Below are 209,818 nucleotides of genomic sequence, written 5' to 3'. Positions count from 1 at the left end.
GAACAGTTGCGCGACGACCTCGGGGTCGATGGCGGTGCCTCCGCTGGCCACCCGGTGCAACGCGTCGAGGAACTGCTCGACGCGGCCGACCCTCTCCTTCAGCAGGTAGCCGAGCCGGTCGGCGCCGCCGATGAGCAGTTCGCCGGCGAACGCCTGCTCGACATAGGCCGACAAGACGAGTACGGCCAGGTCGGGGCGGCGGCGCCTGGCTAGGACCGCCGCTTTGATCCCCTCGTCGGTGTGGGTCGGCGGCATCCGGACGTCGACGATGGCCACGTCGGGCTTGTGGGTGTCGACGGCCGCCAGGAAGGCGTCCGGGCCGTCGGTGGTGGCCACCACGTCCAGCGACTCCGCGCGCAGCAGCAGCGCCATCCCTTCGCGCAGCAGCGGGTCGTCCTCGGCGATCACGATCCGCATGGCAATTCCACCTGGAGGGTCGTCGGCCCACCGCGCGGGCTGGTCATGGTGAGGCGTCCGTCGTGGGCCTCGACCCGGCTGCGAATGCCGGCGAGCCCGGAACCCTCGTGCTCGTCCGCGCCGCCGACGCCGTCGTCCTCGACCCGCAGGGACAGCCGGTCGCCTTGGCGGCGCACGGTCACGGCGGCGTGCCGGGCCCGGCTGTGCTTGGCGATGTTGGTGAGCGCCTCGGCCGTCACGAAGTAGGCGGTGGCCTCGACGGAGACGGCACAGCGGCCGGGAATGTCGACGTCCACCCGGCAGGGCACCCCGCAGTCGGCGGCGAGCCCGTCCAGTGCTCCGGCGAGTCCCCGGTCGGCCAGGACGGGCGGCAGGATGCCGCGCACGACCGTACGGAGTTCGGCGAGGGCCTGTTCGGCGGCGTCCTGGGCGCGTCCGAGGATCGCCTCGGCGGTGGCGGGGTCCCGGGCCAGCGCGCGGCGGGTCGCGCCGAGCAGCACGGTGACGCCGACGAGCCGGTTCTGGGCCCCGTCGTGCAGGGAGCGTTCGATGCGCCGCAGTTCCGTCGCATGCGCGTCCAGCGCCGCGGCGCGGGTGGCGGACAGTTGAGCGATCCGCAGCGACAGGTCGGTGTCGGCGGCGGGCGTCAGAAGACGACGGCCGGGCCAGGCCTGCAACCGGGCCAGGCCCGGCCCGAGGCCCACGAAGACGACAGCGAACGCCAGGCCCAGCAGGGAGACCGCCAAGGCGTCGGACTCCTCGCGCACGTTCCAGAACACCAGCGTCGGGGCGGCCTCGTCGGGGGGCAGCCACCGCCACCAGAGCGGGTAGGTGACGTCCTGCACGGCGTTGATCGGCAGTGTCGCACCGACCAGGCTGAGGAGCAGGCCGAACGTGCCGTGCACGAGCAGCCAGCGCAGCTCACGTCGAACGGTCCGATCCGCGATGGCGGCACGGACGCTCGCCGGCGCCGGTCCCGGAGTGATGATCTCCGGACCCCATCGGGACAGCCGCGCGCGCTCCCGCCCGGCGACCGCCCGCACGACGCGCGGGACGGTAGGCGCCAGGAGCAGGCCCACCCCCACGGCGCACGTGAGCCCGACGAGGAGGAGCCACACCAGAGCGGCCAGCGCCAGTATGGCGGTGCCGAGGCCGCCGACGATGTGTTCGAGCGCGTCGATGACGGCACGGGCGCGCGCCACCACATCGCCTCGCCCGGCCGCCCGTTGGGCAAAGGCCGATTCCGGTCGGGGAAGGGCCGATTCCGGCTTGTTCGCCGCCATTCGCACCTCCTGGAGCAAGGACCCTAGGACAGCGGTCGATCTCTGTCAGGCGGTCGGCGACGGAGTACAGCCTGCTGTACCAAAGACGACGCGCTGGCGGGATCGTCTACGGCCATCGCGATTCCTAGCGTGTTGCCTCGTCGATCAGACCGCTGATTGAGGAGTACGCACATGACGGATCCCTATGACATCTCTCCGGCGCAGCCGTCCGCGCCCTCGGCCGGGCAGCCCGCGAGTCCGCAGAGAGCGGTACCACGGCCGATGTTGTGGATGCTGCTGGTGATCAGTGTGGCCGGCAACGTGGTGACCTCGACGGCCGGTGTCAATCTGGCCATCAGCAGCGCGTTCGGGCTGGCCACCCTCGCCTTCGCCACCGCCCTGATCGTTCAGCATCGTCGGAGCCGGCGATGAGGAGGGCCTCCGCCGAGACCGGCCGTTCCCAGGCCGGCGGACCCGGCCCTGCGTGGGCCGCGGAACCCGGAGACCGGCGGGTGGTGCCGCCGCCACCCGCGGTGGTGCTGGAGCAGGTCACCAAGACCTATCCGGGCGGCGTCCGCGCGCTGGACGAGGTGTCGGTCACCGTTGAACGCGGCACGTTCCTGGCCGTGATGGGGCCGTCGGGGTCGGGCAAGAGCACGCTGATGCACTGCGCGGCCGGTCTGGACACTCCGACCAGCGGGGATGTGTTCATCGACGGCACGGTGACCGGCGGGTTGAACGAGACGCGCCGCGCCGAGATGCGCCGGGAGCGCGTCGGGTTCGTGTTCCAGTCCTACAACCTGGTGCCGTCGCTCAGCATCGCCGACAACATCACGCTGCCGCTGCGGCTGGCGGGCAAGGCGCCCGACCGGGACTGGCTGCGGGTGCTGGTCGAGCGGGTGGGGCTCGGTGGCCGGCTGAACCACCGTCCCGCCGAGTTGTCCGGGGGCCAGCAGCAACGGGCCGCGATCGCCCGGGCGCTGGTGGCCAAACCGGCCGTGGTGTTCGGTGACGAACCGACCGGCGCGCTCGATCTGCGCACCGCACGCGAGGTGCTCGACCTGCTCCGCGACCTGGTCGACGGCCTCGGCCAGACCGTGGTGATGGTCACCCACGACCCGGCCGCCGCCGCGCGGGCCGACCGGGCACTGGTCATGACCGACGGCCGGGTGCGCGCCACGCTGGACATGCCGACCGCCCCCGAGCTCGCCCAACTGGTCACCACGCTGGAAACGGAGTAGCCCGATGTTGTATCTGGCGTTGCGCATGGCGCGCCAACGGATCGCCGCCTTGCTGGCCATCGCGTGCGCCACCCTGGGCGGCGCGGCGTTCATCACCGGCATCGGCGTGCTGGGCGAGTCGGGATTCCGCTCGCACGCACCGGTGTCCCGGCTCGCTCAGGCGGACGTCGTCGTCTCCGCGCCCCAGACGTACCGGCCGAAGGGTGATCTGCCCATCGCCCTGCCCGAGCGCGCACGGCTGCCGGGCGAGCTGGTCGGCCGGCTCGCGCGGCTGCCGGGCGTCACGGCCGCGATCGGCGACGTCGGCTTCCCCGCCGCCGTTCTCGACCGGCGCGGCGCGGCGATCCCGGCCGGGGATCCGCGTACCGCCGGGCACGGCTGGTCCTCCCTCGGGCTGGTGGATCGCGCGCGCGTGACCGGAGCCGCGCCGGCCAGTCCGGGCGAGGTCGCCTTGGACGAACGGACCGCGGCCGCGGCCGGTGTGACGCCGGGTAGCCGGGTGCCGGTGATCGCTGCCGGTCGCCGGGCGACGTATCGCGTCTCGGCCGTGGTCGGGTCCTCCCAGCCAGGGGTCTACTTCGCCGAGCCCACGGCCGCGCGGCTGGCCGGCCAGGGCGGCGGCATGGGCCGCGTCGACCTCGTCGCTCTGCGCACCGTCCCTGGTTCCCGCGAGTCGGTCCTCGCGGCGGCCCGCGACCTGGCCCGCGAGCGAGGGCTGGTCGTGTCGACCGGAGCGGCGCGGGGCGACGTCGAGGCCCCCGGCGCGATGGCGGGGCGCAGCGTCCTGCCACTGCTGGCGAGTTCGCTCGCCGGGGTCACGCTGCTGGTCGTCGGGTTCATCGTGGCCGGCGCGCTGGCCGTCTCGATCGGAGCGCAGAGACAGGACCTGGCCCTCATGCGCGCCGTCGGCGCCACCCCCAAGCAGGTCCGCCGTCTCGCCGCCGCCCAGGCCGGTCTCGTCGCGACCGCCTCGCTGGTTCCCGGCGTTCCCCTGGGTTATCTGCTGGCCGAGCAGTTCCGGCAGTTGCTGGTGTCGGCCGGCATGCTGCCGTCCGCGCTGCCGCTGACCTTCAGCCCCCTCCCGGCGGTGGCGGCGGCGCTCCTGCTGATCGCCGTCGTGCAGGTCGCTGCCTGGTGCGCGGCGTTCCGCACCTCCCAGATGCCCGCCACCGAGGCGGTCGCCGAGTCGCGCAGCGAACCCCGCCATCCCTCCACGCGCCGGGCCTTCGCCGGGTTCCTGCTGATCGTCGCGGCCGCCGTCCTGTCCACGGGGCCGCTGCTGACCCGGTCGCAGGCCGGTGCCGCGGTGACGGCTCTTGCCGGCATCCTGGCGACCGTCGGCCTCGCTCTCGCAGGCCCGGTGCTGGTCAGCCGGATCGGCCAAGGGCTGGCCCGAAGGCTGCCCGCAGGTGTGTCGGCGCCTGCCTGGCTGGCCGTGGCCAACAGCCGCGGGTACGCCCTGCGCGTCGCCGCCGCCGTCACCACCCTCGCCATGGCCGTGGTGTTCACGCTGACCTACGGCCTGACCCAGACCACCGTGCTGAAGGCCACGTCCGCCGACGTCGACGCCGGTACGCGGGCACAGTTCACGATGACCGCGCCGGGCCTCGGCGGCCTGCCCGACGACCTGCCCGCCGCGGTACGGGCCATACCCGGGGTCCAGGCCGCGGCCCCGGTCACCACCACCACGGCCATCTGGTCGTACACGATGCTGGGCGATGTCGAAACCGACTCCCACCCCGCGCTGGTACTGACCCCGGCCGCCGCTTCCGTCCTCGACCTCGGCCTCCAGAACGGCAGCCTGGCGAGCCTGACCGGTCACACGATCGCCCTCGACGCCAACGCCGCCAGGTCACGGAAGGTCTCGATCGGCGACACCGTGAGCCTGATCCTCGGCGACGGCGCCCAGGTCAACGCCAAGGTCATCGCGACCTACTCGCGGGGGCTCGGCTTCGGCCCCGTGGCGCTCTCACGCGACCTCACCGCCGGACACACCACCACCGGGCTCGACCAGCGCATGATGATCCGCACCGACGGCACCGAAACGGCGCGCCGCGGCCTCGCCGCCCTCACCGCGACCCGTCCGGGCCTGGCCCTCGAAGCCGGGAACGCACCGGACACCGGTGACGGCATCCCGCCCGAGCTGTGGATCAATGTGGCGGTGCTCGCGGTACTGCTCGGCTACCTCCTCCTCGGCATCGCCAACAAGCTCATCGCGAGCACCGTCCAACGCCGCCACGAGATCGCCGCCCTCCAGCTGATCGGTGCCACACCACGCCAGATCCGCTCGATGATGCGGCGCGAGGCGACGCTGATCTGCGTCCTCGCGCTCGGCGCCGGCCTCCTGCTGTCGGCCGTCCCCCTCGCACTCCTGGCCGTCGCCTTCCTGGACCGGCCCTGGCCGGCCGGACCGATCTGGCTCGCACCCGCCGTCGCCGCCGTGGTGACCGGCATCGCCTACCTCACGATGGAGATCCCCACCCGCCGGGCCCTCCGCGTCCCACCCGCACAAGCCCTCACCCGCCCCTGACACCAGCGATCATGACTTCTCGGCTCCGCCGATCTGCGCCACCGCGGACCACCCACCGGGGGTACATGCGGCGGACCTGGTCAAGCTGCAAGGCCAAGCCGAGGTGGGTCTCCATGTGCGGAGGTCAAACACAGATCCAGCCAGCTCCGGCTCCGGACGGAGGCAATGCCCAGGTCGCATCCAGCGGCGGCGCGGCGAGTCGGTCACCGCGATCGCCCCGGCGGTGGCCGCTCGTCAGCGCCGACCCAAGACGGCCTGTTCTTCGCGCTCGATGATCTCCCACAGCGGCACGCCGTCGATGTTGCTGAGGATGACGCCGACCCAGCCGGTGTCCGGGTAGATGTTCCAGCTGGCGCCGACACCGGGGTTGCCACCGGCGCGCCCCCACAGCCACTGACCGTTGATGATCGAGACCGGCATGTGGTAGGCGCCGAACGACGCGTCGGCGGGAGCCACCCTGCCGTTCCGCAGGCCGCCCCCCTGGGGCGGAAGGGGGATCTTAGCCCCGGTGAACAGCTCGGCGTAGGGCCGGTCCAGCAGCGTGCCGTCACGCAGTGCGTTGGCGAACCGGACCAGATCCGGCGCGGTGGCGAAGCCTCCGTCCCCGGGGGCATCGATGAAGCTGCGGCCCGGGTTCACGCCCAGTACGAACGGGTCCGGGCTGCCCTTGTCCAGATTGCGGACGGCGTCCACCTGGCTGCCGTCGGCCAGCGTCATGTAGGGGTGCGCGATGTGCTCGTCGGTCAGCCACTGCGGCCTGGTGTAGAACGCCGTGCCAGTCATGCCGCAGCGCTTGAAGATATGTTCCTGGACGTAGTCCCAGTACGTCGTGCCGGTCACGGCCTCCACGATCTGCGCGGGGATGGCGACCTCGGCGCCAGCGTGGTCGGTGGGGGTGCCGGGCGCGGACACCAGCTTGGCCTGCCGGGCCCACTGCTCGTTGTACTCGCGTACCTCCTCCCGGCTCTGGAAGATGCGCTGCACGTCCACCTCCGGGTTGTTCAACCCGGAGGTACCCGACATCAGGTGGTGGATGGTCACCTTCTCGGCGATCTCCTTGGCGAAGCCCGTCAGATAGGTGCCCACCGTGTCCGACAGCTTCAGCTTGCCCCGCTGCGCCAGCTGCAAGATGGCCACCGCGCCGAACGGCTTGCCCGCCGAGCTGAGGGCGAACGCGACGCCCTCGTGGTTGCGGATCCCCTTCTCCTTGTCGGCCATGCCGTAGCTGCGGGACAGCACCGTCCGGCCCCGATGCGACAGCAGCACCACGCCGGAGAACTTGCCCTCGGCGGCCAGCTTCGCCACGTACCGGTCGTAGGCTCCGCCGGGCCGGGTGTCCGGCGGGATCCGATCCTCCCCGGCCGGCTCGGTCGGGGCCAGGGCGGCGTGGCCGGGCTGGGCGCCCACCAGCGGCGCGCCGGCCGCCACCACGCCGGCGGCCGCGAGCCCGCCCCATCCGAGCAGCCGCCGCCGGTCGACACCGCGTACGGAATCCGAGTGCATGATCACAGTCCATTCCTGATAGACAAACCGACCGTTGTGGGCCAACCGGCGACCGATCACCCACACATGTGGTCCGTGCCTTCACCCAAGACGGAGGACTGTTGCGGCGGCGTATGCGATTTTCGATACACCCGCGATACACCCCAATCCCCGGGCATCAAGGACCTGGCGCGAGCCGGCAGTCCGGCCGCCGCAGCAACTGCCTGCGCTGCTCGTCCAGCCGGTCGATGCTCGGCGCAGCACGGTCGGCAAGGCTCCGCAGTGACGTTGCTGGCCTTGGACTGCCTGCTGGCGTCCTGACCTGTGCTGGGCCTTGTTCTGCTGGTCATCGTGGTGTCGTGGGTGCCCATCATCCGTTTGTGGGCGGCGGGGGCGGAGTCGTCAATCAGAGGCTGCCGAGTGGCCAGTTGTCTACGGACCAGGCGGTACGTGGGAGCGCGCGAGCGCGGTGGCGGCGTAGTCGCCGTTAGGCGTCCGCGCGCTGTTCGGCGCGTTCGGCCTGGGCGGCGTGTAGATCAGCGGTAGTCCGCCGGTGGGGCCGCACATATGGCAACGGCCAGTGCCCGCTTACGACGCGACCAGCCGGTGACCGGCCGCGTGACCTGATCCGGCAACCGACGTGGCCCGCCAACCGACAGCGCGGCTCGGCACCTCACGTTCGGTGTCCAGATCGGTTGTGTGTCGTCGTCACCATCACCCCTCGGTGGTCCGTCACAGGTAAGGCGCCGTCTCAAGTCGGCCGCCGCGCGCCTCGTCGCGGGCGGGTCCGGGCGGTTCCTCGGCGAACGCGGCGCCGACGGAGCCGGGGAGCGGCGGTCTGCTGACCGGTGATCAGGCCTTCCATCCAGCCGTGCAGCTGGGCGTGGGCGATCCGCAGTTCGGCGATGGTCGGCGGGGCGGGCCCCAGGTTCATGCGCAGAACTCGCAGTTCGGAGTGCAGTTCGGCGCCGACCACCGCAGCCAGCTCGTCCAGTGCCCGTTGGTGCGCCAGCAGCAGCCGGACCCGGACGTCCTCGGGTTGCTGCGGCGGCAGTTCGCGCAGCTCGGCCAGCGCCGTGGCGACCAACGAACCGATCCGCGTCAGTTTGGCTGCCTGCCGTGTCGACCATTGGCCTGGCCACTGTGCCGGTCCATCGGCCGAGCCGGACCGGGAACGCTCATGCGCGGCCATGGCGACTCACCTCCTGCTCGATGTCCGGTCCAGAGAACGAGGACCGGCCGTCCCGGGGACATGCCACAGCAGTCGTAGCGGACGGGTGTCGACTTCGCCGTCGGGTTTGCCCGGCCCGCGTGCGCCAGCCGGGTCACCGTCACCACGCACCCGTCCCGGCACTCCGCCCGGGCCACCAGCGAGCTGGGCAAATGCGATCCGGGCGGCTTGCCCGGCACCGGTACCTGCGCCAAGGCAGGCAGCGGCCCAGCCGACGACCGCCGCGCAGGTCGCCGGACGTGCCGACTTTGGGGGCCGGCCCCCCGGTCAGTCACCTGCTGATCAGATCGCTGATCCGCCTGTATCAGCCGGTCCTTGAACATGACTGGTCACCTCCACTGGCATCACCCCCTTGCCAGATGGCGCGCCTGGCCGCAGGGCGGCAGCCCGCCGAGCGCGCCGACGCCTTCACCTGCCCTGATGCCGATCGTGGCGTTGCAGGTCGGCCAGCTGGCGGCGTACGTCGGCCATTTGCTGCTGCAGGTGCAGAACGCGGCGTACCGCCGAGAGCCCCAAACCCTCGTCGACCAGGCGTACCATCTGCCTGATCCGTTCGATCTCGCGACGTGAGTAGCGGCGCTGCCCACCGGCCGAACGCCGCGGACGCACGACGTGATGCTCGTCCAGCCGCCGCAGGAACGCCTGACGCAGGTTCAGCATGGACGCGACCTGCCCGATCGAATACAGCGGGGCGCGCTGGTCATCGATCGGCAGATCGCCCGGGCGCCCGGGCGGCGGTGTGGCCTCCGACGGTTCCGGATGGTCGTCGGCGCCGGGTGCGCGTCCAGCCAGCGGACTCGCCTGAGCCATGGGACATCACCTCCTCGACCTGAGTGGGGATCAGGCGGCCCGGGCTCGAACCCGGGCCGCCTGCCCTCATCACGCCAGGGTCACCTGGTGATCGCCTTGGCCTTCCCCTTGACGATCTCGATCTTGCGGGGCTTGGCCGGCTCCAGCACCGGGATCCGAACCGCCACCACGCCGTTGTCGTAGGCGGCCTCGATGTGCTCGGCGTCCAGGTGCTCGCTCAGGTACACCTGCCGGGTGAAGGTGCCCATCGGACGCTCGCGGACGAAGAGGCGCTCGTTCTCGCCGTAGGCCTCCTGGCGGCTGGCCGACACCGTCAGCACGCCCCGGTCGATGGTGACCTCGATGGAGTCGGGGTCGATGCCGGGAACGTCGAACCGCAGCAGCACGTCCTCGGCGCGGCGCACGCCGTCCATCGGCACCGCGGCGCCCCCGGCCAGGCCGGTGGCGGTGCGCAGCCGATCGAACTGCCGCTCGAACTCGTCGAACAGAGTGTCCAGGGAGGTCAGCATCGTCACCACCTCCAGTCGTCCTCATCTGGTCTGACCTTCCAATAACTACATCCCCGCCTACAGGAAACCTCAAACTCAACATGAAGGTTTTGGTCGGCGCATCACTCCGCCCGTTCCAGGCCCCGTGCGACCTCCCCCGTATGGCTGCGCGCTCATGATGCTGGCCACTGCGGCGACCGGTGCGGCGGCGAGGTCCACCTGCCACAGCGGCCGCCTTGTCCACGGGCGTCTGCATACGGAAGGGGCGGCTGAGCTGGTGGCCATGCGTCATTCCTCCTGGTGGCCGAGGCTCTTTGGAACGGCGGCCGTTCCTGGTAATCGACGGTGCTGGAGTTCCGACGCGTTCGTTCAGATCAAGACGGTCGCCAGTTCGGTCTTGGTGGTGACTTCGGTGACACGCGTGGTCTGGTGTCCGTCGATGAAGACGATCAGGGTGGGCAGCGCCATGATCTGGAAGCGGTGGGCCAGACCGGGGTTGTCGTCGAGGCGGACGGTGGCGACGCGCAGCCGTCCGGTGTGTTCGGCGGCGGTCTGTTCCAGTACGGGGACCAGGGCTTTGCAGGGTCCGCAGCCGTCGGCTCAGAAGCCGATCAGGAGCGGCTCGGCGATGCGGGTGTGTTCGGCGTCGAAGTCGGCTTCGGTCAACGCGATCAGTGGTGTGGGCGCGGTAATCACGGTGGGCTCTTCCTTGTCAGGGGCGGGTGGCGGTGCCGAGGATCTGCGGTGCCGTTGGGAAGGGCATGCCGGTGTCGGCGCTGGTGAGGGTGTCGAGGTGGTCGATGGTGAAGCCGGTCCGTTTGATGGCGGTGAGGGTGCCGCGGGAGCAGTGGCAGCCGCCGCCGAACCAGGGCCAGACGCGGGTGACGTCCAGGGTCTGCTGGATGCGGCGCCGTGCGGGTCGCGGGTGGTGGACGTGTTCGAAGAAGCGCAGCTGGCCGCCGGGTTTGAGGACCCGGGCGATCTCGGCGAGTGCGGCGTCCTGGTCGGGCACCGAGCACAGGACCAGGGAGGCGATGGCGGCGTCGCAGGAGGCGTCGTCGGCGGGTAGCCGGTCGGCCCAGCCGTCGACGATTTTGATGGGCACGGTGGCGTGGGCGGCGTTGGTGGCGGCGAGGGTGCGCAGGTGGGGTTCGGGTTCGACGGCGATGACCTGGGTGAGGGTGTCGGGGTAGTGCGGGAAGTTGAGGCCGTTGCCGGCGCCGATCTCGATGGCGCGTCCGGTCAGCCCGTCCAGCAGGGTGCGGCGGTGCGCGCCGACGCCGCGCTCCATCAGCAGGCTGGTGCGGGCGTAGAAGCGGGCGAACAGAGGGTGGCGGTGGCTCATGGGGTCCTCCCGGAGGCTCGGGCTACCCTTCTTTTCGGGAGGCTACAACATAGTGAAGTACCTACACAATGAATCTAGCTCTTCAACTGGAGTTGGGCCTGACAGCGCGTTGGAGCGGTTGTTCGAGCTGGCTGCGATGACGTCGGAGTTCATGGAGCGCGGGATGGCCGCGCGTGGGCTGACGCGGGCGCGGGCGTCGGTGTTGTGGGCGCTGCATCAGCGCGGTCCGATGACGCAGCGGGAGTTGGCCGATCTGATCGGCGTGACCCCGCGCAACATCACCGGGCTGCTGGACGCGCTGGAGACCGACGGGTTCGCCGAACGCGGCCGGCACCCGACCGATCGCCGCGCCACCCTGGTCGCGCTGACGGCCAAGGGCACCGAGACGATGACCGGCCTGTCGAGCGAGTACCAGGACGGCTACAACTGGCTGTTTGCGGGCGTATCGCAGGAGGACCTGGCGGCGTTCGTGTCGGTCGCGTGCTCGATCATGGACAAGATCCGGTCGATCGAGTGCTGATGCGGGAGAGCCGCTGGCGGGGGTCGCCGGGCAGGCTTGCTCGGGGCCACCGATGCACTCGGCGCAGAGCCTCGGCAGGACTTCAAGGTCGTCGGCCTGGGGCGGCCTCGCGGTGGCCGGTACGTCTGGTCCTTCGACCTGGCCGGCGTAGGTGGCAAGCACATGCTCGAACCCGCGTCCGGCTCAGGCGCCACGTTGATCTTTGTCACACGCTGATCGGTACCTCGTGGATCTCGTCCGGCTGGGCGCCCGCGTGTTCGTGGAAGCGCCTCACCGCGTCGGCGGACGGCGCCTCGGTCAGGCAGTAGACGATGCCCTCCCTCGGGTCCGCCCAGGCATGCTCGAAGTGGACTCCCAGTTCGCCCTCGAAGGGTGCGGCGGCTTGCTGCCCCTGCCGCAGCTGATCGGCGGTGACGCCCTGCATCCCGTGGTGAACGTCCATGAACCTCGACATGGTGTCCCCTCCCCCATGAGGTCGACTCCCGGTCAACGTACATCTCACCCGCCTCTCAAGTAGCCCATCAAAACGCCATAACATGGGCAAACACCCGCCGCGCTGCTGCGGGGGCCGTGTTCTGGGTACACCGGGATCAGGCCCTCTTCGTGGCGGTCCGGCCGATACTGGCCGACTTGCTCGGAACGGGTTTACCGTGAGAGTAGATGTGACTCGTCCTCCTGTACGGGAGGCTCCCCGCCGCGGGAGGCGAGCCAGGGACCAGGGAAGACACCCTCGTCTCAGGCACGGAAGGTGGTGTGCATCAATGACGCACCCAGCAGACATCGAGCGGCATCCCGACATCGCCGAGATGCGCACGCGGTACGAGATCGCCGCGGCGAGCCCGGTCGCCCAGCTCATGGACGGCCTGACCCTGCTCAGCGGGATCTACCTCGCGCTCTCGCCATGGATCGCGGGGTTCAGCGGACTGACCGGCATCACGGCCAACAACCTGGTCACCGGCCTGTGCGTGGCAGGGCTCGGCCTGGGCTTCAGCTTCGCCTTCGGCCGCACGTACGGCATCGCCTGGTGCGCCCCCGTCCTCGGTGTGTGGACGATCGTCGCGCCCTGGGTGATCAGCGGCGACATGTCCACCACACGGACGATCTGGAGCAATGTCGTCGTCGGCGCGCTGATCTGCGTTCTGGGGCTGGCGACCATGAGCCTGGCGGGCGCTCGTTCCGGCTGGCGCATGGGGCCGCGCACGAGGTCGCGGGCGGAATCCCCGAGGTAACCGCCCACGGGCACCGTCCCTCACCGTGGTGAGGGACAGTGCCCGCGCGGCGCAAAGGTGGCTGATCACGCTCGGTCAGAGGTCGTCCCACGAGTACGTCGGCTGGCCGTACTGGGTGGCGATGCCGTTCCAGAGGCCGACGAACGACTGCTTCGCGGTGGTGGCGGCGTCGTTGGCCTGGGTGATGGTGGAACTCTTGCCGGCACTCGTACAGACCGGGCGCTCAGCCCATCTCAGGTACTCGTTGTCGGCGTCGAGCGTGGCCTGGAGCATGGACACCAGCGCCTGCCTCAGCGACTCGCCATCGGGTATCGCGTCGGTCTGCACGTTCCGCGCCTGCCGGAGATGGGTCGTCCGTTCGTTGATGAGCTGCCGGAGCGGCTCGATGTCGGAGGTGACCGTCGAGCACGACCCCAGGGTGCCCGGCAGGTTGTCGCTCGAGGTACTGATCGACTGGAGCAGCGTTCCCATCGCGCTGACCTGCGTCGACGGATCCATGGTCGGGGAGCCGGTCGCCTCCGTCGGCGCGGGGGCGTACTCGCGTTGACGAGTGGGCCAGCGATCGAAGGTGACGAAGCCGCCACCGGCCAGCACGATGAGGACCGCGCCTGAGAGCGCAAGGCTCTTCCACCATTCGACGCCCGGGTCCCGCTGACGCTCGTGCCGGGGGATCTCCCATACGGTCCAGGACTGCGAGGGTTCGTCAGAGGGCAGGTCCTCCCCGCAGTGCGCGCAGGTCGGACGGGTCAGCAGGTTGAGGTTGTCGCAGTGGCGGCATTTCATGGCCGGTCACCGTTCGGCGATGTGTGGGAGTAGGAGCGGTGGTCGCGCCGTTTCCGTGCACGTTCGATCCAGTCCCGGCCATCGGCGGCGACCGCCTCCAGGATTCGGAGTGCGCCGGTGAACTCGGAGTTGTCGGGAACGTGGTTCTGGTCATCTTGCAGAATCCACTCGTCCAGGTTCTCCACCGTGATGGAGATCTCGTTCCCGCTGACGAGGGAGAGGCGGAACTCCTGGAAGAGGATGAACGTGGACGGGGCGTCGCGCCGGTTCTCGTCGCGGTCCGCACGGGGCAGGATGATCTCACGGTGGCCGTCGTCGAACCGCAGGCCGATCTCGGTGACGCGTGCCGCGGCGATCACGTCGTAACGAAACTCGGTGCGTTGCTGGTCCCGCGCGATCCCCGTCGGGAAGTCCAGGCGCACAGTGATCTGACGCACACCGTCCGAGGTCAGCAAGAAGATCCACACCTGGTAGGCGGAGAACCGCGGCGGGCCGTTGCTGAATCGGGCCCGCCGGGCGTTCGGTGCGGCCTCGGTCAGGATCGCGTGCGCAATGATGTCCCGGTTGCCGAGGCCGTGCTGGTTCATGGCCAGCCGCTTGAGATAGATCTTGTCGTAGTCGAGCCAGCGTGCCATGTCGGCGTCGCCGGGCCGGTCTGCGAGCAGCGCGCGCCGCCGTTCGTAGGCCTCCCTCTCCTTTCGGGTACGGGTCTCGGCTTCGGCCTTGTTCCTGCGGTAGGTGATCCGGCTCCACAGGAAGACGTCGGCCTGGCCGAGGGCGAGCAGCAGCACCCCGCCCAGGAACCAGAAGATCACCACCATCGTGATCTTCGACTCCAGCTCGAGTATCGCGGAGAACATGTAGAGCCAGGTGAGCACCACGATGGCCGCGCCGGGGACGAGGCCCAGCCACTTCGCGATGCGCCGGCTGTCCTTGAATTCGCCGGCTTTCCAACGGCGCGTGCTCTCCTTGGCGTGCCAGTCGATCAGCCAGTCGATCGCGCCGGGCTCGATCTCCGGTTTGCTGTAGAGATCGATGAACTCGTCGGCGAGTCTGGACTGGAACCGTCCCGTCGCGACGTTCCATCCGGACCGCTGCAGGGCGGCCTCGGGTGCGCGCCGGCTGAACAGGCGCCGGACGGAGGCGCGGATCTGCGATTCGAAATCCGGGTCCTTGGGGCCCGTATTCTGCGGCGAGAAGGCCGAATAGCGCTTGGGGAAGTACGACGGGACGGAAAAGGCGAGCAACCCGCCGCCCACGATGAACAGGGTGCCCGCAATCGCCGCCGCCTTGACGCTCAGCAGGGCGAGCAGGGCGTGGGACAGGATGATCGCCGCGGCGCCCAGCAGGGCGCCGCCCATCGCGGCCGTCTCCTCGAACAGCTCCAAGCCGGGCTCCCGCACCGGTATCGGCCGGGGCTCCGCCGGGTCGGGCTCGAAGAACTTCCACACCCGGTCCACCCGCCCGTCGCCCGTGCGGGTCTGCCGGACGACCTCGGCGAACCTCGAATCCAGGTGGTCCTGGATCGCGCCGGTCAGGATCAGGTCCAGGTGACGCCGGATCTCCTCGCGACGTTCCTGGGGAAGGCGGTCGAACTCGGCGAAGAAGGCGTCGAGCCTTTCCGGGTCGTCCCGGCCCGTCCGTTCCTGGAGTCGCAGACAGTCGACGAGTTCGAGGAGGACGTCGAACGCCTGGTGCCAGTCGTCGGCGGGGCCATTCGCGGCGAGCGTCCGGGCGCGCTCGATGTCGCCGAACTCGTCGTTGCCGAGGAGCTCGAAGGACCGGTCGCCCAGCACGGCGATGACCCAGTGGTAGGCGATCTCATTCGCGAGCGTGGACGGAGGGTTCGGGAAGCCGATCTGGAAAACCTCCCTGATCAGCTCTTCCGCACGCCTCGGCATGCCCCCGGCGAGGCAGTTCTTGGCGACCCAGAACTTCTTCTCCGGCGGGTCCTCGCTCTGGACCTCGTACCGCACGTCCCCGTAGACGATGCCCTGCACACCGATGGTCGCGTGGTCGCCGGCCTCATTGTGGACATCGAAAGAACGCTCACGCCGTTCTGCTTGGCTCACTGCTTCCCGCCGAAGTCGAATCTGGGATTGCCGTGGACAATGCCCTGGATACCGACCTGCGCGTTGCCGGTGGCATTGTTCACGACCTGAGGCCCTCCGCCGGGCTGCCCTTTTTCTGTGAGCCCAGGGACGAGTCCCATCAGCTTCTCCGCGAGAAGGTCGAGATCTCCTTCCAGGTTGCGGGAGCTCAGTCGCGCGTACTGGCAGTTGGCCAGCTCCGCCAGCGCGGGCGGGAGGTCCTTCTCGGTCAGGCGGTCGGCCGACCCGACCAGTACGGGGATCACGCGGACGCGGTGCGCGAAGGCCTCCACGATCTCGCGCCGTGTCCAGTAGTCCTCCCGGTCGATCTTCCGCTGCCCGTTCTCACTGATCGTCAGCCAGCGGGCGCCGATGACGGCGAGCAGGGCGTCGCTGGTACGGACGGCCTCCAGCAGCGCCTGCCGGAAATCGTCCCCATAGGGAATCGACTTGCTCGCGCGGAAGAACACCTCCGAGTCGAAACGATCCGACAGGTGCTTCTCCAGCATCGCGGCGACGTTCTCCTCATCGCCCGTCGAGTAATTGACGAAGACTTTGGTCATGGCCGCCTCTCGGCTTTCGGTTCAGACTTCCGGCGTGCTCAGGGACGCGGTGAGCGCGGGATACAGCTCGCGCACCGCCGGGTTGGTGTGCCAGCGCGCCAGCATGCGGGCGAGACGGCGCAGGTCGGTGGCGATCGTCGCCGAGCTGACGACCTCGGTGATGGGCAGTAGCTCGCCGGTCAGCGCGCAGGCATGCTCGATCTGGCCCGCCGCCGCATGGGCGAGTGCCCGGCGGGTTCCGAACCGGGCTCGGGAACGGAGGGCGCGCGGGCTGATCCGGGCCACCTCGGCGTCAAGGATCTCGCTCGCGTCCTTGGGCCGTCCCAACTCGTAGAGGCACCAGCCGGTGACCGTGGCGACGGGGTCGGGCAGGTTCACCGAACCGAGCGCCGGGCCATGGCCGGCCTCGGACGCGTCGTCGAGCAGATCACGGGCTCGCTCCAGGCTTTCCATGCAGGCCTTGTGATCGCCGGCAAGCGCGTGGCCCTGCGCCTCGCGCTGGGCGGCCAGGCCCAGGATCCGTCTCGGCGTCTCCGGGGAGACCTGCGCCTGCCGTGCCAGCCGGACGGTCTGCGTGGCGTCCTCTCGGTAGAGAGTGACCAACGCGCGCCGCACCAAGGCGTACGCGGCCAGGTCACGGTCGTTGCCTGCGGCGGCCATCTGCACGGCCTTCTCCGTCCACCACAGGGCGGCCTGGTCGTTGCCCGACTCCTGCGCCATCCATCCGGCGTACTCGGCGAACCGCGCGCCCAGCACCAAGAACTCGTCCCTCAGGCCTGCGGGCGCCCGCGAGGACAGCCCGCGCAGGACGTGGATCTGCGCGATCACCGGGGGCAGCACCGCGCCCGGGCTGGCGGTCTGGCCGAGGCTGCGGAACTGGTCGAACAGCCCACGGAACACCTCCAGCGCGGTCGGCTCCCTCGCGGTCGCCGAAAGGCCCTGAGCGCTCAGCCCGAAACCCAGCAGGGAGGAGGTGGTCATCGCCAGCGCCTCGCGCCGGTCAACGGGGTGGAACCAGCTTGTTCCGCTGTCCGAGAGATTCATCAGCCACACCTCATCGTCGTCCGAATGCGCTTCGGGCAATTGCGTTTCGGAAGACTGCACGGGCGCCAGCGAGAGGAGCGATCCCTTGGCACTGAGTGCCGCATCGCTCAACTGAGTGCCGCATCGCTCATCCGCGCTCATCCGCGCCAGTTCGGGAGATGGGGACTTGCTCCCATTCTCGATCTTGCTGAGGTGCCCTTTGCTGTAGTGCAACAGTTCACCTAGCTGCGCCAATGACAGCCCGGCCTCCATGCGCATTCGCCGAAGCTCCGCACCGAATGATGTCACCCGCTCGGTCACCCCTAACCCCGGTTTCCCGTTGCCACTGCCAGAGGCCTGGACACAACACCTACCTGCGAATAAGCGGGACGGCGCACGCTGGGTATCGACCGGACGGATCGCCCGCGCCACGGAAATCCCGAAAGGCGTTCGGGTTGACAGGAGGGCAGCAATGACCCGCCGAACAGCACACTCCAAACTCGATCAACGCGGCCTTCTCACACCGACCGGGATGCGCGCGACGATCCACTCCTGGGTGGCCTTGACCTGTGTGATCGAGCTGTACGCAGAGGGAATCCATCGGTTGGCACTCACGCTGCCGGTAGTGATCATTGCGCTCCTGGACGCGTGGCGTGAGTTCCGCGCCACTCCCCGCATGTCCGACAATAGCAACGCCTCGCTCAATCATGGCGAAAACCCGTCCGAGGGCGACCCACTAAAGGGGGTTTCCCGTTTCCTTATTTAGTGGAGACCGGGCAAACAGCCGGAATACCGGCACGGGGTCGGCCTGCGTCGTCAGGTGGGAGGCACTCTCCAAGGCCCACGCTAAAAGGCCCCTGACCAGCACAAATGCCGGTCAGGGGCTTTCTGAAGGTAGGCGGCCATTCCCCACCCTGCAGCAGGTGGCGACAGACAGCTACTTGCTGACAACAAACTCCTGTGGACAGGTCAGCCGGTCTCTGCGAGCAGGTGGACGACACCTGCCGGGTTCTTGATCCAGTGCGTTCTGAATTCGAGGTCCTTCAGCGGCTCGACCTCGTCGCAAGGGCGGATACCGGTGCCGGCGAGTGTGGCCGCCGCCGCGTCCAGATCATCGGTGTGGAGCTGCAGCCACACGTCCGGCTGGCTGTAGGTGTCGACGCAGTCGAGCCACAGCGTGTTGGGGCCGAACCGCACGGTGTGAGCCCTTGAGACGGTCGGGGCGTAGGAGACCTCCTCTTCCTTGACGTCGAAGCCCAGGGTGTCGCGGTAGAAGGCCACGGTGGCCTCGTACTGCGCCTTGGGGATCTTCATGGCGATGTTCAGGCCTGCGGTGAACTCTGGCTTGCTCATGTCTTCTCATTCCGTGTCGGCGTCCAGTGCACGTTCCAGGGCGGTCAGCCGGGTGTCCCACCTGTTCGCGAGGGCGGCCAGCCACACCTGCGCCGCCCGTATCGGAGCCGGCTCCAACCGGTAGGGAAGGCGGCGACCCTCCGGTTCGTCCGTGCTGACCAGGCCCGCCTCGGCGAGCTGGCCGAGGTGCTTGGCCACCGCCTGGCGGCTGATCGGCAACCGCCGTGCCAGCTCGGTGACGGTCGCGGGTCCGGCGCGGGCCAGCTCGTCCAGCAGCGCCCGCCGCGTCGGATCGGTGAGGGCCGCGAACACCGCGATGGCCTGCTGCTCTGAATCAGGCGACGGCATCGAGATACGCCGCCAGATCGCTGAGTTCTGCGTCCCACCCCTGGCTGTTGGCCTTGTGGGCGGACCGGGCAACGTCGTCGGCGGCTTGGGCGAACCCGCTCTCCACCAGACGCAGCCGGGTCCCCTCCGGAACGGGCTCAAGGGTGAACTCCACCAGCGTCTGGAGTGCGTCGTCCTTCGGCAGTCCCTCGATCCCCCACCTGAACGCGAAACGATGCGGCGGGTCGACGACCGTGATCGTGCCTACGGAGTCATCGTCGAGGTCGTCCCAGCGGAAGTACGCTCGCCCGCCAGGCCGTAGATCTATCTCCGCCACCGAGCCGAACCATCGCGAGAGTCCTTCGGCGGTGGTCAGCGCGGTCCACACCCGTTCGATGGGATGCCGCAGCACCCTCTCACGTTCGATCCTGTCCGCAACCACACCCACGCCCCTTTGCAACCTCTGAGTTGCCATCTAATGGCAACCTAACGGTTGCGATACTCCTCCCGCAAGTCCCCTCAGGGCATGTGACGTCTCCCCACGACAACCCGTCGTCGCCATGCACACCACGCCGGCCCCTCGCCACGCTCTTCCAGCCCGCGTGATCGCCTTGATGTTTTCCCACCGGAGCGGCCCCTGGGCGAGGCCCGGCCCGCAGTCACACCGCTCGCGCGGAGGTGCCGCAACCGGCGCCGACGTCGGCCGCATCCTGGCCGCCTACGGCGGAGTGTTCGTCGCCGGATCACTGGCCTGGGGCGTGATCGCCGACGGATTCCGGCCCGCCCTCGCGCCACCGCGTAGGTGACCGGGCCATTCCCGCCGTCGTGATTGGGTCATGCTTGTTGGGGGGTTGGGATTTTGATGATTTTGCTGGTCAGCCAGCGCAGCATCCAGTAGGTGAGCAGGGCCAGGCCCAGAAGAGGGAGGGTCAGGAGGATCAGCTGGAGGGTGCCTGCCAGCAGCTCCAGCGGGCCGGCGCCGGCTTGGGCGGACAGGGCCAGGTTTTGGGCGCGTTGCCAGTTGGCCAGGATCAGGTCGGGGACTTTGATCGCGATCAGGCCCAGTTGGAAGGCCAGGGCTGGGATGACGGTCAGCACCCACACTGTGACCACTATCTGCGGCCAGCGCTTCAGCGCGTTCAGCCGTTCTTCGGCGGGGCGGCGCAGGAGGGTGCGGCGCAGGATTGGACGCATGTACTTGAAAAGGTCGGGGATGCCGACCAGGTCAGAGATGATGTAGTAACCGTCGAACCGCAGGGTGGGCAGTAGTTGCTGGATGATTTCCAGGTTGACCGCCACGACGGCGACCAGCAGGGGGTCATAGCCGGTCAGTGCGTACAGGACTGCCAGGGCTATGAGGAAGATGCCGTTGAAGTAGACGCCGCCCAGGTCGGTACGGAGGCGGCCGCCGCGTCCTAGCCGGTAGGAGTCGGTGATGTCGGTGTAGAAGGCCGGCCAGACGACGTAGATGCCGCAACCCATCACGCCCGGGCGAACGCCGCTGTAGCGGCAGGCGCTGGCGTGGCCGATCTCGTGGAAGACGCACGAGAGCACGGTGAGGGCCAGGACGAACAGAATGCTTGTCGGCGTCCGAATCGCATTGTTCAGGGCCTCACCCATCGGCTGGGTGGCGACGAGCCAGACCTCGGCGGCCGCGACCATGGTGATTGACGGGAGCAGGACGGCGGGCTTGAACAACCAGGCGAAGAGGCCGCTCAGGAACCAGGTGGCGGTCGCGGGAAAGACGGCCGTCCGGAACCGCAGAGCGAGGAACGTATCGGCCTTGGCCAGGGATGGCGCGGTGCCGTTGCTGTAGGTCGTCACGCCCAGCGGGGCAAGCTTGCGATCAATGAGGAAGAGCACCTGCTCTGTTGAGATCCGGGCGTTCGCCTCTGCGGTCACGGCATCGGCGACCTCGGCCAGCGCGGCGTGGGGATCTGCTGCCAGGTGGCGGTGGTCGTGCAGGGCCTTGGCGACGGAGAACAACAGGGGCGGCAGCTGTACGAGCTGGCGATTGGGCAGGCGGACGAGCTGTGGCGGCTGGCGATATCCGGAGCCTTTGAACTCGCCTACCAGCTCGGCCCCTTCGGTCAGGGTGGGGAGGATGAGCGGCTCGGGATCGTTCACAGCTCTCCCTCAGAACGTCTGGACCACGGCCGGAACGCATGTCGTGGTGTCTCTGGCCTCTTGGGCCAGCAGACCGGTGCCCAGCAGGCCTGGGGTCCCGTAGTAGTGCGTCGTCTGGCAGGCGTAGAACACCTCGGCTCGTTCACCCCGCACAGGCGAGGGGATGATGACCGACATCAGCACCCTTGCGGGCAATACCTCGCCCGAAAGCGCCTCCAGCGTTTCGTCGTCCAGGTCTCGAAAAGCCATCTCGTTCCTCCGGCTCATGTAAACGGGGCGAAGGGCTGGCGTATATGCCAGCCCTTCTTTGTGCCGCTGCGAGCCTCGGCTCGCTGCTAGACGATCAGTGGCCCGAAGCGACGGCGCCCGGCATGCAGGTGAACGTCGCGGTTTGGGAGTTGGTGTTCAGGCCGACGAGCTGCAGGAGCCCACTGTGGGGCTGGGTGACATTGCTCTGGCAGGCGTTGGTGACCACGGTGGAGCCGGTCCCGCCGGCCGCACCGTGGTTGCCGGCGTTGTTGTTGTTGTAGGAGTCGCCGTCTGCCGCGAGGAACAGCGTGGACAGTACGGCGCGTTCCGGCAGGACCTCGCCTGCCAGCTGGTCGAGCTCTGCGTAGCTGAAGGACTTCATGATTCCCTTTCCCCATCGCCAAGCCCGGGCCCCCTACGGGTCACCCGACTCACTCCCGATCGGAGCAAGTGACTCTACGTATAGCAGCAACTACCAAGAGCAACAAGGGATGCGGTAAAGCCAGGCCCTTTGGCCCCAGGGCTCCCACCAGCCAGACCAGGTCCATGACCAGCGGCTATACGGTCAAGGTTTCTTGCTGGGTACAGTCGTGTCGCCGGACGTCAGCCGGCGGACGATCCGCCGTCGATCCGGATGTAGGTCACCTCGGGGCTCTCCCAGGGATGGCCTTCGATCAGGTGCGCTTCCAACTCCTCGTAGCGCGCCGCGGTGGTCCTGAGAACGAGATGCCACTCCTCGCTCTCCCCGAGATGGCCCTTGTGCCAGAACACCGAGACCGCAGGGCCGAGGACCTGACCCGACGCCGCCAGCTTCGCGCCGACCGCCGACCGCAGGAGGTCGATCGCGGCCTCGCGGCTGTGCAGCGTCGTGGACACCAGGAAATGATCACTCACCCCGGTAAGCGTAGATACTCCTGGATTGCCCGGAGTGACTTCGCGGAAGAGACCGGTCGGCCGGGACATGCACTGGAGGCGCGGAGGGATACCTTGGTCGCATGGCCGATCTAGAGATCGACGTTGTCGTCGTTGGTGCCGGTCCCGCTGGTGAGAACGTGGTCGACCGGGTGGTGCGCGCGGGGCTGACCTGCGCGGTGGTCGAGAAACACCTGGCCGGGGGCGAGTGCTCGTACTACGCGTGCATCCCGAGCAAGGCGCTGCTGAGGCCGATGGACCTGATCGGTGAGGTCTCGCGGGTCCCGGGGCTGGAGCTGGGCCCGGTGGACGCGTCCGCCGTGCTGGCCCGCCGGGACGAGGCGATCAGCAATCTGGACGACGGCGGACAGGTCGAATGGATCAACAAGCTGCCCGCGACGCTGCTGCGCGGGAACGGCCGTCTGACCGGCGAACGCGAAGTGACGGTGACCGGGGCCGACGGAACGGTCACGGTCGTACGCGCCCGGCACGCGGTGGTGTTGGCGACCGGCAGCGTGCCTGTCGTACCGCCGATCGAAGGGCTGGCCGAGGCCAAGCCGTGGTTCAGCCGGGACGCCACGACCGTGCGCAAGGTGCCGGGCCGCCTGGCGGTGCTGGGCGGCGGCGTGGTGGCCTGCGAGATGGCTCAGGCCTTGCACTCGCTCGGCGCGAACGAGACGACACTGATCGTCCGGGGCGGGCAGTTGCTGGGGCGTGTCGAGCCGTTCGCGGGAGAGCTGCTCGCCGAGGCGTTCAGCAAGAGCGGGATCAACGTGCGGCTCAACATCGAGGCTGAGCGCGTAGAGCGTGCTGCGGACGGCACGGTGACCGTTCACCTGTCGGACGGGTCGATCGTCGAGGCCGACGAGCTGCTGGTGGCCACCGGCCGCCGCCCCGCCACCAAGGACCTCGGGCTCGACGTGGTCGGCCTCGACGGCAAGGGACCCGTCGAGGTGGACGACAGCATGCGCGTCCCCGGCAGCGAGTGGCTGTACGCGGTCGGCGACATCAACGGCCGCAACCTGCTCACCCATATGGGTAAGTACCAGGCTCGCGTCTGCGGTGACGTCATCGCGGCCCGCGCCAAGGGCGAATCCGAGGACCGGTCCGCCTTGCGCGACACGGGCGACGGCTACGGCGCGCCGCAAGTGGTGTTCACCGACCCGCAGGTCTCGGCGGTCGGCCGCACCGAAACCGCCGCACGGGATGAGGGCTTCGACGTACGGGTGGTCGAGTACGACATGGCCAACGTCAGCGGCGCCTACCTCCTGGGCGACGGCTACAAGGGGCGGGCCAAGGCCGTCGTGGACGAACGCCGCAAGGTCCTGCTGGGTGTGACCTTCGCCGGGCCAGGCGTCGCCGAACTCGTGCACGCAGCCACGATCGCCGTCACCGCCGAGGTCCCGCTCGACAAGCTGTGGCACGCGGTCCCGTCGTTCCCCACCGTCAGCGAGATCTGGCTTCGCCTGCTGGAGGAGTACGGCCTCTGACCTGTTCGCTTGAGGGTCACTTGGCGGTGGTGCCGAGCTCGCGGCGCATCACGGGCCGGTCAGGCTTCGGGCGAGCGAGCTCGGTGAAACCCGCGGCGCGGAAGGCGGAGGCGATGCCGGTCATGGCGTTGTCCGCGCCCGCATGCTTGCCTTCCGGCGGGTCGACGGGATAGGCGTCGACGGCGCGGAGGCCGTGGCCGGCCGCGAAGTCGCAGGCTGCGTGGATCATGGGGATGTGCAGCCGGCTCTTGCGATGGGGCGCGGACACGTACAAGCAACTGATCACCCAGACGGCGGCGTCGTCGGCCGGGCGCATCACCGGAGATCGCTGCATTCGCGCGTACTCCGAGCGGTCGCCGACGGCGACCCAGCCGACGGGTTCATCGTCGAGGTAGCACACCAGTCCCGGTGGCGGATCGGCGAGGGCGCGTTGGCGCATCTGGGATCGGTTGCCGTCGCCTTGGCCCTTCTCCCACTCCGCGAAGGACAGTCGCCAGTGCATGCACCAGCAACCCCGCGCGCCTCCGTTCGCCCCCATGACCTGCTCGAAGTCAGTCCACGTGCGGCGGGTCAAGGCCGCCCAAGTGATGTCAGGAAGTCCTGCCATACGAAGACGTTACCCATGAGCCCAAGCCTGCAACGGCGAGGAGTGCGGGTAGTAGAAGGAACGTGCCGCACGAGACCACCACGACCGCTGTGAAGGTCACGGCGGCCAGGGCGATCGCACGGGCGCGGCCAGTGAGCAGCCTTACGGCGGCGGCCATGGCGAGCAAGGTGACCGCCGCCAGGCAGGCTGCGGTGGCCCTCATCAGCGCGTCCAGGTCAAGCCCGCTCCCGACGACCGGCACCGCCAGGATCCCGGTCACAACGGCCATCAGCGCCAGACTCCGGCGCGGCACCTGGCCGGGCTCGGCGCCCCTGGAGAACCATCCTGGCAGCGCCCGGTCCCGGGCCAGCGCGGCGCCGAGCCGGGCGCCGCTGGCGATATAGGTGTTGATGGCGATGAAGCTCAGCGCGAGCGCCACGACGGCGGTGATCGGACGGGCCACTTCACCGAAGCCCTCTTCGAGGAGCAGCGCCAGTGGGACCGCCGAGGTGGCGGCTCGGTCGCCGAGGACACCGGTCACGGTCAGGACCAGGCCGAGGTAGAGCACACCGACGATGAGCAATGTGAGGGCGGTTGCGCGTGGCAGGAGCCGCCCCTCCTTGAAGTCCGCCGAGAGGTGGCTCACCGCCTCCCACCCGGCGAACGCGAAGAACAGCACCCCGGCGGCGTGGACGACACCCATCCAGCCGTGCGGCGCGAAGGGCGAGAAGTTGGCCGGGTCCGTACGCGGCCCGGCGACGAGGATCGCCGTCACCAGCAGGGCCGCCAGCCCGACGACCAACACGAGTTGCAACCGCCCCGACATCCGCAGGCCCGCGTGGTTGGCGGCGAACGCGACGAGCAGCAGGCCGCACGCGACCGCCACCGCCGTCGCACGGCCACCACCGATCGAGGCGGCCACGTACTCACCGCCGATCAGTCCCCCGGCCAGCGTGCCGACGGGCACCGCGGCGAAGAACCACCATCCGGCCATGGCTCCCGCACGTGCCCCGAACGCCCGTGCCACGAAGGTCGCCGCCCCGCCGCCATCGGGGAAGCGCGTGCCCAGCACCGCGAACGTCGCCGCCACCGGCACGCTGAGCGCCAGCAACGCCGCCCAGGCCAGCACCGACGCCGGTCCGGCGGCCGCCGCCGCGAGGTGAGGCAGCGCAAGCACACCCGGCCCCAGCACGGAGCCCACCAGGAGGGCCGTGCCCTCCCCCAGGCCGATCCCGGTCTTGGGCTGCGCCCTCCGCGGGCTCGACGTCGTCGTGACCGCCACGGCCACCTCCTCGCATACGCTCAGCACGATGCGGAGAAGGTAGCCATTTGAGCGGTGAAGGCGGCCTCCATATGAACGTTTGACCAGAAGTAGCGGGCATAATCCGGTCATGGACGAACTTGATACGGAGATCGTGCGGCTTCTCCAAACGGATGCTCGGCAGTCCAACCGGGAACTGGCCAGGCGGCTCGGAATCGCGCCGTCCACCTGCCTGGAACGGGTCCGGTCACTCACTCGGCGCGGCGTGATCCGCGGCTACCACGCCGACATCGACCTCGCCGCGCTCAACCGCGGCGTGCAGGCCCTGGTCTCGATCCAGGTACGGCCGCTCAACCGTTCGGTCATCAACACGTTCAAGGAGTTCGCCTCGGGCCTGCCGGAGGTGATCAGTGTCTTCGTCGTGGCGGGCGGCGACGACTTCCTGCTGCACGTGGGGGTGCAGGATCTCGACCATCTGCACTCGTTCCTGCTCGACCGGCTCAGCAAGCGCAAGGAGATCGCCGGTTTCCGCACCTCGGTGATCTTCCAGCAGGTCCGCAACCCCGCGCTCAGCCGCCTGGACGACCCGTCCGGCTGATCCACACCGCGTGATCCACACCGCGTGATCCAGCCCGCGTGATCCAGCCCGCGTGATCCATGCCGGCTGGTCAGGAGCACACCGGGCAGCCCGGGTCCCGCTCGATCGGCTGCCACTCGGGAACGAGTCCGGTGTGCAGATCGAGCACGACGTACGCCCCGGCTGCGCGCGGCGGTTCGAAATCCGTTAGGTAGCGCAGCGCCTCGTATGCCACGAGCGAGCCGAACTGCATGGTCAGCGGCCCGATGAGCGCGTTGGTGAACGGCCGTTCCCGGACGAGCCGCTGGGCCACGCCGGCGGTCGTCCGTTCTCCGGGCAGCGCCCGTTCGTGGCATCGCAGGCACGCGCTCTTGCCCGGGTCGACCGAGCAGTAGATCAGCTGGGTGCGCATCATGCCGCCGGTCACGAGCGGGATCCCGGCGCGTACCGCCGTCTCGTTCAGCCAGAGGTGCGAACCCCGCTCCCCGTCCAGGCCGCCGGTCATCACGTCGATCCCCGCGGTCAGGTCGCGGAGGTCCTCGACGCCCGCGATCCAGCGGTCGACCGTGCGCACCTCGATGTCCGGGTCGTACTCGCGCACCCACTCGGCGGCCCGCTCCACCTTCGACCGGCCGAGATCCGCGTGCCGGTAGAGGAACTGCCGGTTGAAGTTGCGCGACTGGACGACGTCGTGGTCCACCAGGGTCATCGCCCCGACGCCGAGCCCCGCCAGGCACGGCACGATCTGGGAGCCCCCGCCGCCGACGCCCAGGACCAGGACGTGCGACTGCCGGAGCCGCCGTATGTAGTCCGCACGCGATCGTTCGAGGTCGGCGAACGAGCCGAAGAACGACAGGTTGGACGAGTGGCGTTCGTCGAGCGCCGGGTCGCCCAGCGTGGCCTGGCCGGCGTCCTCCAGCAGACCGAGGGAGGCCAGCCCGTCGAGACCTTCCTGGACGTCCTGCTCGCTCAGCGTGATCCCGCGTTCTGCGAGGGCTGCCGCAAGCTCGCGGGCGGTACGCGGCGCGCGGCGTAGTTCGGTCAGCAGCGCGGCGATGTGGCCGTCGGGATCCGCGAGCGTGACGGACTCCCGGGGATCGGCCACGAGCACCAGCTCGTCGCCGAGCGCCTCCCACACACATTCCTTCAGCGCGACGGGCACACGGCCTCCCATGACAACGGGGACGGCCCCGGCGAGAGATTCGCCGCGCCGTCCCCGAGGGGCGGTGGGCTACTGGTTGGAAGCGCCGCTGGTGGCCTTGATCGGCTCTACCTTCTTGACCTCGATCTTCATGGGGGGCTCCTCTCGAGGTGGGCTACGCCTACGAAGAACGATCATGCCTCACGGCGCGCCGAAGATCCATCCCCCGGATCGTCAACGCCAGCACGACGAGCCAGGGCCCGAAGAAGAACGCGGCGCACATGAGCGTGTACCAGAACGTCCCGTCCAGCGGCGGCGCGCTGACGCCGTCCGCCGTCCACTCCACGACCGGCGGCACCGTAGGAAGCACGAAGGCGAGCGCCCAGGCGGCGACGGCGGCGATCCCCGCCAGCCACAACCACCGGAACCACAACCCCACTTGGACGTCCCGAGGATCGGCCGCGTCCAGCTCCTCGATCTCCGTCGCGCTGAGCCGCCCGAAGGCCCGCCGCAGCAGCAAGGTCTTCACCCGCCACAGGTTGCGGCATCTGGCCGCCGTGATGAACACCGCGTACAGATCGGTGCGCAGGAAGAGCATGCACTGCCACAGCAGCTGCGACACGAGGACGAACGACCACGCGGCGGCAAGCGAGCCGACGACCGGGGGAAGATCTGAGCCCGCCACGAGACGCACGGTCAGCAGGCACGTGAGCACGACGGAGTCGAAGGCCATCCCGGCCAGCAGCGGACCGAACCGCCGCCTGCGCGGTACGGTCCACAGCTGCGAGAGATCGGTCTCGAAGACCATGAACACCATGCGCCGGTCCACGCCGAACCGGGCCGGCACGCCCACCGCACGCGCCGCCAGCCAGTGCCAGATCTCGTGCGCGGCCATCACGACGAGAGTGAACGGATACAGGAAGAGGATGCTCCGGCCGATGTCGTCGAAGACGAACGCGTCCTCGGCGGGATGCGGGCGCAACGAGGGGACGCCGAAGAGCAGACCTACGTTGAGCAGTGCACACGCCGCGTAGACCACCCAGGCAGTTCGGCCGAACAACACACGCACTACGCCCGACGCAAGCCGATCCCGCCGCGCCGCCAGCGAGGCCGTTTCGGCCGCCGGGGCAGCCGCCTCCCCGTCCTCCACAAAGCCGAGCTCCCGCAGCGTGGCCACGAAGTCGTCCATGTCGACCGGTTCCCCTGCGAAGGCCGTCGCCTCCCGGCCTGCCTCCTCCGGCGTCGCCCCGCGCTGGAGAGCGGCGATCACGACCCCGCCGACCTTGGGCATCGCCACGAACGTGCCCGTCTCCGGGTCTCCGACAAGGACGTCCTCGCCCTCGTCCACCAGGCTGAGCGGCCGCAGCCGCACCGGCTCGCCGGTCATCCCTGAGCCGAGCCCGAGCCTCCGGCTGGAGGCGCGGCCGGGGGTGAGGCCGAGGCGGGGGCTGCGGTCGGGGCTGCGGCCGGCATGCGCTCGCGGGCCAGGTCGATGAGCGCCCGGGCCGCAGGGCCGGTCGGCCCGCCGGCTCGCCAAGCAAGCGCGATCCGCCCGGACATCCGCGGCCGGGTGATCTCGATCGTGTGCAGCTCGTCCTGGTAGGGCAGCGTGGCGGACTCCGGTAGCACGGCCACGCCGAGGCCGCGCGCGGCCAGCTGCGCCAGCGTCAGCGGGTCACCGATCTCGAACGAGACATCGGGCGTGAAGCCGGCGGCGGCGCAGGCATCGTCGATGATCGTGCGCACCCCGGTGCCCTTCGGCAGGCAGATGAGCTTGCGGCCGCGGAGCGCGTTCAACGGGATCGTGTCCCGTCGGGCCAGCGGGTCGCCGGGCGCGACGGCTGCGACCACGGCCTGGTCGAGGATGACCTGTGTCTCCAGGCCCTCGGGCGGCACCGCGCCCATGCTGATGAAGCCCAGGTCGAGCTGGCCGGCACGGAGCGCGTCGATCATGTCCGCGGCGCGGGCCTCGGACAGGGTGATCTCCACCTGCGGGTGGTCCCGGTGGAAGCCGGCCAGCAGGCCGGGCAGATCCAGGATCTTCATCCATTCGACCACCCCGACGGTGACGTGCCCGCGTACCAGCCCGGTCAGTTCGTCCACCACGAGCCGCGCTCCGGCGACCGCGGAGAGGGCGGCCCGCGCGTACGGCAGCACGGCGCTGCCCGCCTCGGTCAGCCGCACGGTGCGGCCGGAGCGGTCCAGCAGCGGCAGCCCGAGCTCGCGTTCGAGCTGGCGAATCTGCGCGCTCACGCCGGGCTGGGCGACGTGCAGCCGCGCGGCGGCACGGGTGAAGCTCGCCTCTTCGGTCACGGCCACGAAGTATTCGAGCTGCCGAAGTTCCATAACCAGAGATGCTAACAGCAAGAAGATCTATCTCTTGGACTTCTGAATAACCGGACGGCAGGGTAGATATCGCAAGGCAACATCATCAAGGGGGAAGCACCATGAACGGCATCGAGGCACTGGCCGAACGGGTGGACGGCGCGGTGATCCGGCCCGGCGACGGCGCCTACGACAGCGAGCGCGTCGGGTACCAGCTCGCCGGGCCGCACCGGCCCGACCTGATCGTCGCGGCCGTTTCCGCCGCCGACGTCCAGGCGGCGGTCGAGTTCGCCGCGGCGAACGCGCTGCCGGTCGCGGTACAGGCCACCGGACACGGGGTGCCCGCCGACGCAAATGAAGGCGTGCTCATCAGCACCCGCCGGATGAACGGGCTGAGCATCGACGCCGAGTCTCGTACGGCCTGGGTGGAGGCAGGTGTGCGCTGGCGCGAGGTCGTCCAGGAGGCGGCGTCGCATGGCCTTGCCCCGCTGAACGGCTCGTACCCCGGCGTCGGCGCGGTCTCGTACACCCTCGGCGGCGGCATCGGACTGCTCGCCCGCCGCTACGGCAACGCTGTGGACCGCGTGCGCCGTATCGAGGTCGTCACCGCCGACGCCACTCTGCGCACGGTCAGCCCGGAAGCCGATCCCGACCTGTTCTGGGCGCTGCGCGGCGGGCGCGGCAACTTCGGTGTCGTGACGGGGATGGAGATCGAACTCGTACCGGTCAGCACGATCTACGGTGGCGGCCTCTACTTCGACACCGGCCTCGCGGCGGAGGCACTGCGGACGTTCCAGGAGTGGTCGGCCGACGTCCCCGACGAGATGACGTCCTCGATCGCGCTGATGCCGTTCCCCGACATTCCGCAGATCCCGGAGGTCTTCCGCGGCCGCCACATCGCGCACATCCGGATCGCCTACGCCGGGGATCCCGCTGATGGTGAACGCCTCGTCGCGCCGCTGCGCGCCCTCGGGCCGCGCCTCATCGACACGGTCGAGACGATGCCGTACGCGAAGAGCGCCACAATCCACGATGAGCCGGACCAGCCGATGGCCTACCGCTCGACCCACGTCCTCCTGGACGAGCTGAGCGCGGACGCGGTCCAGGCCGTGCTCGACCTCGCCGGGCCGGGCGCCTCCGAACGGGCCATCGTCGAAGTGCGCCATCTCGGCGGCGCGCTCTCCGTACCGCCCGCGATCCCGAGTGCGGTGGGCAACCGCGGCGCGCAGTACCTCGTGGGGGTCCTGAGCAAGCTTGAGCCCACGGAGACGCCGGACGCCTCCGAGCCCGTCCACAGCGCCTTCTTGGGCGTGATGAAGCCATGGGCGACGGGCGGCCGGCACCTCAACTTCCTCTTCGGTGACAACGCGACCGAGGACGAAGTCCGCGCCGCGTACGAGCCGGAGGACTTCCAGCGGCTCGCCGAGCTGAAGGCACTCCATGACCCGGCCGACATGTTCCGGCTCACTCACCACATCCGTCCGGCGGAGCGCTAAGGAGCGCTAACCGGTCTCGCGCGCGTGCGCGGCCGTGAGCATCTCGTCGGCGACCTGGAGGAGGGCGGCCCGCTTCTCCTCCATCGTCCCCTCCATGTCGGTCAGCGCGAACCCGCCGAAGTAGACGGTGAAGAGGGCGCTCACCGAGCGGATGCACCCGACCATGTCCGCCTCGGGATCGGCCATCAGGCCTCCCAATGACTTCATGCGTTCCTTGAAGTCCTCGCCCGGACGCATGTCGCGCAGGGCCGCCTGGTTCTCCTGCAGGAAGCGGAAGAGCGACGCGCCGTCGGCGAGCACCTCGTTGAGACGGCGGAGCAGCTCGCGCCGTGTCTCCAGGGTCGGCGGCTCCCCCTCGGCCCACGCGATCAGCTCGTCGAACGACGTGCCGAGCCGGTCGAGGAGGCTGAGGACGATGTCCTCCTTGGTCTTGAAGTGGTAGTAGAGCGCGGCCTTGGTGACGTCGAGGCGCTCTGCGATCTCGCGCAGCGAGGTCTTCTCGTACCCGTGCTCGAGGAACAGCTCCAGGGCCGTGTCCTGGATGCGCTGGCTCGTGTCCTTGCGGCGGGTCTGGGTCTTGGCCACGGTGCACTCCCTCTCGTGGCCCTTGCCGTGGGGCCTAGGTCCAAGGTCCGACCCTAACTTACTTGACGCCCGGCTAGTTAGCGCCGTACGGTCTCCTCGTTAACTAGCCGGGCGGCAAGTAAGTTCGCTCGGCTCCTCTCCCAGGAGCTGATGACCATGGCTGGAACTCCGACCGCCACCGAACCGCCGCCCGCCACCGAACCGCCGGTCAGCAAGGCCAGGAACCAGTACGTCGTGCTGGGCGCCGTGTTGATCGCGATGATGCTGGCCTCCCTCGACAACCTCATCCTGGGCACGGCGATGCCGACCATCGTCGGGGACCTCGGCGGGATGGCCCACCTGTCCTGGGTGGTCACGGCCTACACCCTGGCCACCGCCGTCTCGACCCCGGTCTGGGGAAAGCTCGGCGACATGTACGGCCGCAAGGGCGTCTTCCTGACCTCGATCGTCATCTTCCTCATCGGCTCGATGCTCGCGGGCGTGTCGCAGGACATGACCCAGCTGATCGCGTTCCGCGCCGTGCAGGGGCTCGGCGGCGGCGGGCTGATGGTCGGTGCGTTCGCGCTGATCGCGAGCCTCTTCCCGCCGAACGAGCAGGGCAAGTACCAGGGCATGATCTCGGGGGTCATGGGACTGACCATGATCGGCGGCCCACTGATCGGCGGTTTCATCACCGACAATCTGAGCTGGCGCTGGTGCTTCTATGTGAACCTGCCGCTGGGCGCACTCGCCCTCGTCATGGTGACGACCGTTTTGCACCTGCCCAAACAGCCCTTGTCCGATCAACGCCGTGAGGCACGGATCGACTACCTGGGCGTGGCGCTGCTCGGCACCGCGATCGCGTCGCTGGTGCTGGCCGCCACCTGGGGCGGCAACGAGTACGCGTGGGACTCGGCCACCATCATCGGGCTCGGCGTGCTGGCCGTGGTATCCGGCGCCGCGTTCCTGTTCGCCGAACGCCGCGCCGCCGAGCCGGTGTTGCCGCTCGGGCTGTTCCGCAACCGCAACTTCACCCTGGTCACGCTGGTCGGCTTCCTGCTCGGCGTGATGATGTTCGGGGCGATGACCTTCCTGCCCCTCTTCCAGCAGGCGGTGCAGGGCGCCTCGGCCACCAATGCCGGGATCCTGATGATGCCGGTCTTCCTGTCGATGGTGCTGATCAACGCCTTCGCCGGCCCCTTCATCACCCGGACCGGCCGGTACAAGCCGATCATCATCGTGGGCAGCGTGCTGGTCACGGTCGGGGTCCTGCTGCTCGCCCAGATGGACACCGGCACGAGCCGTCCCATGTCGATGGTCTTCATGGCCTTCCTCGGCGCCGGGATGGGCTGCCTGATGCAGACCACGATGATCGTCACGATGCAGAGCGTCGAGCTGAAGGACATCGGCGTCGCCTCGTCCACCGCCACCCTCTCCCGCACGATCGGCGGCTCGATCGGGGTGGCCGTCGCGGGCGCGCTCTTCACCGGCCGGGTCCAGGACGTGATGGCGGGCCACGGCTACGCCGGTTCGAGCGAGAACGCGCAACTCGACTCGGCCGCGCTCGCGAAGCTGCCCGACGCCATGCGCGATGTCTACGAGCAGGCGGTCGCGGCCGGCACCCACCAGGTGTTCCTGATGGCGACGGCCCTCGGTGTCCTGGCCTTCGCCGCGACGTGGTTCATCAAGCAGGTCCCGCTCAAGGGCCCCGCCGAACGGGCCGCCGAGCTGCGACCGGCCGACCGCGAGCCGGCCCCCGAGCTCGTTTGACCGGCATGGAGCCGATCTGACCGGCATCGTTCGACCGGCATGGCCCTTGACGGCCCGCGTACGCCCGCCCGGCTGTACGCGGGCCGTCCCATGGCCCCGGCGATCAGCCGGAGGTCGCCTCGGCGGCCGCGCGCTTGGCGGTCTGGCGGCCGATGACGTGGCGGACGAGCGTGGTGAGGACTTCCTTGCCCGACTCCCGTTGCCGCACGTCGCAGAGGATGACCGGAATGTCCTCGCTCAGGTCCAGCGCGGCGGCGATCTCGTCACCGGAGTAGTCGTAGCCGTCGTCGAAGCAGTTCACGCCGATGATGAACGGCAGTCCCCGGCGCTCGAAGTAGTCGACCGCGGGGAAGCACTCCGCCAGCCGGCGCGTGTCCGCCAGCACGACCGCGCCGAGCGCACCCTCGGCCAGCTCGTCCCACATGAACCAGAACCGGTCCTGGCCCGGCGTGCCGAACAAGTAGAGGATGAGCCGTTCGCTGAGCGTGATGCGGCCGAAGTCCATGGCGACCGTCGTCGTGGTCTTGCGTTCCACGCCGGAGGTGTCGTCGACGCCGACGCTCTGCTCGGTGAGCAGTTCCTCGGTCTGCAGCGGCCGGATCTCGCTGACGCTGCCGACCAGCGTCGTCTTCCCGACCCCGAAGCCGCCCGCCACCAGGATCTTCACCGGGTACGGGACCGTTTCAGAGGGCTTCGAGTCCATGCAGCACTTCCCTGAGCAGTTGTTCGCTGACGGTCCCGTCGTTGACGGCCGTCTCTTCGCGCCGGGGGCGCAGCACTCCGATGAGGTTCTGGTCGAGCAGGTCGCCGAGCAGCACGCGCACGACCACCAGCGGGAGCTGCAACTGCCCGGAGATCTCCGCGACGGGCAGCGGCCGGGCGCACAGTTCCAGGATGGCCAGATGCTCGGGACCGATCCCCACCTGGCCGTACGCGGGGTGGCCCCGGGTCTCGATGACGGCCATCATGTCGAAGCTCTCGCGGGTGACCGGGCGCGCCCGCCCGCGCGTCAGCGCGTACGAACGCACGAGGGGACCGGCCTCCTCGTCGAACCACTCGTTCCCGGTCATATCACCTGATCACGACTCCCCGCCGCCCTCCACCGGCTCGGCGCGCCCGCGCCTGGTACCCGCCTGGATGGACGACATCATCGAGCGGAGTTCTTCGGGCGAGCGTTCGGTCCTGGGCTCGACCGGCGCCGGGAGGACCAGCTCGCCCGTGCTCGTGGTGTCCCTGCGCAGCTGCGGTGCCAGGTTGGCCTGGCGAACGCGCTGCGGCAGGGCCGGCCGGGCCCCGGCGGAGTCTCCCGGGGCCTTCCGGCGGGCCGGCAGCTCGGGCCGTTCCCCGGGCGCCGACGGCGGTGGCATGACCGACTCGGGCGGAACCACCGGAACGGACGCGAGCTCGTCGAACACAGGCGGCGGCACCGAGGTGACCGGTGGCCCGGAGGGCGGCGGCGCCTGGGGCAGCAAGAACGGCTGGCCAGGCTGGCCGGGCTGGGGCGGCTCGGGCTCCTCGCCCAACGGCAGCCGCAAAATCGAACCACCCGTGCCGGTGTCGATCTCGGGGAGCGGACCGGTGCCGATCTCGGCACCCGGGCCGGGACCGATCCCGGGAAGCGGGCCGGTCTCCTGCCTGAAGTCGTGCAGCGCGCCGACCGGGATGCGCGCGTCCTCGGCGCGGCGGGTGAGGGCGGCCGGACCCGAATCGAGCTCGTGCTCCTCGCCCGGCGCGACGATGTCCAGCGGCAGCAGGACGATCGCCGTCGTGCCGCCGTACGGGGAGGCGCGCAACGAGACCTTGACGTTGTGCCGCCGCGCGAGACGGCCGACCACGAACAGGCCGAGCTGCGCGGTGTCGGACAGGTCGAACTCGCCGGGCGACGCCAGCCGCTCGTTGGCGGCGGCCAGCGCCTCGGGCGTCATGCCGAGGCCGCGGTCGTCGATCTCGATGATGAAGCCGCGCGCCGCCTGCTGGCCGGAGACCTGGACGGTCGTGTGCGGCGGCGAGAAGATCGCGGCGTTCTCGATGAGCTCGGCGAGCAGATGCACGATGTCGGCGACGGCGATGCCCGCCACGGCCGCGCGCGACATCGGCGCCACGTTCACCCGCGTGTAGTCCTCGACCTCGGAGGCGGCGGCGCGCGCGACGTCCATGACCGCCACCGGGTTGCGCCAGGCGCGGCCGGGCGCCTGGCCGGAGAGGATGATCAGACCTTCCGCGTGGCGGCGCATGCGGGCGGCCAGGTGGTCGACGCGGAAGAGGTCCTCCAGGTCCTCCGGCTCGGTGATCCGCCGTTCCATCGAGTCGAGCAGGCCGAGCTGGCGGTGCAGGAGGGCCTGGCTGCGGCGGGCCAGGTTGACGAAGACGTCGTTGATGCTGCGGCGCAGGGCGGCCTCCTCGACCGCTCCCTGGATGGCGGTGCGCCGCGCGGCGTTGAACGCCTGGCCGACCTGGTCGATCTCGGCGGTGGCGAACGCCAGCGGCGGCGCCTCCGCGGCGACGTCGACCTCCTCGCCGCGCCGGAGCCGCCGGATCACCCGGGGCAGCCGGACGTCGGCGAGGTCGAGCGCCTCCCGGCGCAGGCCGGACAGGTCGCGGATGACCGACCGGGCGACCCAGATCGCCAGCACGATCGAGACGATGACCGCGACCAGGCCGAGTGCGCCGGCGACGACGAGGCGCAGCATGATGCGGTCCGAGATCGGCTCGGCGCGGCGTTCGGCGGCCTCCGCCAGGGCGAGCTCCAAGCCGCGCAGCCGGGTGAGGTTGGAGTCGGCCGTGGTCTTCCACACCACGTCCGCACCCGTTTCGGGCTTGTAGTCGCTCTGCCCGGCGAACCGGTCCTCCATCTGGCGGAGCCGGGTGTACTCCGGCGTTCCGGTGATCCGCGCGAGGTAGGCCCGGTCGGCGTCCGTCAGTTCCGGACCGGCGAGGTTGTAGAGGGTGCGCTGGGCACCGACCATCCGGCTGAACTCGGCGCGCTCCAACGGTGTCACGCGGCCCGCCGCGAGCGCGCCGGCCAGCAGCGCGTCCTCCTGGGCGAGCATCTCCCGCGCACGGACGAGCGCGACCTGGTTGCGCGCGTCCCGCGCCACGTCGGCGTTGCTGAGGGTGGACAGCGAGCCCTGCAGCGTTCCCAGGTCGGTGATCAGGGTGGTGTAGTTGCTGAACGACTGCGCCCGCGTCATCCGCTTGCGCTCGACCGCCGCCCGCGTGGCCGAGAGCCCGTCCAGCTGCTGGACGATCCGGCTGGCCAGCCGCTTGGCCTGGGGGGAGGCCGCGTCCTGGGCGCCCTGGTCCGCGGCCAGCCGGCGGAACAGGTCCGCCTGGCGGTCGGTCACCAGCCGGCCGGACTCCATCGCCGCCTGGTCGCCAGCCGTGCCGCTGCCGAGGAAGACCGCGGACAGACGGCGTTCACCCTGCAGAGCGCTGGCGAGCGCGCCGGACGGATAACCGAAATGGTCCTGGACAGTGTCCACCTTCCGCAGGTTCAACCCGTCGCCCAGGGTGAGGCTCGCCGCGAACGCCCACAGCGCGCTCAGCGACACCAGCGACACCAGCACCAGTGCCACGACCTTGAAACGGACAGACCGGAACCGACCCGGTCCTGACCGGCTACGCCGGTGACCTGCTCCCGAACCCACTCGGCGGCCCCTTGTTCGCACAGCGGAAGGCTTTCAGTTGGTGACGGATAGCGACGAACCCCGGAGAGGCTACTACTGGAAGCGATCTATTTGCGCCCAATGTCGATAATTTTGGGGATCAACACGAGATAACCCGAATCAAACCACACGAACACCCTCCGTACCTCTACACTCTCTCGATCGTGATCAACGTCAGATCGGTACGCCCCGTTCTCGCCACCGCACTGACCACCGTATTGACGGTCGCGATGGCCGCTGCCTGCAGCGGCGACGACCCGAAGGGGGAGGCGGCCCCACCCGCGATTCCGGTCCAGCAGGAAATCGGCCCGGGTGAGGGCAGGCTGAACCTCGTCGTGTGGGCGGGCTACGCCGAGAACGGCTCGAACGACAAGTCCGCCGACTGGGTCACCCCGTTCCAGAGGGCCACCGGCTGCGCGGTCAACGCGAAGATCGCCGACACGTCGGACTCGATGGTCGCCCTCATGAAGACCGGCCGCTACGACGGCGTCTCGGCGTCCGGCGACGCGAGCCTGCGGCTCATCTACGGCGGTGACGTCGCACCGGTCAACACGGGTCTGCTCTCGAACTACGGCGACATCGCGAGCTACCTCAAGAACCAGCCGTACAACTCGGTGCGGGGCCAGATGTACGGGGCGCCGCACGGCTACGGCGCCAACCTGCTGATGTACCGGACCGACAAGTTCGCGCAGCCACCCACGTCGTGGAGCGTCGTCTGGGACGAACGGTCGCCCGCGTCCGGCCACATCGCCGCGTACGACTCGCCCATCTACATCGCCGACGCCGCGCTCTACCTCAAGACGCACCGGCCCAGCCTCGGCATCAAGGACGTCTACGCGCTGGACCAGAAGCAGTTCGACGCGGCCGTGGACCTGCTCAAGAAGCAGCGGCCCAACATCAACCAGTACTGGCACAACTACCTCGACGAGGTCCAGTCGTTCAAGAGCGGCGACAACCACGCGGGCACCTCGTGGCAGGTGATCGCCAACCTGGCCAAGGACCAGAAGGTGCCGGTGGCCACCACGATCCCCACCGAGGGCGCGACCGGCTGGTCGGACACCTGGATGATCTCGTCGAAGGCCCAGCACCCGAACTGCATGTACCGGTGGATGAACTGGGTGACCTCGGCCCGTGTGCAGGCACAGGTCGCCCAGTGGTTCGGTGAGGCCCCCGCCAACCCGAAGGCGTGCCGGTTCACCGCGCGGGGCTTCTGCGAGAACTTCCAGGTCGGCGACGCCGCGTTCTACCGCCGCATCGCGTTCTGGAAGACGCCGGTGGCCGACTGCGGCGACGACCGCGGCGCCTCCTGCGTCGACTACGACGGCTGGGCCCGCGCCTGGACCCAGATCAAGGGCTGACCCAGATCAAGGGCTGACCGGGAGGAGACCGCCAGAAGGACATCCGAGCTGCCCAGCTTCCCCCCGCTTCCCCGCGCAAACCGCAAGGGCACGACTTAGGAGACCCATGAAGTTCAGCTACGCAATGCTCCCGGACTACCCGCTCACGGAGTCGCTCGCCTCCATCAAGCTCGCCGACGAGCTCGGCTTCTACGCCTGCTACGCCGCCGACGAGCCGTGGCACAAGGACCTGTGGCTGCTGTTCGCGGCCGCCGCCGCGCAGACCTCCCAGATCCGCCTCGGCCCGAGCGTGTCCGCGGTGACGCTCCGGGAGCCGACGCTCATCGCGCAGGCCGCCGCGACCCTGGACGAGCTCACCAACGGCCGCGCCGAGGTCGTGCTGGGCAGCGGCAACTTCGGGGTGCTCGCCCAATACAAGATCGACTGGACGAAGACCAAGCCGCTCACCCGGGTGAAGGAGGCCGTCGCGGTCGTCCGCACGCTGCTCGACGAGGGCACCATCACGCGGGACGGCGAGTTCTACTCCTACGACGGCCTGTTCACGTTCGCGCGCCCCGTACAGGAGCACCTGCCGGTCAAGATCGGCGCGATGCGCGGGCCCAAGTCGTTCGAGGCGGCCGGCGAGCTGTCCGACGGTGTGCACCACGCGCTGTCCTACTCCCGCGAGGCCTACGACTACGCGGTGAAGCACTTCCGCATCGGCGCCGAGCGCGCGGGCAAGGACCCGCAGTCGCTGGACATCGGCGCGTGGGTCGTCTGCGCGACCGGCCCCGACTCGGCCGCCGCCAAGGAGGCCGCCCGCAGCATGGTGGGCCTCTACGCCTCGGCGATGCCTGCCGAGCAGCTGGAGCGCAACGGCGTGAGCCCGAAGGACGTCGAGCCGATCATCGAGGCGATCGGCGGCGGCGACCTGGCCAAGGCCATCGAGCTGACCAGCCCGGACATCACCGAGAAACTCTCGCTCGCGGGCACACCGGCCGAGGTCACCGCCAAGATCAAGAGGGAGATCGAGCCCTCCGGCGTCAACCACATGATCCTGGCCATCACCGACAGCTCCCTGGTGAAGTCCCTCACCGGCCGCGAGGTCGCCGGCGTCGCCGACGTGGACACCCAGCTCCGCCTGATCCACGACGAGATCATGCCGTCGTTCGCCTGATTCTCCAGAGTCACCCGATCAAAGGGCACTCGCGCGGCGCGCAGAATTTCCTTTTGCGCGAGCGATGAGATGCGGGTGGCGGCCCGGTCTACCCCTTCGAGACAACGAAAGCCCCTGAAGCACCACTTGTCCCGAAGGGAAAGAGACCATGGCCGCCACCCACGCTCCCAACGCCGCCCAGGCCCCTGTCACCACGAATGCCACTCACGACCACCCGGTCCGCCGCCGTGTGCTCTGGGCCTTCCAGATCCTGCTCGGCCTTTTCCTGATCGTCGCCTCGGCCTCGCCGAAGTTCGTCGGCCAGAAGGACGCGGTCGAGACCTTCGCCAAGATCGGCTGGGGCGAGTGGTTCATGTACGTCACCGGGGTCGTGGAGCTGGCCGGCGGCATCGGCCTGCTGATCCCCCGGCTGGCGGGCGCCGCCGCCACCGGCCTGGTCGGCCTGATGATCGGCGCGGTGATCGCTCAGTGCACCGCCCTGGACGCCCCCGGGCTCGCCTTGCTCCCGGCCGCGTTCGGCGTCATCTTCGCGATCGTCGCCTGGGACCGCCGCGCAGAGGTCCGGGCGCTGGCAGGGTCCCTCAAGCGCTGATCCGAATATCGCGCGAAACGAGCTGATTGGTCACCTGCCAATCAGCTCGTCACCGTTTGGAACACCAGAGACTCACGACCGCACCGGGCGTGCCGCCAAGGCCGCCAGGAGCCCCGCACCCTGGAGGGCGGCGATGAGCACGACCCCCGAGTTGAAGCCCGCGGCACCCGACCCCCCGAGCGTGTAGGCGAGAGCGGCCAGCGACGGGCCGACGGTGAACGCCAGCGTCCGGGCGGTCATGCTGACGCCGCTTCCGGCGCCGACCATGTCCGCCGGGGTCGCGGCCAGGATCGCGGTGTTGTTGGGGATGTTGAAGAAGCTCTGCCCGAGCCCGATCAGCGCCAACCGCCAGGCCAGGTCGACCACGCCGGCGTCCGGCCCCAGCGTCAGCATCGCGAGCGTGCCGCCCAGGCTCAGCGCCCCGCCGGCGGCCGCGACCAGCCGGATCGGGAACCGGTCGGCCAGATTGCCCGCGAACGGCGATCCGGCCGCGAAGCTGCCGACGAAGAACATCAGGGCCAGCCCCATCATCGCAGGACTGCCGTCCACCACGTCGGCCACGTAAAAGGGCAGCAGGAACAGCGTCAACCCGATGTAGGACGCCATCAGGAGCAGCGCCAGCAGCGGCAGTCCGAACGCGGGCCGGCGCGCCAGACTCAGGATCGGGTGGGAACTGCGCAACCTGGTCCACCAGACACCCAGGGCGAGCGCGCCCACGGCGAGCAGCCCCGCGAGGACGAACGCGTCGCCCTCCACCCGGTCGAAGGCCAGCAGGAGCGCGGCGACTGCGCCGCCCAGGATCAGGGTGTCGCCGTACAACGTCCGGTCAGGCCGCGGCACACCGCCCGTACCGCGCGGGAGCATCCGGTATCCGAGCCACACCACGATCGCCAGCACGGGCAACTTCAGCAGGAAGACCGGCCGCCAGCCCAGACCGTCCGCGACGAACCCGCCGATCGACGTGCCGGCCATGGCGCCCAAGGGCATGACGGTCGCCACGTAGCCGAGCGCGCGACCGCGCCGTTCCGGTGGCACGGCGGCCGCCACGATCGGCATGTAGACGGCGGCGACCAAGGCACCCATGACCCCCTGCAAGAGCCGGGCGAGGAGCAGCAACCAGAAGACAGGGGCCGCGGCGGCCAGGACGCTGGACACGGCGACGCCGATCACCGCGAACAGGAAGACGGTCCGGGCGTCGGCCTGGTCGACCCACCGTCCCACGGGGATGGCGAGCGCCGCAGTGGGCAACGCGTACGCCAGGATCACCCACTTGGTCGCACCGGACCCGACGTCCAACTCGGCGCCGATGGCCGGCAGGGTCACCGAGGCCAGGCTCATCTCGAGGGTGACCATCAGCATGGCGAGGGCAGCGACCATGACGGGCGCCCAGCGCATCGGCGGGTCGGCTGTCGGCGATTCGTCAGCCGATTCGTCAGGTGATTCATCAAGGGCCAGTTCGTTCTTCATGGCGGTGACGCTAGGAACGATCCGCCCCCGATCGCCTCTGTCGGATGACTGGGTTCGCCCAAGACGCCGCCCGACCTGCGCGATCCCAGTCGCATGACTGAGGCGAGGTGGAAGGGGCCGCTTCTAGCGTCGTGGTCAGCAGGAACGTTGAGAACCATCCGCCAGAACCACCCGCAAGGAGCTGATCACTATGTACGCCATCCGACTGCACGAGTTCGGCCCGCCCGAGAATCTGCGCTACGAGGAGGTGGAGGACCCCATGGCGGCTCCGGGCCAGGTTCGCATCGCGGTGCGGGCCGCCGGGGTGCACCTGCTGGACACCGCCGTGCAGGCCGGGGACGCCGAAGGTCTGCCCTTCCCGCTGCCCGACCTCCCGGTCACTCCCGGCCGGGAGGTCGCCGGAGTCGTCGACCAGGTCGGCGAAGGGGTCGACGAGAGCTGGCTGGGCCGCCGGGTGGTCACCCACCTGGGCCTGGTGAACGCGGGCTATGCCGAGCTGGCGGTACGTGAGGTGGACGCGCTGTTCCCGGTGCCGGACGGCCTGGACTTCGGCGCCGCGGTCGCGATGGTCGGTACGGGCCGCACGGCATTGGCCATCCACCACATCGGCGCCGTCACGCCGGACGATGTGGTGCTCGTGACCGCGGCGGCGGGCGGGATCGGACTCCTGCTCGTCCAGGCGGCACGGCAGGCCGGGGCCACCGTCGTCGGTGTCGCGGGTGGGGAGGCGAAGGTCGAGCGGGTGCGCGCGGCCGGCGCCGACGTCGCCGTCGACTACAGCACGCCCGGTTGGTCCAAGGAGGTCCGGGACGCACTGGGCGGACGCGATGTGACGGTCGTCTTCGACGGGGTGGGCGGCGGCCCCGGGCGCGAGGCGTTCGACCTGCTGGGCTACGGCGGCCGGGTGCTGCTGTTCGGCTGGTCCGCCGGGTCGATGACCGAGCTGACCACCAAGGACCTGTTCGACAAGATGCTCCAGGTCACCGTCGCGCTCGGCACGCGCCTGGTGAACGTGCCGGGCGGGCTCCGCGCCATGCAGGAGAAGGCGCTCGCCGAGGCCGCGGCGGGACGGCTCGTCCCGGCCGTGCAGTCCTACCCGCTCGCCGAGGCCGCCCGGGCGCACACCGATCTCCTCGCTCGCGCCACGGTCGGGAAGGTGGTCCTCGTGCCTGGGACCTAGGACCACCGCCCGATTCGGATGGCCGGGGGGTGAAATACGCTCTCGACCATGCTGTACGGCAGAGCAGGCGAAACGGGCCAGATCGACCGGCTGCTGTCCCAGGCGCACGACGGCCGGAGCGCCGCCGTGGTCGTGCGGGGCGAGGCGGGGATCGGCAAGTCGGCGCTCCTGGACTACGCGGCCGGGGCCGCCGGCACCGGGATGCGGGTGCTGCGGGTGATCGGGGTCGAGGCGGAGAGCGATCTTCCGTTCGCCGGCCTGAGCCTGCTGCTCAGCCGTGTCGCCGACCGGATCGGCAGGCTGCCCGGCCGGCAGGCGCACGCGCTGCGCGGGGCGCTGGGGCTGGAGGACTCCCCCGCCGCGGACCGGTTCCTGACGGGCCTGGCACTGCTGACGTTCCTCGGCGATCTCGCCGAGGAACGTCCGCTGCTGGTGCTCGTGGACGACGCCCATTGGCTCGACCAGGCCTCGGCGGACGCGTTGCTGTTCGCGGCACGGCGGCTCGGCGCCGAGGGTGTGGTCCTGCTCTTCGCCGCCCGGGACGTGCACGCTCCGCCGTTCCCGGCACCGGGGATCGCCGAGCTCCGGCTCGCCGGGCTGGACGGCGCTGCCGCCGCCGAGCTGCTCGCCGAGCATGCCGGTGACCTGCCGCGTTACGCGCGCGAGCAGATCATGGAAGAGGCCCGGGGCAACCCGCTGGCGTTTCGCGAGCTCCCCGCCGCGCAGCGCGAGGGTCAGATCGCCGAATACCTCGGCGCGATGCCGGACCACGCCCGGATCCAGCGGACCTTCGCGGACCGGATCGCCGTTCTGCCCGAGCCCACCCGGATGGCACTGCTGGTCGCGGCGGCCGAAGGCACCGGCGATCTCACCGCGGTCGTGGCTGCGGCCGGGCGGCTCGGCGCCGGGGTTGACGACCTCGAACCGGCCGAACGCAAGGATCTCGTCCGGCTGGTGGACGGGCGCCTCGCGTTCCGGCACCCGCTGATCCGGGCCGCCGCGTACCAGAGTGCCCCGATCGGCCGCCGGCTCGCGGCCCACCGCGCCCTCGCCGACGCGCTGCCGTGCGTGGGCAACATCGACCGCCGGGCCTGGCATCTCGCCGCCGCCACCAGCAAGCCCGACGAGTACGTGGCGTCCGTTCTGGAGCAGACGGCCGAGTTCGCGCGAGCCCGGGGCGGTTACGCCGCCGTCGCAGCCGCCTACGACCGTGCGGCCCAGCTGAGCACCGAGACGCCGCATCGGGTGCGCCGCCTGGCCCTGGCCGCCCGCGCTGCCGCCGACGCCGGGCAGGTGCGCCGCGCCGCCGAGTTCGCGACCCAGGCGGGACCGCATGTCACCGAGCCGCTGATGAAGGCGGAACTGGCGCAGGTACGCGCGTTCGACACGTACGTACGCAGGCTGCCCAAGACGGCGCACACGCTCCTGGTCGACGCCGCGCTCGGCGTCATCGAGGCGGCTCCGGCCAAGGCCGCGTTCATGCTCTTCGACGCGATGGGCGTGATCTGGGCGACCGGCGACGCCGCCGCGACCCGGGAGACGGCCGCGCGCATCGGCGGACTGCGGCTCTCGCGGCATCCAGAGGCCGGCCCGTTCATCGACGCGGCGCTCGCCATGTCCCATCTGGTGGCGGGCGATCCAGCGGCCGGGATGCCGGCGCTGCGCACGCTGATGGAGGATGGCAACGAGCTGCTCGGCGGGCTTGCCCTGCTCGAACGCGCGTGCGCCGAGGAGTGGGCCGTCCTCACCGGTGACCTGGCGGTCGCCGACGACCTCAGCACCGCGCTGGTGGCGGAGTGCCGTGAGCAGGGCGCCATCGGCGTGCTGCCGGAGAGTCTCCGCGACCTGGCCAGGATCCAGCTCTTCCAAGGACGGCACCATGACGCCCGGGCCACCGCCACCGAGACCCTGCGGATGGCGGAGGACACGGACCAGATCCACTACGCCGACGATGCCCGCGGGATCCTCGCCCATCTCGCCGCCACCGAGGGAGACGAGGACACCACACGCCGTCTGGCTGCCGAGGTGCGGGAACGCGGGAACAGCGCGTCGGAGGTCTGGACCGCAAGCGCCCTCGCGCTGCTCGACCTGGGACTCGGCCGGCATGAGGACGCGCTGCGCCGCCGTGAGGAACTCGGCGCCGATGTCGCCCTGCACAGCATCGCCGGGCTCTACACCCTGCCTGATCACGTGGAGGCCGCAGCACGTCTCGGCCGGCCAGAACGGGCTGCCGCCGCGCTGGACCGGTTCGAGGCGTGGGCGAAGGCAGCCGGAGTCGCCTGGGCGGAGGCCGTCTCCCTCCGCTGCCGAGCCTTGCTGGCACCCGACGAGGAGGCCGGCCGGTTGTACGCGCGGGCGGTGGAGATCCACCACGGATGCGGCCGTCCCTTCGAGCGCGCCCGCACCGAACTGCTGTACGGGGAGTGGCTACGCCGGTCGGGCCACCGGAGCGGCGCGCGCCGCCCGCTGCGTACCGCCTTGGAGATCTTCGAGCGGCTCGGCGCCGCGCCCTGGGCCGAGCGGGCCCGCGGCGAGCTGCGCGCCACCGGCGAGACCCGTCCGGCACGGGACAGTCAGGACGCTGCCGATCTGCTCGGCAGGCTGACGCCGCAGGAGTTGCAGGTCGTGCGGCTCGCCGCCACCGGCATGACGAACCGGGACATCGGCGCGCAGCTCTTCCTCAGCCCGCGCACGGTCGGCTACCACCTCTACAACGCCTATCCGAAGCTGGGCGTCTCCTCGCGCGGCGAGCTCGCCAGCCTCGCGACCGAGCCCGAACCGCAGCCCGCCTGAACGCAGCCCGGCTGAACGCAGCCCGCCTGAACCCGCGGGGTTGAGCCCCGCCGCCGCCGGGCGTGGGCACCGACGGCGGCGGGAAACGAGAGCGCCCGTCCGTCAGTCCGTTGGAACGACCGTCACCCGCAGGGTGCCGTCGAGGTAGGCCTGGCGGCAGGCGGCACGGGCGATCTTGGCGCTGGTGGTCCGGGGCAGCGTGCCCGGCTCGATCACCACGAAGTCGTGCACCCGCAGGTCGTGCCCCTTCTTGACGGCGGCACGGACGCTCCGTTCCATCGCCTCGGTGTCGAGCCGCCGGATCGGCACCCGCCGGTTGCGCTCGGCCACGATGACCAAGCCCTCGGTCTCCCCCGCGTCCACCGCGAAGGCCGCGACGTACTCCTGCCGGATCGCCTCGTCGGCGGTGTAGGTCGTGTACTCGATGTCCTGCGGGTAGTGGTTGCGGCCGTCGACGATGATCAGGTCCTTGATCCGGCCGGTGACGTACAGCTCGCCCTCGTGCATGACCCCGAGGTCGCCGGTGCGCAGCCAGGGTCCGTCCGGCACGCCCTCGACGGGCTCGGCGAGCCGCGCGCCGAACGTCTCGGCGGTGGCTTCCGGCCGTCCCCAGTACCCGGCGGCCACGTTCGGGCCGTGGATCCAGATCTCGCCGACCAGCCCGTCGCGGTTGCGGACGCGGGTCCGCGGGTCGACGATCAGCACCTCCTGGGCGTACGGCGTGCCGCATCCGACGTGCGTGGCGGCCCGCTCGGAGCCGGCGGGGACCGGCACCGCCTCGCCGGCCGACAGCTTCTCCCGGTCGAACGTCGTCATCGTCGGCAGCTCGTACCGCGAGGACGACGCCACGTACACCGTCGCCTCGGCCAGCCCGTACGCGGGCACCTGGACCTCCGGCCGCAGCCCGCACTCGCGGAACGCCTCCAGGAAGCCCTCCAGCGTGCCGGGGCGGATCGGCTCCGCGCCGTTCATGAAGACTCGCACGCCGCTGAGGTCGAGCTTTGCCTTCTCGCCCGGCGTGACCTGCGCTGTGAGGTACTCGTAGGCGAAGTTCGGAGAGCAGGTGAAGCCGTCCTCCATCTGGCTGAGCAGCTCCAGCCACCGGGCGGGCCGCATGATGAACGCGACCGGGTCCATGAGGTGGATGGGGCTCGCGTGCGCCAGCGGCAGCCCGACCGCTGTCACCAGTCCCATGTCGTGAAAGAGCGGCAGCCAGGTGGCGGCGGACGACACGCGTGGGACGCCGTCGAAGGCGCCCCAGCACTGCTCGGCGTTCACCGCCAGATTGCCGTGGGTGACGATCACACCGGCGGGTGTCCGGGTGGAGCCCGAGGTGTACTGCAGGTACGCGACGTCGTCCGGGTCGATCGGCTCCGGCGTCCACTCCAGGCCGTCCTCGACCTCGTCGACCATGATGAAATCGCGGGGCCGGAGCCCGGGATGCTGGTCGAAGAACGCGGCGACGTGCGGCAGGGCCTCGCCCGTCGTCAGCACACCGGTCGGCCCCGAGTCACGGGCGACCGCCAGCAGCCGTTCGGCGTGGCCGGGCAGGTCGGGTGAGAACAGCGGCACCCCGATGACCCGCGCGTACATCGCGCCCAGCAGGCCGACCACGTAGTCGAGGTTCTGCGGGGCGAGGATCGCCACCCGCTCGCCCGGCTCGATCGTCCGGCGGATCGTCGCGGCCACCGACCGGGCCTTGCGGTCGAGCTCCCCCCACGTCATCTCGGTGCTCACGCCCTCAACGTCCACGGCGTAGTCGACGAACGTATAGGCGCGGTCGTCCGGGTACTTCTCGGCCCAGCGGCCGAGCCGTTCGATCAGGGGAGTGCGGTCGAGGTCCTGCACGCTTCCTCCTCAGTAGATCCTCTTCGCGGCAAGGCGCTCCTCGTCCGGCCAGCGGACGTCCCAGACCCAGCCGAACTTCTCGAACAGCCAGATGACCCGGGCGCTGATGTCGATCTGGCCCTTCAGGACGCCGTGCCGCGCCGACGTCGGATCGGCGTGGTGAAGGTTGTGCCAGGACTCGCCGAACGAGGAGATGGCCAGCCACCAGACGTTGCGGGAGCGGTCGCGGGTCTGGAAGTGCTCCTTGCCGAAGACATGGCAGATGGAGTTGATGGAGAACGTGACGTGGTCGCCGGCGAAGACGCGCAGCAGGCCGGCCCAGAAGAACGCGGTGACCGCGCCGTGCCACGACCACGTGAGCAACGCGCCGAGCCCCATCGGGATCAGGAGCGTGGTCGCCGCGATCAGCACGTACACGTCGTTGCGCTGCATCAGCACCAGGTCCTTGTCCGCGAGCAGGTCGGGCGCGTACTTCCTCCGCGAGGTCCGGTGCTTGCGGAACAGCCAGCCCATGTGCGCGTGGAAGAGTCCCTTGGTGAGCCCCCACACCCCCGGGCCGAAGGCCCAGGGTGAATGCGGATCGCCCTCCTGGTCCGCGTACTTGTGGTGCCGGCGATGGTCGGCGACCCAGAAGATCACCGACCCCTGCCATGCCTGCCCGCCCAGGATCGCGAGCGTGACCCGCAGCCAGCGCTTGGCCTTGAACGACTTGTGCGTGAACAGCCGGTGGTAGCCGACGGTGATCCCGAGCGCGGTGAGCGGGTAGAGGAGCGCGAAGATCGCTATGTCCGTCCAGCCGAGCCCCCAGCCCCAGAAGAACGGCACCGAGGTCAGCACGGCGACGATCGGGCCGACCACGAAGAAGACCACGCTGACGCGCTCCACCAAGGGAACGGACTTGGGTGAGATGTCCGGCAGAGGTGCTCTGTTGTTGCCGAGCTCAGCGACGCCGACTGTCATGTGGGGCTCCTTCGGCAGATGAGCAGAGGCTCAGGGGGATGCGTTCCGCCACGTGGCCATGACCGTACGGACGTCGCCGCTCCGGCTCTTCATGCTGGGCTCGCCATTTCGTGAAGGAAATTCGCAGTCGGCTGATAACCGTCATCTCAGGGCGATGGCCTCCCTCGCGCCCGAGAGGCCATCGCCTTGAGCGTTTCCCATGGCCCTGCCGTCCGTAATGAAGTCGTCACACACATCGGGACGAATGATTAGCAATCGATTCACAAGTCCTGTTGATTTCGCTGGTCCGACGGCGAATTCAGGGTGTGGGCGAGATGCACCGATCTTGTTAGATTTGCTGGCATCCGGTGCAGGGGGTTGCGTGGACGGCATGCGATGGCGGGTCCGGATCGACGCGTCCGGCGGGCAGGGCGCCGTGCTGGGCGCCGGAATCCTTGTCACCCCCGACCGCGTTCTGACGTGCGCTCATGTCGTGGCCGGCCGCGACGAGCTCTCGGTGGCGTTCCCCGACCTGCACGAGCGCCGCCAACGAGCCGTCGTCGAGTTTCGCGGCGAGTGGCGGGCGATGGGCGACACCGGCGACGTCGCGGTGCTGCGGCTGGACGAGCCCGCTCCGGTGGCGCCGTGCCGCCCGGCGCCCCTGGACGCGCTTCGTGACCCTCCCGAGCTGCGCGCCCAGGGCTTCCCGCGCGGCCACGAACGCGACGGAACGCACGTGACGCTGCGTACCAGCGCCGACCGGACACTGCGGCGCGAATGGCTGGAGGTCGACGTCGGCAGCGGGCATCTGCGGCGCCTGGATCGGGGATTCAGCGGGGCGGCGGTGTACGACCCGCGGAGCGGCCAGGTCCTGGGCATGGTCACCGACGCCGAGCTGAACGGCGATCACGAGGGCGCGATCGGCCGGATGGTGCCACTGGACACCGTGCGCCGCCACTGGGAACCGTTCGACGACCTGCTGCCCCTCGACTGGCTTCCCTCCGGGCCGCGCGCCGAGCTGCGCGGTCTTCTGGCGGACGCTGAGACCGCCGAGCCCCCGGCCGCCCTCTTCCGGCTCGCGTTCCCGCTCTTCCTGCACCCGCCTACGACGTTCCGCTCGCTGTGGGACGCCGTGCGATACGTGGGCGAGTGCGTGCCGGGCGAGGACCGGCTGTCACGCTTTCTCATCGTCGTGGCCGAACACCTGTCGAACGAGCGGGCCCGCGCCCGGCTCAACGCCTGGATGCGCGACCGTTCACCCGGCACCGCCAGCGCCGCGCCACCATCCGCCGCGGCACCGCAGACCTCCATCATCGTGCGGCTGGAGACCACGACCCGGGGACCGTACGAGCTGACGCTCTCCACGCTCGTCGAAGGAGTGCCCGGGCGCCCGACCGAACGGGTGAGCGTCCGCAAGAACCAGATCCGCCCGCACGTGGAGAAGGCCCTGCCCGGGCTGATGCGGTCCGTGCTCGGCCGCGACCGCGACTGGATGATCGAGTTCGTGGTGCCGGAGCGGCTGCTGAACGAGCCGTTCGAGGAATGGTCCATCAAAGAGGCGGGCCCCGCGCGTCCCCGCCCGATGCGTTCCGTCCCGTTGGTCGTCCGGCACGTCGAACGCCTCCGCCCCCTGCTGGCCACCGATCTCACCCGGCGCCGCTGGCGCACCCTCCGGGAGCGCGGCTCCACCCGGCCGGATCCCGTCGCCTGCCATCTGGGGTACGGCTACGACGAGTTCTACGACTGGCTGGACGCGAGCGACGAGTCGTGCGCGCTCGTCTACGCCTCCAACCCCGAAGCCGACTGGCTGTCCGCCGCCCTCAGCGTCGGCATCCCCGTGATGTTGTGGCGCCGGAACGCCTGCGCCGGGCCCTGCGACTCCGACGCCTGCACCGGACGGCGCTTCCTGACCGAGCTCACCACCGCCATCGACAAAGCCCATCCCGACGAGCTCCCGACGCTCGTGATGAAGCTGCGCAAGCAAGCCAGGGTCCCGCCGGGGAACGCCGATCACTGCGGCAACGGGCTCGCTCTCTTCTGGGACGATCCGGCGCGCAACCCCGACCCTCCGCTGGCCATGAGGGAGGCGTGAGGGTGTCCGTCGACCGGCTGAAAGAGGCGCTCGACGCCGTCGCTCCGGATGACTCATCCCTCACCCCGCGCGACCTAGCCGAGATGCTGTGGCTGGCCTGCCACATGCCCGCCCCAGCCCCTCAGGCCGCGCCCCCACCAGAGCCAGACGCCCCTGCAGAGCCCCCCGCCGCTCAGCCCCCACCCGCCGAACGGCCGGAAGCCGAGACCCCGACCGCACCCGCATCCACCCCGGCGCCCGCCGAGGAACACGAGCTGCACGCTCCCCGCCCCGCCCCCGAAGAGCCGAAAGGCACCGGCGAAGGCGTCCTCGTCCCAACCGCGCCCATGCTCCGCCATCCCCTCGCGCTCCAACGCGCACTGCGCCCGCTCAAACGCCGCGTTCCGTCCCCCCGGCGCAGCGTCCTGAACGAGGAGGCCACGGCTGCGCGCATCGCCGACGACCCGTCGAGCTGGATCCCGGTCATGGACCCCGCCGACGAGCGGTGGCTCAGCCTGGCGCTGGTCATCGACGCCGCCCCCTCCATGCGGATCTGGCGTCCCCTCGTCCGGGAGCTCCGCGACATGCTGCTCCGCCTGGGCGCGTTCCGTGACGTGCGCCTCTGGCACTTGGACCGGACCGGCGTCCGCCCGTACCCCGGCGGCCCGCCGACCAGACCCGCGTCCCTCATCGACCCTGCGGGCCGCCAAGCCGTCCTCGTCGTCAGCGACTGCTCGGGCCCGGACTGGTGGGACGGCCATATCGGCCCAGCGCTGCATGTGTGGGGCACCCACGGCCCGACCGCCATCCTGCAGCCGCTGGTCGAACGTCTCTGGCGCCGCAGCGCCGCCCCGGTCGTCCCAGGCCTCGCCATGTCGTCGCACCCTGGCGCGCCCAACACCGACCTTCGCTTCGTTCCCTATGAGGGGCGCCCGCAGAACGCGTTGCCGATCCCGGTCCTGGAGATCAAGCCGGACTGGCTGGCCGACTGGACCCGCCTGGTGACCGCCTCGGGCGGCGAAGGCAAACCGACCGCTATCACGTACGTGACCGGCGAGCCCCGGCCCACCGCCGCGCCACCTCACCGCGAGCGGGAACTGCCGATCGAAGAACAGGTCGCCCGCTTCTACGCGGCAGCCTCAACGACCGCCGCCGAGCTCGCCGCGCACGTCGCGGTCTCCGTCCCGGCATTGCCGGTCATGCGGCTGATCCAGCAACGCCTCCTGCCCGCCTCCCGGCCCGGTGACCTCGCCGAGGTGCTGCTCAGCGGCCTCCTCCAGCCGGTGGACGCCGACCGCGGCGTATACGACTTCGTCCCGGGTGCGCGCGAGGCCCTCCTCGCCACCCTCCCGCGCCCGGAGTCCCTCGCCACCGCCGACGTGCTGGCCGAGGTGTCCGCCGAGATCCAGGCCCGCGCGGGCTCGGCCGCCGAGGTCTTCCGCGCCGTCATCCCCGCCGCCGAGGGCACCCGCGCCCTGGCCGACCGCCCGTTCGCCCTCGTCAGCGAGGACGCCCTCCGCTTCCTCAACCACACCGCCATCCCCGTCCGCACCCGACCGGCCGAATCCGTCCCGGCAGGCACCGGCATGGCGCGGAGGACCGAGCAAACCACATGGCCACTCTTCGCACTCGGCGGCAGCGAACTGCGGATCTGGGACCCGACCAGCGAGAGCGTCCTGGCCTCCTGGAACCTCGCAGGCCACCCCGAAGCCGACACGATCACGGCGGTCTCCAGCTCCGGAAGACCGCTGCTGGTCAGCGGGCATGCCAACGCGGCGCTGTGCGTTTCGGACGTCACCGCCGGACGCCTCGTGCTCGACAACGGCGGCATGGTGTCGGCCCTGACGACGTTCCGGGACACGGCCGGCCGCGACGTGATCGCCAGCGGTGGATCCGACGGCGTCGTACGGTTCTGGAGTCCCTCGACGGGAGCCCAGGTCCGCACTGCGTTCCACGCGCACACCAGCGCGGTCCGCACGATGACCGCCCTCCCTCATCCAGACGGGCGCCCCTACCTGGCCACCGGCGGCGACGACGGCATCGTGCAGATCTGGAACCCCGACTCCGATGCCAAGACCGGAATTCTGCTGCCCAATCAGGGACCGCGCGGCAACGCGGTACTGGCCCTGGCGACGTTCACCGGACCGGGCCGCCGGACCGTCCTGGCGACCGGGAGCCGCGACGGGGCGATCCGGCTCTGGTATCCCCTCACCGGCTCGCAGGCCCGCGCACCGCTCACCGGCGAGAAGGGAGCTGTAGCGGCCCTAACCGCCTTGGTCGCTCGTGATCGACCCCTGCTCGTTGCTGCCAGCGGCCGGACCATCCAGCTCTGGGATCCGCTCGAACGCCGCTCGATCGGCCCGCCGCTCACCGGTCACCGGTCACCGGTGCTGGCCGTCGCCGCCTTCACCTTGGACGGGCGTCCTCTCATCGCCTCCATCGACGCGCTCAGCCTCCGGATCTGGGATCCGCTCGCAGGCACTCCGGTCGGCCCCGTCCTTGAGGCCCGCGAGGAGGCCCGGCTGCGATCACTGGCCGTTCTGCCACCACAGACCCGGTCACACCTCGTGCGATCCGGCGACCACCCGCCACCGCCCCAGCCCCCGTCGACCCTGCTGCGGCCCGAACGCCAGGTGGTCCCATTCCGAGGCCGCGAACGCGAGCTGGCCGAGCTCACCCGCTGGTGCCTGAGCCCGCCGGATCGGTCGCACGCCGTGTTGAGCGGACCTCGGGGGCAAGGCAAGACGCGGCTGGCGCTCCACCTCGCGGACCTCCTCGCGGAGGAGGGCTGGGTAACCGAATACGTGACCGACGCAGCGGACTCCATCACGATCGGCTCCGCCGGCCCCCTGCTCGTGATCGTCGAACGGGATGACGGTTCCGACTGGCCCATCGACATCAGACCGGCCATGCCCGCCAGAACGCGGATCCTCTACCTCACCCGCCTACCCTGGAGTCGCCCGCGACCCGACTTCCACAGGCGCCTGCCCGACCTCGAAGGGACGGTGGCTGGCCGTGAGGCCGCGTTCGACCAAGCGGTGACGGCCTTCTCCGCTGCCCTCGGCCATCCGCCGCGGAACCTCGTCCGGCCGGACCTGAGCTCATCGGCATACGGTCACGCGCTCACCTTGCATCTGGCCGCCCTCCGGGCGGTGGTGGGTCGCGAACGGGCGTTCTGGGAGATCAGTGCTCCGAAGTCCGTTCCAGTGCAGGCGGTCGGCAAGGCCGTGGCACTGGCCCTGCTGTCAAAACCCCGTGACCTGCGCCAGGCGACCGAGCTGCTGCGCCTACTCCCGGAGCTGGCGGATCTGGCGCACCTCCCGGAGCTCGCCCACTGGCTGAGCTGCGCCTACCCGCCGGAGGATGAGGAGTCCTTCTGGGGTACGGTCCAGCCGGAAAGTCTCGCCGACGCTCTCCTCGCGGAGGTCGTCCCTGGCTTCCTGTCATGGCTGGCCGAGGCTCTGCCGCAGGACCAGGTCCCGCATGCCATTTCGGTGCTCAACCGTGCGGCGCACGACCACCCGGAGATCAGAGAAGCGCTGTCACGGGCCGTCCCCGGGATCTCGGAGCCGGACACGGGCTCCGGGACCGGCAGACCACAACTGACCGACCTCCTCGCCAGAACGCACCCGGTCCCGGGTCGGCTGGAGTGCCCGATCGGCGTGGACTCGCTGGGTGAGCCCGTGCTGCTGGACGTCGCACGACACGGCCTGGTCATCGGGGACGAACGCGCCGACCTCGTGCGCACTCTCGTTCTAGGGCTTACGGCCACCTACGACACAGACGAGCTCGCATTCCTCATCGCAGACGGCCGTGGCGGCACGTCGTCCCCGGGGCTCGACGAGCTACCGCACAACGCGGCGGCTCCCCTGACACCGCTCCCGGACGAAGCCAACCGAAGCATCAGCCGCCTCCACGAGGCGTTGCAAGGCGAGATGGTCAGGCGTCAGGAAGGTGCCGATCGACTGCCGCACCTGCTGCTCGTCCTGGAGAACTTCACGGAGTTGATGCACCGCAAGCCAGAGTTCTCAGACCTCATCCTGGAGTCGACACGAGCCGATCGTGACCTCGGCATTCACCTGCTGCTGGCATCGCATCACCCCCCTGACACGGCGTTGCGCCTCCTCGACGGAAAACTCACGTACCGCGTCGACTTTCCCATCGCAAGCGAGACGACGGCCCTAGCACGAAACGCCGTATCGGAAATCGACCATGCTCTCGAGGAGATGGCAAGGGGACACCGGCTCCGCCGGAACCGCGACTATCTAGCACGGTGGCGGCGCTACACCGACGCTGAGCAGCAGAAGGTGACCGCGGGCTTCCAGACACTCTGGACGCTGGCAGACCCAGAGGTCCGCGCGGATATCAGCGACCTGCAGTCCTTTCTGAGCACCGCCCGCGACCGTTCCGACGTCCTCGGCCTCCTCCCCGAGGATCTCGAGCAGGCTCGCACCGCCCTGCGCAGGCTGGGGGATTCGTTCGCCTCCGGTACCTCGTCCACCGGTGAGGGGCGGCTGCAGGTCGCCGACAATCCACCCCTGCCGTTCACGCTCGCCAAAGGAACGCCCCAAGCCCGGCAGAGCATGCCTGTCCGACAGCTCCTCCTCCCGCCGCTGACCGAGCCGACCCTCCTTGACGAGCTCATCTCGCGGACAGAGGCATCCATGACTCCACAGGCCGTCATCGGGATGGTCGACCGGCCGCTCTATCACCGGCAGGAGCGGCTCGCCCTCGACCTGGGAGGCCCCAAGGGCAACGTGGCCGTGGTGGGCTCCACCGGCAGCGGCAAGTCGACCTTGCTCGCGACCTTCGTCGATTCGCTCGCGTCCACCTACACCGAGCACCTCGTGCAGTTCTTCCTCTTCGACTTCGGCCGCGGCCAGCTGGCCCCCTTGGCGTCGCTCCCGCATGTCCGTTCAATGACCACCTACGCCGATCCCGACCGGGCAGCATCCGTGATCGGGGAAGCCGCGACCCTGCTCCGGCGACTCGTCGAGAACGACCTGGCCGGTTCCGGCCCGCTGATCTTTCTCATCGTCGACGAGTGGGGGGAGCTGGTCCGGGCGCTGCCGCCGGAGGCCGTCCAGGACCTGCACCGCATCGTCGAGCAGGGCTGGCGGTCGAGCGTCCACGTGGTCGCCTCCGCCACCGGATGGTCGCAGTTCAGCCCGGACATGCGTGACCGGTTCGGCACCCGGCTGGAGCTCGCCCTGGACTCCCCGGCCGACTCGTTGATCGACCCCGGGCTGGCCGCCGAGGTACCGCCGGGGTCACCGGGGCGGGGCATCACCCAGGCCGCCGAGCACTTCCACGCCGCGCTGCCACGCCTCGCCGACGGTTGATCGAGACGTCGCTGAGACGCTTCGCCGCTTTACTCCGTTTCGCGCGCCCGGACGCGGGGTCCGGGGCGGACGAAAGGAGTTGCGATGAACACGAAACGGCTCGCCGCAGCAGCGGTCGCAGGGGCGTTGGGCCTCGGGCTCGCGGGATCGGTGACCGCGCCGGTCTCGGCCGCTGAGGTCGCCAAGAAGCCGGGGCGGAACTTCGTCGTCAAGCTGTTGCCGCGCAAGAGTGTGGTGTCGCCGAAGGGTTTGAAGGCCACCGGAAACAAGCGCATCGTGATCAAGACATTGCGCTGGCAGCGGCCCGTGGCGCTGAAGGTGCAGGCGATCAGGTGCAACGGTAAGCCGCTCGGCGAGTGGAAGCACGCCCCACGCGGGCGCGCCGTGCCGCTCACCAAGGGCGCTCTCAAGCGGGGCACTTGCTTCGGTATCCGCTGGGGAAGCCCGGGCGCCCCCTCTCCCAGCAAGATCTGGATCAACCTGACCTACTAGGCCGGGTGCCGCTGAGCGTGACTCGGTGTCCCGCCCGTTGGCGCGGGGGCGGGACGCCGGTCCTTACCCTGTCAGTGTGACTGCGCTGCCGATGGCAGCAAGCGGGAAAGTTCAGATGCCGCATCGGAGACGGTGGAGGGCGCGTCGTCCGTGCGGCCGATCTGATCGAAGATCTTTCGCAGCAGGTTCGCCGTTCGTCCCCTGCTCATCGAATCCACCACGCCCGCGATCACGCTGATGATCTCTTCGGCGCGGTGCCAGTCGCGGACATGGACCAGGGCGTTCAACAGTTGAGCTAGATCCAGCTTCCCGTAGAGGAACTGTCCGCGGCAGTCCTCTACGACCCGCTCATGGAGTGGGACGGCACGTCCCCATTGCCCCAACTGCGTGAGGGCTGTGGCCTTGTGCCTGGTGAGTTCGGTCTCGTTCACCCACCATGTCCAGTGCGGATCCCGCGGAGTGATGCTGCCGAGCAGGGCGCTCTTGGCTTTGTCGAACGAGGCGAGGGCTCGCTCTTCGTTGTTGAGCTGGGCAAGCGCCTGTCCGTGCCGGATCTCAAAGATCGCAGCCACGCGCGGAGGCAGATCCTCGTCAAGCACGCCCGTGGCGATCCTGAGCGCCTCGGCAGGACGGTGCAGGTGCAGGGACTGCATAGCAAGGTGCGTCAGCTCGAAGAGTTCCATGTCACGGTCTCCAGCATGCCGCGAGAGCATCAGCGCCTCATGAACGATCTGCCGGGATTGCGCCTGCCGGTCAGCGTCGTACGCGAGCCAGGCCGTTATCTCGCCGGCTTCTCCCGCAGCAGCCATGAGATCCCGCTCGACCTTCTGCTCGTAAGTGCCAGCGCCAAGGATGTGGTTGGCCGTGCGGAAGGCACGCAAGGCCAATGGAAACACGGCATGACCACCCCAGAGAGCATCGAGCCTCACCAGATCTTGGTTCGTGCGCCGAACCGCCTCGACGAAATCTGCATCAGCCAGATGCCCCTCAGCCTCGCTCTTGCCCGTCACGCGGGCGTACAGCGGCCGGTAGATCGGGCCTGGAACGTGGGTGCCGCGTTCCCACTGCTTGATCATGTCGGCGAGACTCTCCACGCTGGGCAGGTTTGGCGTGTCGGGTCCTGCTGCGGCGCGCAGGAGGATGGCCCACTTCTCCCGCGAGCGACGGGGAGGCGCCTCCCGCTCAGCGTGCAGACGCGCTCCGATGGCCTGCTTGTCGGCGGTGGACATGTGCGATGCACCCTCCGCCGCGCCTGTCGAGAGGAGGGATCCCGCCTCCCTCTGCCTCCCCATCCTCCCGCTAGTCCTGTGCCTGCTGCCACAGATCCACTTGCTGTGACCGAATCACCACCCCGCATCGCAACGGAGACGGTCACGGTGTCCCTCAAAACGAACGACGCGCAACAGCAGGTCAAGGCCGCTCTGCGTGAGGAGTTCCCCGACTGGTCGATCATCGCCAGTGACAAGGGCCGGTGGTGGGCGACGCGCGGCCCCAACCGTGGGGAGAAGGTCCAGCACGGCGCCTCGTGCTTCGAGGCCGACGCCGTCGAGGGCCTGCGCGCCCAGCTCGACGAGGTGGCGCGGTGATAGCCATCGATCGCTTGGACGCGCTCGGTCAGGAGCTCGCGCTTCGCGGGGTCTCCTCCCGTCCGCAGTTCGACCAGATCCCCGCCCGGCAACGGGTGTTCCTGCCGAACACGCCCCCGCTTCGGTGACAGCGTCAGCGTCGGCACCGGCCCTGATGGGGAACCGTGGTTCATCTCCTCCACTGGCGCGCCGCTGGCGCCTGTGTGGACTTGTCGTGCGCGGCCGAGCAGATCGTGGGACAGCTGACCGCGTACTTGCCCATCGCCAGCCAGTTCGGCATCAATGTGGAACGTAGGCTCGGCGGGTGAAGGAGATCGTTACGTATGTCGAGATGACCGGTGTGGAGCAGCTCGTTCCGGCGGCGGCCGTTCCCGGGCTTGCCTTGGTGCCGCTTGAGCGTGACTCGCCGCTGATTCCCGATGTGCTGGCCCGGATCGGGGCGCCCTACGGCTGGAAGAGCGCCGCGCGGAACGACCGGGAGTGGGCCGACTGGTTTGCCGATAATCCTGGGCGCATTTTCCGGCTGTTGTCGTATGAGGGTGCGGCGGCCGGGATCGTCACCTATGACCCGCATCCTGGGGATGAAGTGGAGATCGTGTCGTTCGGGTTGCTGCCGGAGTTCGTCGGCAAGGGGCTGGGTGGTCACGCGTTGACGCTCGGGGTGCGGGAGGCCTGGGAGCTGGTGCCGGGCGTGCGCAGGGTGTGGCTGCACACCTCGTCGTTGGATCACCCGAACGCGCTGCCCAACTATCACCGGCGCGGCTTTCGCACGTTCAGGACGGAGGAGCGGACCAGGTGACCATGTCGCCGGGGTCGGGGCCTGCTTGGGCGATGATGGTGCCTTCGGGGGTCCAGAAGCCGGAGTGGCCGGCGGCCGGGTTGTAGGGGGCTCCGGCTGGGCCTGCGAAGCTGGCTATGGCGACTGGGACGTGGTGGGTGGTGGCGATGCGGCGTGCTCGCTGGTCGATCACCGGGACGTCCTCGGGTAGCTCGCACACGGCGGCGACGTAGAGGTCGATGCCCAGGGCGGCGGTGTCGGCTGAGTGTTGGGGGACGCCCGTGTCTTTGCAAATGGCCAGGCCTAGACGCCATCCGTCGAGATTGAGGATGGACGGTTTGGTGCCTGGGGTGAAGTGCTCGGGCTCAGTGCCGCCTAGATAGATCTTGCTGTACGCCAGGGTGGCTCCGGTGGCGTTGACGGCCAGCATGGCGATGCGTTCTTGGACGGGGGCGCCGACCAGGGCGAGGGTGTTCGTGGCTGCGCAGGCTTCGATGATGGGCGTGAGGCGGGGGTCGGTGAGTGTGATCGCCGGGGCGTCGAGCGCGTAGCCCGTGAGGGAGAGCTCGGGGAAGACCACAAGGCGGGTGCCGGCATGGCGGATCGTGGCTGCGTGGGTCGCCGCGTTCGCCTCGATGTCGTACGGGACGCATGGCGGCTGGGTGACGGTGATGCTCAGGGTCATCGCAGGAGGCCTCGTTCTAGGGCGACTACCACGGCGTGGGTTCGGTCGCTGACGTCCAGCTTGGCAAAGATGCGGAGAAGGTGGGTCTTGACGGTGGCCTCGGCGATCACGAGGCGCTTGCCGATGTCGGCGTTGGAGAGGCCGTCGGCGACCGCGTTGAGCACATCGATCTCGCGGGCGGTCAGGGGCACCTGGGCGGGCTTGCGCATGCGGGCCACAAGCTTCTCGGCGACCCGGGGAGCAAGGACGGTCTCGCCGCGGGCGGCGGCGTGGATGGCGGCGACGAGCTGCTCGCGCGTGGTGTCCTTGAGCAGGTAGCCGATGGCACCGGCCTCGACGGCGCGCTCGATCTCGGTGTCGGTGTCGTACGTGGTGAGGATGAGCACGCGGGTGGTGGTCTTGACGATCTCGGCGGTGGCGGCGACGCCGTCGAGGACGGGCATCCGGAGGTCGAGGAGCGCCACGTCGGGGGCGAGGCGTTCGACCAGGTCGACGGCCTCGCGGCCGTTGTCCGCCTCGCCGACGATGGTGATGGACGGCTCGGCGGCCAGGAGCGCGGCGACGCCGGCGCGCATGACGGTGTGGTCGTCGGCCAGGATGATGCGGGTCATGGTGCACCGTTCGGAATCATGGCGAGGACGCGGGTGCCGTCGCCGGGAGAGCTGGTGACGGTGAGCTCGCCGCCCAGTTCGGCCAGGCGCTTGCGCATGCCGTCGAGTCCGAAGCCCTGGGAGTCGGCGACGATGAAGCCGCGGCCGTCGTCGGTGATCTCCAGCTCGATGGCGTAGGGGTGGCGCGTGAGAACGACGCCGATTGTTGTGGCGGCGGCGTGCTTGCGTACGTTCGCCAGCGACTCCTGGGTGCAGCGCAGGAGCGCGATGCGGGTCTGCTGGTCGCATTCGATGTCGGGCAGGTCCGCGATGACGGTGAGGTTCGTGTCTTCGGCGAAGCGGTCGAGGGTGCGGCGCAGGGTGCGGGCGATCGAACTGGGGGCGATGCCGCTCTGCGGTGCGGAGCCGACGAGGACGCGGGCCTCGGCGAGGTTTTCGCGAGCGGTCTGCTCGATCGAGAGGAGTTGCCGGGTGGTGAGTTCGGGGTCGGTGGCGGAGCGGGCCGCTTCGGCCAGCACGACGATGGACGCGAAGCCCTGCGCGAGGGTGTCGTGGATCTCGCGGGCGAGCCGTTCGCGTTCGAGGACGGCGCCCTGGCGCTCGTGAGCCTCCAGCAGTTCCCGCTGGGTGGTCTCCAGTTCCGCGCTCAGCCGGGTCGCCCGCTCTTCGCTTCGTCTGATGATCTTGAGCATCGAGAGGCCGAGCAGGACGCTGGCCACGAATGCGACGAGCGTGACGATGACGTTGCCGTTGAGGAAGTCCCCGTTGCGGAGGATCCCGCCGGCCGCGGTGCACAGGGCTGCGGCGCCGCTGAGCATGATCGACCGGCGCGGACTTCCTGCGAGGATCCAGAAGTGCGGGATCGAGACGATGAAGAGTGCGGCGCCGCCCGTGCGCAGGTACGACAGGGCGCCGAGTGCGGCGATGAGCACGTACAGGAACTGCGGGCGGCCGGGGAATCGCACGACGACCGCGTAGGCGACGGCGAGGGCGAGCGGCAGGCCGAGCGACCAGTACCTGACCGCACCCTGGTCGCCCAGCCCCGCGATGAACGTGGGCGCCAGGCCCAGGAGCATCCAGGAGATGTCGTTCCAGCGGTGGATCCAGTACTGGTCGTCGGGCCGCGACATGATGATCAGCCTACGTTCTGCGGCGTGCGCTCGGCCGGCGCGGCCACCTGTGCCCTCGGGCGGGACGGCCACCAGGTCCGCTCGCCGAGGAGCAGCATGGCCGCCGGCAGGATCAGGAGCCGGATGACGAACGCGTCCAGCAGCACCGCGACCGCGAGGCTGAAGCCGAACTGCTTCATCTCGATCAGGTGCAGCGGGATGAAGCTGGCGAACACCGTCACCATGACGAGGGCCGCGCTCGTCACGACGCCCGCGGAGCTCCGGATGCCGTCCAGCACTGCCGTGCGGGTGGGCACGCCGTTCTGGACGGCCTCCCTGATCCGGCTGATCACGAATACCTGGTAGTCCATCGAGAGGCCGAACAGGATCACGAAGAGGAAGAGGGGGACGCGGGAGCCGATCGAGCCCATCGAGGTGAAGCCCAGCAGGCCTTCGGCCCAAGTCCCCTGGAAGACCAGCGTCAGCAGGCCGAGCGAGGCGCCCGCCGAGAGCAGGTTGAGCAGCGCGCCGACCAGGCCGAGGACGACGGACCGGAAGGCCAGCACGGTGAGCGCGAACGTGACGAGCAGCAGCGCGCCGAAGATCATCGGCATCTTCCGCTTCTGGTGTTCGGGGTAGTCCACATAGCGGGCGACCTCGCCGCTCACCTCGGCCTCGACTCCGGGCAGCCGGTCGATGGTGGCCGGCATGTAGCTCTCGCGCACCTTCGTGAGCGAGTCGCGCGCCGCCTGGGTGCTCATGTCGTGCGGTACGCCCAGCTCCAGCATGGTGATCCGGCGGTCGGGCGAGGTCAGCAGTTTCGGCCTGCCGCCGAACAACGGGTCGGTCTTCGTCCGGGCGGCAAGGTCGTTCAGCGCGGCGGTCACTTCGGCGGCGCGTTCCGGCTCGGCCCGGACGACGATCTGGTTCGAGGCCTTGAGCTCGGGGAACGCGGCGTTCAACCGGTGGTACGTCTGCATCGCGGGCAGGTTGCGGTCGTAGGTCTCGCGGCCCACGTCGGTCAGCTTGAGGCCCAGCAGCGGGGCGGCCATCAGCAGCATGGCGAAGACCGCGACGGCCAGCGTGATCGCCGGGTGCTTGCCGGTGGGGCGCAGCATGGCCTCGGTGATCCGGCCGGTCTTCTGCGGCTTGGCCGGCCGTGCGGGCTTGCCCTTGCGCGCCCTGCGCTCGACGCGGCGTTCCGCGCGCCTGCCCAGCGTGGTCAGCAGTGCGGGCAGCACGGTCAGCGAGCTGATCACAGCGGCGACGGTCACCACGATGGCGCCGGTGGCCAGCGAGGAGAAGATGACGTCGTCGGCGAGATAGAGCGTGGCGCTGGACGCTGCGACCGCGAGCCCCGACATCACGACGGCGCGTCCCGAGGTGGCCGCCGCCAGCTCCACCACGGCCTCCGAGCTGAGCCGCCCGCCCGAGCGGGCCCGTTCCTCGCGTTCGCGCTTGAGGTAGAAGAGCGTGTAGTCGACGCCCACGGCCATGCCGATGAGCAGGATGACGTTCGTGCCGACGCCCGCGTCCGGGAAGACGTGCGAGGCGAGCATCGACAGACCGATCGCCGACATGATCGAGGTGATCGCCAGCAGCAGCGGCACGGTGGCCATCGCCAGCGAACGGAAGACGAGCAACAGGACGATCAGCGTGACCGGCAGGGCGATCATTTCGGTGCGCGAGAAGTCCTCGCTGCGCTGGCCCTGGACGTCCTTGCTGATGGACGGGCCGCCCGACTCCTCCACCCGCAGATCCGGATAGGACTTCTGCACCTCGGCCGTCTGCGCCAGCAGCGGATCGATGTGCTTCTTGCCCTCCTGCTCCGGCCCCTTCATCGTCACGTCGACCCGGACCGCCGTGCCGTCGGCCGAACGGACCGGCGCGGCGACGGACGCGACCTCCGGCAACCGCTTCATCCGGTCGGTGATGTCGCGCACGGCGGCACCGGCCTTGCCGGTGTCCAGCGGCCCGGGCGCCCTCGTAGTGATCAGGACTCGTTCCAGGGGTTTGCGCTCCAGCCCGCCCTGCTCCTGCAGGGCCTCGGCGCGGCCAGCCTCGCCGACCCGGTAGTCGGCGGACTGGGCCATGTTGCCGCCGACCGCGATGCCGAGCCCAAGGCACACGAACACGAAGAGGAACCAGGCGGCGATCGCCCGCCAGGGGTGGTGCGCGCTCCAGCGCGCCATGCGTACAGAGAGGTGCTTCCGTACAGGGAGGTGCTTGCCAACAGGGAGGTGCGTCATGGCATCAATGCTGGTCGGAGCACCCTTTCCGGCATGAGCCTCGACCGGTTGAACCTCGTGTCCACCGATCGGTGGACACGGGCGGACCGATGGCCGGACTACCGATATGTGAAAGAATCCGGCCATGCAGACCAGGCACCGCGTCGTCGTTCTCGCCCTCGACGGCATCTACCCGTTCGAGCTGGGCATCCCGGTCCGGATCTTCGGTTCCGCGACGGGCCTGGACGGTGAGCCGCTGTACGAGGTGATCACCTGCGGGCTGGACGGCGGGCAGGTGCGGACGAGCGCCGATTTCGCGGTCGCCGTCGAGCACGGGGTCGAGGTGATCGAAACGGCGGACACGCTGGTGATCCCTCCGTTCGACGCCGATCCGTACGAGGACCGGGACTGGCTGCCGGAGTCGCTGGCGGGCGCGTTCGGCCGGCTGCGTCCGGGCACCCGCCTCGTGTCGCTCTGCACCGCGTCGTACATCCTGGCGGCGGCCGGGCTCCTCGACGGCCGCCGGGCGACCACGCACTGGAACGAGGCCGACCATTTCCAGCGGATGTTCCCCAAGGTGCAGGTCGATCCGGACGTGTTGTTCGTGGACGGCGGCGACGTGCTGACCGCGGCGGGGGTCGCTGCCGGGATCGACCTGTGCATGCACATCGTGCGGCGCGACCACGGCAGCGAGATCGCCAACCGGGTGGCCCGCCGCTGCGTCGTGCCGCCGTGGCGGGAGGGCGGGCAGGCCCAGTTCATCGAACGGCCGGTGCCGGAGCCGTCGGCGGCCACCACGTCGGAGACCCGGGCGTGGGCGCTGGAGCAGCTCCACCGCCCGCTCACCCTGTCCGAGCTGGCGGGCCACGCGCGGATGAGCGTCCGCACGTTCTCCCGGCGGTTCCGCGACGAGGTGGGGATGACTCCCGGCCAGTGGCTGACACAGCAGCGCATCGAGCACGCCCGGCGCCTGCTGGAGACGACCGACCTGCCGGTGGACCGCGTCGCGGCCGAGGCCGGGTTCGGTACGGCCGCCTCCATGCGCCAGCACCTGGCCGCCACGATCGGCGTCTCCCCCAGCGCTTACCGCCTCACCTTCCGCACGGGCGACCAGGCACCCGTGATCTGAACGCACGGCCCGGATGGCCCTCGCGGGTGAGGGCGAACGAGACCAGCGGGCCAAACACCTCGGCCGTGCGGGGGAGGTCGCGCGGGTGCCCGCGACGCGAACCTTGGGAACGCGGGCGACACCGTCCGCGGGATCCGAGGGAGACGAGGGCGATGACGCTCAGTTCGAAGCAGCGGGCCATGGTGATGGGTGCGGCGGTGGCGGTCGCGGTGACCACACTCGGAGGGGGCGGCGCGATGGCCGCGGTCGAGGACCGGCCCGCCGCGGCCGAGGACCGGCCCGCCGCCGCCAAACCCAGGGAGGCGCATGTCACGGGCGACGCCTGGGTCAACTACCCGGGAGACAAGGAGTACCCGCACCGCCGGTTCATCGTGGACGCGCACGGAGCGCCATGGAAGATCGTGAACAACAAGATACAGTTCGGGGCCGCGCGCGGGACCATCAAGTTCAACCACTACGCGCCCGACGAGCCCGGCGGCCCCTCCAAGGACCACTGGGGCAGCATCAAGGTGGACTACGTGATGGCGACCGGCCCGATCGCCGTCGTCTCCGGCATCCGGCAGGACGACGTGCCGGCGAACATGAGGCGCGCGACGCTGACCTTCTACCAGTCGCCGCTCGGCCACAAGTACGACCGGATGGGCTTCTCGTGGGGCGTCGTCGACCCGAGGTGCCTGCAGATGGGCACCGGCCCCGCTCCGTTCAGCCCGGTCAGCCGCGGCCCGCACGACCAGCGGATCAGCGGCTACACCGTCAAGGACGCGCCGCTGCCCGTTCCGGACGGGGAGTTCGAGGGCCCGGACACCCCGGCGGACTGCTCGTTCAAGGACGCGGACACCGCCGCGAAATGACCGATCGCATGGCGCGAATTGTGGGGTGCACGTCGTTGACGCCATAACGGCGCCAGAGCGAGCCTGGAGGCATGCGCCGCATCGCCTTCGTGATCTATCCGGGATTCCACCCGATCGACCTGGTGGGCCCGCATGAGGTCTTCCAGTACGCCCACCGGCTCACGGGCGGCTACGACTGCCGGGTCGTGGCGCCCGTGGCCGGCCCGGTGCGGGGCCACAGCGGGCTGCCGGTGCACGCGTCGTACGGCGTCGGCGACCTCGAACCGGACGGCATCGACACCCTCCTCGTCGCGGGCGGGCTCGGGGTGGACGAGGCGCGGCACGACCGGGCGCTCGTCGACTGGGTCACCGCCGCCGGCCGGGGCGTGCGGCGCCTGACGTCGGTGTGCAGCGGGACGCTCCTGCTCGCGGCCACCGGGCTCATCGACGGCTGCCGGGTCACGACCCACTGGGCGCGGGAACGGCAGCTCCTGGAGGAGCATCCCGAGCTCACCGTGGACTGCGACCCGATCTTCATCCGGGACGGCCGGGTGTGGACCTCGGCGGGGGTGACGGCCGCGATGGACCTGGCCCTCGCGCTCGTGGAAGAGGATCACGGCCGGGACGTCGCCCACGCGGTGGCCCAGGAGATGGTGATGTTCCTGCGCCGTCCCGGCAGCCAGTCGCAGTTCAGCGTGCCGCTCTGGTCGGAGCAGCCCGCGTCCGACCCGATCCGGTCGGTGGTCGCCGCGATCAACGCCGATCCCGGCGCCCGGCACACCATCGGCGACCTGGCCGGCGTCGCCGGGCTGAGCCCCCGGCACCTGCAGCGCCGCTTCACCGCCGAGGTCGGCGTGCCGCCCGCCGCGTACGTCGAGCGGGTCCGCGTCGAGGCCGCCCGCCGCGCTCTCGCCGAGAGCGAGGAGCCGGTCGAGGCGATGGCGCGGCGGCTGGGCTTCGGCACCGGCGAGACGCTGCGGCGGGTGTTCCAGCGAAGGCTCGGCGTCCCGCCGTCCGACTATCGCGACCGCTTCCGCGCAATGAAGGAGTACGCATGAAGGAGTACGCATGACGACCTACGGACTGCTCGTCTTCGACGGCGCGGAGGAACTGGACTTCGTCGGCCCCTGGGAGGTGATGACCGCTTCCTCGATGGTGCGCGAGAACGCCGACACGGCCGTCCTCATCGCCGAAGGCGCCGGACCGGTGCAATGCGCCAAGGGTCTGCGGGTGCTGCCCGACCACACGCTGGACGACCACCCGCCGCTGGACGTGCTGCTCGTCCCGGGCGGCATGGGCACCCGGCGCGAGGTGGACAACCCGGTGCTGACGGGCTGGATCGCGAAGGTCGCCGCACAGGCGGAGTGGGTGACCAGCGTGTGCACCGGCTCGCTGCTCCTGCACGAGGCGGGCCCGGCGCGCAACCGCCGCGTGGCCACCCACTACGGCTTCGAGGACGCCCTGGAGGCCCGCGGGGAGATCACAGTGGTCCGCGACGCGCGCTACGTCGTGGACGGCAACGTGGTCACCAGCCAGGGCGTGTCCGCGGGGATCGACATGGCGTTGTGGCTGATCGGCAAGCTCCACGGCCGCGACCACTCCCGGGCCGTGCGCCGCTACATCCAGTACGAGCCCGCCCCGCCCTATCTCGCTGACGAGCCGGTCTGACCGGGCACCTGACCGCATACGGTTGGTAGTTGCGATCCCCCTACTGCCAGGAGGTACGGCCAGCATGATCACACGTTCCGAAGTCGAGACGGCGGCGGCACGGATCGGAGACCGGATCCGGCGCACGCCCGTCATGCGGCGCGACGGCGTGTGGCTGAAGCTGGAACAGACCCAGCACACCGGCTCGTTCAAGGCGCGCGGCGCGTTCAACCGCATTCTGACCGCCGCCGAGGAGGGCCGGCTGCCCGGCAGCGGGGTGATCGCGGCCTCCGGCGGCAACGCCGGTCTCGCCGTCGCGTACGCGGCGCGCGCGCTGGACGTGCCCGCCGAGGTGTACGTGCCGATGACCGCACCGATGGTCAAGGTCGACCGGCTGCGCGACCTCGGCGCGGACGTCGTGCAGATCGGCGACCGGTACGCCGAGGCCTACGACGCGGCGAGCAAGCGGGCCGCCGACACCGGCGCGCTGTTCTGCCACCCGTACGACCAGCCCGAGGTCTGCGCGGGCCAGGGCACCCTCGGGCTCGAACTCCTGGAGCAGACAGGCCAGGAGGTCGACACGATCCTGATCGCGGTCGGCGGTGGCGGGCTGATGGCCGGGGTCGCGGCGGCAGTGGAGGGGCAGGCGAAGGTCGTCGGCGTCGAGCCCGACACCGTCCCCACGCTCAACCGTGCGCTGGAGGCCGGGTTTCCCGTGGACGTCGAGGTCTCCGGCGTCGCCGCGGACTCGCTCGGCGCCAGCCGCCTCGGTGAGATCGCCTTCGACGTGGCGATCCGCACCGGCGTGCGGTCGGTCCTCGTCCCCGACGCGGCGGTCGTCGCGGCGCGGCAGCGGCTGTGGGACGACCACCGGCTGGTCGTCGAGCACGGCACCGCCGCCGCCTACGCCGCCCTGCTCACCGGCGCCTACGAGCCGGCCGAGGGTGAACGCGTCGCGATCGTCCTGTGCGGCGCCAACACCGACCCGGGCGACCTCGTCACACCGACCCGGTAGGCGTGGCGCCACCCACTAGGTGAGCAGGTCGGCGAGGGTGCGGGTGCGGGAGGGGTGACGGAGCTTGTGCATTCCCTTGGACTCGATCTGGCGGATGCGCTCGCGCGTGACCCCGTAGACCTTGCCGACCTCGTCGAGGGTCTTGGGCTCGCCGTCGTTCAGCCCGAACCGCAGCGAGATCACGCCCGCCTCCCGTTCGGTGAGCGTCTCCAGCACCGCGTCGAGCTGGTCGCGCAGCAGGGACGTGGCGATGGCGTCGGCCGGGTCGGGCCCGTCGTCCTCGATGATGTCGCCGAGCTCTCCGTCGCCGTCCTCACCGAACGGGGTGTGCAGTGAGATCGGCTCGCGGCCGTACTTGAGCACCTGCTCGACCTTCTCGGCGGTGAGGTCGAGCTCGGCCGCGAGCTCCTCGTGGGTGGGTTCGCGGCCCAGATCCTGCAACATCTGCCGCTGGGTGCGGGTCACCTTGTTGAGGACCTCGACGACGTGCGCGGGAATGCGGATGGTGCGGCTCTGGTCGGCCAGCGCGCGGCCGACCGCCTGCTTGATCCACCAGGTGGCGTACGTGGAGAACTTCAGGCCGCGGTGGTGGTCGAACTTCTCCACCGCGCGCATCATGCCGATGGTGCCCTCCTGGATCAGATCCAGGAGGGGCAGGCCGCCGCCCGCGTAGCGCTTGGCGATCGACACGACGAGCCGCAGGTTGGCCTCGACCATGTGGTCCTTGGCGCGGAGCCCGTCGGCGACGGCCAGCTCCAGCCGGTGGCGCTCGGCCGGGCTGAGCGACTCGCCCTGCGAGCCGTCCTGTGAGCCGTCCACAGCGTCGAGACGCTCCTGAGCGAGCCTGCCCGCCTCGATGCGCCCGCCCAGCTCGACTTCCTGCTCAGCCGTGAGCAGCGGGGTGCGCCCGATCTGCTTGAGGTAGTCCTTCACCGGGTCACCGGAAGAAACCATGGTCGTGGTGCTGGCGGTGCGAGTGGTACGGACGGTTGCGCTCAAAAGCGGTTCCTTCCCCTGGGCGACGGTTGTGTGGAACGCCCGGGAACGGTGGATGATTCCCGGATGACCTAAATTTAGGTCAGACATAGAAATATGTCAACACCAAATTTAGGTCGAGCTGAGGTATCGTGGCCGCATGAGCGCACAACCGATGGGCCTCCGGGAGCTCAAGAAGCAGCAGACCAGGGAGAACATCTCTCATCAGGCCACCCGGCTCTTCCTGGAACGGGGCTTCGACAAGGTGACGATCGCCGACGTCGCGGCGGCGGCGCAGGTGGCCAAGATGACCGTCACCAACTACTTCCCGCGCAAGGAGGACCTGGCCCTCGACCTGCACGAGGTGTTCGTGGAGTCGCTCGCGCGCACCGTGCGCGAGCGCGAGCCCGGCGAATCGGCGCTGGACGCGCTGCGCCGCGCCCACCTCGCCGCGATCGCGGCACGCGACCCGGTGATCGGCTTCTCCGGTCCCGAGTTCGCCCGGATGATCATCGGCAGCCCGGCGCTGGTCGCCCGGCTGCGCGAGTTCCATGAGGAACGTGAAGCCGCCCTGGCCACCGCGCTGGCCAAGGAGACCGGTGCCGGGCCCGGCGCGATCCTGCCCCGGGTGGCCGCCGCCCAGCTGGGCGGCGTCCACCGGGTGCTGTTCGAGGAGACGTTGCGGCGCACCGTCGAGGGACAGCCGAACGAGAAGATCGCCGCCGCGCTGGCCGAGGACGCCGCCATCGCCTTCGCCGCGCTCGAACCCTCGCTCGGTGCCTACGCCGTCCGCACCCGATGAGCCGACCCGCCGGTTGCGGGCACGACCTGGGTGGGGAAACCTTTCCACACCTCGACGGCGCCGGACCGCACGACGCGAGGTGATCGGTGGCTAGGTGACGACGATGAGGAGGTCGCCGGCCTGGACGGGGGTGACCTCGGGAACGGCGAGCCGGGCCACCGTGCCCCCGACGGGCGCGGTGATCGCGGCCTCCATCTTCATCGCCTCGATGGTGGCGACGACGTCCCCGGCCGCGACCTCGTCGCCCTTGGCCACGCGCAGGGTCACCGAGCCGTCGAACGGGGCGGCGACGTGCCCGGGCTCGTTCGGGTCGGCGCGTTCGACCGGCGGGGCGTCGGAGACGACGGACTTGTCCCGGACCGACAACGTCCGCAGCTGGCCGTTCACCGTGCAGATGACCTGCCGGACGCCCGCCTCGTCGATCTCGCCGACGGCCTCCAGCATGGCCAGCACCCGGACGCCGGGTTCGAGATCGAACGAGATCTCCTGGCCGGGGCGCAGGCCGTAGAGGAACGCCGCCGTCGGCAGCAGCGACAGGTCGCCGTACGCGGCGCGGGCCTCGCGGTACTCCTTCGCCGGGGCGGGGAAGAGGAGCTGGTCGAGGGTGTCGCGGACCTCGGGCCCCGCGAGCGCCTTCTCCTCGGCGCCCGTGAGCTCGGCCCGCGCGGGGGTGAACTGCCGCCCGGCGAGCGCGGTGCTCCGGAACGGCTCGGGCCAGCCGCCCGGCGGGTCACCCAGCTCGCCGTTCAGGAAGCCGATCACGCTGTCGGGGATGTCGTAGCGCTCGGGATGCGCGGCGAAGTCGTCGGGGTCGGCGCCCGCCGCGACCAGGTGCAGCGCCAGATCGCCGACGACCTTGCTCGACGGCGTGACCTTCACCAGCCGGCCGAGGATGCGGTCGGCCGCCGCGTACAGCCGCTCGATCTCCTCGAACCGGTCGCCGAGACCGAGCGCGACCGCCTGCTGCCGCAGGTTGGACAGCTGGCCGCCGGGGATCTCGTGCCGGTAGACGCGACCGGTCGGCGAGGGCAGGCCCATCTCGAAAGGCGCGTAGAGCTTGCGGACGGCCTCCCAGTAGGGCTCCAGCGCAGTGAGGGAGTTGAGATCGAGGCCGGTGGCCCGGTCGGTGAAGTCGGTGTGCGCGACGATGGCCTGCAGCGGGGGCTGGCTCGTTGTCCCCGACAGCGGCGCCGCAGCGCCGTCGATCGCGTCCACGCCGGCCTCGACGGCCGCGAGGTAGGTGGCGAGTTGCCCGCCGGCGGTGTCGTGGGTGTGCAGGTGAACGGGCAGGTCGAAGCGTTCACGCAGCGCCGTCACGAGCGTGCGGGCGGCGGGTGCGCGCAGCAGGCCGGCCATGTCCTTGATGCACAGCACATGGACGCCCGTACCGACGAGCTCCTCGGCCAGGCGCAGGTAATAGTCGAGCGTGTAGAGCTCTTCGCCCGGATCTGACAGGTCACCGGTGTAGCAGAGCGTGCCTTCAACGAGGGCGTGCGTCTGCAGTACCGCGTCGATGGCCGGGCGCATGCGGTCCACGTCGTTCAGCGCGTCGAACACTCGGAAGATTTCGACGCCGGTACGGGCCGCCTCGGTGACGAACGCGCGCGCGACCGAGTCCGGGTAGGGCGTGTAGCCGACGGTGTTGGCGCCGCGCAGCAACATCTGGATGCACAGGTTGGGAGCGGCCTCCCGGATCTGGGCGAGCCGCTCCCAAGGCGACTCCCCGAGGAAGCGCAGAGCGACGTCGTACGTGGCGCCGCCCCACGCTTCGAGTGAGAGCAGTTGCGGAGTCATGCGCGCGAGGTAGGGCGCCGCCTTGAGGAGGTCGAACGTTCGCACGCGCGTCGCGAGCAGAGACTGGTGCGCGTCACGGAACGTGGTGTCGGTGACCGCGAGGCTCTGCTGTGCGCGCAGCGCCGTGGCGAATCCCTGCGGCCCGAGCGCGAGCAGCCGGTCACGCGAGCCCTCGATCACCGGGACGGACAGGTCGAGTTCCGGAAGCTTGGTCGCGGGGTCGAGATCGGTCGGCGCCTCGCCGTGCGGCTTGTTGACCGTGACGTCGGCGAGGTAGCGGACGAGGCGGGTGGCACGGTCGCCACTCGACCGCGCGGTCAGCAGCTCGGGGTGCTCGGCGATGTAGGCGGTGGTGACGCCGCCCGTGCGGAAGTCCGGCTCGTCCAGCAACGCCTGGAGGAACGGGATGTTGGTGGCGACGCCCCGGATGCGGAACTCGGCAACTGCGCGGCGGGCCCGCCGTACCGCGTCCTCGAACGTGCGGCCGCGGCACGTCAGCTTGACCAGCAGCGAGTCGAAGTGCGGCGTGACGATGGCGCCCGCGTGGGTGGTGCCGGTGTCGAGCCGCACTCCGGCGCCGCCGGGCGAACGGTACGCCGAGATCTTGCCGGTGTCCGGCCGGAAGTCGTTGGCCGGGTCCTCGGTGGTGATGCGGCACTGCACGGCGAATCCGGAGACCGTGATGTCGTCCTGGGAGATGCGCAGGTCGTCCAGGGTCTCGCCGCCCGCGATGCGCAGCTGGCTCTGCACCAGGTCGACACCGGTGACCTCCTCGGTCACGGTGTGCTCGACCTGGATGCGCGGGTTCATCTCGATGAAGACGTGGCGTCCTGCGTCGTCGACGAGGAACTCGACCGTGCCCGCGTTCACGTAGCCGATCTCGCGGGCGAACGCGACGGCGTCGGCGCACAGCCGTTCGGCCACGGCCTCGTCCAGCTGCGGCGCCGGGGCGATCTCGACGACCTTCTGGTGGCGCCGCTGCACGGAACAGTCACGCTCGCGCAGATGCACGGTGTGCCCGCCGCCATCGGCCAGCACCTGCACCTCGATGTGGCGCGGATGGTCCACGGCCTGCTCCAGGAACACGGTCGGGTCGCCGAACGCGCTCTGCGCCTCGCGCCGCGCCGTGTCGACGGCCGCCTCAAGGTCCTCGCGCCGGTCGACCCGCCGCAGCCCGCGCCCGCCGCCTCCCGCCGCGGCCTTCACAAAGAGCGGGAAGCCGACGTCATCGGCCACCGCCAGCTCCTCGCCCTCCGCCGGAGTCAGCGAGCGCAGCACTGGCAGCCCCGCCCGCCGCGCGGCGGCGACCGCCTCGATCTTGTTGCCCGCCAGCCGCAGCGCCGAGCTCGGCGGCCCCACGAACGTCAGGCCGTTGCGCTCGCACTTCTCCGCCAGCTCGGGGCTCTCCGACAGGAACCCGTAGCCGGGATAGATCGCGTCGGCACCGACCCGGAGCGCGGTCGCGATGATGCCGTCCACATCGAGGTAAGCACGCACCGGATGCCCGTGCTCGCCGATCTCGTACGCCTCGTCGGCCTTCTGCCGGTGCAGTGAGAACCGGTCCTCGTACGCGTACACCGCCACGCTGGCGATGCCGAGTTCGTAGGCGGCACGGAACGCCCGGACGGCGATCTCGCCCCGGTTGGCGACGAGCAACTTCCTGATCACGGCATCTTCTCCCAGATGGTGTGCTCCGGCGAGTGGCAGACCTGCGACTAATGAACCCTGCAACTAATGACCCTGCGACTACGACGTACCCAGTTGAGTAGGTGCCGCCTCGTGATCGCACTCGCCCGGAATGCGAACAAACCACAAGATCTCGCAAGGCGGAAAAAACACACGTTCGTTCGTGAGCTGCATCGGAACCACACCTTGTCACCGAACCGACACCTTGACACCGCGTAACCCCTAGGCTTTTGCACCGATTGATACGACGGGGGCCCGTTTCGGGTGCCGTTGATCCTGCGGGGAGGAACGTGTGGCGCTGCCGGAGCACCTCGAACTGCTGGTGAGCGACGAGCCGGTGCTCGACGTGTACGCGCACGGGCCGTGGCGGGTGCCGGACGGGCTCTTCGAGGAGATCAGGTCGCGCGTCGACAGGCTCGTCAAGGACCAGCGCTGCGCCGGGCTGACCACCGACCGGCACGGGATGCTCGCCGGTCCCACCCCGCTCGTCGCCGCGGACCTGCTCCTCACCGTCGACTTCCTGTGCGGCTCGGCCGCGATCGTGGGCGGCTCCCATTCGATGCTGGACCGCGAGATCCTGGGCCCCTACCACGACCCGCCCGCCGAGCCGCAGCGCAAGCCGACCCAGTGGGGGGCCGGTCCCGGCTCGTTCCGGCCGGTGGACTGGCTGCGGGAGTCACCCGACCCGGGCCTCGCCCTCGACCTCGCCCGGGAGTCGCTCGACGTCCTGGAGGGCCTGGAACCGCTGGAAAAGCGGCGGCAGGCGCTGATCAAGCTGTACGACGACCCGCCTCCAGACCTGGATCTGGAGGCGACCGTGGCCGAGCAGCACGCGGCCTGGCTCGCCCACGCCGACGATGAGATCCTCGCGGTCCTGCCCGAGCTGAGCGGGCCGATCGGCTATCTGGAATGGGTGTGCCAAGGGCTGCTGGCCGTCCACGCGCACCTGCGGGAGGTGGCCCCGCACGACGAACCCGATCTCGACCTGCTCGCGCACCTGGTGTTGCAGGCGGAAGTGGATCAGGTCCCGGCGGAGCTGTCGGCCGTGCTGAACGAGGATCGTTACGGCGAACTGCTCGAACGGTTCGCCGTCATCCGCGAGGACTTCCAGCCGGCCGAGTGGTTCCGGCAGGCAAGGGCGTGGCTGGGCCGCAGCCTGGGGGCGGGCGCCGCGGACGAGTGCCGGGCCTGGCTGGACATGTCGGTGCGGTTCACGGGCGTGGTGCAGGGCCTTCCCGACGTGGCCGACCTGCCGAGCCCGGTGTGGGTGCCGGTCAACCAGTTCCAGATGGACCTGCGGCGGCTGTACGCGCCGCGCCGTACCGTCCTCAACCCGCTCGCCAACTCGCTGAGCGACGCTCCGGCGCGGACGGCCAAGGCCAAGCGGAGGGCGGAGGTCGGCGCCGGGCTGGTCGGCCAGCCCGAGGTCGTGGCGGCGCTGGAGGAGATCGCCGACGGCGGCACCGAGCCGGTACGGCTGCTGCTGGCCGGGCCGGACGGCACCGGCAAGCGCGACGCCGCCCAGGAGATCGCGCGGCTGCTGCACGACCGCGGGATCACCGGACCGCCGGTGTGGCTGGCCGACGACTTCTTCGCCGGGAAGACCGTGGCGAGCGCGACCAACAGCCTCTACATCGACGCCCGTGACTGCAACGGCGCCAACCTGCTCGTCATCGACGGGCTCGACGACATGTCGCGCGACCCGCGCAGCGGCGAGGCCATCCTGGAGGAGCTGCACCGGGTCCTGGACGTCTTCGACGGCCTGCACGTCGTGGCGCTCTGCGAGACGGGCGGCGACCAGCGGATCCGCGAGGTCAACCCCGGCCTGTCGCTGCGGTTCAAGAAGGCCCGCACGCAGGCGTTCACCGCCGAGGGATACGCCGAGCTCTTCAACCGCGCCGTGCACCAGCGCGGCGCCCGCGCCCACAAGCGCGCGCTCACCGCCGCCGGGCAGTTGCTCGTCAAGACCCCTCCCGTACGCAACCTGCGGAACGCGCGGCTGGCGCACCTGCTCGCCGACATGGTGGTGGACGCCGTGCGGGCACGCACCGAGCCGGGCGGCGAGCTCGTCGTCAAGCGCGCCGACATCCCGGCCACGTTCGACGCCGCCGGATCGCCGAGCGACCCGCAGGCCGAGCTCGCCGCCCTCACCGGGCTCGCCCCCGTCAAGCACGAGATCGAGCTGCTGGTGGCCGGGGCGCGGGCCGCGCAGCTTCGCCGCGACTCAGGCCTGCCCGTGACGATGCCCGCCCGGCACATGGTCTTCACCGGCAACCCCGGCACCGGCAAGACCGTCGTGGCACGGCTCCTCGCCCGCATCTACAAGGATCTTGGCGTCCTCTCGTCGGGGCACCTGGTGGAGGCGTCGCGGGCCGAGCTCATCGGCGAGTACCTGGGAGAGACCGCGGTCAAGACCCGCGCCGTGGTCCAGCGCGCGGTCGGCGGCGTGCTCTTCATCGACGAGGCGTACTCGCTCACCCAGGCGGACTACGACGGCGACTACGGCGCCGAGGCGATCGCCGAGCTGGTGAAGATGATGGAGGACCACCGCGAGGACCTCGTGGTGATCGTCGCGGGCTACGAACGCGAGATGCAGCGCTTCATCGCCTCCGACCCGGGACTGGCCTCGCGGTTCCCGACCACGATCCGGTTCCCGGACTTCACCGACGACGAGCTCGTCACCATCTTCGCCGCGTTCGCCGCCGAGGCCGGACTCGAGCTCACCGCCGGGGCGCGCGAGAAGATCACCGACCTGCTGCGCCGCACGCCGCGCGGCCGCTCGTTCGGCAACGCCCGCCTGATGCGCAACCTGTGCGAACGCGCCACGGCGCTCCAGTCACGGCGGGTCGTCGAGCTGAAGAAGGCGACCCCGGAGCAGCTCGCCGAGCTCCGGCCCGAGGACTTCCCGCCCTCCCTGTCCGGCACCACGCGCAGCGTCCCCGCCAGCGATCCGATCGCCGAGCTCGACGGCCTCATCGGGCTCACCGAGATCAAGACCGAGGTCCGCAAGCTCGTCGCCGAGGCCCGCAGCGCCGAGCTCCGCCGCGAGGCCGGCCAGCCCGTGACGGTCCCGACCCGCCACATGGTCTTCACCGGCAACCCCGGCACCGCCAAGACGACCGTGGCCCGGCTGATCGCCCGCATCTACGCGCAGCTCGGGCTGCTCTCGTCCGGTCATCTGGTCGAGGTCGGCCGGAACGACCTCGTCGGCGCCTACCTCGGCCAGACCGCACCCAAGGTCCAGGCCGCCGTCGAACAGGCCCTCGGCGGGGTGCTGTTCATCGACGAGGCGTACTCGCTCACCGCCGACAACGACTCGTACGGGCGCGAGGCCATCGCCACCCTGGTCAAGCTGATGGAGGACTACCGCGGCGACCTCCTGGTCATCGCAGCGGGCTACGAACGCGAGATGGCCGCCTTCCTCGCCGCCAACTCGGGCCTTGAGTCCCGCTTCCCCAAGCGGCTGCGCTTCCCCGACTACTCGGGCTCCGAACTGGTCGCCATCTTCGAGCACCTCACGGCCGCCGAGGGCCTCACCCTCGCCCCCGAGACGACCGACGCCCTCCGCACGCTGCTGGCGCGCGCCGAGCGCGGCCCCACGTTCGGCAACGGCCGTCTCATGCGCAACCTGCTGGACGCCGCCATCGCCAACCAGGCCACGCGCATCACCGCAGCCGACCGCCCCGACGACGCCGAGATCCTCACCCTGCGGCCCGAGGACCTCCCGCCCACGACCGGCCCCGAGGCCGAGCGATACGGCCTCTACCTCTAGTGCCGGGGAGGGCGAGGACGGGCTCGGCGCCGGGCTCGGGCCATGGGAACGACGATGGCGATACCGGCGATGAGGGCGCCCGTCATGAAGCCCATGGCCATGCCGATGTCGCCTGAGAGTGCGGCCCAGGCGAGGACGGCACCGGTGAAAAGCGCGGCATAGACCGCGACGAAGACGTAGAAGCTTCTGCTCCAGAAGAAGTACCGGGCGGGCGCTTCCGGGGTGGTGTCCAGCTCACCCGCGGGTCCGACGCTGGCGGACTTCGGGCGCTTGAAATACATCCAAACGGTCCAGGCGACGGCCAGTTCCCAGCCGTCGGGGGCCAGGCGCTCGGCGGCGGCCTTGCGGCGCAGCGTGGGGACGATCTCCCGGCGGTACTCCCAGCGCTGCGGGCGTTCGACGTCGCGGCGGCAGGTGAAGCCGAGCTTGGTGTCGTAACGGTCGAGCTCCCAGCCCTGGTCGCCGAACTCGTTGAGTCGCCGCACCTCGTTGAACGCGTCGGCGTGGAAATGCCAGATCTCGGCGTCGGGCGAGGGGCCGGCGGAAGTGCGGCCATCCCCGGCGAGCTCGTCGGCGAAGCCGGCCGCGGGGCCGAACTCCTCGACCGGGTCGGCGCCGGACTCGGCGATGTAGGCGGCCAGATCGTCGACCGTGCTCGCGATCTCGTCGGCCGGCACGCCGCGGTCGCGCAGGTGGGCAGCCAGTTCGTCGAAGTAGGTCATGCCACCCCGCCCCGGTCGAGGACTGAACGTACGGACTCGTCGAAGGCGCGCCACAACCGGCTCTGCTCGGTCAGGGTGTCGCGGCCCTGCTCGGTCAGGCGGTAGTAGCGGCGGCCGGGACCCCGGTCGGCGACGCGGAACTCGGCGGCGACCAGGCCCGCCTCCTCCAGGCGGTTGAGCACGGGGTAGAGCGTGCCGCCCTTGATCTGGCCGAGACCCGACGCGGCGAGCGACTTGGAGATCTCGTAGCCGTAGTTCTCGCCCTCGGTGAGGGTGGCGAGCACCAGGAGATCGAGCACGCCCTTGAGCCAGCTCGCGCGGCGATCGGCAACCATGGCGGCAATGGTAGCAGTGCAACCTATATCGGTATGGAACTATGACGATCGAGTGGTGCGATGCCGCTCGTAGTGGCGGCTGACGCGGGCGCGGTTGCCGCAGCCGGACGAGCACCACTCGCGGCGGGGATGGTGTTTCACGAAAAAGAGCACGCAGCCCGGGCCGCCGCAGGCACGCAGGTCGGCGCGCTGCGGGCCGCCCAGGATCTCGATGGCCGACCGGGCGATGGCCGCCAGCACGGCGTCCACAGGCGGCGCCGCGGTCTCTTCGGCGACCATGGGCGGCGTGAGGGCGAGGTAGGGCCACCGCGGCGCGGCGGCTGCGGCGGCGTTCACGACGGCGAGCGGCTCCGGAAGCGGATCGCCGCCGTGGACCGCCTGGCGGGCGAGAGCACGGATCGCGTCGCGCAGCGCCACGAACCGGCCGAGGTCGATCTCCGCGAGGTCGCGCACGGCCGCCTCGGCGAGACCGTCGTCGAACGCGGCGGCGTGTGCGCGCAGCCACCCGGCGAGCGGCCCGGCCCCTGCCAGGCCTTCCCGCACGTCACCACGTGACGCGTACCTGGTGTTGCAGAACTCGATTCCGAGCGGCTCCCCCAGCGCCGGGGCGGCGGTCTCCTCGATCTCCTCGGGCTTCACGTGCGTATGGTGTCATCCCTTCCGGCGTTCTTCGGATCGAGCACGGCGATCTTCGGGTTGAACCGGTGGTACTCGCCGAACTCCCAGCTCCCCGGCAGGGCGCCGGGCACCTCGACGACCCGCTCCACGTCGAAGTCGACGACCTGGCGCGCACCCGGCACCGCCTTGGCACGCTCCGGGTCCCAGTCGACGCGGGCCCTTCCGGTCAGATGCAGGGTGTGCCCGTTCTCCCAGTCGACGAACAGCAGGCCGCACGCCGGGTCGAGTTCGAGATTGCCGAGAGTCATGTACATCGAGTTGCCCACGTACTCCGGCCATGCCAGCCGGGCCTCGCCGTCGGCGCGCACGAAGCCCGGGTTGCCGCCCCGGTGTGACACGTCCGCGCCCTGACCGGACGCGTGGGTGGCGATGAAGAAGGTGTCGGCGCGGTCGATCCACGCCAGCTGGGTGGCGTTGAGCGTGCGGGTCGTCCGTGCCGCGCCTCGTTCGCGCCCGGCCACGCCGTCCATGATCTCGCGCGTCTGGATGTACTTGGGACAGTTGGCGTAGACCTGCTCGGTTCGGATGAGCAGCCCGTCGCCGGTGGCGGCGGCCGTGCCGTTCACGCGCATCCGCCGCCGCGTCGGCGGCTCGATCGCGAGCATGCCGACCTCCCTGGCCCCGTCCGCGAAAAGCGGTCCCAGCAGGGCCGGCCGCCGGTCGACGGCGATGGAACGCGTGCCGACCGGCGTGGCGAAGCCGGACGGCCCGACGACCGCGTCCGCCCACATCGCCCCATCGTCGTCGGCCGCGCCCAGTACGAGCAGACGCTGCTGCGCCAAGAACTCTGCCGCGACGGGTGGGATCTCGGCGCCCACACCGGCCGATCCCCAGCCGTCGCGGGTCACGCCCATACGGCGCTGCAGCGCCACTTCACCAGGATGCCCGCCCACCGGTCCCCCTTGTTCTCCTCGCTAATCGTTTGCGCGCTCTAGAAGAAGCCGCAGGTCGGGGCTGACCGGGCCGGAGCCGGACTGTCGCCGGCGCCCGTCGGCGCGTAGATCTCCAGCCGGATCCCGTCGGGGTCCTCGAAGAAGACGCCGCCGGACTGGGCGCCCTCGCTGTGCGCGACGACGCCGTCATGGACGAGCGTCGCGCCCAGCTCGCGCAGCGTGGCCTCGGCCCGGCGCACGTCCTCGATGTCGGGCACCTGGAACGCCAGGTGGTGCAGCCCGGGAAGCGCCGTGGCGAACCGGCCGTCGCTCTGCTGCCACAACGTGATCAGCAGTTTGCCGTCGAGGCCCAGGAAGGCGTAGCGGCGCTCGGCGTCCGCGGATTCGCCGAGCGTCTCCAGACCGAGAACGCGCCGGTAGAAGTCGCCGGAACGGCCGAGGTCGGTGACGTTGAGGCCGACGTGCCCGGTGGTGAGGGTGGTCATACGCTCCCCTAATGGTTGCTTCCCAATACAAACATTAGGAATGATGACACGAGGAACTAACGGATGCAAGGCCGAGCAATCGTTAGAATCGACGGGATGTCGCATACTCGCGCCTCACCAGGGAATAGGGCGAAGGATCTTGCAGTTGCAACGATCACACGGACGATCCGGAGCCCCCGGCGTCCGTCGTTCATGCCCTGATGGAGGACGCCATGAGAAGCAGCATTCCCCGGCCCCGCAGGGCCAATGACCGCGCGCAGGTGCGGTCGACCTCGCTCCGCGCCCTCGCGGTCGCCGCCCGCCTGGAACGGCATCACGCCCCGGAGGGTCCGCCGGGCCACGAGAACGGCCGGGTCGCGCGGCCCCAGCGGCGCACGCCCGACCCGGCCTGATCAGCCGAACGGAGAGCCTCCGCCAGAGCACGACGGGTGCCGATCACCCGGCCGCGATCTGGCGGAGGCTTTCTGCCGTCCAGGGTCAGCAGGCGGGTTCAGCGGGAGCGTCAGCGGGCGTGGGCGGCGAACAACGCCCGTACCGCGTTGCGGGCCCTGTCCGCACCGAGATCGTCCACGACGGCCATGAGGTGCTCGGCCCCCAGCGAGGCGAGCAGCGCATGCGCCAGCGCCTCGGGGTCGCTCTCGCCGTCGAGGAGGAGCGTCAGATGCCGGTGCCAGAAGCGGTACGCGCCGATGCGATAGCGGGCGCCCGGCGAGGCGGTCTCGGACATCCGGACGAGCGGAAGATGGGCCAGCACGAAGTCGAGGTAGGCGTCCGCGAACGCGCGTAGCCGGTCCGCCGACGGCACCCCAGGCCCGAGCGGCGCGGGACCGAAGAGGATCGCATCCTGGAGCTCGCGTTCACGTTCGTCGAGGAGCGCCACCGCGAGGCCGGCCTTGTCGCCGAACCTGCGGAAGAGTGTCCCCTTTCCCACGCCCGCGGCGGCCGCGACCGCGTCCATGGAGACCGATTCCACGCCGTGCGCGGCGAAGAGCTCGGCCGCCGCCGCCAGCACCTTGGCCCGGTTGCGCGCCGCGTCGGCACGCTCCTTGGGAGGAGGCGTGCGCATGAGCTCCAGGTCCATGAACCCTCCGATCGAACGGCCCTCCACAAACGGACTGTAGTCCAATTGTTTCGGGCGACCCAGCGGCAACTGACCGGCGTGGCCGTCATCACAGCCCAAAACGAATATCCGTTCTTGATTGCCGGCACTTCTCGTGCCAGGCTCTTATAAAACGAGCATTCGCTTTAACTCGGCCGACGTGGTGGTGACGATGCAGGAGACGCTCTCGGCCCTCTGGCAGCTGACACCGCTGCGCATCGGCATCCGCCTGGTCAACGTCGCCCTCAACACGATCTCCGCGCAGGAGCTGCTCACGGCTCTGATCCACACGGAGCTCGTCGCCGGCCTTGTCGCGATCGCCTGGCTGGTCCCGTGGGAACGGCTGGCCCTCCCGGCCTTCCGCCGCCTCCATGCCAAGGCGGCCAAGCCCGTCCTCTACTCCGGCGCCACACCCCTAGCGTCGGCGCCCACACCTTCCAAGGGGGGTTCTGACCTGCGGCGCGCCGCCGTCCCAACGGCCGCTCCGGCGGTGGCGCGCCGCAGCCGGGCCCGCCCCACGGCGATCGCCGCGTTCCGGAGCAAATACCATCTTGAGGCAAATACTCTGGCAACGTAGCGACGCAAGCGACGGGAAGAGAGCGGTGTGACGGACAGGACGATGCCGGATGCCCACCCTTTGCGGTCCGGGGATCCGGAGCGGCTGGGATCGTATGTGGTCCTCGGCCGCCTCGGGGAGGGCGGCCAGGGTGCGGTCTTCCTCGGCCGCCGGGACGGGGAGTCCGCCGAGTACGTCGCGATCAAGCTCCTGCACGCGGGGCTCACGGCCGACGAGTCGGCGCGGATGCGCTTCGTGCGCGAACTCGAGGTCGCCAAGCGGGTTGCGCGGTTCTGCACGGCCCAGGTGCTTGACGCCGATGTGGCAGGCGACCAGCCCTACATCGTGAGCGAGTACGTCGCGGGGCTCTCCCTGCACCGCCTCGTGGAGGCCGAGGGCCCGCGTACCGGCGGTGCACTGGAACGCCTCGCGATCAGCACGCTGACCGCGCTGACCGCGATCCACCAGGCCGGGATCGTGCACCGCGACTTCAAGCCGCACAACGTCATGGTGGGCACCGACGGCCCCCGCGTGATCGACTTCGGGGTGGCCCGGGCGCTCGGCGCCGCCGGCGAGACCCAGAACGTCGGCACGCCCGCGTACATGGCGCCCGAGCACTTCACCGGCGGCGAGGTCGGCCCGGCGGCGGACATGTTCGCCTGGGGCGTCACGATGGCGTTCGCCGCCACCGGGCGCCCCGCGTTCGGCAACGACGAGATGGCCGCGGTGATGCACCGCATCCTGACCGGCGAGCCTGATCTGGGCAATCTGCCAAGCCCGCTGCGCGACGTCGTCCTCGCCTGCCTCGCCAAGGACCCCGCGCTGCGCCCGAGCGCGCGTGAGGCGCAGGAAGGCCTGGTCGGTGCGGCGAGCGGCAGCCTTCCCGTACCGCTGTCGGCCACCGACCCCCGGGCGGGCCAGCCGGCCGAAGGGGGCCACACGGCCCCGCAGCCACCCCCGTACGAGCACCTGACTCCTCCCCCGGTAGGCCAGGCTCCGGCCGCCGTGCCGCCGCCTCTCCAGCAGCCAGGAAAGCCGAAGCGCAACCGCAGGCTCGTCCCGCTCGCCGCGGCCGCCGCGGTCGTCGTGGTGCTCGGGGGCGGTGCGGTCTGGGCGGCGACACGCTCCGGCGACGGCAAGAAGGCGGACCAGAACACCTCCGCCGCCGACCAGTCGCTGCCGAGCACCGACCCTGGCCAGGGGGGCAACCCGGCGGGCTCGGGCGGCAAGCCCTCCAAGGACCCGAAGAAGTCCAAGGCGCCCAAGCAGAAGAACGGCCAGACCGACCCCAACCGTCCCAACGCCGGCGGCAAGCCCTCCAAGCCCCCTGCGGGCGGCGGAGGGGGCGGCGGCTCGGGCGGCGAGCCGGCCAACAAGTTCACGCCCCAGGCGGCATGTGACAGCGGCGGCCACGGGGGCGGCTACTACATACAGCGGAGCATGCCCGTTCCAGGTGGAACGGCGTACCTGCTCTACAACGCCTCCGGTTTCAACTGCGCCGTCACGATGAAGACCAAGAACGTGGGCAAGTCGTCTCCGGTCTCCGCCTGGATCCAGCGCCAGAGCGACGGTCAGAAGGACGTCGACAGCGGCTCGTTCGCCTGGTACGGCGGCCCTGTCTACGTCGAGGCCAAGAAGACCTGCGTCCGTTTCGGCGGCAACGGCGTCAGCTCTGCCTACGGCAACTGCGGCTGACACGGCCCGCGCCGCGAGTGGCGGGTGTGGGGGCGAGCCGGCCGGGTGGGAGTGACCGGCTCGCCGCCTTTCGACGATCGGGGCCCGAACAGAACGGGGACGGCCGGGCGCGCTCGTCGATTTGGGTGCTTCAGTTCTGTGTGGTGCCTCAGTTATGTGATGCGTCAGTTGTTGCTAGGAGCGATCAGATCGTCGAAGTCGCCGTCCTTCGCGCCGAGGATGAGTGCCTCGATCTCCGGACGGGTGTAGATGAGGGCCGGGCCCTCGGGGTGTCGGGAGTTGCGCATCGCCACCTGCCCGTCGGGCAGCTCGGCGATCTCAACGCAGTTCCCCTGGGAGTTGCTTCGCCGGGACTTCAGCCAGCGGGCTCCGTGGAGCTTGGTCGCGGGCATCCCGTTGTCGTAGGAGTTGTCCCGTCCGGCCATGTCATGGCCGTTCTTGATCTGGAGCATCATGTCTCTCTGAGAAGATCACCAAGAATCTCGACGGTGCGCTCCGGGGTCGCGCTGTCGACGCACAGGCGCTCCATCGCCTGCAGATAGGTGTCGACGTCGTCGCGCTTGTCCAGGTACATCGCACCGGTGAGGTTCTCGACGTAGACCACGTCCGGCAGGTCCTGCTCGGGAAAGCGCAGGATCGTGAAGGCCCCGCCCTCGGCGGCATGGCCGCCGAACCGGAACGGCATGACCTGGATGGTGACGTTGGGGAGCTTGCTCATGGTGATGAGGTGCTCGAACTGGCCCCGCATCACCTCGGGACCCCCGATGGGTCGTTTGAGGGCCCCTTCGTCCAGCACGGCCCACAGCCGTGGGGCGTTCGGGCCGGTGAGCCGCTCCTGCCTCTGCAGGCGCAGCTCGACGCGCTGGTCGATCTCGTGCTCGGTGGCGCCGGCGTTGCCCAGCCGGATGACCGCGCGGGCGTACCCCTCCGACTGCAGTAGTCCCGGCACGAACTGCAGTTCGTAGGTACGGATCAGCGTGGCCGCCTCCTCCAGTCCGACATAGGTCTGGAACCAGTGGGGGAGCACGTCGTTGTAGCGGTGCCACCAGCCCGGGGTGTTGGCGTCGCGCGCAAGTTGGAGCAGCGCGTCGCGTTCGGCCCGGTCGGAGACGCCGTACAACGTGAGCAGGTCGTCCACGTCACGTTCTTTGAAGCTGACACGCCCGAGCTCCAGGCGGCTGATCTTGGACTCCGACGCCCGGATGACGTAGCCGGCTTCCTGGCGGCTCACGCCTTTCGCCTCACGCAGGCGACGCAGCTGTGAGCCGAGCAGGATCCGACGAACCGTCGACCCGGTTCCCGGCGTCTCTGGAGTCACGCCCAACCTCCCGGCTAGATGGCGGACAGCGAACTTCCCCGGCGGAGCCGGGAAATCTAACACAGTGTGCCACTGGCCTACTTGTCCTGCCGCTACCTCCGATCATGCGAGTACGTCGCGCCGCAAAACCCTGCCCCCTCGGGGGTCCTGAGCAGATTCCCGAGCGGATGCACGTGCATTGGGCCTTGCATTCGCACGCTACGATGCGTAGGATAACGCACGAGACTTCCGAGCCACGGCTGCACAACGAGATCACTTTGCGGGGTCCCGGGAAATGACGTCACGCCAGGCGCACGACGACACGCGGTGGGGGCTGGCGCCTGCCGTGAGGCCGGCCGGAACACAGGACCATGCCGTGCACTCGACACCCATACCTGAATCCGCTGACCTGCCCGAACGTCTGGACGCCGCCCTCACCGCCCTCGTGCGGCCCGCGGGCCGCACCGTCTCGTTCACCGTGCTCCCCGAACCGGAATCGGTCACCGAGGCCCGCCACTTCGCGCTCTCCAGGCTGAAGGCATGGGACATGGCGGTCATCAGCGATGATGTCGGGCTGGTCGTCTCCGAACTCGTCACCAACGCGCTACGACACAGTGGCCATACAGGTGACACTTATGGTCGGCTCTCCGACCCGATGCGCTCCGCGCCGACCGCGATCCGGCTGCGGCTCCTCCACGAGGCACCCTGGCTCCTGTGCGGGATCCTGGACGCGAGCACCGCCGCGCCGCGCCGCAAAGAGCCCGACTACATCGCCGAGACCGGACGGGGGCTGCACCTCGTCGACTCCTTCTGTACGCGCTGGGGCTGGCGCGGACTGCCCGGCGGCAAGGTCGTCTGGGCACTCTTCCGTACCCCCTGAACGGCTTCCTGAACGCGACTCCATGAACACCGTGCGCACAGAAGATCCGGGCAATCGTGGATAACCCGCCGGTCGGAGGGTAGGGGCCGGACATCCCAGCAGCTACGACAGGAGCCAGGAGAACCGGTGGAATTCGCCGTCGAGCATAGGGTCGAGCGAGACCTCACAGTCGTCAAGATCAGCGGCGAGATCGATGTGTTCACCAGCCCCCGGCTGCGGGAGATGTTGCTCGACATCATCGAGACGGGCGGCCTCCACCTGGTGGTCGACCTCGGCGACGTCACCTTCCTGGACTCCACGGGCCTCGGCGTTCTGGTGGGCATCTACCACCGCCTGCGCGCCCGCGACGGCTCCATGTCGTTCATGGGCGTGAACGACCGTGTCCGCCGCGTCTTCCACGTCACGCAGCTCACAAAGATCTTCGTGCTGCACCGCTCCCTGGACGACGCCGTCGCCGCTCATGAGGCCGCTCGGCAGGCCGCCGACACCGCGGGACCGGGCTCCCGCCCCGCCACCTGAGCGGACCTGCGCTCGCGGGCCCCGACACCCGGTACGGTGAGTAGAGATCAAGCCCGCCGCCAGGGCCCCCTCACCGAGGTCGCGTGCGGTGCTACCACCGACCGGACGGGAGCGCTCCGTGGCAGAACAGCCGCTGCATGAGCACACGCTCGGCAATGGCCTGCGCGTGGTGGTCTGCGAGGACCATGTCGTACCACTGGCCGCCGTGAACATCTGGTACGGCGTCGGCTCGCGGCACGAGCGGGCCGGCCGGACCGGGCTCGCCCACCTCTTCGAGCACCTGATGTTCCAGGGCTCGGCCAACGTCGCCGAGGGCGAGCACGCCGCGCTGCTGGAGAGCGCGGGCGCCACGTTCAACGCCAGCACGTCGTTCGAGCGCACCAACTACTACGAGACGGTGCCGGTCAGCCACCTGGAGCTCGCGCTCTGGCTGGAGGCCGACCGGATGGGCACGCTGCCCGCCGCGCTCACCCAGGCCAACCTCGACAACCAGCGCGACGTCGTGAAGAACGAGCGCCGCCAGCGCTACGACAACCAGCCGTACGGCACCGCGTTCGAGCGGCTGTGCGCGCTGACGTTCCCGGCAGGCCACCCCTACGCGCACACGCCGATCGGGTCGATGGAGGACCTCGACGCGACCACGCTCGAGGACTGCACCGACTTCTTCGCCACCTGGTACGCGCCCGGCAACGCGGTGCTGTCGATCGTGGGCGACGTCGACCCGGAGGACACCCTCGCCGCGGTCGAGCGTTACTTCGGCGGCCTCCCTGCGGGGCCGCAGGCGCCCGGCGCGCGGCCCGGCGACCTCGGCCCGCTGGACGGCGTCCGGGGCGAGGAGGTCGACGAGGAGGTCCCCTCCCCCGCCTACTTCGCGATGTTCCCGCTGCCCTCCGACGGCGGCAACGACATCGAGGCGGCCGAGCTGGCCGTGGAGATCCTCGGCGGCGGCTCCGGCTCCCGGCTGTACGACCGGATGGTGCGCCGCGACCAGATCGCGACCGAGGTCTGGGCGGGGGTGACCCGGCTGGCCGGGGGCCCGTCGCTGGCCATCGTCGACGCGGTCGGCCCGGACGTGGACAAGATCGCCGCAGTGCTGGACGAGGAGCTGGCGCGCTTCGCCGCCGACGGCCCCGACGCCGACGAGACGGCGCGCGCGACCGCGCAGGCCGAGCGCGGCTTCTTCGAGCAGACCGAGACGGTGACCGGCCTGGCCAACGCACTGTCGGCCAACGCCACGCAGTTCGGCGACCCGGCGCGCGTCTTCACCGCGCCCAAGCGCGCCGCCGCGGTCACCGCGGACGACATCACCGAGATGGCGGGCCGCTGGCTGGCGCCGGGCGCCCGTACCGTCCTCACCTACGGAGGTGCCAAGTGAGCGGCCTCACCCTGCAGCCCCGTCCGGTGCCCGGGCCGGTCCCGGCCTGGTCGTTCCCGGTCGGCACGGAGGGCCGCGTCACCGGCGGCCCCGGCACGCTGCGCTGCGACCTGCCGGGCCGCCGGCTCGCCGCCGTGCGCCTCGTGCTGGACGCCGGCGCCAGCCGTGAGCCCGGCGGCAAGGACGGCGTCGCCACGCTCGCCGCGCGGGCGCTGCTCGAAGGCACCGAGCCCGGCGGAGGCACCGCGCTGACCGCCGCGTTCGAACGCATCGGCGCCAGCCTCTACGCCTCGGCCGATCTGACCGCGCTGCGGATCGCGCTGGACGTCCCGGTGCCCCGCCTCGGCGAGGCGCTGGAGCTCTTCTCGACGGTCATCCGCAGGCCCGCGCTGGCCGACTCCGACGTGGCCCGGCTGGTCAACGAGCGGCTCGAGGAGATCGCGCAGGAGGACGCCGACCCCGGCAGCCGCGCAGCGCGCGAGCTGCGCGCGGTGATGTTCCCGGAGGCGGCGCGCAGTTCCCGGCCGACTGGCGGCACCAAGGAGTCGATCGCCGCGCTCACCGGCGCCGACGTGCGCGCGTTCTTCAGCTCCGCGGTCCCCGCCGAGGCCACCGCCGTCGTCGCGGGCGACCTGTCGGGCACCGACGCGGACGCGGCGCTCTCGGGCGCGCTGGAGGGCTGGACCGCGACCGGGGACTCGCTCCAAGCACCCGACACGATCGAGCCCACCGCCGGGCCGCGCATCGTCGTCGTGGACCGTCCCGGCTCGGTCCAGTCGTACATGAGCATCGCGCACGGCGTCCCCAACCGTTCCCACCCCGACTGGGCCAACCTCATGGTGGCCTCGCACGTCCTGGGCGGCGGGCTCACCTCGCGGCTCAACGCGGTGCTGCGCGAGGAGAAGGGCTACACCTACGGCGTGCGTGCCGGGCTGCTGCGGATGCGGCACTGCGGGCTGTTCATCACGCAGGGCGCCGTGCACACCGAGGTGACCGCGGACGCCGTGTCCGACGCGCTCACCGAGCTGCGCGGCGTCATCTCGCGCGGGATCAGCGCGGAGGAGTGCGGCTCGTCCGTGCGCGCGCTGGCCGACCGGGCGCCCGCCGAGTACGAGACGGCCCGCGCGGTCGCCGCCGAACTCGCCGACGCGTCCGCGAGCGGTCTCGGTCCCGACTACCCGCGCCGCTACCTGGAGGCGGTACGGGCCGCGACGCCGGACGGTGTCGCCAAGGCGTACGCGACACACGTCGATCCGGAGAAGCTGACCGTCATCGTGGTCGGCGACGCCGCACAGATCCGGGAACCCTTGGAAGCCCTCGGCTACGCGACCGTCTCCATCACTGCCAAAGACTGATGCTTTGGGCGTAATGTTCCGCCAGTCACGCAGAACGGTGGCATGGTGGAGTGCGTCTGATGTTTGCGGGGAGCGGCCCCGCGCGTGCTCGTGAGAGGGGAACGGCCAGTGTCCTACGGGCAGCAGATGCCGGGCGGATTCGGCGGCCCCGGCGGGTCGGCCGGCGCCCCCACGGTCGACACGATCCTGTCGGCGCCGCACGCGCGTCCCGGCGGCGCGGTGGCCGGGAAGGTCCACCTCAGGGGCGGCAGCACCGCCGTCGACATCCGGCACGTGACGATCGCGCTGATGCCGCGCATGGACAACGGGTACGGCGGCCAGAACGCCGGCCCCGAGGTCTACCGCGGCGCGCTCACCCGTGCCTTCCGGCTGGAGGCGGGCGCCCAGCGCGACCTCGCGTTCTCGATCCCGCTCCCGTACGAGCTGCCGTTCACCACCGTGCTCGGCCGCGAACTGCCCGGCTTCACCATCGGGCTGTGCACCGAGGTCGACACCGTCGGTGTGCCCGACCCCGGCGACGTGGACCCGATCTCGGTCGAGCCGCTGGAGTCCCAGCAGTGGGTGCTGGCCGCCATCGCCCAGCTCGGCTTCAAGATCAGGAAGGTCGCGTTCGAGCAGAGCAAGCTGCGCGGCGTCGCCCAGCAGCTGCCCTTCTATCAGGAGATCCAGCTCGCGCCGCCGCAGCAGTACCGGGACCGGATCGGCGAGGTCGGGCTCAGCTTCGTCGCCGCCCCCGGCAGCGTCGCCTTCGTGCTGGAGGCCGACCGCCGGAGCGGCGGCGGCTCGTCCGACGAGACGTTCGGCCGGTTCAAGTGCGAGCACAAGGAGGCCGCCGAGACCGACTGGCCCGCCGAGATCTCCAAGTGGCTCGACAAGGCCGCGGCCCGCTCGCGCGGTCCCGTGCAGAGTCCCGGCTTCTCCGGGGCGCCGCCGCACGGCACACCGCCGCACGGCGCGCCCCTCCCGCCTCCGCCGGGTGGCGCGGCCCCGTTCCCGCCGCCGGGCCCGGCCGCGTCTCCGTCCTATGGCGTGCCGCCCGCGCAGCACGGCCGGCCGGCCGCCGCCGCTCCCGGTCATTTCCCGCCGCCCGCCCCGGCCCCCGGTCAGGCGCCCCCTCACGTTCCGGCCCCCGCCGCCCCGTACGCCCCGGCCGCGCACGCCGCACCGCCTGCGCCGCCAGTGCCTCCGGGCCCGCCCGCTCCCGCTCCCTATCCGTCTCAGCACGGCCACCCGGCTCAGCACGGCCACCCGGCTCCGCCGTACCCCGTTCAGCATCGCGGCCACCACCCCGGCCACCACCCCGGCTGGGGCGCCGCGGCCGCGGCCGGTGGAGTCGCGGCGGCCGGCGTCGCAGCGGCCGGCGTCGCCGGTTACGCGGTGGCCGGTCCTCCCGTCGGCCAATGGGTCGACCAGGCCGCCGCCAACGTCGCTGGATCCGCAGCCAACTTCGCGATGGACCAGGCGGGCCAGTACGCCGGCCAGGCCGTCGCGGAGGCCGCCAACGGCGTCGCCGGCGAGGTCGCGGGCGAGGCCGCCGGCATCATCGGTGACGTCCTGGGCGGCCTGCTGGGCGGTCTTTTCGGCTGACACCGCTTTGTCCACCAAAACGGCTGCGGCTGGTTAGGGTCGAAGGGCGCACGTCCGCCCCCCGAGGAGCCACATGACCACCGTGATCCTGGTCCTGCTGTGCCTGGCGATCGCCGGGCGGGAGCTCTACCTGGCCTCCGACAAGAGACTGCCCCGCGCACAGGCCGAGCTGCGCGAGCTGCGCGGCCAGGTGGCCGAGCTCACCAAGCAGCTCGGCGTCCTCCAGACCAAGGTCAGCGAGCCTGCGGGCATCCCGATCCCGCAGCCGCCCACCGAGGGCACGCCCACCGAGGTGCTCGACCGGATGGCGTCGCTGGGCGACCGCGTGCAGCGCATCGAGCACGAGCTCGACAAGTTCGCCGCACAGCTGGAGAGCGTCGAGCTCGACCGCGACGCCCAGCACGCACTCGCCCGTTCCCTCGACACGGTCGAGCACGTCGTCGGTGAGCTCCACCACGAGATGCTCGGCCGGCTCGCCCGCGATGAGGGGATCGTCCCCGGGCTCCTGCTGAGCGAGGAGGGCGAGGCCGAGCCGCTCCTGTCGGCGACGTACGAACGTTGCGCGGCCGAGTACGGCTTGCAGATCCGCGTCCGTGACCAGCGGCCCGCCGCGAACGGCGGCTACTGGGGCACGGCCTACCACCTCTCCGGGCGCCAGCCGGACGCGCTCTCGGAGGAGTTGTTCACCTACGTGCGCGGCCTCTACGACCCGCAGGACCCCTCGGCCCTGGCGGCCCTGCTCACCGAGCTCGCCCATCTGCGCGGTGGCGGCGTGGCCCGCATCGGCTCGTTCACGGCCGTGCGCACGCCGCACGCGCTGCTCTGCGGGCTGCTCCCCGAGGGTGAACGCGCAGAACCGTGGGAGCTCGCGGCACAACTCCGCGAACTCCCCGACGAGCAGCAGTGCGATCTGAGCTGGTTGCGCACCGACGGCTAGGGCGCGCCTCCAGGCCGGCTGCTAGGGCCTGACGAAGCGTGGCGCGCCCGAGTCGACGCGGAACGCCAGCAGGCATCGTGGCGTGCGCACGACATCGACTTGCAGGCACAGCCCCAGACCCAGCCGCGGATCGATGAAGACCACACGCTGCAAGGCCCGGAGCGTCCGGCGTGTCCGTGTCCTGGTCTCCGGCAGCAACGGGTCGTACAGCGTCGCCACCACGATCTGGCCCGCGTACCGCCACAACGCGGCCGAGTCGAGCACCCGCACCCGCGCCTTGGTGAGATCCGCGACGATCACCACTCCCGTGTCGTCGCCCTCCCCCGTCTGCGGCCGTGCCTGAGCCGGATCGCGCGGCGCCAGCGGCCCGCCGACCGCCCGGTGGTAACGCAGCGGATCGAGCGTGTCGATGACGAACGCACCGGCGTACGGCCAGGACGCCCGCGGCTTGCTCGCCGGCTCCTCGCGGATGTTCAGGTGCGCGCTGAGGTCGAACACCATGCCCGCCTCATCGACCCATGCCGGGAGCCCGAGCCTGGCCGCTCCGCCGTCCTGGAGGCTGTCCATCGTCCGCTGCAGCTCGTCGGCGCGCCGCGTCAGCATCGCGGCCAGGCCGAGCCCGGGGAACGCTCCCTCCAGCACCGCCAGCGTCGCCTGCCAGATCGCGCTGTCCACGAATCCGCTGACGAACGTGTCGACGAGCGCCTCGCGCCCGCCCGGATCCGTCATCGACACCTCGGGAGCCGGCCGTGCGGGCGGCGCCCAGGTCGGCTCCACCGGCCGCGGGGACTCCAGCACGTCCGGTACGTCAGGCACGGTCGGCACGTCGGACGGGATGGGCACGCCGGACGCGATGGGCACGTCCGGGGCGGTGGTCGACGGCGGTGGATCCTTGGCCAACGGCCCACCACGCCCTGCGGGCGGCGGAGGCGCCTCTGAGGCATGCTGCGGCTCGTACGCCGTCCACGTCTCGTCCGAGGACGGCACACGCGGCGGCTCGGCCGCCGGAAGCTCAGATACGGGACGCTCGGCCGCCGGCGGCGGCTCCGACTGCGGCTCCATCGGCGGCGGCTCGGGTATCTGCGGCGGCTCGTGGCCTTCCGGCGGCTCGGAATCAGCACCGGGGCCCGGGGCGGGGTTCGTCTCGGGGCGGGGTTGGACCGGTTCCCAGTCGGGCGACTCGCCCTTGCGTCCGGCCACGTGGATGTCGCCGGGATGGGGAGTGGGAGGCTCGGGGGACCCGGGCTCGTCGGGATCGTCGGACTGGGGGCTGTCTCGCGGGCCGAATCTCACAACAACGATCCTGTGCCGCCCGGGCGATGGCCGCAAGGCAAATGGAGATCAGGAGACGCCTGTGCCGAAAAGCGCGGCGCAGAGTGACTCCAGCCGGTCGGGGCCGTCGTCCGCGGCAAGGACGGTGAGGAGGGGTTCGGCGCCATCGTCCGGTTCGTCGCTCCCGCGTTCGTCGTCCAGACGCAGGCGCACGGTCACCTCGCGGCGCATCGGCTCCTCGACGCCGTGGGCGGCGGCGACGTCCTGAAGGCCGACCGAGATCAGCTCGGGGAGCTCCACGAAGACACGTTGCTGGCCGGCGTGGAGCTCGTCGAGCCACAGGTCGAGCAGGCGCCGGGCCAGCCCGTTGAGGAGGCGGCCCCACGGCTCGACGAGGGCGGGCGGCACGTGCTCGGTCTGCAGTTCGGGAAGACCGAACCTGGCCAGGCCCTTGGTCGTGAACCAGAAGCCGTGCGGGCCTGCCGTATGCGGCAGGAGCATCCAGTCCGTCAGGCGCGTGTTGCCGTCGGCGTCGGGCAGCGAGCGCCGGAGGTGTTCCGGGGAGAGCACCTGCGGGGTGAAGACGTCGATGACCGGTGCCGACAGTGCGGCGCCGATCGCCCCGGCGACGGCCCTCGTCGCCCACTCGTGGGCCGGTGGCCGGCCCGGCCGGTAGGCGGCGCGGACGGCGAGGACATGCGACGCGGCACGGACGTCGGCCAGTTCCCCGGGGCTCGCCCCGTACACGGCGAGTAGATCGGTCGGCAGAGGCGGGAACTCGTCAGCGGGCCGCAGGTCGAGCGTCAGCATCGGACTGTCCAGCATGCGGAGCACGAGATCGCGCAGCGGCGGTGCGACGCGCAGGGCGACCTGTGCGCGAGCCAGCTCGCGCGGGTCTGCCGGGTCGGCCACCAGGGCGACGGCGTACGTGGCGTGCAGAGTCTCCGGAACCGGCAGCGTCAGAATTTCACCCAACTCGTCCCCCGATACAGAGTCCAAGCGCGGACCCTCCGTCATCACCGACACTAGCGATCGGACCGATGATCGAGCCCGAAAAAATTCTGCCGTTAAGGCGACAATTTCCTACCAACGGCGCAACACAGGCCACTTCGGACAAGGGTGGAAGATCCCTAAGATGGCCTGATGTCGCTGATGACCAGGGGCGAACGCGCGGACTTCTCTCTCCAGGCGTGGCTCTCCCCTCCGCAGCCGGGACGGCGGTTCCTCGGCTGGCTCGGCCCGCTCCTGGTCACCGCGTTCGCCGCGTTCTTCCGGTTCGACCGGCTCGGGCAACCGCACGCGGTCGTCTTCGACGAGACGTACTACGCCAAGGACGCGCTGGCGCTCCTGAAGTTCGGCGCCGAGCACTCCACGATCAAGGACGCCGAGGGCAAGGACCTCGCCGACCCGCTGATCCTCAAGGGCGACACCGACACCATCTGGACCGGCGGCGGCAGCTTCGTCGCCCACCCGCCGGCCGGCAAGTGGATGATCGCGAGCGGCGAGTGGCTGTTCGGCATGACGCCGTTCGGCTGGCGTTTCGCCGCCGCGCTGTTCGGGACGCTCTCGGTCCTGGTCCTGGCCCGCGTGACCCGCCGCATGACGCGGTCGACCCTGCTGGGCACCGGGGCGGGGCTGCTGCTGGCGCTGGACGGCCTGCACCTGGTGGCGAGCCGTACCGCGATCCTCGACGTCTTCGTGATGTTCTGGGTGCTCGCGGCTTTCGGCTGTCTCGTTGTGGACCGAGACGTCGCGCGGGCCCGGCTGGCCGGCCGCCTCGACGACCTGCGGTTCGGCCCGCGCCTCGGGATGCGCTGGTGGCGGCTGGCCGCCGGGGTCTGCCTCGGGCTCGCCTGCGGGACGAAGTGGAGCGGCGTCTTCTTCGTCGCGGCGTTCGGGGTCATGACGTTCCTCTGGGACTCGGGCGCCCGCCGGGCCGCCGGCATCCACCGCCCCTCCGCGGGCGCGCTGCGCCGTGACGCGCTCCCCGCCTTCGTGTCGGTGGTGATCGTCTCGGCGGTCACGTACGTGGCGTCATGGGCGGGATGGTTCGCCTCCGACGTCGGCTGGGGACGGCACTGGGCGGACGGCCGGGGCGGCACGTTCTCGTTCGTGCCCGCGCCTCTGCGTTCCCTCTGGCACTACCACGCGCAGGTGATGGGGTTCCACACGGGACTCGACGACAGGCATCGCTACCAGTCGTGGCCGTGGGACTGGCCGCTGCTGCGGCGGCCCGTCGCGTTCTACTACTCAGAGCCGTCCGGTTGCGGTGCGGCCAAGTGTTCCCGTGAGGTGCTGGGCGTGGGCACTCCGGCGATCTGGTGGGCGGCGCTCTTCGCCCTCGCCGTCCTGCTCGGCTGGTGGCTCCTCCACCGGGACTGGCGGGCCGGTGCCGTGCTCCTCGGGTACGGGGCGGGATTCCTGCCGTGGTTCTACTACGCGGCCGGTGACCGGACGATGTTCGCCTTCTATGCGACGCCGATGATCCCGTTCATGGTGCTGGCGATCGTCCTCAGTCTCGGGCTCCTCCTCGGCCCCGCCGAGGAGTCGGGCCGCCGTCTGGTGGGCGCCACCCTCAGCGGCGCCTACATGCTCACGGTCTTGGCGAACTTCTACCTCCTGCACCCCATCCTCACCGCCAGAGTCCTCACGTACGACCAGTGGCGCTTCCGCATCTGGTTCGACACCTGGATCTGATCGCTTGGATCTGACCACTTGGATCTGACCGGCGCTCCCACCCGGTCAGGGCAGGCGGTGCTCGAACCAGACGACCTTGCCCAGGTCGGTGCGGCGGGTGCCCCAGCGTTCGGCGAGGTGGCTGACCAGCTGGAGGCCCCGCCCGGACTCGTCGTTGGCGTCAGCCTGGCAGAGGCGCGGGAGTTCGTGCCCGTCGTCGTTGACCTCGCACAGCAACGTGCTGCCCTTGATCAACCGCATGCCGATGGCCCCGGCGCCGTGCAACAGCGCGTTCGTGACCAGCTCGCTGACCAGGAGCTCGACGGTGTCGACCAGCTCGCGCAGGCCCCAGTCAAGGAGCTTGGCCGTGGCCTGGGCGCGGGCCCTGGGGACCATGCTGGCCTCGGCCTCCAGGTCCCAGGCCGCGACGTCCTCCTTGGAGATGCCGTCGAGCGCGACGGCGACCAGGGCGACGTCGTCGGCCGGGGACTCGGGGGTGAGCACGTCGACGATGTCGTCGCAGGTGTCGTCGAGGGTACGGCCCGTGCCCGCGAGGCGGCCGCGCAACATCTCCAGCCCCACCGCGACGTCGCGGTCACGGCGCTCCAGCAGGCCGTCGGTGCAGAAGACGAGCCGGGCGCCGTCCGCGACGGGGAACTCGACCGTCTCGAACGGCTCGAACGACTCGTCGCCGACGCCGATCGGGACGCCGGAGGGCAGCCGGAGGACCGCGGTCTCCCCGTACGGGGAGACCAGCACGGGCGGCAGATGCCCGGCGTTGGCGATCTGGCACCGCCGGTCGACCGGGTCGTACACCGCGTACACGCAGGTGGCGACACAGCCCTCACCGAGCCGCTGGGCAAGGTCATCGAGGTGCCGGAGCAGCTGGTCGGGGCGCAGATCCTGGCTCGCGAGCGTGCGTACGGCGGTCCGGAGCTGCCCCATGATGGCCGCGGACGTGACGCCGGGGCCCATCACGTCGCCGATCACGATGCCCAGCCGGCAGCCCGGCAGCGGGATCGCGTCGAACCAGTCGCCGCCGACCTGCGCGACCTGCCCGGCAGGCCGGTAACGGAAGCACACGCGGGCACCGGCGATCTGCGGCGCCTCGGCGGGCAGCATGGCGCGCTGCAGCTCCTGCACCATCTGGACCTCGCGGCGGTAGAGCCGCCCGTTGTCGATGCACAGGGCGGCGCGGCGGCCCAGCTCGTCGACGACGGCGAGATCGATCTCGTCGAAGCCGGACCGGCCCGCCTTGCGCAGCAGCTTGAACGTGCCGAGCACCCGCCCGCGCGCGACCAGCGGCACCACGAGCAGTGCGCGCCGCGGCACGTGCACGGCCCGGCCGGTGGTCATCGCCTCGACGAACGGGGTGTCGTCGGGCAGGAACAGCGCCTCGCCCTCGGGGACGGTGTCGTCCCAGCGGCCGGGCTCGTCCTCGTGCACGACGGCGACCCGGCGCATCAGGGTGGTGCCGTCGACCACGTGCGACGCCGGCTCCCAGTCGGCGGCGGCGACCCGTTCCAGCAGTTCCACGGCGACGAAGTCGGCCAGCCGCGGCACCAGGACCTCCGCGAGCGTCCGGGAAGCCTGTAGATGATCGAGCGAGCTGCCGATCTGCTGGCCGGCCTCGCCGAGGAAGATGAACCGCTCCCGCACAGCCATCGTCTCCAGTTAGTGGGTTGGGCGCGGTCGAGGGGATCCCGCCGGGTCGGGCGTGATACGCCGACAGCTGACCCGTGAGCGATGAACACGCGGACCCCTCTCTGGGCGGTCGTCGATTTCATGCCCCGACAACCCGCGGTAAAGAGGACGTTACCTCGCGTGAGCCCCCAGCGCTGGCACTCTGACGAAGTGACCGCCTGCCGGCACGTCCAGAACGGAGACGGTGACGAGCGGCGATGAGCGGCGCCCGGCTTCCCCCAGGCCCCGGCATTGACCAGATGCGGCAACAAGCACGACCGCCACATTGACACCTGATTCTCCCGGGCAGATGATCACGCAGCCCCCGTACGTGATCCTCAGCGTCGACCCGCATAAGCCCCGAAGGCCCCGACCGCCTCCACCGGTCGGGGCCTTCGGCCGTCGAGACGGGACCAGATCCGGAATGAACCCAGGCGGACCAGGCGCTGTACCAGCCGGTAAGTGCGGTCATGACCTTCGGCGGGCGGAATGTGACCGACGCCACGCAACCTTTTGGACCGTCCCAAGCGTCTTACTTACCGGGAACACCCACGAGGAGTGGAAGCGCCCGACCGCGTCATGCCCGCGACGTCCCGGTTACGGGGTCGCCCTGGTTCCGGCGGTCCGCACTCTCCCTCCCCCCACCCTCCAAGCGCGGCCCAGACCCCTGGCCCGCTATCGGCTCCGCATTGTCGCGTCATGAGCCGGCGTCGAACTCGTCGGGAGCGGTGGAACGTACCTCACAAGGGGGGCGGCCTGATCCGCCCGGCCGCGCCACCGTGCGCGGAGTCAACCGGCCCTATCGGGTCATGACCTACGGGAGCGATGATGACCGCAGCCACCATGTCCGTCCGCAACACGCCCGTCCGCAACACCCGATCCACTGCCCCTGTCTGCACGGACCCCGAGCGCTACGAGCGCGACGTCCTCCCCTACGTCGACCCGCTGTACGCCAGCGCCGTCCGCATGACGCGCAACAGCGCCGACGCCGAGGACCTGGTCCAGGAGACCCTCGCCAAGGCCTACGTCAACTTCCACCAGTTCAAGGAAGGCACGAACCTCAAGGCCTGGCTGCACCGCATTCTCACCAACAACTTCATCAACTCCTACCGCAAGCGCCAGCGCGAGCCGATGCGCGCCGGTTCGGAGGAGCTGGAGGAGTGGCAGATCGCCCAGGCCGAGGCTCACTCGTCCGGCTTCCGGTCCGCCGAGTCCGAGGCGCTCGACCGGATGCCCGACTCGGAGGTCATCGACGCGCTCCGCGGCCTCCCTAAGGACTTCCGGGACGCGGTCTATCTCGCCGATGTCGAGGGTTACCCCTACAAGGAGATCGCCGAGATGATGGGCACCCCCATCGGCACGGTGATGTCCCGCCTCCACCGCGGCCGCAAGCAGCTGCGTGAGGCGCTCACCGACCACACCCTCGCCGCCTGACGCCCACTCGTTCCCCCTGAGCATTTCTCCCCTCGCCACTCCCTCCCTTTAGACGTGATCCCGCGGTTCCCCCGTGACCGCGGGATCACCCCTTTCCGAGGCCTCCCGCCGGACCTCCCTGCCGCCTGGCTCACGCGAACCAAATCTCAACACTTTCCGTAGTCGTACAGATACATTTAGCGATGATCCTGTGTCGACCTCGGGAGGTTTCCCTTGCCGCATCTCATCTCCACCGCCCTGACAGGCGCCGTCCTCACCCTCCTGCCCACCGCATCCGCCCACGCGACCACGCTGCCCCCGACCTGGCCGCGCACCGAACTGCGGCTCACCCTCACCTCCCCCGGGCCGAACGCGTCCAGCGCCCGCACGGCCCTCCTGAAGTGCGACTCCGGCGGTGGAACGCACCCCGGGGCCAAAGCGGCCTGCCGAGAACTGGCGGCGCGCAACGGCAAGATCGAGCGGGACCCTGCCGGCACCATGTGCACGCTGATCTACGCGCCGATCGTCGCGAAGGCCGAGGGACGCTGGAGGGGCCGGCCGGTGCGTTTTGAGCGGGAGTACCCCAACGACTGCGTCATGCGCGCCCACACAGGCAAGGTCTTCTTGTTCTGAACGATCCAGACGGGACTCTCACCGGCCTCCGGGAGCGCCTCCGAACATCTTTACCTTCGGATCCACGGTTCCCGCATAGGGCGTTGCATTGCGGGTACGGCGCGGGGACAGCAAGCCACACGCACCTGGGTCGGGCGGAAGGAGTGCGGGCGTCATGTCTCGGAGGGTCAGTGACCTCATGACCGCCACCCCTCATACCCTCCCGCTGGAGGCGACCCTCTACGAGGCCGCCCGCATCATGCGGGACAAGGGAATCGGCGACGTTCTCGTCACGCTCGCCGGCCGGTTGTGCGGAATGGTCACCGACCGCGACATCGTCGTCCGCGGGATCGCGGAGTGCCGCGATCCCTCCCTCACTCCGCTCAGCGACGTGTGCACGGCCGAGATCACCACGGTCAGGCCCAACGACGACACCGAGACCGCGGCACGGCTGATGCGAGAGCAGGCCGTCCGGCGGCTTCCGGTGGTCGACGCGGAGCAGCGCCCGGTAGGCATCGTGTCGATCGGTGATCTGGCGCTGGCCAACGGCGAGGCGCCCGGGGTCCTCGCCGCGATCAGCAAGGCACCGCCGCACTTGTGAGACCGCACCTGTGGGATCGCGCTGGTGAGACGGAGCCTGGAGGAACGCTGCCGAATCTTTGAGAACGACTGTGAGGCGGACATGTCGGGGCGATTGATCGGTCGTTGCAGCGGCTTGAGGCCGGCCTGGGAGTACGAAACGGCCCGCTCCCGGGATAACGTCGCTGATGTGCCGTCAGCCGAGACCGTCCTCACCGACCAGCTCGCCGTGGAGATCGCCCGCCTGGGCATCGTGGGCGAGTCGTCCGACCTGGGGACCCTGCACCGGGTCACCGAGTTGGCGTCCCGCGCGGTACCGGGCTGCGCCGGCGCCGCGAGCGTCCGCTGGGCGCTGCCCTCCGACGAGTCGGAGCGCCCGGAGCCACTGGCCTCGGCCGCCAGCCATCCCGATCTCGCCGAGGTGACCGACCTGCAGCTCCAGCGCGGCAACGGCCCCATCTTCGACGTCGTCCGCACCCGCCGCGCGATGATCTCGGACGACGTCCTGGCCGAGACCCGCTGGCCGGCCTCCACCTCGGACATGTTGCGCCGAGGGGTGCGCTGTTTCAGCACGACTCCGCACTACAACGCGCCCGTGCTCGTGACCTTGTCGCTGTACGGGGTGACGCCCCGCTGCCTCAATCCGGATCAGCAGTCCCTCGCGGCCCTGCTGGCCGCGCAGGGCAGCGCAGCCGTCTCCAACACGCTGCAGTACGACCAGGTCCACCGCACCGCGATCCAGTTGCAGGAGGCGGTCGAGACCCGGGCCGTCGTGGACCAGGCGAAGGGCATCCTCATGCACGCCCTCGGCTGCGACGCCGATGAGGCGTTCTCGGCGCTGCGCCGGATCTCGCAGTCGCGGCGCGTCAAGCTGACCGCCCTGGCTCAGCGCATCGTCGGGGACCAGGGGCTGACCCCGCCTCCCGGCACGGAGTAGGCACGGGCGTAGGCAGGGCATACGGCGGGGCACACGGCACGGCATGGGCACGGCACCGAATAGGCTGCGTACTACCGCGCCATCGTGAGCCAACGCACAGGCGTTGTGCCCGCACTAGGCCAGGCGTGCGCAACAGGAATAGGCTGCTGCGGACGGCGACCAAGAGCAGCGGGGAAGTTTGATCGAGTACGGGCCCTGACCCCGCCTGCCTCGCCGACGAGCACTTGGAGCACCGTACATGGCCGAACAGCTCGAACCAGAGACGATCCTGCGCGAGATCAGCGATCTCGAGGGCCGGATCGAAGAGCTGCGGCAGGCTGCCAACATGCCCGTGCCCGATCTGCGGGCCACGCTCGACGCGGCCCTGGTCGAGCTGGAGCTCGCGCTGACGGCGCTGCGCACGATGGGCGTCGACCAGGCCAACGCGGCCGGTCGTTCGGCGACCGCCGAGACCGAGCGCCGGGTGCTGCGCACCGTCTTCCAGGACGCCCCCGTGCCGCTCTTCCTGCTGGACCGCGACGCGGGCGTGCGCCGGGTCAACAAGCAGGCCGCGGCGATGCTGGGCACGTCCCCCGGCTATGTCTCCGGTAAGCAGTTCATCGCTTTCTGTGACCTTCCCGCCCGCGCGGCGCTACGGTCACAGCTGGCCGCGGTCGTCCGGACCGGCCGGCGACGCCGCACCGAGGTCCGGTTCCTGGGCCGGGAGCATCCGGTCGACGCGATGGTCACCATGGCCCGGGTGTGGATCCGCGGGGAGCCCGATCCGATGATCGTCGTCGCGGCGGGTGCCACCGCTGTGCCCGACGGCCCGGCGGACGACGAACGGCCCACGCGGACCGCGACACCCGCCGCTGGGACCGCCGGCGGCGCGGCTCGCGAGGCCGCACCCCTCAGCGACGACCGCGACGACGAGGTCATGGCCGCGCTGGTGCACCGGATGGACGTGCTCGCCACGGCTTCCGAGCTGCTGCTCGACGAGCCCGTGTTCAACGAGAACGTGGCGGTCCGCCGCTGCGCACGGCTGCTGACCGCCGAGATGACCGAATGGGTCTTCATCGACCTCACCCCGCCCCGCGCCGGTCCGGCCTCGGCAGGCGGGACGGGCGCGCCCGGCGCGGCCGGCCATGAGGCGAACGGTGATCTGCGGCGCGTGGTGGTCATGGGCCAGCCCGACGAGCACGGCGAGGAGACCGTGCACAGCCTGGAGCAGCTCGCCCCCGAGCCCGGCACCCTGCCCCACACGGTGTTCACCACCCGGCAGAGTGCGCTGCGGCCGCATGTGGAGGACCTCGACCTCCTCGGCGTCTGCGCCGACGGCCAGCCGGCCTGCGTCAAGATGGGCGCGACCTCCGTCCTGTGTGTGCCGGTCGAGGACGGCGACCGCTGCATCGGGACGATCACGCTCGCCAGCAGGGGCGAGCACGGCCCCCTCGACCTGCTCGACCTGGGTGTGGCACAGCGGCTCGGGCGCTTGCTGGCCCTGGTCATCCGAGCCTCCCGGCTCTACCAGCGCCGGGACGAGATCGCCGTGTCCCTGCAGGCGAGCCTGCTGCCGCAGCGGCTCCCCCAGATCCCCGGCGTCGAGGTGGCAGGGCTCTACCGCGCCGCCACGCACGGCATCGAGGTCGGCGGCGACTTCTATGACGTCTTCCCGGCGGCCGGCGGCGGTTGGGGCATGGTCCTCGGCGATGTCTGCGGCAAGGGACAGGAGGCGGCCGCGGTGACGGCCGCGGCCCGGCACGGCGTGCGGGCGCTGTCCGGCTGGAAGTCCGATCCAGCCGAGGTGCTGTCCATGGTCAACCAGGCGCTGCTGGACGAGGAGCGCTTCGTGACCGCGGTGATGGCCGGGCTGACGGTCGGCGGGGAGGGCATGAAGGCGACCCTCGCCTCGGCGGGTCATCCGCCGGCGATCGTGATCCGGCCCGACGGAATGGTCCGGTACGCCTCCAGCGGCGGCGTGCCGCTCGGCCTCTTCGAGGACTTCGAGGTGGGCACGCAGGTGATCGAGCTCGCCGCGGGCGACACCCTGTTCCTCCACTCCGACGGCGTACTGGACGCGTGCGACATGTCCCGGCGGCAGTTCGGGCAGGAGCGGCTGCTGGAGGTGTTGGCGGGACACGCCGCCGCCCCCCTGCAGGAGATGCTGAACGCGGTGGAACAACGGTTGATCGACTATTGCGACGGCGATCTCCGGGACGACGTGTCGATGCTGGCCGTGCGCAGGCAGCCCACGCCCCTCAACTGAGGCGTAAGTGAAATCTGCCATTTCGGGGGTATTTGCCCCCCATGGGAACCGCATCACCGCCCGCCGCCAAGCCGCCTGGATCGCAGAACCCCCGTAACGAGACCGAGCACGAACGCCTCGACCGGCAACTCATGGAGTTGCTCCAGGGCTTCCGGGTCGCGGTCACGGGGGTGCAGGTGCTCTTCGCCTTCCTGCTGACCGTGCCGTTCGCCCCCGGGTTCGGCCGGGTGGACGACAGCGGCAGGGCGCTGTTCTACGTGGCTCTCTTCGGGGCGGCACTGGCGTCCATCTGCTTCATCGCCCCGACCATCCAGCACCGCATCCTGTTCCAGCAGAACCAGAAGCCGTTGCTGATCAGGCGGGCCAACCGGTTCGGGATCCTCGGCGCGGTGGCGCTCGCGTTCTCCATCGCCTCCTCCACCACTCTGATCGTCAAGACCCTGGGCGGAGCCGAGCCGGCCCTCGCCACGGCGATCGTGGTCGTGGTGCTGTGCACCTGGGCCTGGTTCGTCCAGCCCCTGCTGACCCGGCGCACGGTGGAGCACAAGAACCGGTCCTGACCCTGTGGGCCCGGAAGCCAGGGGCCGAAAGCCGGGGACCCGAGCGGGGTGCCCCGCCGCCGCGCACGACGGGACACCCCTCACCGGATGGTCTCGATCAGCTGCCGACGTAGAGGAGCTTGTCGGGCGAGCCCGTGCCCGGGTTCGTCACCGCACCGGGGGTCGCGTTCGTGCCCAGCGCCTCGGCCACCTGCTCCGGGGTCGCCGCGGTGTTGCCGGACAGGTAGAGCGCCGCCGCGCCCGCGACGTGCGGGCTGGCCATCGACGTGCCGTTCGCACTGCGCGAGGCGTTGTCGTCGGTGACCCAGGCCGAGGTGATGTCCGAGCCCGGCGCGAAGATGTCCACGCACTGGCCGAAGTTGGAGAACGACGAGCGGGCGTCCTGCTCGTCGGTGGCCCCAACGGTGATCGCCTCGGGCACGCGGGCCGGCGAGGAGCCGCACGCGTCCTGGTTGTCGTTGCCCGCGGCGAGCGCGTAGGTCACGCCGGACGCGACCGACTTCTTGACCGCGTCGTCCAGGGCCTCCGAGACCCCGCCGCCGAGGCTCATGTTCGCCACGGCCGGCTTCTTGGCGTTCTTGGTGACCCAGTCCACGCCGGCGATGACGCCCTCGGTGGAGCCGCTGCCCTGGCAGCCGAGCACCCGGACGGCGACGACGTTCGCCTCCTTGGCCAGGCCGTACTCCTTCCCGGCGATCGTCCCGGCCACGTGCGTGCCGTGGCCCTGGCAGTCGGTGGCGTCGTCGTCGTTGTCGACGAAGTCGTAACCGCTGGTGGCCCGCCCCCCGAAGGTCGAATGGGTGAGCCGGACGCCGGTGTCGATGACGTAGGCGTTGACGCCCTTGCCCGTGGCGCCGGGGTTGTAGGACTTGTCGAGCGGGAGCTTGCGCTGGTCGACCCGGTCCAGGCCCCACGAGGGCGGGTTGGCCTGCGGGGCGGCCGGAACGGCCGAGTTGATCTTGAAGATGCGGTTCTGCTCGACGAACGCGACATCCGAGCGGGCGGCCATGCGACGCGCCTGCTTCCCGTCGAGCCGCACCGAGAAGCCGCGGACGGCGGTGCGGAAGACCTTGCGGACGGTGCCGTCGTGCTTGCTCGCAAGCGAGCGGGCGACGGCCGGAACGCCCTTGTCTCGGGTGTCGGCGGTGTCCTTCAGTACCACGATGTAGTCGCCCGGCACGGCGTTGGGAGCACCGGCGTAGCGGACGACGCCCTCCTCAGACAACTGAGCCTGTGCGAGGGCCTGGGCGGGGAGCGCGACACCGATGGCCAGTGCCGCAGTGGCGATGACGGGCGTTGCGAGGGATCGCCTCGACTTCGACGCCTTACTCATTCGCGGGTGCCTCCTGGGGGAGCGGGGGGACTTCTCCACGCGCGTCGCCGCGGTGGAGTCGATCACGAAGCACCACATGTTGCGCATATAGCCCCAAAACCCGGCAAGAGTTCCATGGCGAACAGGGACCACATTGGCCACATGCGGACACATCTGCCGGTAAACCGATGCACGCTGTCAAGCGACGTGCTAACCCGCGCGCAATGAAAAAGGCGGGTCCCTCCTCACCGGATGAGGAGGGACCCGCCGAAGATCTTGACCGGGAGGTCAGGAGAACCCGGACGACCGGTTGCTTTAGTAGGCCCTGCCGAAGATCACACGCTTCCCGTACGCGGACGGACGGCCGCACTTCACGCACTCGCCGGTCTCCTCCGGCGCGTCAGCCGGGATGACCCGCGGCGTCGCGGCGGTGTCGGCCTTGATCTCGTCCTCGCACTCCGGACGGCCGCAGTGGAAGACGTCCGCCCAGCCTGTGGCCACCTGCCCGGTGAAGGCCTCCCACGTGTCGACCGCGGCTGTGTGCTCGTCGCGGAAGGCCTCCGCGCGCGCCAGCAGGAACGACTGGAAGTCGGCCAGGATGCCCGGCAGCAGCTCGGGCACCTTCTCCAGCGGGATCTGCTCCTTGCCCTGGCCCTCCACGGTCGGGAGGCGCCGGGCGAGCGTGGCCACGCCGTTCTCGATGTCGCGCTTGCCGAGCTCGATGCGGACCGGGACGCCGCGCATCTCCCACTCGTTGAACTTGAACCCTGGCGACAGCTGCGGCCGGTTGTCGTCCACGTGCACGCGGATGCCCATCGCCTTGATCGCGGCACTCAGCTTGCGCGCCTCGGCGGCGGCCTGCTCGCCCTGCTCCTTGCGGCCGATCGGGACGATCACGACCTGGTACGGAGCCAGCCGGGGCGGCAGCACCAGGCCCTTGTCGTCGCCGTGCGTCATGATCACGCCGCCGATCATGCGGGTGCTCATGCCCCAGGACGTGGTGTGGGCGAGCTGGAGCTTGCCGTCCTCGTCCTGGTACTGGATCTCGAACGCCTTGGCGAAGTTGGTGCCCAAGTAGTGCGAGGTGCCGGACTGCAGCGCCCGCCCGTCCCGCATCATGCCCTCGACCGTGAACGTGCGGACGGCCCCGGCGAACCGCTCGCCCGGGGTCTTCTCGCCCGCCACCACCGGGATCGCGGCCAGCTCGCGCGCGACCTGGGCGTAGGCGTCCAGCGCCCACATGGTCTCGCGCATCGCGTCGTCCTCGTCGAGGTGCGCGGTGTGCCCCTCCTGCCAGAGGAACTCGGTGGTACGCAGGAACAGCCGCGGCCGCATCTCCCAGCGGACCACGTTGGCCCACTGGTTGAGCAGCAGCGGAAGATCACGGTGGGAGTCGATCCATTTGGCCATGTACTCGCCGATGACCGTCTCGGAGGTCGGCCGCACGACCAGCGGCTCCTCCAGCTCCTTGCCGCCGGCGATCGTCACCACGGCCAGCTCCGGCGAGAAGCCCTCGACGTGCTCGGCCTCCCGCTTGAGGTAGGACTCCGGGATGAACATCGGGAAGCACGCGTTGTCGTGCCCCGAGTCCTTGATCCGCCGGTCCAGGTCGGCCTGGAGCAGCTCCCAGATCCGGTACCCGTACGGCCGGATGACCATCGTGCCCCGCACCGGTCCACGGTCGACCAGCTGGGCCTGCACGACCAGCTCGTTGTACCAGGCGGAGAAATCCTCGCTCTGCGGCGTCACACCTTCTCGACTCACGGCAATGAGGGTACTAAGTCAAGCGACATAGCCAGGACTCAATGGCCCTTCGGTGCCTCGCTGTTATGGTCCGCAAATGCGCTGGTCCCAAACCTTCACCCCGACCTTGAGGGACGATCCGGCCGAGGCCGACGCCCCCAGCCACCGCCTGCTGCTGCGCGCGGGCTATGTGCGGCAGCTCACGGCGGGTCACTATTCGCTGCTTCCGCTGGCGGTCCGGGTGCGATCCAAAATCATCCAGATCGTCCGGGAGGAGATGGCCCGGATCGGGGCGCAGGAGATGTTGCTGCCCACCATGCATCCGGCCGAGATCTGGCAGCGGTCGGGCCGCTGGGAGCTCATGGGCCAGGAGATGTTCCGGCTGAAGGACCGGCGCGGCGCGGATCTCGCCCTCGGCATGACGCACGAGGAGATCTTCGCGACGATCGCCCAGGAGCTGAGCTCCTACAAGCAGCTCCCCCAGCAGTGGTACCAGTTCCAGACGAAGTTCCGGGACGAGCCGCGCCCCAAGAGCGGCCTGCTGCGGGTCCGCGAGTTCACCATGAAGGACGCCTACAGCTTCGACATCGACCAGGCAGGGCTGGACGCCTCGTTCGAGGCCTACCACGGCGCCTATGTGCGGATCTTCGAGCGGCTCGGCATCCCCGCGATCCCGGTCGACGCGTCCAGCGGGACCATGGGCGGGTCCGGCTCGACGGAGTTCATGTGCCCCGCCGAGATCGGCGAGGACCTGGTGGTGCACTCCCCCGCGTGCGGCTACGCGGCCAACATCCAGAAGGCGACGTCCCGCCTGCCAAAGCCGGACGACGGGCCCGGCGAGCCCGCTCCCGAGCCGTTCGACACGCCCGGTGTCCGCACGATCGAGGACCTGGCCACCGGCTACGACGCGTCCGGCGACCGGCAGATCAAGACGCTGGTCTACCTGCTGGAGGGCCGCCTCACGCTGGTGCTCCTCCGCGGCGACCATCCGCTGAACGAGCAGAAGCTCGTCGATGCGACCGGCGCGACCTCGATCCGGGCCGCCGCGCCCGAGGAGATCCAGGACGCGCTCGGCGCCCTGCCGGGCAGCCTCGGCGCGGTCGGGGTCACCGGCCATCCGGTGATCGCGGATGAGGCCCTGCGTGGCCGCCGCGGCATGTTCACCGGCGCCAACACCGACGACGTGCACCTGCGCGGGGTGGACGTCGACCGGGACATCCCGGTCGGCACCTGGGCGGATCTGCGCGAGGTGGCCGCCGGGGAGCCCTGCCCGCGCTGCGGCGAGCCGCTGCGGATCGAGCGCGCGATCGAGGTCGGCCACATCTTCAAGCTGGGCGACCGTTATGCCCGCGCGCTGGGCGCCGAGGTGCTGGACCCGGACGGCAAGCGGGTGCCGCTGGTCATGGGGAGCTACGGCATCGGGGTGGAACGGGCGATGGCCGCCATCGTCGAGGCCCACCACGACGACAAGGGGATCGTCTGGCCGGTCGCGGTCGCACCGTTCCAGGTGGCCGTGGTGATCGCCCAGTCCGACGACGCGGAGACGGCCGCCGCTGCCGAGGAGATCTACGCCGGGCTCGGCGCCGCCGGGATCGAAGTGATCATCGACGACCGGGCGGAACGGGCCGGGGTGAAGTTCCGCGACGTGGAGCTCACCGGCATCCCGTTCCGGATCACGGTTGGCAGGCGCGGGCTGGCCGAGGGCATGGTCGAGGTGACCACCCGCGCCACCGGGGAGACCGTCAAGGTGCCGCCTTCCGAGGTCGTGGCGCATGTGGAGACCCTCTTGTCCTAATGTGCACGCTTGCTTGTCCTAATGTGCAGGGATGCGTGTGGTGGTGACGGGAGCGGCCGGGTTCATCGGGAGCCATATGGCCGAGGCGCTGGCCGGGGCCGGGCACGAGGTGCTGGCCGTGGACGCGCCGGACCGTTCGCTCACGCCGGAGATCGCGGCGCGGACCTGGGCCGCCCTCGCGGAGACGCCGGGGGTGACGCCGATCGAGGCCGATCTCGCGGAGGACGATCTCACCAAGCTCGGCGAGGCCGACTCCGTCGTGCACCTCGCCGGACGTCCCGGCGTCCGCACGTCCTGGGGCGCGGGCCGGGCGGCCGTCCGGCGTGACAATGTGATCGCCACCCGGCGGCTGCTGGAGGCGTGCGCGGAGCGGCGGCCCCGCGTGGTCGTGGCGTCGAGCTCGTCGGTCTACGGGTCCGCGCACCACCATCCCCACCGCGAGGACGCCCCGCTCGCCCCGGCCAGCCCGTACGCGCGCAGCAAGGCCGAGGTCGAGCGGCTGACCGTCCGCGCCGCCCGGGACGGCCTGCCCGCGGTCCTGCTGCGCTATTTCTCCGTGTACGGGCCGCGGCAACGTCCCGACATGGCGTTCCACCGGTTCGTCGAGGCGGCGCTGGACGGGCGTCCGCTTCCGGTCTTCGGCGACGGGCGGCGGTCGCGCTCGTTCACCCATGTCCGCGACGTGGTGGCGGCCACGGTGACGGCCGCCGGGGCCGAGCTGCGGCCCGGGATCACGATCAACATCGGGCACCCCGAGCCGGCCTCGGTACGGACGGCGATCGGGCTGATCACCGGCGCCCTCGGTGTGGCCGCCGAGATCAAGACCGAGGAGCCGGTGGCCGGCGACGCCGAACGCACCTGGGCCGACACCGGCCGGGCGGCGCGGCTGCTGGGCTGGTCGGCCCGGACCGGTCTCGCCGAAGGCCTGCTCGACCAGATCGCCTGGCACCGGTCGCTCCGGGCGGGCGCCCGATGATCCGCCACCGGGCCGCGTACGTGGCGTTCGACCGCTTCCCCTCCAGCAAGGGCTCGGCGGTGCATATCGCGCAGATGGCCGACGAGCTGTTCGCGCACTTCGGCGGCGGGCTGCTGGCGGCGCTCGGCGGGGGCGGGCTGCCGCGCTACCAGCGGGAGGGCGGCCGGGAGATCGCGCGGTTCGAGGCCGAGGTCCCGAACCTGATCGACCGCGCGGAGGCGTTCTCCGGCTGGGTCGCCGGCCATCTGGAGCCGCACCTGGCGTCGCTGGAGGTCTGCCACGTCCGCGACCCGTGGGGCGCGCTGCCCGCCGTCACCGCGCCGGGGCGGCGGCATCGCGTGGTGTTCGAGGTCAACGGGCTGCCCTCGATCGAGATGCGGCACACCTGGCCGCTGACCGCCCCCAGCACGCTGGCCAAGATCCGCGAGCTGGAACGCTTCTGCCTGGAGCGCAGCGACGCGGTGGTCGTGCCGTCGAACGTGATCGCCGACGCGGTCGGTCGGCTCGGCGTGCCGGACACCAAGATCACACTGGTGCCGAACGGCGCGGAGGCGGCAGGCCGGCCCGCCCGCCCGGCGACCGCCCCCGCCCGCTACCTCGTGTACGTCGGCGCCCTCCAGCCGTGGCAGGGGCTCGACGTCCTGCTCCGCGCGTTCGCCCGGCTGGCCGATCTGCCGGACCTGCGGTTGGTGATCTGCTCGTCGGTGCCGGAGCGGCGCGCCAAGCCGCTGCGCCGCCTGGCCGAGCGCCTCGGGGTGGACGGCCGGGTCGACTGGCGTTTCACGCTGCCGCACCACGAGGTCGCGGCCTGGCTGGCGAACGCGGAGGTGTCGGTGGCGCCGCTCACCGGCTGCGCCCGCAACCTCGACCAGGGCTGCGCGCCGCTCAAGGTGCTGGAGTCGATGGCGGCGGGCACCCCGGTGGTCGCCTCGGACCTTCCCGCGGTCCGGGAGCTGATGACCGACGGCGAGCACGGCCGGCTGGTCCCCGCCGACCGGCCCGCACCGCTGGCCCGCGCGATCCGGATCCTGCTGGAGTATCCCGGCGAGGCCAGGGCCATGGGCGAGCGCGCAAAGCGGCGGATCTCAGACGGCCTGACCTGGCCACACTCGCGCGCTCGCCTCGCGGCGGTTTACCGTACGATCGCGCCGACGATGGGGGTGGCGGGTGTTCTGGCGGAGACAGAAGGCAGCGATCGAGAAGTTCCACCCGCTGCACCAGGCGCTGATCTGGCAGCGGGGGCTGTCGGTGACCATGCGGCCGGGCGAGTGGGAGCAGCTGATCCAGAGCCTGGCCGGGCATGACGCGGCGGTCCGGCGGCGCAAGTGGGCTCCGCCCGACCGGGTGCGCACCGTTCTGGTGCCGCTGATCCGGGTGTTCGCCGCCGACATGCGGCCGGACGGGATGCTGGGCGTCACCGCCGATCTCCGTGGGCCGAACGTGCAGGGCAAGCTCTCGCCCATGCAGACGTTCCCCGGAAACCGCCACCGTGTCCGCAAGATCGAGGAATGGTGGGCATGGGACCCGTGGCTGCGGCTGCGCGCCGAGCTGCGCGACGGCAGCGTGCTGGAGCTCACGGTCGTCGACCGGATCCGGTACCGCAAAGTCCACAAGACCAGCCAGAGCGGCAAGTACAAGACCAAGACGAAGACCAAGACGGTGCAGCGGGTGAACGTCTCGCGGAAGCTCCCCGAGGGCGCCGTCACGCAGCGTCCGGCCACGCCGCCGCCGCAGTGGATGACGGTCAAAGTACGCGGCGGAGCCGCGCCGGGGGGCGTGGGGGGTCGTCCCCCCTCGGAGGGCACAGTACGAGGCGGAGGGCGCACGCTGATCCGGGCCGGTGCCAAGCTCATGGGCGGTGGGGACGAACGCGCGCTGCCCGAGCAGATCCTGCATGTGACGACCGAGCTGTTCCGGTGGACGCCGCCGGGCAGCGCGACGAGGAGGACCGGGTGACCCCCTGCACCGTGACCACCGGCTTCTTCGTGCTGGGCCGATGTGGCCAGGCGGCTGTCGCGTCCTGCCCGCAGTGCAGCCGCCCGATCTGCGCCACGCACGTGGACGCGCACGGGTTGTGCCCGGAGTGCGCCACGGCCGCGGGATACGGCGCGCGGGACCCGCATGACCCGCGCTGGGTCGGCGCCTACCGGCGCTATCACTATCAACGCAGCTCGCAGACCTACAGCGACGCGACCTGGTACGCGTGCCTCGACTCGTACGACCGGGGCACCTTCAACCCGGGCGACGACTGGTCGTCAGGGTCGGGCGACCACGGCACGGACGACGACGGCGGGTTCGTGGACAGCTGATGGCACGGATCCTCTGGCTCACCGAGCACTACCCGCCGAGCCAGGGCGGGATGGCCCAGTCGTGCGACCGCATCGTGCGGGGCCTGCGCGCCGCGGGTGTGGAGATCGACGTCGCGCACCTCACGCGGCGCGCCCGGCCGTGGAAGATCGAGCGTGAGCACGGCGGCCGCCTGCTCACGGCCCCGCTACAGGATGACCCGGAGCACGCTCTGCGGCGGCTCTGGACGGTCCTGGCGGCCGATGAGACCTCGTACAGCCACGTCGTCGCGTTCGGCGGCACCTACGCGATGCTCGGCGCCCCGATGTACGCGTCGCTGCTGCGCGCTCCGCTGATCACGCTCCTGCGCGGCAACGACATCGACATCGGCCCGTTCTCGATGCGGCGCCGTGACGTGCTGCGGGACGCGCTGAACGCCTCGGCGCGGGTCTGCGTGGTCGCCCGCTCGCACCGGCCCCTGATCGCCGCATTGGCGCCGGACACCGCCGTGACGTGGGTGCCTAACAGCGTCGACATGACCGACTGGCGGATCCTCCCCTCCGAGCGCGACCGGGCACGCAGGTGGCGCGCCGGGCACGTCGCCTCCGGGCGGCGCACGATCGGGCTCATCGGGCAGCTCAAGAACAAGAAGGGCGTGGGCTTCCTCCTCGACGCCCTCTGGGCCTCCGGCCACGCCGAGGCGTTCCACCTGCTGCTGGTCGGCGAGGTCGAGGAGAGCGTCACGGAGTGGCTGGCCCAACGCGGCGATGCCGTTCCGCACTCGGTCCTGCCATTCATGGAGCGGTACGAGCTGCCGTCCGTCTACGCCTCTTGCGACCTGGCCGCGCTGCCGTCGTTCTATGACGGGATGCCGAACGTGGCGCTGGAGGCGGCGGCGCTCGGGGTGCCGCTGCTGGCTTCGGACGCGGGCGGCCTGGCCGACGTGGCCGACGACGAGATCGGTTTCACCTTTCCGGCGGGCGACGCGCACGCCTGCCGGGCCGCGATCGACCGGGCGGCCCGGGCGGCCGAAGCGGAGCTGGCCAAGCTCGGTGCGGCCGGCGAGCAGCGCGTCCGCCGGGACTTCACTCCGGCCAACGAGACGGCGGGTTACCTGGCCGTCCTCGACGAGGTGGGCTGACCGTTGATCGTCTGCTGTGTGCACGGCGGCGGGCTCGGCCATCTCACCCGGATCCGGGCGGCGTTGCACACCCTCGGCTGGGACGAGCCGGTGACGCTGCTGTCGGACTCGCCGTTCGCCGCCGACGAGCGCGTGGTCGGCGATCTGCCGGTGCTGCGGCCGCCGCACGGCCTGGACCGCTCCGGCCTGACCCGCTGGACGGCGGACACACTGGCCGCCCTGGCCCCCCGGGACCTGATCATCGACGCGTTCCCGGCTGGGCTCCGCGGCGAGCTCACGGCGTCCGTGATCCCGGCCGGGACGCGCGTGGTCCATCTGGCCCGGCTTCTGCGCTGGGAGAACTACCAGCCGGTCCTCCCGGCCGACCCGCCGCGCTTCGACCTCACGTTCGTCCTCGAACCGCTGGCGCCCGAGCACCACGCGCACCTGGAGGCCGTGTCGCGCGAGATCGCTCCGTTACGGCTCACCGATCCACCTGCACGACCTGCCGGGGATCCGCCGGGCCCGACGGGCTGGCTAATCGTCCATTCGGGTCCGGACGAGGAGATCCTGGAACTCGTCGCCTACGCCCAGGAGACGGCCGCGCTGGAGGGGCTCCGCCCGGATCTCATCCTCGTGTCCCCACGCCGCCCCGACGCGCTGCCCGACGGCGTCGAGCACCTGGACGTCTATCCGGCCTGGCCGCTGGCCGGCCGGGCAACGCGGATCATCACGGCCGCCGGGTTCAACGTCGTCCGCCAGTTCGCCCCTTGGCGCGACCGGCACCGGCTGGTCCCGTTCCCGCGCACGCTGGACGACCAGTTCACCCGTGCGGCACGCCATCAGGGTCCCGTCGGCTAGCGCTCACCCGAGGGTCAGGTCGAAGGAGACCTCGATCTCGTCGGCGAGCTTGAGCGCGCCGAAGAAGGCCGAGTAGGGCTTGACGCCCCAGCGGGTCTGCCGGATGGTCGCGCCGCCCTGGAGACGGCCGTCCGTCACCGCCGCCTGCACGGCCAGCGACTCGGACCGCCCCATGATGGTCAGCTCGCCCTCGACCGTGAACTTCTCGGCCGACCCCTCCACCGCTGTGGACCGGAATGTGATCGCCGGATGGCGGTCCACCTGCAACACCTTGCGCAGGTTCTTCTTGATCTCGCTGCGGTCGGAGTCGGAGAGGGGAAGCACGCCACCCGTCCCCTCCCGTACCTCCAAGGCGTCCACCTCGACGGTCACCTCGACCGAAGAGGTGCCGGCGGAGTCGGCGATCGTGGCGGTCCCCGACCACCGGGTGGCCTCGATCGTGAGGTCGTGACCGGCGCGACGCCCCAGCCCGCTGCGGCTGGTCCTGAGCACCAGCCGCCCGTTGTCCGGTCCCAGCTCGTACGTGCCCTCGTTCAGCGACATGCGCCCACCCTAAGACTTGTCCCGCTATTCATCCGGGTGGATTTGGCGGGTTGCGGCCGGTGCGGTGTCCGAGCTTTCCGGCGTGGTCACGCTGGTGGCGTGTCTCATCCGGGGTTGTCCGGGTCCGCTGGTCGGCGATTCGGCGAGCAGAGGCCCCGCCCCGGTAACTGCGAGTGCGGCTCGCGGGTGGGGCTGCCACGCGGCTCGGCCCCAGGTGGGGTTTCGGGCTCGGTGTGGTTGACTCGCGCAGGGCTTCTTCCAGCCCCTGTCCGTACACGATTCGGGCGTGCCTGGAGGCGGTGGTGTCCAGGTATGCGGTGGTGGGATCGTCAGGGTCGGTCAGGGTGACGAACGCGGCGAGTGCGGCCGAGGTCAGGTCGCGGTCGCCGGTCAGCCCGCAGGCGGCGCACCGGTGCTGGCGATCCCGGAGGGTTTTGGTGACGCGTGCGCCGCACAGGCAGTGCTGGGACAGCGCGGTCGTCCACGTCGAGGCCCGCAGCAGGCGGCCCCCGGCCGAGCCGCATTCGGTGGCCAGAGCGGAGATGAGCATGCCGGGCGTGGTCTGGGCTAGGCGGCGCCCCCAGAGCCGGTACCAGGTGCGGAGGTCGCAGTCCTCGATCGTCAAGACCGGGCCATGCACGGCGATGATGTTCCGGGCCAGGGCCCGCGCGCGGTGGCGTTTGTGCTCGGCAGCCGACGCGGCGGCCTCGGCGATACGGGACCGAACCCGGTGGTAACCGCCGGAGAGTTCGTCGCGGCGGTAGGCCTGCTTGGGGACGCCGTCGGCGCGGGCGGCGCGCGCCCCGCCCAGCACCGTCACCTGTTTGGGCTCCAGACCGTGCTCAGCGCGGCGGGCGGCACGTTCGGCCTGTTTCTTCGACAGGCCGTACTGCCGGGCGTTGGTGGCGCGGCGTGAGCGTTCCAGCGCCCGCGCCCGGCCCTTGCTCTTGCGGGCCTGTTTCTCCAGCCGGGCGCGTTCCTGATCGGAAAGCTCGATCCGGGTGGAGGTGGGCTGGCCGTCGGCGGGGTCGACGGTGGCGGGCAAGGACACGATCGACAGGTTGGACACGTTGCCGTCCACGCCGCCCACCCGGCCGAGCCGGGCGGCTCGGTCGCGCATCACCCGCACCGCAGGCGAGGCATCGCCCGGCCCGAGGATCATCAGGTGCGCCTCGTACACCCAGCCGCCCGGTGCCGACGCCTTCCTGCGCCGCACCAGGTCCACCTTGTGCCACTGGCCGGGGTCAGCCAGGAAATGCTCTAGCCGCGCTCGCCGCCCTGGGCCCTGTGGCAGCCGTACCGGCAGCACCAGATCACCCCGGGTGCCAGTCGGACCTCCCGCGAAGACCACCGCGAACGGCCCGTCGTGGTCCCACCAGGTCGCCTTGCGCATCTGGGGCTCACCGCAGGCAAGGATCTTGCCGGTCGCGACGGTGCTGCCATCGGGGAGCGCCGGAACGGGCATTCGCCGGGGCTGCATCAGGCTTACGCCGCGCGTGTAGGCGTCCAGGTGACCTTGCAGGGTGCCGACCAGCCGGAACGTCTCCCACTTGTTGACCTTGGTGTGGGATCGGGCGCGGCCGGGGATGCGGGTGAAGTCCCACCACGTCCCCGCCTTCGGGCGGCCGAACCGGCGGCCCGTGGCGTCGGGAAACATATGCCGGTCCACTCCGGCCCACACCTGGTCGGCCATATGCATCACCAGCGCCTTGGACACGTGATGCTTCAGATGCCCCGACCGTTCCAGATGCCGGTAACCGCACCGCTCCAACCCTTCCCGCGACAGGCCCAGCCGCGCACGCGCAGCCTTACCGCCATCCCCGTCCCGCTCATGCTTGGCAGCCCAGTACGCGTCCACCCTGGCGCGGGCATCACGCTGCACTGCCCGCTTCACGGACCACATCGCGGCGAACAACGTCTCCACCCGGACCAGATCACCCGGATCGGTCACCGCCAACGGAAGCACCAGCACCGACACCTCATCCGGCCGCCGCCACGCCGGCGCCTTGTTCCGCCCCCGAAACCGGCGCGAAACCGCGACCGGAGCGGCAGATGAGGCGGCCATGACGGGGCGGTCCTTTCACCAGGAAATACGGGCCGGTGGTGACGACACGGCAAGCATCACCGAACGTACACGACCCCACCCACACCGTCACACAACCTCTGCAACGCCCCGCGTGTGGTCCCGATCACACATCTGAATATCACGACCAGCCAAAAACGCCGTTACACTCCCTGACCGGCCTGCACCCGCGCCAGTTCTCACCAACTCATCGAGAACATCCGCAGCCGCGGTGCCGTCGCCGAACACACCTCATCACCCGCCTCAAAAACTGGCAGATCCTCCGCCAATACCGCCGCCACGTGACGGCATCGACCCTTCCGGCACGAGGAATCGCAACCCTGCACAACCTCAAGACCTGTGTCGCCGAACTACGGGACAAATCTTGGAGACGTCTTAGGCACAGCGCACCCGAGCCTGGGGACCGTATGTCGTGTGGAACTTCTCCCGGCGCACCTGGCGGCCGTCGCTCTTCAGAGTGCGCCACACGTCGATCTGGAAGCCCCTGCCTCCGGTCATGGGGATGCAGCGAGGGCCGCGGACGACCGCCGAGGTGAACGGGACGAACGCGTAAGGCTGGGAACGCCGGGTGCGGACCTCGTACCGGCGCGTGCCCCACAGGCTGACGGTCAGCGAGGCGTGGGTGTACGAGGCACGGATCAGCACCGGCCGCCCTGTGTCGTTGCGCCAGGTGAAGTCGAGGCCGGGGTAGGCGACCGCCGCCTCGCGGCCCTGGGGGTAGTCCGGCATCCACATCGAGTGGGGACGCCACTTGCGGATCTTCAGCCCGCCCTGGAAGACGGCGTTGAACAGCGTCGCCGAGACCTGGCAGATCCCGCCGCCGACGTCGTCCACCATCCGGGAGCCGACGATCGCGGGCGCCGGGACGTAACCCCGGCCCCGGGTGCGGGGGCCGACGACGCGGTTGAACGAGAAGACGGCGCCGGGACGGACGAGCGTTCCGTCGAGCCTGCGCGCACCGATCTGGATGTTGCGGACGCGCGGCTCGCCGGCCTTGAAGCGCGTCGTGTACGTGCTGATCAAGCGATGGATGCCGGGCGGCGGTGTGTCCGATGCGGACCGGGCGGCACTGGCCGGCGGGGTCGTCGCGGGCCGCACGGGACGTTCGGCAGCTGACGCATTCGGCGAACGCGGGCCTAGGCCGGCCACCAGGCCTATGCCCGCCACCAGATAGGTGCCGAGCAGGATCGCCGTGACCGCGAGCGCGCCGGCGACGAACGGCCACCAGCGGAGCGCGCACTCTGCCAGGCCGGGCTGGTCACCGTGGACCCGCGGGGGATCCTCGGCACCGCGATGCCTGCCGTGTCTGGCGGGCCCGGTCCTTCTCGCCTCACCCACAGCGTGGCCACACCTCCCCGAAGCGACGAGCCGTGACGGTCCTGACAGCCGGGGGGAGAGCACACAGCGTGGCACGGCGCCGCGGAGGCGGCGGCGCCGACGCGCGATCTATCTAGTGAAGCTTTACCAGGCGCGAATGATCGTCTCCAGGTTGAAGACCGGGCTGGTGGCGCCCTCGGGCAGCTCGGTCAGCGGCTGGGCGAGCTCCTCTTCTGACGGGCCGACGCGATCGGCGTGGGGGCGCAGCGCGTCGAGGTCGAAGCCGTACACCCGTGCCGCGTTGCCGGCGAGAATGGCGGTCTTCTCCTCCGCCGGCACGTCGTGGAACGTCCGGCGCAGGGCTTCGCGGCTGTAGGGGAACGTGCCCTCGTCATGTGGGAAGTCGCTGCCCCACATGAGCCGTTCGACCCCGATCTCGTGCCGCAGCGGGGTCTCCGACGGCTTCATGAAGGTGGCGCCGACGTAGCAGTTGCGCGCGAAGTACTCGCTCGGCTTGAGCGAGAGCCGCGAGGCCGCCGGGCCGCCGAACTTCGCCTCCGCCGTCGCGTCGCCGGAACGGAAGCGCGAGTAGTAGTAGTCGAGCGTCTTCAGAACCCCGGGGATCCAGTCGGAGCCCTGTTCGGTCAGCACGAACCGCAGATCCGGGTGGCGTTCGAAGACCCCGCCGAAGATGAGATGCCAGAGCGCGCGGTGCGCGTACCAGCTGACCTCGACGATGAAGACGGCGAGCGAGACCGGGTTGGGCTCCAGGCCGGGCGCACCCGTGCCGCCGTGGTGGTTGACGGGCATGCCGAGCTCGGCGCACGTCCGCCAGATCGGGTCGTATACCTCCGAGTGGAGCGGCGGTACGGATGCGCCGGGTGGAACGCCGGGGACGAGCACGCCGCCGGTCAGCCCGGCCGCGTGCGCCCACCGGATCTCTTCGACCGCGTCGTCCACGTCGTTCAGCATGATCTGCGCGACCCCGGCACGGCGCCCGGGTGCCTGCGCGCAAAAGTCGGCCATCCACCGGTTATGCGCCCGGAGGCCCGCCGCGAGCCGCTCATACTCCCCCGGGGCCGGATGCGGCGCGGTGAGGTTGGCCATGGGGAAGAACGGCGCGATCGTGTTGGGGAAGAGCACTTCGGCGACGATGCCGTCCTCTTCCAGCTCGCGCAGGCGCCGGTCGGAGTCCCAGTTGCGGGTGGCCTCGGGCGCCTGCAGGTCGGCGAAGGGATTCACGTAGCCCTTCGCCCAGGCGTCGAACTCGTCGTGCAGCCGCGACTCCAGATACGGCCGGTAGTCGAGCAGGTCGGCGCCTGCGTGCGAGTCAGCGGAGATGACAAGCTGGTTCATCGAGCCCTCCTGGCGGCTCCGACGACGGCCGGGACATCGGGGCCGGTCAGCCAGTGGCGACCGGTCTCGCGGGCGGCGTTCCAGATCGAGGTGTCGGCCTTGTCCTGGCCGAGGTCCTGCGGGGTCGGGCCGATCCGGTCGGCGAGCGGCCGGAGCCCGGCGGTGTCGAAGCCGTAGGTCTGCGCTGCGGTCAGCCCCAGCATCGCACGGGCCTCGTCGACGGGGATGTCGGCGAACGCGTGGGCCAGCCAGTCACGGGTGTGCGGCCAGGTGCCCTCGGGATGGGGGAAGTCGTTCCCCCACAGGAGGTTGCCGACGCCGATCTCGTACCGTTGCGACAGCTCGCGGCGCTTCGGTGTCGACATGCCGATGAAGCAGTGCGCGTCGAAGTACTCCGACGGCCTGCGCTTCATGTGCTCGCCGAACGAGGCGAGCTTCTGGGTGCCGTGCTCGCGGTCGTACGCGACGTCCATCTGCCACAGCAGGCTGCCCGCCCACCAGGCCCCGGCCTCGGTGACCCCGAAGCGCAGCCCGGGAAAGCGCTCGAAGACGCCCGTCCAGATGAGGAACCACAGCGGCCGGGCGGACCACCAGACCACCTCGGTCACGTACAGCCCGAGGTGGGTGCCCAGCTCCTGCCGCGGCGCGGCTCCGACGTGCGTGTGAGCGGGCAGGCCCAGCTCTTCGCACACCGCCCACACCGGGTCGTACGCCTGGTCGTGGTACGGCTTCTCCCCCTCCCCCCACATCGACGGGATCATGACGCCGCCGCGCAACCCGTCCGCGTGCGCCCGCCGGATCTCCGTCACGGCGCCGGGCACGTTCCCCACGATCGGCGCGACGATGACGCCCCTTCGCCGTGCCGGGGAGTCCTGGCACAGCCCGGCCAGCCAGCGGTTGTGCGCCCGGGCGCCCGCGAGCGCCAGCTCCGGCTCGTACTCCGCGCCGACCATCCCCAGCCCGGCCCCGAACGGGGCGGCGGTGCTGCCCGCCACGGCATCGGCGTCCGGGAAGATGACCTCGCCGACCACGCCGTCCTTGTCGAGCTCGCCATCGCGCTTGGCCGCGTCCCAGCCGGCACGTAGTTCTTCCTCGTGCTCCTCGAACCAAGCGCCCGCGAACTCCTCGTTCTGCAGGCCCAGCTGCTTGCGGGCGTCGGCGATGGCCGTCTGCTGGGCGAGGAAGGCGTCGAACGCCTCGTGCTGCGCGGGGTCCAGATACGGGCGGTACTGCTCGGTCGGCAGCCCGGCGTGCGTGTCCGCCGAAATAATCAGATACGGGTCGTTCGTCATGCCGCTCTCCTCGTTCAGCAGCGCTCAATTCATTGCAGGTACGTAGGGGCTGATCGGGCGCGCATGGATTCGGCGCGGGCGTGGATCATGCTGTCGGTGCGTTCACTGGGCGGCAGGATCCAGAAGCGGCCCGCCCGCACTCCCTCGACCACCTGACCGGCGACCTCCTCGACCGGCGTGAACTCCGGCTCCAGGCCGTGCGCGCGCATCGCCTCGGCGACCTCGTCGGCGGTCCGCGGGGCCGGGCCCGCCGTCGTGCGCGCGTACCGCTCGGGCCGGTTGCGTTCGGCGGTGAAGATCCCCGTCCGCAGCATGTGCGGTCCCGGGAAGAGCACGGACACCCCGATCTCGGTCCCGCCGAGCTGCCCGTAGAGGCATTCGGACAGCGTCACCACGGCGGCCTTGGTCACCGCGTAGACGGCCGCCGACGGGATCGGCGCCACGCCTCCGTTCCCCGAGGCGGTGTTGACGACATGCCCGGCCTCTCCCGCCTCGATCATCCGGGGCAGGAACGCCCGCAGCCCGTGCAGGACGCCCAGCACGTTGACGTCGAGTCCCCACTTCCAGTCGCCGATCTCCTGCTCCCAGATCGGCGGCGCGGCGGCGGGCCCGACACCCGCGTTGTTGCACAGCACATGGACCGCGCCGTACGCGTCGTACACCCGCTGGGCAAGCGCCCGCATGGACGCCTCGGACGTCACATCGGCCACCACGCCGAGCACCCCGAGCTCCGCGGCCGCCTTCGACAGCGCGGGCTTCTCCACGTCCGCGAGCACCACCCGCATGCCCTCGGCGGCGAACGCCCGTCCCATCGCCAGCCCGATGCCGCCCGCGCCCCCCGTGACCACGGCGACCTTCCCCCGCAGCTCAAGCATCGAGAACCTGCATCGGGTCGTCGTAACGCTGGTGAACGAACGGCAGCACGGCCTCCGCCGCCACGCGCTCGACGATCCGCCCCTCCTGCACGGAGGTGCGCTCCCCGAGCGTGATGTCCACAAGCCGCCGCACCGGCAGGTCCGCCACCGGGTCGTACGGCGATTCGTTGAGGACGACCTCACCCTCCACCCGGTGGAGCGACCGCGTCCTCCCCCGCCGCGTGCAGTGCACAAGCGCCGCGTCACCGTCCAACCCGCTCCCGTCAGGCGCGGGCAGGAACTTGAAGTAGAAGTCCAGGTTCTCGTGCTCGCCTGGTAGCGGCAGCTCCTCCGTCACCTCACCGCCCACGAGCACGAACGAGACACCGTGCCGCGTCAGCCCGGCGCTCACATGGTCGCCGGACCTGCGCACCACCACCTCGCCGAGCTTCTTGGGCTCCCCGAAGACCTCCCGCCCGCCGATCAGCGCCCGTTCGGTCGTCATCGGCATGACGAGGGGATAGTCGCCCTCCTGCCCGTTGTGCACGGCCCGCACGGCGACCGATCCGGCCCCCAGCACATGCCCGCCGGGCAGGTCCACGCGGCTGATCGTGGCCCGCACGAGCGGCCGCGCCGCCGGCTTGAGCGGCGGCGGCAACACCTGGGCGACGGCGTCGGGATCGCTCTCCCACAGGGCGATGACCCCGGTGGACCAGATGTCGGGAATCCGGGCCCGAGCCTCCCGCGCAGCCCGGAGCTCCTCAGCGGTACGCGGACCATAACGGACACGGGCCATAGGGACGGCACCCCTCTCCACGAGGTCTCTGTAACACCGTTACAGAGACCCCCGCCCCCGCCAACCCCTCCCGACCGCATCCGGCCACGCCCGGCCCATCCGGGCGCAGCCCAACCAGGCCGGACGGAGTGTGTTATTGCTCTGGGATGGCAGATGAGCAGGGGCGAGAGCCCATCGAGATCGTTGTCACCCGCGAGCCCGGCTGGTGGCTCGGACTGCCGACGGGCCATCCAGGCAGTTGCATCGGGGCGACCGTCGCCGAGCACGAGCGGCCTGTCGTTCCATAACGATGAACACGCCAAGGGTCAGCCGGGAGTCGGTGCTCGACGCCGCCATGCGGCTGGTCGAGGAGCAGGGCTTCGAAGCGCTGTCGATGCGGCGGCTCGCGGCGGAGCTGGGCGTGGCGGTGACCGCCATTTACTGGCATGTCGGCAATCGGGAGGCCCTGATCGCCCAGCTGGTGGATCGGGTGCTGGCCCAGCTCGGCGACGTCGCCCCGGCCGGGCGGAGCCCCCGGCAGCGGATCATCGCGGTGGGCAAAGCGCTGCGGCGGATGATCCATGACCATCCACATGTGATCGCGCTCGTGTACGAGCATGGCCGGACCGCGTTGATGATGTTGCCGGCCGAGCGCGCGCTCGCGCGTGAGGTGGGCGCCGCCGGGCTGGACGGACGCCGGGGCGCCGTGGTGGTACGCGCCGTACTCCACCACGTGGTGGGATACGTGTTGCTGGAACGGGCGGTCAGGCGCGGTCCAGAGCAACACCCCACCACGGCCGAGTTGTGGCGGGACGCCGACGAGATCGGCATCGAACCCGGGCTCGCACGCGAACTCGGACGGCCGGTCGATCAGGACCGGCTGTTCGAGCTCTCTCTCCGCGCGCTGGTGGATGGGCTGTTGCGTTAGCGGGCGCGGGCGCCGGCGCGCAGGCGGCCGGGATCGACCTCCCGGGCCGGGCGGCGCCGGACGTACTCCGCTTCGAGCAGGTTCATGCGTTTGGTGTGTTCGCCGAACGCCTGGACGGCGGCGTGCCGCAAGGCGTCGAGCCTGGTGTCGTACAGGCTTCCCAGCTCCCGCAGAAGATCCTCGTCACTCAGCGCGCTCGGATCGACTCCCGTGGACATGTTCACCCTTTCGAATCGGCTGCCCCCCACATCGCCGAACCGTGCCCTACCCGATCTGGACGCCGACGAACCGGCACGAAAGCACACAACCCTTGCGCCCGGACTCCTCCCTACCTAGCGTTTGATCATGACTGAGACGATGGGCCCGCCGGTCGGGTTCGTGCATGCTGACGATCTTCCGTGGGTGAACGCCGGTCCGGTGGGCCTGCAGGTGTTGCGGGTGTCGCCCGACACCTGGGTGGTGCGCAACCGGTTCAAGGCGCCGTTCCAGCTGCCTGCGCACAAGCACACGGGCAGCGTGCACGCCTACACGTTCTCGGGACGGTGGAAGTACGCCGAGTACGGGATCGACTATGTGGCGGGGACGTTCATCCACGAGCCGCCGGGATCGGTCCACACGCTGATGATCGAGGAGGACAGCGACATCCTCTTCATCATCGAGGGCGCGTTCATCGAGTACGACGCGGACGGCAACATCAGCGGCGTCGTGGACGGCGAGTCGACGCTGAACGCCTACCTCGCGATGTGCGACGCGGCGGGGATCCCGCGCCCCGAAGGCATCCTCTCGTGATCCCGAAGGACTTCCCGGACGGATCGTTCGGGGAGGGGCACCCGGTCGCGCTCTACGAGCGGCTCCACGGGCGGCCGCCGGTGCGGCATCCGGAGCTGCCGCTGTGGGTCGCCGGCACGCACGCCGAGGTGATGGAGGTCGTCACCGACCCCGCGACGTACCGGTCCCGCGACGGGATCCTCATCCCCGAGATCGGGCACTCGTACGACGCGCCGCCGACGATCATGCATACGGACCCGCCGGACCACACCCGCTATCGCGGCCTGGTGGCCCCAGCGTTCCGGCCCTCGGTGCTGCGGCGGCTGGAGGGAGCCGTCCGGGACCGGATCACGGCGCTGCTGGACGCGGTGCCGGCGGACGAGCCCTTCGACGTGGTCGAACGTCTCGCCGTGCCGCTGCCGTTGCAGGTGATCTGCCTGCTGCTGGGCATCCCGGAGGCGGACTGGGAACGTTTCCACGCCTGGTCGGAGGCCATTGTCCCGGGCGCGAACCCCGATCTGACCGAGGAGGAGCGGGGCGCCCTGCGGATCGAGTGCGGCACCTACCTGATCGGTGAGGCGCACGCGCGGCGGACGGCCCCGCGCGACGATGTCATCTCCCAGCTCGCCACCCTTGAGCTGGACGGCGACAAGCTCACCGACATGGAGCTGGTCATGTTCCTCATCCAGCTCCTGGTGGCGGGGAACGAGACGACGCGGCACTCGCTCTCGGGCGGGCTGCTGGCCTTGGCCGAACGGCCGGACGAGTGGACGGCCCTGAAGTCCCGGCCGGTCGAGCTGCTGCCGGCCGCGGTCGAGGAGATCCTGCGCTGGACCTTGCCCGTCGTCTACTTCCTCCGTACGGCGAGCCGCCCGGTCACGCTGGGCGGATCGGAGATCGCCGAAGGCGACAAGGTCATGCTCCTGTACGGGGCGGCCAACCGCGATCCGGCGGCGTTCGGCCCGGACGCCGGCCGTTTCGACATCGCCCGTTTCGACACCGCGCGCAAGCCGCCGGCGCCGAACCTGGCGTTCGGATTCGGCCCGCACTTCTGCCTGGGCGCGGCGCTGGCCCGCATGGAGATCCGGCTGGTGCTGGAGGCCCTCCTGGAACGGTACGAGCGGATCGAGCCGGCGGGCGGCGCCGCGTACAACGGCTCGTCCGTGGTCGCCGGCCTCCGCCGTTGCCCGCTCTCCTTCCGACGCGGGGGTGAATAGAAGGAGAATTCTCAGCCCTGCATCCGGGGGCAGAAGACCGACAGCGCGCCGGGCTTCTTCGCGAACTTCACCACGCCCCGGACCGTTGACAGCTCACCGTCATGGGCCAGCCGGAGGTCACCCTTCGTAGCGATCAGCTCGAGCGAACCGCCGTGCCAGGACTGGTAGCCCGGAGTGATGTGCAGGTGGCCGAGCAGGACCGCGGCGAGCGCCCGGACACGGGGCACCCGTTTGCCCGTGGTGATCATCCGGATGTCGAGCCGCCCGTCGTCCAGCTGGTCCCGCCAGGTGGGCGCCGCGCCGCGCGAGCCGTACGTCCCATTGCCCACGAACGCCATCCACACCCGGCGTTTCCGGCCGTCGACCACCATCTCGATCGGCTTGGAGTGCCGGAGCGTGCGGACCGCCGCCACCGCGAGCGCGGGCCACTTGCCGAGCCGCGTCTCCAGCCGGCGGCGCCGCAGGATCAGCTCCGGATACGCCCCGAAACTGGCCGTGTTGAGAAAGATCAGGCCGTCCTCGCCCTCCCGGGATGTGATGGATCCCACATCGACCCGGGCCACACACCCCTCCCGGTACGCGGCGACCGCGTCCATGGGCGCCTCGATGCCGAGCGCACGGGCGAAGTGGTCGAACGTGCCGCCAGGGATCGGCAGCAAGGGCACGTCGTGCTTCAGGGCCGCCCGGGCCCCCGCGTTGACCGTCCCGTCCCCGCCGACGACGGCCAGCACGGTCGCCCGTTTGGCCGCCTCGTCGAGCAGTTTTTCCAGGTCCTCGTCCTGCCCGGCCCGGATGATCTCCGCAGCGGGGAACTCCCGCAACAACACCGCCACGTCCAGCTCGGTCCGGCCCGGAACAAGGCCCCGCCCCGGCGGGATCTGGCGGCCGGCGCTCCTCGACCGCCCGCCCTTCGACCGCCCGCCCTTCGCGGTCGGCTCGGCCACACCGGCCTTGCCGTTGACCACCACGACGAGGCCCTCCCCGTTCTCGGTGATCTCCACGGGCCGGGTGGTCCGGCGCGAGACGTGCGCGACCGGCGGCCGGGCCGGCCAGACCAGGCGGGTGCCCAAGCCCGCCAGCATGCCGATCCCCACCCCGGCCAGCACGTCGCCGGGGTAGTGCGCCCCCGTGTAGACCCGTGAGAAGGCCACCGCCGCCGCGGTGGCCGCCACCGGCACGGCGACCGCGCGCGGGGCCTCCATGGCCACTCCGGCGGCGAACGCGGCCGCCGAGGCGGAATGGCCCGAGGGGAAGGCGTGTGACGTGGGCAGCTTCCAGCGGATCCGGATCGGCGGGACCAGGTCCACGACCGGGCGTTTCCGGCGGAACGCCTGCTTGCCGATGATGTTGACGACCGGGCTCGCCACGGCGATCCCGATGGAGCCGCGCAGCGCGGCCCGCCGCAGCCGGGCACGCCGTGACACGGCCATCACGCCGGCCGTGGTGAACCACAGGACACCATGATCGGCGGCACGCGACAATCGAGGCAGAACGTACTCCAGCCCCGGCAGATGGGCGGCCGCGACACTGTCGAAGGCCCGCCGGTCGATCTTGCCCAGCCGCCGGAGCAGCCCCCTGCCGTGGTCAACCCGCGGCGGCTCCACGATCACGATCGGTGACCACCGCGCTCGTCTCCCGGTAATGGCACGCATGACGGGGGTATCCCCAAGGAACAGGACATGATTCCCAAAGATCACAATGCGGGGGTCACATGTGGGCGAACGTCCCTCACACATCGTGGACTGCAATAGGCTTCCCGGCATGAGTCACCCGGAACGGCTCAGCTCCTCGGGTGGCGAGCCGGTCGGCACGATCTCGGAGTCTCCTCGAATGAACGGGCAGAGCAGCGAGTCGCTGGCTGGATTCGCCGCACGGCATGGGCTGAAGCAGAGCGCGGCGCGCCCCCCGCTGACCACGTACGTGCAGCAGGTCTGGCAACGGCGAACCTTCATCTGGAACTTCGCCTCCGCCAAGACCTCGTCGATGTACACCAGCTCCCGGCTGGGGCAGCTCTGGCAGGTCCTGACACCGCTGCTGAACGTCGGCGTCTATTACCTGATCTTCGGCGTGATGCTGAACACCAAGCATGGCGTCACCCACTTCATCCCGTTTCTGGTGACCGGCGTCTTCATCTTCACCTTCACCCAGCGGTCGGTCACGGCGGGCGCCAAGTCGATCAGCGGCAACCTGTCGCTCATCCGGGCGCTTCACTTCCCGCGCGCCTCGCTGCCCTTCGCGCACGTGATCGTGGAGCTCCAGCAACTGCTCATCTCCATGGTGGTGCTGTTCGCGCTTCTCTTCGCGTTCGGCGAGACGCCGTCGTTCCACATGCTGCTGATCGTGCCGATGCTCCTTCTCCAGATGTGCTTCAACATGGGGCTCAGCCTGGTGCTGGCGCGGGTCGGCGCGTTCACCCCCGACATCCAGCAGCTGCTGCCGTTCATCCTGCGGACGTGGCTCTACGCGTCCGGCGTCATCTTCGCGATTCCTGCGATCGCCCAGGACCGGCTCAAGAACCACCCGTGGCTGATCGAACTGCTGAAGGCCAACCCCGGGTCGGTCTACGTGGAGCTTGCGCGCACCTCGCTGATCGACTCCTACCGAACCAAGGACCTGCCCGAGCTGGGATGGAGCGACAACCACCTGTGGTGGTACGCGATCGCCTGGGCTGTGATCGCTCTCGTCGGGGGATTCTGGTACTTCCACCGTGCGGAGGAGAGGTACGGGCGTGGCTAAGGCGCTCAAGGAGAAGGCTCCGGTGTCCGACGCGCAGCCGGCGGTCGCGATCGATCCCACCCGGGAGCCGATCGTCGTCGTGGACGATCTCCACATCATCTACCGGGTCTACGGCTCGGGCGGCGGACGCGGCAACGCGGCGACCGCGCTGATGCGGGTGGTCAAGCGGGAGAACCGCCCCCAGATGAAGGAGATCCACGCTGTCCGCGGCGTCTCGTTCATCGCCTACCGGGGCGACGCGATCGGCGTCGTCGGCACCAACGGCTCTGGCAAGTCGACCCTGCTGAAAGCCATCGCGGGTTTGCTGCCCCCGGCCAAGGGCGGCGTCTACACCGACGGCCAGCCATCGCTGCTGGGCGTCAACGCGGCGCTGATGAAGGATCTGACCGGCTCCCGCAACATCATCTTGGGTTGCCTCGCCATGGGCCTCACGCCCGAGGAGACCAAAGAGAAGTACGACGAGATCGTCAAGTTCGCCGATCTCAAGCCGGGCTTCATCGACTACCCGATGTCGACCTACTCCTCCGGCATGGGCGCCCGCCTGCGGTTCGCCATCGCCGCGGCCCGCACGCACGACGTGATGCTCATCGACGAGGCCCTCGCCACCGGCGACGCCAAATTCAAGCGGCGCAGCAAGGCCAAGATCGACGAGCTGCGCAAGGACGCGGGCGCGGTCTTCCTGGTCGCGCACAACCTGGACGTCATCGAAGAGACCTGCAACCGGGTCATCTGGCTCGACGAGGGCCGGATCAAGATGGACGGCGACCCCAAGGAAGTCCTCAAGGCCTACACCGACGCCACCGGAAAGTAGTCACTCCCGAGACTTCTGTGGCTGTTGCGATGAGTGTGACTACAGTTACGTAGGGTTACCCGTTCGCCTCTGGATGTGAGGCCCCTTGCCGATCTAACTTCGAAGGAAGACCTTCAGCGGCGAGGGAGACTCCGCCATGTCCGAGCAGCTGAGCAGACGCGGCTTCCTTCAATCGACGGCAGTGGCCATGGGAGCCGCGGGCATTGCGGCGGGCTGCGCGAGCGAGAGCAGCGGACCCCAGGCCAAGGACCCCGGACAGGCGCCGAAGGAGGTCTTCACCGCGCCCACGCGGAAGCTCAGCGGTTCGCTGAGCATCCTGATGTGGAGCCACTTCGTGCCTCGGCACGACAAGTGGTTCGACAAGTTCGTGGCCGAGTGGGGCAAGCGGGTCGGCGTGACCGTCCGGGTCGACCACATCAACACGGTGGACGTGCCGCGCCGGGCGGCGTCGGAGATCCAGGCCAAGCAGGGCCACGACGTCATCCAGCACATCGCGCCGTTCTCGCAGTACGAGCCGTCCGTGCTGGACATGGCCGACCTGGTGCAGGAGGCCACGCGGCGGTGGGGGCCGCAGCTGGAGCTGTGCCGCAAATCCAGCTACAACCCCAATACCAAGCGCTTCTACGCGTACTGCCCCGGCTGGTCGCCGGACCCGGGCGACTACCGCAAGTCGATGTGGGAGAAGGTCGGCCTGCCCAACGGGCCGGGCAGCTGGGACGAGCTGCTGCGGGGCGCGTCGGAGATCAAGCGGACGACGGGCGTGCCGTGCGGCATCGGGCTGTCGCCGGAGACCGACTCCAACATGGCGGCGCGGGCGCTCCTCTGGTCGTACGGGGCGTCCGAGCAGGACCCGAACGAGAAGGTCGTGATCAACTCCGACGCCACCGTGGCGGCCGTCGAGTACATGACCCGGCTGTGGAAGCAGGCCGAGACCAACGAGGTCTTCTCCTGGGTGCCCGCGTCCAACAACCAGGCGCTGATCGCGGGCAAGTCGTCCTACATCCTCAACTCGATCTCGGCCTGGCGCACCGCGATGGGCACCAACCCCAAGATCGGTGACGACATCTTCTTCGTGCCGGCGCTGCGCGGCCCCCGGGCGGCGCTGGCGGCCCAGCACGTCATCCAGCAGTGGGTCATCCCCAAGCACGCCAAGAACGCGGACGCGGCCAAGGAGTTCCTGCTCCACTACACCGCCAACTTCCCTGCGGTCACCTACAACTCCGAGCTCTACGACCTGCCCGGCTGGCCGTCGCTCGTGCCGCAGCTGAACGGCTGGCTGGACAACGACCCGTTCGGCGCCAAGCCCGCCAACAAGCTCTCGCTGCTCAAGACCGCGACGTCGTGGAGCGCCAACATCGGCTATCCGGGGCCGTCCAATCCGGCGATCGGCGAGATCTTCAACACCAACGTGCTGCCGACGATGTTCGGGCGGGCGGCGCGCGGCCAGGTCAGCGCGAAGGAGGCGGTCGCGGAGGCGGACCGGCAGATCAACTCGATCTTCAAGAACTGGCGCGCGCGGGGCCTGGTGGGTGGCTGAGCGAGCAATGAACGCTGCGGGCGGCCGCGCGGAGCGAGCCAATGAATCGAGCGGAGCGAGCAATGAACGCTGTCGAGGTACGGGGTCTGGTCAAGACCTTCGACGGCCATCTGCGCGGCCGTCGCCGGAAGGACGACGACGTGCGAGCCCTGGCCGGGGTCGACCTCGCGGCGGAGCCGGGTGAGTACCTGGTGCTGCTGGGCCCCTCGGGATGCGGCAAGACCACGTTGCTGCGCACGATCGCGGGCCTGGAGCAGCCGACCGAGGGCGAGGTGCTGATCGGCGGGCACGTGGTCAACGGGTTGCCGCCGCGGATCCGCCAGGTCGCGATGGTGTTCCAGTCGTACGCGCTCTATCCGCACAAGTCGGTGCTCGACAACATCGTGTTCCCGCTGAAGGCCGAGAAGATGCCGCGCGGCATGCGGGAGCGCAGGGCCAAGGAGGCGGCCGGGCGGCTCGGCATCGAGCCGCTGCTGGGCCGCAAGCCGCGGCAGTTGTCAGGCGGTGAGCGGCAGCGGGTGGCGCTGGCGCGTGCCCTCGTCCGGGATCCGGCGGTGTTCCTGCTGGACGAGCCGTTGTCCAACCTGGACGCCAAGCTGCGCGCGACGGCGCGGGACGAGCTCAAGCAGTTCCAGGAGCAGATCGGGACGACGACGATCTACGTCACGCACGACCAGGCCGAGGCGATGGGGCTCGGCGACCGGATCGCGGTCCTGGAGAAGGGCCGTGTCCGCCAGATCGGGACGCCGGTGGAGGTGTACGACGATCCCGCCGACACGTTCGTGGCCACGTTCATCGGGTCCCCGCCGATGAACCTGGTGCGGCGCGACGACCGGCTGATCGGCTTCCGGCCCGAGCATCTGCTCCCGGCCGAGAACGTGCCGTACGACGCGCGCGTCACGATGCCGATGCGGATCGAGCGGATGGAGTACCTGTCGGGCGACCGGCACGTGTACGGCACGGTGACCAGGCTCGGCGAGGAGACGCGGGTGATCGCGCGGCTGCCCGCGACGGTGACCACTCCGCTGTCGGCGGGCGAGACGCACGAGTTCGCGGTGGTGGCGGGACGGCTCCGCTTCTTCGACGCCGCGGCGGGCGGGCGCACCCCGGCGGTGCCGATCGGGAACGGGGGCGGCTCGTGACCCATGCGCGGATGCGCCGGGGCGGCCCGCCGGCCGGTCCGCCGGACGGCAGGTTCCGGCCGGCCCGGCGTTCCAAGCCGGGGCTCGCCGACCGGGAGGGATTCCTGGCGTGGGCGATGTTGCTGCCCTCGGTGGTCTACATCATCGCGCTGGTGGGCGTGCCGTTCCTGCTGGCCATCGCGTTCGCGTTCTCGGACGTGACGACCGGCGACCCCTCGTACGACTTCGTCGGGTTCCGCAACTTCGAGGCGATCTTCGACGACCGGGTGTTCTGGCGGTCGCTGGTCAACACGGTGGTCTTCACCGTGATCACCATGATCTTCATCGTGCTGCTGGGCAAGATCCTGGCCAACATCCTGGTGGCCGACTTCCGCGGCAAGTGGTTCGTGCGCTTCCTGGTGCTGCTGCCGTGGACGACGCCGGTGGCGCTGTCGACGATCTCGTGGTTGTGGTTCCTGGACTCGATCTACTCACCGGTCGACTGGGTGCTCCGCCAGCTCGGCGTGATCGACACCAATGTGGTGTGGCTCGGGCGGCCCTCGGCGGCGATGGTGTCGGTGATCGCGGTCCAGGTGTGGCGGCTCACCCCGCTGGCTGCGGTGATCGTGATGGCCGGGCTGGTGGCCATCCCGCGCGACATCGACGAGGCCGCCCGCATCGACGGGGCGGGCTTCTGGCGGCGGATGTTCGAGGTGACGATCCCGCTCACGCTGCCGGTGATCGCGGTCGCCGGGTTGTTCGGCGCCATCATGACGTTCACCGACATGACCGTGTCGTACGTGCTGACGCGCGGCGGCCCCACCCACTCGACCGACGTCCTGGCGTCGTGGGCCTACTTCCGCGGCATCGAGGGCGGCGACGTCGGCCAGGGCGCGGCGATCGCGCTGTTCCTCTTCCCGATCCTGCTCGCGGGCGCGATCGCGATCTTGCGCGCCGTCCGTCGCTTGGAGTCGCAGTGACCAACACCCTGGTGACGAAGGACGGGGCGCCACGGCAGACCTCGCAGGAGGTGGAGCGGCTCCGGCGGCGGTACGCGATCCGGCATGTCCTCGCGCGGTGCGGGGTGTACGGGGCGGCGGTGCTGGCGTCGCTCGTCTGCGCCCTTCCGTTCCTGTGGAGCGCCGTCAGCGCGTTCAAGCAGAACCGCGACCTCTACAACCCGGAGAGCAGCCCGTTCCTCTTCAACGAGCCCGCCACGCCCGACCACGTGAGGTTCCTCTTCAGCGACACGCCGTTCCTCACGTTCGTGGTCAACACGCTTCTGGTCGGCGCCCTCGTCGTCGTGCTCACGCTCGCCCTGGCGCTGCCCGCCGCGTACTCCCTGGCGCGCCTCAACCGGCCGTGGGGCACCCCGATGGGCATCGCGATCTTTCTGGTCTACCTGGTCCCGCCGTCGCTGCTGTTCCTGTCACTGACCCGCGTCGTGGTAGCGCTCGGGCTGGAGGACACGATCTGGTCGATGGTCGTCGTCTATCCGACGATCACCGTGCCGGTGTCGGTATGGCTCCTGATCGGGTTCCTGAAGGCGGTGCCGAAGGACGTCGAGGAGCAGGCGATGGTCGACGGCTACAGCCGGCTGGGCGCGTTCGGGCGGGCGGTCCTCCCGCTCGTCTTCCCCGGGATCGTCGCCGTCGTCGTCTTCAGCTTCACCCTGACGGCCAGCGAGTTCGTGTACGCGCTGGCGTTCGTGTCGGCGAGCCCGGAGATGGTCGTCAGCACGGGCGTGCCGACCCAGCTGATCCGCGGCGACGTCTTCTTCTGGCAGTCGCTCCAGGCCGCCACGGTGACCATGGCCGTCCCGATCGCGTTCCTGTTCAACCTCTTCCTCGATCGTTTCGTGACGGGCTTCACGATGGGCGCCGTGAAGACCTGAACGTCCACTGGTAGAGATGGAGGCGACAACGACCGTCTGACGAGGAGGCCGCCATGCCCGCTCCCCTTCCGCACGAGCATCTGCCCGAGGTGCCGTCGTTCACCGTCGAGAGCGACGATGTGACCCACGGCGAGCAGCTCTCGAACAGGCACGTCTTCAACGACTGGGGCTTCAGCGGCGAGAACCTCTCCCCGCACCTGCGCTGGTCGGGGTTCCCGGCGGAGACCAAGAGCTTCGCGGTGACCTGCTTCGACCCGGACGCGCCGACCGGCAGCGGTTTCTGGCACTGGGTGGTGTTCGACATCCCGGCCGACGTGACCGAGCTGCCCACCGGCGCCGGGTCTGAAGACTCCAAGACCGGGATCCAGGCGCGCAACGACTACGGGACCAAGGCGTTCGGCGGCTCCGCCCCGCCGCCCGGGACGCCCCACCGGTACGTCTTCACGGTGCACGCCCTGGACGTGGAGACGCTGGGCATCGATTCGGACGTCTCCCCCGCCGTGGCGGGCTTCAACATCACGGCCCACACCCTGGCCAGGGCCTCGATCGTCCCCGTCTACGGCCACTGACGCGTCCGGACCGGGCGTCCGCGCGAGCTCCAGCCGCTCGTTCGCCGCGGTCATCGTCGCGTTCCCCCGTGCGGGGGAACGTTCTCGCCCCGGGGCGGGAGCAGTGACGCCCGGTCCGACCGCGATCATGGTCTGCGTGACCATCCCCCTCTTCTCCGACCCCCCGTCCCCGTCCATGTCCATGAACCCCGCCCTCTGGGCGGCGGCGCTGGCGAGCGGGGTCCTCCTCATCGCGGGACTGGCCTGGGCCAGTCGCCGGTTGCTGGGCTTGCCCGTCGGAACGGCCAGGACGGCCGTCGGCGGGCTGATCGGCTTCTCCCTCCCCGGGTTCCTCGCCGGCGGGCTTCAGAAGGACGATCCCGGCCTGTACTTCGCCGCCTCGCTGGGCTCGGCGGTGCTGACCGCCATGACGTTCATCGTGGTGGCCGAGGCGCTCGTGCCGACGGGATCGCTGCCCCGGCCCCACGAGCTGGTCGTGGCCACCCGGCGGCGGATCGCGCGGACCCGGCGCTACTACCAGATCACCCGGATCGCCGTCCGCCACGGCCTCGGGCCCTACCTGCGCGGGCGCCGGGGCAGGGGCCGGGGCGACGGGGCCTCCCTGGCTCGCTCGCTCCGGTTGGCGCTGCAGGAGGGCGGCGTCACGTTCGTCAAGTTCGGGCAGGTGCTGTCCACCCGCCGGGACCTGCTGCCGCAGGCCTTCATCGACGAGCTCTCCCACCTTCAGGACAAGGTCCCGCCCGCGCCCGCCGCCGAGGTGGAACGGGTGCTCACCGAGGAACTCGGGGAGTCGCCGTACACGGTGTTCGCCGAGTTCGACCCGGTGCCGTTGGCAGCCGCCTCCATCGCGCAGGTGCACCGGGCGCGGCTGCGGTCGGGGGCCGAGGTCGTCGTCAAGGTGCAGCGTCCTGGCATCCGGCCGCTGGTCGAACGTGACCTCGACCTCGTGAACCGGCTGGCCGCCACGCTCGAACGGCGTACCCGGTGGGGGCCGTCACTCGGCGCGGTCGAGCTCGCGCACGGCTTCGGCGTCGCGCTCCGCGAGGAGCTGGACTTCCACGTGGAGGCGCGCAACACCACGGCCATCGGCGCGGGCGGCCCGACCGGCCTGCGCCTGCCCGCGCTGCACCCGGAGCGGAGCACCGGCCGCGTCCTGATCCAGGAATGGCTGGACGGCGTGCCGCTCGGCGCCGCCGACAGGCTCATCGAAGAGCGCGGGCTCGACCGGGCGAAGCTGGCGCGGACCCTGCTGGACGGCCTGCTCACACAGATCATGCGGGACGGTACGTTCCACGCCGATCCCCACCCGGGCAACATCCTGCTGATGCGCGACGGCGGCCTCGCGCTGCTGGACTTCGGATCGGTCGGGCGGCTGGACGCGCGGATGCGCGGTTCGCTCCAGGACATCCTCATCGCGGTCGGCCGCGGCGACCCGGCGGCGCTGTCCGACGCGCTCCTGGAGGTCGTCACCCGGCCGGAGGAGATCGACGAGGAACGGCTGGAACGGGCGCTCGGGCAGTTCATGGCGCGGCATCTCAGCGCGGGCCTGGCGCCGGGGGTGGACATGTTCACGGAGCTGTTCCGGCTGATGGCGGCGTTCCGGCTCGCGGTCCATCCCGAGATCGCCGCTGTGTTCCGGGCGCTGGCGACGATCGAGGGGACGCTGACCCGGCTCGACCCCTCGTTCAGCATCGTCGCCGCCGCGCAGGACTTCGCCGCCGCCCATTTCACCGAACGGCTGGCCCCCGGCGCGCTCAAGGAGTCGCTCACGGGCGAGCTGCTCGGGATGTTGCCGGTACTGCGCAGGCTGCCGCGCCGGTTCGACCGGATCACCCACTCGCTGGAACAGGGCCGGCTGGGTGTCAACGTCCGGCTCTTCGCCGACGAGCGTGATCGCCACGTCGTGACCGGGATGCTGCACCAGGTGCTGCTGACCGTGCTGGGCGCCACGACCGCCGTGGTCGCCGCCATGCTGCTGGGTACGGCGGGCGGGCCGCAGGTCACGCGGGACGTCGGTCTGTTCGAGGTGCTGGGCTATGGGCTGCTCGGGGTCAGCTCGATCCTCGTGCTGCGCGTGCTGTTCACGATCTTCCGGGCCGACCATCGGCCGGCGCGCTGAGCGAGCGGGTTGAGTCGAAGCGTGCCGGGCCACGGCGAGCCAGGGTGTGGGTACGCCACCCTGGCCGGCTCGCCGTGGCCCGAACCGCCTCGTCGGACTGCCTTGTCAGACCTCGAACGGGAAGCGGTCGGCGAAGGCCGGCTTGAGATCGTCCAGCCAGACGGCGTCCGGATCGTACTTGGCGAAGAACGGCTTGCCGACCAGGTCGGCGTTGCGGGCCTGGATGAAGTGCAGGGCGAAGACCTTCTCGCCCATCAGGTCCAGCACGCCGTCCACGCACACCTTGCCGGGGGTCGCCGACATGGACGGCCCGCGGACGGTCCGGGAGAGCCCCGACACGTTCTGGTAGGCGGTCCGGAAGATCTCGTACGCCCGTGCCAGCGGTACCGCGAAGTAGTCCTGCGGCCCGGTGTCACGCTCCACGAAGAAGTAGTACGGGACCATGCCCATCCGCGTCTGGGTGCGCCACATGCTCTCCCAGACCGCCGGGTCGTCGTTGATCGTGCGGATCAGCGGCGCCTGGGTGCGGATGACCGCCCCGGTGTCGCGGATCCGGCGGACCGCCTCGGTGACGACGAGGGGCTCCAGCTCGCGCGGATGCGTGAAGTGCGCCATGAACGCCAGGTTCTTGCCGGCCTCGACGACCTGCTCGAACAGGCCCAGCATGGCGTCGGCGTCCGGGTCGGTCACGAACTTCTGCGGCCAGTAGGCCAGCGACTTGGTGCCGATGCGGATCGACTCCAGCTGCTCCAGGTCGAGCAGCGGCTCGACGTAGCGGCGGAGCACCGGCTCACCCATGATCATGGCGTCGCCGCCGGTGAACAGGACGCTGGTCACCTCGGGGTGGGCGAGCACGTAGTCGCGCAGCTGCTGGGTGTCGTCGCCGGCCATCTTGAGGTCGGCCTCGCCCACGAACTGCGCCCAGCGGAAGCAGTAGGTGCAGTACGCGTGACAGGTCTGACCCTGTTTGGGGAAGTACAGCACGGTCTCGTCGTACTTGTGCTGCAGGCCCGGGATCTTGCCGTCCCCGAAGCTCGGGATGTTGAGCTCCATCTGCCCGGCCGGATGCGGGTTGAGCTTCATCCGGACGGCGCGGGCCGCCGCATCCACCTCGGCCTTGGGAGCCTCCCTGCGGAGGAGGTCCGAGAGGTGCGCGACGTCTTCGGCGGGGAGCATGTCCGCCATGGGGAAGACCAGCCGGTAGATCGGATCCTCGGGTGCCGCCGACCAGTCGATGAGCTCGTCGATCACGTACTGGTTGGTCCGAAACGGCAGGACCGTCGCCACCGCCCGGGTCTCGAGCTGCTGTTCGGGCGAGAGCCCCGCACGAGCGGTGAGCTCGTCGAGATGCTTCGCCGTGAAGGCGCGGAACTTGCGACCAGTGGATCGCACTGCGGGAGCCGCGTCGTTCACCAAAGTCACGTGTTGGTACTCCTTGAAAGTCAGCGGGGAAACGCGCGCCGGGGCGCGTCGTCACGGACAGTGATCAATGAGCCCCGATTCACCCCCATTGAAGCCTTTGATCCACCTTCATGCCGAATAGGTACCCCCTCCAGGGTACAAAGAAGCTGGTCATGCCCCGAGCCAGTCGAACCGCCAGATACCGGGTTCCGGTGGTCCACCGCTAGTACAACGATTACGGCACGTGAAAGTGGCGCCCGGGTCACGTCCTTATGCTGGCTACAGAAATACTGGTAGTGGATGGCACGGGCCGTACGGGCGAGGGGAGACGGGTGGAGCCGGAGCCGCGCGACGACGCGCCGGGAGCGGTGCCGGCTTTTGCCGTGGTCCTCGCCACCCTCGCCGCGATCACCTATTCGACCTTCCTGCTGGAACATTTCCTCAGTCCCGACCTGGACGTCATCAATGGTTACGTGAGTGAGCTCTCGGCCGTTGACCAGCCGTTCCACCAGGTCTACAGCGCCGGGGACTTCGTCACCGGCGTGCTGTCGATCACGGTGGCCGGCACCTGCCTGCTGACCCTGCCGCGACGGCCGTGGTCGACCCTCGGCTGGACGTTCCTGGGCCTCTTCGGGGTGTGCGCCATCGGCGACGCGGTCTTCCCGCTCGACTGCGCGCCCAGCCTGGAGACGTGGTGCTCGCTCCGGGAACGATCGGAGAACGTCTCGTTCTCCCACCAGTTCCACGCCGTCACGAGCAGCATGGTGATCGCCTTCGGGGTGGCGGCGCTCCTCACTTTGTCGATCGCGGCCCGCCGGTACGGCTGGTGGCCCGCCCTCGCTCGCTGGGGCTGGCTGCTGGCGGTCGCCGAGACCGCGTTCGCGCTCAGCACGGTCCTGGCGATGCTCCTCGGCCGCTGGCTGGGCCTCATCCAGCGGGTGCAGATCAGCATCCTGGTCCTCGGGCTCGTCGCCATCGCCTGGGCCCTGTACGACGACCGGCGGCGGCTCCGCCGGTCCGCCTCCGGCGACCGGCTCGAACGGGAGACGACGCACCGATGACCCCCACCCCCGGGATCACGCTTGAGAACGTCGACGGCGAACAGGTCCACCTGGTCACCAGCGGCCCGGCCGACGGGCCGCCGCTGCTGCTGAGCAGCGGGCTCGGCGGCGCGTGGTTCGACTGGCAGCCGTCCGTCGACCTGCTGGAGGGCCGGTGCCGGGTCTACAACTTCGACCGTCCCGGGCTCGGGCTGAGCCCGCTGGCGGCCAGCCCGCCCAGCCTGCGCCGCGACGTCACGATCCTGGCCGGACTCGCCGAGCGGGCCGGCGCGCCGGTGATCGTCGTGGCTCATTCCGTGGCGGGATTCCACGCGGAGGCGCTCGCCCGGCTCCACCCGGATCTCGTCCGGGGGCTCGTGCTCGTGGATCCGAGCTGCGAAAGCGAACCTCATGCCCGCGTCCGGCTCGCGGCCCTGCTCGACCCGGCGGCCAAGGCGCTGGGTGCCGCCATGGGATTCACCCGGCTGTCCAAGGTCGTCGGTCCGGCGGGGCGGCGGCTGGTCATGCGGTGCACGAGCGACCGCGGCGAGCCCGTCCCGGCCGAGACCGTCCGTTCGGTGTACGGGCGGGGCACGGTGCTCGGCACGGTCCTCTCCGAGGAGTTCGCCTACCGGGAAATGGCCGAGGATCTGTTCCGGCTGCGCGAGCGGCGGCCGTTCCCCGCGATCCCGCTGGTCGTGCTGACCGCGCTCGGCGACCCCGGCCAGTCGGAGGACGAGCGCGAGAACTGGCGCGCGGGGCACCGGCGTCTCGCCGAAATGAGCCCGTACGGCCGCCAGGTGGTGCTTCCAGGCACCCGGCACATGGTGCAGCTGGACCGGCCCGAGGCCGTCGCCGAGGCCGTGACCGCGGTCCTCGACGGCCCGGCCCCGCCCACCCGGCAGACCGCCCGGGAAGAGTCGTGAGGGCCCTCCGTGCCGGCCTGCTGGCTGCTCTGCTCGTCTGCACGCTGAGCGCGTGCGACCTCATGCAGCGGATCTCCGACGGCGCGTACCGCAACGCGGTCGCCGACGGCACCGTCGCCGAGCTGGAGAAGCGGGGCGTCCGGCTGGCGGGCCGACCCTCGTGCGAGATGCCGGCGACCGGCGACGAATCGCTGGTCCGGGTGCGGTGCACGGGCCGGACCACCACCGGCGTTCCGGTCGTGGTGTCCGGCGAGGCCACCCAGGCCGACACCGACCATCCACGCGAGCAGTACGTGATCACGGTCGGCGGCAAACCGGTGCTCGACCAGAACTGCCTGGGGCTGGGCTGCCCTCCCGCATCCTCGTGATCGGGCAACGGTTTCACCCGATCCGTGGAAAACCCGCCCGGCGCTGCGCCCGTGTCCGGCCGGCGGCGGTGACGCTACGCGTGTGAACGCCGCTGTGAATGACGATTCCGCGAAAGACAATTCCGCTGACAATGCCCCTGACCTCGCAGGCCGGCTGAAGGCCGCCGCCAAGGACAACCGGGTGAGGGTCATCGCCCTCGGCATCGCCGCCCTTGTCCTGGTCGGCGTGGCCGCCACGATCGTCTACGCGACCCTCATCGACACCAAGGAGCTCCGCTACCAGACTCAGGCCGAGCTGCTGAACTCGACGCGGACCACCGCGGGTGCCGAGCTCCGGAGCCGCGGGGTGCCCCTCAGCACCGCGCTGAGCTGCGCGCACATGCCCGGCTGGACCGATGCCAAGATGCGCGTGGCCTGCACCGGGACGACGGCCGACAAGAAGGCCGTCCAGGTCCTCGCCTCCGGTGAGCGCGAGAAGCGGGAGCACTACTACACGATCTTGTTGGACGGCCGTCCGATCGTGGAGAACGCGCACTGCCTCGGTACCGATTGCCAGAAGCAGAACTGAACCGCCGGACCGCGGCCGGAGCGGGCGAGGTTCCCCCTGTCGGGGCGGGTAAAGGGACGCCATACGATGCGATGAGCTGCAAGCTTGCGGCCATCGCCCTCCCTTGACCCACCAGGAGTCCCATGACCGGCAAAGGCGAGTCGCGCGCGGCGCCGGCTCGGCCCGCGCCGATCGCGGTGGACACCATGGGCGGCGACCACGCCCCTGAGGAGGTCATCGCCGGCGCGGTGGCGGCGGTCCGCGACCACGGCGTCCGGCTCGTCCTGGTCGGGCAGGCCCCGCGGATCCGCCGTGAGCTGGACCGGTACGGCATCTCCGGCGAGATCCCGATCGTGCACGCCGAGGAGTCCCTGGACATGGGCGAGGGCGCGCTGGCGAGCTGGCGCAAGCCCCGTTCGTCGGTCGCGATCGCGTGCCACCTGATCAAGCAGGGCCGGGCATCAGCCCTGGTCTCGGCGGGCTCGACCGCCGGGGTGGTGGCCACCGCGCGGCTGCGGCTCAAGAGCCAGCAGGGCGTGATGCGTCCGGCGATCGCTGTGACCTTGCCCACTCGGCCGCGGCCCACCGTGCTGCTGGACGCCGGGGCGACCTCCGATGTCAAGGCCGAGACGCTCGTGCAGTTCGCGGCGCTGGGCACCGCGTACGCCCAGATCCGGCTGGGGCTGGCACGCCCGACCGTGGGCCTGCTCAACATCGGCGCCGAGCCGGGCAAGGGCGACAAGGTCACCAAGAACGCGCACGAGCTGCTGGCGAACGGCCGGCACGGCATCCGCTTCGCGGGCAACGTCGAGGGCCACGACCTGCTGCGCAGCGTGGTGGACGTGGTGGTCACCGACGGCTTCACCGGCAACGTGGCCCTCAAGACCATGGAGGGCTCGGTCCGGATGGCGCTCGCGGAGGTGCGCGAGGCCATGACCGGGAGCCGCACCGCCAAGCTGGGCAGCTTCCTCCAGCGCCGCCAGCTCACCGACCTGCGCGACCGGCTCGACTCCGAGACCTACGGCGGCGGCGTGCTGCTCGGCCTGAACGGCACGGTCGTCATCGCGCACGGCGCCTCCCGGGCCCGCGCCATCACCTCGGCCTGCGTGCTCGCCTACGAGCTGGCGACCGGACGGATCATCGACCGCATCAGGGACCAGGTCGCGGCCGCCCGTACCCCGTCCAGGCTGGGCCGGCTGATGCATGTCGACCGTGACGGTGGCGGAGACAAGGCCGAGGAGACAGAAAAGGCCGTCGAGACGGGCCCGGACGACTCTGCCGGCACAGCCCCGGGCATGCCCGCCGTACAGCCCTCCGAGGATCGGCCGCACGACGCGGCGAACACGCCACCCGACGGGGCCGAAATCGGTCCCAGGCGGAGCGAGCCGCCCACGGCCACCTAGTCTTAGGGGTTGTTCCCGAGATCTTGGGGAATGCTGCATCCCACCGGGGGCGACGTGACGGATGTAGAGCGAAGTGGCGCGCGGGGACTGACAGCGGCGCAGGTCAGTGAGCGTGTCGCGGCGAACCAGACCAACGACGTGCCGCGGCGGTCCAGCCGGTCCCTGGCCGAGATCGTCCGGGCGAACGTGTTCACCCGGTTCAACGCGCTGATCGGCACGTTGTTCGTGCTGGTCATGATCTTCGGTCAGTGGCAGGACGGGCTGTTCGGCGGGGTCATCCTCGCCAACTCCGCGATCGGCGTGATCCAGGAACTGCGCGCCAAACGCACGCTGGACAAGCTCGCCGTCGTGGGCGAGACACCGGTCAGGGTCATGCGGGACGGCGCGCTCGCCGAACTCGCGCAGCAGGACGTCGTCCTGGACGACCTGATCGTGCTCGGCTCCGGCGACAAGATCGTGGTGGACGGGACGGTCGCCGCGTCGCACGGGCTGGAGGTCGACGAGTCGCTGCTCACCGGCGAGGCCGACGCGGTGTCCAAGACGCCCGGCGACGAGGTCAGGTCAGGCAGCTTCGTGGTGGCGGGCGGCGGCACGTTCACCGCCGAGAAGGTCGGCCGCGAGGCCTACGCGGCGCGGCTGGTCGAGGAGGCGAGCAGGTTCTCGCTGTCGCACTCGGAGCTGATGGCGGGCATCAACCGGTTCCTCAAGTACGTCACCTGGCTGATCATTCCCACCGCGATCCTGCTGTTCATCAGCCAGTTCCGTACCTCCCTCGGCTTCGGCGAAGCGATCGTGGGCGCGGTGGCGGGCGTGGTCACGATGATCCCCGAGGGGCTGGTGCTGATGACCAGCATCGCCTTCGCCGTCGGCGTGGTGCGGCTCGGGCGCCGCCACTGCCTGGTGCAGGAGCTGCCCGCGATCGAGGGCCTCGCCCGGGTCGACGTCTTGTGCGTCGACAAGACCGGCACGCTCACCGAACCCGGCATGGACCTCGACGAGGTCATCGTGCTCGACAAGGACCTGCCCGCCCGCCAGGCGCTGGCGGCCACCGCGGCCGGCGACCCCGATCCCAACGCGACCATGCGGGCCGTCAAGGAGGGTCTGGACGAGCACGATCCCGGCTGGCCGATCACCGAGACGGTCCCGTTCTCCTCGGCCCGCAAATGGAGCGGCGCCGCGTTCGACGGGCAGGGCTCCTGGATCGTCGGCGCGGCCGACGTGCTGCTGGGCTCCGGCGACGCCCACCGGCAGCAGGCGGAGCGGCTCGGCTCGACCGGCCTGCGCGTCCTGGTCCTGGCCCGCGTGCCCGACGGCTCCTTCGCCGCTCCGGACCGCCTGGACGTGACCGCCAGCGCCGAGCCGGCCGCGCTGATCGTGCTCCGGCAGCGGATACGTCCCGAGGCCCCGAAGACCCTGGAGTACTTCGCGGAGCAGGGCGTCGCCGTCAAGGTCATCTCCGGCGACAACCCGGCCTCGGTGGGCGCGATCGCCCGTTCCCTGAACCTGCCGCAGGCCGAGCACCCCGTGGACGCCCGCACGCTCCCGGACGACATCGAGGCCATGGCGCAGACGCTGGAGGACAACTCGGTGTTCGGCCGGGTCGACCCCCAGCAGAAGCGCGCCATGGTCAAGGCGCTCCAGTCGCGCGGCCACACGGTCGCGATGACCGGCGACGGCGTCAACGACGTGCTCGCGCTCAAGGACGCCGACCTCGGCGTGTCGATGGGCTCGGGCAGCGGCGCCACCCGGGCCGTGGCGCAGATCGTCCTCCTGGACAACAGCTTCGCGACGCTGCCGCACGTGGTCGGCGAGGGGCGCCGGGTGCTGGGCAACATCGAACGCGTCGCCAATCTGTTCCTCACCAAGACGGTCTACTCGATCATCCTGGCCGTGCTGGTCGGGCTGATGCACGTGCGCTTCCCGTTCCTGCCCCGGCATCTCACCTTGATCAGCAGCCTGACCATCGGCATCCCCGCGTTCTTCCTGGCGCTGGCGCCCAACCTGGAGCGGGCCCGGCCCGGCTTCGTCCCCCGGGTGCTGCGCTTCGCGGTGCCCGCCGGGTTCGCGTGCGGCATCGCCACGTTCGCCGGGTACTTCCTGGCCAGCGAATTCACCGCGAGCCCGTTCTCGGCGAACAGCTCCACCGCCACCCTCGCCCTCTTCTTCCTGACGATCTGGGTGCTGGCTTTGATCGCCCGCCCCTGGAACTGGTGGCGGCTGGGCCTGGTCGTCGCGATGGGCGTGGCGTTCCTGGTGGTCCTCGCGGTCCCGTGGCTCCGCGAGTTCTTCGCGCTGCGGCCCGACAATCTTCAGAACGACCTGGTCGCGCTGGCGATCGCCGCCGGTGCCGCCGTCATGCTGACCTTCGCGCTGCGCTGGGACAAGTGGATGACGAGACTCCGGAACTCTTCCGGTTAGCAATGCGCGAAAAGCCATGCCTGTTCATAGTTGGCTCCCCGATAACCTTGGGCCATGCCCGATCCGCAACTCGCACTCACCGCCCGGGTCCGGGAGGCGCTGGCCGCCGCCTTCGGACCGTCGTACGCCGGCACCGACCCGGTCATCCGACCGTCGCAGTTCGCCGACCTGCAGGCCAACGTGGCCATGTCGCTGGTCAAGCCGCTGACGGCCGAGCGAGGCGAGAAGCAGAACCCGCGAAACATCGCAAACGAGATCGTGGCGAAGCTGGACAAGGGCGACCTGATCGACAAGGTCGAGGTCAGCGGTCCCGGATTCATCAACCTCACGCTGCGGGACGACTGGATCGCCGGGCAGGCCCAGCAGGTGCTGGCCGACCCGCGGCTCGCGGTGCCCAAGACCGACGCCCCGCAGCGGGTCATCGTCGAGTACTCCTCGCCCAACGTGGCCAAGGAGATGCACGTCGGGCACCTGCGCACCACGATCGTCGGCGACGCGATCGCCCGGATCCTGGGCTTCCTCGGCCATGAGGTGATCAAGGACAACCATGTCGGCGACTGGGGCACCCCGTTCGGCATGCTGATCGAGCACCTGCTCGACCTCGGAGAGGAGAAGGCCGCCGACGACGACTCCTCCGTCAGCGACCTGACCGCCTTCTACCAGGCCGCGCGGCAGAAGTTCGACGGCGACGAGGAGTTCGCCGGCCGTGCCCGGAAGCGGGTCGTGCTGCTCCAGGCGGGCGACCCCGAGACGTTGCGGCTCTGGCAGGTCCTGGTGGACGTGTCCAAGCGCTACTTCAACACCGTCTACGAGCGGCTGGGCGTCACGCTCACCGACGACGACATCAAGGGCGAGAGCTTCTACAACGACCTGCTCGCCCCCACGGTCCAGGAGCTTGAGGACAAGGGCATCGCGGTCGTCAGCGACGGCGCGCTGTGCGCGTTCCCGCCCGGCTTCACCGGTCGCGAGGGCGAGCCGCTGCCGGTGATCATCCGCAAGAGCGACGGCGGCTACAACTACTCCTCCTCCGACCTGGCGACCATCCGCTACCGGGTCGACACCGAGCACGTCCACCGCATGATCTACGTGGTGGGGGCGCCGCAGGCGCTGCACTTCCAGATGGTCTTCGCGGTCTCCCGGATGGCCGGCTGGCTGGGCGACGACGTCAAGGCCGAGCACGCCCAGATCGGCAACGTGCTGGGCACCGACGGCAAGATCCTGCGCACCCGGGCGGGCGGCACCGTCAAGCTCTCGGAGCTGCTGGACGAGGCCGTCGAACGGGCCGGTGAACGGTTCGACGCGATCGAGCACCAGGAGGACTTCGACGCCGCGACCCGCGACGAGATCGTGGAGAAGGTCGGCATCGGCGCCGTGAAGTACGCCGACCTGTCGGTGGCGCTCGACAGCGAGTACATCTTCGACATCGACCGGATGACCTTGTTCAACGGCAAGACCGGTCCGTACCTGCAGTACGCCACCGTCCGGATCCGCTCGATCTTCCGCAAGGGCGGGATCGACCCCGAGAAGGCGACCGGTCCGATCACGATCGGGCACGAGGCCGAGCGCGCGCTGGCTCTCCGGCTCCTGGACTTCGGCAGCGTCGTCGAACAGTCCGGCGAGCTGAGCGAGCCGCACCGCCTGGCGGGCTACCTGTTCGAGCTGGCCCAGGCCTACACGTCGTTCTTCGAGAACTGCCCGGTGCTCAAGGCGCCCGACGAGGAGACCAAGGCCTCCCGGTTGGCGCTCTGCGCGGCCACGTTGACCACGCTGACCACGGGGCTCGACCTGCTGGGCATCCCGGTGCCGGAGCGGATGTAGCCCGTACGGCGCGACTGAGAGCACGACACAGAGCGCAGCGCAGAGCATGGCAGCGCAGAGCATGACGGAGAGCCGGTCTCGGAGCGTTCCGGGACCGGCTCTCTCGTGTGTGCGGGTCTACTGCAGGTAGCCCTCGACCTCGCCCGGCGGGCGGACCTCGGCCTTGTCGGGGTCATCGCCCGCGTCGATGCGGGCCCTGCGCTGCCTGAGGAGGTCCCAGCACTGGTCCAGGGCCACCTCCAGCTGTTGCAGCCGCCTGCGTTCCTCCTCGCCGGTGAGCTCGCCGCGCTGGTGGCGCTCGCGCAGCTTGTGCTCCTCGGCCACGTACTCGTTGATATTCGACAGGATCGTGCCGTCGTCCATGAACCCTCCGCTCCCTCGAAAATCCGGCAGAGCCCCGTCCCAATGTAGGGAAGGGGCTCCGCCGCCGGGTACCCGGCGGTCAATCGCGGGAAACGTCGTTGCCGGTCACGCCGGACAGGAAGCCGCCGTCCCCGCTGGACGAATGGTGCAGCGACCCCATGTCGGTCTTCGGCTCGACGATGGCCGTGGACGAGGACTTCGAAGGCTCCGAGGGCTCCGGCTTGCGGGTGGTCGTCCGTTTCGACGCGGACGTGGACTTACGGGACCGCGTCGTGGTGGCCTTGGGTCCGGTCGTCGTGGGTCTGGCGGCGGACGTGGACTTGCGCGCCGTCACCGACCGCGAGGTCGACTTCTTGGCCGCGGACGTGGTCGACTTACGCGCGGTCGACTTACGCGCGGTCGACTTACGCGCGGTCGACTTACGCGCGGTCGTGGACTTGCGTGCCGTGCTCCTCCCCGCTGTGCTCTTCCGTGCCGCCGCGGTCTTGCCGGCGGTGGTGGACTTCTTGGCGGCGGCCTTGCGGCCCGTGGTCGCCTTGCGAGCGGTCGACTTGCGCGCGGTCGTCTTCTTGGCGGTCGACTTCTCCGCGGTCGCCTTCTTGGCCCTGGTCGACTTGCGGGCCCCTGTGGCCCGGCCGGTCGAGGTCGTCTTCTTGGCAGCCGACGTGGCCTTCCGGCCACCGGCCGCCTTCCGGGCCGTGCCCGAGGTCTTCTGGGCCGTGGACACGGCCTTGGCGGCAGTGCTCATCGCCTTGGCGGCGTCGTTCATCGCCTTGGTGGCGGTGGTCATCGCCTTGGTCATGGCCGTCATGGCCTTGACCGACGCCGTGGCCTTGGTCGTCGCCGACTTCATCTGCTTGGCGGCGGACGAGGCCTTGGTGGCGGCGGTCTTGGCCTTGGTCGCCATCGCCGAGGACGTCCGGCCGGCGGTGGCGGTGCTGCGGGACGCCGTCTTCCTCGCGGCGGTGGTGCTCCTCCTGCCCGTGGTGGACTTTCTGGCGGTCGTCGACCTGCTGGCGGCCGACGTGCCGGTGGTCGACCTGCGGGCCGCGGAAGTGGACTTCCGGGCCGTGGTCGACTTCCGGGCCGTGGACTTCTTGGCGGTGCCCTTGGCAGCCGTCGAGCGCTTGACCGTGGTACGCGGTGCCGTGGTCTTCGCGGCGGCGCTGACACGCTTGCCGGCCGACTTCCTGGTGGCCGGCTTGCGCCCGGTGGTCTTCCTCGCGGCTGAGCTTTTCGCGCGACTAGCCGTACCTCGGCTGGACGTCGCGCGCTCTGCAGTCTTGGTAGGCACTGATCTCCCCCCCGTGTGATCAGTTACGGGGAGATCTATTCCACATTTGTTGACGCTCTACACACACACTGTTACTTCAGCAGGTCAGACGCCCACCGGATGCCATACCGTCTTGGTCTCCAGGAAGGCGGTCATACGGCCTGTTCCGGGCTCTGCGGACCAGTCGGTCACGCCCGGTCGCAGCACCCGCTTGAGATTTTCGGCGGCCGCCTCTTCCAGGGTCCTGACGCGGTCCCGTGCCACTCCGGCGAGGTCGATGGCGTTCACGTCCATGTGCGCGGCGAGCCACGGCGCCAACTCATCGCGGCGGCCGGTCAGCACGTTGACGACGCCGCCCGGAAGGTCCGACGTCGCCAGCACCTCGGCGAACGTGATCGAAGGCAGCGGCGACGGCTCGGAGGCGATGACGACGCACGTGTTGCCCGACACGATCGCCGGGGCGACGACCGACACGAGACCGAGCAGCGGGGAGTCCGGGGCGACGATGCCGACGACGCCCGTCGGCTCCGGCGTGGAGAAGTTGAAGAACGGTCCGGCGACCGGGTTGGCCGAGCCGCCGACCGCGCCGAGCTTGTCGGCCCATCCCGCGTACCAGACCCAGCGGTCGATCGCGGCGTCCACCTCGGCGTTCGCCGCGGCCTTGGCCAGCCCGGCGGCGCGCAGCTCCTCGACGAACTGCGCCCGGCGGCCCTCCAGCATCTCGGCGATCCGGTAGAGGATCTGACCCCGGTTGTAGGGGGTGCGCCCGGCCCAGCCGCCGAACGCCTTGCGGGCGGCGACCACCGCGTCCCGCACGTCCTTGCGGGACGCCTGGGAGGCGTTGGCGAGGAAGGTGCCCTTGCCGTCGTTCACCACGTACGACCTGCCGGACTCGGACCGGGGGAACGCGCCCCCGATGAACAGCTTGTAGGTCTTGCGCACGGCGAGCCGTTCAGATCGTTCAGATCGCTCAGACATCGAGGTAGGCCTCCAGTCCGTGCCGGCCGCCCTCGCGGCCGTAGCCGGACTCCTTGTAGCCGCCGAACGGCGACGCGGGGTCGAACTTGTTGAACGTGTTGGCCCAGACGACGCCCGCGCGCAGGCGTTCGGCCATCCACAGGATGCGGGAGCCCTTCTCGGTCCAGACCCCGGCCGACAGCCCGTAAGGGGTGTTGTTGGCCTTCTCGACGGCCTCGGCGGGCGTACGGAACGTCAGCACCGACAGCACCGGCCCGAAGATCTCCTCGCGGGCGATCCGATGCGACTGGGCGACGTCGGTGAAGATCGTCGGGGCGAACCAGAACCCGCGCTGCGGCAGCTCGCACGGCGGCGACCAGCGGCCGGCGCCCTCCTGCTCGCCGATCTCGGACAACATCCGGATCTTCTCCAGCTGGGCGCCGGAGTTGATCGCGCCGATGTCGGTGTTCTTGTCGAGCGGGTCGCCGACGCGCAGCGTGGCCATCCGCCGCTTGAGCTGGTCGAGCAGTTCCTCCGCCACCGACTCCTGGACGAGCAGGCGCGACCCGGCGCAGCACACGTGGCCCTGGTTGAAGAAGATCCCGTTGACGATCCCCTCGACGGCCTGGTCCAGCGGCGCGTCGTCGAAGATGACGTTGGCGGCCTTGCCGCCGAGCTCCAGCGTCAGCTTCTTGTCCGTGCCGGCCGCGGCGCGCGCGATCTGCTTGCCCACCTCGGTGGAACCCGTGAAGGCGACCTTGTCGATGCCCGCGTGCTCGACCAGCAGCCGGCCGGTCTCGCCCGCGCCGGTGATGATGTTGACGACGCCCGGCGGCAGGTCGGCCTGGCGGCAGATCTCGGCGAACGCCAGCGCGGTCAGCGGCGTGGTCTCGGCGGGCTTGAGCACCACCGTGTTGCCGCACGCCAGCGCCGGTGCGATCTTCCAGGCCAGCATCAGCAGCGGGAAGTTCCACGGAATGACCTGACCGGCCACGCCCAGCGGCCTGGGATCCGGCCCGAAGCCCGCATGGGTGAGTTTGTCCGCCCACCCGGCGTAGTAGAAGAAGTGCGCGGCGACCAGCGGCAGGTCGACGTCGCGCGACTCGCGGATCGGCTTGCCGTTGTCGATCGACTCCAGCACGGCCAGCTCGCGCGAGCGCTCCTGGATGATCCGCGCGATCCGGTAGAGGTACTTGGCCCGCTCCCGGCCGCTCATCGGGCCCCAGACCTTGTCGTGGGCGCGCCGGGCGGCGGCCACCGCCCGGTCCACGTCCGCCGCGTCGGCGGCGGCGATCTCGGCGAGCGGCTCCTCGTTCGACGGGTCGATGCTCTTGAACGGCTCGCCGTGCCCGTCGCGGAACTCGCCGTCGACGAACAGCCCGTACGAGGGCCGAATGTCGACGACGGCCCGCGACTCGGGTGCCGGCGCGTACTCGAAGTCCATGATCAGCAATCCAGTCGGTCGAGTCAGTCGAGCGTGAAGTAGTCGGGGCCGGAGTAGACACCGGTGGCCAGCTTGCGGCGCTGCATGAGGAGATCGTTCAGCAGGCTGGAGGCGCCCAGGCGGAACCACTCCGGGGTGAGCCAGTCCGGTCCGGCCGTCTCGTTGACCAGCACCAGGTACTTGATCGCATCCTTGGTGGTCCGGATGCCGCCCGCGGGCTTGACCCCGACCATGCGCCCGGTCTGGTCCCGGAAGTCCCGCACGGCCTCCAGCATGACCAGCGTCACCGGCAGCGTGGCGGCCGGGGAGACCTTGCCGGTGGAGGTCTTGATGAAGTCGGCGCCCGCCCGCATGGCGAGCCAGGACGCACGGCGCACGTTGTCGTAGGTCACGAGCTCGCCGGTCTCGAAGATCACCTTGAGGTGCGCGCCGTGCCCGTCGTTGGCCGCGCCGGCGCAGGCCTCCTTGGTCGCGACGATCTCCTCGTACACCTTGAGGTAGTCGCCGGCCAGGAACGCGCCGCGGTCGATCACCATGTCGATCTCGGTGGCGCCCGCCTCGACCGCCGCCCGCGTGTCGGCCAGCTTGGCCTCCATCGGCGCCCGCCCCGAGGGGAACGCGGTGGCCACGCTCGCCACCCCGATCCCGGACCCCTGGAGGGCCTCGACCGCCGTCGGGACCATGTCCGGATAGACGCAGATGGCCGCCACCTGCGGCACGTCCGGATCGCCGGGATCGGGCCGCATGCCCTTGGCGCACAGGGCGCGCACCTTCCCGGGCGTGTCCGCGCCCTCCAGCGTGGTGAGGTCGACCATGGTGATCGCCAGGTCGATGGCCTGGGCCTTGGCCGACGTCTTGATCGAACGCGTGGCGAGCCGCGCGGCCCGCTCCTCCGCCCCGACCTGGTCGACGCCCGGCAGCCCGTGCAGGAAGGCGCGCAGCTCAGTGGCGCTCGCAAGAGTCTCCATTGACACGCCTCCAGCATCGCGCACGCCCGGCACCTGCACAAAACGGCCAGAGAGTGCAAAAATTCTACAGGTCGTCTATCTTGGTCGAGAAAATCAAACATGCTGTGCCGCCCGATGGGGGTCGGCCCCGCACACTTCCCCCGCGCCTCCGGCGTGACTGTGTAGAGGAGCCCGCTGAGCCATGGCAGACGACCCGGAGCACCCGCAGATCGACACCACTGTGCCGCACTCGGCCCGGATCTGGAACTACTGGCTCGGCGGCAAGGACAACTACCCCGTCGATCGCGAAGCCGGGGACGCCTATGTCCAGGTCTACCCGGGCATCGTGGACGTCGCCCGCGTGAGCAGGCACTTCCTCGCCCGCGCCGTCCGTTACCTGGCCGGCGAGGCGGGCATCCGGCAGTTCCTCGACGTCGGCACCGGGCTGCCGACGGTCGACAACACCCACGAGGTCGCCCAGCGGGTGGCCCCCGAGTCGCACATCGTCTACGTCGACAACGACCCTCTCGTGCTCGTCCACGCGCACGCCCTGCTGACCAGCTCGCCCCAGGGCGCGACGAGCTACATCGAAGCCGACATGCGCAATCCCAAGGAGATCCTGCGCCTCGCCCAGGAAAAGCTCGACTTCGAGCGTCCCATCGCCCTGATGCTCATGGGCGTGCTCGGCCACATCCAGACGTACGAGGAAGTCCTGTCCATCATCCGGGGCCTGATGGGCGGGCTCCCGGCGGGCAGCTATCTGGCCCTGTACGACGACACCGACACCGACGACGCGCACAACAAGGCTCAGCAGGAGTACGACGACACCGGCGCGGTGCCCTACCGTCTGCGCCCGCCAGAGCAGATCGTCGGCTACTTCGACGGTTTCGACCTCGTCGAGCCGGGCGTGGTGGCCTGCGAGTCCTGGCGTCCCGAACCCAGCCCGTTCGATGACATCACCAAGACGTCCACCCTGTGCGGCGTCGCGCGTAAACGCTAGGCGAAGAGGTTCCCGGCACGGTTGTCTCCACCATGGGGTGGATGTCAGTCTTGACCGGGGTTCGGCGTCGCTTGTGATTTTCGGGAGTGGGAGTGGGCACCGAACGCGTCACGGATGTGCCGCCCAGTGCGCTGACGCACGGGCGAGCTGGACCGACCGTGCTGCGGTTGGTCGTGGGCGCGCAGCTGAGACGGCTGCGCGAGCACCGCGGCATCACCGCCGAGGAGGCGGCGTACGAGATTCGTGGATCAGCATCAAAGATCAGCCGGATGGAGCTGGGCCGGGTCGGGTTCAAGGATCGTGACGTCTCCGACCTGCTGACCTTGTACGGCGTCACCGAGCTGGCCGACCGGCTGCCGCTGCTGGAGATGGCACAGCAGGCCAGCGCGCCGGGCTGGTGGCAGCCCTACAGCGACCTGGTGCCGCCGTGGTTCGAGGCGTATCTCGGGCTGGAGCAGGGTGCCAGCATGATCCGCTGCTACGAGGTGCAGTTCGTGCCGGGCCTGTTGCAGACCGAGGCCTACGCCCATGCCCTGATCCGGCTCGGCATGCCCAGCGCCTCCAAAGACGAGATCGAACGCCGCGTCGAGCTGCGGACGGCACGCCAGCAGGTGCTCAGCCGGCCCGACCCGTTGCGGTTCTGGGCCGTGCTCGACGAGGCGGCGATCCGGCGGCCGTTCGGCGACCGCGCGACCATGCGGGCCCAGCTCAAGCAGCTCATCGCCCTTAACGAACTGCCGCACGTCACCGTGCAGATCAACCCGTTCAGCGCGGGCGGCCACGGCGCGGGCGGCCCGATCAGCATCCTGCGGCTGCCCGCCGCCGACCTGCCCGACGTGGTCTACCTGGAGCAGCTCACCAACGCGTTCTATCCCGACAAGCCGGCCGACGTCTTCCACTACACCGACGTGATGAACCGGCTGGCCGTGCAGTCGGCTCCGGCCTCCGCCACGCCCAAGATCCTTCAGAACATCCTCGACGAGATGTGATCCCGGCCCCGGCGGCGCCGTCCTCGCCTAGAGCAGCCCGTGGTCATGGGCGTAGATCGCGGCCTGGGTGCGGTCGCGCAGCCCGAGGCGCGCCAGGATGCTGGAGACGTGATTCTTGACCGTGCCCTCACTCACATAGAGACGGGTCGCGATCTCGCGATTGGTGGCACCGGCCGCGATCAGCCGGATCACGTCGAGCTCGCGGCCGGTGAGCGCGACGTCCGGCTTGGGCACGTCCTTGGGCACGTCCCGGACGGCCTTCAGCAAGCGCCCCGTGACGGCCGGGGCGAACTGGTCGACCCCCGCGTGGACCATGCGCACCGCCTGGGCCAGCTCGGGGGCGGGCAGATCCTTGAGGAGATATCCGCTCGCACCGGCCCGCAACGCGGCGACCACGTACTCCTCGTCGTCGAAGGTGGTGAGCATCAAGATCCGGCACTCCGGCGTCCTGGCTCGGAGCAGCGACGTGGCCTCCACACCGTCCATCACCGGCATGCGCACGTCCATGAGCACCACGTCGGGAGTGAGCGCGAGCGCCCGTTCGACCGCCTCCCGCCCGTCCTCCGCCACACCCACCACGGCCACCCCGGTCTGGAGCCCCAGCAGCGAGGCGATGCCCTCGCGGATCAGCCGCTGGTCATCGGCGACGAGCACCCGGACGTCGCTCATGACGGTCCGGGCACGGTCGCCGTCACCCGCGTGCCCTCGCCAGGCACGCTGTCGATCCGCAACGAGCCGCCCACGAGCTCCAGCCGCTCCCGCATCCCACGCACACCGAAACCCTCGACCTGGGACTCAAAGCCCTTGCCGTCGTCCTCGACGATCAGGCGCGCCTCCCGCCTTCCCAGCTCGACCTCCACACTCACACGGTCCGCGCAGGCATGGCGGTGGGCGTTGGTGAGGCTCTCCTGGGCGGCGTGGTAGAGCACCGGCAAGGCCACCCCGTCAAGTGCCGACTCATCGCCCCGGATCTCAAGGGACACGGCCGTGCCGAACCGTCCGACCAGCGCGCTGAGCGCCGCCGCCAGCGAGAACTGCCCGTGTGTCCGGAGCGTCCCCACCGACCGCCGCACGTCTTCCAAAGCGAGCCGGGCGGACTCCCGCGCGTCCGTCAGGGCCTGATCGGCCGCTGCCGGATCGATGTTTCGAAAGGCCGCCGACTTCTCCAGCTGAACGGAGATCACGGTCAGATGGTGGCCCACGTTGTCGTGGATGTCCCGCGCGAGCCGGTTGCGTTCGGCAGCCGTGGCCAGCGCCGCCGCCTGCTCCGCGTGCCGTTGGGCGACCGCCGCCATCGCGATCGCGAAGACGAGCCCGATCACGAACATCAGCAAGTCCGAGACGGCCTCGGTGTCCCATCCGGACGTGGAGAGCGTTCCCACCACCCCGGCAAGGCACAGCGCACCCAGCGCATAACCCGCCCTGCGGCCGAGGGCGAAGTAGCCGATGAACGGGATGAGCAACAAGAGCGCGCGCCCCATGCCCGAGCAATCCAGCAGGGCCACCACCACATAGAGCCCACACCGCAACGCCAGCATCGGACCCGCAGGCCCCCGCCGCATCGCCTCAAGCGCGATCAAGAGCACCAGCGTCCCGGCGAACCCCGCCGTGCGCAGGTCAGCCGGACACAACCCGGCAATCGCTGAATACAGTCCCGCCACCAGAACGGTGACGTAAAGGAACATCGCCAACCACGAGGCCATGCGCGGCATAGGCCCAGATTAGGAGCCTGGACCACCCACCGATACGGGGCAGCGGCGACTTTGGCCAAAGGTCATGGGTGTCCAGGTCGCACGGCACTCACGCCACCGACGCGCGCTTCCTACGTTCGAGGCACTGGAAAGGAGCACTCCATGCCCACTGCCTCTCTCTTCCGAATCAGCGCGCTAGCCGGTGTCATCTGCGGCCTGTCCATCGCTCTGGGCGGCCTAAGCGAACTCCTAGCAGGCGACAAGACAATCGCCAGCGGCTACCTGAACGGCGTGTCACCGGCATTTGGCCTGGCGTTCCTAGCAGGCCTCTACCTGGCCCAGCGCGAGGCCGTCGGCAGATTCGGCGCCGTGGCGTTCATGCTGAACTACCTAGGCCTAGCCCTCTTCGCCGGGGCTGCGTACGCCCGCAACTTCGTGCTGGTCCACATGGAGAAATCCGAAATCGAAGCGCTCCTAGCGGGAACGCACCGAATCCCGTTCCTCGGAGCGGCCCTCCTGACCTTGGTCGGCACAGTCCTCTTCGGCGCCGCCATGTACCGCGCTGGCATCGTCCCGCGCCCAGCCGCAACTCTCTTCGTCCTGGGCTTCGCCCCCGTCTGCCTCTCCTTCGCCCTGCCCGCGGTCGTCAACCGCACCGGCCACTTGGTCGCCGGAACAGGAATCGTCTGGCTGGCCCTGGCCCTCTGGTCCATGGCCGCGAACCCGCCCAAGCCCGATCTCCCCCAAACGGGTGAGCCCAGCCACCTCCTCAGCGGGAGGTGACCACCTTTCACTCCTAGCAAGATCAGTCACATGACCGCACCGCCCTGGGCCCGCTTGGCCGCTCACACGATCGCTCTGACCACGCTCCCCTCCGGTCTGTGGCGCATAGGCGTGGCCCTGGGTGGGCCCTCCGGCTACACCGAAGAGGGCCTCCGTGACATCTGCCCTCCCGGCATCTGGGGACCGACCTACCTCATCCTTCTCAGCCTCCTGACCGAGGCCGCCGCACTGCTCACCCTGGGACTCGTTCACCGCTGGGGAGAGGTGGTCCCCCGGTGGGTCCCCTTTGTCAACGGCAAAGCCATCCCGCCCCGCGCGGTGCTGATCCCGGCCTGGACGGGAGTCGCCATCCTCGCGTTCCTCTGGACACCGTTCGCGGCCTGGTGGGCGATGCCGCACGAGGGCATGACCGCGACCGGGCACCTCGTGGTCGGCTTCCTCTACCTGCCCCTGGTGGCCTGGGCCCCGCTCCTGGCCGCCGTCACCCTCAACTACCAGCGCCGCAGGAACCACACCACCGCCCCTCTGACATCCACCTGCACCGCGATTCCGGCGTTGGCCGTCACGCCGCTGGTGGTCGCGGAGGAGCACCATTCCCCGAGGCGGATCCTGGTTTACACGGCCTTCACCGCGGGACGCCAGGGCCGCGACTGCGAGCGAGACCACTCCGACACGAACACTCCTGTTCGGTGAATCCCATCAAATGTCCCCGAGCTGGGGCGGCTTACTTAGAGGCGGTGGCACAGGTCGATCAGGGCGTCGCGAGAACGATGGGCGCGGAAGTGGTCTTCGAGGCTCTCCCGGATGAGGATCCCCGGGAAGTCGAGCGGGTCGACGCGGTCGGCGAGCTGGACGCGGACCGTACAGAGCGCACCGTGGTAGAACGCGATGTCCGCGTACGCCGCGTCGACGACGTCGAGCCTCTGGAGGTCGAGGCGCGCCTTGCTGAAGGCATGGAGCTCGTCGGCGAGACCGTGCAGCAACCAGGCGAGGTGCAGGGACGCCGGTGCGTCCGCGGCCGGCTGCCAGTACGTCAGCCGCCGCTCCTCGTGATCCGGGAGGACGCCGCCCTTGGGGATGGGCGCGTGGGGGAACAACTCCGCCCAAGGCCTGGACGGTTTGTCGGCGTCGCCGGTCCCTGTTGCGAAGCCGCTCATGTAAGGCATGGAGAACGAGGCCCAGCTCAGCATGATGCCGAGCTGGGCTCCGGCGAACTGTATGTCGGACAGCTGGACGAGATGGTGCAGCAGCGCGACGTCTTCGGCCCTCATCATGGAAGCGTCAGACGCGGCGCATGAGCGCGACGGCGGCGGCAATTCCACCGGATGCGAGATGGCGAATCTTCACGAGCATTCCCTCTGCGAAATAGGTGATGGTGCTTGCATCCGAAACGCTATGAATTCGGCATCACGTGAAACAGGGCCCCTGGGCCCAATCACTGAGATCCGGGGGCCCCAGTCTCCCCATGCGGTCAGTAAGGATGCGCTCGGACTTCAGGCGCGTGAAGAGAGGGGGCTCCTGGAGAGAGAACATCGAGCGAAGATGACGTCAATAGGGCGACGGACCCCCGAACATCTCGCTGATTTTCGGCGCGAGCTCCAAATTCCCCCGGATCTTCAGGCGTCCGTCCATCAGCAAAGTCGCAGGATTGGCGTCGCCCGAGAGCGTCCGCAGGAAGTCGCCGGTCCCGGTGACAATGGTGATGGCGGGTTCCCGAGCCTCGCCCTGCCGAGACCGGGCCCTCCCCTCTCGCACCTGGATGGTCCACGCGGTCTGCGTCCCGTCCAGGCGGTTCAGCCGGAACTCCAGCTCCCCCTCGAAGCCCGCCGCCATCGACGGGTCGTACTGCCGCGCCATCCCGGCGAAGAAGACCCGCTGCGCCCGGGGACCGAACCTTCGCTCGATCTCGGCGTCCGACCGCCCGCGAACCAGCCGGGACAAGCCCCGCTGCACACGCCGACGCGCGGTCGACCGCGCCTCCTCACGCACCAGCACCAACGCCGGACGGAGTCCCGCCGGACGTCCCGACCTGCGTGCGCGCCGCGCCCGCGCAAGCTCAGCCTCCTCATCGATCCGGTAACCGGGCGGCACCTTCCGCGCCGGAGCCCGCCGGGCCAGCGCCGCCTCGATCGCCGGGGCGAGCCGCTCAGCCTTCGCGGCCTCCCGCTCCTGCCGCCCTTCCACGAAATGCGGCATGACGGCCTTGCCGAAGAGCTCGATGCTCTCGCAGATGTGCTCATGTCGATTGGGCCCGGACTGGAGCACGAAACCAATCTGGTCGACCCCAGCCGTCTCGTACCGCCGGACCAGGTCGATCACCTGCTCAGAAGTGCCGACCGCGCCCCTCAATGACCCCACATTGACGTTCAGCGCCTCCGCGTTCGCGATGATCTGATCCCGATCGAACCCCCGCGCCGCCCGCCGCTCCTGGAACTCGGCCCACACATCCGTACGCCCCGGATCGTGCGGCGTGGTCCCGTAGTAATGCGCGAGCGCGAACCCGAAGAAGTGCGCCCCGTCGATCCCGCGGTCGATCGCGATCGCCTCGTCCTCGTGCAGCATCATCGGCAGCACAACGGTCACATTCGCATTGACCGCGAACCCCGCCGGCACACACTCGTCCGACTCGATGATCCGGTAGTACTCACCCGTCCACTTGGCCGCGTCCTCCGGCTCCACAAAGGAGAACGACAAAGCGCCGATCCCGTTCCGCGCGGCGAAATGAATCGTCTCCCTCCGCGAGCACGCGACCCACAGGGGCGGATGAGGCTTCTGCAAGGCCTTCGGTATCACGTTCCGCGGCGGCATCTGCAAATACTTGGACTCCCACCCCGCGAACGGCTCCTCCACGAACATCCGGGTGATCGCGTCGATCGCGTCCTCCCACTGAGCCCGCTTCTCGGTGCGCCGCACGCCAAAGCCCCCCAGCTCCGCGCTGGAGCTCGCCTCGCCCGTTCCAAAGTCGACGCGCCCGTCCGAAACCAGATCCAAGGTCGCAACCCGCTCCGCCACCCGCGCCGGATGGTTCACATTGGGCGGCAACTGAACGATCCCGTGCCCCAACCGGATCCGCTTCGTCCGCTGCGACGCCGCCGCCAGGAAGACCTCCGGCGCCGACGAGTGGCTGTACTCCTCCAGGAAGTGATGCTCGACCAGCCATACGTGGTCGAAGCCCACCCGATCCGCGATCTCGATCTGCTCCAGGGCGTCCTTGTAGAGCCGATGCTCCTCCCCGTGCTCCCAAGGCCGCGGAAGCTGGTGCTCGTAGAAGAGGGAAAACCGCATCCCAACCACCTCCACCGGTAGTGACCGGCCGGCCCACCCGGCCAGCGTCACCCTGAATTAGACGCTCTGTCAACGGATGCGGGGGCCGGAGGGCTCACGTGGGTGAAGCTAAAAAACCAAGCGCTCGCTTGACTCGCCCGGGGCCGGGACGACACCGTGGACCGATCACGGTCGAGGAGAGGTGTCCATGGCGCTGCTGGACGGGTTGCGGGTGCTGGATCTGACGATGTGGCGGCCTGGGCCGTACGCCACGCAACTGCTCGCCCAGCTCGGCGCGGACGTGATCAAGGTGGAGCCGCCCGGCGGGGAGCCGATGCGGATGTTCCGGAGCCACTTCGACCTGCTCAACCAGCACAAGCGCAGCATCGCGCTCAATCTGAAGGACGACGCCGACCGGGCACGTTGTCTTGAGCTGGCGGCCGAGGCCGAGGTCTTCGTCGAAGGATTCCGGCCAGGGGTGGCCGACCGGCTCGGCGTCGGCCATGGGGTTCTGCTGGCGCTCAATCCGCGGCTCGTCTACTGCTCGCTGTCGGGGTACGGGGCGGAGGGACCGCTGGCGGCTGTGCCCGGACATGACGTCAACTACCGGGCCTACACGGCTGCGCTTCCAGCCGACGCGGTCTCACCCGACGCCGACGAGCTGCCGGTGGCCGACATGGCGGCCGCGACCATGGCCGCGTTCGCGATCACCGCGGCGTGCCTCAAGGCGCGTGCGACCGGCGTCGGTGACCGGATCGACCTCGGCATGGCCGACGTGCTGGCCAACTGGGTCGGAACGGTGCCCACGGCGATCAACCGGAACGGCGGTTCGGGACCCGTGCCCGGCTATGGCGTCTACACGACCAAGGACGGCCAGAAGATCACGCTCGGAGTGGTCTCCGAGGAGAACCTCTGGACGGCGACGTGCGCGGCTCTGGGCCTGGACGAGTATGCGGACGTCCCGTTCCTCGAACGGCTCGGACGAGTGCGCGAGCTGGACGAGGCCGTAGCGGCTGCCGTCGCACATCTCACCCGGGACGAGGCGGTCGAACGTCTCGGCACGGCAGGCGCCCCCGTCGCCCCGCTGCTGACGCGGGCCGAGATGATGGCGCACGAGCATTTCGGAAGCCGGGGCGTGATCCATGGCGACACGGTGGGAAGCCCCGTTCGCACGGCAGTGCATCCGCCGCTACCGCCCGGCCCGGTCGCGGAGCTGGACGAGCACCAGAACCAGACCTGGCACCCCTGACCGCAGCACCCCGACCGCAACGCCCCGACCACCACCTTGCCGCTCGTCGGCATGAGCGTGCCGAGGGTCTCACAGGGTGATATTTGTACGACTTTGTCGTAGTCATGCGGCATCCTTGGTGCGTGAGTGCACGTGTGATGAGTCCGGTCCTGGTGGGCCGTTCGGCCGAGCTCGGCGATCTGGACGAGGCGCTGGCCGCCGCACCGGGGGCCGTGCTGGTCGGCGGTGAGGCGGGGCTCGGCAAGACACGGCTCATCCGTGAGTTCGCCAGGGCGGTTGAGAGGCCGGTCGACGGGACGCCACGGGGGCGGCTGCTGGTCGGCGGCTGCCTGGAGCTGGGCTCCGACGGCCTGCCGTTCGCCCCGTTCACCACTGTGCTGCGCGGCCTGGTCCGCGACATCGGCATCGACGGGGTGGCTGAACTGCTGCCGCGCGGCGACACCCGCGGCCTGGCGCGCCTGCTGCCCGAGTTCGGCGAGCCGGAGAGCGACACGCCTTCCGGCGAGGAACGTGCCCGGCTGTTCGAGCTGGTCCTGACCTTGCTGGAACGGCTGGCCGAGCGGCAGCCGCTGGTACTGGTGATCGAGGACGCGCACTGGGCCGACCGGTCCACCCGTGACCTGCTGGCGTTCCTCATCCGCAACGTCATCGCCACACCGCTGCTGATCGTCGTCACGTACCGCGTCGACGAGTTGCACCGCACCCATCCCCTACGGCCGCTGCTGGCCGAGCTCGGGCGCAGCGACAAGGTCCGGCGGGTCGAGCTGGCCCGGCTGTCGCGCGCAGAGGTCGCCGAGCTGGCCGCCCGGATCCTCGGGACCGAGCCACAGCCCCAGCTGGTGGACAAGATCCATGCGCGCAGCGAGGGCAACCCGCTGTTCATCGAGGCGCTGCTCGACAGCGACGGGACGCTCGCCAGCGAGATTCCCGAGTCGCTGCGTGACCTGCTGCTCGCGGGCGTACAGCGGCTGCCGGACGAGACACAGGACGTGCTGCGCGACGCCAGCGGCGGCGGCACGCGCATCGAGCACGCCCTGCTCGCCGCGGTCTCCGGGCTTGACGACACCACGCTGACCCGCGTCCTGCGGCCCGCCGTGGCCGCGAATGTGCTGGTGGTGGACGGCGACGGCTACGCGTTCCGGCACGCCCTGATCCGCGAGGCGCTCCACGACGATCTCCTGCCGGGCGAGCACACCAGGCTCCACACCCGCTACGCCCAAGCGCTCGAGAACACCCCGGGCCTTGTCCCCGCCGGACGGTTGTGGATCGAGCTCAGCCACCACTGGAACGCCGCGCACGATGCCACGTGGGCGTTGGTCAGCTCCAGCCGCGCGGCCGGTGACGCCCACAAGGCCCTGGCCTACGCCGAGTCGCTGGCGATGTTGTCGCGCGTCCTGGAGCTCTGGGAACGGGTGCCGGACGCCGCCGAACGGATCGGCGCCGGCCACACCGACGTGCTGGAGGACGCAGCGATCGCCGCCGACCTCGCCGGCGAGTACGAGATCGGCATCAGGCTGGCCACCGCGGCCCTGCGCGAGGTCGAGGAGTCCGGCGGCCCCAGCACGCGGCGCGCCGCCCTGCTGGAGCTGCGCGGCCGGATGCGTTTCGAGATCGCCCGGCCAGGGTTCGTCGAGGACCTGCGCGAGGCGGTGCGCTGCCTGCCGGCCGAGCCGACCGTGATCCGCGCCCGTACGCTGGCCACACTGGCGCAGTACGTACGTCTGACGACCGATACGCACGAGGCCCGGAGCGCCGCGATCGAGTCGCTCGAGATCGCCCGGGCGCTGGGCGACGTCACGGCCGAGGCCGACGCGCTGATCACGCTGTTCTGCGTCGACATCGACTACGACGAGGACGCCCAGATGCTCGCCGAGGTCGACGAGGTCGCGCTGCGCTCCGGAAGCCACCGTGTGCTGCTTCGCCTCGCCGTGATCAAGTCGCATTTCCTGGAGGGCCGTGGCCTGCACGAGGAGGCCGTCGAGGTGGCCCGGCGCGGCATGGAGCAGGCCAAGGAATTCGGCGTCGCCCGTACGAAGGGCACGTTCCTCGGCATCAACCTCGCCGAGCCGCTGGTGTCGCTCGGCCGCTGGGACGAGGCGTTCACCGTCCTCGACCAGGCGCTGGAACAGGACCCGGCGATCACGATCCGCACCTCGCTGCTGGTGCTCCTCGGCGAGGTGGCGACGGCGCGCGGCGAACTGGCGACCGCCGAGGCCTGGCTCAACGCCTCGGACGAGATCATGGACGTCACCATGGAGGGGCGGAAGACCCAGGACTACTTCGCCACGCTCCGGCTGAAGGCCCGGCTCCGGATCGCGGCGGGCCGGTACGAGGAGGCGCTGGAGGCCGTGCGCCCGGTGATCCCCACCACGGGCCTGCCGGACGACAGCCGCTACGCCTGGCCGGTCATGGTCCTCGGCGCCACCGCCTGCGCCGCCCTCGGCGAACGGGCGATGATCAACGGCGAACCCGCCCTTCCGCAGATCGAGGCCCGTGCCGCCGGCCTGAAGGTGCTGGGCCCCGCCCAGGAGGCGCACCGTCTCACATTCCTGGCGGAGGTCTCGCGAGCCCGCGGCGTGAACGACCGGGTCGCCTGGGACGCCGCCGCGGCCGCGTGGGACGAGCTCGGCCAAAGCCATTCACTCGCCACCGCGCTGACCCGCGCCGGCGAGGCATCGATCCTCGACGGCGACCGTGACGGCGCCGCGGCTCGCCTGCGGCGGGCCGCCGACCTCGCCGAACGGCTCAAGGCCGGGCCACTCTCCGCACAGATCGACGACCTCTTCCGCCGCGCCCGCCTCACCCGCACGTCCGGGCAGACCACCGCCCCGCCGCTCGGCCTGACTCCGCGCGAACTCGAAGTGCTACGCCTGGTCGCCGACGGCCAGAGCAACCGTGAGATCGCCGAGATGCTCTTCATCTCGGCCAAGACCGCGAGCGTCCACGTCTCCAACATCCTGACCAAGCTCGACGTCACCAGCCGCGGCGAAGCCGCAGCCACCGCACACCGCCTCGCCCTCTTCCCGGCCCCCACCCTGAAGCGCTGAGGGGGCGCGGCCCTGGCGACGCGGGATGGATCCGGCGGCGGGAACCTCCCCTCCCGGGCTCCCGCCGCCGCATCGTCGGACCACACGGGAACTTCAGTGGTTGCCGTCCCGGACACGGCCCGCGGAAGTACGCGGCACTTCTCCGCGTGGAGAGGCGGTCCGTGACCCTTTCGGCAAGTAACAGTCTTGCGGACCTGGGCACGGGGATGCATCGGGAGACATCCCGATAGGCGTACCTAAAATCAGCGGCTGGGACGTAGGCGCTCGGTGACCCAGGCGGCGATCTGCGTCCGGGAGGCCATCTCGAGTTTGGCGAGGATGTGTTCGAGGTGGGAGTCGACCGTGCGCTTGGCGATGACCAGGCGCTCGGAGATCTCCCGGTTGGACAGTCCCTGCGCGACCAGGGCGGCGATCTCGCGTTCGCGGCGGGTGAGCGGTTCCCATGGGTCGACGCCGCGAGCGTTGACGCCGGGCCGCTCGTCCAGGGCGTGGTCCATGGCCTCGTCGAGGCTGAGCCGGAGTCCCTCCTCGTAGAAGACCTGCCAGCCGCCCTCTCCGAGCGAGCCGCGCACCTCGGAGAGCACGACTCCGCGCAGGGACAGGTAGGCGGGGCCGAAGAACATCGGCGCGCCGACGATCCGCCACATCCGGTCGGCGGCGCCGAACAGCCGTGCCGACCGTTCGGCCGATCCGGTGAAACCCGCGCAGCCCGCGGCCAGGTCCAGCGCCATCGCGCTGCCGAGCCGGTCGTTGAGTCCCCGCATGAGCCGCAACGTCCGCTGTGCCTCGACACTCGCCGTCTGCGGGTCGCCACGGAGGCAGTGCGCGAGCCCGCGTACCCACGTCGCGTACGCCAGGCACCACTGGTCACCGGACGCGGCGCTGAGCACCTGGCACTCCTCGCAGTACTCCAGCGCCCGGTCGATGTCGCCGGTGAGGCAGTGCAGCGCCGCGAGCAGCGGCAACCGCAACATCGTCCAGATATCGCCGCTCGGTGCAGGCTCCGCCAGGAGTGGCCGCGCCGCCTCCAGGTCGCCGCGGAAGAACGCCACCAGCCCGGCCAGCTCGACCGTGTAGGCGCGTTCCAAACTGCTGGACGCCAGCGGCACCGCCTCTGCCTGGAAGCCCTCGGCCGCCTCAAGGTCTCCCTGGAGCACCGCGAGCAATCCGGACAGGCACAGCGCCCTGGCACGATCGGACGTCGCGTCCGTGGCGAGGGCCTTGCCCAACCACAGGCGGCCCTCGCCGAGCAGTCCGGCGGAGAACCAGAACTGGGCGAGTGCCGCCGCCATCCGCGTCGCCTGCGCGCCCTCGCCCGGAGTGGTGACCGAGTAGTCGAGCGCGGCACGGAGGTTGGCGTGCTCACGCATGAGGCGTTCGAGACGTCCGGCCTGATCGGCACCGAACGCCTCCGCCTCGGCGCGGACGGCGAGCCCGAGGAACCAGTCCCGATGCCGCCGCCGCAGCCGTTCCACCTCTTCCCGCCCCGCCAGCAGGTCGCTGCCGTATTCGCGCAGCGTGTCGAGCATCCGGTAGCGGCGGCCGCCCTCCTCGCGGAGCACGATCGACTTCTCGACCAGACGCGCGAGCGTCTCATAGACCGCGTCCGCGGGCAGTCCGGTCTCCGCACCCTCCGCGTCGGCGCACACCTGCTCGGCCGCGGCGAGATCGAACCCGCCGGGGAACACCGTGAGCCGGGCCCACAACAATGCCTCCCGCGGCGTGCAGAGCTCATGGCTCCACTGCACCGCCGCCCGCAAGGTCTGATGGCGGGAACGGCCTGCCCGCTGCGCGCGATGGGTGCCGAGCAGCCGGAACCGGTCGTCCAGCCGTTCCACGAGCTGCTCGACCGACAGCGCCCGCAGCCGTACGGCAGCCAGCTCGATCGCGAGCGGAATGCCGTCCAGCCTCCGGCACAGCCGCGCGACGGCAGGCAGTTCGTCGCCGCTGAGCGTGAAGCCAGGCACGACCGCCGCGGCACGGTCGGCGAAGAGCGCCACCGCGTCCGACGCCGCGACCTCGGCCGCCGGGCCCTCGGCGTCAGGCAGGCTCAACGGCGGCAGCACCATGGTGTGCTCGCCGAGAACATCCAGCGGCTCGCGGCTGGTGGCGAGCAGATGCAGGCGCGGCGCGGCCCGCAGCAACACCTCCGCCAGAATCGCGCAGGCGTCCACCAGATGCTCGCAGGTGTCGAGCACCAGCAGCAGCTCGCGATCGGCAAGATGCTCGGCGAGCATGTCGAGCCGGTCGCGCGTGGACTGGTCGGGCACATGCAACGCCTCGGCCACGGTGTGCGCGAGCAGCTCGGCGTCACGCAACGCCGACAGATCGACGAACCACGCCCCGTCCGCGTAACCGGGACGGGCCTCCCCCGCCAGCCGGAGCGCCAGCCGGGTCTTGCCGACTCCGCTCGCCCCCGTCAACGTCACCAGCCGGGACGCCTCGAGAAGGCGCCTGCCCTGGGCGAGCTCGCGCTTCCGGCCGACGAACCTGGTCACCTCTGCGGGCAGCCTGCCCGCCCGCCGTTCCAGCGCAACGCTCGCCACGGGCCGCCTCTGGTCGCATCGCCGGTGACGTGACCGACGTTTCGGAGGGTTTCCCGCATCGTACCCGCCCGACCACGACCCGAGAGGACCCGATTACCGACCGCGATCGGTGCGGGCGCGGCGCGCCAGTCCGACGCGACCAGGCCGCCGGATGTGGATCGGTCTACTTGGGAACGCGGGCCACGCAGAAGACGGTCTGGCCGAACGGCGGGCGCACCAGGCGCTCGATGGCGCGGGTGGTGGGGATGACCGTGCGGTCGTAGATCTTGACCAGGCGCGGGTCGGGGTAGCCGGCGCCGCCGCGCCGGACGGCGGCCCACCAGGCGATGCCGCCCAGGAAGTTGATGGGCTTGAGCACCTCGGGAATCAGCCCGGACTCGCGGACCGAAGCCTCCAGGGTGGCCGGGGTGTAACGGGTCACATGGCCGACCTTGCGGTCGAACTCGCCGTAGAGCTGCATGTAGCCGGGCACCCAGATGACGATGCGGCCGCCGGGCAGGGTCACGGCGGCGAGGTCGCGCAGTGCCTGGACGTCGTCCTTGATGTGCTCAAGGACGTTCATCATCACGACGGTGTCGACCTTCTGCCGGATGTCGACCTCGGCGGGCAGCTCCAGGTCGAGCACCTCGACGTCGTCGTTGTCGTCGTAGCGCTTGCGGAGCTCGCCCACGCAGTAGGGGTCGTTGTCGCTCACGGCCAGGTAGTCGAGCCGCCCGGCGAACTGTTCGGAGAAGTGCCCGAGGCCGGAGCCGATCTCCAGCAGGGAACGGCCCACGTGCGGGGCCACCATGTCGTACTCGTACTTGCGGTAGTTGCGGGCCTCGTCGCCACCGAGGTGGTTTTCCAGGGCGCCGTCGCCCGCGGCCGGCTGGACGAGTTCGCCGTCGCCGGCGGTGGGAACGGCAGGCTGGGTCTTGCTGCCGAGGAGCTTGAGGAGCGTACCGGCAATGGACTTTTTCTGACCTGGTGAATGCATACTTCCCGCTCGCTGGAGTGCGTTGTCGCTCGCCTGGCAATCGGCTGGCGTTCGCCGGACCGGCGTGCCGACCTGGACTTCGAGGCGGGCCGATCTCTAGCGCAAAGGTCGGGTCAGTCTAGTCGACAGTGAACGTTCACGAGCCGTGTGCGTGTCATTCAGCCTCGGACGCCCCGGAGCGCGCTGCTGTGCCACACACCTTGGCGTGTCGACCGGCGACCCGCCAAATGCCAGGTCACGTCACCGTACCGGACCACGGAGAGACGGTCTCGGTGAGCTCGCTCACGCTCGTCCGGCGCGCCGGGTGCGAACGCGGGACACCTGCATGATCCCGTCCCGGAGTGCGGCGGCCGGGAGGCCGAACCCTTCGACAGCCGTGGCCACGAGCACATCGAGGTCGGGCCGCACTCCGGAACGGGCGTCCTTGCCGGAACGGGGATCAATGCCGGAACGGGTGTGTCCGCCGTATCGCGGGCCATCGACGATCACGCTGAGCATCGCGTCGCCCTCCGCCCTGTCGTCACCACGGCACCACCGGGTGAGTGCAACATATCGGCACTCGGCCCTGAACACAGGCAGAGAGTTTTCACATGGTGACACTGTGCGACGATCCCCGGGCCGCCCGCCCAGGCGCTCAGCCGATCGGGCGGTGGACGTTCTCCTGCTTGGACGGGCCAGGGGTCGCGTCGGCGATCCAGGGACCTGGGATGGACGGGTCGAGGATGCCCTCCTCAAGCCAGGTGAAGTCGCCTGAGAGGACGCGCTTGGCGAGCTTCGCGTCCAGGGCATCGGTGTTGCGCCAGAGCCCGTCGAAGAGCTCCTCGATCCGTACCCGCGCCTGCCTGCAGAAGGCATCGGCCAGCCTGGTCGCGGACACGCCAGGCGAACGGACCGTCTCGCCCTCGCTCGACCGCGTCCCGTGCTCCCTGCTGTCTTGCAGCGCCCGTACGCAGACGGCACTCATGGCGTAGAGCTCGGCGCCGATGTCGACCATGCGGCCGAGGAAGCCCTGCTTGTACTCCAGCTTTCCCTGCCAGCGTCCGGCGGCGTAGAAGGTCGAGCGGGCCAGCTTGCGGGAGGCACGTTCGACATAGCGCAGGTGCTGCGCCAGCGGCCCGAACTCGCCGTACGATCCGGGACGCTGCCCCGCGCCCGTGACCAGCGTCGGCAACCACCGCGCGTAGAAGCCGCCGGCTCGGGCGGCGGCGCGCGCCTTCTGCCCGCGTGACGCGTCCGGGTCGATGATGTCGCCGGCCACCGACAGGTGCGCGTCCACGGCCTCACGGGCGATCAGCAGGTGCATGATCTCGGTCGAGCCCTCGAAGATCCGGTTGATCCGGAGGTCGCGCAGGACCTGTTCGGCGGGCACGCCGCGTTCACCGCGAGCCGCCAGCGACGCCGCGGTCTCGTAGCCGCGGCCACCACGGATCTGGACCAGCTCGTCGGCGATCCTGCTGGCCATCTCGGAGGACCACAGCTTGGCCAACGCCGCCTCGATGCGGATGTCGTTGCGCTCGTCGTCGGCCAGCTGGCTGGACAGGTCGAGCATCGCCTCCAGGGCGTACGAGGTCGCGGCGATGAACGCGAGCTTCTTGGAGATGGCCTCGTGCTCGCCGACGGGGCGGCCCCACTGCACCCGTTCCTTGGACCACTCGCGCGCAATCTTGGTCGACCACTTGCCGGCCGCCGCGCACAACGCGGGCAGCGACAGGCGGCCGGTGTTGAGCGTGGTGAGCGCGATCTTCAGTCCGGCGCCCTCCTTGCCGATCAGGTTCGCGGCGGGGACGCGGACGTCGTGGAAGCGCGTGACGCCGTTCTCGATGCCGCGCAGCCCCATGAACGCGTTGCGGCGCTCGACGGTGATGCCCGGCGAGCCCGCCTCGACGACGAACGCGGAGATGCCGCCGCGATGCCCCTCGGACTTCGGCACCCGCGCCATCACGACCACGAGGTCGGCGACGACGCCGTTGGTGGTCCACAGCTTGACGCCGTTCAAGACGTATTCGCCGTTCCCGGTGGGCACCGCGGTGGTCCGCAGCCGCGCGGGGTCCGAGCCGACGTCGGGCTCGGTCAGCAGGAACGCGCTGATCTCGTTGACGCAGCGCGGCAGCCAGGTGTTCTTCTGCTCGTCGGTGCCGAAGAGCTTGATCGGCTGCGGGACTCCGATGGACTGGTGGGCCGAGACGAGCGCGCCGAGCGCCGGGCTGACCGAACCGATGATCATCAGGGCCCGCCCGTAGTGATACTGCCCGAGCCCGAGGCCGCCGTACTTCTCCGGGATCTTCATGCCGAGAGCGCCGAGCGCGCGCAGTCCCTTGATGACCTCATCGGGAATGCGCGCGTCCCTCTCGATCGCCGCCGAGTCGACCTTCGTCGCGCAGAACTCCCGGAGCCGGGCCAGGAATTCCTCCCCCTTACGCACCATGACCTCGTCAGAACGCGGATGGGGATGGATGAGATCGAGGCGGAAGTCGCCCAGGAACAGCTGCTTTCCGAAGCTCGGAAGGCGCCATTCGGTCTCGCGCGCCTCTTCGGCGATCTTTCGGGCGGTGCGCTCGTCTACGCGGCTCGGCTGGGTCATACCGGCTCCTCGGAATGGCTTCCGCGTCTCCCTTGCGAAGTTACTCCCGAGTCGTACCCCCGAGTAGGGCCCACCGAACACCAGCCGATGCCAATGCGTTAACAGCGCACTTATGTTGTCCGCGGGAACAATGATCTCGCCACAGAGTTAAGGCCCGAGAAAGGACCGTTCCAGCACACTGAATTCGGCCGCTGGCTTCCGTGAACACGGCGCCAGACCGAGCAAGAAGTGATCCAATGGACTCAGTATCACGAAAGGCCTTGACCTGACGAGGCCAGAGGGGTTCGCTGTGCGTGATGGATGAGACACGGAGACCTACTCTCATCGCTTCAGTGCAACGTGCCTTGCACCTGATGGAGGCCGTGGCCTCGCATCCCAACGGGGCGCCCGCCAAGCAGCTGGCCCGCGAGGCCGGATTGCCGCTCGCCACGACGTACCACCTGCTGCGCACCCTCGCCCACGAGGGCTACGCGATGCGCCTCTCGGACGGCGTCTGGGTCATCGGCGACCGCGTCCAGTCGCTGCACGGCCAGAGCAAGACCCAGCAGCTGCTCGCCCGCATCCGCCCCGCCCTGATGGCGCTGCGTGACGAGCTCGGCGTCGCCGCGTACTTCGGCCTGCACGAGGACGACGAGATCCGCATAGTCGACATAGCCGACGGCCCCCGCACCCCCCGCGTCGATCTCTGGGTGGGCTTCGACGCCGCCGCCCACGCGACCGCCATCGGCAAGTGCATGCTCGGCCAGCTCGACGACGAACGCCGCCGCGACTACCTGGCCCGCCACCCGCTCGTCGACCTCACCCCGCACACCATCACCGACCGGCAGCAGCTCCTGCGCACCCTGGCCAAGCCATCCGGGCTCTCCCTCGACCGCGAGGAATACGCGCTCGGCACCGGCTGCGCCGCCGTCCCCGTGACCGACGCCACCGGCAGCGTCGTCGGGGCGCTGGCCATCTCCTGCCGCACCAGCAAGCTCCCCAAGATCGAGGCCTCCGCCCACCGCATCCAGGCGACCGCCGCCCGCATCCAGCGCACCCTGAGCCTCACCATCGCCTGACGGCCCTACATGGGTGGTACGGCCCTACATGGGCGGTACGGGGGCCCGGCGGCCTCTGAGGCGGGATTCCAGGTCGCGGATCCGGCGGGCGTCGTCATCGCGGCGGCGTTCTAGATCGCGGACGCGTTGTTCCAGGTCCAGGACGCGACGGATCGCGGTCAGGGTCATGCCCTCGCCGACCAGCTCCACGACGTACTGCACGCGGCTGATCTCCGACCGCGAATAGCGGCGCTGGCCGCCTTCCGTGCGGCGGGGGCAGACCACCTGGTACTCGTCGAGGCGGCGCAGGAACGCCTGGCGGAGGTGCAACATCGCGGCGACCTGGCCCACGGAGTACAGCGGGGCGTACTCGTCGTCGACGGGCAGCGCGGCTCTTCGCATGGTCGATCACTCAACCATGCGGGCGCCCGGATATCCCGGAGGCGCCCAGGTCAGCGCCCAGGTCAGCGGCCCTTGAAGTCCGGTTCGCGGCGCTCCAGGAAGGCCGTGACGCCCTCCTTGGCGTCCTCGGTCCCGGCCAGCACGACCAGTTCGCCGAGCAGGTGCGCGATCTGGTCCTCCAGCGGGCGCCCCTCGATGGCGAAGAACGCCTCGCGGCCCATGCGCAGGCCGATGGGGCTCTTGGACGCGATGGTCGCGGCCAGTTCGGCCACCCGGGCGTCCAGGTCTGCGCGTGGCACGACCTCGGTGACCAGGCCGATCTCGCGGCCCTCGGCGGCGGTGATGCGCTGCCCCGTGTAGTAGAGCTTGAACGCGTGTTTGGGCGCCACGTTCCGGTTGATGATGGCCATGATCATCATCGGCCAGAGCCCGACGTTGACCTCGGGGGTGCCGAGCGTGACGTCGTCGGCGGCGATGACCAGGTCACAGGCGGCGGCGAGGCCGAGGCCGCCCGCGACCGCGTGCCCGGCCAGGCGCGCGATGATCGGCTTGCCCAGCCGGGGGAACGCCGTGAACAGGCGGTACGGGGCGCTGGCCCGGATGTCGTCGATCTGGTCGGTGCTCAGCCCGCCCAGGTCGGCGCCCGCGCAGAACGCGCGGTCGCCCGCGCCGGTCAGCACGATCACGTGGACGCCGTCGTCGGCACCGGCCCGGTCGAACGCGTCGAGCAGCTCCTCGATCATCTGGTCGCTGAGCGCGTTCCGGGCGTCCGGGCGGTTCAGCGTGATCGTCGCGACCCGGTCGGCCACCTCGTACAGGATCATGGCTCTCCCCAAAGCGGGGCGGGCGAGGCCCAGGGCCCCGCCCGCCGGCACTCAGATGCGCTCGATGATCGTCGCGTTGGCCTGGCCGCCGCCCTCGCACATCGTCTGGAGGCCGTAGCGGCCGCCGGTGCGCTCCAGCTCGTGCAGCAGCTTGGTCATCAGGATGCCGCCGGTCGCGCCCAGCGGGTGGCCGAGAGCGATCGCGCCGCCGTTGGGGTTGGTCTTCTCCAGCGAGGCGCCGGTGTCGGCCGCCCACGCCATCGGCACCGGGGCGAACGCCTCGTTCACCTCGAAGACGTCGATGTCGTCGATCTTCAGGCCGCTGCGCTGCAGCGCCTTCTCGGTCGCCGGGATCGGGCCGGTCAGCATGTAGACCGGGTCCGAGCCGCACACGGTGAGGGTGTGGATCCGCGCCCGCGGGGTCAGGTTGTGCTGCTTGACGGCCTCCTCGGAGGCGATGAGCAGCGCGGACGCGCCGACCGAGATCTGCGAGGCGACGGCGGCCGTGATGGCCCAGCCCTCGCGCAGCGGGTTGAGGCCCGCCATCTTCTCCAGCGAGGTGTCGGGGCGGGCGCCCTCGTCCTTGGACAGCCCGGCGATCGGCGCGATCTCCCTGTCGAAATAGCCGGCCTCGATGGCCTTGGACGCGCGCTGGTGGCTCTCCAGGGCGTACTTCTCCAGGTCCTCGCGCGAGAAGCCCCACTTCTCGGCCATCAGCTGCGCGCCGCGGAACTGCGAGATCTCCTGCTGGCCGTAGCGCTCGGCCCAACCGTCGCCGTAGGGGAAGGGCATGCCCTTCTCCAGCGCCATCGCGACCGAGGAACCCATCGGCACGACGGCCATCTGCTCGATGCCGGAGGCGACCACGAGGTCCTGGGTGCCGGACAGCACGCCCTGGGCGGCGAAGTGGATCGCCTGCTGCGAGGAGCCGCACTGCCGGTCGATGGTCACGCCGGGCACGTTCTCGGGAAGGCCGGCCGACAACCAGGCGGTACGCGCGATGTCGAGCGACTGCGGCCCGACCTGCATGACACAGCCCGTGATCACGTCTTCGACGGCGGACGGGTCGACCCCGGTCCGGTTCACGAGCTCCTTGAGCACGTGGGCCCCGAGGTCGGCGGGGTGAACGTCCTTCAGGGCACCCTTCTTGGTGCCGACGGGGGTACGGACCGCGCCGACGATGTACGCCTCGGCCACTACGCCTCCAAAGGTGGGGTTGGGGTTCCGTCCCGAAACCGAGTGAGATTCGGTTAGTCAGTATGAGATTACATCTCCCGGGAGGCAACGCCATGTGACCTGGGTCTCGGTTGGACGGCCTCGGCGTCGGCGTCATCGCCCAGGCTCTCGCGGGAGAGCCTGGTGAGGATCTCGGCGAGCTCCGGATGTTCGTCGGGAGACCAGCCGGCCAGGTGCTCGGCCAGTCCCTCGCGACGGGCCTCGAAGAGCCGGCCGGCGACCGCCTGGCCGCTGTCGGTGACGACGAGGTCGCCCTCCCGGCGAACGACGAAGCCCGCGTTCACCAGACGGTCCACGTACGGGCGCCCGCGTTCGACGGGCACACCGGCGCGTTCGGCCAGTTCAGCGCCGGACACCGTGCCGTCCTTGGCGATCCGGCAGAGCGCCCACATGCTCCCGGCAGGCAGGTTGACCCCGGAGATGGCGCCAAGGCGCTCGTACAGCTCCATGGCTCTGGCGTCCTTGCGCATGAGCACGCTGAGCGCCCGTTCGATCTCATGCCGGGACGAACGGACCGTGGGGGCGCCGCCGAAGCCCTCGCCATAGTCCTGGGCGCCGGCGGTCGCGCGGAGCGGCACCTCGCGCAGGAACCAGGTCAGCACGACCGCGACGAGGGCGACCGGAACCGCCCAGAGGAAGACGGTCTGGATGGACTCCGCGTACACGTGCAGCACGTCGGCCCGCACCTTGGGCGGCAACTGGTCGAGGAGGCCCGGATCGCCCTCGGCGGCGGACGGGTCGAAGCCAGGCGGCAGCTCTCCCTTGCGCGCCACGGCCTCCATGTTGGAGGCCAGCTGGTTGGCGAAGACCGAGCCGAACACCGCGACACCGAAGGAGCCACCGATCTGGCGGAAGAACGTGACGCCCGACGTGGCCGAGCCGAGATCCTGGTACGGGACGGCGTTCTGCACGGCGATGACCAGGACCTGCATGACCAGCCCCAGACCGAAGCCGAGCAGGGCGAACCGCAGGCTCATCGAGAGCGTGGAGGTGGTCTCGTCCATGCCCGCGCACAACCACATTCCCAGCGCGACGATCGGGGTGCCGACGACCGGATAGATCTTGTAGCGGCCGGTGCCGCTGATGAGCTGGCCGGACCCGATCGAGGCGACCAGCATGCCGAGCATCATCGGCAGCAGGTGCACGCCCGACATCGTCGGCGAGACACCGTGCACGACCTGGAGGAAGATCGGGATGAACGTCATGGCGCCGAACATCGCGAAGCCGATCACGAAGCTGATCGCCGAGCCCTGCGAGAAGACGGCCTCCGTGAAGAGCCGCGGCGGCATGACCGGTTCGGTGGCGCGCAGCTCCACGTAGATCCACAACGCGATGAGGACCAGCGAGCCGGCGCCGAGCCCGATGATCTGCGGCGACGTCCACGCGTACTCCGTACCGCCCCAGGTGGTCATCAGCACCAGCCCGACCGCCCAGCCCACGATCAGCAGAGTGCCCAGATAGTCGATCTTGTGCTGCTCGCGCACGGACACGGCGTGCAGCACGGCGGCGATGACGATCAGCGTGAGGATGCCGATCGGGATGTTGATGTAGAAGACCCAGCGCCACGACAGGTTGTCGACGAACCAGCCGCCCAGCAGCGGCCCGCACACGCTGGAGACACCGAAGACCGCGCCGAACAGCCCCTGGTAGCGGCCGCGCTCCCGGACCGGCACCACGTCGCCGACGATCGCGACGACGAGCACCATGAGCCCGCCGCCGCCCAGGCCCTGCACGGCGCGGAACGCGATCAGCTGGGTCATGTCCTGGGCCACGCCGCACAGCGCCGACCCGATGAGGAAGATGACGATCGAGGTCTGGAAGAGCCGCTTGCGCCCGTACTGGTCGCCCAGCTTGCCCCACAGCGGCGTGGAGGCCGTCGACGAGAGCAGGTACGCCGTCACCACCCAGGAGAGATGGTTGAGTCCGCCCAGGTCGCTGACGATCGTCGGCAGGGCCGTGGAGACGATCGTCTGGTCCAGCGCCGCGAGCAGCATCGCGAGCATGAGCGCGCCGAGGATCACGTACAGGTCCCGGCCCTGAGGCATGGACCTGCCGTCCTCCTTGGTCGTCATATCAGCGGTCATCCCGCGCCCCCCAAGACGTGGACATACGGAGGAGACCTACCCCACGACCCGCGAAGATCACGGCCTCGGCGCGGTCCGCTCCCCGGCCGGCCCCGCCCCCGGCTCCGCCCGCTCCCACCACTCGCTCGATCAACCCGTCTATCGTTCAAGGGGAACGGCACCTCCCCCCGGAACGAAGGTGGCCATGGAAGGGATCATCGCGCTCGTCGTGACGGCGCTGTTGTGCGGATTCGCGGTGCGCTGGGCCGCCCAGCGGCTACGGCTGCCGGTGCCGACCTACATCGCGGTCTTCGTCGTTTTCGTCCTGGTCACGCTGGCCTTGTTCGGACAACAACTGGACTCGTGAGGTCGAGTAGCCTTTTCTCCTCCAATGGGGACGAACTTCCCTCCCTGGTGGGCGAACTTTCTCCCCCTCCAGAGAGTCATAACTGACGAATTCGGCTTCCAGACCCCGCTCGCAGTGGTGCCGGTGGCACGCGTACGACGAGACCGAGCGGCGACCCGCAGCGCGAAGCCGACCTGAGCCGAGGGAGACCCGACGTGCCGCACCCCGCGACCGAGGTCCATGAGTCCGGCGGCACGGTGACCCCGCACGTACGACGCCTGCTGGACTTCGCCGAGCCGACCCGGGAGGACGTCTGCCTGGACGTCGCCCGGGGCCGCGGGCCGATGCCCGCCGCCCTGTCCCCCCAGGTCCGCCATGTCACCGCCGTGGACGCGGCGCCCCCGCCGTCCGCCTGGGCCGGCCGTCCCGACGGCCAGGGCCGCGTGCCCACCGTCGAGTTCGGCACCGGCCCCGTCCGCATCGCCGACGCTGACGGCGACCGGGACCCCGCCGCCACGCATCGGGAGATACGCAGGTCACAGCACTTCCCGTCGCAACGCACGGCCGGAGATCGGCAGCACGACATGACCGATCCCGACGGATTCCCGATCGAGTCCGCCGACGCGCTCACGGTACGTGCCGAGACGGTGCGTGCGGAGGCGACCGCGCTCCCCTACCAGGACAACGCGTTCAGCCTCGTCACCACCCGCTTCTCTCTCTACAACCTCGGTGATCCCGCCCAGGTCCTGCGGGAGCTGCTGCGCGTGACCCGTCCCGGCGGACGGCTGATCATCGCCGACGTGGTGCGCACCAATCTGGCCGGGGCCGACCGTGACTGGATCGAGCGCGTCAAGAACCCCGACCACCCGGGCACCTTCTCGATCGCCGGTCTCACCGACCTGATCACGAGCGCCGGCGCGAACGTCCGGCGGCTGGACGTCTTCACGGTCGAACGGCCCGTGGAGCCCTGGCTCGCCGGGGCGCACTCCCTGGCCGCCGCCGCGGAGATCCGCGAGGCCCTGGAGGAGGAGGTCGACGGCGGTCCCCGGACCGGGGCCAAGCCCCGCATCATCGGCGGCGAGCTCTGGTTCACCCAGAACTGGGCACACGTGGCCGCCGAGCCGATCTGATCCCGACGCGCCTCAGGACGCGCCTCAGAACCTCGCTTCAGGGCACGAGCACGGCTGCCCCGGTGAAACGGTCGGCCGCCAGGTCGGCCAGCGCTTGATCCGCCTCGTCCAGCCCGTACGGGCGTGTCGTCACCGCCACCCCGAGCCGCGCGGCCAGCGCGAGGAACTCCTCCCCGTCCGCCCGCGTGTTGGCGGTCACGGACCGCACCTGCCGCTCCCGGAAGAGGTGCCGCTGGTAGTCGAGCGGCGGCACGTCGGTCAGGTGGATACCGGCGATCGCCAGCGTGCCGCCCCGATCGAGCCGTTCGAGCGCGGCCGGCACCAGGCCGCCCGCGGGCGCGAAGATGATCGCCGAGTCGAGCGGTCCGGGCGCCTCGCCGAACGAGTCGCCCGCCCAGACCGCGCCCAGCGACAGCGCCAGCTCGCGGGCCGCCGGTGAACGGGTGAAGACGTGCACCGCGGCGCCCTCCGCCCGCGCGATCTGCGCGGCCAGGTGCGCCGAGCCGCCGAACCCCCAGATCCCGAGACGTCCGCCGGGGGGCAGCTCCGCGCGCCGCAGCGCACGGTAGCCGATGATCCCTGCGCACAACAGCGGCGCGGCACGGACGTCGTCGAGCTCGGGCGGCAGCGCGTAGGCGTACGCGTCAACGGCGATCGCGTACTCCGCGTACCCGCCGTGTGCGTCCCAGCCCGTGTAGACCGAGGCCGGGCAGAGGTTCTCGGCACCGCGCCGGCAGAACCGGCACGCCCCGCAGGTGCCGCGCAGCCACGCCACGCCGACCCGCTCACCCACGCTCCGGCGGCAACCCGCCCCCACCGCGACGACCTCGCCGACGATCTCGTGGCCCGGCGTCACCCCGGGCAGGTGCACGGGCAGATCGCCCTCGGCGACATGCAGATCCGTACGGCAGACCCCGCAGGCCAGCACCTTGAGCAGTAGCTCGCCCTGCCCAGGCTCGGGCATGTCCCGGTCGATCCGCCGCAACGGCCCGTCGTCGATCGGTCCGGGCTTGTCGACCATCCAGGCGCGCACCCCACCACGGTACGCCGGGACACCCCGCAACAGCCTCAGCCGACGTCGCGCTCGCACGAGATCCGGGCCGTCGGGCGAGCCGCCAGGCGAGTCCGGCGGAGCCGGGGCTCAATTCAACGCAGAGGAAGCTCGAACCAGACGGCCTTGCCGTCCGAGGTCGGGCGGGCGCCCCAGCGGGTCGCCAGCTGGTCGACCAGGTAGAGCCCGCGGCCGCCCTCGTCGGTCTCGCCCGCGCTGCGGATGCGCGGCAGCCGCAGGTCGGAGTCGAAGACCTCCACCCAGATCGCTTCCGCGCCACGGCGCAGCCGCAGCCGGAAGTCCTTGGTCGGCGGCTCCCGGCGGCCGAGATCGGCGCCGAGGTTCCAGTCGTCCTCGTCGAAGACCCCGTCGAGGTCGCCCGCCGCGTTGAACTGGACCTGCGGCATGCCGGACGGCACCAGCTCGCGGCGCGGGGTCGGCGTCGTCGTGGCGTGCAGCACGACGTTGGTGACCACCTCGGAGACCAGCAGGCACGCCAGCTCGGCCTGTTCGTCGAGCATGCCCCAGGAGGCGAACGCGTCGGCGGCCATCCGGCGCGCCTCCGACACCATGATCGGCTCGGCCGGGAACAGCCGTTCCTCCACCGCGAGCTCGTCCGCGGCGGTGCGGATCACCACGATGGCCACGTCGTCGTCGATGTCGCCCTGCACCGCGTCGTAGACGGCGCCGGCGATCGTCTCCACGTCCCGGCGGGCCACCTCGGCGATGGCCGCGCGGACCATCTCGCGGGCCTCCTCACGGGTGTGGTACTCGCCGTTCTCCTTGGGCCGCCGGTCGATCAGGCCGTCGGTGTAGAGCACCAGCGTGGTGCCGGGCTTGAGCTCGGTCGACTCCTCGTTGAAGAGGATCTCGCCGCCCATGCCCGGACCGCGGACGCCGAGCATGGCGCCCTCGCTCTCGAACTTCAGCTCCGAGACCTCGCCGTCCGCGATCAGCAGCGGCGGGTCGTGCCCGGCGTTGGCGAACTCCAGCACCCGCGACCACGCGTCGTAGGTGAAGTAGGTGCACGACACCAGCGGCGGCCGGACCTCGTCGTTGTAGGGCGCCCAGCCCGAGCGCTGCCGCTCCGGCCGGGTCATCGTGCGCACCCACTCGTCCAGCTTGCGCAGTATCTCGGCGGGCGACTTGTCGTCCTGGGCGAACGCGCGCATCGCGGCGCGCAGCTGGCCCATGACCGCGGCGGCCCGCGCCCCGCGCCCCTCGACGTCGCCGATGACCAGCCCGACCCGGCCCGCCGACAGCGGGATCACGTCGTACCAGTCGCCGCCGACCTGGGTCTGGACGCCATGCCCGTGCGACTCGATGGGCCGCGCGGGCTCGTAGCGCCAGGCCACCTGGAGGCCGTCCAGCCGCGGCGGCCGCTCGCTGGGGAGCAGGTTCTTCTGGAACGCGAGCGCCGTCTCGCGCTCCTCCTCGAAGAGCATCGCGTTGTCGACGGCGATCGCGACCCGCCCGGCGATCGCGCCCATCAGGTCGCGGTCGAAGCCGTCGTAGTGCGGGTCGGGGCGCTTGGTCAGGTTGGACAGCGCCACGCTCATCACGCCCAGCAGCTCGCCGCGCACGATCAGCGGCGCGGAGATCACCGAGGTGATTCCCATCTCGTCGCCGAGCCGTTTGCTGGAGTCGCTCGGCGCGGAGAACCGGTGCTGGACCATGTCCTCGACGAGGACCGCGTCCCTGCGGCTCATCGCCTTGGCGCTGAAATGCCCGGCCGGGTAGGAGATCGCTTCGCCGATGTCGGCCCACGTGCCGGATGGGGGCTCCCAGCCGCCCGCGTGCCGTGCCGCACGCCGGACGAGCCGGCCGTACGCCTGGTTCTGCCGTTCGCCGGTGTCGAACAGGTCGATGAAGCAGTGGTCGGCGAACTGCGGAACCAGGATGTCGGCCACCCGCCGCAGCGTGGTCTGCAGCTCCAGCGACCCGGCCAGCCGCTCGCCGATGCGCTCCAGCAGGCCGTACCGGTCCTGCTCGCGCTGGTTGCTGCGGAGCGCCTCGCGGGCGAAGATCACGATGCCGTCGACGGCCCCGGACGGATGCCGGAGCGGCACCGCGTGCGCCCGCGTGTAGACCGAGGTGCCGTCGGCGCGCAGGTTGCAGAAGGTCCCCTCCCACACCCCGCCCTTGAGCACATGCCTGGCCAGCTCGGTGGCCTGCTCATGATCTTCCTCGGCGATGCCCAGCGACAGCACCGAGTGTCCGATCACCTCGTCTCCGCCGAAGCCGAAGAGCTGACGGGCGAACGAGTTGCCGTAGATGACGTTGCTGAAGCGGTCGCAGACGATGACCGCCATCTCCATCTGGCTGAGGACGGTCTCAGGCGGCAGGTGCGCCGCGAACGGCGATTCCCCCCAGCTCTTCATGACCCCGCCCGTCCGAGTCCAGATGCGTCCCCAGTATTGAACGACGAACTCGCCTCGGGGATACGCGAGAACGACAGGGGAGAACGGAGATCTTCGGAAAAGACCCGGAACGATCGCGGGGATTCCAGGGGGTTGTCCCCATGGGAAGATACTCCGAAGCGAGTCGGGGAGGGGGCCTGGAGCCCCCGACCAGAGGTCGCCCGAGTGGAGGAAGGCAACGGAGCCCCGTCAGCGCCGGCTGACGAAGACGTGCTCGGCGATGTCGCGCGGCAGCTCGCTCGAAGGGCTGTCGGCTTCGTCGTCACATGTCACCCGCACACCGTCGTCCGTCGTCTGAAGGGTTACCTCGCGTCCCGGTTGTATCCCGATTTGCTTGAGTTTAAGCATCAGATCGCTGTCGCTTTGCACCTGCTCGCTGATCCGGCGGATGACCGCGCGGGCGCCGAGGGGGGTCGCCACCGCGGACATCACCGAGACCGGGGCGGTGTCGCTGTCGTCGCCGTGGCCGCCCAGCTCGTCCAGGCCGGGGATGGGGTTGCCGTGCGGGCAGCTCGTCGGGTTGTCCAGCAGGGCCACCAGGCGCCGCTCGACCTCCTCCGACATCACATGCTCCCAGCGGCACGCCTCGATGTGAACGTCCTCCCAGGGCAGGCCGATCACGTTGACCAGCAGGCACTCGGCGAGACGGTGCTTGCGCATGACGGACACCGCCAGGTGGCGGCCCGCTTCGGTGAGTTCGAGGTGGCGGTCGCCCTCGACTCGCAGCAGCCCGTCGCGTTCCATGCGAGCCACCGTCTGGCTCACCGTGGGGCCGCTCTGGGAGAGGCGCTCGGCGATGCGTGCGCGGAGAGGAATGATCCCCTCTTCTTCGAGCTCGAAAACCGTACGGAGGTACATCTCCGTGGTGTCAATCAGGCCGTGTGAGGTCACGAGCTCCCTCCAGTCTTGTGCGATCGAGTCTACTTGCTCATCCGGCCCGGAGGCGGTGCCTGCACATATCCCTCTCGTGGCGGGTATGGAGCAACACACCATGACTGCGAATACTTCCCACGACGCGGAACCCTTCCTGCCGGAAGATCCCCAGCTCCGGACCGATCTTGAGGCGCTGCGGCAGGCCTCGGCGGGCTGCCAGGGGTGCCCGCTGCACGAGAACGCGACGCAGACGGTCTTCGGCGAGGGCTCACCGGACGCGGCGGTCGTCCTCGTCGGCGAGCAGCCAGGTGATCAGGAGGATCGCCAGGGTGCCCCGTTCGTCGGACCGGCGGGGCGCCTGCTGGACCGTGCCCTGGAAGAGGCGGGCATCGAACGCGGCGACGTCTACGTGACGAACGCGGTCAAGCACTTCAAGTTCAAGTACCAGGGCAAGCGCCGGATCCACGAGAACCCCAACTCCGGTGAGATGCGCGCCTGCCGCCCCTGGCTCCTCGCCGAGCTCCGGAGCCTCGACCCCGATGTCGTGGTCACGCTGGGGGCCACGGCGGGCAAGGCGCTCCTCGGCTCCACGTTCCGCGTGACCAAGCAGCGCGGCGAGCTCCTGCCGTTGCCCGACCTGGAGCTGCTCGGGACCCCGAAGGCCAAGACCAACGTCGAGGAGAAGAAGCGCTCCGGCGCCCAGCTGCTCGCGACCATCCACCCCTCGGCCGTGCTCCGCTCGGACAATCGCGACGAGATGTACGCCGGCCTGGTCGACGATCTGAGGAAGGTGGCCGGCGCCCTCGGCTAGTGAGCCGGTGCCGGCTCCGGAGCAGGGGTCGCGGTGCGGGTGTCGTAGCGGAGAAGGGCAGGAACGGCGAGCCCGGCGACCACCACGAGCACGGCGCAAGCGATCCCGCCGCCCACCCAAGAGACCGTTGCCCCAGCCATGGCCGCAGTGGCTCCCGCACGGAGGTCACCCAGGCGAGGACCACCCGCAACGACGACGGTGAAGACGCCTTGAAGGCGGCCACGCATCTCGTCTGGGGCGTACGTCTGCAGCATGGTCTGGCGGAACACAGCCGAGACAAGGTCGGCCGCGCCGCCCACGGCAAGCAAGAGCACCGCCAACCAGAGACTGTGGGCCAGCCCCGCGGCAGCCACCGCCAGCCCCCAGACGACGATGGCTCCCACAAGCGCGATGCCCTGGCGGCGGATCCGGCCGATCCAGCCCGAGGAGAGGCCGCCGAGGACCGCGCCGATCGCGATCGCGGCGAACAGCCAGCCGACCGCCTCGTCACCGCCGTAGCGCGTGTCGGCCAGCTCAGGGAAGAGCGCCCGCGGCATGGCCACGCCCATCGCGATGATGTCGACGACGAACGACATCAGCAGTACCGGCTGGGTGGCCAGGTAGTGGAAGCCCTCGAACACCGAACGCAGGCCGGGCGTGCCGGTGACGACGCCGAGCGGAGGCACGGGCGGGAGCCGCAACGCCGCGTACAGGCCGACGGTGAAGAGAACCGCGTCCAACGCGTAAGCCGCCGAGTAGCTGAACTTGGCCAGGATCAGTCCGGCGGAGAGTGGCCCGGCGAGCATGCCGACCTGGCTGGCTGTGAAGTTGAGCGTGTTGGCCGCCGGGACGAGCTCCTTCTCCAGGAGCCGGGGAATGATCGCGCTGCGGGTCGGTGACGAGATCGCAAATCCGGTGGCCTGCACCGCGACGATCGCCATGATCAGCCACAGGTTGTGCACCCCGAGCAACGCCTGCGCCAGCAGGAGGAGGGTGGACACCCAGGTCACGCACGAGGACATGAAGAGCAACCGGCGCCGGTCCATGTGGTCGGCCACGGCCCCGCCCCACAGCCCGAAGACGATCAGCGGCACGAGGTTGACCACCCCGAGCGCGCCGACCCAGAACGACGACTTGGTCATGTCGTAGACCTGCACCGGCACGGCCACGGCGGTGACCTGGAACCCGACGAACGACACGCCCTGGCCCATCCACAACCGCCGGTACGCGGGGTGGGCGAGCGGCCGCGTGTCGATCGCGATCCGCCTCGTCCGGCCCGATCGGGGCTCGCTCTCCTCCGAGGGCTTGTGCTCCTCCGAGGGCTCGCTCTCTTCCGGGGGCTTGTTCGCGTCCTGCACGTTGCTCACTCTTGGTCGGGGGTACTCCTTAGCAAGGTTAAGCACTTCACCCGACAGCCCCCTGACCCAGGGTCGCTACTGACCGGGAAACGTCGCTACTGACCGGGGAAACGGTCACGCGGCGGTCAGGGAGCGAGGCGTTCCAGGATCCAGCCGGCGTCCTCGTGCCGGTAGCGGAGGCGGTCGTGCAGGCGGTCCGGGCGGCCCTGCCAGAACTCGACGGACTCGGGGATCACGGCGTACCCGCCCCAGAAGTCGGGCCGCGGCACACCTTCGCCGCCAGGCCCGTCGGCCGTCGCGGCCGGATCCGGCCACCGCTCGGTGAGTTCGGCGTAGCGCGCCTCCAGGACGTCCCGGTTCGCGATCACGGCGGACTGGTGGCTGGCCCAGGCGCCCAGCTGCGAACCGTACGGCCGGGTGCTGAAGTAGGCCTCGTTCTCCGCGTGCGTCAGCGGCTCGACCCGGCCCACGACCCGCACCTGCCGGTGGAGGGCGTGCCAGGGGAAGACGAGCGCCGCGCGGGGGTTGGCCGCCAGGTCCCGGGCCTTGTCGGAGGTCAGGTTGGTGAAGAAGCGGAAGCCGCCCGGCCCGTACCCCTTGAGCAGGACCGTCCGGGCGCTCGGCACGCCGTCGGCGGAGGCGGTCGCGAGGACCATGGCGTTCGGCTCCGGCAGGCCCGCGGCGGCGACGTCGGCGAACCACGCGTCGAAGAGCTCGAACGGGTTGTCGGGCACGCCGCTCTCCAGCAATTCCCCTCCCTCGTATGCTCTCCGGAGCCGTGCGGGGTCTGGCGTTGGGCGATCCACAGCGTCTGAGCCTCCCACCAGGGCATTGTGCATCTCACAGGGACCTGGGTACTCACCAGTAGGGCGGACAGGGTTCAATGGCACGGCACCGCCTTATCACTATGGACGCGAAAGGCAGGACGACATGTCCGACTTCAAACCTGGTCTCGAGGGGGTCGTAGCCTTCGAGACCGAGATCGCCGAACCGGACAAGGAGGGCGGCGCTCTCCGCTACCGGGGCGTCGACATCGAGGAACTCGTCGGTCGCGTCTCCTTCGGTGACGCCTGGGGCCTGCTGGTCGACGACAGCTTCGACCCGGGCCTCGCCCCCGCCGAGCCGCATGTCCTGCCGGTCAACTCCGGCGACGTCCGGGTCGACGTCCAGAGCGCCCTGCCGATCCTGGCCCCGGCGTACGGCATGCGCCCGCTGCTCGACATCAGCGACGAGGAGGCACGCGCCAACCTGGCCCAGGTGTCGGTGACGGCGCTGTCGTTCGCCGCCCAGTCGGCCCGTGGCGTGTCGGTGCCGATGGTGCCGCAGACCCGTATCAACGAGGGCAAGACCATCACCGAGCGGTTCATGATCCGCTGGCGCGGTGAGCCTGACCCCAAGCACGTCCAGGCCATCGACGCGTACTGGGTCTCCGCCGCCGAGCACGGTCTCAACGCCTCCACGTTCACCGCCCGCGTCATCGCCTCCACCGGCGCCGACGTCGCGGCCAGCATCTCCGGCGCCATCGGCGCCATGTCCGGACCACTCCACGGCGGCGCCCCGGCCCGCGTGCTGCCGATGATCGAAAAGGTCGAGCAGGTCGGCGACGCGCGCAAGGTCGTCACCGACATCCTCGACAGCGGCGAGCGCCTGATGGGCTTCGGCCACCGCGTCTACCGCGCCGAGGACCCGCGCGCCCGCGTGCTCCGCCGTACCGCCAAGGAGCTCGGCGCCGAGCGCTTCGAGGCTGCCAAGTCCCTGGAGGACGCCGCCCTGGCGGTGCTGCGCGAGCGCCGTCCGGACCGCGCCATCGAGACCAACGTCGAGTTCTGGGCCGCCGTCATCCTGGACTTCGCCCAGGTCCCGACCGCGATGATGCCCGCCATGTTCACCTGCGGCCGTACCGCCGGGTGGGCCGCGCACATCCTGGAGCAGAAGCGCACCGGCCGCCTCGTCCGGCCGAGCGCCAAGTACGTCGGCCCCGGCAGCCGTTCCATCGAGGACGTCGCCGGCGCAGCGGAGGCCCTCAAGCGCAACGACGCCTGACCAACGGCGTCCAGCCACCCCCGCACGACGCGCTCGAGGCCCCCGGCAGCCGACCCGCCGGGGGCCTTTTGCATGCCTGGCCGGCCGGTCGGCCATGTCCCCACCAGCGGCGTCCCGCTAGGGGTTGGGCGGGCAGGAAGCTCCCTGCTGACCGCTGTCGACGAGGTGTCCGCACACCTGGAGGACGGTGGTGGCGCCGTTCTTCTCCACCTTGGCGAGCACCACTGGTTTCTGTTCGACCGCGTGCCCGGTCGTGCGCGGGCCGAACCGCAGCAACCCGCTCGCCCCCTGCGGGAACGCGCGCTGGTCCGGTTCGGTCAGCTCCGACAGGATCGCCGCGGCCGTGGGCAGCGTCCGGGCCTGCTCTCCGAAGATCCGTTCCGCCACATTGATGATCGTCCGGGCGGCGTCGTAACCGATGGCCGCGTGGGTGCGGGAGGGCCGCACGTTCGCCGGGGCGGTCCTGCCCACCAGCGAGTCGACCACCGGCTCGAACTCGGTATAGAACGTCTGCAGCGGCCGGCCGCCCACCCAGCGGCGGTCCCATGCCTCCTTGGCCGCCAGCGGCGTGTAGTAGAGCCGCAGCGTGTCCGTCCTGCCGAGCTCGGCTCCGTTGTCGCTCACGTACTTGGTGACCTCGTCCCCGCCCAGCACGACCAGGGGGCCGCCGCACGAGGTGTTGGCGACCTTGTTGATGAACGAGCGGAACTCGTCCGACCGGCCCGCGTAGTAGAAGAGCTGCGCCGGGGCCGCACACGCCTCCTCGACCTTGCCCGGCACCTGGCTCGGGTCCGAGTACGCGAAGATCCGGACCTTGCCCGGCTTGAACGCGTCGGCGAAGTCGCGGGCCAGATTCTGGCTGTACCGATCGTCCCTGGAGGCGTCGTAGAAGACGTCCGCGCTGGACGCCTGGAGACCGTCGAGTTGCCCGTTCCGGCTCCAGTACGCGGCGTGCCTGGCCAGTCGCCAGTTGGAGGGCGCCAGGCGGAAGTAGTACGGCGAGAAGCTGGTCTTGCGGCGCGCTGTCAGGTCGTAGGTGTTCGTGGTCCCGATCATCGGCAGCGCCGACTTGCCGAGCACATCGATGGCCTCGTCCGTCTGCCGCCTGCTCTGGCCGAACCCGATCACCGCCACGATCCGCGGGTCCTCGCCCGCCCGCTTCCGGATGTGATCGGCGACCTGCTTCGCGTACCGGAAACGCGAGCCCGAGTTGGCCAGCAGGATGCGCAGCCGCGGCTGCCCGTTGGCCTCGTTGTGCTTCTCCTGTGCGATCGACAGGCCGACCAGCTCGCCGTGCACGCCGGCCATCAGGTCGGCCTGGGGGCTCCTGTCCTGCGGGTCGGTCGTCATCGGCCCCAGGTAGACGATCGTGACGTACGGCTTGCCCGAGGACACCGCGTCCTTGTTGAGCCTGTGGATGCGCTTCTCCACTCCTGCCAGCCGCTTGGCGTAGATGTGCGAGCCATCGGTGATGCCGATGCATTCCCCGTTGTCCGCGTGCCAGACCGAGACCGGCGAGCAGTAGCGCACCGTCTGCAACGTGATCACCGTGACCGAGGCGACGAGGATCGCGCCCATCGCGATCCACGGCATCGCTGGATGCGCCACCCACGGCCGCCGCCGCCCCCGGTGGATCGGCTCGGTGGACGAGCCGTCGCCCGCCCCGAGATCCACCTGGAACGCGCGCCGCGTGCCGAGCACCGCCACCCGCCGCTGCTCGGCGAGGTACTCGTTCCAGAACGGGTTGCCTTCCTCGTACTCGCGCACCATGCCCAGATCCACCGTGGCGGCCTGGGCGAGCGGCACCCGTATCGAGCCGGCGAGCCGGGCGGCCTCGTCCGCCGAGGCGAGCGGGAACACGACGACGAGCGGATCGAAACGCTCCTCGTGCCGGCGCAGTTCCTCGACCCGCTCGACGAACCGCCGGGTCTGGTCCCGGCTCGGATGGCCGGCCGGGAAGAGGTCGATGACCACGACCGGATAGCGCACGCGCGCCCAGTTGGCCCGCCAGATACTGCGCCGGTAGCCATGCCGCAGGTCCTGGAGGAACGCGGCGACCAGCAGCCGTTCGAGCTCGTCGTCCAGCGGGGTGCCGGGATCGGGCTCGTCCCGGAAGAAGACGTCCAGGGCCAGCCCGAGGAAGTCCGACGAACGGTTGCCGCGCAGGTACGTCTGCCGTGAGGCCGTGAACCAGCGATAGCGGCGCCGTCCCGCCCAGTCTCGTGTCCGCGCGGTGATCTGGCCGGCGATGAAGACGATGCCGACCGCGGCCGCCAGCATGGCCGTGGCTAGGTTCAGCGTGGCCGCGGTACCGGCGCTGAGCAGCGCCACCACCGCCACCCCGATGGGCGCCACCTGCTCCAGATAGACCAGTGCCGAAGCGAGCCGCCCCCGTTCGCCCGGCCGTTGGGCGGGCACGACGATCTGGCGGCGCCTGCGGATGCCGCGGCCCAGCAGGGTGCGGCGGTGCGCGTCCTCCTCGGCGGCCCGCAGGTCGCCGGCCAGCTGCCAAGCCTGCCGCTGCGCGTTGGAGGAGAATCTCGGCGCCTGCTCGTTCTCACCCGCCTGCTCCTGCTGAAGGCGCATCCGCCGCAGTTCCAGCAGCCACAGCGCCATGCTCAGCAACGGGAAGCGCAACGCGGGCTCGAAGCGGGGCCGGTGCGCCGAGAGGTCGCGGCTGACGTGCCGCAGGAGCAAGGCGAGATCGGTGAACGAGGACTGGCCGTCGGCGGTGATGTGGCTGTACGGGCCGCCGTCCGCCATGCACTCCTCGACGAAGAAATGGGCGACCTGCCTGGTCTCGTGCGGCGTCCCGATGGTGAGCAGGAGCGGTCGCAGCCGATCACCGGCCCGGCTCGTCGGCCGTTCCCTCAGCCGTTGGAAAAGGCTGAGGAGTCCCTCCAGCCGGGTGACATCGCCGCCCATGTTCACTCGGCACCTCCACGAGCCCTTGATCTCTTGCTTCCCTGCGCCTCCTTGATGGGACGCCGACCGCAATGAAATCGATCACGGGCAGGACCAGGGAAGCCCATTTGCGATGATTGATCCGTGATCGATGACATTGACGAGCCGCTGGAGGGCGATATCGGCCCCAGCGTCCGACCGTCGTCGCAACCGGCGTCCGCACCGGCGTCGTCCTCGGACAAGCCCCCCGTGGCCGACGCGGCGGCGGAGCTCAGGCGGTACGAGGAGGAACGCGAGGCGCGCCGCCGCCGGATCAACGCCGCCTCCGCCCGTGTCGCCGCCGTTCTCGCCGCGCTGCTGCTGGCGTTCCTCGTGTACGACTCGGCCGTCACGGCGCTGGAGGCGCGGCGGCGGAACGATCCGTGGATCTACCCGCCCGCGACCGTCGGCGCACTGTGCGTCATCGCCCTCGCAGGGCTCCTGGTCTGGAGTTTTCACCGCCGGCGGCGATGAGCCAGGAAGCCGGTCACAAACACACAAGAGATGATCAAAAAACCTCCTCCGAGATGTGGATCTTGAACATGTCTTCAAGATCGTTAAGCCGGATAGCGTCCAGTCGCCAAGGAGCACCGGCCCCGGAGCTCCACTGGACGGAGGAGACACCATGATCCGTTCCCTCAGCGAACTCGGCGACCGCCTGCTGGACAGGCTCGCCCCCAGCACCAAGGCGTCCGCGGACCCCGGCTGCTGGCGCGAATACCGTGGAGGCGGCGTGTACGAGTGCTGCATCATGGGCGGCACGACCTACTGCAGGCGACTCTGGTAATCACCGTTTTGTCCGGCTGACCCAGCCCTTCGGCGAACGGCATCCGTCATCAAGCCCGGGCGGATGCCGTTCCGCTTTACCGACCGGTCTGCTGAACGCGAGTGGGAGAGCCAAGCCCATGAAAGAGCAGGAGGGGGACGACGGCAGCACGCTCTGGGAGCGCGCGCGGTCCGCGGCCGCGCTGAGCTGGCAGGCGCAGCCGGGAGCGACGGCCTTCTCGGTCTCCGCGGCGGTGCTGATGGGCCTGGCTCCGGTGGTCACGGCCTGGCTGACCAAGGTCGTGCTGGACGGGATCGGCAAGGGCACGACCGCCGCCGATCTGGTTCCCGCCGCGGTCGCGCTGGCCACCGCGGGCCTCGTCCTCATCGCCCTGCCGTACGTCTCGGACTACATGCAGGGCCGGCTGCACCGATCGCTGCGCGTGCTCATCTCCGGACGCCTGTACGAGCGGGTGAACGCCGACCCGGGCCTCGGCCGCTTCGAGAACCCCGCCTTCCACGACGACCTCAGGCTGGCGCAGGAGGCGGGCCAGGACGCGCCGGACCGCATCGTCCGCGGCTCCCTCGCGATCGGCCAGGGCACGATCACGCTGGCCGGCTTCGTCGGCACCCTCGTCGTGATCAGCCCCATCATGATCGTCGTCATCCTGCTCGCCGCCCTCCCCTCGGCCCGCGCCCAGCTCGTGCTGAGCAGGCGGCGCGCCAGCATGATGTGGGGCGTCAGTACCAACACGCGGCGGCAGATCTTCTTCAGCGCCCTGCTCAGCAGTCCCGAGGCCGCCAAAGAGGTGCGGCTGTTCGGCCTGGGTGGCCACCTGCGCGAGCGCATGCTCACCGAGCTGCGTACCATCAACGCCGCCGAGGAGGACATCGAGCGCCGGACCCTGCGAAGCCAGGGCCTGCTCTCGCTGCTCGGCGCACTGATCGCGGGCGGCGGGCTGCTGTGGGCCGTCCTCGCGGCGGCCGATGGCGCGTTGAGCATCGGCGACGTCTCGGTCTTCATCGCCGCCGTCGCCGGGGTGCAGGCGTCGCTCAACACGATCGTCGGACAGTGGGCCGACGCGCACAACGCGCTGCTGATGTTCGGCCGCTACCTGAAGGTCATGCGTGCCGAGCCCCTGCTGCCCGTGCCCGCAGAGCCGGTGTCCCTGCCCGCGCTGCGCCAAGGCATCGAGCTGCGCGATGTGTGGTTCCGCTACGACGAGAGCCACCCGTGGGTGTTGCGCGGGGTCGACCTGTTCATCCCCTGCGGCCGGTCGGTCGCGCTGGTGGGCCTCAACGGAGCGGGCAAGAGCACGCTGGTCAAGCTGCTGTGCCGCCTGTACGACCCGGTGCGCGGTTCGATCCGCTGGGACGGCGTGGACCTGCGCGAGGCCGACCCGGACGAGCTGCGCCGCCGGATCGGCGCGGTCTTCCAGGACTACATGTCCTACGACCTGACGGCCGCCGAGAACATCATGCTCGGCGACCTGGCGACCGGCGGCGAACGGGCGGTGCTGGAGGACGCCGCCCGCCGCGCCGGCATCCACGACGCCCTCGCCGCGCTCCCTCGCGGCTACGACACGCTGCTCAGCCGGATCTTCTTCGGCGACAACGACGCGGACGCGGGCGTGATGTTGTCGGGCGGGCAGTGGCAGCGGCTCGCGCTGGCCCGTGCGCTCATGCGCGACCGGTCGGACCTGCTCATCCTGGACGAGCCGAGCTCGGGTCTGGACGCCGAGGCCGAGCACGCCATCCACATGGGGCTGCGCACCCACCGCGCGGGCCGCACCAGCGTGCTGATCTCGCACCGGCTCGGCGCCGTGCGGGAGGCCGATCTGATCGTCGTGCTCTCCGACGGGCAGATCACCGAGCGGGGCTCGCACGAGGAGCTCATGGCGCGGGACGGCGAGTACGCCCGGCTGTTCTCCCTGCAGGCCAGCGGTTACGAGTCGTCCACCGGTACCCAGCCGGCCCCCTCGGGCGTCCAGCCGGGCTGAGCGGACTCGTGTTCGACCCGTGCCCGGCCGGACGTGAGTCCGCGCACGACCACGCCCAGCACGCGATCGGCCGGGACGTACCCCCACTTGCGCGAGTCGGCGCTGAACACGCCGTCCCCGATGACTACCAGCCGCCCCTCCGGGACCATCGCGTCCGCGACGGCGGGGGCGACGTCATCGGGCACCGGATCGCCGGGCAGCGCGGTGACCCGCTTGATCATCCATGCGGCGGCGTCCAGCCCGGGCAGCGGACCGGCGCGCCACCGGCCCTCCCGTGGCCCCTCGAAGACCACCACCTGGCCACGCCGGAGGCTCCGCGCGGACACCCGGCGGATGAGCACCCGGTCGCCGGCCCGGTACGTGGGCAGCATGCTCGGCCCGGTCACATGCACGATCACCAGCCGACGCCGGGCGAGGACGGCCGCGGTGGCGGCGACGGCGGCAGCGGTGGCCGTGGCGATCAGAACGGACGTGACGGGGCGCACAGCCTCACCTTAATGATCATTCCGGGCCCGGCGCAGTGGAACGCGTCTCATGATGCGGACCCGCCGGAGATCGACTCCGCAGGTCAACTAGGCTGAGTCAGGTGACCGAGAGCGCGAACCCAACCATTGTCATTCCCGCAGACCTCAAGCCCGCCGACGGCCGTTTCGGCTGCGGCCCGTCCAAGGTCCGCCCCGAGCAGCTCGCCTCGCTGGCCGAGTCCGGCTCGACCTACATGGGCACCTCGCACCGGCAGAAGCCGGTGAAGTCCCTCGTCGGACGCGTCCGCGAGGGCCTCGCACAGCTGTTCTCGCTGCCCGACGGCTACCAGGTGCTGCTCAGCAATGGCGGCACCACGGCGTTCTGGGACATCGCGGCATTCGGGCTCGTCCGCTCCAAGTCCCAGCACGTGACGTTCGGCGAGTTCTCCAGCAAGTTCGCCAAGGTCACCAAGGGCGCGCCGTGGCTGGAGGACCCGTCGGTGATCTCCAGCGACCCCGGCACGCACCCGCTGCCGGTCGCCGAGGACGGCATCGACGTCTACGCCCTCACCCACAACGAGACCTCGACCGGCGTCGCCATGCCGATCGAGCGGGTCGGCGGCGACGACGCCCTCGTGCTGGTGGACGCCACGTCCGGCGCGGGCGGCCTCCCCGTGGACGTCGGGCAGACCGACGTCTACTACTTCGCGCCGCAGAAGTGCTTCGCCGCCGACGGCGGGCTGTGGGTCGCGCTGGCGTCCCCGCGCGCGCTGGCCCGCATCGAGGAGATCGCGGCCACCGACCGTTACGTGCCCGAGTTCTTCAGCCTGCCCACGATCGTCGACAACTCGGCCAAGGACCAGACCTACAACACCCCGGCCGTGGCCACGCTCCTGCTGCTCGCCGAGCAGATCGAGTGGATGAACGCGCAGGGCGGCCTGGCATGGACCACCGCCCGCACCGCCGACTCGTCCCAGCGCCTCTACACCTGGGCCGACAAGAACTCGTACACGACCCCGTTCGTGGCCGACCCGGCGCAGCGTTCCCAGGTGGTCGGCACGATCGACTTCACAGACGAGGTCGACGCCGCGGCGGTCGCCAAGATCCTGCGGGCCAACGGCATCGTCGACACCGAGCCCTACCGCAAGCTGGGCCGCAACCAGCTGCGCATCGGCATGTTCCCGGCCATCGACCCAGCCGACGTCGAGGCCCTCACCGCCTGCGTCGACCACGTCGTCGAGCGCCTCTGACCCGTTCGTACGGCCCGTTCGTACGGCCCGTTCGAACCGTGAGCCGGTCTCGGGGCCGGGCGTGACCTCCACGCCCGGCACGGGGACCGGCTTTCGGCATCAGACAGGCCTCAGACGGGCCTCGGACGGCGTCAGATCGCGGGGGCGAGCCCGGGCGACACCGGCGTGGCGGCGGCGACCGTGTCGGGTGCGGGCCGCGTGTCCGGCACGGGCCGTGGCGTGCGGGTGTCGATCACGCGGTGCCGCAGGGTCGCGCGGTCGCGGGCCATGTCGGCGGCGGTGAAGCCGGTCCATACCCGGTCGTCCAGGTCCCAGTCGCGGGCGGTCGGCACGAAGCCCGCGCGGGTGAGCACGCGCGGCCGGGGGCGGCGGCGGGACGAGGCGGCGGTCAGCCCGACCTGGAGGTAGGTGCCCTCGCGGAGCATGACCGCGGACGCGAAACGCACCTTCGTGTGCCGCTCGACCTCGCGCAGCCAGCGCGGGTTGGAGGCCCAGTAGAAGTTCTGCTCGGTGTCCACCGCCACGGTCAGCGGGCTGAGCGCGGCCCTGGCCAGATGGACCCGGTCGGGACGGGCCCGGTCGACCCAGGCGAGGGCGGCCCGGCCGACGAGCGAACCGAGGACTCCCGTCACGTTCGCCGTGCCGCGGCACCCGGCGAGGAGCTGGAAGACCGGCTCGCTGTCGGTGGTGCCCTGCGCGGGCGGCAGCAGCGGGTGCCGCGCTCGTAGCGACCCCGCCTCCACGTCGCCGTTGTGGGTGGCCACGATGCCGGACCCGGTGCCGTCCGGCACGACCAGCGGGCTGGCGTTCAGCAGGTCGAACGGGGAGCCCTGGGTGGCCCAGCGGGTGTGCCCCATCGCGATCGGCGACCGGTCGAGGCGGTCGAGCAGGTCCGCACGCCAGATCCCGGAGAACCGCCCGCGGCCCTTGATCACTCGCACGCCGGTGTGGCTCAGGTCGGACCGGCGGTCGTCCTCGCGCCCGTGCGCCGTCCGCGACCGGCCGGCCGCCTGCAGCACAGGCCGGCCGTTCAAGAGCGCCACGCCGGCCGAGTCGCGCCCCCGTTCCTCCGCCAAGATGCCCAGCGTGACGAACGCCTCCGACGCCCGCTCGGGATGAGCAGCGAGGGGGGAACGCAGCAACCCGAACAATCCGCACATGCTGGATGAGATGCAGATCATGAGCTCCCGGTTCGAGCCGTGCGCCCGGGCGAATAAGCTCAGAACGTGAACCGTGCGCCCCAATGGCTGCTCCCCACCGTGCTTACCGCGCTCGTCCTCGCGGTGGTCGTCGGCGCGCTGCTGAATTGAACGTGACCGAAACAGGGTCTGGCGCGCACCGGAACGGCGTGGAGCGCGTGATCGACATGACCCGGACCGGGGAAGATCAGTTCATGCGATCGCCATCGCCGCGCCGCAGCCGGCCCAACCGGCTCATCCGACCCGTCGCGGCTCTCGCCGCGTTCACCCTCGCAGGCGCGTTCACCCTCGCAGGCGCGCTCCCCCTCGCAGGCGCGCTCCCCCTCACCGGCACGGCCGCCGCCTCCGCGACCGTTCCGGCCGCCGCCGAACGCGACCCGAAGGTGGTCTTCAAGATCTCCGATCCGCGGATCAACGAGTCCAGCGGGCTGGCGGTCAGCAGGCGGCACCAGGGTGTGATCTACACGCACAACGACTCCGGCGGTGTGGCGCAGATCTTCGCGCTGGGCCCCGACGGCTCCACCAGGGCGGTGCTGACCCTGGCGGGAGCGGGAGCCCGCGACTGGGAGGGCATGGCGATCGGCCAGGACGAGAAGGGCCGCCCGGCGATCTACGTGGCCGACATCGGCGACAACCTCGGCGGCGCCTGGCCGTACGTCACCGTCTACCGGATCCCCGAGCCCACCCGGCTGCGCAGCCAGACCCTGCGGGCGACCTCGTTCAAGCTCAAGTACGAGGACGGCCCGCGCAACGCCGAGACGATGATGATCAACCCGCGCACCAACCGGCTGTACGTGGCGAGCAAGCTGTTCTCGGGCGCGCTGTACGAGGCGCCGGCCCGGCTGCGCAGCAGCGGATACAACACGATGCGCAAGATCGGGGACGCCCCGGCGATCGCCACCGACGGGGCCTTCGCGCCGGACGGCCGGAGCTATGTCATCCGCACCTACTTCGGCGCGCGAATCTATTCCGTGAAGGACGACGGCAGACCGGGCAAGTCCATGCGTTCGGTAGGGCTGCCAGCGCAGGAGCAGGGCGAGTCGGTCACGTACTCGCCGGACGGCAGGTCCCTGCTCGTCGGCTCGGAGGGCGGCGGCCAGCCGGTGTACGAGGTGCCGCTGCCGGAGAGCGCCATCCCCTCCCCGACCGCCAAGCCGGGAGCCCGGGGTGGCGGCAAGGACAACGCCGACGAGGGCAGCCGCGACTCCACGAGCACGGGAGTAGGGATGTTCGTCGTGCTCGGCATCGCCGCGGCCATCGGCTACGGAGTAGTGCGAAAACGATCCTGAAGGATTACCTGCGGAAGCGTTCTCGAACAGAGCGCGCCACCGGATCGTCGGAAGGAGGCAACGGGCCCGCAAGGCTCCGGAGAGGATGGGAACTGTGGAGCATGAGCTGGTCGGCCTGCAGGGGCCGGGAGGCCGGTGGCGCCCGATCGCGGCGGGGCCGTTCTCGTTGCTGGCGGTGGCGATCGCGCTGCTGCCGATCCGTCCGGTCTGGCTCTGGGCGGCGCTGATCGCCGCCGTGGCCGCCGCGCCATGGCTGCTGGGCGCCGCCCCCGAGGCCCGCGGCCGGCGGGCCCGGCCGCAGTGGCGGCTGACCGCAGCCGGCCTCGAACGCCTCGGCCCCGGCGGTGTGCGGTACGAGCGGTCCCGGATCGACGGCCTCGCTCTCACATCCGATGACGGTGTGCTGACGGTCTTCCACAAGTTCGGCCGCACCGCCGTGGGAGAGCTGTCGGCCATGGGCATGGAGCCGCTGGCCCTCTTCGTGACGGCCCGGCGCCTCGGCATCACGATGCACATCCTGGACGGCGAGGCGGCCGACCTGCTCGACCCGGCCGTCGAGGACGCCCCGCACGTGCCCGGTCTGGACGACACCGGCCTGTCCCGCGACCACGCCGCCGAACAGCGCCTCCTGGACCAGGAAGCCCAGCTGCTCGCTGCCTCCCACGAACCGTCCGCCGAACCGGCCCCCGCCCCGCCCGTCCTCCTCTCGACGCCGTCCCCCCTCCCCAGCCGCCGCCGGATCGCCGTCCTCGGCGGGCTCGCCGGCGTCCTCGGCGCCACCATGGTCGCGCGCATCGCCATCGAGGGCGCCGACGGCTTCGGGCCCCGGCTCGCCGCGGGCTGCTGGGCACTGGCCGCGATCACCGCCGTGCTCATCGCGCGGCGCCGCCTCCTGCGGGCCGACCACGTCCAGTGGGAGATCACCAGCGAACGCCTGCACGCCCGTGCCCCCCGAGCGACCGTCGACGTCCCCGCCGCCGAAGTGGCCGCACTCGTCCTCGGCCCTGGTCTGCGTCCAGACCCCGTCTCCGGCGACCCCCGGCCCGCGCCCCTCGCCGTCCTCGCGTTCGACCACCGGCTGCGCCTGGTCGCCCGGCTGCCCGCGCACGGCCTGGACGCGTTCCAGCTCGCGCACGCGCTCGACGACCACGGCTACCGCGTGATCACCTCCGCCACCCGTCCGCCCCGCACGCCCGACTACGGCCTGGACGGCCTGCCTGAGGTCTTCGCACAGGTCCCGGGCGGGCGCCTGGTCGTCGCCGACGACGGCCTCGGCTGGGCCGACGCCGCGGGCGACGTCGTGCTGCGCATGCCACAGGACCGCATCGGCGGGATCGAGCTGCTGACGATCGGCGGCCACGCCTGGGTCCGCCTCTACGACTCCGACGGCGACGAGTTCTTCGCCGCCCCGCTCTCCGCGCTCCGGATCTCCCGCACCGACCTCCGGGAGTCCGCCCGCCGCGCCGGCCTCCCCATCACCGACGCCGAGTACGACGCGTACCTCAGCGCCGCCTTCCACTCGGCCGTCTCCACCCTCTCCGCCCCGGCCCCGTCCGTCACGATCCCCCCGCTCGAACTGTCCCCACCCCCCGGCGCCGTGACGGCCCCCGGCGTCCTGCTCGACGCGACGCGGCGTTCCCGCATCGGCACGTACGCGATGAGCATGCTCCTCTGCGAACTGGTCGCCGTCCTCGGCGCCGTCTGGCTCGGCCCCGACTTGGGCGGCTTCCTGACGACCGCGAGCTGGTCGATGCCCGCCGGGATCCTCATCGGCCTGGGCGGCTACTGGCTCTACGACCGCAACCGTTCCCAGCTGCGCGTCTCCTCAGCCGGCCTGGCCGTGGTCACCCGCCGCGGCCGCGTCGAATGGGAGCTCGACCGTGACCGCGTCGGCGGCATCGGCATCGACGACTCGACCGACCGCATGCCCCGCCTGGTGGTCTGGAGCCCCACCAGCCGCGTCCTCCGCCACGTCACCTTCCCGCCCGACCTCAACGAGCTCCGCCGCGCCTGCGAGCAGTACGGCCTCCCCTGGGGCCCACCCGACGCCGACCGTCCCGCCCCACCCCCACCCGAGCTCTAGCCGGCCACAAGCCCTAACAGCGGGCTCCGGCCATGAATGGTCAAGGGCACGCGGAGTGCCTCTGGGGCCGCGTGTGCTGCCGGTCGAACGACCTATTTGTGCTGACGCTTTCGAGAAAATGAGGCTGTCCGGCTGCCGACGAGAACGAACAGAGGGGCTATGGCTAGAAGGAGGGCTAGGGCCGTGAAGCCGTAGGTGAGGGTGGCCAGGGTGGCTACTCCGGCTACCAGGAGGGGGCCGCCTGCGTCGCCTAGTTCGCGGCCTAATTCGGCGGCGCCCATCGTTTGGCCAAGGCGTTCGGTGGGGGTGGCGGCGGCTAGGGCTGCGAAGCCCAGCGGGGTTATCAGGCCGGTGCCGACGCCGATGAGGGCGGCGGCGGCCAGGACTCCGGGCACGCCGGGGATGGTCGCAGCGGCCAGGCCAGTGGCGGTCAGAGCGAGGCCGGTCAGGATGCCGCGTCTGGCTGTGAGGCGGCCGGCGTCTAGGGCACGGCCCACCTTGGGTTGGACGAGGGCCGCGCAGCCTGCGAGGACGGAGACGGCGGCGCCTGTGGCCAGGGTGCCCATGCCGGCGGCGGCGCCGGAGACGGGCAAGAAGCCCACGCCTACCGAGAGGGCGGCTGTTGCGGCGGCCAGGGCAGAGGTGGGGCCGAGGAACGAACGGTCGAGCAGGCGGCGGGCCAAGTCGAGGACCGTCTGCCGCGTCTTGGGAAGGGGCGGGACCCGGGGGACGGCGAGAGCGGCCCAGAGGGCGACCACGGCGGCCAGGATCGTCAGGGTCAGGAAGAGCAGGCGCATCCCTCCCGCCCACATGAGGGCCCCGCCGAGCAGCGGGCCGAGGGTGTAGCCGATGGACTTGTAGAAGCCGTACGAGCCGAAGGCCCTTCCGTGCGCGGTCGGGTTGAGGCGGGCGACCAGCGCGGAGGCCGAGGGGCTGAACGCGGAGGCGGCGGCGCCCTGGCCGAGGCGCGCCATCCAGAGGTAGGCGGTGCTGTCCGCCGCGGTGTAGAGGGCGGAGGCCGCGGCGAACGCGATGAGGCCGCCCAGGAGGACGGGACGGGCTCCTATCCGGTCTGCCAGGGTGCCGAAGAGGGGCTTGAGCAGGACTTCGGCACCGTCGTACAGGGCGAGAAGACCACCGAGGACAAGGAGCGAGGTGACCGCGTCCTCCGAACCCAGGTTGGCCGCGATGCCATGGGCGCCGAACGCGGTGGTGAATCCGGCCGCGTACAGCGGCCACATCTGGGCTCTCATGCCGTCAGCGAAGCGACCACGTCTTGAGCGACTCGTACTCCAGGTCCGGATGCCCCTTCCCCGGCAGATGGCTGCGCATCAGGTGGATCGAGGTCGCCGTCCAGGAGGAGCCGGCGAACGTGGACAGCGACTCCAGCAACGGCCGTACGTCGACCGGCCGGCGGGACCGCGCGAGGGTGAGGTGGGGCCGGAATGTCCGGTGCTTGTCGGGTGGGGTGCCGACGCGGCGGCCTGCGGCCGTCGTCGAGGCCGCCAGGCGGGCGACGCCGCGCCGGTCGCCGTAGATGCCCGTCCAGACGACGCGGGCGTGCGCTCCGCTGCCCGGGAAGGCGCCGGCCCCCGCCAGCGAGAGCGAGAGCCGGTCGTGGCGGCCCACGGCGCGCTCCAGGCGGGGTAGCAGCTTCTCCAGGGTGCGTTCGTCGATCTCGCCGAGGAACGTCAGCGTGACGTGGATCAGCTCGCGGCGGATCCACTTGAGGTCGGGCCAGTCGGCCTTGACCGGAGCGATGAACTCCTCGAGCTCGTCAAGGATCTCCGGCGGCGGAACGAGCGCGACGAAGAGTCTCATCGGCGTTCCAGAGGCCCGATGCGCATCGCCACGTGCACAGCCTGTCAGCACCCGAGCCGCGTTGTCACGTCCCGGCGCAGGGCCGGTCATCCCAGCGACTGCGACTCCCCTCCGTACGACGCGATCGTCCGGGCGTGAGCGCCGAGTACGTGCGCGAGAAGGGACGGTGCGCGGGTGCCGTCGCCGGCGTCATGTAGCACGTCCGGGGTGAGCGTCCAGTCCGCGCCGACCCATGAGTCGGCGACGCTGTCAGGGATGGACGGCAGGCTGTTGCACACCTGGCGCACCCGCATCGCCCGTACGGACTCGGCCGCCGGCGTGTCGGTCTCCACCAGCAGCACGGGGACGCCGACCAGCGGGCCGTCCTCGACCAGGCGGAGCACCTGGTGCGCCTGGTCGCCTTCGAGCATCGAACCGGCGTCCAGGATGACGGCGAGCCTGATCGGCGGTCCGGTGGGCAGCTCGGATTCGTCGGCCCCGACGCCGCGCAGGTCGATGAGGTCGAGCAGGCGGCGGAGCCGTTCGGTGGCGGCGGGTCCGCTGGCGACGCCCCCGCCGAGCAGGACCTCGCGCAGTACCGGTCCCGCCGGGTCCAGGTCGTTCAGCCAGCCCGCGCCCGACAGGCCCGCGGCGTCGATGACCTCGACGCCCGCCACACCGGGCGGCAGGGCGGCGAAGAACCGGGTGACCAGCGACCACGCGTACGCAAGCGAGTCCCCGGGCAGCGCGCCCCGCGAGATCCAGATCCCGCGCCGCCACGGCATGCGCAACACGAGCGGCACCTGGAGGCCGGGCAGTTCGTCGACCGACAGCCCGCCCAGCAGGACGCCTTCGGCCAGGTCGGTACGCGGCTGCCAGGTCAGCCAGGCCGGCCCGGAGAACGGCGCGACCTCCGCCGTGGAGAACGGGTCGGAGGCGGCGAGCTCGTCGCGGAGCTGGGCGGCGTCGGCGTGGAGGCGTTCGGTCGCCGCGCTCATCAGCTCCTGGTAGCGGCCGGACGGCGCCCGCCCGGCGATCTCGTCGTTCCGGATGACGAGGGCGTGCTCGGTGGAGGCCCGGAACGCCGACAACGAACGGCTCGCGTCCTCCCAGACCAGCCAGCACCGTTCGACGTAGCCGACCTCGTGCGGCCCAGGCTGCTGCGGTGCCCCCGCCGGCGACGGAGGGGGCTGCACAGGCGGCCTGGGCGGCGCCGGAACGCCCGCAGGCCCGCCGAACGGGGGCGCCACGGGCTGCGAGCCCGCCTGCGCGGACGCGGTCTCCTCAGCGGCGTTCTCGCCTGTGTCCTCGACCTCGACGCCATGGTCGGTGACCAGCTCGGCCAGGCCGCCTGCATACCCCTGTCCGACGGCCCGCACCTTCCACGCGCCGGCCCGCCGGTAGATCTCGAATCCGACGATCGCCTTCTCCGGGCCGAGCCCGTCGACGGTGAACGCCGCGAGCGCCGTCCCGTTCGCGCCGACGATCTCCAGGCGCGGCGGCGGGACCGCGCCGAACGACCCCGGCTCGGTGAGGCTCACCGCCACCATCACGGCGTCGGCGCCGTCCGGCACCGCGTCGAGATCGACGTCGATGCGCTGGCCGCCGCCCGCCTCCGACCAGCGCACGCCGGACGCCTCGGGCGCGTTGAAGAACACCAGATCCGCGTCCGAACGCACGCGCCGGTCGGGACCCACGATCAGCGCGCTCACGTCGACCGGCGCCGCACAGGAGACGACGACACCGACCAGGCGCGCGGGCAGCGGGGCATTGGCCCCGCGGGGCAGCACAGGAAAGGACTCTGTCATCCGGGGATCGTCCGCGCTCAGGCGTGCGCGGTGATGGACGGCAACATGTCCTCGAACGTGCGGCCCTGGCTGGGCTCACCGATGGCGGCCATCTTCCAGCCGCTGGCGTGCCGGTAGAGCCGGGCCATCACCATGGCCGTGTGCCCGCCGCCGCCCGTGAGCGTATAGCGGGCCAGCTCGCCGCCGCCCGTCTCGTCGACCAGGCGGCAGAACGCGTTGTCGACCTCGTCGAACGTCTGCCCGTTGAACGAGCTCACCGTGAACACCAGCGAGGTGACGTGCACCGGCAGCCGCCCGAGGTCGACGAGCACTGACTCGTCGTCGCCGTCGCCGTGCCCGGTCACGTTGTCGCCGGTGTGCCGGACGGAACCGTCATCGCTGACGAGCTTGCCGAAGTAGACGACGTCGGCGAGCCGTCCGTCGGCGAACAGCACGCAGGAGGCGTCGAGGTCGATCTCCTGCTGGCGGGCGCCGAAGAAGCCCTTTTTCTTCACCGCGTCCCAGCCCAGGCCCATCCGCACCATCGTCAGCGCGTCACCGGGCTTCTCCAGCGAGATCCGCTGGCCTTTCTGCATCGAGACAGCCATCGCCGTGCCCTCCCCCTCCTCCGTACGAGCAGCACCCTGCATCAATAGCCGGCAGGCATCAAACCGGGCGATCCCGGCATGCCGAGCAATGACCGTCAAAGAGTGTCAGTAGCCGCGCCCCGCTGTCATCCGGTTCGCCAGCATCGCCGGTACGCGAACGATCCGGCGTGGGACACTGCCGCCTTCGCGCGGCGAGCGGCTGGCTGCTCCGCGGGGAGCTGCCAGCGCCGCGACGACGAGGGCGGTGAGGGTCGCGACGACGCCGCCGAAGACGATCGTCATGCGGGGGCCGAAGGCCTGCGCCATCCAGCCGACCATCGGTGCGCCCAGCGGGTTCGTCCCCATGAAGACGAGCATGTAGAGCCCCATCACGCGGCCGCGCATCTCCGGCTCGACGCTCAGTTGCATCGTCGCGTTCGCGGCGGTGGTGAAGGTCATGAGCGCGATGCCGGTGGGGATGAGCATCACCAGGAACGTGCCGTACGTCGGCATCAGGCCTGTCATCACCTCCAGAACGCCGAACACCAGCACCGCGCCCAGCAACAGGCGCAGGCGCGGACGTGACGCGCGACGGGCCGCCAGGAGGGCGCCGGTGAGCGCACCCACCGCGAGCATGCTGGAGGCGAGGCCGAACGAGGACGCGCCAGTGTGGAAGACCTCGCGGGCCACCAGCGCGACCGTGATCTGGAAGTTCATGCCGAACGTGGCGACGAAGCCGACGAGGGCCAGCACCAGCATCAGATCGCGGCGTCCGCGTACGTACCGGAGCCCTTCGCGCAGTTGCCCCTTGGCCCGCGCGACCGGCTCGGCGACGTTCAGTTCGCGCTCGCGCATCGCGTACAGGCCGAGGAGCACGGCGCCGAACGACGCCGCGTTCACCAGGAAGACCGGGCCGGTGCCGATCGCGGCGATCAGCAGGCCGGCGAGCGCCGGGCCGAGCAGCCTCGCGCCGTTGAACGTGGCGCTGTTGAGCGCGATGGCGTTGGGCAGGTCGCGCTTGCCGACCATCTCCACGACGAACGCCTGCCGCGTGGGGTTGTCGACCACCGTGGCGAGGCCGAGGCCGAACGCCAGCAGGTAGACGTGCCAGACCTGAGCCGTCCCGCTCATGGCCAGCACGCCGAGGATCAGCGCGAGCACACCCATCGACACCTGGGTGATCATCAGTACCCGGCGCTTGGAGTAGCGGTCGGCGACCACCCCGCCCCAGAGCCCGAACAGCAGCAGCGGCAAGAACTGCAGCCCGGTCGTGATCCCGAGCGCGACGCCGCTGCCGTGGGTGAGCTCGAGCACGAGCCAGTCCTGCGCGACCCGCTGCATCCAGGTACCGGTGTTGGAGACCACCTGCCCTGCGGTGAAAAGCCTGTAGTTGCGATTGCGCAGCGACCGGAACATCCCACCAGCCGCACTGTCGGCAGCCGGGGTGTCGGATGGCTCAGCGGGGGCGGGCGCCGGGGTCAGGCCTGGCTGAGCTTGTCCAGGATGGGCGCCGCCTTGCGCAGGATCGCTCGCTCCTCCGGTGTCAGCTCGCTCAGGCGTTGCGAGAGCCACGCCTCCTTGCGGCGCCGCTCCTCCGCCAGCAGGTCCCGTCCCGCGGTCGTCGCGCTCAGCACCACCTGGCGGCCGTCCGTCGGGTGCGGGCTGCGCTCCACGAGCCCCTGGCCCTCCAGGAACGCGATCACGCGCGTCATCGAGGGCGGCTGCACCTTCTCGTGATCGGCCAACTCCCGGGGCGTCATCGACTGATGGCGCTCCAGGGCGGCGAGCGCGGCGAACTGGGTCAGCGTCAGCGGGCCTGGACCGCCGGCGCCTTCGATGGGTACGGGCCTCAGCCTGCGCAGGCGGCGCGACAGCCGGGCGATCGAGATGCGCAGATCTTCGGCCAGCCCGTGCGCCGAGGACGGCACGGACGCTCCGGTTCCGGTCGGTGGCATGGTCATGTTCGTTCGCAGAAGTCATTGCTTTTGCTAACGACCTGGCGGGGAAGGCTATTCCCCTCGCCGGCGGCGGCGCACAACGACTCCGGCCCCTCCGATCGGTCGCTGGACTCCCGGCCTCCATCGTCCCATGCGACCCGCTTGACAAGACAAGCTAATAGTATTAGCTTTACGGCTATCGAACTTAAGGAGTGCGGAATGACCGAGTACATCGAGGTTTCCGGCGGGCGGATCGCCTACGACGTGACCGGCGAGGGCCCCCTGGTGATCCTCGCCCCGGGCATGGGAGACCTGCGCTCCACCTACCGTTTGCTGGGCCCCGAGCTGGTCCGGGCCGGCTACCGCGTCGTCACGACGGACCTGCGCGGCCACGGCGAGTCCAGCACCCCGTTCGCCTCCTACGACAACACGAGCGCGGGAGCCGACCTCGTCGCGTTGATCCGCCACCTCGGCGGACCCGCCGTCATCGTTGGCCACTCGTTCTCCGGCGGCTCGGCGGTCTGGGCCGCCGGGGAGGACGCCTCGCTGGTGAACGGGCTGGTGCTGGTGGGCGCCTTCACCCGGCCCGTCTCCATGAACCTCTTCATGACACAACTCGCGAGGCTCGTGCTCGGTTTCCCGGCACTGTGGGGGATGTACTACAAGACGCTCTTCAAGGGCCCGAAGCCCGCCGACTTCGCCGAGCACCTGGCCGCCGTGAAGGCCAACATGCGCGAGAAGGGCCGGATGGCCGCCGCCCGAGAGATGGGCCTGGGCACCAAGACCGACATGGACGGCCGCCTCGGGCGAGTCACGGCCCCGACGCTGATCATGTACGGCACCAAGGACCCCGACTTCCCCGACCCCGAGGCCGAGGCCGGCATCGTCGCGGGCGAGCTGGCGGGTAAGACGGAGACCGTGATGATCGAGGGCGCGGGCCACTATCCCCATCAGGAGTTCCCCGCCGAGACCGCCGCCGCCGTCCTGGCGTTCCTCGGCCAGGTCGCGCCGACCACCCAGGGGGCCGCCTGATGCCGCGGGTAGGGCTGTCCCCCGACGGGGTCGTCGACGCCGCGATCGCGATCGTGGACGCCGAGGGCCCCGCCGCCCTCACCCTGTCGGCCGTCGCCGCGCAGGCCGGGGTCCAGACGCCGTCGCTCTACAAGCACGTGCGCAACCTCGCCGAGCTCCGGCAGCTGGTGACGCTCCGCGTGATCGAGGAGCTCACCGGACGGCTCGGCGAGGCGGCGCTCGGCCGTTCCGGCGACGACGCGGTACGCGCCATCATGCGGGCCTACCGTTCCTACGTCGTGGACCACCCGGGCCGCTACGCCGCCATGGACCAGGCACCCGACCCGCGCCTGGAGGCCGCCGCCGGCCGGCTCCTGGGCATCATCCTCGCCGCCCTCCGCGCGTACGAGCTCGACGACGACGCCCTCATCCACGCCGCACGAGCCCTCCGTTCGACCTCGCACGGCTTCGCCATTTTGGAGGCGTCGGGAGGCTTCGGCCTCCCGCAGGATCTGGAGACCAGCTACGAACTCCTCATCCAGATGGTCATCGGCGGCCTCCACAGGACCTGACCTGAGCACCTGACCTCAGGGGCCGGCCACGCCGCCTAGCCCACGTTCAGCAGCTCCTTGATCGGGTCGAGCGCGAAGTACAGCACGAACAGGGCCGCGATCAGCCACATGAGCGGGTGGATCTCGTCGAAGCGGCGCCGGGCCGCCTTGATGGCCACATAGCTGATGAAGCCCGCCCCGATGCCCACCGTGATCGAGTACGCGAACGGCATCAGCACGATCGTGAGGAACGCCGGGATCGCGATGTCGTAGTCGTTCAGGTCGATGTGCCTGATCTGCGTCATCATCAGGAAGCCGACCACCACCAGCGCCGGGGTGGCCGCCTCGAACGGCACGATCGTGACCAGCGGCGCGAAGAACATCGCCACCAGGAAGAGCCCGCCGGTCACCACGCTCGCCAGCCCGGTCCGCGCGCCCTCCGCGACGCCCGCGGCCGACTCGATGTAGGTGGTGTTGGACGAAGTCGACGCCGCGCCGCCCGCCGCCGCCCCGACCGAGTCGATCAGCAGGACGTTGCGGATGCCGGGCAGCTCGCCCTTCTCGTCGAGCAGCTCGGCCTCCTTGCCGACGCCGACGACCGTGCCCATCGTGTCGAAGAAGTCGGCCAGCATCACCGTGAAGATGAACAGGATCGCCGCCGTGACCCCGGCCCGCTCGAAGCTCCCGAAGAGGCTGAAGTCACCGATCAGGCTCAGGTCCGGCGTGTCGACGATCTTGTCCGGCAGCTCCGGCACGTTCAGCTGCCAGCCGTCGGGGTTGATCACGGGCTTCCCGTCCGGTCCCGGCCCCTTGTTGAACGGCCCCGCCTTGGCCAGTGCCTCCACCACGATCGCGACGACCGTCGTCCCCAGGATCCCGATCAGGATCGCCCCGCGCACTTTTAGCGCCACCAGCAGCACGGTCAGTATCAGCCCGAACCCGAACACCAGCGTCGGCCAGCCGGACAGGCTGCCCGTCGCTCCCAGTTGCAAGGGCACTGTCGCCTCGCCGACGGCCCCCGGGATACGCCGGACGAATCCGGCGTCCACAAACCCGATCAACGCGATGAAAAACCCGATGCCGACGGCGATCGCCGTCTTCAGCCCGGCCGGGATCGCGCGGAACACCGCCACCCGGAACCCTGTCAGCACCAGCACGGTGATGATCAGGCCTTCGAGGACGATGATGCCCATCGCGTCCTCCCACGACATGCCGCTGGCGATGCTGTACGCGAGCAACGCGTTCAGCCCCAGCCCGGCCGCCATCGCGAACGGATAGCGGCCGATCACGCCCATGGCGAGCGTCAGCAGCCCGGCCACCAGCGCCGTCGCCGCCGCCACGAGCGGGATGCTCGCTCCGGGAGTGGTCAGATCGCCGAGGAACTGCTTGTCCGCGTCGGCGACGGTCCCAATGATCAGCGGGTTGAGAACGACGATGTAGGCCATCGTGAAGAACGTGGCCAGCCCGCCCCGCACCTCACGGCTCACGGTCGAGCCACGCTCAGAGATCTTGAAGTACCGGTCGAGTGGACTCGCCTGCCGTTCGACAGCGTCATCGGTAGTGCTCATGCGCGCACGGTGACAGAAACACGGCCGACCGAAAAGACCTCAATCAGTAAAGAACTCGTCCCGCCGGCCATCGTTACGAGCGTGAAACCCGGCCGCCACAGAGGGTGTGATCCAGATCTCTGGAGGCCGCCGTTTAGGCTGATCGCATGACCCGTGCCCGCCGCCCCGACCCGCCGCCGCTGGAGACCAACGACGTGCGGATCGCCCAGGCCGGCACCGTCGCCTGGGTGATCGCCCTGATCGTCCTCCTGATCACCGGCGCCGACCGCTGGTGGCTCTGGGTCTGCGTCACCGGCATCGCCATCGGCCTCTTCGCCATCTGGTACGTCCCCCGCCTCCAGTCGGGCCGTGCCCGCCAGGAGGCCGCCCGAGCCGCCCGCAGGACCCCCGCCGACCCGGAGTGACCATCACGCCGTCAGGTCACGGAGCGTGGAGGTCGGATTCGGCTTGGAAGATGGGGAGGGCGTGCGGCTCGCGGAGGACGGCTTCCAGGAAGAAGCGGTCCTCCCAGCGTTCGCAGGACCAGGCGAGACCGCGGGCCAGGCCTGCCAGGCCGGACGCGTGGATCACGCCGTTCTGGTACCACCAGGGGACGGGCATGCCGTTCACCAGGAGGCCGACGTGGGCCATGTAGGTCTCGGGGGCGTCCGGCAGCACGGCGAAGACGTCCTGCGGGACAAGGTGCACCTCGCCGGTCGATCCCAGTACGCCCGGGACCTCCTCACTCGCGACCGGCAGGTCCAGCACCTCCGCCAGGCGCTCGGCCCGCCCGTGCGCAGCGATGATCAGCGGCTGGCCCGCGAGCAGAGGGAGCAGGTCCGGACGGTCGAGGATCAGCGCGTCGGGGGCCTCGGCGACCTCCACCTCGCCGTCCACGACGGCGCGCACCCGCTCCGGCGGCCGCACCCGCACGTCCTCGGGGAGATCGGCCAGCGCAGTCCACAGGGTGCTCAGCTGGTCACGGGCAACGGTGCGGGACGGGTCACCCATGCGGTCCAGGAGTTCCTGGGCGCCACCGGGCTCCGCCAGCAGCTGGGCGAGCGACGTGCGCACGCCGAGTGCCAGCAGGACCTCGCGGTCCAGATCGCCGGACACGACCTCGTACAGCCCTGCCAGCTCTTCTGAGCCGGAGGCGAAGGGCGGCGCTGAGCCGGAGGCGAAACGCAGCTCGCCAGGCCGCCGCCCGTTCAGGACCGGATGCCGTGCGAGCCACCAGGCCGTGTACGAGGGCACCGTCACGCGACGGCCGTCGGCGAGCGTCACGTGTGCGGGCTCGACCAGCGCGGCACGCCACGGCGGCCGGGCAAGGGAGCGGAGCGCGGCGTCCCAGTCGGCGACGAGCTCGAGGTCCCGGACGGCCTGGAACTCCGGCACCAGCGGCGGCAGATCCTGGAATCCGAGCCGTTCCAGCACCTCGTCCGCCCAGAGGTCCTCGCCATCCAGGTCGAACGACTCCGCCAGATCGGCGAGAGCGGCCAGATTGACGTCCTCACCGCGGGCCATGGCGAAGCCGTTGAGCACGCCGACGGCCTCAAGAGGCTCGGCCCCCCAGCGGTCCACCAGCTCGGCCGCCACCACGCCGAACGGCGCGTCGTCGGCCATGATGTCGCGGAGCGGGCTGCCGGGAAGGAGGAGCTCTCCGGCCGGGTAAAGATCGCCGTCGTCGCCCGGCAGTGCGAGCTCGGCGAGCCACGGTTCCGTGCCGGGATCGAGGTGGGCCGCGGCCACCAGACCGAGCACCGCCTCCGCGACCCGATCCGGATCGTCCGCGTCGAACGAATCCTCCACCGCGGCCCGTACGACCGGATCTGCGAGCACCGTCCGCGGCCCCGCCTCCACCGTGCCGAGCCGCAGCAGCAGCGGATGCACGGCCTCCGGGTGAACGAACCGCAGCCCGAGGGCGTCGAGGCCTGCCGGGTCGATGCCGTCGGCGGCGACGAGCAGCCCGCGCGGCCCACGCACCATCCGGGCGCTCTGCTTGCCGAACGGCCCCTGCTCCCTGAACGGATCGGGCTCGCCTGCCAACGGCACCGGCAGGGCACCGAGGGAGTCGGTGGACGCCCCCGTGAACGCCTCGTACAACCGACGCCACCATGCGGGCTCCCGGTCGAGCGCGGCCAGCTCGTCGACGACGTCCGCGAGCTCCATGCGGCGCACGCCGAGCGCGGTGAGCGCCTGGTGCCGGACGGGCCACCCGGCGGGCAGCAGACCCGGTACGACGACCTCGCTGCGCCCCGGCCCGCCCGCCAGCAGCTCGATCAGCGCCGACGGCCCGTCCACCGCCACCGCGTCCCGTCCCCGGACGGCACCGCCCTCCGGGGCCGCGGCCGTCGGCAAGAGGGGGGTCTCGGGCAGGCGGGCCCGGATGGCACGGCGGATCGCGGCGTCGAACTCCCCCGCGCCGACCGGGCCGGGGATCAGATCGAGCAGGCGCGGCGTCGCCGGGATGTCCCGCAGCAGCTGTACGTAGGCCTCGGCGGCCCGTTCCACCAGGTAGTCGGTGAGCGGCCCGGGCGCGACGTGGCGGCGGTCGGGCGCGAGCGGGAACGAGGCGATCAGCAGGGCCGGAAAGTCGAGCCGTTCGTCGCTGGGCGTCGGGGCGTGCAGGACGGCGGGCGTGCCTGCGGGGAGCCCTCTGGACTCCGGCATGGCCCAGCGCACCTGCCAGATCGGGCGGGCCCGCTCCTCGGTGGGGCGGTCGGCCAGGAGCTCGGCCGGGATCGGGCCATGGGCCTCGGCCGTCCGCCAGGACACGTCGTCGATCACCGCCGCGCCGGGAGTGCGGTGATCGGCGGTCAGGGTGCGGAGGGGCACCCCGTCGACGTCGAGCTCGATCTTCTCCAGGACGGGCAGCGCGAGCATGAGGGCGGGGCCGGCCTGCTGGAGCTGGTCCCGTACGAGGGCTTCGGCCGCGGCGTCGCGCAACGGCAGCCGTACGACCGTCGTGGCGCCCTCAGGGACGGGTGGCCGCGGGCCGGTCTGCGGAAAGGGCAGACGGAGCAGGGGTACGTGGCCGCCCCGGCGATCGAGCTCCTCCGCGAGCGCGGGGACGCGCGCCACCAGCTCGCGTGCCCGGGTCGCCGACCATTCGACCCCGGCGATCGAGGGGTTGTCGCTCACCGCGACCACGGCGGCGAATCCGACCCCGAACCGCCCCACGGCGCCCGCGTCGTCCCGCTTGGCCGACGCGCGCAAGGTGGACAGCGCCTCGACCCCGGCGGCGTCGAGTGGGGCCCCGTTGTTGGCGGCAAGCAGGACGCCGTCCCGCAGGCTCAGCCAGAGCCGCCCCGGCACTCCGGCCCGCGCGGCGGCGTCGGCGGCGTTCTGCGCCAGTTCGACGATGACGCGGTCGCGGTAGCCGCCGAGCGCGTAGTCCTCTTCGGCGTTGGCGTCCTCGCGGAAGCGCGCGGGCGACTCCGCCCAGGCGCGCAGCACCCGTTCACGGAGAGCCCCGATCCCGAACGGATCACTCCCGAACGGATCGGCCCCGTCGGCCTCACCCGTATCCGCTCCCGCCCTGATACCGGCGTCGACGCCGGCGCGGGAGGTCTCTGCTCGATCCGACGGTTCAGTCACCGGCCCGTTCACCCATCCGTCTGCACGACATCGAGGACACCGTACGAGTGGATCAGCTGTGGCCGAGCGCCTCTTCGGCCTCGGTGTCCAACGCGTCCGGCGTGTCCAACGCGTCCGGCGTGTCCGACGCATCCGGCGTGGCTTGCACGGCTGTCGTGGCTTGCGCGTCCGGCGCGGCGGCGGCTGACGCGGGCATGAGGTCGTAACCCAGCTCGTCGATCACAGGCGGGTTGTGCTCGGAGGCGGCCGGCAGGTTGACCGCCTCGGAGTGCGCACCGCACCCGTGGTCGGCGGAGACCACCCGGCCGTCGTCGGGGGCGTACTCGTTCGCGCAGACGCCGAAGATCTGCCGCAGCTCACCCGCGAGCGGCAGGTAGAACCCGCAGGTCGAGCACTGCGCCGGAGCCGAGGACGCGATCGGGGCGCGCGGCCCCGCCACCCCTTCGTACCAGCGGCTCGCGGCCTCGTCGCGCCCCTCCTGGGACAGCACGCGCGGCCGGCCGAGGCCGAGCTCCCAGCCCAGCTGCGGATCGGCCGCGTCGCTGACCTGCGTGAACCCGGGTGCCAGCCGGACGTCGTCGGGTGCCGTGGGCAGCAGATCGCCCGGGCCGAGGTCGCCGGGACGCAGGCGTTCGAGCCACGGCACCCAGGGCGGCGCGAGCAGCGCGTCATCGCCGGGCAGCAGGACGCATTCGTCGACCGTCACGACCTTGGCGCGGGAGGCGCGGGTCACGGTGACGGCCCAGCGCCAGCCCCGGTAGGCGGGGTCCATACAGTCGAAGTAGTGCGTGACCAGCCGGTCACCTTCGGCCCGTACGCCCAGATGTTCGCCGACGGGAACGGGCCGCGAGGTCTCCACCGCGGCCTCCCGGGCAAGATCGATGGCCTCCGCGCAGGCGGCGTCGACGGCCGGCGGACGGGCTCGCCGGGCGGACCCGGTGGTGGACGAACGCGCGGGGCTGGATTGACGGAGTGGGCTCACAGCCCAATTCTCGCTCATGGAAAGGCGTGGCCGCGCACCCCATCGGCCACAACGCGCATCTCTGGTCCGAGGTTGGGTTCGCTGAGGCCCGGGTAAACGTCATTCCTGGCCCAGTCCTGGCCCTGGTGGGGGTGAAGACGGGGCCTTCCAGGGTGAAGATGGTTCAGAACGTTCGCACAGGGAGTGACGATGCGGACCGGACTGGGGGACTGACCGCATGGGTTTCCGGGAGGGCATGGGCGCCACCGCGCGCGGCGCGGGCACGGCCGCGCGCGGC

Annotated in this window: 182 protein-coding genes and 5 pseudogenes; 91 read left to right on the top strand and 96 right to left on the bottom strand. The window is 70.5% G+C overall.

The window, feature by feature from the left end:
- A partial coding sequence (locus F8566_RS39800; protein ID WP_151567695.1) for a response regulator occupies window positions 1-417 on the bottom strand: 417 nt, incomplete at its 3' end.
- Window positions 405-1,700 carry a sensor histidine kinase gene (locus F8566_RS39795; protein WP_151567693.1) on the bottom strand — a complete coding sequence of 432 codons (1,296 nt, stop codon included), beginning with the start codon at window positions 1,698-1,700 and terminating at the stop codon, window positions 405-407. The genes F8566_RS39800 and F8566_RS39795, both read right to left, overlap by 13 nt.
- 171 nt (window positions 1,701-1,871) lie before the next feature.
- Here F8566_RS39795 and F8566_RS39790 point away from each other — a divergent pair, with 171 nt between their 5' ends.
- The 3 genes from F8566_RS39790 to F8566_RS39780 are packed head-to-tail and all read left to right on the top strand — an operon-like array spanning window position 1,872 to window position 5,450.
- A complete protein-coding gene (locus F8566_RS39790) occupies window positions 1,872-2,111 on the top strand; it encodes a hypothetical protein (RefSeq protein WP_151567691.1) in 240 nt (79 codons plus the stop codon).
- Window positions 2,108-2,920, top strand: a complete 813-nt coding sequence (locus tag F8566_RS39785) for an ABC transporter ATP-binding protein (RefSeq protein WP_151567689.1) — start codon at window positions 2,108-2,110, stop codon at window positions 2,918-2,920. Before F8566_RS39790 ends, F8566_RS39785 begins: the two co-directional genes overlap by 4 nt.
- Before the next feature lie 4 nt (window positions 2,921-2,924).
- The gene (locus F8566_RS39780) at window positions 2,925-5,450 is read left to right on the top strand and encodes an FtsX-like permease family protein (RefSeq protein WP_151567687.1); all 2,526 of its coding nucleotides are present in this window, start codon (window positions 2,925-2,927) and stop codon (window positions 5,448-5,450) included.
- A gap of 234 nt (window positions 5,451-5,684) precedes the next feature.
- Here F8566_RS39780 and F8566_RS39775 read toward each other — a convergent pair whose 3' ends face one another.
- The 6 genes and pseudogenes from F8566_RS39775 to F8566_RS39750 form a co-directional block, all read right to left on the bottom strand.
- Complete coding sequence (locus F8566_RS39775; RefSeq protein ID WP_151567685.1) at window positions 5,685-6,953, bottom strand: serine hydrolase domain-containing protein; 1,269 nt, start codon at window positions 6,951-6,953, stop codon at window positions 5,685-5,687.
- 730 nt (window positions 6,954-7,683) lie between these two features.
- The gene (locus F8566_RS39770; protein WP_151567683.1) at window positions 7,684-8,124 is read right to left on the bottom strand and encodes a proteasome activator; all 441 of its coding nucleotides are present in this window, start codon (window positions 8,122-8,124) and stop codon (window positions 7,684-7,686) included.
- A 447-nt stretch (window positions 8,125-8,571) separates the two neighbouring features.
- Window positions 8,572-8,973, bottom strand: a complete 402-nt coding sequence (locus tag F8566_RS39765) for a MerR family transcriptional regulator (protein WP_151567681.1) — start codon at window positions 8,971-8,973, stop codon at window positions 8,572-8,574.
- Window positions 8,974-9,053: 80 nt separating this feature from the next.
- Window positions 9,054-9,482, bottom strand: coding sequence for an Hsp20/alpha crystallin family protein (locus F8566_RS39760; protein ID WP_151567679.1), 429 nt, complete (start codon window positions 9,480-9,482; stop codon window positions 9,054-9,056).
- A gap of 348 nt (window positions 9,483-9,830) precedes the next feature.
- Window positions 9,831-10,049 (bottom strand): annotated as a pseudogene (locus F8566_RS39755) (thioredoxin family protein); the annotation flags it as partial.
- Window positions 10,050-10,173: 124 nt separating this feature from the next.
- Window positions 10,174-10,806 (bottom strand): class I SAM-dependent methyltransferase, encoded by a 633-nt coding sequence (locus tag F8566_RS39750; protein WP_151567675.1) that lies wholly within the window; start codon window positions 10,804-10,806, stop codon window positions 10,174-10,176.
- A 136-nt stretch (window positions 10,807-10,942) separates the two neighbouring features.
- Between F8566_RS39750 and F8566_RS39745 the strand changes: the two genes are divergently transcribed.
- Window positions 10,943-11,326, top strand: coding sequence for a MarR family winged helix-turn-helix transcriptional regulator (locus F8566_RS39745; RefSeq protein ID WP_151567673.1), 384 nt, complete (start codon window positions 10,943-10,945; stop codon window positions 11,324-11,326).
- Window positions 11,327-11,531: 205 nt separating this feature from the next.
- On the opposite strand, the gene F8566_RS39740 is transcribed toward F8566_RS39745, so the two are convergent.
- The gene (locus tag F8566_RS39740) at window positions 11,532-11,780 is read right to left on the bottom strand and encodes a nickel-binding protein (RefSeq protein ID WP_151567671.1); all 249 of its coding nucleotides are present in this window, start codon (window positions 11,778-11,780) and stop codon (window positions 11,532-11,534) included.
- Between the two features lie 307 nt (window positions 11,781-12,087).
- Between F8566_RS39740 and F8566_RS39735 the strand changes: the two genes are divergently transcribed.
- Window positions 12,088-12,555: an SPW repeat protein gene (locus F8566_RS39735; RefSeq protein WP_151567669.1), complete on the top strand. Its 468-nt coding sequence runs from the start codon at window positions 12,088-12,090 to the stop codon at window positions 12,553-12,555.
- Window positions 12,556-12,630: 75 nt separating this feature from the next.
- Here F8566_RS39735 and F8566_RS39730 read toward each other — a convergent pair whose 3' ends face one another.
- The 5 genes and pseudogenes from F8566_RS39730 to F8566_RS53155 form a co-directional block, all read right to left on the bottom strand.
- A complete protein-coding gene (locus F8566_RS39730) occupies window positions 12,631-13,338 on the bottom strand; it encodes a hypothetical protein (RefSeq protein ID WP_151567667.1) in 708 nt (235 codons plus the stop codon).
- Window positions 13,335-15,410: a hypothetical protein gene (locus tag F8566_RS39725; RefSeq protein ID WP_151567665.1), complete on the bottom strand. Its 2,076-nt coding sequence runs from the start codon at window positions 15,408-15,410 to the stop codon at window positions 13,335-13,337. The genes F8566_RS39730 and F8566_RS39725 overlap by 4 nt, the downstream gene beginning before the upstream one ends.
- Window positions 15,407-15,991 carry a toll/interleukin-1 receptor domain-containing protein gene (locus F8566_RS39720; protein ID WP_151567663.1) on the bottom strand — a complete coding sequence of 195 codons (585 nt, stop codon included), beginning with the start codon at window positions 15,989-15,991 and terminating at the stop codon, window positions 15,407-15,409. Before F8566_RS39720 ends, F8566_RS39725 begins: the two co-directional genes overlap by 4 nt.
- A gap of 21 nt (window positions 15,992-16,012) precedes the next feature.
- A complete protein-coding gene (locus F8566_RS39715) occupies window positions 16,013-17,035 on the bottom strand; it encodes a transcriptional regulator (RefSeq protein WP_404800389.1) in 1,023 nt (340 codons plus the stop codon).
- A 153-nt stretch (window positions 17,036-17,188) separates the two neighbouring features.
- Window positions 17,189-17,323 (bottom strand): annotated as a pseudogene (locus F8566_RS53155) (helix-turn-helix domain-containing protein); the annotation flags it as partial.
- A 163-nt stretch (window positions 17,324-17,486) separates the two neighbouring features.
- Between F8566_RS53155 and F8566_RS39710 the strand changes: the two are divergent.
- Window positions 17,487-17,780, top strand: a complete 294-nt coding sequence (locus tag F8566_RS39710; RefSeq protein ID WP_151567661.1) for a hypothetical protein — start codon at window positions 17,487-17,489, stop codon at window positions 17,778-17,780.
- A gap of 203 nt (window positions 17,781-17,983) precedes the next feature.
- Here F8566_RS39710 and F8566_RS39705 read toward each other — a convergent pair whose 3' ends face one another.
- The 3 genes from F8566_RS39705 to F8566_RS39695 are packed head-to-tail and all read right to left on the bottom strand — an operon-like array spanning window position 17,984 to window position 19,136.
- Window positions 17,984-18,367 (bottom strand): VOC family protein, encoded by a 384-nt coding sequence (locus F8566_RS39705; RefSeq protein WP_151567659.1) that lies wholly within the window; start codon window positions 18,365-18,367, stop codon window positions 17,984-17,986.
- Window positions 18,368-18,373: 6 nt separating this feature from the next.
- A complete protein-coding gene (locus F8566_RS39700) occupies window positions 18,374-18,715 on the bottom strand; it encodes an ArsR/SmtB family transcription factor (RefSeq protein ID WP_151567657.1) in 342 nt (113 codons plus the stop codon).
- A complete protein-coding gene (locus F8566_RS39695; protein WP_225993933.1) occupies window positions 18,702-19,136 on the bottom strand; it encodes an SRPBCC domain-containing protein in 435 nt (144 codons plus the stop codon). Before F8566_RS39695 ends, F8566_RS39700 begins: the two co-directional genes overlap by 14 nt.
- A gap of 250 nt (window positions 19,137-19,386) precedes the next feature.
- On the opposite strand from F8566_RS39695, the pseudogene F8566_RS39690 reads away from it, so the two are divergent.
- Window positions 19,387-19,476, top strand: a pseudogene (locus F8566_RS39690) (YnfA family protein); the annotation flags it as partial.
- Between the two features lie 52 nt (window positions 19,477-19,528).
- On the opposite strand, the gene F8566_RS39685 reads toward F8566_RS39690, so the two are convergent.
- The 4 genes from F8566_RS39685 to cutA form a co-directional block, all read right to left on the bottom strand.
- On the bottom strand, window positions 19,529-20,821 hold the full coding sequence (locus tag F8566_RS39685) for a hypothetical protein (protein ID WP_151567653.1): 1,293 nt from the start codon (window positions 20,819-20,821) through the stop codon (window positions 19,529-19,531).
- Window positions 20,822-20,830: 9 nt separating this feature from the next.
- Entirely contained in the window at window positions 20,831-21,070 is a 240-nt protein-coding gene (locus F8566_RS39680; RefSeq protein WP_151567651.1) for a hypothetical protein, read from the bottom strand.
- A gap of 94 nt (window positions 21,071-21,164) precedes the next feature.
- A complete protein-coding gene (locus tag F8566_RS39675) occupies window positions 21,165-21,452 on the bottom strand; it encodes a hypothetical protein (protein WP_151567649.1) in 288 nt (95 codons plus the stop codon).
- A gap of 221 nt (window positions 21,453-21,673) precedes the next feature.
- Window positions 21,674-21,964 carry a divalent-cation tolerance protein CutA gene (cutA, locus tag F8566_RS39670; RefSeq protein ID WP_225993932.1) on the bottom strand — a complete coding sequence of 97 codons (291 nt, stop codon included), beginning with the start codon at window positions 21,962-21,964 and terminating at the stop codon, window positions 21,674-21,676.
- A 101-nt stretch (window positions 21,965-22,065) separates the two neighbouring features.
- On the opposite strand from cutA, the gene F8566_RS39665 reads away from it, so the two are divergent.
- On the top strand, window positions 22,066-23,472 hold the full coding sequence (locus F8566_RS39665) for a dihydrolipoyl dehydrogenase family protein (protein WP_151567645.1): 1,407 nt from the start codon (window positions 22,066-22,068) through the stop codon (window positions 23,470-23,472).
- Window positions 23,473-23,488: 16 nt separating this feature from the next.
- Here the strand turns inward: F8566_RS39665 and F8566_RS39660 are convergent, their stop codons facing one another.
- Both F8566_RS39660 and F8566_RS39655 read right to left on the bottom strand, forming a co-directional pair.
- Entirely contained in the window at window positions 23,489-24,079 is a 591-nt protein-coding gene (locus F8566_RS39660) for a GNAT family N-acetyltransferase (RefSeq protein ID WP_151567643.1), read from the bottom strand.
- Window positions 24,063-25,340, bottom strand: coding sequence for an APC family permease (locus F8566_RS39655; RefSeq protein ID WP_225993931.1), 1,278 nt, complete (start codon window positions 25,338-25,340; stop codon window positions 24,063-24,065). Before F8566_RS39655 ends, F8566_RS39660 begins: the two co-directional genes overlap by 17 nt.
- Window positions 25,341-25,449: 109 nt before the next feature.
- On the opposite strand from F8566_RS39655, the gene F8566_RS39650 reads away from it, so the two are divergent.
- Complete coding sequence (locus F8566_RS39650; protein ID WP_151567639.1) at window positions 25,450-25,917, top strand: Lrp/AsnC family transcriptional regulator; 468 nt, start codon at window positions 25,450-25,452, stop codon at window positions 25,915-25,917.
- A 70-nt stretch (window positions 25,918-25,987) separates the two neighbouring features.
- Here the strand turns inward: F8566_RS39650 and F8566_RS39645 are convergent, their stop codons facing one another.
- From F8566_RS39645 to F8566_RS39635, 3 genes are all read right to left on the bottom strand, one after another.
- Window positions 25,988-27,058 (bottom strand): ThiF family adenylyltransferase, encoded by a 1,071-nt coding sequence (locus F8566_RS39645; protein WP_151567637.1) that lies wholly within the window; start codon window positions 27,056-27,058, stop codon window positions 25,988-25,990.
- A 160-nt stretch (window positions 27,059-27,218) separates the two neighbouring features.
- Window positions 27,219-28,424: a hypothetical protein gene (locus F8566_RS39640; protein ID WP_151567635.1), complete on the bottom strand. Its 1,206-nt coding sequence runs from the start codon at window positions 28,422-28,424 to the stop codon at window positions 27,219-27,221.
- Window positions 28,421-29,383: a LysR family transcriptional regulator gene (locus F8566_RS39635; protein WP_151567632.1), complete on the bottom strand. Its 963-nt coding sequence runs from the start codon at window positions 29,381-29,383 to the stop codon at window positions 28,421-28,423. Before F8566_RS39635 ends, F8566_RS39640 begins: the two co-directional genes overlap by 4 nt.
- Before the next feature lie 101 nt (window positions 29,384-29,484).
- Between F8566_RS39635 and F8566_RS39630 the strand changes: the two genes are divergently transcribed.
- Window positions 29,485-30,858, top strand: coding sequence for an FAD-binding oxidoreductase (locus F8566_RS39630; protein WP_151567630.1), 1,374 nt, complete (start codon window positions 29,485-29,487; stop codon window positions 30,856-30,858).
- A 6-nt stretch (window positions 30,859-30,864) separates the two neighbouring features.
- On the opposite strand, the gene F8566_RS39625 is transcribed toward F8566_RS39630, so the two are convergent.
- Window positions 30,865-31,443: a TetR/AcrR family transcriptional regulator gene (locus F8566_RS39625; RefSeq protein WP_151567628.1), complete on the bottom strand. Its 579-nt coding sequence runs from the start codon at window positions 31,441-31,443 to the stop codon at window positions 30,865-30,867.
- A gap of 156 nt (window positions 31,444-31,599) precedes the next feature.
- Between F8566_RS39625 and F8566_RS39620 the strand changes: the two genes are divergently transcribed.
- A complete protein-coding gene (locus F8566_RS39620; RefSeq protein WP_151567626.1) occupies window positions 31,600-33,192 on the top strand; it encodes an MDR family MFS transporter in 1,593 nt (530 codons plus the stop codon).
- A 103-nt stretch (window positions 33,193-33,295) separates the two neighbouring features.
- Here F8566_RS39620 and F8566_RS39615 read toward each other — a convergent pair whose 3' ends face one another.
- From F8566_RS39615 to F8566_RS39605, 3 genes are read right to left on the bottom strand one after another with little or no spacing between them, the layout of a single operon-like run.
- Window positions 33,296-33,895, bottom strand: a complete 600-nt coding sequence (locus F8566_RS39615; protein ID WP_151567624.1) for a GTP-binding protein — start codon at window positions 33,893-33,895, stop codon at window positions 33,296-33,298.
- The gene (locus F8566_RS39610) at window positions 33,876-34,262 is read right to left on the bottom strand and encodes a DUF742 domain-containing protein (protein WP_151567622.1); all 387 of its coding nucleotides are present in this window, start codon (window positions 34,260-34,262) and stop codon (window positions 33,876-33,878) included. The genes F8566_RS39615 and F8566_RS39610 overlap by 20 nt, the downstream gene beginning before the upstream one ends.
- Before the next feature lie 9 nt (window positions 34,263-34,271).
- On the bottom strand, window positions 34,272-36,767 hold the full coding sequence (locus F8566_RS39605) for a sensor histidine kinase (RefSeq protein ID WP_192810093.1): 2,496 nt from the start codon (window positions 36,765-36,767) through the stop codon (window positions 34,272-34,274).
- Window positions 36,768-37,021: 254 nt separating this feature from the next.
- Between F8566_RS39605 and F8566_RS39600 the strand changes: the two genes are divergently transcribed.
- The 3 genes from F8566_RS39600 to F8566_RS39590 all read left to right on the top strand — a co-directional run bounded on the left by F8566_RS39600 (window position 37,022) and on the right by F8566_RS39590 (window position 39,963).
- A complete protein-coding gene (locus F8566_RS39600; RefSeq protein WP_225993930.1) occupies window positions 37,022-38,215 on the top strand; it encodes an ABC transporter substrate-binding protein in 1,194 nt (397 codons plus the stop codon).
- A 106-nt stretch (window positions 38,216-38,321) separates the two neighbouring features.
- On the top strand, window positions 38,322-39,371 hold the full coding sequence (locus tag F8566_RS39595) for an LLM class flavin-dependent oxidoreductase (protein WP_151567617.1): 1,050 nt from the start codon (window positions 38,322-38,324) through the stop codon (window positions 39,369-39,371).
- A 148-nt stretch (window positions 39,372-39,519) separates the two neighbouring features.
- Window positions 39,520-39,963 carry a DoxX family protein gene (locus F8566_RS39590; protein ID WP_151567615.1) on the top strand — a complete coding sequence of 148 codons (444 nt, stop codon included), beginning with the start codon at window positions 39,520-39,522 and terminating at the stop codon, window positions 39,961-39,963.
- A gap of 72 nt (window positions 39,964-40,035) precedes the next feature.
- Here F8566_RS39590 and F8566_RS39585 read toward each other — a convergent pair whose 3' ends face one another.
- Entirely contained in the window at window positions 40,036-41,430 is a 1,395-nt protein-coding gene (locus F8566_RS39585) for an MFS transporter (protein ID WP_225993929.1), read from the bottom strand.
- Between the two features lie 190 nt (window positions 41,431-41,620).
- On the opposite strand from F8566_RS39585, the gene F8566_RS39580 reads away from it, so the two are divergent.
- Entirely contained in the window at window positions 41,621-42,610 is a 990-nt protein-coding gene (locus tag F8566_RS39580) for a zinc-binding dehydrogenase (protein WP_151567613.1), read from the top strand.
- 48 nt (window positions 42,611-42,658) lie between these two features.
- On the top strand, window positions 42,659-45,403 hold the full coding sequence (locus tag F8566_RS39575; protein WP_151567611.1) for a helix-turn-helix transcriptional regulator: 2,745 nt from the start codon (window positions 42,659-42,661) through the stop codon (window positions 45,401-45,403).
- Window positions 45,404-45,505: 102 nt separating this feature from the next.
- On the opposite strand, the gene F8566_RS39570 is transcribed toward F8566_RS39575, so the two are convergent.
- Window positions 45,506-47,251, bottom strand: coding sequence for a fatty acyl-AMP ligase (locus tag F8566_RS39570; protein ID WP_151567609.1), 1,746 nt, complete (start codon window positions 47,249-47,251; stop codon window positions 45,506-45,508).
- A gap of 9 nt (window positions 47,252-47,260) precedes the next feature.
- Window positions 47,261-48,211 carry an acyl-CoA desaturase gene (locus tag F8566_RS39565; protein ID WP_151567606.1) on the bottom strand — a complete coding sequence of 317 codons (951 nt, stop codon included), beginning with the start codon at window positions 48,209-48,211 and terminating at the stop codon, window positions 47,261-47,263.
- Window positions 48,212-48,581: 370 nt separating this feature from the next.
- Here F8566_RS39565 and F8566_RS39560 point away from each other — a divergent pair, with 370 nt between their 5' ends.
- From F8566_RS39560 to F8566_RS39550, 3 genes are all read left to right on the top strand, one after another.
- Window positions 48,582-50,282 carry a VMAP-C domain-containing protein gene (locus F8566_RS39560; RefSeq protein ID WP_192810092.1) on the top strand — a complete coding sequence of 567 codons (1,701 nt, stop codon included), beginning with the start codon at window positions 48,582-48,584 and terminating at the stop codon, window positions 50,280-50,282.
- 2 nt (window positions 50,283-50,284) lie between these two features.
- Window positions 50,285-55,603, top strand: a complete 5,319-nt coding sequence (locus tag F8566_RS52475) for an SAV_2336 N-terminal domain-related protein (RefSeq protein ID WP_151567602.1) — start codon at window positions 50,285-50,287, stop codon at window positions 55,601-55,603.
- An 84-nt stretch (window positions 55,604-55,687) separates the two neighbouring features.
- Window positions 55,688-56,095, top strand: a complete 408-nt coding sequence (locus F8566_RS39550) for a hypothetical protein (RefSeq protein ID WP_151567600.1) — start codon at window positions 55,688-55,690, stop codon at window positions 56,093-56,095.
- A gap of 71 nt (window positions 56,096-56,166) precedes the next feature.
- On the opposite strand, the gene F8566_RS39545 is transcribed toward F8566_RS39550, so the two are convergent.
- On the bottom strand, window positions 56,167-57,324 hold the full coding sequence (locus tag F8566_RS39545) for a hypothetical protein (protein WP_151567598.1): 1,158 nt from the start codon (window positions 57,322-57,324) through the stop codon (window positions 56,167-56,169).
- A gap of 147 nt (window positions 57,325-57,471) precedes the next feature.
- Between F8566_RS39545 and F8566_RS39540 the strand changes: the two genes are divergently transcribed.
- The 3 genes from F8566_RS39540 to F8566_RS39535 all read left to right on the top strand — a co-directional run bounded on the left by F8566_RS39540 (window position 57,472) and on the right by F8566_RS39535 (window position 58,480).
- Entirely contained in the window at window positions 57,472-57,681 is a 210-nt protein-coding gene (locus F8566_RS39540; RefSeq protein ID WP_151567596.1) for a hypothetical protein, read from the top strand.
- Window positions 57,678-57,809 carry a hypothetical protein gene (locus F8566_RS52470; RefSeq protein ID WP_264159527.1) on the top strand — a complete coding sequence of 44 codons (132 nt, stop codon included), beginning with the start codon at window positions 57,678-57,680 and terminating at the stop codon, window positions 57,807-57,809. Before F8566_RS39540 ends, F8566_RS52470 begins: the two co-directional genes overlap by 4 nt.
- 176 nt (window positions 57,810-57,985) lie before the next feature.
- The gene (locus tag F8566_RS39535; RefSeq protein WP_151567594.1) at window positions 57,986-58,480 is read left to right on the top strand and encodes a GNAT family N-acetyltransferase; all 495 of its coding nucleotides are present in this window, start codon (window positions 57,986-57,988) and stop codon (window positions 58,478-58,480) included.
- Here the strand turns inward: F8566_RS39535 and F8566_RS39530 are convergent.
- Genes F8566_RS39530 through F8566_RS39515 form a run of 4 tightly spaced genes read right to left on the bottom strand, consistent with a single transcriptional unit; the run spans window position 58,455 to window position 63,113 of the window.
- Entirely contained in the window at window positions 58,455-59,144 is a 690-nt protein-coding gene (locus F8566_RS39530; protein ID WP_151567592.1) for a carbon-nitrogen hydrolase family protein, read from the bottom strand. The genes F8566_RS39535 and F8566_RS39530 overlap by 26 nt on opposite strands.
- The gene (locus F8566_RS39525; RefSeq protein ID WP_151567590.1) at window positions 59,141-59,755 is read right to left on the bottom strand and encodes a response regulator; all 615 of its coding nucleotides are present in this window, start codon (window positions 59,753-59,755) and stop codon (window positions 59,141-59,143) included. Before F8566_RS39525 ends, F8566_RS39530 begins: the two co-directional genes overlap by 4 nt.
- Window positions 59,752-60,885, bottom strand: coding sequence for a sensor histidine kinase (locus F8566_RS39520; RefSeq protein WP_151567588.1), 1,134 nt, complete (start codon window positions 60,883-60,885; stop codon window positions 59,752-59,754). The genes F8566_RS39525 and F8566_RS39520 overlap by 4 nt, the downstream gene beginning before the upstream one ends.
- 5 nt (window positions 60,886-60,890) lie before the next feature.
- Window positions 60,891-63,113, bottom strand: coding sequence for an MMPL family transporter (locus F8566_RS39515; RefSeq protein ID WP_151567586.1), 2,223 nt, complete (start codon window positions 63,111-63,113; stop codon window positions 60,891-60,893).
- A 124-nt stretch (window positions 63,114-63,237) separates the two neighbouring features.
- Between F8566_RS39515 and F8566_RS39510 the strand changes: the two genes are divergently transcribed.
- The 5 genes from F8566_RS39510 to F8566_RS39490 all read left to right on the top strand — a co-directional run bounded on the left by F8566_RS39510 (window position 63,238) and on the right by F8566_RS39490 (window position 67,713).
- Complete coding sequence (locus F8566_RS39510) at window positions 63,238-64,221, top strand: GlxA family transcriptional regulator (protein WP_151567584.1); 984 nt, start codon at window positions 63,238-63,240, stop codon at window positions 64,219-64,221.
- A 152-nt stretch (window positions 64,222-64,373) separates the two neighbouring features.
- A complete protein-coding gene (locus tag F8566_RS39505; RefSeq protein WP_151567580.1) occupies window positions 64,374-65,072 on the top strand; it encodes a hypothetical protein in 699 nt (232 codons plus the stop codon).
- 71 nt (window positions 65,073-65,143) lie between these two features.
- Window positions 65,144-66,109: a GlxA family transcriptional regulator gene (locus F8566_RS39500; protein ID WP_151567579.1), complete on the top strand. Its 966-nt coding sequence runs from the start codon at window positions 65,144-65,146 to the stop codon at window positions 66,107-66,109.
- A gap of 10 nt (window positions 66,110-66,119) precedes the next feature.
- Entirely contained in the window at window positions 66,120-66,719 is a 600-nt protein-coding gene (locus F8566_RS39495; protein WP_151567577.1) for a DJ-1/PfpI family protein, read from the top strand.
- A gap of 64 nt (window positions 66,720-66,783) precedes the next feature.
- Window positions 66,784-67,713 carry a threonine/serine dehydratase gene (locus F8566_RS39490; protein WP_151567575.1) on the top strand — a complete coding sequence of 310 codons (930 nt, stop codon included), beginning with the start codon at window positions 66,784-66,786 and terminating at the stop codon, window positions 67,711-67,713.
- A gap of 15 nt (window positions 67,714-67,728) precedes the next feature.
- Here F8566_RS39490 and F8566_RS39485 read toward each other — a convergent pair.
- Window positions 67,729-68,661: pseudogene (locus tag F8566_RS39485) on the bottom strand (RNA polymerase sigma factor); the annotation flags it as partial.
- A gap of 187 nt (window positions 68,662-68,848) precedes the next feature.
- On the opposite strand from F8566_RS39485, the gene F8566_RS39480 reads away from it, so the two are divergent.
- Entirely contained in the window at window positions 68,849-69,490 is a 642-nt protein-coding gene (locus F8566_RS39480; RefSeq protein ID WP_151567571.1) for a TetR/AcrR family transcriptional regulator, read from the top strand.
- A 90-nt stretch (window positions 69,491-69,580) separates the two neighbouring features.
- Here F8566_RS39480 and F8566_RS39475 read toward each other — a convergent pair whose 3' ends face one another.
- Window positions 69,581-72,952 (bottom strand): pyruvate carboxylase, encoded by a 3,372-nt coding sequence (locus F8566_RS39475; RefSeq protein WP_151567570.1) that lies wholly within the window; start codon window positions 72,950-72,952, stop codon window positions 69,581-69,583.
- A gap of 310 nt (window positions 72,953-73,262) precedes the next feature.
- Here F8566_RS39475 and F8566_RS39470 point away from each other — a divergent pair, with 310 nt between their 5' ends.
- Entirely contained in the window at window positions 73,263-76,742 is a 3,480-nt protein-coding gene (locus F8566_RS39470; RefSeq protein ID WP_151567569.1) for an AAA family ATPase, read from the top strand.
- On the opposite strand, the gene F8566_RS50425 is transcribed toward F8566_RS39470, so the two are convergent.
- From F8566_RS50425 to F8566_RS39445, 5 genes are read right to left on the bottom strand one after another with little or no spacing between them, the layout of a single operon-like run.
- Window positions 76,739-77,464 carry a hypothetical protein gene (locus F8566_RS50425; protein ID WP_192810091.1) on the bottom strand — a complete coding sequence of 242 codons (726 nt, stop codon included), beginning with the start codon at window positions 77,462-77,464 and terminating at the stop codon, window positions 76,739-76,741. The genes F8566_RS39470 and F8566_RS50425 overlap by 4 nt on opposite strands.
- A complete protein-coding gene (locus F8566_RS39460) occupies window positions 77,461-77,799 on the bottom strand; it encodes a PadR family transcriptional regulator (protein ID WP_151567568.1) in 339 nt (112 codons plus the stop codon). The genes F8566_RS50425 and F8566_RS39460 overlap by 4 nt, the downstream gene beginning before the upstream one ends.
- Window positions 77,800-77,838: 39 nt before the next feature.
- Complete coding sequence (locus tag F8566_RS39455; RefSeq protein ID WP_225993928.1) at window positions 77,839-78,438, bottom strand: CGNR zinc finger domain-containing protein; 600 nt, start codon at window positions 78,436-78,438, stop codon at window positions 77,839-77,841.
- On the bottom strand, window positions 78,435-79,349 hold the full coding sequence (locus F8566_RS39450; RefSeq protein ID WP_225993927.1) for a pyridoxamine 5'-phosphate oxidase family protein: 915 nt from the start codon (window positions 79,347-79,349) through the stop codon (window positions 78,435-78,437). Before F8566_RS39450 ends, F8566_RS39455 begins: the two co-directional genes overlap by 4 nt.
- Before the next feature lie 59 nt (window positions 79,350-79,408).
- The gene (locus F8566_RS39445; RefSeq protein WP_151567566.1) at window positions 79,409-79,855 is read right to left on the bottom strand and encodes a VOC family protein; all 447 of its coding nucleotides are present in this window, start codon (window positions 79,853-79,855) and stop codon (window positions 79,409-79,411) included.
- 212 nt (window positions 79,856-80,067) lie between these two features.
- Between F8566_RS39445 and F8566_RS39440 the strand changes: the two genes are divergently transcribed.
- Complete coding sequence (locus F8566_RS39440; RefSeq protein WP_151567564.1) at window positions 80,068-80,247, top strand: hypothetical protein; 180 nt, start codon at window positions 80,068-80,070, stop codon at window positions 80,245-80,247.
- A 110-nt stretch (window positions 80,248-80,357) separates the two neighbouring features.
- On the opposite strand, the gene F8566_RS39435 is transcribed toward F8566_RS39440, so the two are convergent.
- Window positions 80,358-80,963 carry a TetR/AcrR family transcriptional regulator gene (locus tag F8566_RS39435; protein ID WP_225993926.1) on the bottom strand — a complete coding sequence of 202 codons (606 nt, stop codon included), beginning with the start codon at window positions 80,961-80,963 and terminating at the stop codon, window positions 80,358-80,360.
- A 163-nt stretch (window positions 80,964-81,126) separates the two neighbouring features.
- Here F8566_RS39435 and F8566_RS39430 point away from each other — a divergent pair, with 163 nt between their 5' ends.
- Window positions 81,127-81,531, top strand: a complete 405-nt coding sequence (locus F8566_RS39430; protein ID WP_151567562.1) for a hypothetical protein — start codon at window positions 81,127-81,129, stop codon at window positions 81,529-81,531.
- 27 nt (window positions 81,532-81,558) lie between these two features.
- On the top strand, window positions 81,559-83,205 hold the full coding sequence (locus F8566_RS39425) for a serine/threonine protein kinase (RefSeq protein WP_225993925.1): 1,647 nt from the start codon (window positions 81,559-81,561) through the stop codon (window positions 83,203-83,205).
- Window positions 83,206-83,369: 164 nt separating this feature from the next.
- On the opposite strand, the gene F8566_RS39420 is transcribed toward F8566_RS39425, so the two are convergent.
- The gene (locus F8566_RS39420; RefSeq protein WP_404800386.1) at window positions 83,370-83,660 is read right to left on the bottom strand and encodes a DUF397 domain-containing protein; all 291 of its coding nucleotides are present in this window, start codon (window positions 83,658-83,660) and stop codon (window positions 83,370-83,372) included.
- Window positions 83,657-84,478: a helix-turn-helix domain-containing protein gene (locus tag F8566_RS39415; protein ID WP_318836469.1), complete on the bottom strand. Its 822-nt coding sequence runs from the start codon at window positions 84,476-84,478 to the stop codon at window positions 83,657-83,659. The genes F8566_RS39420 and F8566_RS39415 overlap by 4 nt, the downstream gene beginning before the upstream one ends.
- Before the next feature lie 400 nt (window positions 84,479-84,878).
- On the opposite strand from F8566_RS39415, the gene F8566_RS39410 reads away from it, so the two are divergent.
- From F8566_RS39410 to F8566_RS39385, 6 genes are all read left to right on the top strand, one after another.
- Window positions 84,879-85,382 carry an ATP-binding protein gene (locus F8566_RS39410; RefSeq protein ID WP_151567558.1) on the top strand — a complete coding sequence of 168 codons (504 nt, stop codon included), beginning with the start codon at window positions 84,879-84,881 and terminating at the stop codon, window positions 85,380-85,382.
- 126 nt (window positions 85,383-85,508) lie between these two features.
- Window positions 85,509-85,901 (top strand): STAS domain-containing protein, encoded by a 393-nt coding sequence (locus F8566_RS39405; RefSeq protein ID WP_151567556.1) that lies wholly within the window; start codon window positions 85,509-85,511, stop codon window positions 85,899-85,901.
- A gap of 118 nt (window positions 85,902-86,019) precedes the next feature.
- The gene (locus F8566_RS39400; protein ID WP_151567554.1) at window positions 86,020-87,276 is read left to right on the top strand and encodes a M16 family metallopeptidase; all 1,257 of its coding nucleotides are present in this window, start codon (window positions 86,020-86,022) and stop codon (window positions 87,274-87,276) included.
- Complete coding sequence (locus tag F8566_RS39395; RefSeq protein ID WP_151567552.1) at window positions 87,273-88,631, top strand: M16 family metallopeptidase; 1,359 nt, start codon at window positions 87,273-87,275, stop codon at window positions 88,629-88,631. The genes F8566_RS39400 and F8566_RS39395 overlap by 4 nt, the downstream gene beginning before the upstream one ends.
- A gap of 108 nt (window positions 88,632-88,739) precedes the next feature.
- The gene (locus F8566_RS39390; RefSeq protein ID WP_192810089.1) at window positions 88,740-90,218 is read left to right on the top strand and encodes a sporulation protein; all 1,479 of its coding nucleotides are present in this window, start codon (window positions 88,740-88,742) and stop codon (window positions 90,216-90,218) included.
- A 73-nt stretch (window positions 90,219-90,291) separates the two neighbouring features.
- Window positions 90,292-91,155 carry a hypothetical protein gene (locus F8566_RS39385; RefSeq protein WP_151567547.1) on the top strand — a complete coding sequence of 288 codons (864 nt, stop codon included), beginning with the start codon at window positions 90,292-90,294 and terminating at the stop codon, window positions 91,153-91,155.
- 21 nt (window positions 91,156-91,176) lie between these two features.
- Here the strand turns inward: F8566_RS39385 and F8566_RS39380 are convergent, their stop codons facing one another.
- Together F8566_RS39380 and F8566_RS39375 are read right to left on the bottom strand one after the other, a co-directional pair.
- Window positions 91,177-92,448: a hypothetical protein gene (locus F8566_RS39380; protein ID WP_151567545.1), complete on the bottom strand. Its 1,272-nt coding sequence runs from the start codon at window positions 92,446-92,448 to the stop codon at window positions 91,177-91,179.
- Between the two features lie 48 nt (window positions 92,449-92,496).
- Window positions 92,497-93,402, bottom strand: coding sequence for a hypothetical protein (locus F8566_RS39375; protein WP_225993924.1), 906 nt, complete (start codon window positions 93,400-93,402; stop codon window positions 92,497-92,499).
- Window positions 93,403-93,570: 168 nt separating this feature from the next.
- Between F8566_RS39375 and F8566_RS39370 the strand changes: the two genes are divergently transcribed.
- Window positions 93,571-95,124 (top strand): dolichyl-phosphate-mannose--protein mannosyltransferase, encoded by a 1,554-nt coding sequence (locus F8566_RS39370; protein WP_151567543.1) that lies wholly within the window; start codon window positions 93,571-93,573, stop codon window positions 95,122-95,124.
- Window positions 95,125-95,169: 45 nt separating this feature from the next.
- Here the strand turns inward: F8566_RS39370 and F8566_RS39365 are convergent, their stop codons facing one another.
- Window positions 95,170-96,768: an ATP-binding SpoIIE family protein phosphatase gene (locus tag F8566_RS39365; protein WP_151567541.1), complete on the bottom strand. Its 1,599-nt coding sequence runs from the start codon at window positions 96,766-96,768 to the stop codon at window positions 95,170-95,172.
- An 861-nt stretch (window positions 96,769-97,629) separates the two neighbouring features.
- Here F8566_RS39365 and F8566_RS39360 point away from each other — a divergent pair.
- The 6 genes from F8566_RS39360 (at window position 97,630) to F8566_RS39335 (ending at window position 103,132) form a co-directional block, all read left to right on the top strand.
- Window positions 97,630-98,220 carry a sigma-70 family RNA polymerase sigma factor gene (locus F8566_RS39360; protein ID WP_151567725.1) on the top strand — a complete coding sequence of 197 codons (591 nt, stop codon included), beginning with the start codon at window positions 97,630-97,632 and terminating at the stop codon, window positions 98,218-98,220.
- 213 nt (window positions 98,221-98,433) lie between these two features.
- The gene (locus tag F8566_RS39355) at window positions 98,434-98,832 is read left to right on the top strand and encodes an SSI family serine proteinase inhibitor (RefSeq protein ID WP_151567539.1); all 399 of its coding nucleotides are present in this window, start codon (window positions 98,434-98,436) and stop codon (window positions 98,830-98,832) included.
- Between the two features lie 154 nt (window positions 98,833-98,986).
- Window positions 98,987-99,412: a CBS domain-containing protein gene (locus F8566_RS39350; protein ID WP_151567537.1), complete on the top strand. Its 426-nt coding sequence runs from the start codon at window positions 98,987-98,989 to the stop codon at window positions 99,410-99,412.
- Window positions 99,413-99,580: 168 nt separating this feature from the next.
- Complete coding sequence (locus F8566_RS39345; RefSeq protein WP_225993922.1) at window positions 99,581-100,327, top strand: GAF and ANTAR domain-containing protein; 747 nt, start codon at window positions 99,581-99,583, stop codon at window positions 100,325-100,327.
- A 238-nt stretch (window positions 100,328-100,565) separates the two neighbouring features.
- A complete protein-coding gene (locus F8566_RS39340) occupies window positions 100,566-102,572 on the top strand; it encodes a SpoIIE family protein phosphatase (RefSeq protein WP_151567533.1) in 2,007 nt (668 codons plus the stop codon).
- Window positions 102,573-102,613: 41 nt separating this feature from the next.
- Window positions 102,614-103,132 carry a DUF6328 family protein gene (locus F8566_RS39335; protein WP_192810088.1) on the top strand — a complete coding sequence of 173 codons (519 nt, stop codon included), beginning with the start codon at window positions 102,614-102,616 and terminating at the stop codon, window positions 103,130-103,132.
- Window positions 103,133-103,229: 97 nt separating this feature from the next.
- Here F8566_RS39335 and F8566_RS39330 read toward each other — a convergent pair whose 3' ends face one another.
- Window positions 103,230-104,465, bottom strand: a complete 1,236-nt coding sequence (locus F8566_RS39330) for a S8 family peptidase (protein ID WP_151567531.1) — start codon at window positions 104,463-104,465, stop codon at window positions 103,230-103,232.
- A gap of 294 nt (window positions 104,466-104,759) precedes the next feature.
- Window positions 104,760-106,208, bottom strand: coding sequence for a proline--tRNA ligase (gene proS, locus F8566_RS39325; RefSeq protein WP_225993921.1), 1,449 nt, complete (start codon window positions 106,206-106,208; stop codon window positions 104,760-104,762).
- Window positions 106,209-106,284: 76 nt separating this feature from the next.
- On the opposite strand from proS, the gene F8566_RS39320 reads away from it, so the two are divergent.
- From F8566_RS39320 to F8566_RS39290, 7 genes are read left to right on the top strand one after another with little or no spacing between them, the layout of a single operon-like run.
- Window positions 106,285-107,982 (top strand): proline--tRNA ligase, encoded by a 1,698-nt coding sequence (locus tag F8566_RS39320; protein ID WP_151567529.1) that lies wholly within the window; start codon window positions 106,285-106,287, stop codon window positions 107,980-107,982.
- Between the two features lie 31 nt (window positions 107,983-108,013).
- Window positions 108,014-108,958 (top strand): NAD-dependent epimerase/dehydratase family protein, encoded by a 945-nt coding sequence (locus F8566_RS39315; protein WP_151567527.1) that lies wholly within the window; start codon window positions 108,014-108,016, stop codon window positions 108,956-108,958.
- On the top strand, window positions 108,955-110,262 hold the full coding sequence (locus tag F8566_RS39310) for a glycosyltransferase (protein ID WP_225993920.1): 1,308 nt from the start codon (window positions 108,955-108,957) through the stop codon (window positions 110,260-110,262). Before F8566_RS39315 ends, F8566_RS39310 begins: the two co-directional genes overlap by 4 nt.
- Window positions 110,213-110,914: a hypothetical protein gene (locus F8566_RS39305; protein ID WP_225993936.1), complete on the top strand. Its 702-nt coding sequence runs from the start codon at window positions 110,213-110,215 to the stop codon at window positions 110,912-110,914. The genes F8566_RS39310 and F8566_RS39305 overlap by 50 nt, the downstream gene beginning before the upstream one ends.
- On the top strand, window positions 110,911-111,267 hold the full coding sequence (locus F8566_RS39300) for a hypothetical protein (protein WP_151567523.1): 357 nt from the start codon (window positions 110,911-110,913) through the stop codon (window positions 111,265-111,267). The genes F8566_RS39305 and F8566_RS39300 overlap by 4 nt, the downstream gene beginning before the upstream one ends.
- The gene (locus F8566_RS39295; protein ID WP_151567521.1) at window positions 111,267-112,385 is read left to right on the top strand and encodes a glycosyltransferase family 4 protein; all 1,119 of its coding nucleotides are present in this window, start codon (window positions 111,267-111,269) and stop codon (window positions 112,383-112,385) included. Before F8566_RS39300 ends, F8566_RS39295 begins: the two co-directional genes overlap by 1 nt.
- A gap of 3 nt (window positions 112,386-112,388) precedes the next feature.
- A complete protein-coding gene (locus tag F8566_RS39290) occupies window positions 112,389-113,225 on the top strand; it encodes a hypothetical protein (RefSeq protein ID WP_151567519.1) in 837 nt (278 codons plus the stop codon).
- A gap of 3 nt (window positions 113,226-113,228) precedes the next feature.
- Here F8566_RS39290 and F8566_RS39285 read toward each other — a convergent pair whose 3' ends face one another.
- The 7 genes from F8566_RS39285 to F8566_RS39255 form a co-directional block, all read right to left on the bottom strand.
- Window positions 113,229-113,768 carry a YceI family protein gene (locus F8566_RS39285; protein WP_151567517.1) on the bottom strand — a complete coding sequence of 180 codons (540 nt, stop codon included), beginning with the start codon at window positions 113,766-113,768 and terminating at the stop codon, window positions 113,229-113,231.
- A 28-nt stretch (window positions 113,769-113,796) separates the two neighbouring features.
- A complete protein-coding gene (locus F8566_RS39280) occupies window positions 113,797-115,740 on the bottom strand; it encodes a zinc ribbon domain-containing protein (protein ID WP_151567515.1) in 1,944 nt (647 codons plus the stop codon).
- A 486-nt stretch (window positions 115,741-116,226) separates the two neighbouring features.
- Complete coding sequence (locus F8566_RS39275; RefSeq protein WP_192810087.1) at window positions 116,227-117,189, bottom strand: VanW family protein; 963 nt, start codon at window positions 117,187-117,189, stop codon at window positions 116,227-116,229.
- A gap of 123 nt (window positions 117,190-117,312) precedes the next feature.
- Window positions 117,313-118,524: an amidohydrolase family protein gene (locus F8566_RS39270; RefSeq protein ID WP_151567511.1), complete on the bottom strand. Its 1,212-nt coding sequence runs from the start codon at window positions 118,522-118,524 to the stop codon at window positions 117,313-117,315.
- Window positions 118,521-119,816: an amidohydrolase family protein gene (locus F8566_RS39265; protein ID WP_151567509.1), complete on the bottom strand. Its 1,296-nt coding sequence runs from the start codon at window positions 119,814-119,816 to the stop codon at window positions 118,521-118,523. The genes F8566_RS39270 and F8566_RS39265 overlap by 4 nt, the downstream gene beginning before the upstream one ends.
- 29 nt (window positions 119,817-119,845) lie before the next feature.
- Window positions 119,846-120,691 carry an SDR family NAD(P)-dependent oxidoreductase gene (locus tag F8566_RS39260; protein WP_151567507.1) on the bottom strand — a complete coding sequence of 282 codons (846 nt, stop codon included), beginning with the start codon at window positions 120,689-120,691 and terminating at the stop codon, window positions 119,846-119,848.
- Window positions 120,684-121,466 (bottom strand): acetoacetate decarboxylase family protein, encoded by a 783-nt coding sequence (locus tag F8566_RS39255; RefSeq protein ID WP_151567505.1) that lies wholly within the window; start codon window positions 121,464-121,466, stop codon window positions 120,684-120,686. Before F8566_RS39255 ends, F8566_RS39260 begins: the two co-directional genes overlap by 8 nt.
- Window positions 121,467-121,755: 289 nt before the next feature.
- Here F8566_RS39255 and F8566_RS39250 point away from each other — a divergent pair, with 289 nt between their 5' ends.
- Window positions 121,756-122,373 carry a TetR/AcrR family transcriptional regulator gene (locus F8566_RS39250; RefSeq protein WP_151567503.1) on the top strand — a complete coding sequence of 206 codons (618 nt, stop codon included), beginning with the start codon at window positions 121,756-121,758 and terminating at the stop codon, window positions 122,371-122,373.
- On the opposite strand, the gene F8566_RS39245 is transcribed toward F8566_RS39250, so the two are convergent.
- Window positions 122,370-122,591 (bottom strand): DUF6158 family protein, encoded by a 222-nt coding sequence (locus tag F8566_RS39245; protein ID WP_151567501.1) that lies wholly within the window; start codon window positions 122,589-122,591, stop codon window positions 122,370-122,372. The genes F8566_RS39250 and F8566_RS39245 overlap by 4 nt on opposite strands.
- Window positions 122,592-122,718: 127 nt before the next feature.
- On the opposite strand from F8566_RS39245, the gene F8566_RS39240 reads away from it, so the two are divergent.
- Both F8566_RS39240 and F8566_RS39235 read left to right on the top strand, forming a co-directional pair.
- Window positions 122,719-123,162 carry a 2,4'-dihydroxyacetophenone dioxygenase family protein gene (locus F8566_RS39240; RefSeq protein ID WP_225993919.1) on the top strand — a complete coding sequence of 148 codons (444 nt, stop codon included), beginning with the start codon at window positions 122,719-122,721 and terminating at the stop codon, window positions 123,160-123,162.
- Window positions 123,159-124,358: a cytochrome P450 gene (locus tag F8566_RS39235; protein ID WP_151567499.1), complete on the top strand. Its 1,200-nt coding sequence runs from the start codon at window positions 123,159-123,161 to the stop codon at window positions 124,356-124,358. The genes F8566_RS39240 and F8566_RS39235 overlap by 4 nt, the downstream gene beginning before the upstream one ends.
- Before the next feature lie 11 nt (window positions 124,359-124,369).
- Here the strand turns inward: F8566_RS39235 and F8566_RS39230 are convergent, their stop codons facing one another.
- Window positions 124,370-125,968: a bifunctional phosphatase PAP2/diacylglycerol kinase family protein gene (locus F8566_RS39230; protein ID WP_225993918.1), complete on the bottom strand. Its 1,599-nt coding sequence runs from the start codon at window positions 125,966-125,968 to the stop codon at window positions 124,370-124,372.
- 151 nt (window positions 125,969-126,119) lie between these two features.
- Here F8566_RS39230 and F8566_RS39225 point away from each other — a divergent pair, with 151 nt between their 5' ends.
- From F8566_RS39225 to F8566_RS39190, 8 genes are all read left to right on the top strand, one after another.
- Entirely contained in the window at window positions 126,120-127,094 is a 975-nt protein-coding gene (locus F8566_RS39225) for an ABC transporter permease (RefSeq protein ID WP_151567495.1), read from the top strand.
- Window positions 127,095-127,116: 22 nt separating this feature from the next.
- Window positions 127,117-127,905 carry an ABC transporter ATP-binding protein gene (locus F8566_RS39220; protein WP_151567719.1) on the top strand — a complete coding sequence of 263 codons (789 nt, stop codon included), beginning with the start codon at window positions 127,117-127,119 and terminating at the stop codon, window positions 127,903-127,905.
- Between the two features lie 136 nt (window positions 127,906-128,041).
- Window positions 128,042-129,442, top strand: coding sequence for an ABC transporter substrate-binding protein (locus F8566_RS39215; RefSeq protein WP_151567493.1), 1,401 nt, complete (start codon window positions 128,042-128,044; stop codon window positions 129,440-129,442).
- Between the two features lie 62 nt (window positions 129,443-129,504).
- Entirely contained in the window at window positions 129,505-130,584 is a 1,080-nt protein-coding gene (locus F8566_RS39210) for an ABC transporter ATP-binding protein (protein ID WP_151567491.1), read from the top strand.
- Entirely contained in the window at window positions 130,581-131,543 is a 963-nt protein-coding gene (locus F8566_RS39205; protein ID WP_225993917.1) for a carbohydrate ABC transporter permease, read from the top strand. The genes F8566_RS39210 and F8566_RS39205 overlap by 4 nt, the downstream gene beginning before the upstream one ends.
- Window positions 131,540-132,457, top strand: a complete 918-nt coding sequence (locus tag F8566_RS39200) for a carbohydrate ABC transporter permease (RefSeq protein ID WP_225993916.1) — start codon at window positions 131,540-131,542, stop codon at window positions 132,455-132,457. The genes F8566_RS39205 and F8566_RS39200 overlap by 4 nt, the downstream gene beginning before the upstream one ends.
- Before the next feature lie 53 nt (window positions 132,458-132,510).
- On the top strand, window positions 132,511-133,026 hold the full coding sequence (locus F8566_RS39195; RefSeq protein WP_151567489.1) for a YbhB/YbcL family Raf kinase inhibitor-like protein: 516 nt from the start codon (window positions 132,511-132,513) through the stop codon (window positions 133,024-133,026).
- A gap of 136 nt (window positions 133,027-133,162) precedes the next feature.
- On the top strand, window positions 133,163-135,145 hold the full coding sequence (locus F8566_RS39190; protein WP_225993915.1) for an ABC1 kinase family protein: 1,983 nt from the start codon (window positions 133,163-133,165) through the stop codon (window positions 135,143-135,145).
- 105 nt (window positions 135,146-135,250) lie between these two features.
- Here the strand turns inward: F8566_RS39190 and F8566_RS39185 are convergent, their stop codons facing one another.
- Entirely contained in the window at window positions 135,251-136,567 is a 1,317-nt protein-coding gene (locus F8566_RS39185) for a KamA family radical SAM protein (protein ID WP_151567487.1), read from the bottom strand.
- 311 nt (window positions 136,568-136,878) lie between these two features.
- Between F8566_RS39185 and F8566_RS39180 the strand changes: the two genes are divergently transcribed.
- The 7 genes and pseudogenes from F8566_RS39180 (at window position 136,879) to argS (ending at window position 145,066) form a co-directional block, all read left to right on the top strand.
- Window positions 136,879-137,607, top strand: coding sequence for a DUF998 domain-containing protein (locus F8566_RS39180; protein ID WP_225993914.1), 729 nt, complete (start codon window positions 136,879-136,881; stop codon window positions 137,605-137,607).
- On the top strand, window positions 137,604-138,512 hold the full coding sequence (locus F8566_RS39175) for an alpha/beta fold hydrolase (protein WP_151567483.1): 909 nt from the start codon (window positions 137,604-137,606) through the stop codon (window positions 138,510-138,512). The genes F8566_RS39180 and F8566_RS39175 overlap by 4 nt, the downstream gene beginning before the upstream one ends.
- Entirely contained in the window at window positions 138,509-138,880 is a 372-nt protein-coding gene (locus tag F8566_RS39170) for a hypothetical protein (protein WP_151567481.1), read from the top strand. Before F8566_RS39175 ends, F8566_RS39170 begins: the two co-directional genes overlap by 4 nt.
- 181 nt (window positions 138,881-139,061) lie before the next feature.
- On the top strand, window positions 139,062-139,448 hold the full coding sequence (locus F8566_RS39165) for a hypothetical protein (RefSeq protein ID WP_225993913.1): 387 nt from the start codon (window positions 139,062-139,064) through the stop codon (window positions 139,446-139,448).
- Between the two features lie 122 nt (window positions 139,449-139,570).
- Window positions 139,571-140,626: pseudogene (gene plsX, locus F8566_RS39160) on the top strand (phosphate acyltransferase PlsX); the annotation flags it as partial.
- Window positions 140,627-140,884: 258 nt separating this feature from the next.
- Window positions 140,885-143,248: an HAD-IC family P-type ATPase gene (locus tag F8566_RS39155; protein ID WP_225993911.1), complete on the top strand. Its 2,364-nt coding sequence runs from the start codon at window positions 140,885-140,887 to the stop codon at window positions 143,246-143,248.
- 54 nt (window positions 143,249-143,302) lie between these two features.
- Entirely contained in the window at window positions 143,303-145,066 is a 1,764-nt protein-coding gene (gene argS / locus F8566_RS39150) for an arginine--tRNA ligase (RefSeq protein ID WP_151567477.1), read from the top strand.
- A gap of 117 nt (window positions 145,067-145,183) precedes the next feature.
- Here the strand turns inward: argS and F8566_RS39145 are convergent, their stop codons facing one another.
- The gene (locus F8566_RS39145) at window positions 145,184-145,429 is read right to left on the bottom strand and encodes a DUF2630 family protein (protein WP_151567475.1); all 246 of its coding nucleotides are present in this window, start codon (window positions 145,427-145,429) and stop codon (window positions 145,184-145,186) included.
- Window positions 145,430-145,527: 98 nt separating this feature from the next.
- Here F8566_RS39145 and F8566_RS39140 point away from each other — a divergent pair, with 98 nt between their 5' ends.
- The gene (locus F8566_RS39140) at window positions 145,528-146,742 is read left to right on the top strand and encodes a hypothetical protein (protein ID WP_151567473.1); all 1,215 of its coding nucleotides are present in this window, start codon (window positions 145,528-145,530) and stop codon (window positions 146,740-146,742) included.
- 65 nt (window positions 146,743-146,807) lie between these two features.
- Here F8566_RS39140 and F8566_RS39135 read toward each other — a convergent pair whose 3' ends face one another.
- Genes F8566_RS39135 through deoC form a run of 3 tightly spaced genes read right to left on the bottom strand, consistent with a single transcriptional unit; the run spans window position 146,808 to window position 150,071 of the window.
- Window positions 146,808-147,680 (bottom strand): aldehyde dehydrogenase family protein, encoded by an 873-nt coding sequence (locus tag F8566_RS39135; RefSeq protein ID WP_151567471.1) that lies wholly within the window; start codon window positions 147,678-147,680, stop codon window positions 146,808-146,810.
- Entirely contained in the window at window positions 147,673-149,103 is a 1,431-nt protein-coding gene (locus tag F8566_RS39130) for an aldehyde dehydrogenase family protein (RefSeq protein WP_151567469.1), read from the bottom strand. The genes F8566_RS39135 and F8566_RS39130 overlap by 8 nt, the downstream gene beginning before the upstream one ends.
- Before the next feature lie 23 nt (window positions 149,104-149,126).
- Complete coding sequence (gene deoC / locus F8566_RS39125; protein ID WP_151567468.1) at window positions 149,127-150,071, bottom strand: deoxyribose-phosphate aldolase; 945 nt, start codon at window positions 150,069-150,071, stop codon at window positions 149,127-149,129.
- 181 nt (window positions 150,072-150,252) lie between these two features.
- On the opposite strand from deoC, the gene F8566_RS39120 reads away from it, so the two are divergent.
- On the top strand, window positions 150,253-151,050 hold the full coding sequence (locus tag F8566_RS39120) for an SAM-dependent methyltransferase (protein WP_151567466.1): 798 nt from the start codon (window positions 150,253-150,255) through the stop codon (window positions 151,048-151,050).
- 92 nt (window positions 151,051-151,142) lie between these two features.
- Window positions 151,143-152,039, top strand: coding sequence for a helix-turn-helix domain-containing protein (locus tag F8566_RS39115; RefSeq protein WP_225993910.1), 897 nt, complete (start codon window positions 151,143-151,145; stop codon window positions 152,037-152,039).
- A gap of 27 nt (window positions 152,040-152,066) precedes the next feature.
- On the opposite strand, the gene F8566_RS39110 is transcribed toward F8566_RS39115, so the two are convergent.
- Entirely contained in the window at window positions 152,067-152,708 is a 642-nt protein-coding gene (locus tag F8566_RS39110) for a response regulator (protein ID WP_151567464.1), read from the bottom strand.
- Complete coding sequence (locus F8566_RS39105; protein ID WP_151567462.1) at window positions 152,705-153,751, bottom strand: sensor histidine kinase; 1,047 nt, start codon at window positions 153,749-153,751, stop codon at window positions 152,705-152,707. Before F8566_RS39105 ends, F8566_RS39110 begins: the two co-directional genes overlap by 4 nt.
- Window positions 153,752-153,892: 141 nt before the next feature.
- Between F8566_RS39105 and F8566_RS39100 the strand changes: the two genes are divergently transcribed.
- Together F8566_RS39100 and F8566_RS39095 are read left to right on the top strand one after the other, a co-directional pair.
- On the top strand, window positions 153,893-154,513 hold the full coding sequence (locus F8566_RS39100) for a hypothetical protein (protein ID WP_151567460.1): 621 nt from the start codon (window positions 153,893-153,895) through the stop codon (window positions 154,511-154,513).
- A 30-nt stretch (window positions 154,514-154,543) separates the two neighbouring features.
- Complete coding sequence (locus tag F8566_RS39095; protein ID WP_225993909.1) at window positions 154,544-155,206, top strand: hypothetical protein; 663 nt, start codon at window positions 154,544-154,546, stop codon at window positions 155,204-155,206.
- Between the two features lie 35 nt (window positions 155,207-155,241).
- Here the strand turns inward: F8566_RS39095 and F8566_RS39090 are convergent, their stop codons facing one another.
- Window positions 155,242-155,787, bottom strand: coding sequence for a hypothetical protein (locus F8566_RS39090; RefSeq protein WP_151567458.1), 546 nt, complete (start codon window positions 155,785-155,787; stop codon window positions 155,242-155,244).
- Window positions 155,788-156,061: 274 nt separating this feature from the next.
- On the bottom strand, window positions 156,062-157,798 hold the full coding sequence (locus F8566_RS39085; RefSeq protein ID WP_151567456.1) for an LLM class flavin-dependent oxidoreductase: 1,737 nt from the start codon (window positions 157,796-157,798) through the stop codon (window positions 156,062-156,064).
- Between the two features lie 187 nt (window positions 157,799-157,985).
- Here F8566_RS39085 and F8566_RS39080 point away from each other — a divergent pair, with 187 nt between their 5' ends.
- Together F8566_RS39080 and F8566_RS52730 are read left to right on the top strand one after the other, a co-directional pair.
- Window positions 157,986-159,026, top strand: coding sequence for a CaiB/BaiF CoA transferase family protein (locus F8566_RS39080; protein ID WP_151567454.1), 1,041 nt, complete (start codon window positions 157,986-157,988; stop codon window positions 159,024-159,026).
- Between the two features lie 122 nt (window positions 159,027-159,148).
- Window positions 159,149-162,073, top strand: a complete 2,925-nt coding sequence (locus F8566_RS52730) for a helix-turn-helix transcriptional regulator (protein WP_318836468.1) — start codon at window positions 159,149-159,151, stop codon at window positions 162,071-162,073.
- A gap of 242 nt (window positions 162,074-162,315) precedes the next feature.
- On the opposite strand, the gene F8566_RS39070 is transcribed toward F8566_RS52730, so the two are convergent.
- The 4 genes from F8566_RS39070 to F8566_RS39055 all read right to left on the bottom strand — a co-directional run bounded on the left by F8566_RS39070 (window position 162,316) and on the right by F8566_RS39055 (window position 168,176).
- Window positions 162,316-164,619, bottom strand: coding sequence for an ATP-binding protein (locus tag F8566_RS39070; protein WP_151567452.1), 2,304 nt, complete (start codon window positions 164,617-164,619; stop codon window positions 162,316-162,318).
- A 163-nt stretch (window positions 164,620-164,782) separates the two neighbouring features.
- Window positions 164,783-165,595 (bottom strand): class I SAM-dependent methyltransferase, encoded by an 813-nt coding sequence (locus tag F8566_RS39065; RefSeq protein WP_225993908.1) that lies wholly within the window; start codon window positions 165,593-165,595, stop codon window positions 164,783-164,785.
- A gap of 282 nt (window positions 165,596-165,877) precedes the next feature.
- Entirely contained in the window at window positions 165,878-166,093 is a 216-nt protein-coding gene (locus F8566_RS39060; protein ID WP_151567450.1) for a hypothetical protein, read from the bottom strand.
- A 136-nt stretch (window positions 166,094-166,229) separates the two neighbouring features.
- Window positions 166,230-168,176, bottom strand: coding sequence for an acyl-CoA dehydrogenase family protein (locus F8566_RS39055; protein ID WP_151567448.1), 1,947 nt, complete (start codon window positions 168,174-168,176; stop codon window positions 166,230-166,232).
- 332 nt (window positions 168,177-168,508) lie between these two features.
- On the opposite strand from F8566_RS39055, the gene F8566_RS39050 reads away from it, so the two are divergent.
- A complete protein-coding gene (locus F8566_RS39050; protein ID WP_264159526.1) occupies window positions 168,509-169,234 on the top strand; it encodes an IclR family transcriptional regulator in 726 nt (241 codons plus the stop codon).
- A gap of 24 nt (window positions 169,235-169,258) precedes the next feature.
- On the opposite strand, the gene F8566_RS39045 is transcribed toward F8566_RS39050, so the two are convergent.
- The 4 genes from F8566_RS39045 to F8566_RS39030 all read right to left on the bottom strand — a co-directional run bounded on the left by F8566_RS39045 (window position 169,259) and on the right by F8566_RS39030 (window position 173,759).
- On the bottom strand, window positions 169,259-169,615 hold the full coding sequence (locus tag F8566_RS39045; RefSeq protein WP_151567444.1) for a helix-turn-helix domain-containing protein: 357 nt from the start codon (window positions 169,613-169,615) through the stop codon (window positions 169,259-169,261).
- 62 nt (window positions 169,616-169,677) lie between these two features.
- Window positions 169,678-170,439 carry an enoyl-CoA hydratase/isomerase family protein gene (locus tag F8566_RS39040; protein ID WP_151567442.1) on the bottom strand — a complete coding sequence of 254 codons (762 nt, stop codon included), beginning with the start codon at window positions 170,437-170,439 and terminating at the stop codon, window positions 169,678-169,680.
- 51 nt (window positions 170,440-170,490) lie between these two features.
- On the bottom strand, window positions 170,491-171,636 hold the full coding sequence (locus tag F8566_RS39035) for an acetyl-CoA C-acetyltransferase (protein ID WP_151567440.1): 1,146 nt from the start codon (window positions 171,634-171,636) through the stop codon (window positions 170,491-170,493).
- Window positions 171,637-171,704: 68 nt separating this feature from the next.
- Window positions 171,705-173,759, bottom strand: coding sequence for an MFS transporter (locus F8566_RS39030; protein WP_225993907.1), 2,055 nt, complete (start codon window positions 173,757-173,759; stop codon window positions 171,705-171,707).
- Window positions 173,760-173,943: 184 nt separating this feature from the next.
- Between F8566_RS39030 and F8566_RS50420 the strand changes: the two genes are divergently transcribed.
- Together F8566_RS50420 and F8566_RS39025 are read left to right on the top strand one after the other, a co-directional pair.
- Window positions 173,944-174,105: a hypothetical protein gene (locus tag F8566_RS50420; protein WP_192810086.1), complete on the top strand. Its 162-nt coding sequence runs from the start codon at window positions 173,944-173,946 to the stop codon at window positions 174,103-174,105.
- A gap of 194 nt (window positions 174,106-174,299) precedes the next feature.
- Window positions 174,300-175,214, top strand: a complete 915-nt coding sequence (locus tag F8566_RS39025) for a class I SAM-dependent methyltransferase (RefSeq protein WP_151567438.1) — start codon at window positions 174,300-174,302, stop codon at window positions 175,212-175,214.
- A gap of 37 nt (window positions 175,215-175,251) precedes the next feature.
- On the opposite strand, the gene F8566_RS39020 is transcribed toward F8566_RS39025, so the two are convergent.
- The 3 genes from F8566_RS39020 to F8566_RS39010 form a co-directional block, all read right to left on the bottom strand.
- Window positions 175,252-176,247 (bottom strand): zinc-dependent alcohol dehydrogenase family protein, encoded by a 996-nt coding sequence (locus F8566_RS39020; protein WP_151567436.1) that lies wholly within the window; start codon window positions 176,245-176,247, stop codon window positions 175,252-175,254.
- A 113-nt stretch (window positions 176,248-176,360) separates the two neighbouring features.
- The gene (locus F8566_RS39015) at window positions 176,361-178,646 is read right to left on the bottom strand and encodes an ATP-binding SpoIIE family protein phosphatase (protein WP_151567434.1); all 2,286 of its coding nucleotides are present in this window, start codon (window positions 178,644-178,646) and stop codon (window positions 176,361-176,363) included.
- Window positions 178,647-178,874: 228 nt separating this feature from the next.
- Window positions 178,875-179,576: a metal-dependent transcriptional regulator gene (locus tag F8566_RS39010; protein ID WP_151567433.1), complete on the bottom strand. Its 702-nt coding sequence runs from the start codon at window positions 179,574-179,576 to the stop codon at window positions 178,875-178,877.
- A gap of 100 nt (window positions 179,577-179,676) precedes the next feature.
- On the opposite strand from F8566_RS39010, the gene F8566_RS39005 reads away from it, so the two are divergent.
- Entirely contained in the window at window positions 179,677-180,369 is a 693-nt protein-coding gene (locus F8566_RS39005) for a UdgX family uracil-DNA binding protein (protein ID WP_151567431.1), read from the top strand.
- Here the strand turns inward: F8566_RS39005 and F8566_RS39000 are convergent.
- Window positions 180,366-181,706 (bottom strand): MFS transporter, encoded by a 1,341-nt coding sequence (locus F8566_RS39000; protein WP_225993906.1) that lies wholly within the window; start codon window positions 181,704-181,706, stop codon window positions 180,366-180,368. The genes F8566_RS39005 and F8566_RS39000 overlap by 4 nt on opposite strands.
- Window positions 181,707-181,831: 125 nt before the next feature.
- Window positions 181,832-182,545, bottom strand: coding sequence for a pyridoxamine 5'-phosphate oxidase (gene pdxH / locus F8566_RS38995; protein WP_151567427.1), 714 nt, complete (start codon window positions 182,543-182,545; stop codon window positions 181,832-181,834).
- Between the two features lie 91 nt (window positions 182,546-182,636).
- Here pdxH and F8566_RS38990 point away from each other — a divergent pair, with 91 nt between their 5' ends.
- Window positions 182,637-183,749 (top strand): citrate synthase 2, encoded by a 1,113-nt coding sequence (locus F8566_RS38990; protein ID WP_151567425.1) that lies wholly within the window; start codon window positions 182,637-182,639, stop codon window positions 183,747-183,749.
- Window positions 183,750-183,866: 117 nt separating this feature from the next.
- Here the strand turns inward: F8566_RS38990 and F8566_RS38985 are convergent, their stop codons facing one another.
- Window positions 183,867-186,674: an ABC transporter substrate-binding protein gene (locus F8566_RS38985; RefSeq protein WP_151567423.1), complete on the bottom strand. Its 2,808-nt coding sequence runs from the start codon at window positions 186,672-186,674 to the stop codon at window positions 183,867-183,869.
- Between the two features lie 123 nt (window positions 186,675-186,797).
- On the opposite strand from F8566_RS38985, the gene F8566_RS38980 reads away from it, so the two are divergent.
- The 3 genes from F8566_RS38980 (at window position 186,798) to F8566_RS38975 (ending at window position 189,457) form a co-directional block, all read left to right on the top strand.
- Window positions 186,798-187,166, top strand: coding sequence for a hypothetical protein (locus F8566_RS38980; RefSeq protein WP_151567421.1), 369 nt, complete (start codon window positions 186,798-186,800; stop codon window positions 187,164-187,166).
- A gap of 151 nt (window positions 187,167-187,317) precedes the next feature.
- On the top strand, window positions 187,318-187,479 hold the full coding sequence (locus tag F8566_RS50415) for a hypothetical protein (RefSeq protein ID WP_192810084.1): 162 nt from the start codon (window positions 187,318-187,320) through the stop codon (window positions 187,477-187,479).
- A 118-nt stretch (window positions 187,480-187,597) separates the two neighbouring features.
- On the top strand, window positions 187,598-189,457 hold the full coding sequence (locus tag F8566_RS38975; RefSeq protein ID WP_151567419.1) for an ABC transporter ATP-binding protein: 1,860 nt from the start codon (window positions 187,598-187,600) through the stop codon (window positions 189,455-189,457).
- Here the strand turns inward: F8566_RS38975 and F8566_RS38970 are convergent.
- Entirely contained in the window at window positions 189,403-189,942 is a 540-nt protein-coding gene (locus F8566_RS38970) for a S26 family signal peptidase (RefSeq protein WP_225993905.1), read from the bottom strand. The two genes, F8566_RS38975 and F8566_RS38970, sit on opposite strands and share 55 nt — an antisense overlap.
- A gap of 101 nt (window positions 189,943-190,043) precedes the next feature.
- Between F8566_RS38970 and serC the strand changes: the two genes are divergently transcribed.
- Window positions 190,044-191,171: a phosphoserine transaminase gene (gene serC, locus F8566_RS38965; protein ID WP_151567417.1), complete on the top strand. Its 1,128-nt coding sequence runs from the start codon at window positions 190,044-190,046 to the stop codon at window positions 191,169-191,171.
- 131 nt (window positions 191,172-191,302) lie between these two features.
- Here serC and F8566_RS38960 read toward each other — a convergent pair whose 3' ends face one another.
- Window positions 191,303-192,352, bottom strand: a complete 1,050-nt coding sequence (locus F8566_RS38960) for a class II glutamine amidotransferase (protein WP_151567415.1) — start codon at window positions 192,350-192,352, stop codon at window positions 191,303-191,305.
- A gap of 212 nt (window positions 192,353-192,564) precedes the next feature.
- Here F8566_RS38960 and F8566_RS38955 point away from each other — a divergent pair, with 212 nt between their 5' ends.
- Both F8566_RS38955 and F8566_RS38950 read left to right on the top strand, forming a co-directional pair.
- Complete coding sequence (locus F8566_RS38955; protein ID WP_151567413.1) at window positions 192,565-193,659, top strand: hypothetical protein; 1,095 nt, start codon at window positions 192,565-192,567, stop codon at window positions 193,657-193,659.
- A 94-nt stretch (window positions 193,660-193,753) separates the two neighbouring features.
- Window positions 193,754-195,742 (top strand): hypothetical protein, encoded by a 1,989-nt coding sequence (locus F8566_RS38950; RefSeq protein WP_151567411.1) that lies wholly within the window; start codon window positions 193,754-193,756, stop codon window positions 195,740-195,742.
- Window positions 195,743-195,834: 92 nt separating this feature from the next.
- Here F8566_RS38950 and F8566_RS38945 read toward each other — a convergent pair whose 3' ends face one another.
- The 6 genes from F8566_RS38945 to F8566_RS38920 all read right to left on the bottom strand — a co-directional run bounded on the left by F8566_RS38945 (window position 195,835) and on the right by F8566_RS38920 (window position 201,871).
- Window positions 195,835-196,995: an MFS transporter gene (locus F8566_RS38945; protein WP_225993904.1), complete on the bottom strand. Its 1,161-nt coding sequence runs from the start codon at window positions 196,993-196,995 to the stop codon at window positions 195,835-195,837.
- Between the two features lie 4 nt (window positions 196,996-196,999).
- A complete protein-coding gene (gene thpR / locus F8566_RS38940; RefSeq protein WP_151567409.1) occupies window positions 197,000-197,563 on the bottom strand; it encodes an RNA 2',3'-cyclic phosphodiesterase in 564 nt (187 codons plus the stop codon).
- A gap of 86 nt (window positions 197,564-197,649) precedes the next feature.
- Window positions 197,650-199,350: a TerD family protein gene (locus F8566_RS38935; protein WP_151567407.1), complete on the bottom strand. Its 1,701-nt coding sequence runs from the start codon at window positions 199,348-199,350 to the stop codon at window positions 197,650-197,652.
- 17 nt (window positions 199,351-199,367) lie between these two features.
- On the bottom strand, window positions 199,368-199,937 hold the full coding sequence (locus F8566_RS38930; RefSeq protein WP_151567405.1) for a TerD family protein: 570 nt from the start codon (window positions 199,935-199,937) through the stop codon (window positions 199,368-199,370).
- 105 nt (window positions 199,938-200,042) lie between these two features.
- Window positions 200,043-201,332, bottom strand: coding sequence for an MFS transporter (locus F8566_RS38925; protein WP_151567403.1), 1,290 nt, complete (start codon window positions 201,330-201,332; stop codon window positions 200,043-200,045).
- Window positions 201,333-201,394: 62 nt separating this feature from the next.
- Entirely contained in the window at window positions 201,395-201,871 is a 477-nt protein-coding gene (locus F8566_RS38920; RefSeq protein WP_151567401.1) for a MarR family transcriptional regulator, read from the bottom strand.
- A gap of 201 nt (window positions 201,872-202,072) precedes the next feature.
- On the opposite strand from F8566_RS38920, the gene F8566_RS38915 reads away from it, so the two are divergent.
- Together F8566_RS38915 and F8566_RS38910 are read left to right on the top strand one after the other, a co-directional pair.
- Complete coding sequence (locus F8566_RS38915; RefSeq protein WP_151567399.1) at window positions 202,073-202,885, top strand: alpha/beta fold hydrolase; 813 nt, start codon at window positions 202,073-202,075, stop codon at window positions 202,883-202,885.
- Window positions 202,885-203,436, top strand: coding sequence for a TetR/AcrR family transcriptional regulator (locus tag F8566_RS38910; protein ID WP_151567397.1), 552 nt, complete (start codon window positions 202,885-202,887; stop codon window positions 203,434-203,436). Before F8566_RS38915 ends, F8566_RS38910 begins: the two co-directional genes overlap by 1 nt.
- A 35-nt stretch (window positions 203,437-203,471) precedes the next feature.
- On the opposite strand, the gene F8566_RS38905 is transcribed toward F8566_RS38910, so the two are convergent.
- Complete coding sequence (locus F8566_RS38905; RefSeq protein WP_151567395.1) at window positions 203,472-204,983, bottom strand: NCS2 family permease; 1,512 nt, start codon at window positions 204,981-204,983, stop codon at window positions 203,472-203,474.
- Window positions 204,984-205,129: 146 nt separating this feature from the next.
- Here F8566_RS38905 and F8566_RS38900 point away from each other — a divergent pair, with 146 nt between their 5' ends.
- The gene (locus F8566_RS38900; RefSeq protein WP_151567393.1) at window positions 205,130-205,387 is read left to right on the top strand and encodes a DUF2530 domain-containing protein; all 258 of its coding nucleotides are present in this window, start codon (window positions 205,130-205,132) and stop codon (window positions 205,385-205,387) included.
- 16 nt (window positions 205,388-205,403) lie between these two features.
- Here the strand turns inward: F8566_RS38900 and F8566_RS38895 are convergent, their stop codons facing one another.
- Window positions 205,404-208,559 carry a sacsin N-terminal ATP-binding-like domain-containing protein gene (locus F8566_RS38895; RefSeq protein WP_151567391.1) on the bottom strand — a complete coding sequence of 1,052 codons (3,156 nt, stop codon included), beginning with the start codon at window positions 208,557-208,559 and terminating at the stop codon, window positions 205,404-205,406.
- 52 nt (window positions 208,560-208,611) lie between these two features.
- On the bottom strand, window positions 208,612-209,442 hold the full coding sequence (locus F8566_RS38890) for a DUF3027 domain-containing protein (protein ID WP_225993934.1): 831 nt from the start codon (window positions 209,440-209,442) through the stop codon (window positions 208,612-208,614).
- Window positions 209,443-209,818: the final 376 nt, after the last annotated feature.

This window comes from Actinomadura rudentiformis (assembly GCF_008923185.1).
In the GTDB taxonomy this organism is placed as follows: domain Bacteria; phylum Actinomycetota; class Actinomycetes; order Streptosporangiales; family Streptosporangiaceae; genus Spirillospora; species Spirillospora rudentiformis.
Note: the sequence above shows the minus strand (reverse complement) of the source record. Positions and strands in the feature narration are given on the sequence as shown.

Excerpts from the sequence above, each read along its gene's own strand:
- F8566_RS39550 (WP_151567600.1), top strand. The coding sequence starts at position 55,688 with ATGAACACGAAACGGCTCGCCGCAGCAGCGGTCGCAGGGGCGTTGGGC.
- F8566_RS39735 (WP_151567669.1), top strand. The coding sequence starts at position 12,088 with ATGACGCACCCAGCAGACATCGAGCGGCATCCCGACATCGCCGAGATG.
- F8566_RS50425 (WP_192810091.1), bottom strand. The coding sequence starts at position 77,464 with ATGACCTACTTCGACGAACTGGCTGCCCACCTGCGCGACCGCGGCGTG.
- F8566_RS39630 (WP_151567630.1), top strand. The coding sequence starts at position 29,485 with ATGAACGGCATCGAGGCACTGGCCGAACGGGTGGACGGCGCGGTGATC.
- F8566_RS39740 (WP_151567671.1), bottom strand. The coding sequence starts at position 11,780 with ATGTCGAGGTTCATGGACGTTCACCACGGGATGCAGGGCGTCACCGCC.
- F8566_RS39100 (WP_151567460.1), top strand. The coding sequence starts at position 153,893 with ATGCCCACTGCCTCTCTCTTCCGAATCAGCGCGCTAGCCGGTGTCATC.
- F8566_RS39790 (WP_151567691.1), top strand. The coding sequence starts at position 1,872 with ATGACGGATCCCTATGACATCTCTCCGGCGCAGCCGTCCGCGCCCTCG.
- F8566_RS39765 (WP_151567681.1), bottom strand. The coding sequence starts at position 8,973 with ATGGCTCAGGCGAGTCCGCTGGCTGGACGCGCACCCGGCGCCGACGAC.
- F8566_RS39615 (WP_151567624.1), bottom strand. The coding sequence starts at position 33,895 with ATGGACTCGAAGCCCTCTGAAACGGTCCCGTACCCGGTGAAGATCCTG.
- F8566_RS39665 (WP_151567645.1), top strand. The coding sequence starts at position 22,066 with ATGGCCGATCTAGAGATCGACGTTGTCGTCGTTGGTGCCGGTCCCGCT.
- F8566_RS39520 (WP_151567588.1), bottom strand. The coding sequence starts at position 60,885 with ATGTCGCGGCCCGACGACCAGTACTGGATCCACCGCTGGAACGACATC.
- F8566_RS39095 (WP_225993909.1), top strand. The coding sequence starts at position 154,544 with ATGACCGCACCGCCCTGGGCCCGCTTGGCCGCTCACACGATCGCTCTG.
- F8566_RS39365 (WP_151567541.1), bottom strand. The coding sequence starts at position 96,768 with ATGGCTGTGCGGGAGCGGTTCATCTTCCTCGGCGAGGCCGGCCAGCAG.
- deoC (WP_151567468.1), bottom strand. The coding sequence starts at position 150,071 with ATGGAGACTCTTGCGAGCGCCACTGAGCTGCGCGCCTTCCTGCACGGG.
- F8566_RS39175 (WP_151567483.1), top strand. The coding sequence starts at position 137,604 with ATGACCCCCACCCCCGGGATCACGCTTGAGAACGTCGACGGCGAACAG.
- F8566_RS39700 (WP_151567657.1), bottom strand. The coding sequence starts at position 18,715 with ATGCCGTCGCCTGATTCAGAGCAGCAGGCCATCGCGGTGTTCGCGGCC.
- thpR (WP_151567409.1), bottom strand. The coding sequence starts at position 197,563 with ATGAGACTCTTCGTCGCGCTCGTTCCGCCGCCGGAGATCCTTGACGAG.
- F8566_RS39585 (WP_225993929.1), bottom strand. The coding sequence starts at position 41,430 with ATGAAGAACGAACTGGCCCTTGATGAATCACCTGACGAATCGGCTGAC.
- F8566_RS39460 (WP_151567568.1), bottom strand. The coding sequence starts at position 77,799 with ATGGTTGCCGATCGCCGCGCGAGCTGGCTCAAGGGCGTGCTCGATCTC.
- F8566_RS39680 (WP_151567651.1), bottom strand. The coding sequence starts at position 21,070 with ATGGCTTTTCGAGACCTGGACGACGAAACGCTGGAGGCGCTTTCGGGC.
- F8566_RS39795 (WP_151567693.1), bottom strand. The coding sequence starts at position 1,700 with ATGGCGGCGAACAAGCCGGAATCGGCCCTTCCCCGACCGGAATCGGCC.
- F8566_RS39120 (WP_151567466.1), top strand. The coding sequence starts at position 150,253 with ATGGCAGACGACCCGGAGCACCCGCAGATCGACACCACTGTGCCGCAC.
- F8566_RS38945 (WP_225993904.1), bottom strand. The coding sequence starts at position 196,995 with ATGAGAGCCCAGATGTGGCCGCTGTACGCGGCCGGATTCACCACCGCG.
- F8566_RS39260 (WP_151567507.1), bottom strand. The coding sequence starts at position 120,691 with ATGCTTGAGCTGCGGGGGAAGGTCGCCGTGGTCACGGGGGGCGCGGGC.
- F8566_RS39305 (WP_225993936.1), top strand. The coding sequence starts at position 110,213 with ATGCGGCCGGGCGAGTGGGAGCAGCTGATCCAGAGCCTGGCCGGGCAT.
- F8566_RS39480 (WP_151567571.1), top strand. The coding sequence starts at position 68,849 with ATGAGCGCACAACCGATGGGCCTCCGGGAGCTCAAGAAGCAGCAGACC.
- F8566_RS38935 (WP_151567407.1), bottom strand. The coding sequence starts at position 199,350 with ATGACAGAGTCCTTTCCTGTGCTGCCCCGCGGGGCCAATGCCCCGCTG.
- F8566_RS39265 (WP_151567509.1), bottom strand. The coding sequence starts at position 119,816 with ATGACGAACGACCCGTATCTGATTATTTCGGCGGACACGCACGCCGGG.
- F8566_RS38915 (WP_151567399.1), top strand. The coding sequence starts at position 202,073 with ATGACCGAGTACATCGAGGTTTCCGGCGGGCGGATCGCCTACGACGTG.
- argS (WP_151567477.1), top strand. The coding sequence starts at position 143,303 with ATGCCCGATCCGCAACTCGCACTCACCGCCCGGGTCCGGGAGGCGCTG.
- F8566_RS39595 (WP_151567617.1), top strand. The coding sequence starts at position 38,322 with ATGAAGTTCAGCTACGCAATGCTCCCGGACTACCCGCTCACGGAGTCG.
- F8566_RS39385 (WP_151567547.1), top strand. The coding sequence starts at position 90,292 with ATGACCACCGTGATCCTGGTCCTGCTGTGCCTGGCGATCGCCGGGCGG.
- F8566_RS38930 (WP_151567405.1), bottom strand. The coding sequence starts at position 199,937 with ATGGCTGTCTCGATGCAGAAAGGCCAGCGGATCTCGCTGGAGAAGCCC.
- F8566_RS39505 (WP_151567580.1), top strand. The coding sequence starts at position 64,374 with ATGACGCTCAGTTCGAAGCAGCGGGCCATGGTGATGGGTGCGGCGGTG.
- F8566_RS39640 (WP_151567635.1), bottom strand. The coding sequence starts at position 28,424 with ATGACCGGCGAGCCGGTGCGGCTGCGGCCGCTCAGCCTGGTGGACGAG.
- F8566_RS39370 (WP_151567543.1), top strand. The coding sequence starts at position 93,571 with ATGTCGCTGATGACCAGGGGCGAACGCGCGGACTTCTCTCTCCAGGCG.
- F8566_RS39560 (WP_192810092.1), top strand. The coding sequence starts at position 48,582 with ATGCGATGGCGGGTCCGGATCGACGCGTCCGGCGGGCAGGGCGCCGTG.
- F8566_RS39240 (WP_225993919.1), top strand. The coding sequence starts at position 122,719 with ATGACTGAGACGATGGGCCCGCCGGTCGGGTTCGTGCATGCTGACGAT.
- F8566_RS39730 (WP_151567667.1), bottom strand. The coding sequence starts at position 13,338 with ATGAAATGCCGCCACTGCGACAACCTCAACCTGCTGACCCGTCCGACC.
- F8566_RS39515 (WP_151567586.1), bottom strand. The coding sequence starts at position 63,113 with ATGACGCACCTCCCTGTTGGCAAGCACCTCCCTGTACGGAAGCACCTC.
- F8566_RS39245 (WP_151567501.1), bottom strand. The coding sequence starts at position 122,591 with ATGTCCACGGGAGTCGATCCGAGCGCGCTGAGTGACGAGGATCTTCTG.
- F8566_RS39105 (WP_151567462.1), bottom strand. The coding sequence starts at position 153,751 with ATGCCGCGCATGGCCTCGTGGTTGGCGATGTTCCTTTACGTCACCGTT.
- F8566_RS39495 (WP_151567577.1), top strand. The coding sequence starts at position 66,120 with ATGACGACCTACGGACTGCTCGTCTTCGACGGCGCGGAGGAACTGGAC.
- F8566_RS39490 (WP_151567575.1), top strand. The coding sequence starts at position 66,784 with ATGATCACACGTTCCGAAGTCGAGACGGCGGCGGCACGGATCGGAGAC.
- F8566_RS39530 (WP_151567592.1), bottom strand. The coding sequence starts at position 59,144 with ATGACCCTGAGCATCACCGTCACCCAGCCGCCATGCGTCCCGTACGAC.
- F8566_RS39785 (WP_151567689.1), top strand. The coding sequence starts at position 2,108 with ATGAGGAGGGCCTCCGCCGAGACCGGCCGTTCCCAGGCCGGCGGACCC.
- F8566_RS39130 (WP_151567469.1), bottom strand. The coding sequence starts at position 149,103 with ATGGACTTCGAGTACGCGCCGGCACCCGAGTCGCGGGCCGTCGTCGAC.
- F8566_RS39440 (WP_151567564.1), top strand. The coding sequence starts at position 80,068 with ATGAGAAGCAGCATTCCCCGGCCCCGCAGGGCCAATGACCGCGCGCAG.
- F8566_RS39065 (WP_225993908.1), bottom strand. The coding sequence starts at position 165,595 with ATGCATTCACCAGGTCAGAAAAAGTCCATTGCCGGTACGCTCCTCAAG.
- F8566_RS39045 (WP_151567444.1), bottom strand. The coding sequence starts at position 169,615 with ATGCGAAGAGCCGCGCTGCCCGTCGACGACGAGTACGCCCCGCTGTAC.
- F8566_RS39745 (WP_151567673.1), top strand. The coding sequence starts at position 10,943 with ATGACGTCGGAGTTCATGGAGCGCGGGATGGCCGCGCGTGGGCTGACG.
- F8566_RS38985 (WP_151567423.1), bottom strand. The coding sequence starts at position 186,674 with ATGGGCGGCGATGTCACCCGGCTGGAGGGACTCCTCAGCCTTTTCCAA.
- F8566_RS39720 (WP_151567663.1), bottom strand. The coding sequence starts at position 15,991 with ATGACCAAAGTCTTCGTCAATTACTCGACGGGCGATGAGGAGAACGTC.
- F8566_RS39580 (WP_151567613.1), top strand. The coding sequence starts at position 41,621 with ATGTACGCCATCCGACTGCACGAGTTCGGCCCGCCCGAGAATCTGCGC.
- F8566_RS39545 (WP_151567598.1), bottom strand. The coding sequence starts at position 57,324 with ATGTCCACCGCCGACAAGCAGGCCATCGGAGCGCGTCTGCACGCTGAG.
- F8566_RS38960 (WP_151567415.1), bottom strand. The coding sequence starts at position 192,352 with ATGATCTGCATCTCATCCAGCATGTGCGGATTGTTCGGGTTGCTGCGT.
- F8566_RS38910 (WP_151567397.1), top strand. The coding sequence starts at position 202,885 with ATGCCGCGGGTAGGGCTGTCCCCCGACGGGGTCGTCGACGCCGCGATC.
- F8566_RS39420 (WP_404800386.1), bottom strand. The coding sequence starts at position 83,660 with ATGATGCTCCAGATCAAGAACGGCCATGACATGGCCGGACGGGACAAC.
- F8566_RS39195 (WP_151567489.1), top strand. The coding sequence starts at position 132,511 with ATGCCCGCTCCCCTTCCGCACGAGCATCTGCCCGAGGTGCCGTCGTTC.
- F8566_RS39090 (WP_151567458.1), bottom strand. The coding sequence starts at position 155,787 with ATGATGAGGGCCGAAGACGTCGCGCTGCTGCACCATCTCGTCCAGCTG.
- F8566_RS39650 (WP_151567639.1), top strand. The coding sequence starts at position 25,450 with ATGGACGAACTTGATACGGAGATCGTGCGGCTTCTCCAAACGGATGCT.
- F8566_RS39255 (WP_151567505.1), bottom strand. The coding sequence starts at position 121,466 with ATGGCCCGTGTCCGTTATGGTCCGCGTACCGCTGAGGAGCTCCGGGCT.
- F8566_RS39040 (WP_151567442.1), bottom strand. The coding sequence starts at position 170,439 with ATGATCCTGTACGAGGTGGCCGACCGGGTCGCGACGATCACGCTGAAC.
- F8566_RS39315 (WP_151567527.1), top strand. The coding sequence starts at position 108,014 with ATGCGTGTGGTGGTGACGGGAGCGGCCGGGTTCATCGGGAGCCATATG.
- F8566_RS39015 (WP_151567434.1), bottom strand. The coding sequence starts at position 178,646 with ATGAAGAGCTGGGGGGAATCGCCGTTCGCGGCGCACCTGCCGCCTGAG.
- F8566_RS39565 (WP_151567606.1), bottom strand. The coding sequence starts at position 48,211 with ATGACAGTCGGCGTCGCTGAGCTCGGCAACAACAGAGCACCTCTGCCG.
- F8566_RS39330 (WP_151567531.1), bottom strand. The coding sequence starts at position 104,465 with ATGAGTAAGGCGTCGAAGTCGAGGCGATCCCTCGCAACGCCCGTCATC.
- F8566_RS39110 (WP_151567464.1), bottom strand. The coding sequence starts at position 152,708 with ATGAGCGACGTCCGGGTGCTCGTCGCCGATGACCAGCGGCTGATCCGC.
- pdxH (WP_151567427.1), bottom strand. The coding sequence starts at position 182,545 with ATGCACAATGCCCTGGTGGGAGGCTCAGACGCTGTGGATCGCCCAACG.
- F8566_RS39610 (WP_151567622.1), bottom strand. The coding sequence starts at position 34,262 with ATGACCGGGAACGAGTGGTTCGACGAGGAGGCCGGTCCCCTCGTGCGT.
- F8566_RS39775 (WP_151567685.1), bottom strand. The coding sequence starts at position 6,953 with ATGCACTCGGATTCCGTACGCGGTGTCGACCGGCGGCGGCTGCTCGGA.
- F8566_RS39715 (WP_404800389.1), bottom strand. The coding sequence starts at position 17,035 with ATGAATCTCTCGGACAGCGGAACAAGCTGGTTCCACCCCGTTGACCGG.
- F8566_RS38990 (WP_151567425.1), top strand. The coding sequence starts at position 182,637 with ATGTCCGACTTCAAACCTGGTCTCGAGGGGGTCGTAGCCTTCGAGACC.
- F8566_RS39145 (WP_151567475.1), bottom strand. The coding sequence starts at position 145,429 with ATGGACGACGGCACGATCCTGTCGAATATCAACGAGTACGTGGCCGAG.
- F8566_RS39500 (WP_151567579.1), top strand. The coding sequence starts at position 65,144 with ATGCGCCGCATCGCCTTCGTGATCTATCCGGGATTCCACCCGATCGAC.
- F8566_RS39210 (WP_151567491.1), top strand. The coding sequence starts at position 129,505 with ATGAACGCTGTCGAGGTACGGGGTCTGGTCAAGACCTTCGACGGCCAT.
- F8566_RS50415 (WP_192810084.1), top strand. The coding sequence starts at position 187,318 with ATGATCCGTTCCCTCAGCGAACTCGGCGACCGCCTGCTGGACAGGCTC.
- F8566_RS39620 (WP_151567626.1), top strand. The coding sequence starts at position 31,600 with ATGGCTGGAACTCCGACCGCCACCGAACCGCCGCCCGCCACCGAACCG.
- F8566_RS38920 (WP_151567401.1), bottom strand. The coding sequence starts at position 201,871 with ATGCCACCGACCGGAACCGGAGCGTCCGTGCCGTCCTCGGCGCACGGG.
- F8566_RS50420 (WP_192810086.1), top strand. The coding sequence starts at position 173,944 with ATGGAAGGGATCATCGCGCTCGTCGTGACGGCGCTGTTGTGCGGATTC.
- F8566_RS39295 (WP_151567521.1), top strand. The coding sequence starts at position 111,267 with ATGGCACGGATCCTCTGGCTCACCGAGCACTACCCGCCGAGCCAGGGC.
- F8566_RS39350 (WP_151567537.1), top strand. The coding sequence starts at position 98,987 with ATGTCTCGGAGGGTCAGTGACCTCATGACCGCCACCCCTCATACCCTC.
- F8566_RS39030 (WP_225993907.1), bottom strand. The coding sequence starts at position 173,759 with ATGACCGCTGATATGACGACCAAGGAGGACGGCAGGTCCATGCCTCAG.
- F8566_RS39080 (WP_151567454.1), top strand. The coding sequence starts at position 157,986 with ATGGCGCTGCTGGACGGGTTGCGGGTGCTGGATCTGACGATGTGGCGG.
- F8566_RS39340 (WP_151567533.1), top strand. The coding sequence starts at position 100,566 with ATGGCCGAACAGCTCGAACCAGAGACGATCCTGCGCGAGATCAGCGAT.
- F8566_RS39285 (WP_151567517.1), bottom strand. The coding sequence starts at position 113,768 with ATGTCGCTGAACGAGGGCACGTACGAGCTGGGACCGGACAACGGGCGG.
- F8566_RS38900 (WP_151567393.1), top strand. The coding sequence starts at position 205,130 with ATGACCCGTGCCCGCCGCCCCGACCCGCCGCCGCTGGAGACCAACGAC.
- F8566_RS39060 (WP_151567450.1), bottom strand. The coding sequence starts at position 166,093 with ATGCTCAGCGTGATCGTCGATGGCCCGCGATACGGCGGACACACCCGT.
- F8566_RS39760 (WP_151567679.1), bottom strand. The coding sequence starts at position 9,482 with ATGCTGACCTCCCTGGACACTCTGTTCGACGAGTTCGAGCGGCAGTTC.
- F8566_RS38905 (WP_151567395.1), bottom strand. The coding sequence starts at position 204,983 with ATGAGCACTACCGATGACGCTGTCGAACGGCAGGCGAGTCCACTCGAC.
- F8566_RS39135 (WP_151567471.1), bottom strand. The coding sequence starts at position 147,680 with ATGTCTGAGCGATCTGAACGATCTGAACGGCTCGCCGTGCGCAAGACC.
- F8566_RS38975 (WP_151567419.1), top strand. The coding sequence starts at position 187,598 with ATGAAAGAGCAGGAGGGGGACGACGGCAGCACGCTCTGGGAGCGCGCG.
- F8566_RS39710 (WP_151567661.1), top strand. The coding sequence starts at position 17,487 with ATGACCCGCCGAACAGCACACTCCAAACTCGATCAACGCGGCCTTCTC.
- F8566_RS39660 (WP_151567643.1), bottom strand. The coding sequence starts at position 24,079 with ATGGCAGGACTTCCTGACATCACTTGGGCGGCCTTGACCCGCCGCACG.
- F8566_RS39215 (WP_151567493.1), top strand. The coding sequence starts at position 128,042 with ATGTCCGAGCAGCTGAGCAGACGCGGCTTCCTTCAATCGACGGCAGTG.
- F8566_RS39360 (WP_151567725.1), top strand. The coding sequence starts at position 97,630 with ATGTCCGTCCGCAACACGCCCGTCCGCAACACCCGATCCACTGCCCCT.
- F8566_RS39225 (WP_151567495.1), top strand. The coding sequence starts at position 126,120 with ATGAGTCACCCGGAACGGCTCAGCTCCTCGGGTGGCGAGCCGGTCGGC.
- F8566_RS39430 (WP_151567562.1), top strand. The coding sequence starts at position 81,127 with ATGCAGGAGACGCTCTCGGCCCTCTGGCAGCTGACACCGCTGCGCATC.
- F8566_RS39320 (WP_151567529.1), top strand. The coding sequence starts at position 106,285 with ATGCGCTGGTCCCAAACCTTCACCCCGACCTTGAGGGACGATCCGGCC.
- F8566_RS39590 (WP_151567615.1), top strand. The coding sequence starts at position 39,520 with ATGGCCGCCACCCACGCTCCCAACGCCGCCCAGGCCCCTGTCACCACG.
- F8566_RS39250 (WP_151567503.1), top strand. The coding sequence starts at position 121,756 with ATGAACACGCCAAGGGTCAGCCGGGAGTCGGTGCTCGACGCCGCCATG.
- F8566_RS39675 (WP_151567649.1), bottom strand. The coding sequence starts at position 21,452 with ATGAAGTCCTTCAGCTACGCAGAGCTCGACCAGCTGGCAGGCGAGGTC.
- F8566_RS39780 (WP_151567687.1), top strand. The coding sequence starts at position 2,925 with ATGTTGTATCTGGCGTTGCGCATGGCGCGCCAACGGATCGCCGCCTTG.
- F8566_RS39510 (WP_151567584.1), top strand. The coding sequence starts at position 63,238 with ATGCAGACCAGGCACCGCGTCGTCGTTCTCGCCCTCGACGGCATCTAC.
- F8566_RS39445 (WP_151567566.1), bottom strand. The coding sequence starts at position 79,855 with ATGACCACCCTCACCACCGGGCACGTCGGCCTCAACGTCACCGACCTC.
- F8566_RS38925 (WP_151567403.1), bottom strand. The coding sequence starts at position 201,332 with ATGTTCCGGTCGCTGCGCAATCGCAACTACAGGCTTTTCACCGCAGGG.
- F8566_RS39770 (WP_151567683.1), bottom strand. The coding sequence starts at position 8,124 with ATGGCCGCGCATGAGCGTTCCCGGTCCGGCTCGGCCGATGGACCGGCA.
- F8566_RS39085 (WP_151567456.1), bottom strand. The coding sequence starts at position 157,798 with ATGCGGTTTTCCCTCTTCTACGAGCACCAGCTTCCGCGGCCTTGGGAG.
- F8566_RS39575 (WP_151567611.1), top strand. The coding sequence starts at position 42,659 with ATGCTGTACGGCAGAGCAGGCGAAACGGGCCAGATCGACCGGCTGCTG.
- F8566_RS39005 (WP_151567431.1), top strand. The coding sequence starts at position 179,677 with ATGACTGCGAATACTTCCCACGACGCGGAACCCTTCCTGCCGGAAGAT.
- F8566_RS39705 (WP_151567659.1), bottom strand. The coding sequence starts at position 18,367 with ATGAGCAAGCCAGAGTTCACCGCAGGCCTGAACATCGCCATGAAGATC.
- F8566_RS39525 (WP_151567590.1), bottom strand. The coding sequence starts at position 59,755 with ATGACCCGCATCATCCTGGCCGACGACCACACCGTCATGCGCGCCGGC.
- F8566_RS38955 (WP_151567413.1), top strand. The coding sequence starts at position 192,565 with ATGCGATCGCCATCGCCGCGCCGCAGCCGGCCCAACCGGCTCATCCGA.
- F8566_RS39750 (WP_151567675.1), bottom strand. The coding sequence starts at position 10,806 with ATGAGCCACCGCCACCCTCTGTTCGCCCGCTTCTACGCCCGCACCAGC.
- F8566_RS39310 (WP_225993920.1), top strand. The coding sequence starts at position 108,955 with ATGATCCGCCACCGGGCCGCGTACGTGGCGTTCGACCGCTTCCCCTCC.
- F8566_RS39335 (WP_192810088.1), top strand. The coding sequence starts at position 102,614 with ATGGGAACCGCATCACCGCCCGCCGCCAAGCCGCCTGGATCGCAGAAC.
- F8566_RS39055 (WP_151567448.1), bottom strand. The coding sequence starts at position 168,176 with ATGACCCAGCCGAGCCGCGTAGACGAGCGCACCGCCCGAAAGATCGCC.
- F8566_RS39270 (WP_151567511.1), bottom strand. The coding sequence starts at position 118,524 with ATGAACCAGCTTGTCATCTCCGCTGACTCGCACGCAGGCGCCGACCTG.
- F8566_RS39635 (WP_151567632.1), bottom strand. The coding sequence starts at position 29,383 with ATGGAACTTCGGCAGCTCGAATACTTCGTGGCCGTGACCGAAGAGGCG.